Genomic DNA, 177,584 nt, shown 5'->3' with positions numbered 1-177,584 from the left:
CTGATGACCATAGCGAGTCGGTACCACCCCTTCCCATCCCGAACAGGACCGTGAAACGACTCCACGCCGATGATAGTGCGGATTCCCGTGTGAAAGTAGGTAATCGTCAGGCTCCCAAGCAGCAAACAAAAACCCCACCCCTTCAAGGTGGGGTTTTTGCGTTTTCCGCGCGTGGAAAATCAACGGTCACATCGCTCGCTGCACTCGCAGCGCTGTGACCGCATCCGCACACAGCCTGCCGCGCGCATCTTCAGTTCAGCATCCCATTCCTTCTGCCATACCGTCCCCTTTACGGCTTAGCCCCGGCAGGCAAAGCAACGCCATCAACCAATGTCTGGCCAACTTCAGCAAGCAACGCTTCATCGCGAGCGATCACTTTGGGCAGATGTGTCCGCAGGAACTCGACCCAAGTCCGCGTCTTCGCATCGATGAACTTACGCGACGGGTACAGCGCGTAAACATTCATCTTCTGCAGCGTATATTCCGGCAACACGCGCACAAGCGTTCCATCGCGTAAGCCTGAAATGGCCGCATAAAGCGGCACCATCCCAATACCCATACCTTCACGAATCGCCACAATCAGCGATTCCGCGATGTTGACGTGCACAGGCCCATTCACCTCCATCATCTCGCTGCCATTCGGGCCGTCGAGCACCCATTCGTGGGGAGGAAACGCGGGCGTATGCAGGATCAAACATTCGTGATGAGCAAGGTCAGCGGGCTGCTGCGGTGCGCCGTGCGCGTGCACGTAGGCCGGCGATGCGCACAAAATGCTGAAAGTCGTCCCCAGTGGCAGTGACACGAGATCCGAATTGGGCAAAGTCGACGCGCCGATCACAGCGACATCGGCACTGCCTTCGAACAGATCCGGCATGCGCTGCGACAGCGTGAGCTCGACAGTGACTTCCGGATATTGCGCCCGATATCGCGAAATCGCCGGCAACACATAATGCTGACCGATGCTCGCGAAGCTATGCATGCGCAAGGCGCCGCTCGGGCGCTCGTGCGCGCAGCTCGCTTCTTCCTCGGCCGTGTCGACATCGGCCAGTATCTGCTGACATCGTTCGAGATAGCGCTCGCCGGCGGTGGTGAGCGCAAGCCGTCGCGTCGAACGGTTGAGTAGCCGTGTGCGCAGATGGGCTTCGAGTTCCGAGACCGCGCGCGACATGGCGCCGGTGGTCGAATTGAGTGACTGCGCGGCGGCGGTAAAACTACCAGCTTCGACCACGCGCACGAACACTCGCATATTTTGTAGCGTATCCATCGATCCTTCTATTTCACGGCAGAAGCCGTATTGTCCGCCTATGCCGGGAGCGCATTGTTGTTCATTCTGGAAGGGACGTTCCCAACCTGTCCCCTTAATATGCACATCGGCCGCTCCTACAATCGGCACCTAGCCTGCCAATGCACCGATGCGTCGTCGGCGCTTCCTTCCGCGATAAACCGGGCACGTTGCCTTCTGATGAAACGCCAGCATGCGATCAAACCGACGACCGACACCCACCGGCCGTGGAGCGTCATGTTGCCGACGCTCCTCACCCCGGCCTTTCGCGACTGGGCGAATAGCGACGGCTTGATCTGGCTGCATCTGTTGAAAACGGTGACGGCGGGATTGTTGGCGCTGGGCATCGCGATGCTGTTGGACTTGCCGCAACCGCGCATTGCCATGACAACCGTGTTCGTGCTGATGCAGCCATTCAGCGGCATGGTGCTCGCCAAAAGTTTCTACCGGATTCTCGGCACGGCGGTCGGCACGGTCGCGGCGCTGGTGCTCGGCGCGCTCTTCGTCCAGCAGCCCGAGCTGTATATGCTCGGCATGATCGGCTGGGTGAGCGCGTGTATTGCAGCAGCGGTCCGGTATCGGCATTTCAGATGGTATGGCTTCGTTCTGGCGGGTTACACCGCGGCGCTGATCGGCATTCCGAATGTCACGGTGCCGCATGACCTGTTTCTGGCAGCGCTCACGCGGGCGGCGGAGGTAGCCGTTGGCATCGTGAGTTCGAGCGCGGTGAGCGCGCTGATCGTGCCGCAGCGCTCCAGCCTCGCGCTGCGGCGCGCACTGCAGATTCGCTACAGAAATTTTACTGCGTTCGCCGCCGATGTGCTCGAACGGAAAATCGAACGAGGTCAGTTCGAGAGTCGCTTTGCGGATCTCGTCGATGAGATCGTGGGCTTCGAAGCGACCCGCACGTTTGCGGCCTTCGAAGACCCGGCCATGCGCTCGCGCAGTTCGTATCTCAGTCGTTTGAACAGCGAGTTCATGGATGCCTGCGCCCGACTTCACGCCTTGCATCAGTTGCTCAAGCGACTGCGCGCCAATACTTCCGCGCCGATCGTCGCCGCAATCGATCCATACTTTCACGAGCTGGCCGCGCTGTTAAGCCGAGGTCACGAGGCGGACGCGGACGCCGGCGTAGACGCAGCGCGCATCGCCACACGTTTGCGACACTTTCAGGCGACCCTGCCGCGACGCGTACGCGAAACCAGGAGGCCACTGGAGACCGCGGCCGCCGAAGCGCTCGCCGACTTCGACACGGCAGCGGAACTGCTCTACCGCTTCGTCGATGAATGGATCCGTTACTCGGCGAGTTACATTTCCCTGGAACAGCGCAAACCGGCGTCACACCCGACACAACAACTCGCCCGCAGCCGCTACGTGAGCAAAACGAACGGCTTCGTCGTCGCATTCACGTTCGTGCGCTCGGCCGTGGTGATGTCTATCGTCGCCTGGTTCTGGATCGCGACCGACTGGCCGAGCGGCGGTCTCGCCGTAATCGGCGCCGCGCTCGCATGCGCGTTGACGTCCGCCGCACCGAACGCGCCGCGAATGGCCTTGCAGATGGGCATCGGCGCCGTGCTGGCGACCATGACGGGTTATCTGTTCACGTGCTACGTTTATCCGAACATCGATGGCTTTCCGCTGCTCTGCGCAACGCTCGCGCCGGTGCTCGCGCTAGGCGCATTCATGGCGACTCGCAAGGGTGCGGCGGGATACGGCATTGGCTTCTCGGTGTTCTTCTGCCTGCTTGCGGGACCGGACAATGTGGTCACGTATGCGCCGGATCTGCTGATCAACAACGGCCTCGCGCTGACCGCGTCGATGCTTGTGGCCGCGCTCGCCCTCACCGTCGTTTTTCCGGCCGATATGCCGTGGCTCATTCGGCGAATCACGGGCGATCTGCGCGGCCAGGTCGTGTCCGCCTGCAAGGACGAGCTGCCCAGCCTCAATCAACGTTTCCAGTCGAGCACGCACGATCTGACCGCTCAATTGCGCCTGCTATTGACGCGACGTTCGCGGCGTCGCCGCGACGCTCTGCGCTGGACCCTCGCGACGCTCGAAGTCGGCCACGCGGTGATCGATTTGCGCAACGAAGTGGCGCGCGCCGCTTACGCGTCTGCCATGCATCCACGGTGGTCGAGCGTGCTCGAGCGCGCGCGCGACGACCTCGCGCAACTCTTCGCGCGCCCCGACTCCCGCACGCTCGATAATGCGCTCGTCTCGGTGCGTTCGGCCACATGGATCGCTCAGGACCTCCTGCAAACCGTGCACGCGGATCGCGACAAGCGTCACGACCTGCAGCGCATTCTCAGCTGCCTGCATTTCATTCGCACTGCGTTGCTCGACAAGGACGCACCGTTCAGCGCGCGCTAGCCCGCTAGCAGTTCGACGACAAAGCACGCATGCGCCTCGATCCTTCTGCGAGATGGAAGGATCAGTTCCGACCAGGCCCGTTTATCTGCGTAGACGGCAGTCATATAGTTTTATCACTGCTTCGGCAGTACCCGTAAGTCCTGGAGAACGAAATGAATGTGTTGAAGATTGCCCTGATTGCCTGTTCCTTTTCTGCCGTTGTCGCTCACGCACAAACCGCACCGAACGTCCCTGAACAACAGACCGCCCAAGCCAATGTCCAGCGCGACAACGGCATCGCCCCGCACGGCCGTCTTTCTATGCCCGCGCCTGAAGCGCAAGAGTGCGTCGGTCCAGTGAGCTTCTGCAATATCTACTTCGGCAGTTGAGCAGGCAACCGGGCAAGCAGACAGAGCAAGTGACAAGCAGCACCCTGTATTGCATATGAACTAGCTGCAAGACCTGTCGCGATCACTATGTGCGCGACGAAAAACTGGCCGCGACGCCACCATCAGGACGCCGCGGCTGGTGCGACAATCTGGCTACCGAGCGAAGCACACCGCAGACGTGCGCACCGGTAGACTGACTGGTGAATATGGAGAGACCCAGCATCATGCATGAAGACCGGATTCGCTGCGCCGCACTGCGCGGAAAAATCACCTCGGCAGCCGAAGCGGCGCTGCTCATTCACGACGGCATGCGCGTCGGCGCCAGTGGCTTCACGCGTGCGGGCGACGCCAAGGCTGTCCCGCTTGCGCTTGCTGAACGTGCGCGTCAGGAAGGCAAGCCGTTGCAAATCACGTTGATGACGGGCGCCTCGCTCGGGCACGACGTCGATCGCATGCTCACCGAGGCTCATGTGCTGGCGCGGCGCCTGCCGTTCCAGGTGGACAAAACTCTGCGCGACGCGATCAATCGTGGCGAAGTCATGTTCGTCGATCAGCATTTGTCGGAGACCGTCGAGATGTTGCGCGCCAACCAGCTCGGCAAGCTCGACATCGCCATCATTGAAGCCGTCGCGATTACGGAAACCGGCGGCATTGTGCCGACTACGTCGGTCGGCAATTCGGCCAGCTTTGCGATCCTCGCCGAGAAGGTAATCGTCGAAATCAATCTTGCGCAGCCGCTCACGCTCGAGGGTTTGCACGACATCTGGATTCCGGGGCAGCGGCCGCATCGCGCGCCGTTGCCGATCATGCGTCCGCAAGACCGGGTCGGCACGCCGGCCATCGAGATCCCTGCCGGGAAAATCGCGGCGATCGTGATCACGAATGTGCCGGACAGTTCATCCACGGTCTTGCCCGCGGATGCCGAAACGGAGCTGATCGCCAGTCATCTGATCGAATTCTTTCAGCACGAGGTATCAGCCGGCCGTATGTCCCAACAATTGCCGCCGCTGCAAGCCGGCATCGGCACGATCGCCAACGCAGTGTTGGCGGGCTTTGTCGACTCGCCCTTCGATGGCTTCGAGATTTACTCAGAAGTGCTGCAGGATTCGACTTTTGACCTGCTGGATGCGGGCAAGGTGACGTTCGCCTCGGGCGCGTCGATCACGTTGTCGGCCGCGCGTCAGGCGCAGGTGTTCGGCGAACTCGAGCGCTATCGCGACCGCCTCGTGCTGCGTCCGCAGGAAGTCAGCAATCATCCTGAAGTGATTCGCCGGCTGGGTCTGATCGCATTAAACACCGCACTGGAATTCGACATCTACGGCAATGTCAATTCAACGCATGTGGGCGGCACGCACATGATGAACGGCATCGGCGGATCGGGCGACTTTGCGCGCAATGCATCGTGTGCGATCTTCGCTACCAAGTCGATGGCGAAGGGCGGCCGCATCTCGAGCGTCGTACCCATGGTGCCGCATTGCGATCACAACGAGCATGACGTCGACGTGGTCGTGACGGAGCAGGGTCTCGCCGATTTGCGCGGTCTCGCGCCGCGCGAGCGTGCCAAACTCATTATCGAGAACTGTGCGCATCCGCTGTACCGCGATCTGCTGCGTGACTACTACCGGGAGGCTTTGAAAGGGGCAGGGCAAACGCCGCATTGCCTGGAACAGGCATTCGCCTGGCATACGCGCCTGCGTGAAACCGGCTCGATGTTGCCGGCGGTGGCAGCACTGCTTTGAGTCAAACCGGCGTCAGGTGGCGTTCGCCCCCGACGCCGTGCAGCATCAGGCGCAGAACTCAGGCGCCTCGTCGGACCAGCCGGACGAGAAACAGAAGAATAACGGCGCCGATCACGGCGGTGATGATCGATCCGATCCAGCCGCCGCCCAGCGAAATGTGCAACACGCCGGCGAGCCAGCCGCCGATGAACGCACCGACAATCCCGACGATGATGTCGACGATCAGGCCGAAGCCGCCGCCTTTGACGAGTATGCCGGCCAGCCAGCCAGCGATCGCGCCAATGATGAGCCATGCAATGATGCCGTGTTCCATAATCGAGACTCCATGGTTGAGTGTGAAAAATTCACGGTGACAGAGCTTAGTCGAAGGTTATGGGACAGTCCATATTCAGGATGCGGAATTAACATTGTCTGAATCTGTTGCCAAATAAGTGTAGACGATGCGCGTCGTTGTGGGGGACTTAAGCGGCGTGCTCACTCGGGTGTCGCCTCGGCTTCCCTGGCTATCCAACTGACGCTGGACACGCTCTTTTCCATGCTGATGCGGCTGGCCATCCGTTCGAGCTTCGATTGATCCTTGGGGTGGAGCTTGAGCGTGGCAGTCACACGAATGCGTCCTCGGTCACCGTCGACGTCTTCGCTGGTGAGGCTCTGGAATGATAGCGGCGCCGAGTACATCGAGTTGGACACGGCGGTGCGAATATGAATCTCGTCTGCTTCCCGGCAGACGATCGTCAGCACGTATTCGCGTACCAGATCGGCGTTCGACACCGGCGTCGCGTTGATCATCCGGCTGACTTCACGCAGCACCGTATTCGTCAGCAGTACGATCAGGGTTCCGGCGAGCGCCGGCCCGTAGTGTCCCGCACCGCACAACACGCCGACCGCCGCCGAGCACCACAGGGTCGCTGCCGTATTGATGCCCTGGATCGCGCCTTTGTCGCGCATGATCACGCCGCCGCCCAGAAAGCCGACGCCCGAGACCACATAGGCCGCGATCTGGGTGATGCCCGAGCTGCCGTTGCCGCTCAGCACGCCGAGCGTGACGAACAGACACGCGCCGCTCGCGACCAGCGTGATGGTGCGAAGGCCGGCATTGCGCTGACGCATCTGCCGTTCGAGCCCGATGGCGACGCCGCAGGCGAAGGCGGCGAGGAGCCGCCACACAAATTCAATGGTCATCGGTCAGAAAGGTTGGGGCGCGTATTCGCACAGTGTGAACCCGACGCATGACAGCGGCACGTCTTCCGGCAAAGGAGGTGCGCGCGCTCAAGCGCGACGAAGCGCGCGCGAGTAAGAACGCGCGGCGCAAACGGCATGGAGCCTTCGCGCGGATTCGAGTCGCGCAAGGCTTCCTGGCAGTACGAGGATATAACGACGTGCACCGTCGGACCCGAAGGCAAGACGGCGACAGGCAGACGGACTGGCGCGGAAATCTTGCCGATCAGGCGATCGGGCGAATCGAAGCTCGACTGGTATGACAGCTACAGTCCAAGATTGTGATTCCGATTGAATGGGGTGGGCGGATTTTAGGCGGCCCTGCAAAGTGAAGTCAAGCGGGGCGATGAGAACTTACGCATCCGCGCATCCAGGATTACGCGCGCCTGGAAATTTCACCGATGACATCGGCGTGATCCAGATATCGATACGGACTCCGAATATTGACGGAAGCCGTCCCGAAAAACACACTGTTTGCGCACTTCGGAATACGTGGTTCATCCCAGTCGAGGAATGTATGAAAGTTAAAGCTCTTGGCATCATGGCGAGCGCGCTGATCGCAGCCGCTCCGCTTGCGTCGTTCGGTGCCGGTTTGCCTGCGCCGTTTCAAGGCAGCAGCACGCTTCGGGCGGACGGTACCGTGAAATCGGTGGACGCGGCGAAGCACTCGGTCACCGTGCTCGACGCGCAGGGCGGCGAAGCCTCCTTCAATATCACCGACGCCCGCAACCTGGCGCAAATCCGGCAAGGCTCGAAAGTGCATATTCGTATGGTGCGTGAGGCCACGATCAGCGTCACGCGCGGCGTGGAAGCTCAGGGCGCGGCGGCCCAAACAGCTCAAGCCGACACGGTGCAGCGAGTCGCCGCCCGCGTCGAGTCAGTCGACCACGGTTCTGGCGTCATGGCGTTGAAAAGCGCGAACGGCGCCGTGTTTCATATCCAGGGTCGTGAGCCGGCCATGGTCGCCAATGTGACGCCCGGTATGCAGGTGGTGGTCGCCTTCGCGGCGCAGGTCAACGTGGCCGTGGCACCTATGCAATAAGAGGTGGGTCAGTCGGGCTCGCCGGGTACGAGACGCAAACGGGTGATTTCAGACGGCGCGCCCAGGCGTTTCGGCGGGCCCCAGTAGCCGGTGCCGCGGCTCGTGTACACCCACAGTCCGTTCAGCCGCGCGAGACCGGCCGTGAACGGCTGCTGGAATCGCACGAAGAAATTCCACGGGAAGAATTGGCCGCCGTGGGTGTGGCCGGAGAGTTGCAACGTGAAACCGGCCGCTGCGGCGGCTTCAGCGGAACGCGGCTGGTGCGCGAGCAGAACCTTGATTAGCACGTCGCCGGGCGCGCCCGCGAGCGCTGCGGCAGGGTCGCTGCGATGCAGGGGATCATGGTGGCCGGCGGAATAATCCGTCACGCCGGCAATCACGGCGCGCGCGCCGTCGTGGTCCACGATCACGTGCTCGTTGAGCAGTACATTCAGTCCGAGGCGACGGAATTCTTCGATCCACGCGTTTGCACCGGCGTAGTACTCGTGATTCCCCGTGACGAGGAAGGCGCCATGTCGCGCGCTGAGTCGTGATAGCGGCTGGGTGTGTTTGGTGAGTTGCGGCACGCTGCCGTCCACCACGTCGCCTGTCACGGCAATCAAGTCGGGCTTCAGCCGATTCACCGCGTCGACGATCGCATCCACGTAACGGCGCTTGATGGTGGGGCCCACGTGAATGTCGCTGATCTGAACGATCGTGAAGCCGTTGAGGGCGTCCGGCAGATCGTCGATTGGTACTTCGATCGTCACCACTTTGGCGCGCCGGCGAGCGTTGAAGAGGCCAACGAGCGTCGAGAGCAGGGCAAGCAAAGGCACCGCCGCGGCCGAGCCGGTCCGCCAATGATGAATGGCAATCACGTTGGGCCAGATCGCATCGACGGTCAACAGCGATGCCAGCATCAGGTCGCGCACGAAGGTCAGCACCAGCAATGAGGAGAAGAAGCCCATAGCGAGCAGGCCGACCCACGCAAGACGATCGCCGAGCGGTTGCCGTTTGATGCTACGTGCCAGCATGCCGAGCGGAATCAGGAAGATCGACAGCACGAGCCACGACGCGCTCAGCCATCGGCCGGTGGCATCGACCGGCATGTCGGGAATCAGGCGCAGGCCAACGTAAATATGCAGCAGGATGCCAATCAGGATGATGCGGACAAGAAACGATGAGCGGCGCATAGAAGGTTCAGGGCGGGAAGGGGCCGGCGCGAGCGGATGAAGCGGCGGTCTTCGGCCGCTGCAAAGCAATAGCGGCTGGGCCGAACTATTCTACCGACATGTGCCATAGCGTGCCGATGCCGCCAAATTAACCGTGGCGGCCGGTCGCGTTGTATTCACCATTGGAGCACTGCGAAAGCATTGCATTGCAGCATTCGATACGGCCTTTTTTGCGTCTCGCATCCTCCGTCGCGACTGAATTAAATGGTCTTTGAGTTGTGTTCCGCCGTGGAGTATTCTCAAAGAGAACCGACCTGTTTCGAAGCCGCTGCAAAGCTTGCCGCGGCCAGCGTGGCGGTTCGTTTGTCGCCAGCCGATGGCGAATAGATGGAATGCAGGAGGCGCATCATGAAGCTGCTCAGATCGGGTAATCCGTTCCGTCACGCGGACCACACGAGCCATGCGCATCACGCGCGTCACGTCGGGCACGAGGGCAGCCACGTGATGCTGCCGCTCGTCGTTATTTCGCTGATGGCAATCGGCCTGTACTACGGCGTGCGCGACATCGACATCTCCGAGCTCGGCAAAAACGCGCTCTTCGACGTGGTGATGGCCAGCGTTGCCTTGGGAATCGCGGGGTTGTTCGGCGTCGTTGGCGCGTGGCTGCGTTCCAGCGGGGACGACGCCGACGAGGGCTTCTGCTTCGTGGGCGCGTTGATCGGCGCCGTGGTGTTCTACGTGGCGATTTTCACGTAAGCGCACCGGCAGGTGTCGCTTGCAGCGCTAGACGATCTGAGCAGCTTCGTCGAATGCAAAACGCGGGCTGCGCGCAAACAGTTTCGATGGATCGCCATAGCCTAGATTGACCAGAAAGTTCGACTTGACGGTCGTCCCGGCGAAGAACGCTTCATCCACCTTGGCGGCGTCGAAGCCGGACATCGCTCCCGTGTCCAGCCCGAGCGCGCGCGCGGCGAGAATCAGATAACCGCCCTGCAGCGTCGAATTGCGAAACGCCGTGTCCGAGATCGCCTTATCGTTGCCGGCGAACCAGCTGCGCGCGTCCGCGTGCGGAAACAGTTTCGGCAGATGCTCGTAGAACGCCATATCCATGCCGACAATCACCGTCACCGGCGCCGCCATCGTCTTCTCGAGATTGCCGGGCGACAAGGCAGGGCGCAGCTTCTCCTTGCCCTCCGGCGTCTTGACGAAGACGAAGCGACCGGGGCTCGAATTGGCCGAGGTCGGGCCGAGCAGCACCAGTTCCGTCAGTTGTTTGAGCACAGTATCGTCGACCGCTTTGGGCAGCCAGCCGTTGTGAGTGCGCGCGTCGCGGAATAGCTGATCGAGCGCCTGGTCGGAAAGAGTCATGATGAAGTCCGTTCGAGGTTGAAAGTGGAGTTGAATCAGAGTGGCAGCGTTGGATGAAACCGCAACCCAGGTCTGTCGGCCATGTGGTCGTTACCGCCATAATAGCCAGGGTTCACACTCGCGCCGGCCAACACCCTGATGTCTGGTTGGTGCGGGTCAGCAATCGTATTCAGGCAATCTCATGACGGATCTCTTCGACGACCTGCCGACGCCCGAGGTCGACTGGTACCCCGACTGGCTGGCGCCCGACGCGGCGGCGCAGGCGCTCACGCAACTGATCGACGAAGTGGCGTGGCGTCAGGACATGATGGGCACGCCGGCGGGCCGCGTACCGTTGCCGCGGCTGACGGCCTGGCAAGGCGAGCCGGACGCCGTCTATGTCTACTCCGGGATCCGCAACCTGCCGCAACCCTGGACACCGGCGGTCGCCGAATTGCGAGCGGCAGCGCAGGCAATCTGCGGCACAGGTTTTAACAGCGTGCTGATCAACCGCTATCGCAGCGGCACGGACAGCATGGGCTGGCATGCCGACCGCGAGCCGGAGCTCGGCGCAAAACCGCTGATTGCCTCGGTCAGCCTCGGCGTCGCGCGCACCTTCGATCTGCGGCACAACAAGAGCGGCGTGGTCCAGTCGTTTTCGCTGAAGGGCGGCAGTCTGCTCGTCATGAAGGGCGAAACGCAGTCGCAATGGCGCCACCGGATACCCAAGGAGCCTCGCGTGGCAGGCGAACGCATCAATCTGACATTTCGCTGGGTGACACCACGGTCAACAACCCGCTAACGTGGTCACCCGCCAGCTATATCAAAAATGGTATCGCCGGCGCGAATCATATGATTGGACGGGTAACGCGGCACACACTACGCTACATCACGATCCACGCACCATGAGGGCCGCAAAGGCTGGGCGGGTTCGAGGATTACCTACACAACAATGATCAGGAGACAGTCATGGCGAATACACGACGCGCCGCATGTCGCGCGCTGGGCGCGCTCGCGGTTTGCGCGGGCATCGGAGCGCTGACGCTGGCCACGCCCGGCGCTTACGCACAAGACAAGCAGATCACGCTCGGTTTTGCGCAGGTCGGCGCGGAAAGCGCATGGCGCACGGCCAATACCGAATCGGTCAAATCCGCGGCCGCGGACGCAAAGATCAAACTCAAATTCTCCGACGCGCAGCAGAAACAGGAAAACCAGATCAAGGCGATCCGCTCGTATATTGCGCAGAAAGTCGACGTGATCGCGTTTTCGCCGGTGGTCGAATCCGGCTGGGAGCCGGTGCTGCGCGAAGCTAAAGCCGCCAAAATCCCGGTGATTCTCACCGATCGCAATATCGACACCAAAGACCCGTCGCTCTACGTCACGATGATCGGCTCGGACTTTCTGGAAGAAGGGCGTCGCGGCGGCCATTGGCTGGAGGATCACTATAAAAGCGATCAAGGACCGGTCAACATCGCGGAACTGCAAGGAACGGTCGGCTCGGCGCCTGCCAACGACCGTCACTCTGGCCTGATGGAAGTCATCAAAAACGATCCCAAATTTAAGATCATTGCCTCCCAAAGCGGCGATTTCACGCTGGCCGGCGGCAAGCAGGTCATGGAAGCGTTTATAAAAACTTATGGAAATAAAATAAATGTAGTTTATGCGCATAACGACGATATGGCGCTCGGCGCCATCCAGGCGATGGAAGAGGCCGGCCTGCATCCGGGCAAGGACATCACCGTCGTTTCGTTCGATGCGACCAAAGGCGGCTTCCAGGCGATGGCCGCTGGCAAGATGAACGTCGACGTGGAGTGCAGCCCGCTGCTCGGGCCGCAGCTGATGTCGGCGGTGAAGGATGTGGTGGCCGGCAAGCCGTTGCCCAAGCGCATTCTCACGGAGGAAACCGTGTTCCCGATGAGCGTCGCCGCGCAGACTCTGCCGACGCGCAAGTACTAAAACGAGGTACTCAGGTTTCCTGACGATTGACGCGAGCCCGCAGTGCAATTCGGGCTAGTAGAAAAGCTTTCTCCAGTGGTGCCTGGCCGTCACGCTGCTTCGGCAGCGGACGGCCTCTTTTCCAATGGACGCCGCCGGAGAGCGCCGAACTGATGCACCACCGATCGAGCGAGGCCTATGACGCATTCCGCTTCCGAACCGAATTCGCCGGCAGGCAGTACGAGCGGCACCAGCAATAGCGGCGCCAGTGGCGGCCCAATTCGCGCCGATAGCTCGCCGGGTCCATGCGAACCCATTCTCGCGACGGCCGGTGTCAGCAAGACATTTCCCGGCGTGAAAGCCTTGCAGCGGGTCGACTTCCGTCTGTTCCCCGGCGAGATTCACACGCTGATGGGCCAGAACGGCGCAGGCAAATCCACCCTCATCAACGTGCTCACCGGCGTGGTCGCGCCGGATGCCGGTACGATCCGACTCGGCGGTGAAGTGGTCGCGTTTGGCTCGCCGCAGGATGCGGAAGCGGCCGGCGTGCGCACCTTGTATCAGGAAGTCAATCTGTGTCCGAATCTCTCTGTAGCAGAGAATATTTTCGCGGGCCGGCAGCCGCGACGCTTTGGCGCGATCGACTGGCCCGACATCAAGCGACGCGCCCAGGCCGCGCTCGCACGGCTCGACGTCTCGCTCGACGTCACCCGTTCGCTCGACGCCTATCCGATCGCGGTCCAGCAGATGGTGGCCATTGCACGCGCGCTATCGGTCGACGCACGCGTGCTGATTCTCGACGAACCGACGTCCAGCCTCGACGATGGTGAAGTCGCCCAGCTTTTTAAAATACTTCGGCATCTTAAGCAATCTGGAATCGGCATTCTGTTCGTCACGCATTTCATTGAACAGACATACGCTATTTCCGATCGCATCACGGTCATGCGTAACGGCGAACGTGAAGGCGAATATCTCGCCCGCGATCTGCCTGCCGATCAATTGGTCTCGAAGATGGTCGGCCACGAGCGCATGAGCGCGCGGCTGCGCGAAGCGGCGCATGAGAGCCTGGAAACACACGAGGGGCAGGCGACCCCGCATAACTCGCAGAAAACCGGGTCCGCTCAGGCATTCGTCGAACTGCGCGGCGTTGGCCGACGCGGCACCTTGCAGCCGATCGACCTCGACGTGCAGCCTGGTCAGATTCTCGGCCTCGCCGGCCTGCTCGGTTCGGGCCGCACGGAGACCGCGCGTCTGCTGTTCGGCGCGGATCGTGCCGACAGCGGCACGATCCTGGTCGAAGGCCGTCCCGTACGTCTGCGTTCACCGCGCGACGCGGTCCGCCACGGCATCGGCTACTGTGCGGAGGATCGCAAGAAAGAGGGCATCGTCGCCGAGTTGTCGATCCGCGAAAACATTCTGTTGGCCCTGCAGGCAAGGCGCGGCTGGTGGCGCAAGATCAGTCGGCCGCGCGCGCGCGAATTGGCCGATCTGTGGATCGACAGGCTAGGCATCAAAGCCGCCGACGCCGAACAGCCCATCGGCCTGCTCTCCGGCGGCAATCAGCAGAAGGCGCTGCTCGCGCGCTGGCTCGCCACCGATCCCAGGCTGCTGATCCTCGACGAACCCACGCGCGGCATCGACGTCGCGGCCAAGTTCGACATCATGGATCGCCTGCTGGCGCTGTGCGCGAACGGGTTGAGCATCCTGTTCATCTCGTCCGAGATCAGCGAGGTGCTGCGCGTCAGTCATCGCGTGGTGGTGTTGCGCGACCGCCGCAAGATCGCCGAGGTCGCCGGTCAGGCCTCGAACGAGGACAATATCTATCGACTCATCGCGGGGAGCGGCGAATGAAGCTGGCGAACTGGTTTGGTGGTGACGGCGGCGAGCGCGCGTTAATCTGGCCGTGCGTCACGCTGGCGTTGCTGTGCGGGCTGAACCTGTGGGTCAATCCACATTTTCTGGCGCTGCGCATGCTCGATGGCCATCTGTTCGGCGCGCTCATCGACATCCTGAATCGCGCCGCGCCGCTCGTGCTGGTAGCCACGGGCATGACGCTGGTGATCGCCACGCGCGGTATCGATATTTCGGTCGGCGCGGTGGTGGCGATTGCGGGTGCAGCAGCGGCCGCGATTCTCGCGTCGCAACCTGAGCCGAGCGCCGGACTCATTGCGCAGGCGCTGATCGCGGCCTTGATCGTCGGCGTGTTGAGTGGCATGTGGAACGGCTTGCTGGTGTCCTTTGTCGGCATGCAGCCGATCATCGCGACATTGATCCTGATGGTCGCCGGCCGCGGCATCGCCCAATTGCTGACGGCCGGGCAGATCATTCCGATCGGCGCGCCGGGCTATCTGTTCGTCGGCGGCGGCTACTGGCTCGGTGTGCCGTGCTCGGTCTGGATCGCCACGGTCGCGGTGCTGGCCACGGCCGCGCTGGTCGAAGGCACAGCGCTGGGGCTCTTCATCCGCGCAATCGGCGTGAATCCGGTGGCGACGCGGCTGGTCGGTCTGCGCTCGAAAGCGCTCGTGTTCGCGGTGTACGGCTTCTCGGGATTGACGGCGGCGATGGCGGGCATCCTGATCAGTTCGAACGTGCGCAGCGCCGACGGCAACAACGCCGGTCTGCTGCTCGAACTCGACGCAATCCTGGCGGTGACGCTGGGCGGCACGTCGCTACTCGGCGGCCGTTTCAGTTTCGCGGGCACGGTGCTCGGCGCGCTGATCATCCAGACGCTGACTTACACCACCTATTCGATCGGCGTGCCGCCCGAGGCGACGCTGGTCGTCAAGGCGGCCGTCGTGCTCACGGTGAGCGTGATCCAGTCGCCGTCGGCACGCGCGCTCGCCATGTCCCTGTTCACGCAGCGCGGGGTGGCGCGATGAGACGACTTCTCGAAGCCTGGGCGCATATCGTCGATCCGCGCACGCTGCCGATCGCTGTCACGATCCTGCTGTTCTGCGCGTTGTTCGCATTCGGCTCGGTGATGTACACCGGATTCTTCTCGTGGCAGGTGCTGCTCGATCTGCTGGTCGACAACGCCTTTCTGCTGATCGTCGCGATCGGCATGACCTTCGTGATCGTGTCCGGCGGCATCGATCTGTCGGTCGGTTCCGTCGTCGCGCTGACGACGATTGTCGAAGCGGTGTTGTCCGAACATTGGCATGTATCGGTCTGGCTGATCCTGCCGATCGTGCTGCTGATGGGCACCGTATTCGGCGCGATCCAGGGCGCGCTGATTCACTTCTTCCGGCTGCAGGCATTCATCGTGACGCTGGCTGGTATGTTCTTCGCGCGCGGCCTGTGCTTTCTCATCACGACGCAGTCGATCACCATCAACGATGCGACGTTTCAGAAAATCTCGGCGTTTCGCCTGAATATCGGCGTCGGCTCGGTGACGGCGAATGTGCTGATCGCGCTCGTCGCGCTGCTGGCGGCAATCTACGTTGCGCACTTCACACGTTTTGGCCGCAATGTGTACGCGGTCGGCGGCAATCCGCGCTCGGCGCTGCTAATGGGTTTGCCCGTCGCGCGCACGCGAATCGGCGTGTACGCATTAAGCGGGTTCTGCTCGGCGCTGGGTGGCGCGGTCTTCACGTTCTATGTGCTGTCGGGTTACGGCTTGCAAGGGCAAGGCATGGAACTCGATGCCATCGCGGCTACCGTGATCGGCGGCACGCTCCTGACAGGCGGCGTCGGTTATGTGGTCGGCTCGCTGTTCGGCGTCGGCATTCTCGGCACGATCCAGACGCTGATCACCTTCGACGGCACGCTCAGCTCGTGGTGGACCCGCATTGTGATCGGCGCGTTGCTGTGTGCGTTCTGCCTGTTGCAACGGCTGATCGAGCGTCATGCGAAGTCGGCGCGCCGGCCGGGCGGCCCCGGCGCGGTCGCCACGACGGGACGTGAGCGTGGTCATGAACAAGGGCCGGCGGCGTCGGACTCGCATGTCATTGGACGCGCGCCGGAACAGGCTTGAGTGAGTGAGCCGGCGGCGCAAGCGCGTCGTGTGATGCGTGGCCGGATGAGTTGCTGTCTCTTCGTTTCCGGCAACGTCGACGCGGCAAGGATCGCTACGCCAGACGTCGCCGCGCCGTCGCCACGAGTCGATCGAAAGAGAAGGTGCCGGCCGCGAGCGCGGCGCTATCCGGAAAGTACTCGCGCGCGATGTCGGTCAACACCTGACCGGGCGGTGCTTCGATCAGCACGCGTGCGCCCATCTCCTGCATCACCGTGAGCGCGTCGAACCAGCGCACGGTGTAGCGCATATTGGTGGCGAGGTCGTCGCGGATCGCGTCGGCCGTATACAACGGCCGGCCGCCGCGATTGCCGACATAGGTGCTGCGCGGCGCTTGAAAAGGCACTTCGCGCGCGTAGGCCACGAGTTCGTCCGAAGCATGCGCGAGCAGTTCGCAATGCGACGGCACGCTCACCGCGAGACGCGTGGCCTTGCGCGCGCCAGCGGCCAGTGCGCGGTCGATGAAGCGGTCAAGCGCCGCATTCGCGCCCGCCACCACGATCTGGCGCGGCGCATTGACATTGCCGATGTAGACGCGCTGCCGGTCCTGATCCAGATGCTGCGCGGCGAGTCGTTCCACTTCATGTTCCGTCAAGCCGGACACCGCAGCCAGACCATAGCCCGACGGATAAGCGGTTTCCATCAGCTCGGCTCGTCGTCGGACCATCTGCAGCGCGTGGTCGAAACGAACCGCGCCGCAACTGACTGCTGCCGCGTAAGCGCCGACCGACAAACCCGCGCTCATCTGCGGCATGAAGCCTTCATCGGCTAACGCACGTGCCACGGCCACGCCGGCTACCGTGAGCCCGACCTGTACCGCGATGGTCGAGCGTAGGGCGTTTTCGGTGTCCAGATTCAAGACGTCGGTGCCTAGCACCTCGGAGGCTTCTTCGACCGTGCGATGCACAGCGGGATGCTGCGGCAGACCATGCAGGAACCCTTGGGCCTGTGCACCCTGGCCGGGAAAGAGCAGCGCGAGCATCAGGCGTTTTCGCTCCGATTGTCGGCCCACGGATCCGCGATCAACTGCGGCCCGCGCGCGTGGCGCGCCATCACGCGTGCTTTGCCCGCGGCCCACTCGCTGAGCGCTACGCCGCCCGCAGGTGTTTCGAGTTGCGCGTCGACGCGAATGCCGGCGCGATGGCCGCAGGTTTGCAGATGGTTCAGCAACGCAGCAGCAAGCTCTAGTGAAAGCGGCTCGGGCGTGCGGATCAGCAGATCGAGATCGCTCGATACGCTCACTACCGGTATCTGCGTGGTCAACTCGAAGCCGACGCTGCCTGTCGGGCCCCAATCGAAGCATCCCGCTAGCAGGCCGCTCGGATCGCTCTGCATTGCATGAAATGCGACGAAGGCTGGCAAGGTGGCGCGTCCGTCGAGTGGCGCCGCTTTCGCGAGCATGTCCGGCGACACGGCGTGAACGATCTCCGCCAACTGCGCCCACGTGCCATACCGTTGCGACCTTCCCACGCCACGCACGCCGATCGCGACGAAGCCGTCGGCCGCGAGCGCGCGTCGCACGACCGCATACGGCGCACGTGCGAAAGCTTCGCGCACCCACGGCGGTTCATCGTCGAAGACCGACAGGCTGCGCAACTGCAGCAGATCGTGCGGCCGCCAGCGCGCATCGGAGGCTAACGCCTGCTCCTGGGCAAACGGCGACGTGGCACAAACCTGCATCAGACGGCATCCCATTGTTCGGCCAGACGCCGGCGCACCTCGATCGATGCCGCGCGATTCTTCTGCGCCTGCGCCGACTTCAGCCGATGCGACAGATCACGCCGCTCATCGCTGCGGGCACTGCGAATCTGCTCGGCCAGCACCGCGCGCACCCGTTCGACCTGCGCGGCATCGGGCGCATCCGCATCGACGCTTTCGATCAGCTGGTCGAGCAAACCGAGTTTGGCGAACGAGGCCATCGAGTACGACATCGGTACGATGGTTTCGCCGAGCGCGTCGAGTTCTGCTACCGTGCGTCGCGTGACGCGCGCTGCGGCTTCCTTACCCATCGCGTGAACCATGGTGCCGGGCGCATCGAGCGCGACGATGCGATTGGCCTGATAACCGTGCGCGAGAAATGCGCCCGACATCGCGGGGCCGACGATCAACGCGACCACCGGATGACCCGCATCGCGCGCCGTTGCATAAGCATCGACCGCAGCGGCACAGGCGAGGTGAACGCCGAGCATTTCCTCGCGATAGCCGTATGCCTGGCTTTTCACATCGACGATCGCGACGATCGGGCGACGCGTGCCGTTCGCCTTGTCCTGCTCGATCGTTTCGCGCACCGCGCGGGCGAGCTGCCAGCCCTGTTCGAGGCCGACCACGTTATCGGTCGCGCGCGGAAAGCGATTGGCGGCGTCGGGCACGACCGTGATGAAACGTGCGGTCTCGCCGCCGAGCGGCGCATCGCCGCTCAATACCGGTGCCGGGCTGGACGAGTGGCCGGCGAGCGCCTGGAACCAGCGTGCGCCGCGGCTGAGAGAGGTATCGCTCATGCTTGCTCCTTGCGCGAGTCGTTGTCGTCGCGACGATTGAACACGTCGCGCATGGTGTCCGGTGTGATGCTGGCGGGATCGACCTGCGCGAGCCGCTGCAAGAACGTCTCGACCTGTTCGGTGCGATGCGCGGCCGGGACGCCTTGCGTGAAGGCGTCGTGCACGGCGCTGCGCACATCGTCGGCGCTGTCGTCGACCAGCCGATCGGCCAGCGCGGTCGCGGCGCGTTGTTCGCCGCCGATCAGTTGCCATACGCGGCGGCGGTCGCTCGCATCGAGTTCGTCGATGCCGGCTTCCTGTTCGATCACCTCGGGCCCATTCATGCCGAGGCGGCCCTGTTTCGTCACGACCAGATACGAGCACAACGCGGCCGCAAGCGACATGCCGCCGAAGCAGCCGACCATGCCCGCGATCACGCCGACCACCGGGACATAGCGGCGCAACGCAACGATCGCCGCCTGCATCTCCGCAATCACGGCGAGGCCGAGGTTGGCTTCCTGCAGACGCACGCCGCCGGTCTCGAACAACACCACCGGCCGCACGATCTTGCCGCGCTCACAATCGCGCAGCGCCATTTCGAGCGCCGCGGCAATCTTGCTGCCCGACACTTCGCCGATGCTGCCGCCCTGGAACGCGGATTCGATCGCCGCGACCACGGCGGGTTCGCCATCGATGGTGCCGCGCGCGATCACGCAACCGTCATCGGCCTGGCAGACCACGCCTTGCAGCGGCAACCACGGCGACTCGATGCGGTCGAACGGACCGAGCAGTTCGCGGAAGCTGCCCGCATCCAGCAAGGCACGGGCGCGCTCGCGTGCCGGCAATTCGATGAAACTATCGCGCAACAGCGGCGCGGGACTGGTGCTCGCAAGCGTGCTCATGCGTCGTCTCCCTGTTCGGCGGCCTCGACCGCTTCCGCGAGTCGCAAGGCCACGACGCCGGGCGTGGCGCCGAAGTCGTTGATTTCGATCTGGACCGCGCCGTCGTAGCGCGTGAAAAAGCGGTCGAGCACGCTTTTCCAGATATGGCTGTAGCCGTCGACGCTAGTGCGCACGACCACGTGCGCCGCCAGCGTGCTGGCCTGATCGACGGGCGACAGCAGCACTTCCAGATCGCCCGACCCCACCACGCCGACGTGCGCGCGGGTCGTGACGGCGCGTTGCGCCGGATAGTCGAAGGTCAGATTTTCCATGTGACGGGGCTCCCGCTGGCGGCGTGGCGCGCCAGCATGTCGAGAAAAAGGGTAGCGGCAAGCAGATCGGCTGCGCCGCCGGGCGATGCGTTGAGCGACAGCAATTCGAGGTCGAGCGCGGCGAGGGCGGCGGCGCCTTGCGGCGTCGAACTGCCGCCGGCCGCCAGCACGCGTTGCGCGCCGAGTTGACCGGCTTGCAGACCGGGCAGACCCGCGCGATGCAGCAGGCAGGTATCGTCGAGCGACGCCATGATGGAGAGCAGCGCGTCGATCCGCGCGGCGTTTTCATCGATGCCGCGCGCGCGGGCCGCGAGCAAGGCGGGCAAGCCGACCGCGATCACATGCGGGAAACCGTCCTGTGCTTCGCGACGTGCGCCGCCTACCTGATAGCGCTGCCGTGCCCGTTCGCCGTGGCTATCGGAAGGCGCGGCGAAGCGGTCGGGAAAACAGGCGATCTGTGCGGCCAGCGAGCCGATCCGCGCGGCATCGTTACAAGCCGCGCCGTTGTCGAGCGACGCGCCCGCCACCAGCAAGCCGACGATCCAGATCGCGCCGCGATGCGCATTGCTGCCGTCGGTGGCGAGCATCATCTCCTGCTCGCCGGTGCGGCCGATCTGCGCGAGTTCGGTGCGCAACAACGCGGACGGCTCGCGATGGTGGCGCGCCGCGTGTGCCAGCGTCGCGAAGGTCGGCTCGAGTGCGTATGCCGAGCGCAGCATGGTGGCGAGATCGAGGTCGCGATGCGCGCCGCTGCCGCGTTGATCGACCAAAGCAGGTTTCGGCGTGAGTTGCGCTTCGTCGATCAACGCGGTGACGGCGTAGCGCGCGAGTTGCGCATCACCGGCTGACGGAACGTGCGCGACGATACCGCGTGCGTCGACACGCAGCGTCGCGGCAGAGGCGCGTTCCGCACGCTTGAGCAAGGCAGCGGGCGCCATGCTTACCAGCTCCTGAAGCGAGCCGGCGGTTCGTACAGACCACCCGACCATGTCACCAGGTCGTCGATGCTGCGTGCGGCGAGCAGCGAACGCTTGGCTTCGCCGCGACGAATGCCGAGGTCTTCCGGATACGCGACGATGCCGCGCCGGCGCAGCTCCGCCGTTTTCTCCGGCTTCGCGCGCAAGCCGATCGGCGTCACGCCGGCTACGGCGGCAATCGCGGCGCGCCGCTCGTCGATACCTTCGGCCTTGTGCAGATGCGCGATGCCTTCTTCCGTGACGACATGGCTGACGTCGTCGCCGTAGATCATCACGGGGGCGATCGGCATGCCGCTTTTTTGGCCGACCGCGACGGCGTCGAGTTCATCGACGAAGGTCGGCTCGCCGCCTTTCTTGTAGGTCTCGGCCATCTGCACCACCAGCTTGTGGCCGCGCGATACCGGGCCCTCGTCTTTCAGCAGTTTGAGCCAGGCTTCGCTCGAATGACGCCGGCCGCGTGGATCGTGGCCCATGTTCGGCGCGCCGCCGAAACCCGCCAGACGTCCGCGCGTGACAGTGGACGAATTCGCGTCCGCGTCGATCTGCAAGGTCGAGCCGATGAACAGGTCCACACCGTATTGCCCCGCCAGCTGGCACAGCACGCGGTTCGAACGCAGGCTGCCGTCGTTGCCGGTGAAGAACACGTCGGGGCGCGCTTCGATATACGCCTCCATGCCGACTTCACTGCCGAAACAATGGATGCTGTCGACCCAGCCCGATTCGATCGCGGGAATCATGGTGGGATGCGGATTGAGCGTCCAGTTGCGACAGATCTTGCCTTTCAGACCAAGCGATTCTCCATACGTGGGCAGCAGCAATTCGATCGCCGCGGTATCGAAACCGATACCGTGATTCAGCGATGTCACGCCATACGGTTCGTAGATGCCGCGAATCACCATCATCGCGGTGAGCACCTGCAGGTCGCCGATGTGACGCGGATCGCGCGTGAACAGCGGTTCGACCGCGAACGGACGGTCGGCCTGCACGACCACGTCGACCCACGAGCCGGGAATATCGACGCGCGGCAGTTCGTCGACGATCTCGTTGACCTGCACGATCACGATGCCGTGACGGAACGCGGCGGCTTCGGCGATGGTCGGGGTGTCTTCGGTATTCGGGCCGGTATACAGATTGCCGTGACGGTCGGCTTTTTCGGCGCACAGCAGCGCGACGTGCGGCGTGAGATCCACGAACATGCGTGCGTACAACTCGACATAGGTATAGATCGCGCCGATTTCGAGCTGGCCGTCTTCGAGCAGTTGCGCGACCCGCAAGCTCTGCGTGCCGGCAAACGAGAAGTCGACCTTGTGAGCGATGCCGCGCTCGAACAGCGTCAGATGCTCAGGACGGCCGATGCTCGAAATCAGCAGATGCACGTCGTGGATTTTCTGCGGATCGACCTGAGCCAACGAACGTGAGAGGAAGTCGGCCTGCTTCTGGTTGTCGCCCTCGAGGGCGACGCGGTCGCCCGGTTGAATCAGCGTTTCAAGCGCGTCGACGATGCGGTTCGACGGCAGCACGCCGTTTTCCAGCCAGGGCGCGATGGCCGCGAGGCGGCGGTTCTTTTCGTCACGGCGCGTAGTCCATGACCGTGCGGCGGGTGGTGCTTCGGCAGGGCGGTTCATTGGCTCAGTCAGCTCCCGGAAGGTGCGCGCGCGCGTCTGCCGCGCGGCTTGGGTTGATTCGCAAGCGCGGCTTCCGCCTGCGCGCGTTCGGTCAGAAAACGGTGCAGCAGATTGCCGGTGCCGAGCAGATGCGCGACGACCAGCCGCTGCGCAGTGGGAATATCGCGTCGCTCGACGGCATCGAGCAGGGCAGCGTGTTCACTGTCCGACTCGCCTTTGTACGCAGGCAGGCCGAACTTCAGGCGCAAATAACGTTCGCCACGCCGATGCAGCATGCCGATCATGTCTTCGAGCTGCGGCCGGGCGGCGGGCGCATAAAGACTCATATGAAACGCGACGTTGCGCTCGACGTAGAGCGACGGGTTCGATTCGCGCTCGGCGGCGCGGCAGAGGCTGGCGCATTCGCGCAGCGTCGCGGCGGTGTGATGGGGGATCGCGAGGCCGAGCGCGAGGCTCTCCAGCGCCGAGCGGATTTCATAGATCTCGCGCGCCTCGTCCGCCGACAAGGGCGCGACGGTCGCGCCTTTATGCACGGCGGTACGCGCCCAGCCCTCGCTTTCCAACTGACGCAGCGCCTCGCGCACGGGAATTGCGCTGACGGAGAAGTGACGGGCGATCGCGTCTTGCCGCAACGGCGCGCCAGGCGCCAGCGTGCCGTCGACAATCGCCGCGCGCAACGCCTCCGCAATCACTCGCGACGTGCTCTCTCGCGGCGCCACCGCGGGTAGATGCGGGCTGCGTGCCGAGGCGTCCAGGGGAAAACCACCAATTGCGTCGTTCATAGTATTGAATATTATATATGAAATGGCGCATTTAGCAGGCGGGGCAAACCCGGAAAATTTTTACCGGGCCCGTCGACAGCGTCCTTTCTCTTTGTAGTACGAGGACTCGTGATTTCAACAACAAAACGCGGCGTTGGTCGTTTGCGTCGCGTCGTTCCCTTTACGCAGGACAACCGCAGGGCCGGAGGAGCATGATGAATTCACTAACCGACCGCGGCTCGGTCGCGCGGCGTCGAACGCCGCTCAATCGTTCGCAGATTGCCGGGTTTTGGGGCGCATGGGCAGGCTGGACGCTCGACGGGATGGACTCGTTCATCTACGCGCTGGTCCTCACGCCGGCCTTGACCGAATTACTGCCGCGTTCGGGCTATGCGGCGACGCCGGCCAACGTCGGCCTCGCCGGGTCGATCCTGTTCGCGCTGTTTCTGGTTGGCTGGGGTCTGTCCTTCATCTGGGGCCCGCTGGCCGATCGCTTCGGCCGCACCAAGGTGCTGGCCGGCACCATCTTCACCTTCGCCATTTTCACGGGACTCGCCGCGACGTCGCACAACGTGTGGGAGCTCGCCATCTACCGTTTTATCGCGGGCGTGGGGATCGGCGGCGAATGGGCGCTGGCCGGCACTTACGTGGCGGAATCGTGGCCGGAAGATCGTCGCAAGATGGGGGCGGGGTATCTGCAAACGGGTTATTACGCCGGGTTCTTCCTGGCTGCCGCGCTGAACTACACGATCGGCGTGCATTACGGCTGGCGCGCGATGTTCCTGACCGGCGCGGTGCCCGTGGTGGTCGCGATTCTGGTGCTGTTGCGCGTGAAGGAGTCGGAGAAGTGGCAGAAGACCGATACGCGCGCCGTGCGCACCAGTCCGCTGCGCGAAATCCTGGGGCCGGCTTACCGGCGTCGCACGTGGGTGGCGTGCATTCTGTTGACGATCGCGATCATCGGCTTGTGGGCCGGCGCGGTGTATGAGCCGTCCGCCGTGATCCAGCTGGCAACCAAGGCCGGTATGGCGAAGAACGATGCGATCAGGACGGCGTCGCTGGCCACGGGGCTGCTGTCTATCGCGACGATCCTGGGCTGCCTGGCGTTGCCGCCGATGGCGGAGCGCATCGGCCGCAAGAAGACGCTGGCGATTTATTTTGCGGGGATGGCGGTGGCGATCGTCGGCAGTTTCGGCTGGGCGTTCTATCTGCCGAACGGGTTGGCGCCGTTCATCGCATGGCTGTGCGTGCTGGGGTTCTTCGGCGGGAATTTTGCGCTGTTCAGCCTGTGGCTGCCGGAGCAGTTCGAAACCCGCGTTCGGGCGACGGCGTTTGCGTTCTGCACGTCGTTCGGGCGATTTGTCGGCGCCGGGGTCAACTTTTTGCTCGGCGCGGCAGTGCTGCATATGCATACGCTCGGGCTGCCGGTGGCGTTGACCGCAATTGTGTTCGTCATCGGGCTATTCGTGATTCCGTTCGCGCCGGAGACGAAGGGCGAAGTGTTGCCGCAGTGAGGTGATGCAGGAAACCTTGTATTTGCTGAGTTCGTCGAAGAACGCCCAACGGCTTGCCAGGTCCATCGCCCAACTGAACGCCGGCGGTGCGACCGCGCGCGAACTGCTGACCGATGAACCGACACAAAAGCCGCAACGAGGAAACCTCAAAGGCTGACAGCATTTTTATGTTTACCGACGACGCCTGGGACGACTACCGGCATTGGCAGGAAACCGACCGCAAGGTCGTGCGCAAGATCAATACGTTGTTGGAGGAATGCCGGCGCGATCCGTTCCGGGGCACCGGCAAACCGGAACCGTTGGTCGGCAGCCTGACTGGTTTGTGGTCGCGCAGGATCACGCTTGCGGATCGGCTCGTCTATCTGCCGGCAGACGGCAAGATTTATGTGATCGCCTGTCGTTTCCACTACGACGCCTGAACGAAAAACACACTTACACCGCGGGCTGCGGCCCGCGGCCAGCCGCGACGTTCAATCCGCGTGATGCCGTGCTGGTGCGCCGGGCCGCAACCACGACAGCAGCGGCCAGCCGAGATTCACGCCCAGACTCGCGACCACGATCAGTACCATGCCCGCGAGCTGCGGCAACGACAGCGCCCGTCCGTACACCACCGCATCGACCACGATGGCCGTGAGCGGATACACGAACAGCAGCACGGCGATGATCGGCGTGCTCAGCTTGGGCAGCGCGCCGTAAATCAGCACATACGAGAGTCCCGTATGCAGCACGCCCATACCGACCAGCCAGAACCATTGCATCGGGCCGATATGCGCGGCCGTGAGCGGCGCAATGAACGGCAGGCACACCACACCGACTGCGCATTGCGCGAGCGTCAGCAGATGCGGGCGGAGATCGCCGAGCCCTTTCGCAATCAAGGTGACGCTCGCATACAGCACCGACCCGACCAGCGCTTCGCCGATACCGATCAGATAACTCGTCTGACCCTGCAGATTCCCGGTCGCCGCGACACCCGACGCGAGCACGAGTCCGACGAAAGCGGTCGCGATCCAGCCAAGCCGGTCCACGCCCAGGCGTTCATTGAACAGCGCCGCGCCGATCAGCACGACCCAGAACGGCTGCACATGAAACACCACGGTCGCAACCGCGATGCTGGTGCGATGAATCGCATCGAAGAAGCCGACCCATTGCGTGACCATCAAGACGCCGGAGATCAGCGCCAGCGTGAGCGAGCGGCGTGTGAAATGCGCGCGCGTGAAAAAGCCTTTCCATGCGCAATACGCGGCCAGCGATAGAAAACCGAACAGGCAGCGAAAGAAGACGAGCGTCAACGCACCGAGCCGCGCCTCTTCGACGAAGATGCCGAGCGTGCCCATCAGAAGCCCGCCGCTGGCCAGCGTGATGGCGCCTTGTTGACGCTGCGAGAGGGACATGAGGGCCATGCCGAACGGTCTCCGTAGTGTGATGTCCGGAGTATTGCGCCGCTTGCGCCTCATCGGCAAACGAATTAAATTGAGCAATTCCATAAGCTGGATTGATAAATCATGCACCCCGAATTCGACGTCGATCTGCTGCGCACTTTCGTCGCGGTAGTGGAAACGGGCAGCTTCACGAAGGCATCGGCGATGGTGCATCGCTCGCAAGCGGCCGTCAGCATGCAGATCAAACGGCTCGAAACCATGCTCGGCACCACGCTGTTCGCCCGCAATACGCGCAATCTGTCGCTTACGCGACCGGGCAATACGTTGCTCGAATACGCGCGGCGCGTGCTGGCGTTGCACGAGGAGGCATGGTCGGCGATCGTGCGACCGGAAGTCACCGGGCGCGTCGTGCTAGGCGCGCCGGACGACTACGTGTCGTCGCTGTTGTCGCCGGTGCTGCGGCGCTTTTCGAATCTGTATCCGCATGTGGAGATCGAGATCGTCTGCGCGCAGAGCACGTCGCTCGCGCCCATGCTGGCGGATAACAAGATCGATCTGGCCTTCGTCACGCGCGACCGCAAATTGCGCGGCGAATTCGTGCGCAGCGAGCCGATGGTGTGGGTGGGGGCGTCAGTGGATACGCCGGTGCTGGCGGCCTCGCCGTTGCCGGTGGGACTGTATGAGCCGGGTTGCGTGGCGCGTCAGCATACGCTTGCCGCGCTCGACGGCGCGCGGCTTCGCTATCGCGCGGCCTTCAGCAGCGCCAGCCTGATGGGACTCGTGGCGACGGTGGATGCGGGGCTGTCGGTGATTGCGCTCACGCGTTGCAGCGTACCGTCGCGTTTGGCGATTCTCGGCGAAGCGCAAGGCTTGCCGAAGATCGCGCCGCTCGAAATCGTGGTGGCGCGCAGCGCCAAATCGGACCGACCGACTTGCGATTATCTGGCCGCGCAGATGGTGCAGGATTTGTCGCTGCGTCCGCAGACGCAGGCGCAGGCACAGGCCCACTCGCAGCCGCGCGGTGCGGCTGCGGCGTGAGCGCGTTGACTTATAAAGGAAAACTAACTTCAGCCGCGCGGATAAGCCGTCACTTCGCCATCCACCGCGAGCCGCACCTGTTCGCCGGGCCGCGGCGACAGATAACCCGGCACGCGTGCGCGCACCAAGGTTCGCGCGCCGGACTGCAACTGCAGCGCAACGCCGGCGTCCTGCCCCTGGAAGATCACATCGGTGACGATGGCGTCATGCGCTGCGCCAGCGGCCGGCATCTCCCCGGCGCGCAGCAGACGAATCTGCTCGGGCCGCAGCATCACATCGACCGCGCCTTGGGCAATCGGCGCGGACAACGGCAAATCGCCGAGTTCACACTGCACGCGATCCTGCGTGACCATCCCCGGCAACAACACAGCTTCGCCGACGAACGAGGCCAGCTCGCGCGTCACGGGTCGTCGATAGAGGGTTTGCGGCGTTGCCGTCTGGATCAGCCGGCCGTTCCACAGTACCGCCACTTCGTGACCGAGCGACAAGGCCTCGGATTGATCGTGCGTAACCAGCACGGCGGTCGCGCCGGTCGCGGCCAACGCGCTCGCCACCGCTTGCCGGGTTTCGAGCCGCAAGGCGGCATCGAGCGAGGAAAAGGGTTCGTCGAGCATCACGAGCGTGGGCGAGGGCGCCAACGCGCGCGCCAACGCGACGCGTTGCTGCTGACCGCCCGACAACTGCTGCGGCGCGCGCGTGCCGAAGTCCGCCGGCAAGCCGACCAGCTCCAGTAACTCGGCCACGCGATGCCGCGCACGGCGTTGCGTACGCGGCAAGCCGAACACGATGTTGTCCGCCACCGACAGATGCGGAAACAGCGCGCCTTCCTGCGGCACGTAACCGATGCGCCGCTGTTCCGACGGCACGTGCAGGCTGTCGCCGACGACACGCCGGCCGTCGATCTCGACGCTGCCGGCATCCGCGCGTTCGAAGCCGCATAGAAGACGCAGCAGGGTCGTCTTGCCGCTGCCCGACGGACCGAGCAACGCGAGCAGAGTGCCGCGCTCGACCGAGAGATCGATGCCGTGCAGCACCGGATGACCGTCGAACGCTTTTTGCAGTCCGCGGATACGAAGTTCGCTCATGAAAATCCGATGATTGAAGCGTGTGACGTCGCGCGCATTAGTGGTGATCGCCGAGCAGCGCCGACTTGCCGAGTAGCGCGAACAGCAAACCCGAGGCGAACAGCGAGATGCCGGTGAGCAGCGCCGCATAGGGCGCGGCGGCGGCGAATGCCATCGTCGAGGTGTCGGCCCAGACCTGGGTGGCGAGCGTCTGCGTGTCGAGTGGAGAAAGCAGCAGCGTTGCGTTCAGTTCGGTGACGACCGAGATGAACACCATCGCCGCGGCCGCGCCGAGTCCCGGGCCCGCCAGCGGCAAAACCACGCGAAACAAAGTCTGCGACCAGTTCAGGCCGAGGGCGCGGGACGTTTCTTCGAGTCGCGGCTGCGCCTGCATGAAGGCGGCGCGCACGCTCACCAGCGCGACCGGCATGAACAGCATCGCGTAAGCGACCACCAGCAACGTCGCGCTTTGATAGAGCGGCTGCAGCCAGTGCACCGAAAGCGACACGATCGCGAGCGCGATCACTAGCCCCGGGACGCCTTGCGCGAGAAACACGGTGCGCTCGAACAGCGTCGCGAAACGCGACGGATAGCGCACCAGCAGAAAGGCGAGCGGCACCACCAGCAGCGTAGTCAAAGCAGCAGCGGCAAGACCGAAACCGACCGATGAGAGCGTCGCATTGAACAGCAACTCCGGCGACACGTCCGCCGGCGTGACGGCAGCCGCGCCCGGTTGCGTGAGCCAGTAGCCGATCATGCCGAGCGGCACGCCGAGCGTGGTGATCGTCAGCAGCGCAAAGCCGGTCACGACGACCCAGCGCCACGCGCCGAGGTCGTAACGCAAGACCGCGCGACGCGTGCCCCGATCGACACGTTCATAGCGCGCCGCGCCGCGCACGCGAAACTCGAAGGCCAGCACGATCAGGCAAATCACGATCAGCAGACACGCCAGCAGCGAAGCGCCGCCACCGTCGAAACTGGTGCGGAATTCCGCGTAGATCTGCGTCGTGAAGGTATGAAAACGCAGCAGCGTAAACGCGCCGAATTCGGACAGCACGCCGAGCGCCACCAGCAACATGCCGCCGAGCAACGCGGGTCGCAGTTGCGGCAGCACCACACGAATAAAGGTCGTCCAGCGATTGCAGCCGAGTGCGCGTGCGCTTTCTTCGAGCGCCGGGTCCATGCCGCGCAACGCGGCGGCCACCGGCAAGTAAACGAGCGGGAAATACGCACAGGTCAGCACCAGCAACGCGCCGTTGAAGTCCTGTAAATCCTGGCTCAACGACACCCACGCATAGCTCGAAATAAACGCCGGCATGGCGAGCGGCGCGGCCGACAGCACGGCCCACGCGCGCCGTCCCGGCAAATGCGTGCGTTCGACGAACCAGGCCGCCGCCGTGCCGATCAGCGCCGACACCAGTGTGGTCGCGACCGTGATCATCACCGTGTTGACCAGCAGTTCGCCGACCAGCGGCCGGAACACCAGATCGACCGCTTCACCTGCGCCGAAGCTCGCTGCGCGCCAGAACGTAAACGCAATCGGCAGCAACACCAGCAAAGCGCTGAGAGTTGCTGCCGCGAACAAACCGCGCGGTGCGCGCAAACGGGCGCGCACCGGCACGGTCGAGACAGCCGGAGGGCCGGCTGACAGGGCTTCGCTCATTTACAGCAGGCCTGCCTGGCGCAGCAGCTTGCCGGCCTGGCTATCGTCGCCGAGTTGCTGGATGGAAAGCGCCGGCGGGCTCAGTTCGGTGAACGGCTTGAGGATCGGGTCCGGTGCGACGCCTGCGTGCAGCGGATATTCGAACATCACGTGGCTGTCCGCCATCAACTTCTGGGCGCGTTCGCTGACCAGATAGGCGAGGAACTTCTGTGCGCCGTCCACGTTATGCGCCGACTTCAGCACGGCCGCGCCCGACACGTTCACCGCTGCGCCGGCGTCGCCGTTGCCGAAGTGATAGATCGCGCTGCGGGTCTTGCCGTCGCCGATTTCAGCATGCAGACGGGCCCAGTAGTAGTTGTTGATCAAACCGGTCGCGACCCCGCCGCGATTGACGGCGGCCACCACGCCTTCGTCGTCGTCGAAAATCTGCGCGTTGGCTTTCAGGCCCTTGAGCCAGGCCACCGTTTGCGCTTCACCCTTCAGCGCGAGCACGGCGCTCACGAGCGGCAGGAAGTCGCTGTCGCTCGGAGCGATGCCGACCTTGCCCTTCCATTCCGGCCTGGCCAGATCGAACAGCGATTGCGGCAGTTGCGACGCCTGGATCTTGGTCGTGTTGTAGGCCAGCACGTTTTCACGCGCGGTCACGGCCACCCAGTCGCCCGACGGCGAGCTGTAACGCACCGGCACGGCGGCGAGCGTGGCGGGGTCCACCTTGTTGAGCAGGCCTTTTTCTTCGAGCAGCATCAGCTCGGGCGAGTTTTCCGTGAAGTACACGTCGGCCGGCGTGGCCGAACCTTCAGCGATGATCTGCGCGGCCATGGCCGGGCCTTCGCCGTTGCGGATCTTCACCGAAATGCCCGAGGCCTTTTCGAAGTCCTTGGCGAGCACGTTGACGACCTGCTCGTGCTGCGCGTTATAGAGCGTGATCGACGCGGCATGCGCGGCCGACGGCACCGTCGCGAAAGCCGCGAGCGTAAGCGCTGCTGTGCTGCTGATGTGGCGCAGGCGGGTGCCAAACCATGTTTGAGCCATGATCCTGAATTCCGTTGATAGTGTTGTTGTTGATCTTGGGAGCGCTGCTTGTGCTGCCATGAGTCCGGCCGCTCGCGCGGTTGGGCTCATGGCTTTTTACCAGGCTTTCATTACGTCTCGAACAGCCCCGCGCCGATATACGAACCCGGCTTCGCACCCGGCGGCACCGCGAACACCGCGCTGCCGACGTGAGTCGTGAACTGGTTCATCATGTCGAACTTCGCGAGCCGGTCGTTGATCGGAATGAAGCCCTTGCGCGGGTCGCTCTGGTGCGCGACGAAAATCAGACCCGCGTCGTACTCCGTTTCCTGGCGCCATGGCGGCCAGCGCTCGATGTAGAAGTTCGTGCCGTCGTTGTACGAGTACGAGCGGCGCAAAATCTGCGCGCCGTTGTTGGTCGCCTGATTCGACAGACGCACGTGCGAGTTCTCCGGAATCACCGGATTGCCGTCCTTGTCCTCTTCCTTCAGGTCGACGGCGTCGAACTCGTTCTTCTTGCCGATCGGCGCACCGCTGTACTTGTGACGGCCGAACACCTGTTCCTGGAAATCCACCTCGGTGTTGTCCCAGTGTTCCAGCGTGATGCGGATGCGCCGCACGACGGTATAGGTGCCGCCTTCCATCCACGGCGCGTCGGGGCTGGCGCCGGCCCACACGAATTCGTTCATCAGCTTCGGCTGCGCGGTGGGCGGATTGTTGGTGCCGTCCTTGAAACCCATCAGATTGCGCGGCGTCTGGCCGCGCGGACCCGACAGGAAGCCGGACTGGCCCCAACGCATCGCCGCGGTGCCGTAAGCGAGACGCGACAATTGCCGGACCGCGTGAAACGCGACCTGCTGATCGTTCGCGCAAGCCTGGATGAACAGGTCGCCGCCGGTCTTTTCCGCGATCAGCTGATCGCCGTTGAAACGCGGCAGATCGACGAGCGCGGCGGGGCGGCGCGCGGCGAGGCCGTAGCGGTCCTTGCCGTCTTTCGTGAACAGTCCAGGGCCGAAACCGAAGGTGATCGTCAGGCCGCAAGGGCCGAGACCGAGCACGTCGCCGGAATCGGGCGCGGCTTTGTTGTCGGCGGCTTCATGGGTCGGCAATGGCGCGGCCGTGCTGCCTTGCGTCATGCGCGCGGCGGCGTCGGTCCAGGCGCGCAGCAGCGCGATCACGTCCTCGCGCTTGTCGGTGCTCAGGTCGAGCGCGGCCACATACGTGTGGCTTTGCTGCGGCGTGACGATGCCGCCTTGATGCAAACCGTAGAACGGCTCGACAGCCAGTTGCGGATCGGCGGCGCTGTGCGCCGCCGCCCTGGCGAGCGCGGCCTGCGGCGCAAGACTCGCACCGAGGCTCGCGCCGGCGGCCACTGCTGCGCCGCCTGCCTTCAGGAAGCCGCGCCGTGAGGGCCGCGGGGGTCGATCGTTTGCCATATTTACTGCACCTTCATTTCGGCTGCGGGGTGTTGTGCTTACTTCGCGAGGACCAAGGTGTTGACGTCGTCCTGTACATAGTAGAAGCCGTCGCCTTCCGGCGTCAAAGCCAGACCGAACAGGTCGCCGTTGCCCGGGGGCGATTGCGCCTTGTCCGTGTCGATCCAGCGCGCGTAGAGCTGCTTGCCGGTGGCCGGATCGATTTCGACGATCTGGCCGTTCAGCGCGTTGGTCACGAGCAGGTGGCCGTTGGGTGCGGTGACCATCGCGAGCGGACGATGCAGCAGGCCGTCGGCGGTCAGCTGGCGGCCCACGCCGGCGCTGGCGTCGCGCGTCATCGGTTCGTCGATTTCGGTGACGCGGTTGCCGATTGCGTCGGATACGTACAGCAGCTTCTGATCGCTCGACAGCGCAAGGCCGGTCGGGCCGACTAGGAACACGCCCTTGTCGGCCTGCGCGCCGAAGCCGCTGCCTACTACGGTTTCCTTCTTCACGACCGGCGGCTTGCCTTCCGGCACGTCCAGATCCAGACGCAGCACGGTGGCCTGCTTGAACACCGGCGGATTGCCGTCCGCGCCGCCCACGCCGAAGCCGGCGTTGCTGACGAACAGCGTGGCGCTGGTGCCGTTGTCGACGACCGCCATGTTGCCCCACGGATCGTTGATGTTCGGGCTGCTGATGGTCGAGGCGACCTTGCCTTGCGAATCGAGCACGATCAGGCAGCCCGCGCCCTTGGTGCCGGTGGTGCCGTCATTGCTCGGCGTGCTGCCGATGATCACGTAGCCCGACTTGAGCATGGTCATCGCGGTCGACAGGCCGATGCCGCCCGGGCATTCCTTCAGATCGCGCGGCACCGTGGCGAACACCGTCATTTCTTTGGTGTCCGGATGATAGTTGATGATCGTGCTGCCGGTGCCTTGCAGATTGGTCGAGTTGTTGAAGTTGCCGACCAGCACGTCGCCCTTTTTGACGGTGCCCGCCGAGACCGGCGCGACCACCACCGCATACGGGTTCTGGTCGCCGTTGCCCGGCACGGTGTTGATCAGCGTGGTGTGATGCTTGATGGTTTCGAGGAAACCTTGCGGTTCGGCGTAAGCGCTGCCGGCCGCCGCGAAAGCGGCGACGCTGGCTGCTGCGGCGATCAGAGCGCGCGCGGCGCGCGGCGTGAATCTGCGCGTGGACTGGTTCATGAGTGTGCCTCCGTGCGAGCGCACAAAACGGTGATATCGGTCATGATCGAAAGCATGGATTTCGCTTTATCGGTAGCGTGTGAATTGGGTGCGCGCATCAGAAGTTGATGTTGGTCCGCACGCCGACGACGAACGTGTTGCGCAGCGGCTGCGTCGGATCGTTCGGATTCTGGCCTGCGCCGGCATTGAAGGTGTATTGCGCGTCGGCCTGCAGTTGCCACCACGGATTGACCTGGTATTGATAGGTCGCCTCGAGCGTGGTTTCACTGGTGCGCACGCCGTACGGGCCGCCGCTGAAGTTCAGGGCGTCCTGGTCCGCGTCGTGCACGTTGCTGCCGACCTTGATGTAGGTGGCGGCGAGGCCGACGCTGTCGTTGTCGCGGCCGGCGAACGGCGCTTTCAGCACGATGCCGACGTTGGCCGCGAGGCTCACCAGATTGCGGTCGTTCGGCGCGCCCATGACGCGCGCAAAGACGTTCAGGCTGCGCGGCTCGTCCGGGTCCGGACGCCAGATCATCTGATCGGCCACTGCGTAGATGCTGTAGTCGCCGTGATGGTTCTGGGCGACACCGGTCGTGGCCGGGCTCGCCAGCGGCAGGCCGCTGTTGTCGAAACGCTGATCCCCGAAGCTGCCGTTGTTGTACCAGACGCCGAGCTTGTAGGTGCCCGGCAAACCGTTGTTGCCCATGCCGACCATTTCGCCGTCGGACGGCTGGTTGATCGCGTACTGCAACTCGCCGATGAACAGCGTGCCGTTGTGCAGGTTGAAGTTGGTGCCGCTGAGGTTGTTCGGGTTGTTGCCGAGCGGGTCGCCGTCGAATACGCCGGCCAATGCCGTCAACGAAGGCGTGATCTGGCCGCGCACGCGAATGCCGAGATCGGACAGCGGATACGCCGGGCCGCCGGAGGGCATGTCGTACGAGGGCAGGGCAGGCCAGCCGAACATCGTGTTGACGAACAGCGCCGAGTTCGAGCTCGTGATGAATTCCTGGTCGATACTTTGCTGACCGATCTTCACGTCGACACGTTTGTTCAGGAACGACTGCTGGTACCACAATTCCCACAGACGGGTGGTGTCGTCCGCTTCGATGCCGCTCGCCGTGTTCAGCGTGCCGAGCTTGTTGGCGCTCAGGTTGGCGCCGTGAATCTGCAACGCGCTCACGTTGAAGAGGCCACCCGGCAAGCCGAAGGCCTTCTGCGTGTCCATCTGCACGGTTGCGGTGGTCAGGCCGTCGTAGTCGGCGCCCTTTGCCAGACCGCCGCGCAGGTTGGCCAGCACTTCACTGGTTTCGGTGAGCTGGAACGTCACGCCATATTTGCCGAGCCACGGTCGCAGGCCGCCGATGTCGCCGAGCATCTGCTGACGATTCCAGAAGCCGGTCCACTGATTAGTCTGAGTCGCCTTGATGTTCAGGTCAGCCTCGGGCGCTTCAGGCGTAGCATCTGGATTGGCTTCGGCCATCGCCGCGCCGGCTGTGAGCGAGGCCCATGCGAATGCCGTGAGGAGTGCGGCACGCCGCATCGAAGGCAAGCGTGAGCGGCGGCTGGCGCGCGGAGCGGGATCGCGAAACGGATGCACTTGCGCGCTGGGTCCGTTGAGTTGGGCGAACTTCATCGAAATCCTTATTGGTGTTGTATCGACTGAATAAGCATCGTGGCGTAACCGCTCGCGATTTGCCGTGTCGGTCCGCGACACCGGACACAGCGATGCCGAGATCGTACGCATGCGTTATAGGTGCGTCAACACAAATGAGAACGATTCGCATCAATATTACTAAGTTGTCATTTTATTCTTTACGTACTGCTACGTGCGGCTATTTGTTCGTAATTGAAAACAAATCAAAGAGTAAGTAAGTCGTAGGGTTGTGGTCATATCGAACGTGTGGAGAGGGGATGTGTCGAACGCGCACGAGCAAGCACGAGCCACCCAGAAGTCCATTCAGGAGATGAACATGAACAAGCGCATCCTTTTCATTTCGTTGCTGGCAAGCGGCGGTTTGCTGGTGAGCGGCGTGTCGAACGCTCAGTTGAATCTGAAGCAGTTCGGCATTGGCGGCGGCGGCGACAGTTCCGCGAATGCGGGTGCCGCGGCGGGCGCGGCTTCGCCCGGCGGCGTGTCGCAACTGCTGCAGACCTATGTGGGCGCAAACCAGCAGGTCTTGAGCGGCCAGTCGAGTCTCGCATCGGCGATGGGCATGAGCAGCGCCGCGGGGCAGGCGCAATCGGCGGCGGGTCTGCTGAGCGGCGGCACGCCGTCGGTGACTCAGTTGACCCAGGTGGGCAGCACGCAGCAGTCGCTTTCGCAATCGCTGACCCAGGCCTTCGCAAGCCGCGCGAGCGGCAGCGCCTCCGCCACGCCGGTCAACAAGCAGGCGTTCACGGACGGCCTGTCGTCGCTGGGTAAAGGCGTGAGCCAGTATTCGAGTCTGCAGTCCGGGCTGGGCAGTGTCGGCCAGATGAGTCCGTCGTCGCTGCTGCAGGGCGGCATGAATCCGCAGACGGCGCAAAGCGCGTCGTACATCGCACAATCGGCGCCGGGGCAATTGCAATCGTTGATGTCGACGCTGAGTTCGGCTGTGCAATTCGCGTCGAGTCACGGGATCAGCGTGCCGTCCGTCGCGACGTCGGCGTTGAAGGGCGCACAGTAACGGACAGGCAGCAGAAAGCGGCTATGATCGACTCCCAGCGACCTAACCCGATCGGGGCCTTGCCGATGCTGCATAACGTGAATCTGGACAACTACTTCGCCCGTATTGGCTACGCCGGGGAGCGCGTGGCCACGCTGGAGGTCCTGCAGGCGTTGCATCGGCTGCATCCGCGCGCGATTCCTTTTGAGAATCTGAATCCGCTCACACGGCGCGCCGTCAAGCTGGATCTCGAATCGATCGAGCACAAGCTCGTCGACCAGCATCGCGGCGGCTATTGCTTCGAACAGAACGCGTTGCTGGCCAATGTGCTCACGCAGTTGGGATTCAACATCACGCCGCTGCTCGGCCGGGTTTTGTGGGGGCGTGAAGCCGACGCCCCCGTGCCGCCCCGCACGCACATGGTGCTGCGCATCGATCTCGACGACGAAGCGTGGATCGCCGATGTCGGCTTCGGCAGCGTGACGCTGCCCGCGCCGCTGCGCCTCGCCACCGGTCTCGCTCAACGCACGCAACTGGGCACCTTCCGTCTCGCGGATGCCTCGCGCGACGCGCGCTATCTCGAAGTGCAGGCCGCCGACGAGAGCTGGACGCGCGTCTACCGTTTCGATCTGCAACCGGTCGAGTGGATCGATTACGAGACTTCGAACTGGTACACGTCCACCTCGCCGGATTCGATTTTCGCGAGCAACCTGATCGTGTGCCGGGTGTTGTCCGAAGTGCGGCTCACCTTGCTCAACGATCGGCTTTACGAACGCGCGGCCGATGGGCAGATCATCAGCGAGCGGCAAATCACGAGTGTCGACGAACTCGCGGCCTGTCTGCACGGGCAGTTCGGTTTGAACACAGGTGACATCGACCTCGCCGATGTTTTCGAACGCATCCGCACGCCGGCCAATCGCGTCTAGCGGGTGAGCGTCATGATCGCGCGTCTCATCGTCCAGACGGTGATCTGGCTGGCAGGTATGAGCGCCTTGCTGTTCGGCGCGGCGGGCACGTTTGCGTGGCCCGCCGCGTGGTGGTATGTGATCGAGCTGGGCGCGCTGAGTCTGTGGATCGGTTTATGGCTGGCGCGTCATGATCCTGGCTTGCTCGCCGAGCGTCTTGCGCCGATCGTCCAGCCACAACAAAGCCGCTGGGATCGCGTCTTCATGGTGAGCGTGGCGGTTCTGTGGTGCGCGTGGCTCGTGTTGATGGGCCTGGACGCCATGCGTTTTCACTGGTCGGCGCCGATGCCGGTCGTGCTGGTCAGCCTCGGGTCGCTGTGCGTGGCGCTCTGCCTTTTCATGTGCCGCTTCGTGTTCCGGGCCAACAGTTACGCCGCACCCGTCGTGAAGGTCCAGGCCAGTCGCGGCCACAAGGTGATCGATAGCGGACCTTACGCGCATGTGCGTCATCCGATGTATTCGTCCGCGCTCTTTCTGTTCGTCGGTACGCCCTTGCTGCTCGGCTCGTGGTGGGGGCTCGCCTGTGTGCCCATCATGGTGGCCGGCATCGGCTGGCGCGCGGTGCGCGAGGAAAGCGTGCTTGCCGCGCAACTCGACGGCTATACGGACTACATGGCGCGCGTGCAGTTCCGCTTCGTGCCGTACATCTGGTAGGGCGTTTTTTAGGCGTGCCGCCGCCTGTCGCATCCCTCTCGCGTTAGTCAACCTGTCTAGACAAAGCGCGCTACGTCTGGCTGCATCGGCAGCGCTATCTTTCATTCGCCATTCAATCAAAGCCACCCGGAGAGCCCTGTCACAAGGGATCGTCTAGGGGCTTACCCGATGATTCTGCGAATTTATTGCAATGCCACTTGCGACGGCTTTTTGACTCATGCAGACTTGTCTATACAAATTCAGCGGCAGATAAAGATCAAGCTCGACGGTTTCCTCAATCAAAGGAGTTTCGACGTGAAAGTGAAGCGCACGACGGCAGCAAAAGTATTGATGGGCGCCGTTCTCGGCGCCGCAACGATTTTCGCGGCACCGGTGCAGGCCAAAGACTGGAAAACGGTGACGATCGCGCTCGAAGGCGGCTACGCGCCGTGGAACCTGACCTTGCCCGGCGGCAAGCTCGGTGGCTTCGAGCCCGAACTGGTCGCGAATCTGTGCGAACGCATCAAGCTGCAATGCAACCTCGTCGCGCAAGATTGGGACGGCATGATTCCCGGTCTGCAAGCCGGCAAGTTCGATGTCCTGATGGACGCGATCTCCATCACGCCGGAACGCGAAAAGATCATCGCCTTCTCGCGCCCGTACGCCGCTACGCCGGCCACGTTCGCCGTGTCCGACACGAAGGTGCTGCCCAAGGCCGCGCCGGGTGCTGGCGTGGTCAAGCTCTCGGGTGATCCGAAAACCGATCAGCCCACCGTCGACGCCTTGCGCAAGCAGCTGAAGGGCAAGACCATCGGTATCCAGTCGGGCACCGTCTACACCAAGTTCATCAACGACGGCTTCAAGGACATTGCCACGATCCGGGTCTACAAGACGTCGCCGGAACGCGATCTGGATCTGGCCAACGGCCGCATCGACGCTTCGTTCGACGACGTGACGTACTACGCCGCCAACCTCGACAAGAAAGACGCCGCGTCGATCTCGATGGCCGGTCCGAAGATCGGCGGTCCGATCTGGGGTCCGGGCGAAGGCCTCGCGTTCCGCAAACAGGACGCCGACCTGAAGGCGAAGTTCGACACCGCGATCGCCGCTGCGCTCGCCGACGGCACCGTCAAGAAGCTGTCCGCCAAGTGGTTCAAGACCGACGTGACGCCTTGATTCGCTGGATGCACAAGTAGGACGGCCGGCGTGGCGCGCATGACGGCGGCGCGCTGGCCGGCTGGTTCGTTCCGCTGTCACGGAAGAGAGGTAGGGAATGGCACTGATACAGATGCTCGGCTTCGGGCCGGAAGGCTGGGGCGGCGTATTGCTGCTCGCGGCACTCATGACGGTTGCACTGACGCTCGCGGCGCTCGCGGTCGGCGCCGTGTTCGGCGCGCTGATCGCGGCGGCCAAACTATCGCGCTTTCGCTCGTTGCGCGTGATCGGCGACATCTACACCACGGTGTTTCGCGGCGTGCCTGAACTGCTCGTCATCTACCTGTTCTATTTCGGCGGCTCGACGCTCGTGACCACGATCGGTCAATGGTTCGGCGCGGACGGTTTTGTCGGCGTGCCGCCTTTCGTGATCGGCGCGCTCGCGGTCGGCATGATCTCGGGCGCCTATCAGGCCGAGGTGTATCGCGCGGCGGTGCTGGCGGTATCGCGCGGCGAACTCGAAGCGGCACGTTCGATCGGCATGCCGACTTTGACGATGGCGCGCCGTATTCTGATTCCGCAAGTGTTGCGCTTCGCGTTGCCCGGCATCGGCAACGTCTGGCAATTGAGCCTGAAGGATTCGGCGCTGATCTCCGTCACGGGGCTCGCCGAGTTGCTTCGCACGAGCCAGGTCGCAGCGGGTTCGACCCATCAGTACTTCACGTTCTTCGTGGTCGGCGGCGCACTCTATCTGCTGATGACCAGCATCTCGAACCGGGTTTTCAATCACGCCGAAGCGCGCGTGGGCCGGTCCTTCAAGCGCAACTTCGCGCGCAACTGACGGGAACGGGATCATGCATTTCGACTTCGACTTTCTCTACGACACGCTCAAGCAACTGCTTGCCGCCGTGCCGACCACGCTCGGGCTGTTCTTCTGTTCGCTGGTTCTCGGTGGGCTGCTGTCGCTCGTGATCGTGACGATGCGCGTGTCGCCGAACTGGCTGCCGAACCGTTTCGCGCGTGCCTATATTCTCGTGTTTCGCGGCTCGCCGCTGCTGATCCAGATGTTCCTCGTCTACTACGGCATGGGGCAATTCGGCGTGATCCGCGAGAGCTTTCTATGGCCCGTGCTGCGCGAGCCGTACCTGTGTGCCGTCTTATCGCTCGCGCTGTGCACGGCGGGATATACCGCTGAAATCATTCGCGGCGGTTTGATGGCCGTGCCGGTCGGGCAGATCGAGGCCGGTTATTCGATCGGCCTGTCGGGTTTCGCGCTGCTGCGCCGCGTGATCGGTCCGATCGCGTTGCGCCAGTGTTTGCCGGCTTATTCGACCGAAGCCGTGCTGCTCGTCAAATCGACTGCGCTCGCGAGCCTCGTCACGGTGTGGGAAGTGACCGGCGTCGCGCAGCAGATCATTCAGCAAACCTATCGCACGACGGAAGTCTTCATCTGTGCAGCGCTGATTTATCTGTTCCTCAATTTCGTCATCGTGCGCCTGCTCGGTTTGCTGGAAACACGCCTGTCGCGCCATTTGCGCGCCGCGCCGACGCAGGCCGCGCCCAGGCGCCCGGCCGCCGCACACACCGAAGCACGCAGCGAAGCACATCGGGCCGCGCCCTGAAGCGCCGCCCATCCCGGATGAATCTGGAGAACCCCATGAACGCTACGGCACCCGTTGCACTGTCGGTCAAGAACATTCACAAATCGTTCGGCGATCACCACGTGCTCAAAGGCATTTCACTCGACGCCCATCAGGGCGACGTGATCTCGATTCTCGGCGCCAGCGGCTCGGGCAAGAGCACGTTCCTGCGCTGCCTGAACCTGCTCGAAACGCCCGACGACGGCTCGGTCGCGCTTGCCGGCGAAGAGCTGAAGATGAAGCGCCGCGGCGACGGCAAGCTGCAACCGAGCGACCGCCGTCAGGTGGATCGGGTGCGCTCGCAACTCGGCATGGTGTTCCAGAACTTCAACCTCTGGTCGCACATGACGGTGCTGGAAAACCTGATCGAAGGGCCGATGCGCGTGTTGAAGCGCAGCCGCGCCGAATCGGTCGAAGAGGCTGAAGCGCTGCTGGCGAAAGTGGGCCTCGCGGAAAAGCGCGGCCATTACCCGGCGCATCTGTCCGGTGGTCAGCAGCAACGTGTGGCGATTGCGCGCGCCTTGGCGATGCACCCAAAAGTCATGCTGTTCGACGAGCCCACGTCCGCGCTCGACCCCGAACTCGTGGGCGAAGTGCTGCGTGTCATGCGCTCGCTCGCCGAAGAAGGCCGCACCATGCTCGTGGTCACGCATGAGATGGGTTTCGCGCGCCACGTATCGAATCGCGTGATGTTCCTGCATCAGGGCCAGGTGGAAGCCGACGGCACGCCGGACGAGGTTTTCGTCGAATGCAAGTCGGAGCGTTTCCGGCAATTCGTGTCGAGCCATCAGGACCGCAGCACGCACTAAGCCGCAGCACGAAGCAATTCCGCAATCCAACGAGCAGAGCACTACCATGGCCGTGATCCGTTCCGATCGTCCTCTCGACTGGGCTCAGGTGGCAGCGGTCGCTGCCGGCGAGCCGCTCGAGCTTTCCGCCGACGCGCGCGCGCGTATCGTCGCGGCGCATGTGCTGGTCGAACAGATCGTCGCGCGCGGGATTCGCGCGTATGGCGTGAACACCGGTGTCGGCGCGTTGTGCGACGTCATCGTTTCGCCGACCGAACAGCGCACGCTGTCGCGCAACATACTGATGAGTCACGCGGTGGGCGTCGGCGCGCCGTTGGGTGTCGCCGAAACGCGCGCGATCATGGCCGCGGCCGTCAACAATTTCGCGCATGGGCATTCGGGCATTCGTCTCGAAGTGGCAGACCAGTTGGTGGCTTTGCTCAACGCGGATTGTCTGCCCGAAGTGCCGGCCTTCGGCTCGGTCGGCTATCTGAGCCACATGGCGCATATCGCGCTGGTTTGCATCGGCGAAGGCCATGTGCGCTATCGCGGCGAACGGCTCAAAGGACGCGAGGCGTTGCAACGCCTCGGACTGGAACCGCTCGTGCTCGAAGCCAAGGAAGGCTTGAGTCTCATCAACGGTACGCCGTGCGTCACCGGACTCGCAGCGCTTGCGCTGGCGCGGGCCGCGCGTCTGCTCGACTGGACCGATATCGTTGCGGCGATGAGCTTCGAGAATCTGCGCGGCCAGCTCGCAGCGTTCGACGAAGATTCGCTGGCCTTGCGGATTTCGCCCGGCCTGAATCTGGTCGGCGCACGGATGCGCATTGCGCTCACCGATAGTGGCATTCTCGCGGCCGTAATCGGTCAACGCACGCAAGACCCGCTGAGCATGCGGACCATTCCTCACGTGCACGGCGCCGCGCGCGACGTGCTGACGGCCACCGCCGAAGTCGTCAATCGCGAGCTCGCGTCGATCACCGATAACCCGATCGTCGCCGGCACGCCGGACGACCCGCGCGTCTATTCGCAAGCGCACGCGGTGGGTGCGTCGATCGCACTCGCCATGGACAGCCTCGCCACCGCGATCGCGCAAGTCGCCGCGATGGCCGAACGGCGTCTCGACCGGCTAGTGAATCCGCTCGTGAGCGGCTTGCCGGCCTTTCTCGCGGAGCCGGGCGGCACCTGTTCCGGCTTCATGATCGCGCAGTACACGGCGGCCTCGCTGGTGGCGCAGAACCGGCGTCTTGCGCTGCCGGCCAGCCTCGATGGCGGCATCACCTCGGGGCTGCAGGAAGATCATCTGTGCCACGCCACGCCTGCTGCGCTAAAAGCACTGGAGATCATCGACAACGCCGGACGTATCGTCGCAATCGAACTGCTGGCCGCGGCGCAAGCCTACGACCTGCAAAGCATCGACGCGCCGAGCGCGCCGCACACGCATGCGCTCTGGCAACGCGTGCGCGGTGTCGTGCCGACTTACCGCGACGATCGCCCGCTCGCCGACGACATGAGCATCGCGTTTCGCATGATCGCCGACCAGGCGCCGCCGCCGTTGCCGAACCCAGGTCAGATTGGGCCGCGCCCGGCCACATCCGCTGACAACACTGGCTTGCTCGCACGCGCAACGGTCGCGAATCTCGCCGCTGCGAATGGTGTGCGTACGACGAAAGGTGGCATGGCGATCAACGACGCACAGGCTGCGGCCCACATGGCATGATGGAGACAAAGCCGGTGCGCGGGCTTATCCGTCGGCTAGCCGGTCAAGGTGTACAACTGGTCACCCCCGAGTACAACCGCGTACCACCCACGAGGTCGGAATGAATACAACTACACACGCGCAAACCGCGGACACCGAAGCACGCGAGCATCGCAACCCGGAGACGCCGGTGCGGGCCATGCCCGCTTACGAACAGATCAAGCGCTATGTCGTCAGGCGCATCAGTGCCGGCGACTGGAAACCGGGCGGCCTGATTCCGTCCGAAACGGAACTGGTCAAAGAGTTCGGCGTGGCGCGCATGACGGTGTCGCGTGCGCTGCGCGAACTCACCACCGAACGCGTGCTGACACGCGTGCAAGGCTCGGGCACCTTCGTGGCGCCGCAGCGCTATGAATCGACCGTACTGGAAATCCGCAATATCGCCGATGAAATCGCCGCGCGCGGTCATCGTCATTCGGCTGGCGTGCTGACGCTCGAACCCAGCGACGATCCTCAGGCGCTCGAAGCGCTCGGTCTCGTAAGCGGCCCGGCGTTTCACTCGTGCATCGTGCACAGCGAAGAAGGCGAACCGATCCAGTACGAGGATCGCTACGTCAATCCCAAGGTGTTTCCCGAGTACCTGCAACAGGACTTCACGGTCGAAACGCCGAATCACTACATGGTGCGGCTCGCGCCGATCCAGCGCGCCGATTTTCGCATCTACGCGCAAAAGCCCGACGCTTACGTGCGCCGGCATCTGGCGATGGAGATCGGCGAGCCGTGTCTGCAGCTATGGCGTCGCACGTGGGTCGGCGACGATGTGGCGACGTCGGTGCGGCTATGGCATCCGGCGTCGCGTTTTCATCTGGCCGGAAACGTCTAGCGTGGTTGGCGGCGGCGTCCGGGCAGTGCGTGTTTTTAGCCCTGACGCTGCGATAGATCCGGCGTGAAGCGGCAGCCGAGCCGGTAGCGCGAGCCAGGGTGGACGAAACGCGCGAAGGTCACCGCCACGCCGCTCGTCCACGTGCGACGCATCAGCGTGAGGCACGGTTCCTCGGGACGGATTTCGAGCAGATCGGCCTCGGCGCGCGTCGGCAGCCCCGCGTCGACCACATGCTCGACGTCGTGCGCCGGCACGATCTCGAACAGATATTCCGACGGCCGGGTCGCCGCAAAATCCTGCTGCAAAAACGCCGGTGCAATCGCCGGATTGACGTAGCGGTCTTCGAGTTGCACCGGCAATCCATTCTCGCGATGCACGCAGATCACATGAAACACCGACGCGCCCGGCGCGAGTCCTAACGCATTGGACACCATCACCGAGGCGGTTTCGCGTTGCGACAGCACCGTGTCGTAGCGGTATTCGTGGCCACGCGAACGGATTTCGTCGCCGATGTGGGCGATCATCAGCAGCGTGGATTGCGGCTTGGTTTGCGCGACGAAAGTACCGACCCCGGAGATGCGCGTAACAAGGCCTTCGTCGGTGAGCTCACGCAGTGCGCGATTCACCGTCATACGCGATACGCCGAGTGTCGCGACCAGGTCGAGTTCGGAGGGCAGGCGTTCGCCCGCCTGGCGCGCGCCCGAATCGATGATCTGGCGGATATGGTGCTTGACCTGCTCGTAGCGCGCGGCCGGCGCGTCGCGGGCGGCGGGCAGCGACAGGCGCGTGCTCATAACGGCTCCGCGCCCTCGGGTCCGCGCGCCCAGAAGGCGTTGCGGTCGAAGTAGTTCTGCAGGAACTGCCGCAAGCGAGGTTGCCCGGCGTCGTGAAAGACGTCGTGCGGCTTGCCCTGCACGGCGATGCGGCCCTGGTCGATGAACATGACCTTGTCGGCGACCTGTGCGGCGAAGCCCATTTCATGTGTCACCACCGCCATGGTCATGCCGTCGCGCGCAAGTTGCTTCATCACCTGCAGTACTTCGCCGACGAGTTCCGGATCGAGCGCCGAGGTCGGCTCGTCGAACAGCATGATGTGCGGCTCCATCGCGAGCGCGCGGGCAATCGCCACGCGTTGCTGCTGACCACCGGAGAGCTTCGCGGGATAGGCGTCGCCCTTGTGCGCGAGGCCCACGGTTTCGAGCATGCCGTTGGCGCGACGGCGTGCTTCGTCGCGCGACAGATGGCGTACACGCAGCAAGGCTTCCATTACGTTGCCGAGCGCCGTCATGTGCGGCCATAGATTGAATTGCTGGAACACCATGCCGACGTTGCGCCGTACGCGATTGATGTCGCCCTGCGAGGCGCGCACGCGTTTGCCGTTGCGTTCGCTATAGCCGAGCAACTCGCCTTCGATGCGCACGTCGCCCTGATCGTAGGTTTCGAGCGCGGCGAGGCAACGCAGCAGCGTGCTCTTTCCCGAGCCCGACGGACCGATGATGCACACCACCTCGGAGCGCGCGATCTCGAGATCGACGCCGCGCAGCACCTCGACTTCGCCAAAGCGTTTGCGCAGGTCGCGTACTTCGATCAGCGGCGCGCCAGGCGGCGTCGCGACGGCGCGGGTGGAAGCGGAGGAGGGCACGTCGGCGAGGGCGTTCATAAAAGTGTCCGGATTCCGTTCATGCCATGAAGCGTGCGATACGGGTTTCGGCCCACATGCCCACTCGCGAGGTCAGTTCGACCAGTGCGAGATAGCACACGCACAGCATCAGCAGTGTTTCGACGAAAGCAAAGGTGGCCGAGCCGATGCCGGTCAGCACGAAGGTGAGTTCCGGCACGGTGACGATGGACAGCACCGCTGTCTCCTTGCTCAAGACGATGATCAGATTCGTGAGTGCCGGCACGATCAGCACCAGCATTTGCGGCACCTGAATGCGCAGCACCGTTTGCCAGCGCGTGAGTCCAAGACAGGAGGCCGCTTCGAGATGACCCGGCGGGACGGATTGAAAGCCCGAGCGGAACGCTTCGGCGAAATACGCGCTGCCGTACAGCCCCAGGCCGAGCACGCCGGCCGTCATGGGTTCGAGCGTGAGACCGATCGACGGGCCGCCGTAATAAAGCAGGAACAGTTGCACCAGAAACGGCGTGCCGCGAAACAGTTCGATATAGAAGCGCAGCAGGCCGCGCACCCAGCGTCCGCAGAAGAGTTGCAGTACCGCGATCAGAAAGCCGATCAGGATGCCGATCGCCACGCCCGCCGCCCAGCTGCCGAGCGTCGTGGCAAGGCCTGCCGCGATCGGCTGAAGGTTGTGCGTGATGACGGTCGGATCGAGCTTTTGCATGGCGTGGGCTCTAGGTCGGTCAGGCGTGCTGCAGGCGGTATTCGGCGGCGTGCGCGACCAGCGCGAGTGCGCCGCAGATCACGAAGTAGATCAGCCCGGCCGCGAGATAGGCTTCCAGCGGCCGATAGGTACTGGCCGCGATGTTCTGCGCGGTGCGCGTGATTTCGGCGACACCCACCACGGAAATCAGCGACGACGCCTTGATGAGCAGCACCATTTCATTGACGAGCGACGGCAGCGTCAGACGGAATGCTTGCGGCACGAGAATGCGACGCAACATGTCGAAGGGCGAGAGCCCGAGCATGCGTGCCGCTTCGAGATGACCCGGCGCAATGCTGAGAAAACCGCCGCGCAGGATCTCGGCGATATACGACGCGGAGCAGAGCGACACGGCGCTGATCGCCGCCACCACCGGCGACACGTTGATACCCGCGAACGGCAGAAGATAGTAGACCAGCAGCAACTGCACGAGCATCGGCACGCCGCGAAAGAAGAACACATACGCGCCGCCGAACATGCGGGCCGTGCGATTCGGCGAAAGCCGCGCCGCGCACACGCCGATTGCCACGAAGAAGCCGATCAGCAGACCCGTCAGCGAAATGCCGATGGTGGCGAGTGCCGCGTGCAGCAGCAGCGGCAAGCCCTGGAGGAAGACGGTCGCGCTGAACATGGGTGGCGCAGTCGATAGAACGGGATGCGGCGATCAGTAGTTCGGCGTCGGCATGGTGGTCGGCGCGTCCATCGCCACACCGAACCATTTCTTCTGCAGCGTCGCAAGACGTCCGTCTTTATTCATCTTCACGAGCGCGGCATTGAAGGCGTCGGCGAGCGGTTTGCTGTCGGCGTCCTTGCGCAGGCAGTAAGCGAAGTAGACCTTCGCGCCGAACGGCGGCTGCACCACGGCGAACGCTTCCGGACGCTGCTTGGCCACATACGCGATGTTGGTCATCGAGTTGGCGACGGCCGCGATGCGGCCAGCCGCAAGGTCGGCGTAAGCCTGATTGTTGTCGACGTATTCGCGGATTTCAGGCGGCTTCGGCAAGGTGGCGACGTAGGTCTTCAGCTGATCGAGCTGCGCCGAACCTTTGCCCGCGCCGACCGTCTTGCCGGCAATGTCCGACGATTGCTTGACCGACGCATCGTTCGCGCGTTTGAGCAGCGCGTCGGTGGCGTCCGCGATCGGCAGCGTGTACGTGTAGCGCTCCATGCGGGCCTTGGTGACCGTGAGCGGGCCGCCGACCATGTCGAACTTGCCGGCTTCGAGACCCGGCAGTACGCTCGGCCACGGCAGGTCGATAAAGCGCACCTTGACGCCCATTTCCTTGCCGACTTCGGCGAACAGGTCCTTGTTGAAGCCCGCTTGCTGACCGTTTTCGAGGAAGTCGAACGGCGCGAATTGCATCTCGGTGCCGACCACCAGTTCGCCGGCTTTCTTCACTTTGGCGAGTTGATCTTCGGCGTGTGCGGCGACGCTCGTCGCGCACAAGGCCAGCATAACCAGACGACACTTCCAGCCTGCAAGGATGCTCATGGGATTCTCCAGTTGGCAAAGCGGTGCCGCGCAAAAAACGGTTCACAAGCCGGGCTCGGCGCGAGTCATGCGAGGCAGTATATACCGCGTTTTTTACGCGAAATAAATAAACGCGCGGGTAGAGAAAAGCCCTGGCGTGCAGGCTCGTCCTGCAACTTGCGGTAGCGCTTTTGGCGGTATATACAACTGCAAGGCGCGAGTGCGATCCTCTCCTTGCAGACGGTCGTCGCAGCACTTTCGTCAGTGGATAGACCCGGCACTTCCAGGAGCTACACGATGTCCATGACCCGCATTCCGATCATCGATCTCGCCGGCGTGGGCGCGGGCGATCCGCAGGCCTTGCAACGTGTGGCGGAGCAAATTCGCGAGGCGTGCACCACCATCGGCTTTTTCTATATCGTCAATCACGGCGTACCGCAAACGACGATCGATGCAGCGGCCGCGGCGGCGCGCGGTTTCTTTGCGTTCCCAGCGGAAACGAAACGGCGCGCGGCGGTCAATCATCGGCATCGCGGTTTCAATGCGCTCGGCGACGCCACCATGTACCAGGCCAGTCGTCCCGACTACAAGGAGTTCTTCAGCATCGGCCTCGAGTTGCCCGAGGACGATCCGGACGTGCTGGCCGGTCAGGCGCTGCGCGGGCCGAACAATTGGCCCGACTTCATGCCGTCCTTGCGTCCCGCGCTTCATGGCTACTATGAAGCGGTTGCTGCGTGCGGTGCCGACCTGTTGCGCGCGGTCGCGCTGAGTCTTGGTGTCGATGAACATTTCTTCGCGCCGCGCTACGCCAAACGCATGCAGCGCACCCAGATGGTCTTCTATCCGCCGCAGCCGCCTCAACCGGACGACGATCAGTTCGGCGTCGCGCCGCATACCGACTACGGTTGCATCACTTTGCTGTGGCAGGATCAGGTGGGCGGCCTGCAGGTGCGCGAGATCGCCAACGACACGTGGGTGGATGCGCCGCCGGTCGAAGGCAGCTTCGTCGTGAACGTGGGCGATCTGCTGGCGCGCTGGACCAACGACCGTTTCCGTTCCACGCTGCATCGCGTGATCAATGCATCGGGGCGCGAGCGCTATTCGATCGCGACGTTTTATGATCCTACCTACGGCGCGCTTGTCGATCCGCGTGAATTGGGCACGAGCGACGCGGATCTCAAGTATCAGCCGGTCGCCGCGGGCGACTATATCCTCGGTCGGATCAACGACTCGATGGGTTATCGCAAGAAGAAAGCACTGGAAGGCACGCAAGGAACTCCCGCATGACAGATAACAACCCGGCGATCGGCGCAGCGCCGCTTGCCTCGACGCTCGATGCATTGCGCGCGGCACTCGGTGACGACGCGGTGCGCGTCGGCGAACAAATTAGCGAACGCGCGCTGACCGACTGGACGCGTCACGCACCAACCCGGCCAGCCGCTGTGCTATTGCCGCGCAGCACGCAAGACGTGGCGCGCGCGCTGGCGATTTGCCACGCGGCGCATCAACCGGTGGTCCCGCAGGGCGGCATGACCGGCCTCGCGGGCGGCGCGATCGCTCGCGCTGCGGATATCGCGTTGTCGCTCGAACGCATGAGCGGAATCGAGGAACTCGACGCGGCCTCCGCCACGCTGACCGTTCTGGCCGGCACGACCTTGCAGGCGGCCCAGGAGGCCGCCGCGGAAGCCGGCTTCGAACTCGCGCTCGATCTCGGCGCGCGCGGCTCGTGCCAGATCGGCGGCAATCTCGCGACCAACGCGGGCGGCAACCGCGTGATCCAGTCGGGCACTGCACGCGATCAGGTGCTGGGGCTCGAAGTGGTGCTCGCCAATGGCGACGTGCTGACTTCGCTCGGCAAGATGGTCAAGAACAATACCGGCTACGACCTGAAGCACTGGTTCATCGGTTCCGAAGGCACGCTCGGCGTGATCACGCGCGCGGTGTTGCGGCTTCATCCGCAGCGGGCGGCGCGGCACACGGCGCTGGTCGCGCTCGACGGTTACGACGCGGCGGTGAGCTTGCTACGCCGTCTGGCGACGCGCTTTGGCAATGACATCGGTGCGTTCGAGATCATGTGGCCGGACTTCTACGATTTCGGCGTGAAGCTGACCGGTACGCGTTCGCCGTTTGCCGACGCGCATCCGCTGTACGCGCTGATAGAACACGCGAGCTTCGATCCGGGCGATGACGGCGAGCGCTTTTCCGCCGCGCTGACCGAAGCGCTCGACGCGGGCGCGATCCGCGACGCGGTGATCGCTCAATCGGTCGCCGATGTGCGAGCGTTGTGGGCGATTCGCGAATGCACGGCGGAGTTTCCCGTGCGGCTCGATGCGATCAACTTCGACGTGAGTCTGCCGATCGGCGGGATCGGCGCGTTCGTCGACCGTTGCCGCGCCGCGCTCGATCAGCGCTGGCCCGGCAATGCGTCGTATTTCTTCGGGCATATCGGCGATTCGAATCTGCACGTGACGGTGGACGGCCATTCGATCCCCGGCGTCGATCATCATGCGGTCTACGCGTTCGTGTACGAGATGCTTGGGCCGCTGCATGGATCGGTGTCGGCCGAACATGGCATCGGGCTGCTCAAGCGCGCGTTCCTGCCGATCTCGCGCTCGCCCGCGGAGTTGGCCGCGATGGCCGCGATCAAACGCGCGCTCGACCCGCATGGCATCCTGAATCCGGGCAAGCTTTTTTGATGCTATCTCAATGCGTTGTCACCGAGTCCATTCCAGTGGAGCGGACGTCGGCTTGCGCGGCCGGCGAGGCCAGATAGTCGAGCAGCGCCTTCGCTTCCTGCGGATGCGGTGCGCCCACCGGAATGCCGGCGGCGTAACGTGTCACGGATTGCACCGACTCCGGAATCTTGCCGACGAACGAAGCGCCGGGCACCGGCAATAATTCGCTGACCTGCTGAAAGCCGACTTCATAGTCGCCGTTGGCCACCACCGAGGCCACCGGGATCTTCGGAATCATCTTCGCCTTGCCCTTCACCTGATCCTCGATGCCCAGCCGCTTGAACAGCTCGCGTTCGATATACACGCCACTTGCGCTGTCGGAATAGGCAATCGACCTCGCGTGAAGCAGGGTGTCCTTCAGCGCCGCCACGGAACTGATATCCGGCTTCGCTGCGCCGTCGCGCACCGACATGCCGATGCGCGAATCGGCCAGTTCGACGCGCGAGCCTGGAATGACCTTGCCTTGCTTGATGAGATCGTCGAGCGCGTAACCGACCATGATGACCACGTCCGCGGGTTCGCCGCGTTCAAGCCGGTTCGGAATGGCTTCGGGCGATTTGCCCATCGACGGCCCGAGGATGGTGTCGAGCGTGTTGCCGGTGGATTGCGTGAACCTGGGGCCGAGCAGTTTGTAGGCGGCGGTGAATCCGCCTGAACTCATGACGCGCAGCTCGGCTGCCTGCACGGTTGGAGTGGCGACGGCGCAGCCCAGCAAACCAGCGGTGAACAGCGGCAGGAAAAAGGATTTCATGAAATTGAACGTGACGGTCGAATGGAAAAGTCAGGCAGAAGGAGAAGGTAACGACGGGATCACCGGCCGCGCCGGTAGAGCCGTCATACGTACGATACATGAGGGCCGCTGGAGACGCACCCGCAACCGGTTCACCAGGCGGGTGCCGGGATAGTAATCGGAAGGCCGCGCGTGGTGTGCACGCGCCTGTCGAATCGACTCAATGCGGCATCGAGCTGCGGTCAATGCGCGTCCAGATACTTCGCGATCACCGGATAAACATCCACCGAAGCGTCTTTGCCGAAAATGCAGTCGATGTGTCCATAGCCCGGAATGATGTGCCGTTCGTAGGGTTGCTCGGGAAACTGACTCGTCAGTAACGCGTAGGTGAGTTCGGTGCTTTTCGGCACATAGGTTTCATTTTTCTCGCCATGGATAAAGCCGATCGGCAGACGCATCCCCTCCAATCCTCGCATGCCGTCGGAGCCGGTCAAATAGACGTCGCGACCTTCGGCATCGACTACATGACCGGCACGCACCATCGCGGCCAGATGCTTGAACACGCCGACGTCGTGTACGCCGAGCAATTCCTGCAAATTCGAATGCAGCGTCTCGCTTAATTTCGCGTGTTCGTAGAGCAGGCCGTATAAAAAGGTCGCCCGATGACAGATCGGATTGCCGCAGCCTTCGTCGTGATCGAGCGGATAGAGCCGCAGTGCTTCGTCGAGCAGATTGGCGGGCCACGAATCGTCCCTGGTGTAGGCAGTCAGATCGCGCACGCCGAGAAAGTCCATGATGCCGGGGATATGCAGACCGCACTTGATCTTCTCGAGTGTCCCCGGCACGGGATGCGCCGAGACCTGCGAAATCACCGCCGAGCGCACGCCTTTGAGTCCGTCGAGCAGCGCCATACTCAGCGCAAGCCCGCCCATGCAGTGGCCCACCACCTGAATCTCCGCCGCACCGGTCAACTCGCGTACTTTGGCGACAGCGCCCGGAATGTCCTCGCGGGCCACTTTGTCCACATTGGTCGGCACGAGCACGCTCGGCAATTCGATGCTGACGCGCAGATCCAGGAGCCACACGTCGTAGCCGCCTGCATGCAGGTATTCGACCAGGTTGGTGCCGATCAGGTCGGTGGAAAAAATGCGGCTCGATACGCCTGAACCGTGAATCAGCAGCAGCGGTCGTCCGGCTTTTTTCGTCGGGTCGTTGAAACGCGTGAGCTTCAGCATCGTCCCATCGGGCGTATTGAAGAAGACGATTTGCGGTGCCGGCGCGCGTAATGCGCGCTTGAGGCGCGGCTGCGCTTCGGTGTCGAAAAACTGCAGCGGCGCGGCCACGCCGCCGTATTCCGTGAAGAGGACGCCCGCAAAAAACTTGCCGAACTTCAAGGTCCATTCGAGCCGCGTTTTCAGGTCGGGCGTATTGGTTACTTCGAGCGTGCGTTGCTGCCTGAGGAAATTCTCCGGCGTGATGATCAGCGTCGCGGTGCCGATCACGGGTGCATCCGCGAGCGCCGAGTCACGAATCTCGGCATACATCGTATTGGTTTGCGTCCAAAGATTGATCGGTGAGGAGCGCGTGATGATTTTTTTGCCGCTCAGATAGTACGTCTTGCCTTCGGTGGAGCTGAGCGTCATGCGGTAATTCATGTTGCGCTCGTCCACGTCCGACTGATTCACGATGAAGAGATTGAAGGTGCCGTGCGAGATCGTCATGGGTTGCGCCGACAGCGCCGCACAGGTCAACGTACCGGCGGTTTGCGCCAGATGATCCGGATTGCCGATCAGCTCGGCGAGGTCGTCGGATTCGACGGTCAGCGTGAATTCGATCGGACTGGTGGCGACCTGACCGGCGACGGCGGGCGTGTAGGTGCCGACCATGGTTTCGGTGAAACGCAGGCCGATCTTCCGCTGAGGCGGCGCGCTGCCGGCGCCGCTCGACGCGTAGTCGATATTCCACCCGTACTCGGCCGCGAGCAGCGCGCAGTTGCGTTCGGCCAACGCCGAAATGGTCAGCAGCGGATTGACGCCGAGCGATATCGGCATGACCGCGCCGTCCATCACATACAGGCCGTCGTGCACGGCGTTGCCCGTGGCATCGCTGAACACGCGGCCCATATGGTCGATCACGCCGTGCTCGGCGTCCTCGCCCATGCCGCAGCCGCCGAGCGGATGCACGGTGACGGTGCGATTGCCGAGGATCTTCGTGGTGATCGGATTGCGCAGATACTTGCCGCCGAGCGGGACCGTCGCCTGCATGAGGACGTTCTGCACTGTCTGGTAGATCGGTTGCCCGGCTGCGTTTTTCCAGTCGATACGCGGCTGGCCCTTGGCGTCCACGGAAATTTTGCCCTTTTCGTCGTCGTGCGCCATCACCAGATAGCTTTGCGTGTGGTTGAGCGCGCCGTGATACGGGCCGCGCAGCACGCTCTCGATGACCCGTGCGTCGTAGGCGAGCTTGTCGTGAAACGAGCGTGGGCCGCCGACGTCGACGCCCAACTCCGGCGCGACGGCACCGAACGCCGCCAGAAGTCCCTCGCCGACCGCCCCGGCGAGCGAGCCTTCTTCGATGACGAAACCATCGCGCACGTTCTCCGTGTTGCGATGATCGATAAGACCCGTGATGGTCGGTCCCACCGGCGCAATCTCGCCCGGTGGGTGCGTGCCCCAGCCGACGCCGTTGATCGGCACGTCGGTGTTATAGGCGAAGGAGAGCACGTCGCCGTTGCTGGTGAAATGCGTGCCGAGCGCGTCGGAGACGTGCAGGCCCAACTCGCGCGAGCGCAGCAGCAGCGCTGTCGAGCCGATCGTGCCGGCCGACACGATAACGATATCGGCGCTGACGAACAGATCGGGCGCGTCGTAGATTTCGCGGCCGAGCCGCACTAGCTGATAACCCACCGTCCATTTTTGCGTGGCCGCGTTGCGCACCACCGAATGGACTGCGGCGCCCGTGAAAATCTGCGCGCCGTGGGCGACGGCGTCGGGCAGATAGTTCATGTGGGTCGAATTCTTCGCGTCGTAATTGCAGCCCGAATTGCAATCGCCGCAACCGACGCAAGCCTTCTGCTCGACGCCGGCGGCGTTGATGCGGTTCTCGAAAGTGACGGTGATCGGCGGACGGCTGAAGCGGTCTTCCATGCCGAGCGCCTGCGCCGATTTCTCGAGCGCCTGCAATTTCGGCAGAGTCGGAAAATCCTGGGGGACGGGCGACGGTTGCAGCATCGCCCGCGCCCGCGTGTAGCCGGTGTCGCGGCCGTCCTTGTCGGCACGCAGCGCGGCGGGCCAGCGCGGATCGTCCCAGAGCCGAGGATCGGCTTCGAGCGCGACATTCGCGTTGATGAGCGAGGTACCGCCGAGTCCGCAGCCGACCACGGCATTGATGTCATCGTTCACATGCACTTCGAGCAACGCCAGTGGCGAGCCGAGGTGATGGTCGGCGAGGTTGTACTGGATCTGCGCGGCGCCGTGAAAAGCGTCGCGCGGATACTCGCCGGCCATGAATTCGCGTCCGCGTTCGAGCACGCAGACGCTACGGCCGGCCCGCGCCATGCGGCTTGCGGCAATCGCGCCGCCATAGCCGGAACCCACCACGAGCACCTCGTAATGCGCCTGGATCGCCGTCGCGACGCTGGATAAGCGGTTCATCGAGACCACCTCGTCTGTCTGGAATGCAATGCGGGGAATTGAAACAGGACGTTGGTATAACGTCAGAGGAAAGACGGCCGGTCATCGCGGCTTTTTTATCGTAGGTAATATGCAATCACAAAAAAAGGCGCATCGTACGTGGCGCGCGAAGCAATCCGCTCACGTACGCGGCGCTCGCACCGTGCTTGCGCGCTGATCGGTTACGCGGCGGCTTCGTTCATCTCGCTGTCGCTCGATTCGGCGGCGAGCAGGTTCAGCGCGAGCAGAATGGCGTCGCGATTGTCGATGTCGATCTCGATGCCGAGCACGTCCGTGAGCCAGCGGCCAATCTTGGTATTGGAAAAATCCTCGACGCCGGCCGTCTTTTTCATGGTGACGCCGAGTTTGACGGCGCGATAGTGATACGAGGGCACCCGATGCTGAGCCGCGACTGCCGACAAACCTCCTTTGCCTTCCGAGCACCAGCCGAGGCTGCCCGCCAGCACGATGCGCTCGGGTTCGTCGAGACTGTCGATAAAGTCGCGCGCCGCGCCGCGCACGCGCTGTTCGTCGAGGCCGTATTGCAGCAGCACGCTTTCCACCGGATCTTCGAGCGCATGCGCGTGCAGATCGATTTCCTGCGCCATGCCTTCGTTTTCCATCGACACGTTGCGCTGATGGCCGGCGCTGCGCAGGCAGTCGATCAGATAGCGGCGGAAATAGGCGCACAGGGCAAAGCCGTTGGACGGCGCGCTCTCGGCACAGGCGTTGGTTTCGGTGTGACCGGGCGCGAGGCGCAGGACTTTGGCGTAGATGAACTGCGCGACGAGTTCTTCCTTATCTTCGCCGAGTGCCTGCAACTCGAGCGGGTGATAGGTGCGCAGTGCGCGCTTGACCAGTTCGACCATCGACACCATTTCGTCGTTGGACAACCGAGTGCGCCGGCGCCACAGGTCGGGCAGGATGGCATCGTCGAGATTGCGGACAAACGCGTGGCTCGGAACTGCGCCCATGAAAACCTCCGTAGGGGTTAAGGCTGAAGCGCGGTGAGCCTCGCGGGGGAGGCGGTGAAGAGTCGCTGGAGAGTTGCGGCCGCGCTGGAATGTGAATCCAGTATGGTTGGCGCCGGCGATTCGTCATATATGGATTAAGTGGTAGCTGATGGGTAAACTGCCGGGTAAACCATCCGGAAAATCGCGCTATTCCAGCCAATCGCGCGTTATTCATCTGAAGAAATACCGCCTTTGCACCAGAATGCAGCGCTGAAATCCGGCACCATGCCTGGGCGCCCGCGCGCTCCCCTCACCGAATTTGCCGTGCCCGACAAGGAGACCGCTCAATGCGGGCCGATCCTATCCAGCGTGCAATCGACGAAGACCTGGTGCGCGTGCTCTACGCGCAGGATCCGATCGCGTTCTTTTCGCACTGGTTTTCAATCGCGGTCCTGGTGGGCATCTATTGGCCGACCATACCGTCGCCGCCGCTTTTCATCGCGTGCTTCAGTTTTTATGCGGCCACCAATTGCGCCAGTCTCGCGCTGTGGATCTGCAACCGGCGTTATCCGCAACTCGTCTCGCCGCGCGGCTGGATTTATCTGCACGCGCTGCGCGGCGTGCTGCTCTACAGCATGCCGGGGATCGCGGTGTGGTTCGCGTTCCAGAGTCCGCAAACGGATTTGCCGCTGCTGCATACGGTGATGCTCGTTACCCTGGCCGCCGGCGTGTTCATGTCGAATGGTTTCGACCTGCTTAACTTTTCCACCGCGATTCCGTTCCTGCTGTTTCCGTCGATCGTGCTGCACTTCGGCTCGCACACCTTCGATCGCACGATTCTCGCCATCGTCCTCGCGTTTTTCTTTTGCGCGATCAACGTCTATGCGCTGAGCTATCGCAAGCTGTTCCGGCAAGTCGTGCAGGCGCGCGTCGATCAGCAATATCTGGCGGAGTCGCTGGCGGCGCAAAAACACGTCGCCGAAGAAGCGAGCCTCGCCAAAACGCGATTTTTCGCGGCCGCCAGTCACGATTTGCGCCAGCCCTTGCATGCGATCGGTTTGCTGGCGGCGTCGCTCAACGACGCGGCGGCCACGCCCACGCAACACGCGAAGACTGCCGAACATATCGTCTACAACGTCGAAGCCTTGAATCAGCTGTTCAATCAGGTGCTCGATCTGGCCAGGCTCGAAAGTGGCGTGACCCAGGTGATCCGGCTGCATTTCCGGCTTTCCGAACTGTTCGAGCGGGTCGGCAGCCAGTATCGTCCGCAGGCCGCGGCGAAAGGGCTTGCGCTGCGCATCGCGCCGACCACGATGGTGGTGCACGACGATCCTGTGTTGCTCGAGCGCGTGCTGAGCAATCTGCTGTCGAACGCGGTGCGCTATACCGAAGAGGGCGCGATCTGGCTGGGCTTCCGACGCGCGGGGCGATCATCGGGCGGTTATATCGAGGTGCGCGATTCCGGCATCGGCATTCCCGTCGAGGAGCACGAGCGGGTTTTCGAAGAGTTCTATCAGGTCGCCAATCCACAACGCGATGCCCGCCAGGGGCATGGTCTCGGTCTGCCGACGGTCAAGCGGCTGGTCGGCATGCTGGGCGGCGAGTTGCAGTTGCGCTCCGCGCCGGGGCGCGGCTCGGTGTTCCGCTTGCCGGTGCAGGCGGGCGAAGTCGGCGGCATCGTGGCGAGCCTGAACGAAGCGGTGGCCGGCGGCCCGTCGGCGCAAGGGCGGCACGTGCTGTGTATCGACGACGATCCGTCGATTCTCGAAGGACTCTCCAGTCTGTTGGGACGTTGGGGCTGCAGCGTGCGAGGCGCACGCGACGAGGTCGACGCGCTGGTCGCGCTGGAAGAGGGCTTCGTGCCGGACGCCGTCCTGTGCGATTACCAGCTCGCCAATCATCGCACCGGCGCGCAGGCGCTGGCGGCGGTGCGCAATGTGCTGACGCGCGCGGGTCACGACAACGTGGTGACATTGCTGATTACGGGGGATATGGCGTCGGCGGAACTGGCGGCGCTCGCCTTGCAGGGGATTCCTGTGCTGCATAAGCCGGTCACGCCCGCGCGGTTGCGTCGCACGCTGGAAATGCTGTGGCAGCAGGCGGAACTGGATAAGGGACGGGCGGTGGCCACAGCGGCATTGCGCGCCACGCCGGAGGACGATGCAGCGCAAAGCGCGCTCGTGAAAGCTGGCGTCGAGTCGTCGGCGGCGAATCCGTTGACGCGCGAAACAGGCCGCCAGTCGCAACCGATCTCGCCGCAGAGCGAGCCGCAAAAGTAGACGGTGCCGGGGCGGTGTTGGGTGACGCCGCCGCTTTTTAAAGCGTCTTACCGGCCTCCAGCCAGCCGTTGATCACCGCGATCGCCATGGACCGGTTGTGCACGCCCAGCGCCCGGAAGATCACCGACAGATGCACCTTGACCGTGCCTTCCGCGACACCCAGATCGCGCGCGATCATCTTGTTGGTCCAACCCCGGTGCACGAGCCGCATGATGTCCTGCTGACGCGGCGACAGGTTCTCCAGCAAGTGCTGCTGATGCGGCTGGAGCGCCTGGATCTGCGTGATGGGTTCAGTGATCGCTGTTGCCTGCGCCACCGGCTGCGCGGACCACTCCGGCACAACCTCGGCGCGCGCCGGCGCAGCTTGCGCATCGCGCGAACCCAGCAGGCTCAGCGCTTCCATCGGCACATACGCGCCGCCGGACAGCACCAGTTCGATCGCCTTGAGCATGACGCTGGCGGGCTGTCGCTTCGGCACGAAGCCGAGCGCGCCGGCGGCCAGCACCGCGCGCATCTCGTCGGGCGATTCCTCGGCGGATAACACCACCAACGGTAACGCGGGATTCGCTTTCAACAGCACCTCGAGCGACGAAGCGCCGCTCATGCCCGGCATATGCAGATCGACGATCGCCAGATCGTGGTCGGCGTCCGGGCGCGCGGCTGCGGCGAGCGTCTCCCAGCTATCGGCTTCGTCGAACTGGGCGTCGGGGTCGAGTCCGCGCAGCATGCTTTTGACGCCTTGCCGGATCAGTTCATGGTCGTCGGCCACAAGAAACTTCATGATGTCTCCGCGAGTCGGGCCTGCGCGCCTGGGCGGCGCGCTGTTACAGGGTCTCGTTTTACTTCTATTCTCGTGAATCGCATCATTGCCGGCTATCCCGCGATTCTCAGGCCCGCAGATGGCGCGGCGGCGCCTGTTCCGGCTCGCCGCGCCACTGTCGTTCTATTTGTATGATCGCCGGGTCGTTCCATGCACCGCATGATGGTCGCGTTCGGTCGCGCTCAAGTCTAAGGCAGGTCTCCCGCGCATAGGTTCCGGCTTGCTAGGTAGACGAGCCGCGAACCCCGTTTTTGAAGCCGCACAAACCCGGGCGAGCAGCTTATGCGCAGCAGATCGGAACGTGCCGAAACCCAGCTTATCTGATCGCAAATAACGTCGCATTCATCAGAAGCTTGAACGCGAAACCGAGCGACATCGCCGAGCCCACGCCGAAGCACCATAGCGCGACGAACCAGAGCCAGCCGGGCAGCTTGCGCGTCCGTTCAGTGATGATAGTGATGTTGGTCGCCATGACGCACCTTGCCTCGAAATACCCAGTAACCCATCGTCGTATAGGCGATGATGATCGGCAGAATCACCGCTGCGCCGACCAGCGTGAACATCTGGCTGGAGCGCGGCGCGGCCGCGTCCCACAGCGTCATGCTCGACGGAATCGCATACGGCCAGAGACTCACCAGCAGTCCCGCGTAGCCGAGCAGCACCAGTAGCAGGGCCAGCGCGAACGGCGTGTTGTGATGCCGGTCCCGTACCGCGCGATACATGAAGAACGCGCACACGGCCACGAGGAACGGCACCGGCAGGAGACGGTAGAACAGGTTGTCGTGGAACCAGCGCTGCGCGATGGTCGGGTCCTGCAGCGGCGTCCACAGACTGACCAGTGCGATGAAGCCGAGCAGCACCAGCGTAAGCGGCCACACGACGCGATGCAGACGGCGTTGCAGATCGCCTTCGGTCTTCGCCACCAGCCAGCAGCAGCCGAGCAGCGCATAGGTCGCCACGAGCCCGAGTCCGGTGAGCAGGCTGAACGGCGTGAGCCAGCCGAAGGCGTCGCCGGCATACACGCCATGGTTCACCGGGATGCCTTGCAGGAATGCACCGAGGGCGATGCCCTGGAAGAACGTCGCGCCCGCCGAGCCGCCGATGAACGCCAGGTCCCACAGATGCTTCGTGCGATTGGCCTTGGCGCGGATTTCGAACGACACGCCACGAAAGATCAAACACACGAGCATGAAGATCAGCGGCAGATACAGCGCGGAGAGCACGGTCGCATACACCACCGGAAACACCGCGAACAGACCGGCGCCGCCGAGCACCAGCCACGTCTCGTTGCCATCCCAGACGGGGGCGACCGTGTTCATCATCAGGTCGCGTTCTTTCTCGTCGGGGAAGAATGGGAAGACGATGCCGATCCCCAGATCGAAGCCGTCCAGCACCACATACATGAAAAGGCCCAATGCGATGATCGCGGCCCACACTACGGTTACGTCCATGGTCTTTCTCGCTAGCGGCTAGTGAAGTGTTGGGCTCAGGCAGCGTCGATCATCTGATCGACGGCGGACAGCGGGCGGCGCGCAGTCTGGTTCGGCGTACGCGACGGCGTGTCGTGGGGTGCGCCGTGCGGCGTCTGGCCCGGCAGTGCCGGACCCGAGCGCATCAGTTTGAGCATGTAGTAGATGCCGGTGCCGAACACGAGGAAGTACACGGCTACGAAGGTCATCAGTGAAATGCCGACCTGCTGCGTGGTTAGCGGCGACACGGCCTGCGAAGTGCGCATCACGCCATACACGACCCACGGTTGACGACCTGCCTCGGTGGTGACCCAGCCGGCCAGCAGCGTGATGAAACCGGTCGGCCCCATGGCCACCGCGAAGCGCTGGAACCACTTCGATTCGAACAGACGTTCACGACGGCGCAAGACCCACGCGACCAGCGACATCAGGATCATCAGTACACCAAGGCCCGCCATGATGCGAAAGCTCCAGAACACCACGGTCGAGTTCGGCCGGTCCTGCGGCGGGAATTCCTTGAGGCCGCGAATCTCGCCATCCCAGCTATGCGTGAGGATCAGACTGCCTAGATGCGGAATCGACACGGCGTAGCGCGTTGTCTCCGCCTGCATGTCGGGAATGCCGAACAGGTTCAGCGCGGTGCCGCCTTTCTCGGTGTCCCACAGCCCTTCGATCGCGGCGATCTTGGCCGGCTGATATTCACGCGTATTCAAACCATGCTGATCGCCGACGAACGCCTGGATCGGCGTGAGGATCAACAGCAGCCAGAGCGCCATCGAGAACATTTTCTTCACGGCCGGATCGCGCCTTCCGCGCAACAGATGCCACGCGCCCACCGCCGACACCACCAGTCCCGCGACGATGAACGCCGCCAGCGCCATATGCGCGAGCCGGTACGGGAACGACGGATTGAAGATGATCTTGAACCAGTCGAGCGGCACGACATGTCCGTTCACGACTTCGAAGCCTTGCGGCGTTTGCATCCAGCTATTGGAGGCGAGGATCCAGAAGGTCGAGATCAGTGTGCCGATCGCGACCATCAGCGTGGCGCCGAAATGCGCGCGCGGACTCACGCGCTGCCAGCCGAACAGCATGATGCCGAGAAAGCCCGCTTCGAGAAAGAAGGCGGTCATGACTTCGTACATCAGCAGCGGGCCGGTGATGGGTCCGGCGAAACTGGAAAAGCCCGACCAGTTGGTGCCGAACTGATAGCTCATCACCACGCCGGAAACCACGCCCATGCCGAAGGCCACTGCGAAGATCTTCGACCAGAACAGGCAAAGATCTTTGTAGTACGCCTTGCCGGTTTTCAGCCAACGCCATTCGAGGACGGCGATGAAACTGGCGAGGCCGATGCTGAGCGCGGGGAACACGATGTGAAACGAAACGGTGAACGCAAACTGAATGCGGGCGAGATCGAAAGCCGATAGTGCGGGGGTCATGAGCGTGATATGCGTGATGTCCACCGGGGTGGACTACGCGCGTCGACCGGTGTCGGTGCGCACTGCGTTTTTGCAGATGGCGCCAGAGTAGGGGATGGTCGAACTCTTTGCTGCGACGCCACGTGCGTCAAAAAACCGCCTTGTTTTACGCGGTTTTTCGATTTCAAGACCGCAAACCATTGATGGGCATCAAGTTTTTCTGAATGCTTCGCCAGGCGTGCGGTGCCGGTGCGCGATCAGACTGCGTCAATCGACCGCGCTGCAGCATGGCGCGGCCGCCGCGCTCGCAGTCGATCGCCGCCTGCGCGGAGAGCCGGAGCGCGAATTCCGGCGAGGGGCCGCTTCGCTGGCTAAAGGGCGCGTTTGCTTCTACCATGCAAGCAGTCGGCGGCGAGTGCTTCGCCCGGCGCGGAAATCCGAACCACGCGCGCCCGTCGGCAAGTCTTCCCGTATTTTTCCCACTATTCGAATCGATAGTCCTAGCCGACGCACTTGCCGGTGCGTCGTGTCATGCGTCACGCCATGCCACGTTTCATCCACCTGCCGGCAACGGCAGACTTCATCCACGAGGAGTCAGCAGATGAGCACGATCAAGACGAAAGACGGTACGACCATTTTTTACAAGGACTGGGGCAAAGGCCGCCCGATCGTGTTTTCGCACGGCTGGCCGTTGAGCGCGGATGCCTGGGACGCGCAGATGATGTTCCTCGGCAACAAGGGCTTTCGCGTGATCGCGCACGACCGGCGCGGGCATGGCCGCTCGGAGCAGACGTGGGACGGCAACGACATGGACACCTACGCCGACGACCTCGCCGCGCTGATCGAACACCTCGATTTGCAGGACGCCACGCTCGTAGGCCATTCGACAGGTGGCGGGGAAGTGGCGCACTACATCGGCCGGCACGGCACGCAGCGGGTCGCGAAGGCCGTGCTGATCGGTGCGGTGCCGCCGCTGATGCTGAAAACCGCCGACAACCCGACCGGCACGCCGATCGAGGTGTTCAACGACATCCGCAAGAACACCGAAGCCGATCGCTCGCAGTTTTTCAAGGACCTGGCCGTGCCGTTCTATGGCTATAACCGCCCGAACGCGAAAGTGTCGCAAGGCGTGATCGATTCGTTCTGGCGACAGGGCATGGTCGGCTCGATCAAAGGTCTGTACGACTGCATCAAGCAGTTTTCCGAGGTCGACTACACGGACGACCTGAAGAAGATCGATGTACCTACGCTCGTGCTGCACGGCGACGACGACCAGATCGTGCCAATCGACGCGGCTGGCCGGCTGACGGCGAAGATCGTCAAGAACGCTACGCTGAAGGTCTATCCGGGCGGCCAGCACGGCATGTGCACCGTCGAAGCCGACAAGGTGAATACCGACTTGCTGGAATTCATCGGTTCGTAATGCATTGAGCGTGGAGGTTGCGACGCAGGCGCCGAGGTCAGCTGGCGCCTCCCGCAACCAGAGTAATGGCATTTCTCCGCTCCAAGTTATACGACGTCACATAAATAGAAATGCGCTATGTTGTTGTTTGGAAAGAGAATGCGCGACAGGAGCGTTGATGCTCTCCGGGTAAATGCCTGGTTGAAATCCGGACGCGCATCGTTGATAGTACGTTATCGTACAACTAATGCGTTGTAGAAGATCGCGCATGGCGCAGTAAAGGAACGTTATGAAGAAGATTGCCTTGAGTGGGGCCGGTGGCCAATTGGGCTCTGTCGTGCGCGCCGCGCTGGTTGCGCGCGGCACGCCGTTGCGCTCGGCAGCGGGCTCGAAGGCCCTCGTGCCGCTCGTCGACGGTGAAGACGTGATGCACGGCGATCTGCGTGATCCCGCAGTGGTGGATCGGCTGCTCGAAGGCGTCGACGTGCTGATCCATTTCGCGGGCACGAGCGTGGAACGTCCGCTGCCGGAGATCATCGAGAACAATCTGCGCGGGCTCGTCGAGGTGTACGAAGGCGCGCGTCGTCATGGCGTGAAGCGCATCGTGTTCGCCAGTTCGAATCACGCGATCGGCATGTACCCGGTCACGGAGCATCTGAGCCTCGACTGTGAACTGCGCCCGGACGGTTTCTACGGCCTCAGCAAGGTGTGGGGCGAATCGCTCGCGCGCATGTATTGGGACAAGCACGGCATCGAAAGCGTGTGCGTGCGCATCGGCAGTTGCCTCGAGCGGCCCACCGAGCAGCGTCATCTGAGTACGTGGTTCGGTCATCGCGACTTGCTGCACTTCCTCGACCGCTGCGTCGAGGCGGAAGACATCGGCTTTCTCACCGTGTGGGGCGTGTCGGCCAACAAACGCAGCTGGTGGGACAACAGCGGCGCCGCGCGGCTGGGCTATCAGCCCACGCAGGACGCGGAAGACTACGCCGCCGGGATCCTCGCGCGCCCCAATCCGCTCGATGCTCTGGGCCAGCGCTTCCAGGGCGGCAGCTTTGTCGGGATCGATTATTCGCGCGACGCGGACGGCCAGGTTGCCTCGTCCGCCACGCCGGCGCAACGCTCCTGAGCGGCGCGGGACTACGAGGAGACAGTTATGAAAGTCAAGGGCATCCGCTGGTGGATGGTAAGCCTCGTCGCGGCCGGGCTCATCATCAATTACCTGGCGCGCAATACGCTGTCGGTCGCGGCGCCGACGTTGATGAAAGACCTGAACATCACCACCGCGCAGTACGCGCACGTGGTCGTCGCGTGGCAGCTCTGCTATGCGTTCATGCAGCCGGTGGCGGGCTTCCTGCTCGATACCGTCGGCACGAAGCTCGGCTTTGCGGCCTTTGCGCTGGCCTGGTCGGTGGCGTGCGCGGCGGCGGCGTGGGCGACGGGCTGGCGCAGTCTGGCGTTCTTCCGTGGCGTGCTCGGCATCGCCGAGGCGGCCGGCATCCCGGCCGGCGTCAAGGCGACCAGCGAGTGGTTCCCGGCTAAGGAACGGTCGGTGGCGATCGGCTGGTTCAACATCGGCTCGTCGATCGGCGCGTTGCTGGCGCCGCCGCTGGTGGTGTGGGCGCTGCTGCACGGCGAATGGCAGTTGGCCTTCGTGATCGTCGGCGTGGCGGGGATCGTGTGGAGCGTGCTGTGGATGGTGCTGTACAAGCACCCGCGCGACCAGAAGCTGCTCGGCGACGGCGAGCGCGATTACATCCTGAGCGGTCAGGAGGCCAAACATAGCGATGCCGGCGCGCCCAAACGCAGCCGCCTGGCGATGCTCGGCAGCCGCGACTTCTGGGCGATCGGCATTCCGCGCATTCTGTCCGAACCGGCGTGGCAGACTTTCAACGCATGGATTCCGCTCTACATGATGACCGAGCGGCACATGAACCTGAAGGAAGTCGCGCTGTACGCCTGGATGCCATTTCTGGCCGCCGATGTCGGCTGCGTGCTGGGCGGTTATCTGAGTCCGCTGTTTCACAAGTACGCCGGGGTCTCGCTCTTCACATCGCGCAAGCTGGTGTTCGTGGTCGGCGCGCTGTGCATGATCGGACCGGCCTGCGTGGGCCTGGTGGCGAGTCCTTACGCGGCGGTTGCGCTGCTGTGCGTCGGCGGATTTGCGCACCAGACCTTGTCGGGTGCGCTGTACGCGATCACCTCCGACATGTTCGGCAAGAACGAAGTGGCGACGGCGACAGGCATGGGCGGCATGGCCGGCTATCTGGGTGCGGCGGCGTTCACCGCGCTGTTCGGTGTGCTGGTCACGCAGATCGGTTACAGCCCCTTGTTCGTAGTGCTGGCGGTGTTCGACATCATCGCGGCAGGGGTTGTGTGTCTGCTGGCGAGGAGTGCGGAACGTATGCCGGAGCCGCGTTGGGCGGCAGCGGGCGCTGCTGCGAAGTCAGGCACGTAAGTCGGTTCCGATGATGCGGCGGGACGGATAGCAAAAATGGCGGCGCCTCGATGAAGGCGCCGCCATTTTTTTTGTGTTTTGTGGATCGCCGTGCGGCGATCCGGTCCGGCTCGACTCAACTTCACTCACCTCAACGCAACTCAGGCAGCCGGTTGGCCGATTTCGTGATTCGCGAGTAGCTCGAGCGCGCGGACCATCGCCGAGTGATCCCACGCCTTGCCGCCGTGCGCGACGCAAGCGTTGAACAGCGCCTGGCAAGTCGCGGTGTTCGGCAGGGAGACGCCGAGCGCCTGCGCCGTCGAGAGCGCGAGATTCAAATCCTTCTGATGCAGCTCGATGCGGAAACCCGGATCGAAGGTGCGCTTGACCATGCGCTCGCCATGCACCTCGAGAATGCGCGAAGAGGCGAAGCCGCCCATCAGCGCTTCGCGCACACGCGCCGGGTCGACGCCGGCTTTCGCGGCGAGCAGCAAGGCTTCGCCCACGGCCTCGATGGTCGCGGCGACGATCACCTGATTGGCCACCTTGCACACCTGTCCCGCGCCGACTGCGCCGATCAGCGTCACGTTCTTGCCCATCATGTCGAAGAGCGGCTTGATGCTGTCGAAGCTGGCCTGCTCGCCGCCCACCATGATGGTGAGCGAACCGGCCTTCGCGCCGACTTCGCCGCCCGACACTGGCGCGTCCATATAGTCCGCGCCGCGCTCGCGCACGCGTGCCGCGAACTCGCGCGTGGCCATCGGCGAAATCGAGCTCATGTCGACCACCGTTTGTCCCGCGCGCAAGGCGCTCGCGAGTCCCTGTTCGCCGAACAGCACGCGCTCCACGTCCGGCGTGTCCGGCACCATGACGAAGATCACCTCGGCCTGGGCGGCCACGGCAGCGGGGCTGTCGCAGGCGAGTGCGCCCGCCTGGACCAGATCGTCGGGCACGCCGCTGCGGGTGAACGCCGCGAGCGACACGCCGTTCTTGAGAAGATTGGCAGCCATGGGCTTGCCCATGATGCCGAGTCCGATAAAGCCTGCTTTTTGCATGGAATGCTCCGAGGAAGTCATGGCGGCCCCTTACACGTGGCCGGCCGGTTTCTGCATGAAGTGGTTCTGAACCGCCTGCGCGGCGCCTTTGAGCAGGCCCATATCCGCGCAGACCGCGATCACGCGGCAGCCCATCGCAAGATAGCGCTCGGCGTCCGCCTGAACCGGCGCGAGGATGCCGCTCGGCTTGCCCATAGCTTGCGCCCGCTCGAACACGCGCGCGATGGCTTGTTGCACATCGGGATGATTGGCGTTGCCGAGGTGGCCGTAGGACGCGGCGAGATCGGACGGGCCGACGAACACACCATCCACGCCATCCACGTCCAGAATCTCGTCGATGTTGTCGACGGCCTTGCGGCTTTCGATCTGCACGATGACGCAGACGTTGTCGTTGGCCAGCTTGAAGTAATCGGGCAGCGTCGCATAGCGATTGCCGCGGTGGCTTACGGAGACGCCGCGTATGCCCTGCGGCGGATAGCGCGTCGCGGCGACAGCGCGGGCTGCGTCGTCGGCACTTTCCACGAAGGGCACCAGAAAGTTCGAGAAACCGCTGTCGAGCAGGCGTTTGATGAACACGCTGTCATTGGCGGGCGGCCGCACGACCGGCGCGCTCGCGCTATCCTTGAGGGCCATCAGTTGCGGGATCAGCGTGAGGACGTCGTTCGGCGCGTGCTCGGCATCCAGCAGCATCCAGTCGAAGCCGATCACACCGAGCAGTTCCGTGGCGATTGGACTCGCGAGCGAGGCCCAGCAGCCGATCAGGGTGTCGCCGTCGCGGACGGCACGGCGAAAGCTATTGGGTAGGGATTGATACGGCAGGGCGGCTGACATGGGATGTTTTCCTCGAACGGCAATGGATCGGGCAAGCTCCGACGACGGCGTAACCTGGCGCAGTCAAACGCATGTTATAGGTCGTCGTATGTCTTGGGTCAGAGTAGCATTGGCACTTGGGCTTGTAACGGCCACGTAAACCCGAATTCCTCCTCTGACGGGCGTTTCCGGTTGCCAGTAGCATGCTCCATGTTGTAGGATGACCTATATCTGTGGCGTTCATTTAAGGAAAGCGAAATGTCTATTACCGGCGAAATGCTGATCGGCCGCCAGGCGGTGCGCGGCGAGGAAAAACCGTTGCATGCGTTCAACCCGTCGACGGGCTCCGACATCGCCGAGCCGGTTTTTGGCAGCGGCACAGTGGCCAATGTCAACGCGGCGTGCGAGTTGGCGCACAAGGCGTTCGACCCGTACCGGAATCTGCCGCTGAGCGTGCGCGCCGAGTTTCTCGAACGCATCGCCGACGGCATCACCGCCTTGGGTGACGTGCTGATCGAGCGCGCCATGCAGGAATCGGGTCTGCCGAAAGCGCGTCTCGAAGGCGAGCGCGGCCGCACGACCGGTCAGTTGAAACTGTTCGCACAGGTCGTGCGCGCGGGCCAATGGCTCGACGCCACGCTCGATTCGCCGCTGCCGGAGCGCAAGCCCTTGCCGCGTTCCGATCTGCGTCTGCAGAAGATCGCACTCGGCCCGGTCGCGGTGTTCGGCGCGAGCAATTTTCCGCTGGCGTTTTCCGTTGCCGGCGGCGACACGGCGGCGGCGCTGGCGGCCGGTTGCCCGGTCGTGGTGAAGGCACACCGCGCTCACCTGGGCACCTCGGAACTGGTCGGCCGCGTGATTCAACGCGTCGCACAGGAAATGGATCTGCCCGAAGGCGTGTTCTCGATGATCGTCGGCGCGGGCAATTCGGTGGGCGAAGCGCTGGTCGCGCATCCGGCGATCAAGGCGGTTGGCTTCACCGGTTCGCGTGCGGGCGGTCTGTCGCTGATGCGCGTCGCGGCGGCGCGGGCCGAGCCGATTCCGGTCTATGCGGAAATGAGCAGCATCAACCCGGTGTTCGTGTTGCCGAATGCGCTGGCGCAGCGTGGCGAGGCGCTCGCGCGCGGCTTCGTCGATTCGCTGGTGTTGGGGGCGGGACAATTCTGCACGAATCCGGGTCTCGCGATCGCCATCGACAGCGACGCGCTCAAGGGCTTCGTCGCCACCGCTTCGGAAGCGTTGACGGCCAAGCCTGCCCAGACCATGCTGACCTCCGGCATTCATGCCGCGTATGAAGAAGGCGAAGGCAAGCTGGCCGCGCTAAAGGGTGTCGAAACGGTGGCGCGCGGCGTCGACACGACGGGCCCGACGCAAGCCCGCGCGGCCTTGTTCGTGACCGACGCGCCGACCTTCCTCGCCACGCCCGCACTGGAAGACGAAGTGTTCGGTCCGGCGTCGACGGTGGTGCGCTGCAAGGACGAGCAGGAGTTGCTGGCGGTGGCCGAGCATTTCGCTGGGCAGCTGACGGCCACGTTGCTGATGGACAGCGCCGATCTGGCGTCTGCGAAGAAACTGGTGCCGATTCTCGAACGCAAGGCGGGCCGCATTCTGGTCAACGGCTTCCCGACCGGCGTCGAAGTCTGTCACGCGATGGTCCACGGCGGTCCGTTCCCGGCTACGTCCGACAGCCGCGCGACCTCGGTCGGCACGACCTCGATCGATCGTTTCCTGCGTCCGGTGTGCTATCAGGATTTCCCGGCCGACCTGCTGCCCGAGGCGCTGGTCGACGGCAATCCGCTGGACTTGTGGCGTCGTCGCGATGGCGAGATCACGCGCAGCTAAGCGTGGGTTCGAATCGCGCGTGAAATAAAAAAGCCGGGAATGAAAATTCCCGGCTTTTTTGCCTCTGCTTCGACTTCAGCGGCGTTGCGTTTTCTTGCGCCTCAGCTATTCGCCTCGGACGCCTCGTTCGCGCGCCGCAAGCGTTCGCGGCTATTCGACAGATGCATGCGCATGGCGGCGCGTGCGCCGTCAGCATCGTGCCGCGTGATCGCTTCAAGAATGCTTTCGTGCTCCAGATTGACGAGCGACAGATACGCGTCCGGCTCAGCGCGCGCAATGCCCGCCGAGTCCAGCCGGTTACGCGGGATCAACGCGCTGCCCATCTGCGTGAGGATGTCGACGAAATAGCGGTTGCCCGTGGCGCGCGCCACCGAAATGTGGAACTGCAGATCGGCGTCGACGCTATCCAGGCCGTTGTGGCGGGTGGCTTCGATCGCGTCGAGCGCGGTGCGCATGCGGGCGAGGTCGTCTGCCTTGGCGCGCTGCGCGGCGAGTCCCGCGCATTCCGTTTCCAGGCTGATGCGCAATTCGAGGATGGACAGCACGTCGCGCAAAGTGGTGGCGGGCACCATGTCGATGCCGAGCTTTTCGCGCGGCGGCTCGAGTACGAAGCTGCCGATGCCGTGGCGCGTCTCGATGACCTTGCCCGCCTGCAGACGCGAAATCGCTTCGCGAATCACCGTGCGGCTTACGCTCAGCGTGACCATCAGTTGAGATTCGGTCGGCAGTTTGTCGCCGGGTCTCAATGCGTTCGACGCGATTTGCTCGGTCACATAGCCGACGACGAACTCGGCAAGATTGCGAGCGCGTCGTGGCGGTGCCGCGGATGCCAGTGGTGTAGCCATCGAAAACGCCCCTTGAATCAAATAGTTGCAGGTACTACCTGCATTTCATTATACCGTCGTCTGACGACTGATTAAATAAACGCCGGATCATTTCCCGCGACGCTTCGCGGGCAAGGCGCCAGCGTGTCGTCCACCGGAAGTACGATAACCGTTCGCGCTCAGTTTGGGCGCAATTCGACTCGCTTGATGTCCTTCACGATCACCAGATAACTGAACACCGTGAGCAGGGCGTTCGCGCCCACGAACACCAGCGCGCCGTTGAACGAGCCGGTCGTGGCGACCAGATAGCCGATCACGATTGGCGTGACGATTCCGGCCACGTTGCCGAACATATTGAAGATCGCGCCGGACAGGCCGAGCGCTTCCCTCGGCGACGTATCGGCCACCACCGCCCAGCCGAGTGCGCCAATGCCTTTGCCGAAGAACGCGAGCGACATCAGCGCGACCACGACCCAATCGGTCGACACATAGTTACAGCCGATGATGCATACCGACAGCAGCATGCCGCCGACGATCGGCACCTTGCGCGCGATCGTCAGCGAATGGCCGCGGCGGATCAGGCCATCGGACAGAATGCCGCCGAGTACGCCGCCGGAGAACCCGCAGATCGCCGGCAGCGAAGCCACCAGACCCGCATGCAGAATCGTCATGCCGCGCGCCTGCACCAGGTAGATCGGAAACCACGTCAGGAAGAAGTAGGTCAGCACGTTGATGCAGTACTGCGCGAGATACACGCCGAGCAGCATGCGGTTGCTCAGCAACTGCCGTATGAGAAACCAGCCGCCGGCTTTGCCGATATCGTCGGGACGCGCCTTGCGATGGCCGCTCACCACGCCGCCGCCCTGTTCGATGTACTCGAGTTCGGCACGCGAAACGCGCGGATGGTCGGCAGGGTTTTTCATCACCTTCAGCCAGGTGACGGCGAGCAGCAGCCCGAGCACGCCCATCACCACGTAGACCATATGCCAGCCGAACGCGTGGGTGAGCCATGCCATCAGCGGCGTGAAGATGACCGCCGCGAAGTACTGCGCCGAATTGAAAATGGCCGACGCCGTGCCGCGTTCGTCGGTGGGAAACCAGCTGGCCACCACCTTGGCATTGGCCGGAAATGCGGGCGATTCGGCTGCGCCCATCGCGAAACGGAGCACGAAGAGCGCGGTGATCGCAGCGCCCGCGCTGCCCAGCAAGCCGATCGAGCTTTGCAGCAACGTGAAGAGCGACCAGAAGAAAATGCTCGCGGCGTAGACTCGCCGCGCGCCGAAGCGGTCCAGCAGCCAGCCGGCCGGCAGTTGCGACAGCACGTAAGCCCAGCTGAAAGCCGAGAAGATGTAGCCCATGCGCACGGCGTCGAGCGCGAACTCGGTGCGCATGGCCGAGCCGGTGATCGAGAGCGTCGCGCGATCCGCGTAGTTGAAAGTGGTGATCAGAAAGATCAGCAGCAGGATCGCGTAGCGCACTTTGGTGCGTTTGGCGACGTGAGTGGAACTGGCCGTTCGGCTCATTTCCATGGTCATCTCCTCAATGTTTTGCCGTGCTGCCTTGAAGCCGCGAGACGAAAAACGCCCGGCGACGTTGCCGTCCCGGGCGCGCTTCGTGGTGCCGTCCAGGCTGACCTGGTTCGCGTGGCCGAACGATGCATCCGATGCAAGCGTTCGGCCAGTTAATTTACTGCGGGCCGAGCGACTTGATGAGCACGTCCAGCTCGGCCATTTCTTCTTCGGTCAGGTCGGTCAGCGGCGCACGCACCGGGCCGGCACTGTGGCCGACGAGCTTGGCGCCCGCCTTGACGATGCTGACCGCGTAGCCCGCGCGGCGATTGCGGATCGCCAGGTACGGCAGGAAGAATTCGTCGATCAGCTTGCCGACGGTTGCGTGGTCGTCCGCGGCGATGGCGCGGTAGAAGTCCATCGCGGTCTTCGGGATGAAGTTGAACACCGCCGACGAATACACCGGCACGCCCAGCGCCTTGTAGGCCGCGGCATAGACTTCCGCGGTCGGCAGGCCGCCGAGGTACGAGAAGCGGTCGCCCAGGCGCCGGCGGATCGTCACCATGTTTTCGATCTCGCCCACGCCGTCCTTGAAGCCGATCAGGTTCGGGCAACGCTCGGCCAGGCCTTCGAGCATGTCAGCGTTGAGCTTGGAGTTGGCGCGGTTGTAGATGATCACGCCCATGTTCGGCACCGACTTGCAGACCTCTTCGGCGTGCGCGGCGATCCCTTCCTGGCAGGCTTCGGTCAGGTAATGCGGCATCAGCAGAATGCCGTTCGCGCCGTGGCGCTCGGCTTCTTTGGCGTACGCGATCGCGACGCGCGTCGGGCCGCCCGCACCAGCCAGGATCGGCACCTTGCCTTTGCAGACTTCGGCGGCGGTGCGAACCACGTTCGAATAATCGTCGTGCGTGAGCGAGAAGAACTCACCCGTGCCGCCGGCCACGAACAGGGCCGACGCGCCGTACGGAGCAAGCCATTCGAGGCGCTCGGCATAGGTGTCGGCGCGGAAATCGCCCTTTTCGTCGAAGTCGGTGACGGGGAAGGAGAGAAGGCCTTCCGAAACGATCTGTTTGAGTTCCTGCGGTGTCGTCATGATGAGTGTCCTGGGCGGCGATAGAGGTTGGTTTCTCGAAATGGAGATTTCTTATACGTCATCGTACAACAACAAATCGGCTAACTCAACGGGGTTTTCGCGGCATAATGCACGTCATAGGGTAAATACGGAACGTCTGCCTAACTTTTCATGTTGTAGGATGACGTATGAATAGTTGGCGCAGCAGGCGTACAACGCCATAAGGATCGATGCAATGGAACAATCTCCGCTCTACATTCGCGTGCACCCCAACGACAACGTCGCGATCGTTGTCAACGACGGCGGTTTGGGTGAGGGCGCGGTCTTTGCCGACGGCCTCGCGCTGCGCGAGCGCGTGCCGCAGGGTCATAAGGTTGCGCTGGCCGATCTGGCCGAGGGCGAAGAGGTCATCCGCTATAACGTAGTGATCGGCTATGCGCTCAAGGCGTTGCCCAAGGGCAGCTGGATCAACGAACACGTGATCCGCATGCCGAGCCCGCCGGGGCTGGAAGATCTGCCGATCGCCACCATCAAGGCGCCGGAGATGCCGCCGCTCGAAGGCTTTACGTTCGAGGGTTACCGCAACGCGGACGGCTCGGTCGGTTCGCGCAACATTCTCGCGATCACGACCACCGTGCAGTGCGTCGCCGACGTGGTGCAGCATGCGGTCACGCGCATCAAAGCCGAGTTGCTGCCGAAGTATCCCAATGTCGACGACGTGGTGAGCCTTGGTCACACCTACGGCTGCGGCGTCGCAATCGACGCGCCCGACGCGATGGTGCCGATCCGCACCGTGCGCAATATCAGTCTGAATCCGAACTTCGGCGGCGAAGTGATGATGGTCAGTCTCGGCTGCGAAAAGCTGCAGCCCGAACGCCTGATGCCGCCCGGCACGATTCCGATCGCAGCGGCCGCGAATCTCGCCGAAGTCGCGGACATCGGCGATATCGAAGCCGATCTGAATGGCGACGTGGTCGTGCTGCAGGACGAAGCGCACGTCGGCTTCCAGTCGATGATCGAGTCGATCATGCGGATGGCCGAGGGTCACCTGAAGCGCCTGAACAATCGGCGTCGCGAAACCTGCCCGGCAGCCGACCTCGTGATCGGCGTGCAATGCGGCGGCAGCGACGCGTTTTCCGGTTTGACCGCCAACCCGGCTGTGGGCTTCGCCACCGACTTGCTGGTGCGCGCGGGCGCGACGGTGATGTTCTCGGAGGTCACGGAGGTGCGCGACGGCGTCGATCAACTGACGGCGCGTGCGGCGAATGCCGACGTGGCCGCGGCGATCATCCGCGAAATGCAGTGGTACGACGATTATCTGAAGCGCGGCGGTGCCGACCGCAGCGCGAACACCACGCCGGGCAACAAGAAGGGCGGCTTGTCGAACATCGTCGAAAAGGCGATGGGCTCGATCATCAAGTCGGGCAACTCGGCGATCTCCGGCGTGCTGTCGCCGGGCGAAAAAGTCCGCCAGAAAGGCCTGATCTACGCGGCCACGCCGGCCAGCGATTTCATCTGCGGCACGTTGCAGGTCGCGGCGGGCATCAACCTGCATGTCTTCACGACGGGGCGCGGCACGCCGTATAGTCTCGCGGAAGTGCCGGTCATCAAGGTCGCCACGCGCTCGGATCTCGCGCGCCGCTGGCATGACCTGATGGATATCAATGCCGGCACGATCGCCACTGGCGCCTCGACCATCGAAGAGGTGGGCTGGGAACTGTTCCGCCTGATGCTCGACGTCGCCAGCGGCCGCAAACAGACGTGCGCCGAAAAGCTCAAGCTGCACAACGCGTTGACGCTGTTCAATCCGGCGCCGGTGACCTGATCGATCCGATTGATCCGATTGATCCGATTGCACTTACACACGACACTGAGACATGACTGACTCGAATCCTGACCGCGCCGCGGCACAAAAACCTTTCCGCCGACTTCTGCTGACCGGCGCTGCGGGCAACCTCGGCACGCAATTGCGCGGGGCGCTGGCGGCATGGGCCGATGTCGTGCGCGTGACCGACATTGCGCCGCTCGGCGAGGTGGCGGAACACGAAGAAGCCTCGATCGTCGACCTCGCCGATGAAGCCGCGGTTCACGCGCTGCTCGAAGACGTGGACGCGGTGGTTCACCTCGGCGGAATCTCCATCGAAGCACCGTTCGAAGATCTGCTCGAAGCGAATATCCGCGGCCTCTACAACCTCTATTCGGCTGCGCAGAAGCAGGGCGTGAAGCGCATTATTTACGCGAGCTCGAATCACGCGGTGGGTTTTCATCCGGTGACGGAGGTGGTCGATGTCGACGCGCCGCTGCGTCCCGATAGCCTGTACGGCGTGACGAAATGCTTCGGCGAATCGCTGTCGCGCTATTACTTCGATCGCTTTGGTCTCGAGACGGTGTGCCTGCGGATCGGTTCGTCGTTCGAACAGCCGAAGAATCCGCGCATGCTCGTCACGTATCTGAGCTATCGCGACTTCATCGAACTGGTGCGTTGCTCGCTGTTCACCAATCGCGTCGGCCATGCGATCGCTTATGGCGTGTCGGATAACCGCATCAAGTGGGTGGACAACACCAAGGCCGCGTTCCTCGGTTTTCGTCCGCAGGATAGCTCGATCGAATTCGAGCATCTGTTTCCGGTCGGTGCGCCCACAACGAATCTCGACGACCCGACGCAGCGCTTTCAAGGCGGCCCGTTCGTGCTGGCCGGCCCGATGGAGCCGAAGCGGTGAGCGGTCCTCGAGTCGAGCGCGTCGAGGCGGCAGGGCAGGCGCCTGCATCGGTTGGCGAAAGTCCGGTGTGGCGCGCAGCGGAGCAGGCGCTCTACTGGGTCGATATTCCGGCGCAGAAAATCGTCCGTCTGCGGATCGGGACAGCCGAACGCTGCGAATGGCGCTTGCCGGAAAGAGTTGCGTGCATCGCATTCAATGCTAGGGGCTCGGTGCTGGCCGGCTGCGAAACGGGACTCTTCGCTTTCAGGTTGCCTGAGCCGGAAGACGCGAATGTCGCTGCCGGCGAGCCGATTCCGGTGGTGGGGCGCAAGCTCGCTGCGCCGGTCTTCCCCTTCGACGACATGCGCTTCAACGACGGTCGTTGCGACCGGCAAGGGCGCTTCTGGTCCGGCACGATGGTGCAGGACATGTCGCTCGCCAATCCCGGCGGCGCGCTGTATCGATTCGACGCAAACGGCGTGCTGTCGGCACCCGTCGTCGCCGAACTGATCACGCAGAACGGTCTTGCCTGGTCGCCGGATGGCACGACGATGTATCTGTCCGACTCGCATCCATTGCGCCGGCAAATCTGGGCGTTCGACTACGACGTCGCCTCGGGTGAGCCGCGCAACCGTCGCGTGTTCGCCGATTTGCACCACTACGTTGGCCGTCCCGACGGCGCGGCGGTGGACGCCGACGGCTGCTACTGGATCTGCGCGAACGACGCGGGGCGTCTCCTGCGGTTTACGCCGCAAGGCAAGCTGGACCGCGAGATCGCGGTGCCGGCCATGAAGCCGGCCATGTGCGCGTTCGGCGGACGCAACCTGGATACGCTCTTCGTCACATCGATTCGCCCCGCAACGGGCGCGAACGAGCACGACGGCCATCTCTTCGCCGTGTATCCCGGCGTCACCGGTCTTACCGAACCCGAATTCGCGGGCGAACTGTAAGCGCAACTTCGCTTGAACCGCGGCGCCGACAGGTGGGTCATGTCCGGCGCCGTTTGTTTTCCTGAAGCGAACAATTCATCACTCGTCGTACAACTATGTGGCAAAGATGCCACGTTCACGCCATCTTTCCCTGACGGAAAAATGGTAGGCCGAGGAACACCTCCTCACGCGCCCAAACTTCCCTCTAGCTCCCGTGCGGCTTTGCTGCCGACCACTGCTAGTCACTTATACCGCCCGTCTCGATTCTGCGGGTAAATACCGTCTGTACAACTCAAACGCCCTTTTATAGACTTCATATGTCGTCGTACAACATACGAGCCCAAACAAATTGCTTTCGATGACGGTTTTTCAGTCTCGTTTGGGTTGGCAGTCGAAGTAAAAGCAGTCGAGTTGTCTGACAGGAGTGCCGAGTGTCCGTGCCGGGGAAATTGCACGGATCGGTACGGCCAGACGCTCGCGATTCTTCAGGGATCGCGCGCGTGGCGCCGGGAGACGCATCAAAACCATATCGCATCCGCAAGCGCGGCGGCCCGCAACTGGCCGTACGCGATCGGCCGTCGGCAGTCGAGCGGATGATCAATTTTTCAAGGAATGTCACGATGAACAAGAAGTTCGCCTCTTCCCGTGTTTCGATGATCGTCGCAGCCTCGGTGCTGGCGTTCAGCACCGTGTCGGCTCAGGCACGCGTGTTCCGCGTGTCGGACGTGCACGGCGACACCTATCCGACCAACATGGCCGTGAAGTACATGGGTGACGAGATCAACAAGGCAACCGGTGGCAAGGATTCCGTGAAGGTGTTCGGCAACAGCGCGCTGGGTTCGGAGAACGACACGATCGACCAGGTTCGCATCGGCGCGCTCGACATGGCGCGCGCGAACGGTGCCGCATTCAACGAAATCGTGCCGGAATCGATGATTCCTTCGCTGCCGTTCCTGTTCCGCGACATCGATCATTTCCGCAAAGTGATGTACGGCCCGGAAGGCCAGAAGATTCTCGACGCCTTCAAGGCGAAGGGCATGATCGCGCTGACCTTCTACGAGAGCGGCGCACGTTCGATCTACACGAAGAAGCCGATTCATTCGCCGGCCGACATGAAAGGCCTGAAGGTGCGCGTGCAGCCGTCGGACCTGATGGTCGACGAGATCAGGGCGATGGGCGGCACGCCGACGCCGATGCCGTTCGCCGAGGTCTACACGGGCCTGAAGACGGGTCTGGTCGACGCCGCGGAAAACAATATTCCGTCGTACGAAGAAACCAAGCACTTCGAAGTCGCGCCGATCTATTCCGAAACCCAGCATTCGATGACGCCGGAAGTGCTGGTGTTCTCCAAGAAGGTCTGGGACACGCTGACGCCGCAGGAGCAGGAGATCATCAAGAAGGCCGCGGCTGACTCGGTGCCGTACTACGAAAAACTCTGGACCGCGCGTGAAGCCGACGCGACCAAAACGGTCACCAAGGGCGGCGCGACCATCGTTGCCGCTTCGCAGATCGATCGCGCCGCGTTCGTGAAGGCGATGCAGCCGGTCTGGACCAAGTATGAAAAGACCCCGCAAATGAAGCAGCTCGTCGACGAAATCCAGGCCGTCAAATAAGGCTTGTGGGTCGGAAAGACAGTGGCAGTGAGAAGAGCCTTGTGGGAAAGCCCACGGGGCTTTTCCGCTGCGCGCTGCCTTGCATGCGAAAGAAGTCGGACGGTCTGCTGATTGTCAGAGTCAGGTCCGCGGTAAAAGGATGGGGTCAATGAGCTTCCTGAAGCGCCCAAATAATTTTCTGTTTCGCCTGCTGGTTGTTCTGGCATCGGTGAGTCTCGCCGTGCTCAGCCTGCTCGTGATCTATAGCGTCGTGATGCGCTACGTGTTCAGCGATGCGCCGGATTTCGTCGAGCCGATCGCGTTGCTGCTCGTGATCGTGATCGCGATGTTCGGCGCTGCATTGAAAGTGCGCGAGGGCGGCCACATCGGGCTCGATTCGCTGGTCAAGAAGTTGCCGCCGAAAGGGCAACTGATCGCGACGGCGTTTCAACATTTTTGTCTGATCGTGTTCGCCGTGGCGGTTTTCTTCGGCTGTCTGCAAATGGCGGAAGCCACCATGGACGACCGGATTCCAATTCTCGGTTTGCCCGAAGGTTTGCGTTATTGCATCCCGGTCGTTGCCAGCGTCTGCATCGCATTGTTCTCGCTCGAGAACCTGCTTGCGCTTTTCGCCAAGAAACACAACTAGAAGAATCATGGAACTTGCCATCCTCGCCATCAGTTTCCTCGTCTTTCTCCTGCTCGGGGTTCCAGTTTCGTTCGGGTTGGGATTGTCGTGCGTCCTGACCTATCTGTATGAAGGCTTGCCGGCGGCCACCGCCATGCAGTCGATGATTTCGGGTATCAACGGCTTTTCGTTTCTCGCGGTGCCGTTCTTCATCCTGTCCGGTGAATTGATGCTGCACGGTGGCATTGCGGACCGCATCCTGCGTTTCGCGCAAGCCACCGTCGGGCATTTCCGCGGCGGTCTCGGCATGGCCAACGTGGTGGCCTGCACCCTGTTCGGCGGCGTGTCCGGTTCGCCTTCGGCGGATACGTCGGCGATGGGCGGCGTGGTGATTCCGTTGATGAAGCGCGAAGGCTACAGCGCGGCCTATGCGGTCAACGTGACGACTCACTCGTCGCTGGCCGGCGCACTGATGCCGACCTCGACCAACATGATCATCTACGCGTTCGCGGCTCAGGGCATCACCGGTACGCTCAATGGTCATCCGATGAGCGGCGTCTCGATCGGCGACCTGTTGTTCTCCGGTCTGCTGCCCGTGTTGTGGGTGATGGGTTTCGTGCTGCTCGCCGCCTATTGGCAAGCGGTCAAATACGGTTATCCGCGTCGTCCGGACGGTTCGACGCAACTGCAGAAATTCCCCGGCTGGTACGCCGTGGCGCGCACCTTCCTCGGCGCATTGCCCGGCCTGATGGTGATCGCGATCATTCTGGTCTGCGTGGCCAAGGGGATTGCCACCGCGACCGAAGCCGCTGCCATTGCCGTGTTCTATTCGCTGGTGTTGACCATCGTCGTGTATCGCTCGATGACGATGAAGAAGCTCTTTTACGCGCTGTCGAAAGCCGCGAAAACGACGGGCGTGGTGCTGCTGCTGATCGGCGTGTCGAACATGCTGCGCTACCAGATGGCGTATCTGGAGATTCCCGACGCGATCGAGCGCATGCTCGACGGCGCAACCAGCATGCCGTGGCTGATGCTGCTGTACATCAACCTGCTGCAGATTTTCCTCGGCACCTTCGTCGACATGGCGGCGCACATTCTGATCACCACGCCCCTGTTCCTGCCGATGGCGATGCATGCCGGCGTGGGCCCCGTGCAGTTCGGCATCATGATTCTGCTGAATTGCGCCCTCGGTCTCGTGCATCCGCCGATCGGTTCGGTGCAGTTCATCGGCTGCGCGATCGGCAACGTGTCGATCGGCGAAACCACCAAGGTGGCGTGGCCTTATTACCTCGCTATCTTCAGCGCGATCAACATCGTCACGTACGTACCGATGTTCTCGACCTGGTTGCCCAGCATCATCAATGGGCACCCGGTGTATTGATTGGAATGACCGGTTCACACTCAGCGGCACTCGCGCAGTGCCGCAACACAAAATAAATTTTTTACAGAGGAGCAAAAATGAAAAAGGCACTAGCAACCTCGGCCCTTGGGTTGGTCGCCCTCGGCGCGCACGCTCAAAGCAGCGTGACGTTGTACGGTATCGTCGACACGGGTATCGGCTATCAAAGCAGCCAGACGTCGCTGGGTTCGACTTCCGGCGGCCGCTCGGCCGTGAAGATGGTCAACGGCATCTGGGCCGGCAGCCGCTTCGGTTTGAAGGGCGGTGAAGATCTGGGTGGCGGCACGAAGGCGATCTTCCAGTTGGAAGAGGGCTTCAACAGCGCGACCGGCGCACAAGGCGTTTCGGGCCTCGCGTTCAATCGCCAGGCTTATGTCGGTCTGGCAAACGCCACGTATGGTTCGCTCACGGCAGGCCGTCAGTACACCTCGTATTACACGCTCCTCTCGCCGTACAGCCCGACCAACTGGCTGACCGGCGCTTACGGTGCGCACCCGGGCGATCTCGACTCGCTCGATACGCTGTACCGGGCCAACAATTCGCTGGTGTACACGTCGCCGAGCATGCGCGGTCTGACGGTCAGCGGCTCGTACTCGATCGGCGGTGTGGCTGGTCGCACCAACGCGGGCTCGACGATCAGCGGCGCCGTGCAGTACCTGAATGGACCGTTCGGCATTGCTGCAGGCTATCAGCGCATCAACAACTCGACTTCGGGCGGCGGTGCATGGGGTGCTGACTCCACGACCTCGAACGGCGGCGCACAGGCTGGCGTGTCGGGCATCAACAATGGCTACCAGACCGCTCAGGCGCAACAACGCGTGGCGGTGACGGGTGGCTACGCGTTCACCTCGCAGTGGGACGTGTCGTTCTCGTACTCGAACGTGCAGTACATTCCGGGTATCAACTCGGCGTTCCGCAACGAGGCGATCTTCAACACCGCCGGCGCCGTGCTGCACTTCAAGCCGATTACCGCACTGGATCTGGCCGCAGGCTACAGCTATACGCGCGCCACCGAATCGAACGGCATCTCGAGCTCGGCGAGTTATCAGCAGTTCAACCTGTCGCAGTACTACAGCCTCTCCAAGCGGACCGGTCTGTATGCGCTGGAAGCCTATCAGCGCGCGGGCGGTCAGACGTTGGCGCCGAACAAGGCGGGCACGGCAACGAGCATCATCAACGCAACGGCCGATATCGGCGACGGCCAGAACGGCGCACCGTCGTCGTCGCGTAGCCAGTTTGCTGCGGGCGTGGGTATCATCCACCGCTTCTGATCGTGGTGTGACGCAGCGGCACGTTGGTGTGCCGCTGCGTTTTTATGCCTCAGCGACCGCCTCTTCAGCACGCAGGACGAGAATCCGTGGTGACGCGGGTCAGGCTCGGCGTGGCGTGTCGAACGCTCAGGCCTCGGACCACAAACGACCACCCGTCGCCCAGTTTTCGCGTTTCACTTCGGTGATGACGATGTCCACCGAGTTCGGCTCGACGCCGAGCGATTCACAGGTTGCCCTGGTGATGGCTTCGACGAATGCGCGCTTCTGATCCAGCGAGCGTCCTTCGAAAAGATCGATATGAAAAGTGGGCATCATGTAGCTCCGTTATTTAAGGGAAATGGAAATCGGCGTGGCGACGCTTCATTGACGATAGGCCGGGTCGAGCCGATCGAGTTTGCGCAACAGGGCTGGCCATTCGAGCGCGCCTTCGATTGCGCCGCCGTCGTACAGTTGCTCCGCCGTGCGCGCGGCGACCGCAGCGCCCGGTACCACGAGTTCCGCGCCGCACGCCTGCGCCTGCAACTGGATCTCGCACGCCTTGAGCAGCGTGGCCATCAACACATAGGCTTCGGCGACGGTGCGGCCCGTGGTCAGCGTGCCGTGATTGCGCAGCAGCATGGCGGGTTTGTCGGCGAGATGCGCGACGAGACGTTCACCTTCGGCCGGCGAGAACGAGAGGCCTTCGTAGTCGTGATACGCAAGCTGGCCATAGAAACGCAGCGCATGTTGCGACGCGGGCAGCAAACCCGCCGGTTGCGCAGACACCGCCACGCCCGCCGTATTGTGCAGATGCATCACGCAGAAGGCATCCGCGCGCGCTGCATGCACGGCGGCGTGCAATGCGAAGCCGGTGGCATTCACCGGATGCTCGCTCGTGCCGACGATGTTGCCCGCGATATCGATCTTCACGAGATTCGACGCGCACACTTCGTCGAAGGCAAGGCCGAATGGGTTGATCAGAAAGTGGCCGGGCTCGCCGGGCACGCTGGCCGAAATGTGCGTGTAGATCAGATCGTCCCAGCCGTTGAGCGCCGCGAGCCGATAGGCGGCCGCCAGGTCGATGCGCGTCTGCTGTTCCGCATCCGAGCGTGGTCCGGTTTCGGCGATACGAGCGGCGGGTGAGTGGGTGAACGACATGTCAGTCTCCTGAGGGGCTTGAGCGCGCCGTCGTCATGGTGTCATGACGCCGTGGCGTCACGGCGCGGTGTGTCTGGTGCGTCGCGCCGACACTACGGTGCCTAAGGGGCGATGCGAGATCGCTCACGCTGTGCCGGCGCAGCCTCGCTCGAAGCATGTTCGAAGCGCTGCCTGATGATTTGCATACTCCAGGTCGCGAGAACGAAGGGTGCGGTCATGACCGGCCAACCGACGTAAACCGCCGCCGTTTGCAGCATGACGGACAGGAGCACGCCGGCCAGTGTCGAGAGGATGCCGCCCTCGGCGAGCGCGAGCGCGGTAAGCGCGCCATTGAATCCTAACAGGCCGGCGTCGAAGGAGCGGCTCGCCGCACCGGTCAGCAGCAACTGCGCGGCGCTTGCGACACACGCGCCGATCAACGCCCACGCTGCATGTTTGCGTGACGCCGCCGCTATGCCGATCAACACCAGCAATCCGGGTAAAGCGCCCGCACCGAAGCCGGTTTGTGCGAGACCCGCGAGCACGCCGCCGCACCAACGCGCGAGTCCCGGCATAGGCTCGACCGCGAAACTTGCGGATGGCGCGGTGCGTGCGAGCATCGGCAACCAGAGCCAGGTGACGATCAGACACGGACTCGAAAAAACGCCGAGCCGATGCGCGCCTGACCAGCGCGACCAGGGTTCGAGCAACCAGGCGGTAGCCGTGCCCGCGAGAATCGCCACGGCGGCGGCGGTGGCATTGTCGGCGATGAAACTGAAGGCCGCGAGGCCGGCCAGCGCGCCATTGAAACCGTGCAGACCGGCGCGCGTCTCGTCTTCGCGATAGCCCGCCAATACCGCGCTCACATTGGCCGCGACGGCGCCCATCAGCGCGGCGCAGGCGAGCCGCGGATCGGCGAGCAGCCAGCCTGCGAGCAAACAGGCGCCGGTGAAAGCGTTCGGCTGCAGCACGATCTGGCCGAGGCTGCGCAGCAAGGTGCGCAAGGCGGCAGATCGTGCTTCGGTTGCGGCAGCGTGCATGGGTCGGGGCGGCGTGATGGTCAACGAGGCGGAGCGCGGCGAGGCGCATGAACGTAGAAGCGTCGGGCCGCGCCGATGGCGAACCGCGAGCATAGGCCAGCCATACGCCCTTCGGCATCGCGTCCCATTGATAGTGGCTATTTGCGACACCCGCGTCTTACGCACTTGGCGCGTGTGACGGAACGGGCGTCGGCGAACCGAAAGCTTTCGCGCTACGATAAAGCTTCGGCGCGCGTGCCGCGCCGCGTCACGAGGAGACAGGTGATGCGTGAATTACGGTGGGAGTCGCAAGAGGGCGACGGTATCGAACAGCTGGCGTTCGACAACGACAACGGCGGTTTCGAGGTCGAGAGCGTGGTGGTCGGTCAGCGCTACGGCAAGACGTACGGCCTTCACTACACCGTGCGCTGCGACGCTCAATGGCGCACTCGCCATGCCTGGTTGAAGATCGTCGGCGGCGGCGAACTGGAGCTATATGGCGACGGCCTCGGCCATTGGCGTGACGGCAGCGGGCTCGCGTTGAGCGACGTGGAAGGCTGCATCGACATCGATATCGCGGCAACGCCATTCACCAACACGCTGCCGATCCGCCGGCTGCAACTGACCGAAGGCGAGCGCCGGCCGATTTCCGTCGCTTACATTTCCACGCCGGATTTGCAGGTCACGCGGGCGGAGCAGGCCTATTCGTGCATTGTCCTGAATCGCGAGTATCGCTACGAAGGCCTGTTCCGCAACTTTACGGCGAATCTGACGGTGGACGAGGACGGCCTGGTGATCGACTACCCCACGCTGTTTACCCGCCTGCCGCTCGAGCGTTGAGCGGCACAGGCGAAACCGGCGCGTCATGGTCGCCCAGGTGTCGCTCGACAAAACGTTCGATACCGGCCGCGATGCGTACGGGCTCGCGCAATACGACCCAATGGCCCGCATCGATTTCGTGACGCTCGTAAGGGCCGAGCCAGCGCTCGAGTCCAAGCGATAGCGCCGGCCCGACATAACGGTCACGTAACGGCACGATGAATTGCACCGGCGCATGCGCGTGACGCGAGCGCGGGTGCAGCAGCTTGTCGACGAAATTCGCGCGGTACAGGTTAAGACCGTTGAGCGCGTTGCGCATCTGCGACGGATCGCGCTGCGGGCGCACGCGCTCAGTCATGCGCAGCCAGAGCGGCCACATGCGTGCGCCGCCGAGGCGCCAGACCAGTTCCGGCAGCCACGGTAAATGAAAGAAGAAGATGTACCAGGATTTGAGCGTCTGCCGAATGCTGCCGCCGGCGGGACGTTGCCGGTAGTTCAGGCGTTCCGCCGCCTGCGCGCGCGGGTCGGCTTGCTGGTCGCCGCGCAAGCCGAGCGATGCGTGATCGAGACTCGGTCCCGAGATCGATGTATACGAAGCAATACGGCCTACGAACGCCGGGTCGGTCACCGCTTCCCAGCATTGGATCGAACCCCAGTCGTGTCCGACCAGGTGAAACGGCCGCTCGCCGCAAGTGGCATTCGCGACGGCGGCGAGGTCGGCAGCGAGCTTGTCGAGCCGGTAAGCGTCACGCCCGGCGGGTGCGTCCGAGGCGCCTGCGCCGCGCACGTCGTAGGCGATCACGCGGTAGCGCGTGTCCAGTTGCGCGCGCACCGGTTCCCACACGGCCGCTGAATCGGGATAACCATGCACCAGCACGATCGGCGTCGCGTCGCGTGGGCCGCTCACGTAGACCGCGAGCCGCACCTCGCCGGTCGGCACCGACAGCGTGTCGCGTATCACGCGGCCGCCTGCGCGCCGCGCCGTGCCGCCTTGCGGGCGCTCGGCGTGGCCGCGTTGGTGGCGTCGACCGCGGCCACCAGTCCGTCGATACGTGCCAGTTGCGCGCGATTGTCGTGATCCCACGGATGGAAGCCGGGCCGGAAAAAACTCAGCCATTCGCCGGCGATACGCGGAAACACGCCGTGACGCGGCCCATAAAGATATTTCGTCACGCGCCACATGCCGCGCAGATGGCCGCCGCGTTTGCGGTCGGCGATCATCAGGCGCACGTGGTAGTCGAACACGATCAGCCAGAAGGTCAGCGTGGTGGCGAGCATGGTGCCGGTGCGCAGCAAATAGCGGCCGAGGCCGGGCTTGAGCACGGTATTCCACACGTCGTAGGAAACGGACTTGTGTTCGGTTTCTTCCAGCGCGTGCCAGGTCCACATCTGCGTGTAGCCTTCCACCGACTGGCCGATGCGTGTAGCGTCTTCCAGCAGAAGACCGGCAAGCATCGCCGTGTAGTGTTCGAGGCAGACCGTCACCGCGAGCTGATACGAATGCGGCAGGATTCTGCGACCGAAGTTGAGAATCGCCCACAGCCGCTTGTCGAGCTTGTGTGCGGGCAAGCCGGCTTCCTGCAGCAGATCGTTGTATTCGACATGTTCGCGCGTATGCATGGCTTCCTGGCCGATGAAGCCAAGCACCTGCTTGCTGAGCACGGGGTCGTCGATCTGGTCGCGGTAGTTGCGCACGCTATCCATGAAGAAACGCTCGCCGGCCGGGAAGAGCAGCGACAGCGCGTTGAAGAAGTGTGTCACATGCGAGCCTTGCACGTGCCAATCGCAGGCGCGTTCCTGCGGTAAATTGAAACGAAGGTCGCGGCGAACCGGCATCATGGCCTTTCTCCTTGTGATTCTCTGGATGCTGCTGAATGTGCTGAATGTGCCGATCGAACAATGGGCATGGCGAACTGCATGACCGTGCGGGAAGTGTGGTGCATCACGCGCGCTTGCCGTCCACTTGCGCCGCGCGCCGCGCGCGCTTCCCGGCGATCCGTTTCATGCGCCGCGTCTGCATCACGACCAGCGCCTGATAAGCCGCCGGCAAGGTGCGCGCGAGCCAGTCGGCGACACGCGCATCGCGTCCGATCAACACGCGCCGTTTGTTCTTGCGCACGCCGTCGAGGATCACGCGCGCGGCTTCGTCGGCGGTGGTGATGAAGAACTTCTCGAAGTCGTCCTTGCCTTGCTGCTCGTTCTCGAGCATGAAGCCGACCATGTTCGGCGCGATGCGGCTCGATTGCGCGATGCCCGTGCGAATCCCGCCCGGATGGACGCAGGTGGCCGACACGCCGCACTTCATCAGATCGAGTTCCTGGCGCAGCGCTTCCGTAAAGCCGCGCACTGCGAATTTGGTGGCGTTGTAGCCGCTCATGCCGGGCTGCGAGAACAGGCCGAATACGCTCGATGTATTCACGATATGTCCCGCACCCGAAGCCTTGATATACGGCAGAAATGCTTTCGTGCCATGCACCACGCCCCAGAAGTTGATGCCGACGATCCACTCAAGGTCGGCATATTCCATCCCTTCGATGGTGCTCGACAGCGCGACCCCCGCGTTGTTGAACACGAGGTTCACGTAGCCGTGCTGTTGCGCTGTTTCCGCGGCCCAGTCGAACATCGCGCTACGATCGGCTACGTCGAGCACGCGTGTCGTGATGCGCAGCGGCGCACCGACGATCTGCGGCGCAGCGGCTTGCGCGAATTGCGCGGTTTCGGCGAGACTCGCGGCATTGCGATCGGCCAGCGCAAGATGGCAGCCTTCGCGCGCCAGCTGGATCGCGAGCGAACGGCCCATGCCCGAACCCGCGCCGGTGATGGCGGCTACTCTGTCGGTAAAGTTTTTCATTGGCTTGTCTCCTGTCCTCTCTGAACGGTGCCTTTGTCGTTGTCGTTCTGTCCTGTCAGATCGCTTTCGCGGACGTAGGCGCACTGCCGCGCATAGCGACCGATTCCAGCGATTCCAGCGCTTGACTCGGTTCGCCTGGCGACTCAGGAGCGGGTGCGTACGCGAGGTAATCGTCCATGCTGAAGGTGCGGGTGGCCTGGCGGAATTTGTAGGCGAATCCCGGCCACAAGGTGGTGTTCTTGCCGGTCTTCGGATCGAGATACCAGCTCTTGCAGCCACCGGTCGACCAGATCGCGCGGCCGAGCTTCTGCTGGATCTGCTCGTTGTAGGCCCGCTCGACGTGCGGACGTACCTCGATGGCGGCGGCGCGTTCGGTACGCATGGTTTTCAGCGCCCGCAAAATGTAGTCGACTTGCGACTCGATCATGAAGACCATCGAGTTGTGCCCGAGCCCCGTGTTCGGACCGACGATCATGAAGAAGTTCGGGTAAGCCGGTAAGGCCGTGCCGAGGTACGCGTGCGCGCCATCGCGCCACGTCTCCACGATGTCGACGCCGCCGCGCCCGCGCACCACGCCCGGCGCAAACGGATCGGCCACCTGGAAGCCGGTGCCGAAGATCAGGCAGTCGGCCGGATGACGTGTGCCGTCGGTGGTGATGACGGCGTCTTCTTCGATGCGCGCGATACCGGTGGTCGTCACCGATACATTCTGGCGCGACAGCGCCGGAAAATAGTCGTTCGAGATCAGAATGCGCTTGCAGCCCATCGTGTAGTTCGGCGTGAGCGTGGCGCGCAATTGTGGGTCCGGCACCTGACGGCGCAAATGCCGCTCGGCCACTTTTTGCGCGGTCTTCATCAGCGAAGGATGAATCGCGAAACCGAACGCGCGCGATTCGAGCATGCAATACAGCGCCGATCGCATGATTTTTTGCGTGAACGGCAGATGCCTGAAGAGCCACTGTTCAAGCGGTTTAACCGGACGATCGGCCTTCGGCATGATCCACGGCGGCGTGCGCTGGAAGAGCGCGAGATGCGCGACGCGCGGCGCGATCTGCGGCACGAACTGAATGGCGCTGGCGCCAGTGCCGATTACCGCGACGCGCTTGCCGTCCAGCGAATAGTCATGGTCCCAATGCTGCGAATGGAATGCGCGGCCCCGGAAGGTTTCGATGCCGGGAATGTCCGGCATGGCCGCGCGCGACAGGCCACCCATGCCGGAGATCAGTACGCGCGCCGACCATTGCTGGCCATTGGCGAATGACAGTTGCCAGCGGTGACGTGTTTCGTCGTAGGTCGCGCTCGCCAGTTCATGGCCGAAACGCATATGCCGTTCGACGCCAAAGCGCTGCGCGCAGTCTTCCAGGTAAGCGCGGATTTCCGGCTGACGCGCGAACATGCGGGTCCAGCGCGGATTCGGGGCGAAGGAGAACGAATAGACGTGCGATTGGACGTCGCAGGCGCAGCCGGGGTAGTGGTTATCGCGCCACGTGCCGCCTACCGAATCGGCCTTTTCGGCGATCACGAAGTCGGTCATGCCGGCTTGCCGGAGACGGATCGCCATGCCGAGCCCCGCAAAGCCGGAGCCGATGATGGCGATATCCGTTTCGAGCGGAGCGCCGACATCGGGCGCGGCGTCGTGGGGCGTCATGCGTGCGTTCATCCGATCCGTCTCCCTTTGACTCTCTTAACTGTTACATTGGCTGATGTAACAATAGAGGCTGGTAACGGATGAAGCAAGCCAGCGGTTAGATGCCCCCCTCTAGGGCGTGGCCGACGAGGGGAGTTAGCGGGCGGCGAGCGCGGCGTCGACGTCGCGGTTTTGCCAGACGTTGTCCTTTACGCTGATTTTCTGGGGAATCAGATGGGCGCCGTAGAACGCGTCGGCCACCACCTGCTGGGAGCGCGCGATCTCGTCGGTGACCGCGGTGGTGCCATAGGGATAGCGGCGCACCCACGTTTCGACCAGCTTTTCGTCGAGGCCGACTTTCGGCGCGATCAGCGCGGCCGTTTCCGCCGGATGCTGATTGACCCAGAGGCCCGCAGTGCGCAGTTGTCCGAGAATTGCGCCGATCACATCGGGGTGTTGCTGCGCGAAATCGCGCGTGGCTTCGTAGAAGTTATACGGGGCGTTCAGTTCGGTGTAGTCGGCGAGCGTGCGCGCTTTCAGCGCCTGTTGTGCCGATGCGTAATACGGGTCCCAGATGACCCAGGCATCCACGCTGCCGCTTTCGAAGGCGGCGCGCGCGTCGGCGGGCGCGAGGTAGACGGGACGAATGTCCTCGTAATGCAGACCGGCTTTCTTGAGGGCTTCGAGTAACAGGTAGTTCGAACTCGAGCCTTTTTGCAGCGCGACCCGTTTGCCCTTCAGATCCGTCACGTTGCGCAGCGGCGAATCGCTCCTGACCAGAATGGCCTCCGCGTGACGTCCGGACGGTTCCGCGCCGACGTACACGAAACCGACGCCGCCTGCCTGCGCGAACACCGGCGGCGGTGCGCCCGTATAACCGAAGTCGACGCTGTTGGCGTTCAACGCCTCGAGCAATTGCGGCCCGGCCGGAAATTCAAACCATTTGATGCTGTAGCCGAGCGGTTTGAGTTTTTCGTCGAGCGAGCCTTGTGCCTTGAGCACGGCGAGCAGCCCTGATTTCTGATAGCCGATGCGCAGCACCTTGTTCGGCGCGGTGCCGCTTTGGGCTGCGTTTTGCGCGTTGACGCCCATAGTCGTGAAGGCCGCCAGCAAGCCGGCGGCGAGGTGCAGCGTAAAACGGGGATGACGGGGATGACGGACCATGCGGCGAATCTCCATTGCGTTCGATCGGATTCGACGATCGTCGCACGGGCGTTCCGCCGTTCAAACGAAGCAATGCAGATTTGAATATGACGTGCGGGCGCAAGCTGCCCGGCGCGCTACTTCCTGGGTACGTCCTTTCTTCCCGCCGCGCCGCCTTCCGGCGCATGGCCCAACTTTTTGGCCATGATCGCTGCGACGCGATCGCCGAGATAGTCGCCGGAGGCTTCTTCGAGCGCACGGTTCATTTCGCTTTCGACCAGCACCATCGCAAGCGGGCGCACGCGCCAGATCGCCTCCACGAGAGCAGGCACGTCGGCGGGCGGCGGCAGCGCGTCGGCATCGTAGCGGTCCAGTTGACGGACCACCAGATCGACCAGTGCCTTGGCGACCGCGTTGAAATGCGGCCGTGCAATGCCGACGGCGTCGAGCAGGTCGGCGAGCGGGATGCCTTCCTTCGCCATCGTCGCGCCGGCGGCGAGCGCCGTTGGACTGCCGGACACGAAAGAGAGGCCGTCACGTTCGAGCAGGCCGAGATCGACCGCTTTGCCGAGTGCGCTGGGCGAGGCCTTGTCGCCGAACATTTGCAGCAGTTCGAGCAGCGAGTATTTTTTCGGCCGTTCACGCGACCAGCGTCCGCCGATTGCCGTCTCGAGTCCGAGGATGGAGCGCAGGTCATGGCCTTCGTCCACGGCCATGATGAGGTCCTGAATGTTCGCAAGCGTGTAACCGCGCGCGAGCAGATGATTGATCAGCTTGAGACGCGATACGTGGGTATCGTCGTACACGCCGACCCGGCCACGTTTTTCAGGCGGCGCGAGCAGGCCGCGATCCTGATAGGCGCGCACGTTGCGCACCGTGGTGTCGGTGACGCGCGCGAGTTCGTCGACGGTGTATTCGTTGCGCGGCGTGGCGCCCGACGGGACGCTGGGGTCGTCGGGCGAGTGCGGTTCGGGGGGCGGCGTGTTGGTCATGCGGCGATTTTAACGCGGCCACCCGTGACGCTGCCAGCGCGAGGCTTTAGTCGCGCTGCGCTGCATCGCCGGGCAGGCTCGAGTCGCCGAGGCCCAGCGTGCGCTGCATCAGCGTGGTATCGATCCAGCGGCCGTGTTTGAAGCCCACGGCCTTCAGCGTGCCGGTCAATTCGAAGCCGGCCTGGGTATGCAGGGATAACGAGCCGCCGCTGCCGCCGTCGGCGATCACGGCCACCATCTGCCGCCACGGGCCGGTCTCGCAGCGCTCGATCAGCGCCTGCAGCAGCACGCTTCCGAGGCCGCGTCCGCGATAGGCGTCGCCCACATAGATTGAATCTTCGATGGTGTTGCGGTACGCGGCGCGCGGCCGGTACGGCGTGGCGTAGCAATAGCCGGCGACCTCGCCGTCGATCTCGGCGACCATGTACGGCAGACCGTGGCTGCGCACTGAAGCGAGGCGCGTGCGCAGATCGTCGACGGAGGGCGGGATTTCTTCGAACGAGGCGACGCCGGTCAGCACGTGGTGCGCGTAGATCGCCTGAATCGCGGGCAGATCGGCCTCGGTGGCGTCGCGAATCATGGGGGCGTCGTGCGGCGCGCGGCGGGTAGTGCTCATACGGGTTCCTGTCGTGGCGAATGAATCGGAAGATAGGAACGACTATGCCCGCCGCGCGCGCGAATTTAAAGCGAGTCAAAAATGACGGCTTTTATAGTGGCTATTTGCACGGCGGCGGCGGCCGGCTGGCGTTGGCGCGTCGCTGAAACCTGAGCGACATATCGCTCAATTATGCGAGTACGTGTCCGGCTGCGTCGTATGTCCGCGATGACGGCGATGATGCGACGTCGAATGTTTCGCTTGAGTCCTGGGCGCAGCGTGTTCGCCGGATTGGGTCTTACCCGGTTGCATGGTGCTTTGACCTTCGCCGAAATGGAACGTCTGCGAAGTCTGCGCATACGCGCTCGCGGACAAGGTCAGGGCGGCGACAGCCAGGCAAATTGAAAACTTCATGAATCCTCCTTCGGAACGAGCCGGTGAGGATACCCGTTTTCTAGCCGTGGAGCCGCGTGGCTTACATCAGCCGGAGCGGTCCGCTTGCGCTGTTGTCGATCACCGGCAGGGCGCGCGAACCCGGCAACTCGTAATGCCACCATTCGCTGCTGATATGCACAAAACCCGCTGCGTGCATCACGCCCAACAGCAGCAGACGATTGCGTTGCACCTGCTGCGGCAAGCCTGGATGAAAGTGCCCGGACTCGATCGTCATCGCGTCGAAGTCCGTGCCCATGTCGAGCGCGTGGCCGTGTTCGTCGAGCAAGGTCAGATCGACGGCGGTGCCCCGACTATGGTTCGAACCGCGGCTGAGGTCTGCGACGTAAGTCGGGTCGGGCAGGAAATCCCACAGCACCTGCTGGGCTTGCGGTGGACGGTACGCGTCGAAAATGCGCAGCTTCGTGCCGATCTGGCGCGCGAGTTCGACTGCGCGGCGCAGCGCTGCGTCGGCCGGTTCGAGCAGCAGACAGTGCGCGGTTGTGTAGATCGGCTTGCCGGTGAGATTGCGCCCGGTCGCATAGACGAGGTCAATGTCGACGTCGTGCGTTGACGGCGTGATTTCGATGAGTCGATGATCGGGCATGTGGCGAAAGGAGTAGAGCGCTTCAGAGATCGAACTGGTCGAATTCGCTTTGCAATTCCCGATTGCGGGCGACGCGTTCATCGATGTCCGGGCCAAGCCGTTCGACGATCGCCGACATCAGCAGATTGAACAGACAGGTGAGCGGCGCGAGCGAATCCCAGAATTGCCCGACATCGGTTTTCACCTGCAGCAGATCGCCGTCGAATTCGCGTGCCCACGGGCAGTAGATATCGGTGACGAGCGCGAAAGGCAGGCCACGTCGCGTGGCGGCTTCGCAATAGCGGCGCGCGACCTTCGAATAAGCGCGCGTATCCGTGATGATCAGATACGGCGATTCGAACGACGAGTTCAGTGAATCGACATACGAGCCCGACATGCCGTCAGAATAGAAAACACGCGGACGTATGTACTCGAGGTAGCTATAAAACGCGTTACCGATGCCGCGTGTGGACTGGATGCCGAGAATGTAGACCGCGTCGGCGTTCGCAATGCGTTCGGCCACGCGTGCGAACACGGGCGACTGCGCCAGTTGGTAGACATGCTGGATCGCGCCGATCTCGAGTTCGAGCGAATGCGCAAGCGCTTCGCTGGGGATGGCCGGCGCGGCGTGCGGTGCGCCGTCTTCTGCCCGTGCGTGACCGGGCGTACGGCGGAACGCGTCGAGCCGGTCGGTGATCAGCCACGGACGCTCTTGCGCGCCGCGCAACTCGCGCTTCAGGTCATCGAGATTCCGGTAGCCGATGCTGCGCAAAAAACGCCCGACCGAAATGCCGCTGGTGCCGGCTTGCTGGGCGATCTGGTCGGCGGTCTCGAGTCCGAGCCGTTCGAGATTGGCCAGCATATAGCTGGCGACACGCTTTGAAGTGGGCGTGAGTTCTGCGAAGCGGGCTTCGACGGTTTGAGCGAAAGCGGTGGGCATCGTCAGTGGCGGCGCAGGGCGGTAGTGAGTCGGTCATCGCGATGATGACATATTCACTCCGCGCATTGGCGCTCGAGCCCGCTTCTTTACACCGCCGGGCGCACCGGCGCGGTTCGTGAGAAGCGCCGCGCGCCCGCTACGCACGCCACCACCAGGACGGTGACCAGGATCATCGCGGGCGGCACTTCTTCGTGCAACAGCAAGCCCGCGAGCAACAGGCCGAAGAACGGCTGCAGCAACTGTAACTGGCCGACGCCCGCAATGCCGCCAAGCGCGAGTCCCCGATACCAGAAGACGAAGCCGATCAGCATGCTGAAGAGCGACACGTACGCAAGCCCCCAGAACGCCGCGTGGCTCACGCCCGCGAATGAGGCGGGCCGCGTCCACCACGCGAGCGGCAGCATCAAGGGCAGCGACAGCACCAGCGCCCACGAAATCACCTGCCAGCCGCCCAGACGGCGCGAGAGACGCGCGCCCTCGGCGTAACCAAGTCCGCAGGCAACGATGGCCGCCAGCATCAATGCGTCGCCGACCGGTGAGGCGTCGAGGCCATGACGCAGGGCGAACGCGACGACCACGCCGCTGCCCAGCGCCGAGAACAGCCAGAACGCCGACTGCGGACGTTCACCGCCGCGCAGCACGCCGAATATCGCGGTGGCGAGCGGCAACAGGCCGACGAACACGATGGCATGGGCGGAACTCACATGACGCAGCGCCAATGCGGTCAGCAGGGGAAAGCCGACCACCACGCCGAGTGCAACGACGATCAGCGGAATGACATCGCGGCGCGCAGGGCGCGCCTCGCGAAACACCAGCAGGAGCAGCAAGCCGAGCATGCCGGCGATCGTCGCGCGGGCGACCGTGAGGAACACCGGATCGAGTCCCTGCACGGCAATGCGCGTGGCCGGCAGTGAGCCGCTAAAAATCAGCACGCCGATCATGCCGCTTACCCAGCCGTTCGTAGTCTTGTCCATGGGATGAGGCGCTCACGCAGAAAGTAGAACGCAAAGCATCCGCCGTCGAGCGATAAACGGTAAGCTACGGATCAGTACAATTTGTACAAACTGTACCGACCAAGGAGCAGTACAGATGGCGGAAAGCGAGATCAAGCAGGTGGTGTCGGGCACGCGCGTCGGCGCGGTGATGGACAATCTGCGCGAGCGCATTGCAAGTCGCTCGTTGATGCCCGGCGCACGTGTGCCGTCGATCCGCGCGATGACCGAGACGCTCGGCGTGTCGAAGTCGACTGTGGTGGAAGCGTATGACCGGCTGGTGGCCGAAGGGGTCATCGGCGCGCGGCGCGGTTCCGGCTTTTTCGTTTCGGGCCATGCGCCGCCCCTCGCACTTGCGGACCTCGGGCCGAGTCTCGATCGTGAAGTCGATCCGCTGTGGCTGACGCGTCAATCGCTGGAGACGGGCACCAAGGTCCTGAAGCCGGGGTGCGGCTGGATGCCGGCTTCGTGGCTGCCGGAGGAGGGCGTGCGGCGCGCGTTGCGGGCCGTCGCGCGCGATCCGCAATCGCCGCTTGCCGAATACGCGAGCCCCTACGGCTTGCCGGCGCTACGGCAACAACTCTCGTGGCGGCTCGCGCAGCACGGCGTCGAGGCGCCGCCCGAACAGATCGTTCTGACCGATGGCGGCACGCACGCACTCGATCTCGTGTGCCGCTTTCTGCTCGAACCCGGCGACACGGTACTGATCGACGATCCGTGCTACTTCAACTTCCAGGCACTGTTGCGGGCCCATCGCGCCCGCATCGTCGGCGTGCCTTATACGCCGTCCGGGCCGGATCTGGCGGCGTTCGAGCGGGCGCTTGTCGAGCACCGTCCGCGGCTTTATGTGACCAACTCGGCGATCCACAATCCGACGGGCGCGACGCTCGCGCCCGCTGTCGCGCATCGCGTCCTCAAGCTCGCGGGCGAGCACGATCTGCTGATCGTCGAGGACGATATTTTCGCCGACTTCGAGGAGGAAGCCGCGCCGCGTCTCGCCGCGTTCGACGGGCTCGCGCGCGTCGTCTCGATCGGCAGTTTTTCGAAGACGCTGTCGGCGGCGGTGCGCTGCGGATACATCGCCGCGCGACCCGAATGGATCGAGCCGCTGATCGATCTGAAGCTCGCCACGTCATTCGGCAACGGTCAACTGGCGGCGAGCGTGGTGCATCGGCTGCTGGTGGATGGCGCGTATCGCCGGCATCTGGAATCGATGCGCGCGAAACTCGCCGATGCGATGGGCGACACGTTACGGCGTCTCGGCGCGGCGGGCCTCGACGTCTGGACGCGGCCTCGCGGTGGCATGTTCGCGTGGGCCTGTTTGCCGGATGGACTCGACGCCGCCGACGTCGCTCGCCATGCCTTGAGCGGCGGCGTGGTGTTCGCGCCGGGCAATGTGTTCAGCGCGTCGCAGTCGGCGGCCGGTTTCCTGCGCTTTAACGTCTCGCAATGCAACCGGCCGAAGGTATACGAGACGCTGCAGCGCGCCATGGATGCCGCAGCAGTATCGAAGACACGAACGCGCGAGCCGGCCCGCGTCTGAATGTGCGCTGCGCCGAAGCGCTAACGCGAGCCTACTTGCACAGCAGAAGCAGGCGCTCCTGATCCGTGCAACTGGAGCGTGGCTTCTGGGTCGCCTGCACCGCGGCCGCGCTGCTGATTGCCGCGCTTCGGTTCGCGAGGCAGGCACGCAAATGCTTCTCGACCGGCGGGTAGTATTTCCAGCCGCGCACGAGCGTCGGCAATTCGAGTTTGACCTGCTTCCATTTCGGGTGGCCGTGCTCCTGCAGATTCTCGAAGTTGGCGCACAGCGAGTCGGCGAAATGGTTCAGATTGCCGACCGTGTCGCGCAGGCCGTAGTCGTAGGTGACGAGAAAAGCCTTTACGGTCAGCGTGGGCACGTCGTCTTTCAGCCAGGTCGGATAACTGGCCGCGCGAATCGCGGTTGGGAAATAGGTCTGTTTGGCGCGCGCCGTTTCGGGCGCGGCGGGATCGACTCGCAGCAGACGGATCTGGCTCAGCAGGTCCGGATTCATGTCGTTGAACAGCTTGGCCGGCTGGCCGACCACGATGATCGCCACGTCCACCTTCTTGACGATCAAGGCCGCCAGCGCGTCCTCGTTGCTCAGGTGCTGCACGTTCTGCTCGGGAATCGCCTGGCCGAACATGAGGTGATAGAGCGTCGTGGCCGTTTGCGCCGTGCCGCTGCCTAGCAGGCCGACGCTGATGGTTTTGTCCTTGATGTCGGCAAAGGTTTTCATCGGCGAGTCCGCGCGCACCACGACGTTAATCTCTTCGTCGTAAAGCGGCATGATGAGCCGTAACGGCCGGATGGCCGTCCCTGCGTCGGCATTGCCCGCGTTGGCCATGTCGAGGTAAGCCTGGTACACGTCGGATTGCACCAGCGCGAGTTTCACACCCGACTCGAAGCGCATGCGTTGCACGTTTTCAGCCGAGCCCTTCGAGGCCATCACTTCCAGGTCGATGCCGGCCGGCTGCGCCACCCATTTCGACAGATCCTGGCCAAACTGGATGTAAGTGCCCCGTTCCGGGCCCGTCACGATTTTGTAGTGCGCGGGTTCTGCGCCAGCCAGCGCCGAGACGACCATCAGCGCCAGCCCCAACCACCCCGCAAGCAGTCTCTTCAGCATGGTCTTTCTACCTATCGGTCAGGTTCATACAGCCCCGCGCGTCAGCGCGCGTGAAGCACCAGTGAGCCGGTTTGCCATGTCATGTTCCGTGCGCCGCGGCGGCGATGTCCGTGTGCTGCCGCTCAGAAGCAGCGCAATCCAGGGGGCGGTTTACCATAGGCACGGCAAGATGATTCGGCATCCATATTAGTTGTCATTTTGCCGGTGTGGCTGCCGTTGCCGTGTGCTGGTTCAGCGGCGCCCAGCCGGTTTCACGAATCACGCGCTCGAGAATGGTTCTGGCGGTTTCGTTGCCGGCATCGATGGCAAGCGCGTCGTTGGCGTGCTGTCGCGCGCATGGCCACGCTTGCTGCGCCACACAAGTCTGCGCGGCTTGCAGCGCGGCGTCGCGGCGGGCACTCAGTGGCTTGAGCTGGTTGGCGAGGTCTTGCGCATCGGCGTTGGCCGGTTGCAACGCCTGCGCGGCGTCGAGTGCGTTCTGGGCCGCGGACAGATCGTTGGCGCGGAAAGCCAGACGGGCCGACTGTAAGGCTTGCCCGGCATCGCGATACTGCGGCGCCGCAGGTTTGGGCGAGGGCGCGGCCACAAGGGGCACGATCGGCGTCGCTGGAATCACTTGTACGCTTTTCGCGGAATCGCTCACGTTGGCCGGGTTGACTGGAACGACTGGAACGACGGGGGCGGGCGCGACCGGAGTCGCGAGATTGGCGGTCGTGGCCGCGCTGCTCTGCCGAGTCGCCGGAGCGGGCGCGTAGGGCGCGATCGTGCCGGTGGTTGTTCTGGCATCCTGAGCAGTTTCCGCGGACTGATCCGCGCTGCCGCTTTGCGAATCGTGATCGCCGCCGAATAGCGCGTAAACGACATACGCCAGGCCAATCACGACAATCGCTCCAATGGCAAGAAGCACTTTGCGAATCGGCACGCGACTCGGGCCCATCGGATAGGGCAACTCGGAAAGGGGCGGAATCGGTGTGTCCGGAGAGACCAGCATCGCCGGCGCCTGCTGGACCGGTGCTTCGGGCGGTACGGGTTGATCGTTTGCCGCGGCTCGCGGCCCCAGTTCCGCTTCACTGCGCGCGGGCGGCTCGATGGCGTTCTTCTGTGCGGCCGGATTCATCGCACTGGCGCGGCTGCCGGGAATCACCGTGCGCTTGTGCGGGCCCGCGTCGAGCGGATGGACCGCACCGCAATACGGGCAATAGTCGACCTGGCGGTACAGTGCGCCGCCGCACCGCTTGCAGGGCGTCGGGAAGCTGTGACCGAGTACTGTCTGGGTGGACATGCGAGGGACCCACCATGGGAAAACGATGCCATTACGGCATGTTCCGGATCGCGTTTGAAGCGGGACCGATGTCCGCGGAAAGCACGACCCACATGCACCGGAGAGTCTAGGGACGCAAGCCGACGCTTGCGGTGCCGCTGTTTGCAATATGTGGCGTTTTAATCACGACGTCAATCGACGTTCTCACCTATCGCGTGTGCGTTTGCGCACAGTGACTGATTAGACGAAATACCTCCTATGTCGGCAGAACGAACGGGTAGGCGAACTTTTTCACGCCGAATCAGAAGTTACCTTGGAGAATGAAAAAACGAGGCCGGCGCATCGAGCGTCCGACCTCGTTATCAAGCGCTTGAAGACAGCGCCAAGCCGATTCACTGCTTACGCAATGGATGATCTTTCAGCAACCATGAAAGTACGAAGGCCAGCACGACGACGCAGGCCGCCGAGAGGTAAACCGTATGCAACGCGCCCGCGAACGCTTGTAGATAATCGCTGCGCAATGCTTCGGGTAATTGATGAATCGCGGCAGGTCCGAGCGCGTGCGGCAATTCCGTATCGGCCGGAATCAACTTCGCGAGACGCGTGGCGAGGCCGTTCGAAAACACCGCGCCAAAACTCGCTACGCCGATCGAGCCGCCAATCTGACGGAACAGCGTCGCGCCCGACGTGGCCACGCCCATGTGCTTGAATTCGACCGAATTCTGCACCGCCAGAATCAGCACTTGCATCACCATGCCGAGACCGCAGCCGAGCAGACCCATGTCGAGATACATCACATGAATCGGCGTGCTGAGCTGCAGGCGCGCGAGCAACACCATGGCGATGGCAACCAGCAACGTGCCCGCGATGGGGAACATACGGTACTTGCCGATCTTGCTGATAATGCGGCCGGTCACCATCGACATCACGAACAGGCCGCCCATCATCGGCAGCATCTGCATGCCGGCTTCGGACGGTGTCGAGCCCTTCACCACTTGCAGGTAGAGCGGCAGGAAGGTCACCGAACCGAACAGCGACACGCCGATGATGAAGCCGATCAGACTGCTCAACAGAAACGTGCGCTGTTTGAAGAGGCCAAGCGGCATGATCGGCTCGGCCGCCGTGCGCTCCTCGTGGATGAAGCCCCAGATCGCCACGAGTCCCATGCCCAGCGTGAACCACAATTGCGGCGACGACCACGGCAGGATCGTGCCGCCCTGGCTCGTGAACAGGATGATGCAGGTGAGCGCGCCGGCCAGAAACGCCGCGCCCATATAGTCGATCACGTGCTTCACGTGGCGCACGTGCGGCTTGAAGACCGCGCCGATCACTACCAGCGCAATAATGCCGAGCGGCAGATTGATGTAGAAAATCCAGCGCCATGAGAGGTGCTCGACCAGAAAGCCGCCGAGCAGGGGACCTATCACGGTGGCCAAACCGAACACACCGCCGAACACGCCCTGGTAGCGGCCGCGCTCGGCAGGCGGAATCACGTCGCCGATGGCCGCCATGGTCACGACCAGCAGACCGCCGCCGCCGAGCCCTTGCAGCGCGCGCAACACGATCAATTGCGTCATGTCCTGTGCAATGCCGCACAGCGCCGAGCCGACCAGAAACAGGACGATGGCCGTCTGCAGCACGATCTTGCGGCCGAACAGGTCGCCCAGCTTGCCGTAGAGCGGTACGACGATGGTCGAACTCAGCAGGTAGGCGGTGACCACCCATGACAGATTGCTAAGGCCGCCAAGCTCGCCGACGATGGTCGGAAGCGCGGTCGAGACGATCGTCTGGTCGAGCGCGGCGAGCAGCATGACCAGCAGCAGCGCAGGAAAGAGCAGGCGGATCGGCGGGTGATCCGCGGGCTGCGAACTGGTCCGCGTGTCCGGCTCGGCGGATTGAGTCATTGTCGGCTGATCCATGGGTGCGAGAAGTATTGAAATTAATTAACTTGGAGATTAATATAGGCGACATCGCTCCACTCGTCAAATTGAATGCAATGGCAAGGATTCCGGCAGACCAGCAGAAGGTGACAAATGCACCGCGTCCGGCGGCTTCGAAGAAGGCCGGCAAGGCGGTTCAAACGCTGGCCGACGGGGCACGGGCCGACGCAGGGGCCGCATCGAAGGGGCCAACGCCAACGCCAACGCCTGCGCCAACGCGGCGCCCTGGCCGCCCGACGGGTGCCGCACGAGGGCCGGAGCAGCGCAGCCGTTTGCTCGATGCCGCACTGGTGCTTTTCGCGCGGCAGGGCATCGTCGATACCACGCTTGGGGAGATTGCCCGCGAGGCAGGCTTTACCCCGGCAATGATGCATTACTACTTCAAGACGCGTGACCAGTTGCTCGACGTACTGATCGACGAACGCTTCGCGCCTTTGCGGCAAGGGCTCGGGGTGCCGTTCCAGGAAAACCCCGACGATCCGGTCGCGGCCATCACGCAACTCGCGCAGCGACTGGTCCAGGTGGCAAGCGAGCATCCGTGGTTCCCGTCGCTGTGGGTGCGCGAAGTCATCAGCGACGGCGGTTTGCTGCGTCAGCGCATGCACGAACGGTTCGGCGACACGCATCAAAAGGCCTCGTTGTCGGCCATCGCGCGCTGGCAGAAGGAGGGCCGTCTGAACGCGGCGCTTGAACCGGCGCTGGTGTTCGTGACCGTGCTAGGGCTGACGATTTTGCCGCTCGCCACGTCGAAGCTGTGGCGCGACGATCCTGTGCGGCGCAACATCGGCGGCGCGGAAATCGCGCGACATGCGGTAGCGCTGCTGGTGCAGGGAATTGGGCCGGCCAGATAGGGATGGAATGTTCCGAGGGCACCAGGCGGCGCTTCCGCCGTATCCCGGATGATCAGGAATACTGTGCATCAAGCCAACGCATGCCACTGCGGCCTCTCGTCGTTTCGGCCATGCTCCCACCCGAACCCATCGAGGCACGCAACGTGCTACTGATGGGGTGGATGAGGGTGCCGGAGACAGACAGTCGTTCAGCCGGCCGCCCCAAAGAACACCAATCGACAGAAAAGACGTCAGCGGAAGGGCCGTGCCAGTGGGGTTTTGCACGGACCGCCAAGGCGAATCGGGCATCGGCATCGGTGCGTCAGGATAATGACGACGAGGGCCGGTTTTTCATCGGCGTGCAATTTTGGCGCGTTACTGTGCGCACGCGTTGCGCTCGGGCCATGTCTTACAATCGAGGGCCTTGGCTGCAACTCGACGCATGAAATCGAGTCGGAACCATGAACAGCAACAATATCGTCGCGCATCGCGGCGTTACGCAACAGAGCGATACGCTGGCCGTATCTGACGGCCTAACCGGTTTTATTGAGCAACAACACAAAATGAATGGAGCATTGAGACTCGATCAGGCCACGATCGTGCTCGTCGAAGACGACCCGGATAGCCGGGAATCGCTGACCTTGTTACTCGAAGCAGAGGGCGCCCAGGTGGTCGCCGTGGCGGATGCGGAAGAGGGCGTCGAAGCGGCGCTCCGATTATTACCCGACGCCGTGGTATGCGACCTCGAACTGCCGGCCATGGACGGCTTCTACCTGATCCAGCGGCTGCGGGACCACGAGATTCGCGGCAACCACCCGCCATCCGTGGCGGTGGCGCTCACCGGGCACACTGACGACGCCTATCGCTTGCGAAGTATCGGCGAAGGGTTTCAGCATTTCATGATGAAGCCGGCCTTGCCTGAGGATCTGGTGACGTTGCTGCACGATGCGATCGACGCCCGCGCTGCGGGTTGAGCGGTTGCTGTCGTGACGGGCTTTGCCCACGCAGATCGCACGCGCAGCGTGTGACCTGCGGTGGGGCGAGCGCGGCGCTTATCTGGAGTCGGCGGCCGTCGCGCCGACACTCGCACCGGCGCTGGCTGCCTCGGCTGCCTGACAGGCCGAGCATAAACCCTTCAATTCGATTTCGTCGCTCGCCAGGCGATAGCCCGCGTCCTCGATCTGCGCGACGAGCGCCTGGCGCAGCTTTGGCTGATGCAACTCGGTGACGCTGCCGCATTGCTGACACACCACCAGAATGCCGTGCTGACATTGCGTCAGGTCGTGGCAAACCGTAAAAGCGTTGATCGACTCGATTCGATGCACGAGCCCTGCTGAAAGCAGAAAGTCCAGCGCCCGATACACGGTGGGCGGCGCCGAGCCCGGATGAATCTGGCGCATATCGTCGAGCAGTGAATACGCTTTGGTGGCGCGGCCCGAATTCAGCAGCAATTCGAGCACTTTGCGGCGAATCGGCGTGAGCTTTTCGCCGCGTTCGCGGCAATACTCTTCCGCGAGTGTGAGAGCGGCTTCCTGCGAATCGCCATGCGAATGCCCCGGCTCATGGATGTGAGCGGCGGGGGCGGCATTGGCTTTTTCGGTGGGCGCGGCGGCCTTGGCGGTCTTCATGCGTCGATTATAAAGGCCATCGCGCGATGCCGTGCCGGCTCACCGCGCTTCCAGCGTAATCACGCGTATTCAGGCGAACCAGGCCCGACCAGGCGCAATCAGGTCAACGCGAAATCCACGTATTTCTTGAAACCGCTGCGGGTTGCGACGCGCGAATACCAGCGCTCCAGATTCGGCAGCGGCGGACGCTCGACGCCGTCGAGCCCGAAATAGCGTTTCGCGTAAGCGCCGATGACGATGTCGGCAAGCGTGAACTTGTCGTCTTCGAGGAAGAAGCGCCCTTGCAGATGCGCGTCGACCATGTGCCACAACTGGGTGACCGCCGCGAAGTCGTGGGCGAGCCTGGCGGCGTCGCGTTCGGCGGCGGGCGTGCGCACGATCGCCCAGAACACCGGCTTTTCAGTCGGTTGCAGCGTGGAGAGGCTCCAGTCGAGCCAACGGTCGACGCTGGCGCGCAGTTTCGGCTCCGCGGGATAGAGCGCGCTCGCTTCGCCGTATTGCAGCACCAGATAGCGCAGGATCGAGTTCGATTCCCACAGCACGAAGTCGTCGTCGACGAGGGTGGGAATCTTGCCCGTCGGATTCATGGCGAGATAGTCGGGCTCGCTGTTGCGGCCGAATTGCAGGCCGGCGTCGATCCGCTCGTACGGTAGTACCAGCTCATCGCAGCACCACAATACCTTTTGAACATTGACGGAGTTCGTGCGTCCCCAGATCGTAAGCATCCGGTAAATCCTTTTCTTGACTCGTGCAGTTGGCAAGCCGCGCAAGGCACGCGGCGTTCAGCCAGTAACGATACACGAAGCACGCGGCTTTGCGAGCCCCGCGCAGGCGTTGCGTACAATGTGCGCACCCGAATACGACGAGGCACCGCATGGCCCGCATTGTCCCCGACGACTGGAAGAGCCTGGCCGCCACCGGCGCGGCGGCGCGCGAACGCGAGACCCTCGCGTTGCTCGAAGAAGCGCTGCCCGACGGCTACACCGTTTATCACGGCGTGCACTGGACGCGCCTGAACCAGAACTTCTCCGTGTTCGGCGAGGCCGACTTTGTGATCGTCAGCCCGGCCGGACGCGTGATGATCGTCGAACAGAAAACGGGCTTCCTGCGCGAAACGCCCAAGGGGCTGGTCAAGGTCTATCTTCAGACCGACCGCAACGTGGCGATCGCGTTGGCGCACACCGTCGAAGGTTTGCACCGGCGCTTTACGGCGGCCTTCGGCGCGGGCAGCTATTTCATCGAAGAACTGCTGTATTGCCCGGATCACGCGGTCAAGGACGCGGCGATCGCCGGCGTGAATCCCGCTCGCATCGTCGACGCCACGCGCAAGGACCGGCTCGCGGCGATCATCCGCGAAGCCCTGCCGGCCGACGAGCCGCGCCTTGCCAGCGCCGCGAAAATCCATCATTTCCTCGCCGACGAACTCGCGCTCACGCCCGACGCCAGCGCGCTGGTGGGCCAGGCCGGCACGCTCGTTACGCGGCTGGCCGGCGGTCTCGCCACGTGGGCCCGCCGGCTCGAGTTTTCGCCGTTCCGTCTGCGGGTGATCGGCACGGCGGGCTCCGGCAAGACGCAACTGGCGGTCCAGGTGATGAAGGACGCGGTCGCGCGCGGGCAGCGTCCTTTGTACGTGTGTTTCAACCGGCCGCTGGCGGACCACATCGCGCGGGTCGCGCCGCCCGAGGCCAAGGTGGCGAATTACCACCAGCTATGCGACTGGATCGCACGCGATGCCGGCCGGGAACCCGACTTTCAGTCGGGCGCGGTGTTCGATCGACTGGAATCGATGTTCGCCGACACGCCGATTGCGCCGCACTGGCAATTCGACGTGTTGATCGTCGACGAAGGACAGGATTTCCAGCAACCGTGGGTGGCCGCGCTCGAGCGCCTGTTGCGTCCCGGCGCCGCATGGTGGTGGCTCGAAGACCCGCTGCAGAATCTGTACATGCGTGAACCGGTGGCGCTGCCGGGTTGGACCACGCTGAAGGAAACCACCAACTATCGCAGTCCGCGCGACATTCTCGATTACGTGCGTAACGTGGTCGGCAGCTCGGTGCCGCTTGCCGCGGCGCTCGCGTCGGGCAGTCCGTTCGACGGCTCCGACATTTCGCTATCGGTCTACGACGAAGCGAACGCCGCCGAAAGCAGTATCGAGGCGACCAAGCGCGCGATTACCCAGGCGTTGTCGCTCGGTTTTCGCAAGCAGGACATCGTGGTGCTGTCGTTCCGCGGCCGCGAAGGCTCGGCGATGACGGCGCTGGATCATCTCGGTCCGCATCGGCTGCGCAGTTTCACTGGTAAATACGATCTGTTCGGCAACCCGGAGTATCGCGAAGGCGATGTGCTGTTCGAGTCGATCTATCGCTTCAAGGGACAAGCCGCGCCGTGCGTGATCTTCACCGAAGTCGACTTCGATACCTTCGACGAGCGCATCGCCCGCAAGCTGTTTGTCGGCGCCACCCGCGCGACGATGAAGCTGATCGTGGTCGCTTCGCAACGCGCCGCGCGGTATCTGCCAGCCTGAAGACGCGCGTCAGTGCCGCCTGGCGGCCTGATCCCAGGCGCGTGCGCCGACCAGCATGCCGGTTTGCGTTTGCGCGTCCCACCAGATCACGCGTAACAGCGGCGCTTGCTGCGCAATCAGCAGCGCCTGCACCGGATCGCTCTCCAGAAAATGCGTGACGCCGCCGCGCAGTGCCGCGCCGGCCTTGTGCGCGGCAGCGCCGGCGGGGCTTTCGTCGTGCGTGCCGGGCGCGCGCATCACGAGTTGCATATGGCCGAAACCATGCCGCGCGAGCCACGCCTCGGTGCGCGCGCGATCCGGCTCCGGGCGCCCCGTGATGATCGTGCGCACGCGTTGCAGGTCGATGGTGGGCAGCACGTCGAAGGGTTGCAGCGCGTCGCGCTCGGCGAGTGCCATCGCCAGATCTTCGTCGTAGCGAGCGAGCGGCACGTCGGGCAACAGGATGCCATCGAGATCGATCGCGTAAGTGGTGTATTCGTGATCCTCGGCCATCGCGGGCGCCGTGCCCGCTTCGACGCGTTCCCAGTCGTCGCGATAGCGCTCGGTGTAGGCCTGACGCTCCCAGGGAAAGAGCGCGAAATAGCCGCGCGCGTCGATCGCGTAATCGGGTTGTATGCGGCTCAGGTCGTCCACTGCGCCGGTCAGCGTTTTGACATCGAGTCCGTGTTGTCGCAGAAACGCCATGCAATCGACCAGCGTAAAGCCGCGTCCGGCGATGTCCTCGCACAGCAGCACCTTGGAACCGGCGGGCGGCATCGGCAGGGTCGAGTCCCAGGCCACCGTGCGTGACTGGCGCTCGTAACGCAGGAACGCGACGGGCGTGCCGGCTGCATGCGAGACCATCAGCGCGAGCGGCGCCCCGCCGCGCAGAATGCCGATTGCCAGCGTGAAGCGCCCGGCTAGCAAGGCGGGCTGCAGCGATTCGATCCAGTGATCGAGTTGCTCGTAGGTCAGGGGCAAAACCGGCTTGTTCATGACTCTCGTGACGTCGCGTTGCGCGGCGGCGGGCCGCCGTTTTGGTGACAAAGAATTTTGGCGATATTATGCATGCGGTTCACAGATCGCGCGTCGGGGTGACGCGTGTGAGCGGCAGGACATAGCAACAGATAACGGAAATAAGAAAGAAGATGACCAAGCTGTTTGCAGAGGTGCAAGGCAGGAAGAGCGCGCGCATCGGCGCACGCTGGGCCGCCGGCCTGATGGTCGCGCTGGCTGCATGGAACGTGCAGGCACAGCCGATGCCGTCGCTATCGCTCGACGTGACCGGCAGGATCGCGAGGACCACCGACGCGGCTCACAAGCTGTATCACTTCACCGAAGCCCAGTTGCTTGCGCTGCCGGTCCATTCGATCACCACCGCCACCACCTGGACGCCGCGCTCGACCTTCACAGGACCGTCGCTCGCGGATATTCTGAAGACCGTGGGCGCGTCGGGCAGCGAGATCGAGATCCATACGCTCGACGATTACACCTATACCATTCCAGTGTCGGACAGCGAGCGCTACGGCGTGGTCGTGGCGTACAGCATGAATGGCCAGCGTCTGAAGATCAGCGACTTCGGGCCGCTATTCCTCATCTACCCGCGCGACGCGTTCCCCGACGAACTCACGGGCGCCTCGGGCGATTCGAAATTCGTATGGCAGATCAAGGCCCTCATCATCAAGTAATGCGCCGCCCGTGGCGTCGCGTCTTCTACGTGCTGATCTGGCTGACCGCGCTCGCTGCGCCGGTCGGCGCGATCGGCTATCTGCTTTACGCCAACCTGCTCAATCCGCGCGCCACTGAGCAGTTGACCGGCACCTATGACGGGTTCTACTGGGACGCCGCGCAACTGCAGATCGCCTACGCGCGTTTCGAGAACCAGTTGCTGCTCTATCAGTCGGGCGATGACGACGACTACCAGCGGCTGATGCTGCGTTATCAGCTGCTGCAATCGAAACTGCATGTGATTGCCGGATCGACGCATCGGCTGACCACGCAGATCACGCTGCTGCAGCGGCAAGTGGACGAAATCCAGACGCTCGATCACGTGCTCGCCGACATTCAGCCCGCGGTCGATTCCTTGCCGAAGGACCACAGCCGTGCCAACGGAATCGTCACGAAGCTGCGCCAGCACTGGAACGAAATCAACGATCTCGCGCTGAGCCGCCGTTTCGCCGACGTGGCAGACCGTGAGGCGATGAACCGCGATTTCATCGACAAGCGCCGGATATTGTTCGCGGGCGGCCTGGTGCTGCTTTTGCTGTCGGCGGCAGCGACCTTGCTGCTCGTGCTCAACGGACGGCGCCGCACGCGCCTGATGCGTCAACAGCACGCCGCGCTCGACGCCGAGCATCAGGCGAGCCGCGCGGCGCGCGAGGCCAGTCTCGCCAAAGACGCCTTTCTCGGCATGATCAGCCACGAGTTGCGCACGCCCTTGCATGCCATCGTGTCGTCGATCGAATTGCTGGGTTTCAACTATCACTCCGAGGCCGACCGCAAGGTGATCCAGCGGCTCGAGACCGCGGGCCGGCACCTCGAAGCACAGATGAAGGACCTGACCGACTACGCGCGTCTGGGCGCCGGCAAACTCGAATTGCGTCACGAGCAGTTCGATCCGCGCGAACTGCTGGCGTCGATCGTCGACGAACACGCGATGTCAGCCGCCGCGCGCGGTTTGCAACTCGAGAGCGACGCCGGCGGCATGAACGGGCTGGTCGATTCCGATCCGCACCGGATTCGGCAGATCGTCAACAACCTGGTCACCAACGCCATCCGTTACACCGAAACCGGCTCGGTGCGCGTGAGCTTGAATCAGCGGCCGGCGCTGCTGGTGTTTGTCGTCAGCGATACGGGGCCGGGCGTGCCGCATGCGCAGATTCCGCTGATCTTCCAAGAGTTCACGCAACTCGACGCGTCGCGCACACGCCGTTTCGAAGGCGCGGGAATGGGATTGACGATCGTTCAGGGTCTGGTGAAGCTATTCGGCGGCACGGTCGAGGTGGCGAGTACGGTGGGTGAGGGGACCACCTTCACCGTAACGATTCCGGTGACAGCGATCGCGGCCACACCAGTGCCGGATGTGGCGGCGCAGACCGGGGCGGGCGGCGGGCGGCCCTGTGTGCTGATCGTCGACGACAACCGGCTGATTCGCGAATCGCTCAGTGAAATGATCGCGCATATGGATTTCGACGCACACGCCGTCTCCAATGCCGACGACGCACTTGCGTGGCTCGACACCCGCCGTTGCGACGTGGTCCTGCTCGATCTGCATATGCCGGGGCGCGACGGCTATACGTTTCTGGCGGACTTCGGCGAACGTGGCGGTCCCTCGGCGGGTGTGCCGGTGCTCGTGGTCAGCGCTTACGCGCCGGAAGTGCAGGGAACCGACGAACGCGATGAGACCGGCTCGTCAGCGTTTTTCGAAGCACTATTGAAGCCTGTGCATTACGAAGAATTGCGCAGCGCGTTGCAGCGCGCGCTGGCTTCGCGACATCTGGGTTAGCGCGTTGTGCGCAACGGGGGGCTCGCGGCTTCAGCCCCGAGCGCTTACGGCCGGTTGAGCCGCTTCGACAGATCGGCGACCAGAATCGCCATGCGCGCTGGCTTTTCATAGCAAGCGACGTCGTAATTGCGGATCACCTGGCTGATCTCCGACTCGCTGGCTTTGCCGGTCAGCAGTTCGCCGGTCAGCACGAAGATCGGCGCGTCCGGGTTCTCCGAGGCGCGCACGGCGCGAATCGCGGCCGCCGAGGTCTGCGCGCCGAACAGCCAGTCGATCACGATACCGTCGAACACCTGGGTTTGCAGTTGTTCGGCGAAAGCCGAGAGTCCGTAGATCGCGACCGCCGCGAAGCCGCTGCGCTCCAGATAGTCGCGCAGGTTGTCGGCGCTGGCCTGGTCGTCGTCGACCACGGCGATGGTTGGTTTGTCAGTCTCCGCGCGGCGCGGATAGATCTCGATCTTGTGAACTTCGTAAGCGCTTTGATACAGCGTGCCGTCGTGGCGCGCCACGCGCCATTGACCGAGCCGCGAATAGGCAACGAACTCCGGACGGCTGCCGGCCTCGAGCGCGGCGCCGACCCATGCGGTGCACGCCAGCTCGATCGCACCGATGCTGAATACGGCCTCCTGGGCGATCGCCCCGACCATGCCCGGATCGAGCGATTGCGCGCCGAACAACTGCGCGGCAGGCTCGCCGAATACCTCGGCGACCTTTTTGATCTGCGAGAGGGTCCATGGGCTGTTGCCGCGCAGTTTGCGGTGCCCTTGGGAAAAACTCAGATCGAGGATCCGGCAGAGCTCAGTGGTTTGCTGGCGTTTGCCGATTCCATGCCGGCTCATCAACTCGCGTACGCGCTCGGCGACCGCCATGGAGTCGGGTGAGTTTGTTTCGTTGGCCATACTGCGTGAAAATCCGCCGTCTTAAAGGGGTGCTGGGGAGTGGCGACGCCGCCATTGGGGGCAGCAAATGTACCGTAAAAAGAGCGCCTTTTGTACCTTCGTAGACTACCTTCGAGTCGCATCGGAGCGAGCTATGAAACAAACCGGTCAGCCGAGCCTTCTATGCATTCAGCATCAGGTCTATTTTACCGACGAAACCGGGCGGGATCCGTAAAAAGAAATATGACCTCACTCAATGTCGGGAGGAAACCGGCTAATTAGCCGGCATTTTTTCGAGCTTGGCCGCCGAGCTTTTCAGCCCTTTGAAAATCCGTTCAGCGACTTTGGCCGGAAACCGTTCGGGCAGTTCCGCCGAGACCCGCTCGATTACCGCGGGCGTTTGTTCGATGAGGCGCTGGATCAGCGGTTCGGCATCGGCGCCGTACGAGCACTTGAGTGCCATCGTGTTGAAGTGACGCCGCTGCACGTCGCGAAACGCGTCGTGCTTGCTGCGCGACCACATGCCCATGGCGAGCCTCGCTTTGAACCACGACCACTGGTTCGGGCCGCTGCCCTCGACCGGCCAGATCGACATCACGTCGTACAGCGGCGTGAGCCGGTAACGGCCGCCCGCCAGCAGGCGAATGCTGAAATTCTTGGCGTGACCATCTGGCGCGGCCAGCATCCAGAACAGGATCTGGCTGGTCAGCAAGGTCTCGATGTCGGCGCGGGCTTCGACCGATTGCTGAAGAATCCGTGCGAGATCGAGCACGCCGGGGCCACCTTCGTTTTCGTACTTTCGATGTGACGGCACGCCATACACCTGGCAGAAATCCTCTTGCGGCAGACGCAGCAGCCATTGCCCGCCCGAATGCAGTTGCCGGTCGAAACGTTCGACGCTCAAGACCCGCTGTTTGCCGAACGTCAGCATCTGTGCGTGCGCAACCGGCAGTCCGTAAGCCTGCAAAATCCGCAAACAGAGCCATTCGTTTTCAACCGAGGTGCTGAGGTCGGCGAGCTTGTTGCCGACCAGGCCGAGCGGCAGTTTGAAAATGTGCGTGGTGGGCGTAGCGCCATGCGGTCGTTGCCATTTTCCCTCGTGCCATAAGAGCGCGGATTTCTCCTGCGGCCGGCCAGCGAGATGCGGAAGTCGTCGGACTGGTCGGGCGCGCCGAGCGCGGGGCTGCCGATCGTACGCGCCAGCATGGTTTCGATTTCGTCCTCCGACATCGGCGTGCCCTCGATCCGTTCGACACCCTCCGGCGCGCCGTCTTCGGCGAGCAACTGGACGGCGCCGACGCAATCGCGGCCGATGGCTTGCAGCAGATCGAAGCTGTCCAGCGTGTCGGTCTGGTAACGTTGGGCGATACGCTTTCTGATCGCCTCGCTATCGGGCAGCAGGTTGTCGAAATAGTTGAGCACGCGCGGGCCTTTCTGCGCCAGGTTGCCTGGCGTGAACGGCAGCGACAACGACAGCGGACGCCCGGCGGCCGAATCGACCCAGGCGGGATCGTAGGCAAATTCCGTTGGACCGCGAGCGGGCAGGCGCCAGGCGCCGACGCGCTCGCCGTTGGCCCACACCGAAAGCGCCCGTGAGTGAGTTGGCCGCCCCATGCCTACCACTCCACCGGCGGCGCAGGCGCAGGCTCGGGCGACGGCGCATTCCTGTCGCGCAACTGCAGTTGCAGACCGTAGACGCCGCATAACGCGAGCAGTTGCCTGAGGGTGAGCGCGGTGGCGTTGGTTTCCCATGCTGACACGCGGCTCTGACTAACGCCGATCCGCGCGGCCGCTTCGGCCTGCGACAGACCGGCCTGCTTGCGGCTGGCGGTGAGCAGCAGGGCCATCTGGTCCGGCTTGGCGATGAAATGGAGCATGGCGATTTATCCGTCAAACGAATAAACGTATTTTATTCGCCAAACGAATATTCGTCAAATATTCGCCAAGCAGATATTATGCGAATATTCGTTAAACGAATAAAATGCAAATACTCGTCTCATGCTTATCTGCGGCCTATCCGGGATCAGGGCGTGGCAGCGTTGCGAACCGTCCAGCGGCCTGCGAAGATGACGCCCACCTCGAACACCTGCCAGCCCGATGACCACGACTTACCCGTTGCACACCGGCTTCACCTCCGCTGACAAAGCGTTTCCAAAACACGCCGACGTGGTGATCGCCGGGGCCGGCATCATGGGCTGCGCGGCAGCCTACTATCTGGCGCGCCGCGGCCTCTCGGTGGTGGTGCTCGACAAATCCCGCATTGCCGGGCAACAGTCGTCGCGAGCGTGGGGATTCGTGCGGCAGCAAGGCCGCGAAGCTGCCGAAGTGCCGCTGATGATGGCGAGCATCCCGTTGTGGCAACAGCTCGAGCGCGAGCTGAATGCCGACCTCGAATGGCGCCAGGGCGGTTGCCTCTACGTCGCGAATCAGGAAGAAGACTGGACCTCGTTCCAGCAATGGATGGACGTCGCGCGTCAGTACGGGCTCGACACGCGCACGCTCGATCGCAAGCAGATCGACACGATCGTGACCGGCATGCAAGGCCCGGCGCTCGGCGGCCTCTACACCCCGAGCGACGGCCAGGCGGAGCCGCGTCGTGCGGCTGCCGCGTTCGCGGCGCGGGCCGCCGAAGCGGGCGCGCTCTTTTTCGAAGGCTGCGGCGTGCTCGGCGTCGAACGCGCGGGCGGTGCAATTGCGGGCGTCGTGACCGAGCGCGGTACGCTGCGCACCTCGCGGTTCATCTGCGCGGCCGGCGCCAGCAGCTGGCGTCTGCTGAAAACGCTTGGGCTCGAGTTGCCGCAGCAGGCGGTACGCGGCACCTGCATGCGTACCAATCCGTTGCCGCGCGTCACTGCGTCGACCTTCTGGGGGCACGGCCTCGGCATACGTCAAAGGGCCAACGGCGCGATCAACCTCGCCGACGACATGCAGGTCGATGTCGACATGACGCTCGGCCATTTTCGGGCGCTCAAGTGGTTTCTGCCGGAGCTGTGGAGCCAGCGCGAGAAGTTCAGCTTCCATCTGAACGGCGCATGCTGGCGTGACCTGCGCGAGCGTCTGCCGGGCGGGGTGCCGGATGTCGAACGTGTGCTGCATCCGCGCGATCCGCATCCGCAGCCGAACGCGGGTCACGCGCCGCGCGCGTTGAAAAAACTGCGTGCCCTGTTTCCCGCCTTGAAAGACGCGCAGGTGGTCGAATCATGGGCCGGTCTGATCGACGTGCTGCCCGACGGCATTCCGGTCATCGACGCGCCGCCGCAGGTCAGCGGCCTGACGATCGCCACCGGCTTCTGCGGGCACGGCTTCGCGATGGGGCCGATCGTCGGCAAGCTGCTCGCTGAAATGAACGATGGCGAAGAGCCCTCGCTCGATCTGTCCGCCTTCCGCTTGCAACGTTTCTTCGACGGCACGATGCAACGGCCGCGCAGTATGCTGTAAGCGCCGGCGGCGAAGCTCAGGCATCCAACCGACGAATGCGTTGATCGGGCCCGTTTTCTGCTGGAAGCGGATACCGACCTTGCACCACGGACTGGACATGATGCGAACCTCCTCTACCTTGTTTGTCGCCTGCCTGCTGACCTTGAGCACGTTGCCTCTGGCGAGCGCCGCCAGTCGCGACGATCAGGCCAAAGCCTGTCGCGGCGACGCGATGCATTTCTGCGCCGCCGACATTCCCGACAAGGAAAAAATCACCGCCTGCATGAAGCAGCACCTGGACGAACTCAGCCCAGGCTGCCGCGCGATGTTCAAGGACGGCAAAAAACAGAACGACAGCAGTAACTCGCAATAACGCCCCCGCCGGCGCGGCCGGCTCGCGATCCGGCCCCACGGGGCGCCGGGCGTCGTAGAATCGCTTGTCCTCGACTCCTGGAGCCGCCGCGTGCCTGATCAGCCCAACCCGGGGCGACGTGTGCCGCGTTTTCGCCTGTCGCGCCGCCACCGCACGCCGTGGCAGGCGCCGCGCGCCCGCACGCTGTTCACGCGTCCCGCCTCGTCGCCCCAGCGAATACTGCTGCATCGCATCTATCTCGTGCTCGGGCTGTGTGTGCTCGCCTTCGCCGTGCTCTATCTCGACCGGGACGGCCTGCGCGATGCCAACCGCAAGGTGCTCGGCATTGTCGACCTGATGTACTTCACCATGGTCACCGTCGCCACGGTCGGTTACGGCGACATCGTGCCCGTCACCGCTCGCGCGAGATTGATCGACGCCTTCTTCATCGTGCCGATCCGTATCGTGATCTGGTTCATCTTTCTCGGCACCGCCTATCAGTTCGTCATTCAACGCGTCATCGAGGAATTCCGCATGAAACGCCTGCAAAAACAACTGAGCGATCACGTCGTGATTTGCGGCTACGGGTTGAGCGGGTCCGTCGCGGTGCGCGAGTTGCTGGAAAGCGGCTTCCCGGCGCAATCGATCGTGGTGATCGATCCTCAGCAGACGGTGCTCGAAGCGGCCACCGGTTTGGGCGTGGCCGGGCTGCTCGGCGATCCGTCGCGCGAGGACCTGTTGCAGCAGGCGCAGGTGCGCATCGCCAAGGCCGTGATCATCGCCGTCACCGACGACGCCACCGCGATCCTCCTCACGCTCACCGTGCGCAGCGTCGCGCCGGACACCAAGATCGTCGTGAGGATTCAGGAGCAGACCTATCAGCGCCAGTTGCGCCAGGCCGGCGCGAATGTGATCGTGTCGTCCACCAAGATCGGCGGCCTGCTGCTCGCCGACGCGGTGGAAAGCGACTACATCGTGCCGTTCGTCAACGATATGCTGTCGGCGCGCGGCCGCGTCAATCTGGTGGAGCGTCCCGCCGACGCGCAGGAGGTGGGGCGCTGGAGCAATGCGTTGCCCGGCGCGGTAGTGGTCGGCCTCGTGCGCGCGGGCCGCGTGCTGTCGTTTTACGAAGACGAGCCCTGTCCGATCGAGGCGGGCGATCTGTTGATGGTGATTCAGTCGTCACGCCGCGCGCCAGCGCCTGACTGATGTTTTTTGGCGAGCTAAAAATCCCCACTCAAGCTTTTACAAGGACTGGAACTTCCTGCTCATGACGCGCCCGACCACGCAGATTTTCGACGCCGCCGCGACCGCCCGGCTGATTCCCTACGCAGCACTCGTCGACGCCCTGAAGTGCGCGAGCATCGATTACGCGCAGCAGCGCATCAGGAGCCCCGAGCGGCTGGTCGTGCCGCTCAACGCAGGCGGCATCATGCTATCGATGCCGGCCACCGCGCCCGATCTGGCGATCCACAAACTGGTCAACGTGTGCGCGAGTAACCGCGCGCGCGAGTTGCCGACCATCCACGGCCAGGTCATGAGCTTCGACGCGGACACCGGCGAGACGCTCTTCATCCTCGACGGTCCCACGGTCACCGGACGCCGCACGGCGGCCATGTCGATGCTCGGTGTCAAAACGCTCGCCATGGACACGCCGCGCGAATTCCTGCTGATCGGCACCGGCACGCAGGCGCTCAATCATCTGGAGGCGATCGGCGAACTGTTTCCCGATGCCCGCGTGTGGGTCAAGGGCAGTGCGCCCGCGCGCGCCGAGGCGTTCTGCGCCACGCATCGCGGCGTGGCCCGCGAGGTAAAGCCGTTGTTGGCGTCCGACGGCGCGATTCCGGCATCGATCGACGTGGTGATAACGTTGACCACCAGCCGCCAGGCGGTCTATGACGAAGCCGCGCACGTCGGGCGGTTGGTGATCGGCGTCGGCGCGTTCACCCCCGCGATGGTTGAGATCGGCGCGCACACGCTCGGCGGCAGCGCGCTATTCGTCGACGACGAAGCCGGCGCCCGGCACGAAGCGGGCGACTTCATTCAGGCCGGCGTCGATTGGCATGCAGTCGGGGCAATCGCCGCGGTGCTGGAGAACGCGGCCTTGCTGCCGGCAGAACGACCGATCGTATTTAAAAGCGTCGGCTGCGCCGCTTGGGACCTCGCGGCCTGCCGCGTGGCGCGGGAGAGTTTGAAAAACGCTTGAAAGCAGGGGATAAAGAAGGCGCAAAACACGCGCGATGTGGGACAAGTTGGCATATTGCGCCAACCTGAGGCGCATGTTGCCGTGCAAACAATCTCAAAACGTTGCACCATAGGCGTTTGCCAGAAAAAAGTGCCGGTCCGCCGGCGCTCGTGCCCCGCTTAAGCTTTTTTCTGCCCTTTACCGAAGCCTTATCCCTCACGACGCTGCGACCGCGCTATGACGACCCATCACGCTTCTGCTACTCCCGACTTGCCGCTCGACATGATCATCTTCGGCGGCACCGGCGACCTGTCGTTCCGCAAGCTGCTGCCCGCGCTCTATATGGCGCATCTGCACTGCAATCTGCCGCCGGACACCCGCATTCTCACGATCGGCCGCAAGCCCTGGTCGCGGGAAGAGTACATCAACGAATTCATGGAGTTGAAGGCCAAGCCCTTCATCGAAAAGAAGGCCTTTGACGCCGCGGCGTGGGACAAATTCCTCGCGCTGTTCGAGTATGTGCGCATGGACGTCGACTCGGCAGAGGACTATCAGCGCCTCAAGGAAGTCTCGCGCGAAGGCGTGTGCCGCGTGTTCTATCTCGCCACGTCGCCGGATCTGTTCACCAACATCTGCGATAACCTGGCCTCGGCGGGGCTGATCGACGGCAATTCGCGGGTCGTGCTCGAAAAGCCGCTGGGCCACGATCTGGCCTCGGCGCAGGAGATCAACACGGCGGTCGGCAAGCATTTCAGCGAAGCGCAGATCTACCGGATCGACCACTACCTCGGCAAGGAGACCGTGCAGAACCTGATGGTGCTGCGCTTCGGCAATCCGATTTTCGGGCCGCTCTGGCAGGCGCCGTATATCAAGAGTGTGCAGATCACGGTGGCGGAAACGGTCGGCGTGGGCACGCGCGCGGGCTTTTACGATAAGACCGGCGCACTGCGCGACATGGTGCAGAACCACTTGCTGCAACTGCTGTGCATCGTCGCGATGGAGCCGCCGGTCTCGCTCGATCCCGACGCGGTGCGCGACGAAAAACTCAAGGTGTTGCGTTCGCTGCGTCCGATGACCCCGGAAGATATCTCGCGCGATACCGTGCGCGGCCAGTACACCGCCGGCGCGGTGGACGGCGAGGCAGTGAAGGGTTACCTCGAAGAAGAGAACGTGCCGGCCGGCAGCCGCGCGGAAACCTTCGTCGCGTTGCGCGCCCACATCAACAACTGGCGCTGGGCGCATGTGCCGTTTTTCCTGCGCACCGGCAAGCGGATGCAGAAGAAGGTGTCGGAGATCGTCATCGAATTCGCGGAATTGCCGTTTTCGATCTTTCCGCAGAACGGCCGCAATAACGGCAATCGTCTCGTGATCCAGTTGCAGCCGGAAGAGTCGATCCAGTTGCAGGTGCTCGCGAAAGAACCGGGCAGCGGCATGCATATGTTGCCGGTGAATCTGAATCTGGATTTGCAGCAGGCCTTCACCGAGCGTCGCGCGGAAGCGTATGAGCGTTTGCTGATCGACGTGATTCGCGGGCGTCTCACGCATTTCATGCGACGCGACGAACTCGAAGCGGCATGGGCATGGGCCGAGCCGATTCTGGCAGGCTGGGGCAAGTCGGGCGAGCGTCCGCGTGGCTATACGGCGGGCACGTTCGGGCCGTCGGCCTCCACCGCGCTGATGGCGCGCGAAAATGCCGTGTGGGCGGAAGAATCGGAGTAAGCGGTTCAGTGGCCAATGTGAAAAAGCCCGCTATCTAGCGGGCTTTTTTCATGTGGCGGGCAGTGCGTTCAGGGCAACGAGATTGTCAATGTCGCCGATTGCGGACCGAGTTTGACCACCTGCGAATACGGCGCGAGCGAGCGCAGCGTCTGATCGCGCAGATACGTATTCAAGCCGAGATAGGCGAGCAAGCCGACCAGCGCAAACACCGCGCCGATCGACCACAACGGCACCTCGCGCTTCAGACGGTGCGCGACCTGATCGGGCAGCGGCCAATGCGGCGCGAACGGTGCGCGTTTGCCCTTCAGATGCGCGATTTCGTCGCCGATGCGTGCGGTCAGATACGCGAGCTTTTCTGGTCCTTCGAGCAGATACTTGCCCTGGAAACCGAGCAGCAGACACATGTGAAACACCTCGAGCGATTGCAGGCGCGCCGCGCCTTGTGCACGGCATTCCTCGAGATACTGGAAGAATTTCTCGCCCGCCAGTTGTTCGCCGAACAGCACCAGTTGCAGAGGACGACGCTCCCACTCGGTACGGACCCTGAACGTGGACGACAGCACCGATTCGTCGATCGCCGCACAGAACGCAAACTTCGACGCGTAGACATCTTCGGCCGACGCATTCAGTTTTTTCGCACCGCGCTCGAAGTCGCCGAGGAACTGCTGGATGCGCTGACTGAATTCCTGCGCGTCGCCCGGTTCGCGGCCGTTCTTCAACAGGAACAGCATGAAGAAGCCGTCGTACAGCAGGTCGAGCAGCGAGCGGACCTGATAGCTCGGCTCGATCGCGGGGGCGGGCGTCGTGGCGGGCGTGCTGCCGCCGAAGAGAGAAGGCGCGTAGCTCATGATGTGACGGCGATCAGTTCGAGTTGAAGATCGTTGATGCCCGACGGCGCGTAGATCATTGCCGACTGGGCCTGCAACATGCGGTCATACAGCGCGCCGCGCGATTCGAACGAGAAGTAGCACGCGCCGGGGCGCACCGGAATGGCGGGCGGCACTTGTGGCGTGTAGACGAGCCGCACGCCGGGCATCGCCGAGAGCACCAGCTTGTCGACGTCGTCGGGTGCGCCGACCTTGAAGCGCGCGGGCACCGCTTCGACGAGCTCGGCCGTCGGCATATCCGCCGACACCGCGATGTAGAACAGCGTCTTGTCGTCGATCTTGCCCGAGTCGAGGCGGCCCGCATGGAACGACGGCCGCACTTCTTCGAGCCCGATCGCGAAGTAGCGCGTGGAGATCACGGTTTCGAGCAGATCGCGCAGAATCGTGTCGAGACGCGCGAAGCCGGGGCCCGGATCGTCGTGCCGGTAGGGCGGCAGATCGGACAGTGCATAGCCCTTCGAGAAGGTCATCAACTGACCGGCAAGGCGCAGCAGTTCCTGGAAGAGCCGCTCGGGATGCAGCGCCGAATGCTGGTACAGATGCGCGAGCGACGCAAACGCCGCGCTCGCGGTATGCAGCAGCCAGAACGATGCGATGTCGCCGGAACGGAACTCGATGATGTTCTTGGTCGGCTCGCGATGAAAACCGTATAGCGCGTTGACCTTCGCCTGCAACGCGTCGATCAGTTGACGCAGGCGTTGATGCAGGATCGGCGAGGCGTCGATCGCGAGGCAGGGCGGCACGAACGTGTCGTCGATTTCGAAACCCGAGGTGGCCGTGCGCCGCACGCGCACGAGCGGCACCGACAGCAGCTGATCGCGCGGCTCACTGTGGGCGACGAGTTTGACGCACGTTTTCAGAAAGGTGATGTCGGCTTCGGCGGCGTCGGTGAAATGATCGGCCACCGGCGTTTGCTCGCTCACGAAACGCGATACGAAACCCGCGTTGCTGTCTTGCGAATAATTCGCGCCGTTTTCACGCAGCGGATGCAGCGCCAGATAAAACGTGAATTCGTTGATGCCGTCGGGCAGCGTGTCGAGCGCGATGGGCGGCGGCAAGCCGTCGGCCTGGGGCGCGGAGTAGAGCGCGCCATCCGGAAACACCAGCGAGAGTTCGCTGACCCGCAGCACATTGCTGCCGAGCGCGTCGCGGTCGAAGCGCGCCGAGCGCACCCCCCAGTTGTACGGCTGGATGGCCTGGATCGATTCGAACAGGCGCGCCTCGTGATAGGCATCCTGCCGCTGAAAATGCTGAGGCCTGAGAAACAGGCCTTCCCCCCAGAGCACTTTTGCTGAATAACTCATCTCAAACCTGTTATATGCGTTCAGCGTGTGACACGCCCGGCGACAAACGATTCGGGCGCCGCATTGTTAATTCTTTAAAAGATGTTAAATCGTATTCTTCCGGCATCTTTAACCGCAGCTAACCGAAGAAAGCATATTCAACTGCTGGGCAGGCAACCCCTGTTCTGGCGGGATCACGGTGCCATTGGTCACCGTCATTGCGCAATTATGCAGGCCAATCATTATGCCGGATTTCTCCGACTTCGCCGGGTCGAAAGCGAATTTCCAACGTTGCATCGCCGGATCGCGGAATAAAGCGACGATACCGAATGCCTGCGCTTCACGCGAGACTTTTTCGGTAACCACGTAACGCTGGCCCGGGATCAGCGTAACTTCGCGTACGCCCAGCAAATCGCCGCCGAGCGTAGTTTTCTCCCTGGCGGGATCGGTAAAGGCGTCGAATGGCGCCTGCTGGAATGAAGTCGGGTCTTTGAGCACGTAAAGCCGGACAACCAGCGCCAATGGTTTTCTGTCATTTGCGGCATTCAGATTGGGCGCCGCAAATAACGTGAGACCGACATTGCGGGGCGGCTTCTGGGCGTCCGGAACCTCCGGTTTGCCGAGACCGCTTGCCTGCAACGCCGCGCTGGCAGCGGCTCCCAGCACGGTTACACCGGCCGCGCAGCCGCCCAGAGCGGCGCACGCGGCAGCATTGGCAATCAATAACGATGCATAGCGAATAACGCGCGAATTCATATACATCGACCGGCTCGACGCCGCTCCCCGTCTAAACATCGATAACGAAATCAAATCGGCAAATTCGCAGCAACGTCATGCCACGTAATGCCTATTTATGCAAAGTGCATCCACTGGACGGCGCATGCTTTTCTACCGTCAGCGAGTGGAAATTTTTTCCGCACGACGTATGCGTACTATTGGAGCCGGAAACAATTTCTGCATGTTTGCTTTAAATGATCAGCACGGATTTTTTTTGTGCAATGCTACTTCACACGAAAGTTGAATTATCGAAAATTGGCCTGTACTATACCCGCGCACTTGAAGCAAAGCAAAACTCCGGTTTCTCCTTGAATTAAAAAATTCGCACGTCGGTGAAAAACGATGAATGAGCGTCTGTTAGTAAAACTATCTGGGGTCGTGTTGGCATGCGGCGTGATGGCCGGTTGCGCGACACAAGGCAACAACGTGGCGACCACACCTGAGGCTTTTAATAAGCAACTCGCCGACGCCGATACGGTCGCCAAGGGCGGCGATCAGGATCGCGCCATTGCGCTTTATCAAGATCTTTCCAAAACCGACCCGACGCGTGAAGAGCCGTGGTCGCGCATTGCACAGATCCAGTTCACGCAGGGTCATTACGGTCAGGCTATCGTCGCCGCGCAAGAAGCGCTGCAGCGCGATCAGACCGATCGTCAGGCGAAGAGCGTGCTGGCCGTGGCCGGCCTGCGCGTCGCCACGCAATCGCTCGGCGAATTGCGTCAGGACGCCTCGCTCGCGGGCGACGCGAAGTCGGACGCTCAGGCGCTTGCCAGGCAGTTGCGCGACACGCTCGGCGAAGCCACGCTGTTCCCGCCCGATCCGAGCGACAAGCCGGTGGTGAAAAAGAAGCGCTACGTGCGCCACGTCGCCAAGGGCAAGCCCGCCGAGGCGCCGGACGCCACTACCGGTGCGGCGGCTCCGGCCCCCACGCCGGCTGCGCCCGCCGCACCGGCGGCGCCGGCAGCACCCGCCAAAGCCGCGCAAAGCGGCGGCGCGTCCGATCCGTTCAGCGCGCTGCGCTGATCCACAGGCCTGATCCACTCGCATCCGGGAGCCGACGATGGCGAAGAAAGAAAGCATTCAGAAACGCTTGCAAAAAGTGCGGCCGCCCCGCGTTCAGTTGACCTATGAGGTCGAGCGCGGCGATGCGATCGAGGTGAAGGAGTTGCCGTTCGTCGTCGGCGTGGTCGCCGATCTGGCCGGGCAATCCGAAGTCGAGCAGCCCAAACTGCGCGATCGCAAGTTCGTCAATATCGACCGCGACAATTTCGACGACGTGATGAAGGCGATCGAGCCGCGCGCCGCGTTTCAGGTGGAAAACCGCCTGAGCGAAGCGGGTGGCAAATTCGCGGTCGATCTGCGCTTCAAGTCGATGGCCGATTTCAATCCCGACGAAGTGGTCGCGCAAATCGAACCGTTGCGACGTCTGCTCGAAGCCCGTTCGAAGCTCGCCGATCTGCGCAACAAGCTCGCGGGTAACGACAAACTCGAAGACCTGCTGAGCGAAGTGCTCAACAACACGCAGCAGCTGCAAACCCTGGCGAAAGACCAGGGCCACGCGGCCGACCACGACAAGCAGGGCGAATAAGCACGGGGTGTGAGATGAACCAGCAAACGGCAGCAGCCCAACTCGCCACCGCGCAAGGCGGTACGGAATCCACGCTGCTCGACGAGATCGTCGAGAAAAGCCGCGTGGCGAAGTCCGATTCCGAGCATGCGCGCGCGAAAGACCTGATCGGCGAACTCGTGCGCGAGGTGCTCGACGGCACGGTGGTGGTGTCCGACAACCTGTCGGCAACCATCGACGCGCGCGTCGCCGAACTCGACCGCCTGATTTCCTCGCAGTTGAGCGCGGTGATGCACGCGGCGGAATTCCAGCGGATGGAAAGCACGTGGCGCGGTCTGGACTATCTGTGCAAAGAGAGCAACACGGGCGCCACGGTCAAGATCAAGGCGCTGCACGCGCCCAAGCGCGACCTCGTGCGCGACTTCAAGACCGCGATCGAATTCGATCAGAGCGCGCTCTTCAAGAAGGTCTACGAAGAAGAATTCGGCACCTTCGGCGGCGCGCCGTTCGGCACGATCATCGGCGACTTCGAAGTGACGCGCCAGCCGGAAGACGTGTACTTCATCGAGCAGATGTCGCATGTCGCGGCGGCAGCGCACGCGCCGTTTATCGCTTCGGCCTCGCCGGAGTTGCTGGGTCTCGAAACGTTCGCCGATCTCGGCAAGCCGCGCGATCTCGGCAAGGTGTTCGACACGGTCGAATACGCCAAGTGGAAATCCTTTCGCGACGCCGAAGATTCGCGCTACGTGGGTCTCACACTGCCGCGCTTTCTCGGTCGCCTGCCGTTCAATCCGAAAGACGGCGCCACGGCGGAAGGCTTTAACTTCGTCGAAGAGGTGGACGGCACGGATCACAGCAAATATCTGTGGTGTAACGCAGCGTGGGCGTTCGCCGCACGGCTGACGGCCGCATTCGACGACTTCGGCTGGTGCGCGGCGATTCGCGGTGTGGAAGGCGGCGGTCTGGTCGAAGATCTGCCCACCCACACGTTCAAGACCGACGACGGCGAAGTCGCGCTGAAGTGCCCGACCGAAATCGCGATCACCGACCGCCGCGAAAAGGAACTGAGCGACCTCGGTTTCATTCCGCTCGTGCACTGCAAGAACTCGGACTACGCCGCGTTCTTCGCTGCGCAGTCGGTGCAAAAGCCGAAGAAGTACAGCACCGACAGCGCGAACGCGAATGCCGTGCTGTCCGCGCAATTGCAATACATCTTCTCGGTATCGCGCGTGGCGCACTACCTGAAGGCGATGATGCGCGACAAGATCGGCAGCTTCGCTTCGGCGCAGAACGTCGAAGTTTTCCTGAACCGTTGGATCTCGCAGTACGTGCTGCTCGACGACAACGCGACTCAGGAGCAGAAGGCGCAGTTTCCGCTGCGTGAGGCGTCGATTCAGGTTTCCGAAATCCCGGGCAAGCCGGGTGCCTATCGTTCGGTCGCATTCCTGCGTCCGCACTTCCAGTTGGACGAACTGTCGATCTCGTTGCGACTGGTCGCAGATTTGCCGAAGCCGGCCAATTCATAAATGAAAATCAGGGAGCCCGTGCCGGCCGCACGGGTTCACTGCTAAAACCACCTCTTTGGGGAGCGATGAGTTATGAAGGATATCTATTTAAAATTCGGCAATCCGGCCATCAAGGGCGAATCCGCTGATAAGGATCATGCCGGCTGGATCGAAATCGATTCGTGGAGCCACGCGATCACGCAACCGCGTTCGGCAACCGCATCGACTGCGGGCGGTCACACGTCCGAGCGTTGCGAACACGCCGACATGCAGTTCACCAAAGATATCGACGTGGTCAGCCCGTTGATCTATCAACACGCCTCGGGCGGCACGACGTTCGACGAAGTCACGATCGACTTCATGCGCTCGGACGGCGAAGGCAACCGCATCAAGTACCTGGAAGTGAAGCTCAAGTACGTGATCATTTCGAGCGCGACGCCGAGCGTGGTGGGCGAAGGCTTGCCGACCGAACAGTTCTCGCTGAAGTACGCTGCGGTGCAGTGGAAGTACACGCAGCAGAAGATCGGCGGCAACCAGGGCGGCAATGCGCAAGGCGCGTGGAGCCTGACGAAGAACGACAAGACGTACGCGGTCTGATGCACGGGCGCACGCGGCACGGGTGGCTTGAAAGAGCTGTCACATGTGGTGTGCGCCGCGCATCGATCCGGTTCTTCGGACGCTGATGAAACGCTTCGAACCCAGCTTTCTCGACAAGCTGTTCGACGACGAACCGCATCTGCCGGCTTCTGCGGCGATGCGGCAGTTGTCGTTGGATGAATTGAAAAGCACGGTCGCACGCGACGTCGAAGCGATTCTGAATACGCGCATCGCACTGACGGAGCACGAACTGGCGGCGCTGCCTGAATGTCAGCGCTCGGTGCTCACGTATGGGCTGAACGATTTCGCGGGCTTGAGCCTCGCGAGTCATTATGACCGCACGTTTATCTGCAAGTCGATTCAACAGGCGATTGCACGGCACGAGCCGCGCCTGCAACAAGTGGCGGTCACGCTCGAACTGAATGAACAATCGACCAATGCGCTGAACTTCGCGATTCAGGCGCTGCTGGTCGTGCATCCGGCGGAAGAACCGGTGAGTTTCGATGCGATGCTGCAACCGTCCACGCTGCAATATTCGGTGTCGCGCGCTCGCGCGAAGCTGTAGCCCGGTGGTTTAGCTGTTGCCGGGTTGTGTATGAGTACCGCTTTTTGCCGCCACCGACACGCGCCACAGTGGTGAAAGATTGGGCGGAGAAGGTTCAGGTCCGGGGATAGATCGATGGAAGAATTGCTGCCGTATTACGAGCGCGAGTTGTCATTTCTGCGGCGCTATTCGCGCGATTTCGCCGAGCGCTATCCGAAGATCGCGGCGCGCCTCGCCATGTCCGGCGAGCACTGTGAAGATCCGCATGTCGAGCGGATGATCGAATCGTTCGCCTTGCTGGGCGCGCGCATCAACAAGAAACTCGACGACGACTACCCCGAATTCACCGAAGCGCTGCTGGAAGTGCTATATCCGCACTATCTGCGGCCGTTTCCGTCGTGCTCGATCGCGCAGTTGGGCACGTCCGCCGCGCTCAGTCATCTCACCGAGCCCGTGTGCGTGGAGCGCGGCACCGAGTTGAAGTCGCGGCCGATTCGCGGCGTGCAGTGCCGCTTTCGCACGGCTTATGACGTCACGCTGGCGCCCGTGCGCATTTCGGAAGCGAAATACACGTCGGTGGCGATGGCGCCGAGTGCGACCGTGCTGCCCGCCAATGCCACGGCGATGGTGTCGATCACGTTCGAATCGACCGCCGCGCAACTCGACCTTTCCGCACTCAAAGTCGGCGCACTCCGCACGCATTTGCATGGCGAACAGTCGTTCATCGCGGCGCTGGCGGATTGCCTGTTCATCAATGCCATGGCCACCTATGTCGAGGCCGACCGGCGCGGCGTGTGGACCCCGTTGCGCAACTCGCCGCTCGTGCAAGCGGGCTTCGACGAAGACGACGCGCTGATCGACTATCCGGCCAGATCGCATCCGGCGTACCGGCTGCTGACCGAATACTTCGCGTTCCCCGAGAAATTCAATTTCGCCGATTTCGATCTCGCCGCAATGACGCGCGCAAGCGGCCGGTGCCAGCGTCTGACGCTGCATATCGTGCTCAAGGATGTGCGCAGCGATTCGCACGTCGCGCGCCTGCTCGACTCGTTGGCCGCACATCATTTCCGGCTGTTCTGCACCCCGGTGGTCAACCTGTTCGAACAGCACGGCGAGCCGATCCGTATCAGCCACCAGGCGATTTCGTACCCGGTGATCGCCGAGGCCCGCCGCGCGTTCGCCTACGAGGTCTACTCGATCGACTCGGTGAAGCTCGTGAGGCAGCAGGCACACGAAGAATCGGTGATCGAATTCCGGCCGTTCTACTCGCTGCATCACGGTGAAGCGGCGCGTGCGGGACATTACTGGTTCGCGCGTCGCAACGATTGGGTCGCACAGAAAAGCCCCGGCTACGAGACCGAGATATCGATCGTCGATATCGACTTCGAACCGGCTGCGCCGCAAACGGATACGTTGAGTCTGGATCTCACGTGTACGAATCGAGATTTGCCCGCGGGTCTCGCGGTCGGTCTCGAAGGCGGCGATCTGTTTCTGGAAGGCGGCTCGCTGACCGGCAGCATTTCGATGTTGCGCCGGCCTACGCCGAGCGTGCGCTTCGAGCGCGGCCGGGCCTCGCATTGGCGGCTGATTTCGCATCTGGCCTTGAATCACGTGTCGCTCTCCAATAGCGGATTGTCGGCGTTCAAGGAAATGCTGGTGCTCTACGATTTGCGGCGCACGGCGGTGTCGGCGCGGCATATCGACGGTCTGGTGGGTATTGAACAGCGCGGCGCCGTGCAATGGCTGCCGGGCAAACCGTTCGCCACCTTCGTGCGTGGTATCGAGATCCGCCTGACGATCGACGAAGAGCATTTTGTCGGCACGAGTCTCGCTTCGTTCGTGCGCGTGATCGATACTTTTTTCGGACTGTACGTGCATCTGAACAGCTTTGTGCAACTGGTCGTCGTGTCGAAGCGCACGGGTGAGGAGATTTTGCGATGCAAACCGCGCAGCGGCGAATCGATCCTGGCGTAGTCGAGCAGCTTCTCGACGAACCCCATCGCTTCGAATTTTTTCAGGCGGTACGGATTCTCGAGAAGTGGTTCTCGCAGCGCTCGCCATCCCAAACGGGTCGCCCGGGCGAGATCGTGGCGCAGCGGATTGCCTTTCGCAATTCGCTGTCGATGTCGTTTCCGCCGAGCGAGATTCACGGCGCGCAGTCCTACGATTCCGATGGCGCCGCGCTGAAGGAGAAAGCGCAACGCACTGCGGCGCTCGAAGACGGTTCGCTGGATAAAGTGGATATCACGCCGGCCTTTTTCGGTTTGCTCGGTGGGCAGGGCGCATTGCCGCTGCACTACACCGAGCAGATCATCGAGCGCGAGCAGATCAGGCGCGACCGTGCCGCACGCGAATTCTTCGACGTGTTTTCCAATCGCGCGACCGCGCTGTTCTACGCGGCGTGGAAGAAATACCGCTTGCCGTTTCACTACGAACTGGATCGCGACGAGCGCTATCTGCCGCTGTTGCTCGCGCTCGCCGGCGTCGCCGACGAAGACACACGCAACAGCCTGCAAGGCGGCGAAGGCGCGCTGTTCGACGAGGCGATTGCCGGATACGCGCTGGCCGCGCGGCATCGGCCGGTGTCGGCGGCTTATCTGCAGCGCACGTTGTCGGAGTATTTCAAGGTGCGGGTGCGCGTCGAGCAGTTCATCGGCAAATGGTACGACGTGCCGCGCGATCAACTGACCGTGCTCGGCGGCGTCAACGCGACACTGGGCGCGACCGCCCTGGCCGGCGAGCGGGTCTGGCAGCGTGACATGCGAGCCCGTCTCGTGATCGGCCCGCTCGACAAAGCCGACTACGAAGCGTTCTTGCCGGGCGCGGACCGGGCGGTGGCGCTCGAACGCATGCTGACGTTGCTGGCAGGCGTCACGCTTGAATACGAAGTGTCGCTGGTGCTGCGCCGCGAGGAAGTCGGACCGAGCCTGTTGAGCCAGGGCGCGCGTCTCGGCTGGGACGCCTTTCTCTGCACGCGGCAAGCTGCTGAAGATCGCGCGGATGCCCGCTACGAATTGCACGTGATTCACTGACCATAACGAATAACCCTGGACCTGGATCGCACGACATGAGCACGTCCCTCAACACTCTCATCGCCAAACTGAATCCGACCTGCCGGCAGGCGGCGTTGCTCGCGGCCAACAACTGCCTCGCGCGCGGTCACTATGAGGTCGACCTGGAGCATCTGCTGCTGGCCTTGCTGGATGAACCGGCGAGCGATGTCTCGCTGGCGTTGCGCGCCAGCCGGATCGACGTGCATGCATTGAGCTCCGATGTGGAAAGTGAGTTGCAGCGGCTGAAAACCGGCAATACGCGCACGCCGGTGTTCTCCAGGCATCTGATCGAACTGCTCGAACAGGCGTGGTTGATTGCGTCGCTCGATTCGCAGATTGGACGGATCCGCTCCGGGCATTTGCTGCTCGCGCTGCTGACTGCGCCGGATCTCGCGCAATTTGCCGAGCGCATGTCGCCGTTGCTGCGCGAGGTGCGCGTGACCGACCTTAAGCACAAGTTCGACGAGCTGACCATGGGGTCGCGCGAAATCGAACGCGGCAACGCAACGGAAAGCCCAGAGGCGCACACAAACGACACCACGGCAGCCGACGTCGTTTCGGGCGCGCCCTCGACAACGCCCGCGCTTGATACGTACACCAGCAATCTCACACAACGGGCTCGCGAGGGCAAGATCGATCCGGTGATCGGCCGAGAAGGCGAGATTCGCCAGACCATCGATATCCTGATGCGCCGACGCCAGAACAACCCGATCATGACGGGCGAGGCGGGTGTCGGCAAAACCGCGGTGGTCGAAGGTCTCGCGCTGCGCATTGCCGCCGGCGATGTCCCCGCGCCGCTCAAAGGCGTGGCGCTGCACGTACTCGACATGGGCCTGCTGCAAGCCGGCGCGAGCGTCAAAGGCGAGTTCGAAAACCGCCTGAAAAACGTGATCGACGAGGTGAAGAAGAGCCCGCATCCGATCATTCTGTTCATCGATGAAGCGCATACGATCATTGGCGCCGGCGGCCAGGCCGGCCAGAACGACGCGGCGAACCTGCTGAAACCCGCCCTGGCGCGCGGTGAGTTGCGCACCATCGCGGCGACCACGTGGAGCGAGTACAAGAAGTACTTCGAGAAAGACGCGGCGCTCGCGCGGCGCTTCCAGGTCGTGAAGATCGAGGAACCGGGCGAGACACTGGCCGCCGCGATGCTGCGCGGCATGTCGGGCTTGATGGAAAAGCATTTCAACGTGCGCGTGCTCGACGATGCGATTACCGAAGCCGTGCGTCTGTCGCATCGCTACATCAGCGGACGGCAACTGCCGGACAAGGCGATCAGCGTGCTCGACACCGCTTGCGCGAAAGTGGCGCTCGCTCACAGTTCGACACCGGCGGCGATCGACGACACGAAGAAACGACTCGAACGTATCGACGCGGAAATCGCCGCGCTGGAACGCGAAGCGGCGAGCGGCGCGGTGCACGACGAGCGGCTCGCCGCATTGCGCGAGTTGCGTGAAGAAGACCTCGAGGATCTGGCCGAAGACGAAGCGCGCTACGACAAAGAACGCGCGCTGGTGACGGAGATCGTTGGTTTGCGCGCGGATATCGACGCGTCGCGTGTGAGCAGTGCTGACGCGGAGCAGGCCGCTAAGGCGCAACTCGCCCGCGAAACGCTCGCCGTGCGCGTGGCCGAATTGCAAGCGCTGCAAGGCGGGCAGCCGATGGTGCCCTTGCAGGTCGACGGCCACGTGGTCGCCGAAATCGTCGCCTCGTGGACTGGCATTCCGCTCGGCCGCATGGTCAAGGACGAGATCCAGACCGTGCTGAATCTGCAACCGCTGCTGGCTGCGCGTGTGATTGGCCAGGACCATGCGCTCGACGCAATCGCCCAGCGCGTGCGCACTGCCAGCGCGAATCTCGAAGATCCGAACAAGCCGCGCGGCGTGTTCATGTTCGTCGGGCCATCGGGCGTCGGCAAAACCGAAACGGCGCTTGCGCTCGCCGACGTGTTGTACGGCGGCGAGCGCAAGATGGTCACCATCAACATGAGCGAGTATCAGGAAGCGCACAGCGTTTCCGGCCTGAAAGGCTCGCCTCCGGGCTACGTGGGTTACGGCGAAGGCGGCGTGCTGACCGAAGCGGTGCGCCGCAATCCGTACTCGGTGGTGCTGCTCGACGAGGTCGAAAAGGCCCACCCCGACGTGCTCGAAATGTTCTTCCAGGTGTTCGACAAGGGCACCATGGACGATGCCGAAGGCCGCGAGATCGATTTCCGCAACACGCTCATCATTCTGACCTCGAACGTCGGCTCGCAGGCGGTGATGCAGGCGTGCCTGAACAAAAGCGCCGACGAATTGCCGGACGTCGACGCACTCGCCGAGACTTTGCGCCCGCAACTGTACAAGACCTTCAAACCGGCTTTTCTCGGTCGTATGAAAGTGGTGCCGTACTACCCGATTTCCGACGACGTGCTCGCTGAGATCATCGACCTGAAGCTCGAACGGATTCGCCGGCGCATCGAGTCGAATCACAAGGCGGTGTTCGAGTGGGACGACTCGCTCGTCGATGCCGTGCTCGCGCGCTGCACCGAAGTGGACTCCGGCGCGCGCAATGTCGATCACATTCTGAACGGCACGCTGCTGCCGGAAGTGGCGCAGCAAGTGCTCGAACGGATCGCGAACGGCGCGGCGATCGAACGGATTGCCGTGCGTGCGAGCGATGCCGGCGAATTCGATTACACCGTGGTGTGAGCGCCTCACCTGTTCAATGCCGTACTGGATAATTAAAAAGTTGCTGTCATGCCGACTAATCTGAACACGCTGCTGGAACCGGTCAGCGACACCTCGCCTTGTGGCGACGACCTGCTGTTTTCCGCCGACTTCGATGCGATCCAGCACGCGCGCCGGTTCGAAGACCCATCGCTCGATCAGGGCGAATGGGTCACGGAAATCAAGGAGGCCGATTGGCCCTTCGTGGTGGCGCGTTCGAGCAGTCTGCTGCAAATGCAGACCAAGGACCTGCGCCTCGCGGTCTGGCTGACCGAAGCGCTGGCGATCGAAGAGGGTATCGGCGGCCTGACGCAAGGTTATGCGTTGTTGACCGGACTGTGCGAGCGTTACTGGGACACCGTGCATCCGCTGCCGGACGGCGACGACACCGAGTATCGCCTCGGCAATGTCGCATGGCTGGTCGGGCGTACCGGCGACCTGTTGCGCGCCATGCCGATCACGTCGGCGCAAGGCAGTTCGTATAGCACGGTGGACTGGGACGTGGCTACGCACGTCGCGCAAGCGATCAGGCGTGATCCCGATCACGCCGACGATATCGCACGCGGCAAGCCGTCGATCGAGCAGATCGAGGCATCGAAGCGCGCCACGCCACCGGCTTTCTATACCGCATTGCTGCAAGACCTGAAAGCTTTCGAAGCCGCGCTGCTCGCGCTCGAACAGGAACTCGACCGGCGCGCGGCCGATTCCGCGCCGAGCTTCCGTCAGGCGAAAGAGGCGTACGAGAGCGTCTTCCGGCTAGTCGAACGTTTTGCCCGCGAACTGGGTGTGAATGCCGACACGGCAGCCGCCGCGAAAACAGCTGCTGCGGCCACGCCGAACGAACCCGAACACGAACGCGCCGAGCCCACCTTCAAGACCGCAGCGCAACGCGAGGAACCTGTGTTGACGACCATGCCGAGCAGCCCGATTGCAGGAATCCAGAGCCGCGCGCAAGCCGTCGCGCAATTGCGCGCGGTGGCGCGCTTTTTCCGCACCACGGAGCCGCACAATCCGGCCGCCTATTTCGCCGACAAAGCCGCGGAAGCGGCGGACATGTCGTTACATCAATGGCTCTCGACGGTGGTCAAGGACGACGGCTCGCTCGCGCATATTCGCGAGTTGCTGGGCGTGAAGCCGGAAGAGAACAGCTGACACGATAGCTTCGACGCAAATAAAAAAACCTGGCTTCACCGCAAGACGAAGTCAGGCTTTTTTTCGACACGCGCACCGAGGCGCGCACTAACTCAAGACCCCGCGCGGAATTCGATCCGGCGATTGCGCGCGCGGCCATCGGTCGTATCGTTCGACGCAATCGGCTGATCCGGGCCGACGCCCGTCGTCGTCATCTGTTGCGGGGCAATGCCTCTCGCGACCAGATAACCCTTTACCGCATCCGCCCGCGCCTGGCTCAGTGCGATATTCGACGTGCGATTGCCCGAGTTGTCGGTGTGGCCGATGATCGCCACCGTCCGCGTCGCCATCTTCGCCATCGCGGCCGCCATCTGATCCAGAATCGCGCGGCCTTGCGGCGTGAGCGTTGCACTGCCGGTTTCGAATTCGATGGTGCGATTCGCTAGCGTCTGATCGAGCAGACCCTGTTCGGAGGTGCTGACGCGCAAACCGTTCTTGATCGTGTAGGTCGGGTTCAGCGCATTCGCCATATCGCTCGCCAGTTGCTGTCGTTGCGATTCGTTGTGCACTTCGCCTTTTACGTCGATCTGCGTGCCGTCGATTTTCAACTGGCCTTTGCTGATCTGCTTGAGTTGCGGCCCAATCAGCTTCTGCACGTTGGAGGACCAGTTCGGCGGCGTGGCCACGTCGGCCACTTCGATCTGATCCACGACATTCGCTGCGCCGTAAGTGTCGCGCAGTTTCGCCAGCACGGCCGCCTTGGTCGCTTCATCGGGCACCTTGCCGCCGACCACCACCTGGCCCGGCGTTGCGTTGGCGGGCGGCGGTGCCGCGGTGACCGCGCCGGTGCCGGCGCCGGTCGTGCCACTGGCGAGCTCGGCCGTGGTGACGGCAGGCCCGGCGGCCCCGCCATTGCCCGCTAGTGCCGACGAAGGCGCAGGCAGAACCGTGGTGTGGATCGAAACGCCGCTGTTGTCGACCGGCGTGACGCGGGCCGGACCGTCGTTGTCGGCATGAGCAAATGCGCTGACCAGCAGCGAGGTGAGCAGCGCGGCCATGCGAGTGGAGTGCTTCAGCATCGTGTCACGCTCCCGTGAATGCTTCGCGGAACGTGTCGATGCTGACGCGCAGCGACAGTTGCGGTTGGTCGAGGTAACTGACGAGCTTGCTGATGCCATGATCGTTTTGTGCGTGTTCGTCGATCCACTCGGGATCGTCGATATCGATGTTATGTGCCGCGTACGACTGCGGATCGACCACGCTATGCAGCGTCCTGGCCGAAGCGCCGTTAAAGCCGATGATGAGCCGTTCGCGCTCCGCAATCGTGCCGATGAAAATCGCCAGTTCGAAATCCGCCTGCGCGACGAACGGGGCAATCAGTTCGAGCCAGAATGCGGCGACGAGGCTGCGATAGAACGGATCGTTCGGCAGCGGTAAGGTCAGACCGCGTTCGAGATGCGACGAGCCGCTTTGCATCACCGGACGCAGCAGCGAGCCGAGCGCCAGCATCGCGCCGCGCAGCCGCACCGGATGGCCGCTTGCGAGCAGCATCTGTTCGAGGCCGGAGAGCGTCTGATGCTCGACGAAGTCGTTGAACGTGCCGTCATGCGGATTGCCGGGGCCTGCGCCGGTTTCGATCGGCACCTGCGTGTCGCCCAGCGCCTGCAGCGCACCGGCCGGCTCGCTGGCGCCGAGCAGCGGCTTCATCTGCGAGGCGACACGAGACCACAGGCGCGCGAACGCGAGCGGACTGCGGGCGAGGAAGGTCAGCGGCTTTTCGACTTCCAGCGCGGTCGCGGCCAGAAACGGAAAACGCCGCGAGGACTGATCGTGGCTCGCTACCATATGTCCGGCAATCGCCAGCTTGCTACGCGAACCGAGGAACGCGAAGTGCATCGGCCTGGCGTTCTCGTAGACGATCTTCCAGCGCGGATCATCGGAGAGCAATTCCATCGCCTCGGCGATCCAGCTGTCGAGCGTAGCCAGCAACTGCGGGTTATGCGGGCTTTTGACGAAGTCGCCGCGCGACGGAATCTTGCCGAAGTAGGCGATCTGCGCCTGCACGGTTTGCGTCATTGCGCACCCCCTGTATTCGAAACCGCAGCGGCGGCCGTGGCCGGCCGCGTTGCTTGCGACGCGGGCGTCATGGCGGGCGCGGGGCTCCCACTGCCCGCGCTGCCCGTTGCTGTCGCATTGACCGAATTGGCCGCCGCGCTCACGTCCGCCACCGACGAGGGCAGGCGCAGACCACGCAGGCTCTGCTGTTGCGGCGCATCGCTGCTGCCGCTGGAAGCTTGCGACGTGCTGATGATGCGCATGCTGATCGCCACCGTCACACTGCCTTGCGTCCACGACAGATCGAAGGTGCCGTCCGGGCGGCGCTTGCGCTGCGCGGAGTTGATCAGTTTCTCGAGACCGTAGCGACCCGGTTCGTTGACCAGTTGCAGCGTGCGGCCGTCGAAGGTCGTCGCGTTCAGCGTGGCGCCGGGCGAGCCCGACGGATTCGGCCACACGAAGTTGGTCCACTGCGGCGGCGTGTTGCGGTAACGCATCTGCTGGCCGTCGATCGCGAGCGTATACTCCGTGGTGCCGCTGCTCGGCTGCGGCAGAATCTGGAACACGGTCTGCGGTTCGGCCGAGCCTGAACCCGCTCCTGCCGACGCAGCCGCTGCACCGCCGGCGAGCGGCGCCACCCAGCGCGCGAAGCCATTGGTGAAGTCGGGCGTGAGCGCAAGACCCATGTCGCCCCACGTGCGTGCCGTCAGCGTGTCGCCACGGCGCACCGCGAGCGGCCCGAGCGTGGTGCCGACGAACTTGGCGATCGCGCCGTCCGGACCGAACACCTGGGCGATTTCACCCGCACCGGCTTCGACCTTCGCGTCGCCGGCGAACGGATACTTGTTCGCGAGCGAACCCTGGAAGTTCTGATAGACCTGCGCGTTCCACACCTTGTTGACTTCGACGCTGGCCGGCTGGATCACCACCGCATACGCCGCCATCAGCGGACGCACCAGCAGCGGACGCAGAGCCTTGCGCTGCGAATCGGTGAGGCCCGTGAGCATCTGTTCGTCGACGAACTTGAGCGAATCGGCCAACTCGGAGCCGCTGCCGTCGAGCGTCTGCTGCATCAGCTGCCGCGCGCCCGGTCCCGGATCGCCCTGATTCCTGATCACGTTGAAGCGCGTACGGACCTTCGACAGCGTGTCCATATAGCCCTTGAGCATCGAGCCGTTGTCGCCGGTCTGGACGATGCGGCCCAGCGCCGAGAACTCCTGACCGATCGGACCCATCGGCATTTCGACGGGATTGCCGTTGATGTCGATGTTGGCGTTGAGCTGGCCGGTCGGCGCCCGCGAGAACCAGTTCTTGAACCAGCTGGTGACGCCGGTCTGCGCGCGCTTGAGGTTCGCGTTGAAGAGCGACGGGTTGTCCCACGAGGTCTGGTCGTAAGCCGTTTCGAGCACCTTGCGGATCGGCGAATCCTGCGGGTCGCCGAGACGGTTCATCGCATCCACCGCCTGAGCGAAACTGCCGAAGCTCTGCACCGCAATGCCTTGCATGAACTTCTGCCAGTGCATCGCGTACTCCGTCTTGTACATCGAGACGAGCGCCTTCTGGATCTGCTCGGGGCTGCCTTCGAGTGTCAGGTCGTCGTGCGCGGAGGTGTTGAGCACCCAGTCCTTCGCCTGTAGTTCCTTGGTGGCGGCGTCGCGGATCGCGGGCTGCACGTACTGGAACCACGCTTCACGCGTGAAGGTGCCGGGGATCGCATAGCTGCCCGCCACCAGCGCCGTATTGTTTTCGCCGACGATGCGCGCAATCGTCATCGGCGCGAAGCGGGTCGAGGCCCGTGCCTTGATTTCCTCGTAGACGCGTTGACGGGCCGGCATGCCGCGTACCACGCGGCGCAGGTTTTCACGCGTCTGGTCGACGAGGCCGAGGTTCTGGTCGATCATCGGCCAGTCGTCGTCGGACACGCGCGAGAGGTAGAAGGTGATCATGCGCTCGGCGCTGCGGATCATCTCGTCGCGCGGCATGTTGCCGCGATTGGTTTCGAGCCAGCCGCGCCAGAAGCGGGCCACCTGATCGGTCAGGTGGGCCGTTTCCACGTGACGCTTGTCGCTGAGCATCAGGTAGGTCTTGAGCGCGTTGTAAGCGTCTTCGACGTTGGTCGGCGACGCGTCGCTATAGAGGCCGCCCTGACCGTTCGCGGCCATTGCCGTATGCGCGGACACGGGCACGGCGGCCGCGTCCGGCGCGCGGTTCAGCGGCGCGAGCTGGTCCGGATGCGCGTTTACGTCCTTCAGGAACGACGCGAGATTCTGCGAGACCGGGTCGAGCATGATCTGACGCACACCGTTGTAGTACTCGGTGAGCAGACGCTGTTCGAGACGATCGCCCTGATAGAGCCCGAGCGACACGGCGAGCGGCCGGTCGCGGCGGAACTGTTCGAGCTGGTCGATGCGGTCTTCCAGCACGTCCATGGCCTGCATGCGCGATTGCAGATCGTTGCGGTTCTGCTGCAGACGCACGACATTGTCGAGGTCGGCCTGCACGTTCGCCGTGAGCTGCTCGTTGTTGACCGTCGACCAGGTCCAGCCGCCGAGCGCCAGTGCGAGTACGGCGACGAAGCCGAAGAAGGTGGCGTAACGCATGCGCGTCTTTGCGGGGCTCGCGAACTGGCGGACCGTCTGCCGGTCGGCGAAGATCACCTTCGAAAACAGATCGCGCAGGAAGAAGCCGTTCTTCGAGAACGCGCTATGCGGCTTGGGCAGGCTGTCGGCGCTCAGGCCGAAACGGTTGGCGATGCGGGTGGCCGCGGCGCTATTGGTTTCGCCTTCCTGCAAGGCGCTGGTGAAGTAGAAGCCGCGGAAAATCGGCTTGTACTGGAACGGGTTGGTTTCGAACAGCGTGGCGAGGAACGCGCGCAACGCGGGCTTGATCGTCGAGAATTCGAGCGGAAAGCTCAGTTGGCCCGGCGAGAGCTTGTTGCCGCGATTGATCGACATCTGCGCGACGCTGATCTCCTTGAGGCCGTCGTACAGCGCTTCGAAGTGTTCGTCGAACAGACCCACCACGTCGCGCTTTTCGTCGGGCTCGTAGGGCAGGGTAGCGCCCCAGACGCGGTCGTATTCATGACGCTCGCCGCCGCTGAAGAACTCCGTGAAGCCCGTGATCAGGTCGGCCTTGGTGAACATCACGTACACCGGTGCGAACACTTCGAGCTTCTCGGTCAGTTCCTGCACGCGCTGGCGCAGGTTCTTCGCGAGATTGATCGCGAATTCGGGCTTGCTGCTGGTCAGCTCGGCAATGCTCGCCGTGACGATGATGCCGTTGATCGGCGCCTTCGGGCGAAAGCGCTTGAGCAGGCCGAGAAAGCCGAGCCATTCGGTGCGGTCTTCTTCGTGCACGGAATAGCGGCCGGCGGTGTCGAGCAGAATGCCTTCGGTGGTGAAGAACCAGTCGCAGTTACGCGTGCCGCCGATGCCGTGAATCACCGCGTTGTTCTTGTCGGCGAAGGGGAATTGCAGGCCCGAGTTGAGCACCGCGCTACTCTTGCCGGCCGCCGGGTTGCCGATCACGATGTACCACGGCAATTCATATAGCGCCGAGCCGCCCGAGACCTGGCCGATCTTCGAGGTCTTGATGGTCTTGACCGCGTCGACGAGGCGCGTGCGCAGCACGTCGAGTTCGGCCTGACGGGCGGGCGTGGGAGCCGGGCCGCTTTCAGTCGGCTTCTCCGCCTGCTGCTCCAGCATCTCGCCGAGCCTGTTGTTCGCGCGCCGCGCGCGCAGGCGGCGCACCGCCCACACCAGCAAGCACAGCACGATCACCGCCCCGAGGATGATGGCAGGCCACATCGGATCGATCTGCAGCGTATCGGCGCCGATGAATAAAACCGCAGCGAGCGCGAGCAGGCCGATGATCGAGAGCGTGCGTGGGTGGGTCAACACGTTGAGAATGCGTCGCATAAGCCGTTCAGGTCTTGGTGATGAATGTCGTGGCGCGGGGTGTGGCAACGAGCCTCGCGCGCGTGCGGCAATTGAAATAAAACGAAAGCATATTCAGGCGGGCGCGAATGGGGATAAATTGTTAAATGCGCTGGAGCCGCTCGCGGCGACGACGCTCCGGGCAATATCGATATGTGTGCGGCATTGCCGCTTTTTGCCGGAAAATTCGATTGAACGCCCCATTGACCACCTCTTTTATTACCCGTTGGCCTTAATGACCGCGCCCGATGACGAAGCCGGGTTTGTGATATTCGACGTGCCCCAGATCCATCATTTTCCAGCGGCCGCCCCACACCAGACCGACCTGTTCGGCGGTTTGGCCGTATAACTGATAACCGCGCATGGCCCAAGGATCTTTTTCTGAAATGACGAGCTTGCCGTCGCGCAAAAAGGCGTTGTCCGCGGCAAGACCGTATTGGTGATAGCTTTGAAACGCAGCGGCATTGGTGACGTTACCCCCCATTTGCGCGAGCCGGTTTTGCCGCTCCGGACTGCGATAACCTTCCAGCAATGCCATTTCGTACCCGTACTGCTCATGCATGATTTTGTAGACGAGCAATAAACGGGTTCTGAAATCGGCATCGAGCAAATTCCAGTCACGGCTCGCGTCTTTAAGCGCGGGCCGAATCTGCTCGACTTCCTGCGTTGCGAAAACCTCGGGCGGCAGTGGCGGCGGGGGCACGAGCTGTTCGCCGTTCAATAGCGCGGCAATTTTCTCGTCCGGTACTCGCGCAGTGTCATCGAATTGGAATAATTGCCGGCCGCGTAATGCCAATGCCACCAATGGCGGCGTCGCAAGAATACCTGCGGTGCTAAAAATCAGCAAGCGCCGCTTCACGAGTAACTTTTTCATATCGACAGCAGTCGATTGCGAAATTTTTGCCGAGCGAGTTAATTGACCGCGAGCACGTGAAGCGCTGCGCGATGCCCCGCGCATAACACGTCCTTGAATAACGACGGCCATGCCTAATAAATAGGCGCGAACTGGCGGCAATAGCAACATTGCGGCGATCACGACAGCGATGGCGAAATAGGTGAGAAGTACTACGGCAATCAAAGCTGAACCCCGGGAATTGGAAACAATTGTATTTTGGAATGCTTGCTCTTAGAATCAGGCCTGCTCGGAGACGAGCCGGAACGTATTATCACGGCGAAATAATCCAGGATTCAATGAGACAGTGAATGAGTGCGCCGGAAAGTTCGAATTCCAAAGCCCCGCCTAGCCTGTTATCCGATAAGGCTAAAGGCGCTGATCGCAATGGTTCGCGAATTCTTGCGAACCTCGAAGGGCGCGTTGCCGCGCCCACGGACAACCCACGTAGATCGAAAGCGCCGCTGCTGCTGGTCGCCTTGCTCGTGATCGCGGCGGGCGGCTGGGGTGCATGGCATATGCAACAGCGCACGCAAGCCGAGTCGCTGGCGGCGGCTGCGCCGGCCAATGTCGTGAAGACCGCCGCGCCTGCGCCGGCCGCGAGCGGCGCGGCGCAAGCCGTCGCAAAAGCGGAGGCGCCGGCGGCGGCATCCTCGCAGGCAGCCACGATCGTGGCGGACGATAGCGACAGCAAAACTGCCGCGACGCCCTCGGCGGCGTCAGGCGGTGACGATGCGAGCCGCCTGTCGCGCGCGCTCGCGGAGGGCGCCGAGCCGAGCAGCGCGCCGACCCCGGTCGCGTCGGCAACGGCGGCATCGACTGCGGCGGTGCCCACGGCAAAGCACGGCAAGACGGTTACGGCAGTCGCCAGCAACGCAAAGCATGAAAGCGTCCACGGCAAGAAAGAGCCACTGGCCAGCCATCATGCGAGCACGCCTACGGCCGTCGCGCAGTCGAAGAAATCGCGTGCTGCCGGTACGGCATCGAAAGATGATTCGGATGCCGATCTATTGGCTGCGCTCGTCGCAAGGACCAAACCGGCCGATGCCAGAACAACGGGCGGCAATGCGGCCACGAAGGTCAGCGCGACGGCGGGCGGCGGTAATGCGAAGCTGGCCGAGCGCGTGAAGGAGTGCGGCCAGCGTGGCTTCTTCGAAGACCAGTTGTGCCGCTGGCGCGTGTGTGACGGCCACTGGGGCAAAGATCCGGCGTGTCCGGGTTCGTCACCGCAGGCGCGTCAGCCCTGATCGACCCGCGGGCTGTTCCGGTCATGCGTCAATGCCGGTCTTCGATCTTGGCCGACAAGGCGCCGCTATGGCAGACCATGGCCGAAAAATATGGCCTGGAGCCCGTGCCCTACGAGGCGGTGTCCTCATGGCGTTTTGCCGACTTCGTGTTTTCGTGGGACTACGACATGTTCGGCGATGGCTCGAAAGCGCGACGCCTGGGATTTCACGAATTTGTCGATACGGAGACGATGTTCTTCAGTATTTTCGATGACCTGCGCCGTCGCAAGCTGATTCCCGGTGCTGCTGCGGGCCAGCGCTGAACCCGCCTCAGGCGGGATGCAGGCCGCGCAACAGTTGGCGCACGCGTGAGAGATCCTGATCGACGTGTTCGGCCTTTTCGAACAACTCGGCGAGCCAGTCGACGAAGGCACGCACACGCGGCGAGACACGGCGGTTCTTCAGATACGCGACCGAAACCGGCATCGGCACGGGTTTCCATTGCGGCAGTACTTCGCGCAGCAGTCCCGAGTCGAGATAGGGTTGGGCGGCGATACGCGCGGGCTGGATCAGTCCGAGGCCTTGAAGTCCGCAGGTGAGATAGGCCTGTTCATCGCTGACCTTGACGAAGCCCTGGACCTTGACGCTCTGCGCTTCTCCGTCCACTTCGAAATCGAAATCCACTTCGCGGCCGTTCAGCGGCGACATGCCGTTGACGGCAACGTGTCCGCGCAGATCGTCGAGATCGGCGGGCGTGCCGTAGCGGGCGAGATAGGCCGGACTGGCACAGGTGACGTGTTCGAGCGTGCCGAGTTGGCGCGCGACGAGATTCGAATCGGGCAATTCGCCGAGCTGGATGCTGCAGTCGATCGCTTCCGAGATCAGGTCGACGGTGCGATTGCTGACGCCGATGGCCAGATCGAGATTTGGGAAGCGGGCGTGGAAATCGTCCAGTGCGGGTAGGACGATAGCGCTTGCTACGGCGCCGGGCATTTCGATGCGCAGGCGGCCGGTGAGATTATCCGTGGCGTGACGGATGCTGGCTTCCATTTCGTCGATGTCGGCGAGAATTTGCGCGCAGCGTTCGTAGTAGGCCGCACCTTCGGGCGTGACACTGAGGCGCCGCGTCGTGCGGGCGAGGAGCGCGGTGCCGAGGAGTGCTTCCAGATTCTGAACGATGGTGGTCGCGGTGGCGCGCGGGATGTTGAGGGATTCCGCTGCGCGGGTGAAGCTGTTGGTGTCCACGATTCGGATGAATGTTCGCATGGCGGTTATTCTGTCGATCACGGTTTGTTCTCCAGTAAAAGTGGGGTTTGGTCTTTTTTCTGTGCGGTGCTTTTGGTTTGTCTGATCAGGGTTTGGTTTTGGCCTTTCCTTGAAGTCATGGTGGTCTATCAGCGGCCCCCTTGCGTGGAGGAGGCAGTGGTGCATCTGGAATCCGTGCCCTCGCCCATTCAATGTTCGTGACAAAGCCGTCATGCTTCCGGCGAGGGCACGCGCGCCCCGGGCAATGCAAAAACCGTTCGATGTGGCGTGACCGCTCCGACGAGCGCAACGCGCGAGACGGGAGGTATGACTGCTGTGTCACTGATGCGGAATGTGCGAGTGCACGGATTCCAGATGAGCCACTACCGTGGCTGCGCGGGGGACCCGCTTAATAGTTAGCGGTGTGAGCCCGCTTTCTTTGCTTACTTTCTTTGCGGCGGCAAAGAAAGTGAGTGCCGCCCCGCACAGGGGCAACGCTGATAGACCACCGTGACCTCAAGGAAAGGCCCAAAAAAAACCTTGGTCAGACAGAAAAAACCCTTAAAAACCAGGACAAAAACCAACCACCAAAAAGATCGGGTAATAGCCCAACCCAGCCCAACCCAACACCCCGCGCCGCAGGCAAAAAACCATCTCCCGCAGCGCGGAAACCCCAACCTTTACTTCCGCAAGGAATCCAGATCAATCACAAACCGATACTTCACATCACTCTTCAGCATCCGTTCATAAGCCTCGTTAATCCCCTGCATCGGAATCAATTCAATATCTGAAGTAATTCCATGCTCGCCGCAGAAATCCAGCATCTCCTGCGTCTCGGCAATCCCGCCAATCAGTGACCCCGCCAGGCGACGGCGCTTGAAAATCAGATTGAACACTTGCGGCGACGGATGATCGTGCTCCGGTGCACCCACCAGCGCCATCGTTCCATCGCGCTTGAGCAGATTCAAAAACGGATTCAGGTCGTGCGGCGCGGCAACCGTATTCACAATCAGATCGAAGCTGTTCAGATGCGCTTCCATCTCTTCAGCATTCTTCGAAATCACCACTTCATTCGCGCCAAGCCGCTTCGCATCTTCGATCTTCGAAGGCGACGTCGTGAACAGCACGACGTGTGCACCCATCGCATGGGCCAGCTTCACACCCATGTGGCCCAAACCGCCCAGACCGACGATGCCGACCTTCTTGCCCGGACCCGCACCCCAGGTGCGCAACGGCGAATACGTCGTAATGCCCGCGCACAGCAGCGGCGCTACACCCGCCGGGTCGAGGTTCTCCGGCACGCGCAGTGTGAACGCTTCGTCGACCACCAGTTGCGTCGAGTAGCCGCCGTAGGTGACCTGTCCATCGACACGATCGACACCGTTATACGTGCCGACAAAACCGTTCTCGCAATACTGTTCCAGATCTTCCTGGCAGCTCGTACAAGTCCGGCACGAATCCACCAGACAGCCGACGCCCACCAGATCGCCAACCTTGTACTTCGACACGTCCGCGCCAACCGCACTCACGCGACCGACGATTTCATGACCCGGCACAACCGGATAAGCCGTGTTCTTCCATTCATTGCGCGCCTGATGCAAATCGGAGTGGCACACACCGCAAAACAGAACATCCATCTGGACATCATGGGGGCGCAGTTCGCGCCGCTGGATTTCGAACGGAGCGAGCGGCGCGGTAGCGTCGGTCGCTGCATAGGCATAAGTCGTGCTCATGGGTAGCTCCAGCAAAGAGGGTGATGATGCAAGGCGTCGGCGATAGGCAACCTGCGTTGCCGATGCGGCCAACCTTGTCGCAAACCGGGATCGCGGCGCCAGCGGAAGTTGCCGAATTCGCCGAAGCGTTGAACTGGCAACCGGGCCCGGCGCGGCACGGGAAAAGTCGATCCGGCAGGGTTCCCATCATAGGAGTCGGGATCGACCCCGGGAATACCTGAATGTCTTGAAGGTTTGCCTAAAACTCCTGACGAGCAGCGCAGTAGATCGTTTGGTGCTAAATTTCAAGCATTATTCTCTTGTGCGTCACTATATCGTCATGTCCACTCGTCCCGCTGAACCTGTCTCGACCGACGCCGCTCAACTGCGCGTGGTCGAATTCTTCGACGCGCTCGCACCCAATCCGGGGTTCACCCGCTCGAGCCTGGAGGGCGTCAATCTGATGCGCGCCAATGCGCCGATGCCGCGCATGCCCGTCATGTATGAGCCGAGTATCGTGATTGTTTGTCAGGGGCGCAAACGCGGCTATCTCGGCGATCAGGTGTTCCAGTACGACGCCCAGCAATATCTCGTGCTCTCCGTGCCGCTGCCCTTCGAATGCGAAACCGAGGCAAGTCCGGAGGAGCCGTTTCTCGCGATTTCGATTCGCGTCGATCTGACCATGGTGGCCGAATTGTTGATGGCGTTGAACGAAACGCAAGGCAGCACGCAACACGAGCCGCTCGGGGTGTATTCGACGGCGCTCGATCCGGCGCTGAGCAACGCCGTGCAACGTTTGATGGAAGCACTGGCGTCGCCGCTCGATGCGCGTATCCTCGCGCCCGGCGTGGTGCGCGAAATCTGTTATCGCGTGCTGACGGGCGAGCAGGGCGGCGCGATTCGCGCGGCGCTCTCGCATCAGAATCACTTCGGGCGGATTGCCAAGGCGCTGCGCCGCATTCATGCCGATTATCACGGTGAGCTCGACGTCGACACGCTGGCCTCCGAGGCCGGTATGAGTCTCGCGGTGTTTCATGCGCAGTTCAAAGCCGTCACCGCGACTTCGCCGATGCAGTACGTAAAGACCACGCGCTTGCACCACGCGCGTTTGCTGATGGTGCAGGATGGTTTGAATGCGGGCGCGGCTGCGGCGCGTGTGGGTTACGAAAGCGCGTCGCAATTCAGCCGCGAGTTCAAGCGCCTGTTCGGCCTGAGCCCGGTGGATGAAGTCAAACGTATGCGCACGGTGTACGATGCGCCGCCGCCGCGCGTGGTGAAGCCGGTGGCGCGCTATGTGACTGCCGTTTAAGTCGGTGTGCGCGTTCAGCTAGCGGTCTGGGCAACCGTCTTCGGCTGCTGCGGTTGCGAGGATTTCCGGCTCATGACAGCAAACGCACAACTTGTTGCCGTCCGGATCGCGGAAATAGGCCCCGTCATAGTTCGCGTGATACTGCGGGCGTAATCCGGGCGGCCCCTCGCAACGCCGACGCCTACATGAGAAAGCATGACTGCCGCTCCTGATTGGCGCGGTGTGGCCCGCGCATTGCTCGCTGTTCAGGGTCTTCTTTGGATGCGCTGCCGTAACGTCACTATACTTTCCCGATGAGCTTCCATACTCGCCGATAGCTGAGCGGCTCCGCGTGTTTCGCCGCGCTTTGTCGGGCGTTCCGTAGCCTGACAGGACGTGTCCATTGGGTGAATCTTCACATCAGGAGTAGTGCCATGGTCAAAGTCGCACTTTATGTTCGTCTCGAAGCCAAGCCCGGCAAGGAACAGGAAGTCGAGGCGTTCCTGCTCAGCGGCTTGCCGCTCGTCGAGGAAGAGCCCGCTACCACCGCGTGGTTCGGATTGAAAATGGGGCCGTCCACGTACGGGATTTTCGACGCGTTTCCCGACGAAGCCGGCCGCGATGCGCACCTGAATGGCAAGGTGGCGGCGGCATTGATGGCGAAGGCGGGTGAGTTGCTGGCCTCGCCGCCCGAGATTCACAAGGTCGATGTATTGGCCGCGAAGTTGCCGGGCTGAGAGAGCCGCAGCGTCGTACGCTTTCGTGCGTCCCTTCGGCGCGGCGTGTTTTCCTGCCGCGCCGAATTCCCCCGCGCCTGGTTCGCTTCAGTTCCCGCCCGTATCCGCCGGCGGCTGATTGGCGTAGTGCGCGCGCTTTTCCTCGTACATCAGCAGATCGGCGCGTTGCACGCCGGCTTCGAGCCGGTCGCCGCGCTCGCAGGTCGCCGCGCCCATCGAAAAGCTCAGCGGTGAGCCGGGGTAAAACTGGTTGTTCATCTCGACCAGCTGAAGAATCGCGTCGATCATGGCGGCGCCGCCGCGTTCGTCGGTGTTCGGCATCAGGATCGCGAATTCGTCGCCGCCGATGCGCGCCGCGTGCAACGGCGCGTCGATCGCCTTGGCGAGCACTTCGCCGGCGCGGCGCAGCAGCGCGTCGCCGGCGGCGTGACCGAGCTGGTCGTTCACGCGCTTGAGGCCGTTCAGATCGGCCATCACGATCGTCACCGGCCACGGCCCCTTGCGTTCGAGCCGGTTCAGTTCGTCGACGTAAAACGAGCGGTTGCGCAGCTTGGTCAGCACATCGTGCTTACCGAGAAATTCGAGGTAGGCCTCCGCCTTCTTGCGTGCCGTGATGTCGGTGAGCGCCACCAGCACCAGATCCCAATGCTTTTCGTGACCCGGCAGCACCGAGAACTGCAGATGCACGTGCACTTCATTGCCGTCGAGCGAATAGTTGAGCACTTCGCGCTGCTGGAACAGCTTGCCGTCCCACAGATCGACCAGTTGCTCGCGAAAGTGCGGGCGCATGTCGTCACGAAATACGTCGGGCAGATGCGACAGCAGCGTTTTCTTGTCTTTGGCCGCGAACATGTCGAGCGTGTGCTGGTTCACGTCGAGCACGTGAATTTCCTGCATGCAACGTTCGACGAACTCCGGATGCACGTCGGTGAAAACACGGAAATCACTGATGCCGGCTGCGCGGGCTTCGTCGAGCAGACGCTTGACCGCGCTGAAGTCCTCCACCCACAACGACACCGGCGAATGCTCGAAGAGGCCGCGCACGTATTGCTCGGCGAGCGTCATGCGGTGCCGCGCGCGTTCCAGTTCCGTGATGTCCTCCACCGACACCAGCACGCGATCCCAGCGCGCCTCGTGGCCTGGCAGCACCGCCCCCTTGAGCAGCACGTCGAGCCGCCGTCCACCGAGCGTGTAATTGACCGTCTGGCTGGTGAACCTGGTTTGACCGGCCCACAGCTGGCAGAGCTCTTCGAGGTGGGTCTTGAGCATATCGTCGCGGAAGACCGAGGCAAGATTGCTGGTGAGCGCGTCGAAATCGGCCGCCTCGAATTGCGCGAGCGTCTTCTGATTGACCTTGAGGACGCGGATGCTGTGCGCGCATTCGGCTACGTGAGCCGGATGTTCGGCGAAATGGGCTCGCAGGTCGGTCACGCCTTCGGCCTGCCACCGGTCGAACAGCGCGCGCACGCCGCTGAAGTCTTCGAGCCAGAGCGAGACGGGCGCGAGTTCGAACATCTCGGAATCGTCCCCCGGGGAGATGTCCTTCGGGGCGTCGTGGGCGGGCGCAGAGCCGCGCGGGAAGGTATCCAGCATGGAGTTCTCGGGGTCGGAGGTGCGGCTATTTTAAGGCGGGTTGGGCGATGACTGAAAAGAAACCGCGCCGAGGCGGGTTTTTTTTGCGCCACGCCCTCTGTAAGAGCCGCGCGCGGCCTCCGGCAAGGCTTTGGCAGCCTTGCTACACTGGTCCGAACCTATCCCGTGCCAACCCCAACCGCCCTTATGAAGCCAATCCTGCTGGTTCTGATCCAACTTGGCGACGCAAGCCGCGCCAGTCTCGCCGCCGCGTTCGACCTCGTCTACGCGCCCGAGGCCGCCCAGCGGCCGGCCGCGCTCGACGCTCACGGCGAGACGATCCGCGCCGTGCTGACCAACGGCACGACCGGCCTCGCCGCGGCCGACATCGACCGCATGCCGCAGCTCGAACTGGTCAGCGCCTTGGGCGCGGGCTATGAAAACATCCCCGTCGACCACGCCCGCGAGCGCGGCATCGTGCTGGTCAACGGCGCGGGCACCAACGACCATTGCGTGGCCGATCACGCGTTCGCCTTGCTGCTCGCCGTGGTGCGCGACGTGCCGCAACTCGATCAGGCGACCCGGCAGGGCATCTGGCGCGACACGCTGGCGATGCGCCCGAACGTTTCCGGCAAACGGCTCGGCATCGTCGGGCTCGGCAATATCGGCGAAAAGGTCGCGCGGCGCGGCGCGGGCTTTGACATGACAGTCGGTTACCACAATCGGAAGCCGCGTGAGGGCTCGCCGTTGCGTTACTTCGACAGCGTGACGGGGCTCGCGCAGTGGTGCGATTTTCTGGTGGTCGCGACGCCGGGCGGGCCGGGCACGCAACATCTGATCGGCCGTGAGGTACTGGAGGCGCTCGGCCCGCAAGGTTTCGTGGTCAATGTATCGCGTGGCAGTGTGGTGGATACCGCCGCGCTGGCGCAGGCACTCTCGGCGAACACGATCGCGGGAGCGGGGCTCGACGTGTACGAAGGCGAGCCGCATCCGCCCGAGGCCTTGCTGACGCTGCGTAATGTGGTGCTGACGCCGCATGTGGGCGGCCGCTCGCCGGAAACGATCACGGCCTCGGTGGATAATTTTCTGAGCAACGCGCAGCGGCATTTCGCGGGCGAGCCTGTGCTGACGCCGATCTGATGCCGACTGAATGCCGACTGAATGCCGACCTGACGCCACCGCGCCCGGCGGCTTTCGTTTACTTCTCGTCGGCGCCCGATGTGGCGCCGATGTATTCGTACTCTTCCGTATTGAGCCGTGACACCCGCAATTCGACGGCGCTACGGTGATACGAATAGGCGACCCGTCTGATCTCCAGCAGCGGTGCGCCGAGTGCGATACCCAGCTTGGCGCTTTCGAGTTCGCTCGCCAGACCGACGCTCACACGTTCGTCGGTTTCGACCACGTTGATGCCGAACCCGTCCTGATAGAAGTTGTAGAGCGTGTTCGGCCGGTTGCGCAGCTTCGCTTCGGTCAGTCCCGGAAAGTGCGCTTCGGGCACGCTGATATGTTCGATCAGTACCGTTTTGCCGTGCAGCGCCAGGCCGTTGACGAACTGGAACACGCGCGCGCCGGTTTCCACCCCGAGGGCGGCAGCGGCTTCACGCGATGCGCGGGCCTTCCTGAAGTCGAGCAGGGTGACCACGGGATAGGCTTTATCGCCGTCGCGCCGGACCACGCGGAAAAAGCGGAAAAAATGCCGGTCGCGTTGATGCATGGACACGAACGTGCCCAGCCCCTGATGACGGATCAGGATGTTCTCGGCGCAGAGTTCGTCGATCGCTTTGCGCAGCGTGCCGATCGATACGCCGAAGCGCTCGGCGAGGCGCTTTTCCGACGGAATGCACTCGCCGCCTTTCCATTCGCCCGCCGAGAGCGCCGCCAGAATCGCGCTCTTGACCTCTTTGTACCGCGTGCCGCCCAATGCCGGCGGGTTGATGGCGAGCGTGCTCATGAAAACCTCTGGAATGCGCGGGTCGCACGACATGACTCGCGTAGGGTGGATCTGTACCGATTTTAAACGACAAAACTCATCTAGCCCATCTAGATGAGATAGATTCTGTCGGTTCACAACGGCGGGTTGACCCGAGCCCAAAAAACCCTTGTTCTGGAGCCAAGAATTACTGGCTTTCGACGGCACCGGCGCAGCGCTAATCTGATGTTCAGCCAGTCACTCTCGTCAGAACAACCGGGCCATTTCCCCTATGCCGTCATCCGTCAGCGAGATGCTGAGCGTGCGCGTCTGGCGTGGAGCCGAAGACGGCGCCTTCGAGCCGTTCGAGGTGCCGCGTCTCGCGAGCCAAACCGTTCTCGACGTCGTCACGCACATTCAGCGTCATCTCGATGCCACGCTGTCCTATCGTTTCGCCTGCCGCGTCGGCATGTGCGGGTCCTGCGCGATGACCGTCAACGGCCGCGCGCGCTGGACCTGCCGCACGCATGTGGCAAAGGTGCTGCGCCATCCCGGCGACGTGCTTGAAATCGCACCGCTGAATCATCTGCCGATCGTCAAGGATCTCGCCGTCGACATGACGGACTTCTTCGATAAATGGCGCGATGCGAAAGGCTTTTTCGTGGGCAATCGCGATCGCAGCGCGCCGCTCGAACGGATCGATCCTGCGTCGCCCGAGCGACGGGCCGCCGATGCCGGCATCGAATGCATCGGCTGCGGCGTGTGTTACGCCAGTTGCGACGTGGTCGGCTGGAAGCCCGACTATCTCGGCCCGGCCGCGTTGAATCGCGCCTGGACGCTCGTCAACGACGTGCGCGACAGGCAGCAGGGCGCACGCCACGAGGCTGTCGCCACCGACGCCGGCTGTCACTCGTGCCACACGCTCGGCTCCTGCACGGAGCGTTGCCCGAAGTCGTTGTCGCCGACGGCCGGCATCGCGGGTCTCAAACGCGCGGGTCGTGCACAGCCGAAAGGAGGCTCGCGATGAACGGGAGCCTGAACGCATGGTGGTGGCAGCGTGTCTCCGCGATGGTGTTGACGCTATGCGTCGCGGTGCATCTGGCGACCATGATCTGGGTGGTCCACGGCGGCCTGCGCGCGCTGGACGTGATCGCGCGGTTGCATGGCAATCTCGCGTGGGGCGCGTTCTACGCGGTCTTCGTGATCGCCGCCGCCGTGCATGTGCCGGTGGGCTTGCGCCGTATCGCGGATGAGTGGCTGAACTGGCGCGGCGTTTGGGCGTCGCGGGTGAGCATGCTGATCGGCGTGGCGCTGGCGTTGGCGGGCTTGCGCGCGGTGTATGCGTTGATCGGCGGGGGCGCGGCATGAATACGTCCACGCGCAACTCCACGCACGCTGCCACGCGCACCGCCACGTGTATCGCCACGCATGCTGCCGCGCGCACCGCCGTCCCCGGCCGCAAACTCGACTTCCGCGCCCGCAACCATCCTGCGTGGTGGGCTTTCATGGTCCATCGGCTGTCGGGTCTCGCGCTGGCGTTTTTTCTCCCCGCCCATTTCTGGGCGCTCGGCACGGCACTGGACGGCGCGGCCCGCTTCGAATCGTTCCTCGCCGTGACCCGCTCGCCGGCCTTCGTATTTGCCGAATGGGGGCTCGTCACGCTGCTCGCGGCGCATCTGATCGGCGGCGTGCGGCTGTTGCTGATCGAGTTCAGGCCGTGGAGCGGCTTGCGCAAGGATCTGATCGCGCTGACGGCGGGCGGCGCGTTTGTCATCGGTATGGCGTTTGCGCTGTCGCTCACTCTGTAAGCGCGCGTTCAAAGAGGCTTGAATGGACATCACCACGACGACATCGGCAACCCAGTTCACGATCGACTACGCAGTGGTCGAGGAGATCGCCAAAACGCTCTATATCAGATCGCTCAAGCAGTTGCCGCCGGATATCAAGGAAGGCATCGCCAGGCTCGAAGCGGATGAACGCAACCAGACCGCGCGGCGTGTGCTCGGCACGATGCGGCAGAACATCGTGGTCGCCGAGCAGAACGACAATCTGCTCTGCCAGGACACGGGCCTGCCAATCTACAACGTCACGCTGGGCCACGGCGTGACGTTCGACGGTATGCGCCTGAAGGCTGCGCTTCGCAGCGGCTGTGCTCGCGCGACACATGAGCATCCGTTGCGCTCGTCGGTGGTTCATCCGTTGACGCGGCACAACGAGCAGAGTTCGTGCGGCGCCGAGGTGCCCGTGATCCACATCGATTTCGACGACACGCCCGGCACCTTCTCCATCGAAATGATTCCGAAGGGCAGCGGCTCGGAGAACAATTCGTTTCTGCGCATGGCGATTCCCGCTGAAGGAGTGGACGCGATCCGGCGCTTCGTGATCGATTGCGTCGTCGATGCAGGCGGCAAGACCTGTCCGCCGACCATCGTCGGTGTGGGTGTGGGCGGCACCTCCGACCTGTGCGTGGCGCTCGCCAAACGCGCCGCGACGCGCCCGCTCGGCACGCGTTGTCGCGACGAGCATGGCGCGGCGCTCGAAGAACAGATGTCGGCGGCGGTCAATCAACTGGGTGTCGGCCCGCAAGGACTCGGTGGCGATGCCACCGCGTTCGCCGTGCATGTCGAACTGGCCGCGACCCACATCACGATGAATCCCGTGGCCGTGAACATGCAGTGCCATTCGGCGCGCCGGGCGCGTGCCACCGTGACCGCGCAGGGAGTCGAATATGGTTACTGAAACGCCCATGGCGGCACCGGCCAGCGGCACGCATCACACGCTCGACATGCCCGCGAGCGAAGCGCAAATCCGTGCGCTGCGTATCGGCGATCGGGTCACGCTCAACCGCACCCTGTTCGGCATTCGCGACGCCACGCAGATTCACATGTTCGATCACGGCCGCACGACCCGTTTCGATCTGCACGGTCACGCGGTGATCCATACCGCGCCGAACGTGCGGCGCGTCGAGGTGTCACCGCAATATCCGGTCGGATACGAGCCTGTGTGTATCGGCACGACGACCTCGGCGCGCATGGAGCGCTTCACCGCGCCCTTGATGCAGACCTACGGCGTACGCGCGGTGATCGGCAAGGGCGGTTTGGGCGCGGCGTCGAGCGCGGCCTTCGCGGAATTCGGCGGCGTGTATCTGGCGATCGTCGGCGGCACGGCGGCGCTCGAAACCACCTGGATCGAGCAGATCGAAGACGTCGATCTGGACGATCTGAATCCCGAATCGCTATGGCGCTTCCGGATTCGCGACTTCGGCCCCTTGCTGGTAGCCATGGATAGCCATGGCGACAGCCTCTATACAGCCGTCCAACAGAACACGCGCACGCAGCGCGACGCGGTGCTCGCGTCGCTCGGCATTCGCGGTTGAGAGCGCGCCCCATGAAACAGTTCGATACCGACATCCTCATTCTGGGCAGCGGCGGCGCGGGACTCTTCGCCGCGCTACACGCGCAGGCCGCCGCACCGCACCTGCGCATCACCGTCGCGGTGAAAGGGCTGCTGGGTAAGTGCGGCTGTACGCGCATGGTGCAGGGCGGCTACAACGTCGCGCTCGCGCCCGGCGATTCGGTCGAGCGACATTTCATGGATACGATCGAGGGCGGCAAGTGGCTCTCGAATCAGGACCTCGCGTGGATGCTGGTGACGGGCGCGGTCGAACGGATTCGTGAACTCGAAAACGAACTGGGCTGTTTCTTCGACCGCAATCCGGACGGCTCCGTGCGGCAGAAAGCCTTCGCCGGGCAGACCTTCGACCGTACCGTGCACAAGGGCGACCAGACCGGCATCGAGATCATCAATCGGCTCGCGGAGCAGGTGTGGGCGCGCGGCATCGACCGGCTGGAAGAGCATCGCGCGGTGGAGTTCATCCGCAGCGAGGACGGCGCATCGCTCGCGGGCGTGCTGATGATCGACATGCGTAACGGCGAATTCGTCTTCGTGCGAACTCAGGCTGTCTTGCTGGCGACGGGGGGCGGGCCGACCATGTACCGCTATCACACGCCGAGCGGCGACAAGAGTTGCGATGGCATGGCGATGGCGCTGCGCGCGGGGCTCACGCTGCGCGACATGGAGATGGTGCAGTTTCATCCGACCGGCCTTCTGGCCGGCGCCGGCACGCGCATGACCGGCACCGTGCTCGAAGAAGGCTTGCGCGGCGCGGGCGGCTATCTGCTGACCGGCGATGGCGAGCGCTTCATGCAGGGTTACGACCCGCGCGCCGAACGTGCGACGCGCGACGTGGTGTCGCGCAGCATCTTCCGCGAATTGCGTGCCGGGCACGCGACGCCGAACGGCGGCGTCTATCTGCAGATGCATCATCTGGGCGCGGACAGCGTGCGTGAGCGCTTCAAGGGCATGGTCGAGCGTTGCGCCGATTGCGGCTTCGATCTCGCGGGCGGCCTCGTGGAAGTGGTGCCGACGGCCCACTACATGATGGGCGGCGTGGTGTTCGACGCCGACTGCGCGACGACCTTGCCGGGGCTCTTCGTCGCGGGCGAAGATGCGGGCGGTGTGCACGGCGCGAACCGGCTGGGCGGCAACGGCGTCGCCAATTCGACGGTGTTCGGCGGCATAGCGGGCGATACGCTCGCCGCCTGGGTGCCGCGTTACGGTCGCTTCGCCGCCGCCGACACCGACGCGATCAACGCGGCGATGGCGCGCTGCACGCGTCCTTTGCATCAGCCACCCGGTAATCTCGAAGCAATTCGCGATGCGCTCGCCGAAGTCATGTGGAACGATGTGGGCATTCTGCGCGACGCCGAAGGGCTCGAACGGGCACGACGTCAGCTCATCGATCTCGATGCGCAACTCGATCGCACCGGCGTCGACGGACGCGATCTGCGTTTCAATCTGTCCTGGCACGACTGGATGAATCTGCGCAACCTGATTCTCGTAAGCCGCTCGATCACCGAGTCGGCTTTGTTGCGCGAAAACTCGCGCGGCGCACATTATCGTGAGGATTTTCCAGACGCGGGCGATCTGGAGACTTCCGAATACATGTGTCTGCGACTCGAAGCCAACAACAGTTTTGCGGCGAGTCGCGAGCCCGTTCAGTTCACGCGCGTACGGCCTGGCGAATCGTTGCTGGAAGAGGCAAGCTCGGCCGTGTCGATGAAGTGACGCTTCACGGCTTCAGTGAACGCGTGACGAGGATGATCGCGCCGCTCGAGCAAGCCGACCCGGCGCGGTGTGACACGCTCGGGCAAATACGTGACCTGCAAACCCGTTTCGCGAGTCCAGTTGGCGTTGGCCAGCAGCGGCACGATCGACACGCCGAAGCCGCGCCGCACCATCTCCGAGATCGCTTCGATCGAGTTCAACTCCATGATCTCTTCGCGCGCCGCGCCGAGTTGACGCAAGGCATTGTCGACCAGCACGCCGGTCCAGGTATGACGATCGAAACGGATGAACGGCTCTTCGAGCAACGCGTCGATCGAGGCATGCGCTGCGTTGGCCGGTGAAATGAACACCATCGGTTCGCTATACAGCACGGTCCATTTGAGCGCGGCAGGCAAGGCCGATGGCGACTGCGTGACGATCGCCGCATCCAGTTCGCCGCTTTCCACACGCGTCGCGAAGTCGCTGGAAAGACCGGTGAAGAGTTTCAGATCGAGACGTGGATAGCGCTGCTTGAGTTTGAGCATCGCATCGGCAAACGCGCCCATCAGCGAAGAGACGAGGGCCCCCACGCGCACCGTGCCGGACAGATCGCCGGCGTCGCCGGTGGCGAGTATCTGCCGGTAGTTGGCCACCAGCGTTTCCGCGAGCGGCAGCACCGCGCGCCCCTGCGCGCTGAGCGACACGGAGCGGGCAGCACGGTCGAACAGCACGAGGTCGAGGTCGCGTTCCAGCGAGCGCATCTGCAGGCCGACGGCGGCTTGCGTCAGACAGACTTCTTCAGCGGCCGCGGCGAACGAGCCGTGCCGCGCCACCGAGAGAAACGTCACGAAATAACGGATTGCGCTCACGGCGACTCCGGTTCACTGCATACCCCAGCGCTGCACGGTATGCCGCTCCAGCACGCGGAAAATCAGGTTTTCGACCGCCAGTCCGATCAGGATCACGGTGAACAGCCCCGCGAACACGTTGGCGATATCGAGCAGGTTCTTGTTCTCGTAGATGAACCAGCCGAGGCCGCCCGAACCCGAACTGACGCCGAACACGAGTTCGGCCGCGATCAGCGTGCGCCATGCGAAAGCCCAGCCGATCTTCAGGCCGGTGAGGATGCTCGGGAACGCGGCGGGCACCAGAATCTGCCAGACGTAGCGGCCGCCGCGCAGGCCATAGTTACGGCCGACCATCTTCAGCGTATTGCTGACCGACAGAAAGCCCGAGTGCGTATTGAGCGCGACGGACCACGTCACCGAATGAATCAGTACGAAGATCAGGCTGCCATTGCCGAGGCCGAACCAGATCAGCGCGAGCGGCAGCAACGCGATGGCGGGCAGCGGATTCAGCATGGAGGTCATCGTCTCCAGAAAATCCGTGCCGATGCGCGAGGTGATCGCCGCCGCGGTGAGCAGGGCAGCGAGCACGACGCCGCACGCGTAGCCGATCAGCAGCACATGGATTGACGCCCACGCCTTGCCGGGCAGTTCGCCGCTGGCGATGCTCTTCACGAACGCCTCGATGGTCGCGCTGAAGGTCGGAAAGAGCAGCGGATTGTTCAGCACGCGACCGTAGATTTCCCACGCACCCGCGAGCAGCGCCAGAATGATGAGCTTGCGTATCCACGCCTGGTTGTAGAGCCGTTCGAATGGCGACAAGGGCTTTTCGACGACGCTGAATTCGCGCGTTTCAGTCGGCTCGCGAACCACCTCCGAACGCGGCACGACAGGCGGTATGTCGCGATGACCAGAACCACGGTGGGTAAGCATGTCAGACATTTTCCGCCCTCTCGATCTCGTCTTCGAACAACATGTGCTGGATGCGCTTTTCGAGCGCAATAGCGGCTTCCGGCGTGGTGGCCGTTTCAAGTTCGGCCTTGACCTGGCCGGGATGCGGCGAGAGCAGCAGAATGCGGCTGCCCACCTTGATCGCTTCCGGAATCGAGTGCGTGACGAACAACACGGTGAAGCGCGTGTCTTCCCAGAGCGCCAATAGTTCGTCCTGCATCTTGCGGCGCGTGAGGGCGTCGAGCGCGGCGAACGGCTCATCCATGAGCAGGATGTCGGGCTCCATTGCCATGCCGCGTGCAATCGCCACGCGCTGCTTCATACCGCCCGACAACGTATGCGGATAGCTGTCGGCGAAACTCGACAGGTTGACCTTGTCGATGTAATGCATTGCGCGCTCTTCGATTTCCTTGCCATGCAAGCGGTGCGACGCCTGCAGCGCGAACATCACGTTCTGGCGCACGGTCTTCCACGGCAGCAGTTGATCGAATTCCTGAAACACCATCATGCGATCGGGGCCCGGTCGCGTGACGGTCTTGCCCTTGAGCGAAATCGTGCCCTCGGTCGGCGTCAGATAGCCGCCCACGCTTTTAAGCAAGGTCGACTTGCCGCAACCGGACGGTCCCAGCAGGATGAAACGGTCGCCGCGAAACACCTCGAAGTCCACGCGATAGGTGGCCATCACGAGCGTCTTCGGGGTTTTGTATTGCAGCGTCACGCCGCGCACGGCGAGTAGCGGCGAGGTGTCGGGATAGGGCGTGGCAGCGGTCGCGGCGCGCATGTCAGCTTCCTTGCAAAGATTGAGCGGTGGGGAAGAACATGTCCTTCCACGAAACCGGCTTCGCCTTGATGAGGCCGGTGCGCGCCATGAAGTCGGCGTATTTGATGGTGTTCTGCGGGACCGTGGTGAACGACACGTCAGGCGAGGAAATCATTTTCTCCACTTCGTCCACGGTGCTCTTTTCCTTCGAGATGCGCAGGTAGGCCATGGCGGCCGCGTGTTTGTCCTTGTTGATCCAGGCTTCGGATTCATCGAGGGCATCCATGAAGGCTTTCGTCAGCTTCGGATTCTGCTGATAGAACTGCGTGGTGCACCACACCAGATTGAAGCTCGACTTGCCGCCCAGCACGTCATACGAATTGAGCACGGTATGCACGTTCGGCTTCTGCAGTTCCTGCTCCTGGAACGGCGGCGAACCGAAGTGCGCGGTGACCTCGCTGCTGCCGGAGAGCAAAGCCTGCTGTGCATCGGGGTGGGAGAGCGAGACGGTGTATTTGTCGAGCTGTCCTTGATTACCCGAGCCGAACGCTTTTTCCGCGGCCATCTGCAGGGTGATTGCCTGGATCGAAACTTTGGCGGCCGGCAAGGCGATCTTGTCCTGGCCGGTGAAATCCTTCACGGTTTTTACCTTGGCGTTCGTCGTGTTGAGCAACAGCGGCATGGAATTGATCGCGGACAGCGCCTTGACCTCGACCGACGTGCCTTTCGTGCGCGACCAAAGCAGGACCAGCGGCGCTACGCCGCCCGAGGCGATCTGCAACGAATTGGAGAGCAGCGCGTCGTTCATGACGTTGCCACCCGCGAACTCCACCCACGACACCTTCAGATCCTTGATGCCCAACTGCGCCGCGTGTTTCTCGAAGAGTTTCTGGTCCTGCATGATCATCAGCGGCAAATAGCTGACGCCGTATTGGCGGGCGATTTTCACTTCGCTCAACTCGGCCCGCGCGGCGCCGGCCGCCAGCATGCAAGACAACACGCAACCCACCCCGATCGTTCGAAACAGTCTCTTCACGTTCATTGCTGGCACACCCTATGGTTGTGGAGCGCCGGCGAGGCGCGCGCGGGGAGAAATCCTGTGGAGTCGAAACGCGAGCGCGTCGGCGCTTATTGCCGGAGCGTGGCTGGCCAGTCGCGTTTTGCGAATGAACGGAATGAACGCGCGCTCGACGTGGCGAACGTCACGACAGGCGAAGCGTGTGCGACGCACGCCGAAGGCGGGTAAAGAGGGGTAAGCATCATGCGTGTCTCCAGTGGCCGGTGGTGCGTCGTGTGCGCACTGGTGCCGGCATGCGTTCAGCTTTTTCTAGTGCATCGAGCGCCGTCCCGCGCTGCTTCGACGTGACCCGTGTTATTTAGGTCATCTGTATGAGTTCGAAGTCTAGGCGATGATTCCGTTGAAAGCAATCTGGGAGAAACGCGGCATCTCCAGCCGGCACGTGAACAACCGTCGTCTACTGGAAAACACTCATCCAACACATATAGATGACCTAGTTGACATCCGTCGATCGGCAACCTACTATCGATTCACAGCAGCGCGTTGCGTTAGCGCTGCCCCGGCGGCACGACACCGCATCCAACACACGAACGGAGACGCGAATGAGCAATCCCACGGCAGACATCAACGGCACCGCGGCGGCGGGCACGTCGCCCGAACGCAAGACGATTCACATCGTGTTGCACGAGGCGAAGGACACAGTCGGTGTGGCGGTCGTCGAGGGCATCAAGGCCGGCACGCAACTGAATGCGTGGATCATGGACGACGACGAGATCGTCACGTTCCCGGCCAGACAGGACATTCCGATTGGTCACAAGGTGGCGCTCAAGGACATGGCCGTGGGCGACACGGTGTTCAAGTACGGCGTGGATATCGGCAAGGTGGTCGCGCCGATCACGGCCGGCGAGCACGCCCACGTGCACAACATCAAGACGAAGCGCTGGTAAGCCGCTTCACGTCGATCCGACCATTCCGCGGCCGGCGTGCTGCGTCGCGCAAAAGCGGCGCGCGCCTGGATTGCGCGGAACCGAACCGCACCCATCGAACGAGAGAGACACCATGAGCGTGATTGACCTGGATACGATTTTCCGCGGCTATCGTCGCGACAATGGCCGCGTGGGCGTACGCAACCACGTGATCATCCTGCCGGTCGACGATCTGTCGAACGCTGCGGCGCTAGCCGTCGAAAACAACATCAAAGGCACCATGGCGCTGCCGCATCCGTATGGACGGCTGCAGTTCGGCGCCGACCTCGACCTGCATTTCCGCACGCTGATCGGCGCGGGCAGCAATCCAAACGTCGCGGCGGTGGTGGTGATCGGCATCGAGGAAGGCTGGACCAAACGCGTGGTGGACGGCATTGCCAGGACCGGCAAGCCGGTGATGGGCTTCGGCATCGAACTGCATGGCGACCACGACACCATCATGCGGGCCTCGAAGGCGGCGAAGGAAATGGTGCAGTACGCCACCTCGCTGGATCGCGAGGAATGTCCGATCTCCGAGTTGTGGGTGTCCACCAAGTGCGGCGAGTCGGACACCACCTCGGGCTGCGGCGCGAATCCGACCGTCGGCAATGCGTTCGACAAACTCTACGGACTCGGCACCACGCTGGTATTCGGCGAGACCTCGGAGCTGACCGGCGGCGAGCAGATCGTGGCCGCGCGCTGCTCGAACGACGGTGTGCGCGAGCGCTTCCAGTTCATGTTCGACCGCTATCAGGACATGATCAACCGCTGGAAAACCGACGACCTCTCCGAGTCGCAACCGACCAAGGGCAACATCGCGGGCGGTCTCACGACCATCGAAGAAAAAGCGCTCGGCAATATCCAGAAGATCGGCAAGAAGTGCATGGTCGACGGTGTGCTGGACAAAGCCGAGGAGCCGACCCACGCCGGACTGTGGTTCATGGATTCGTCGTCGGCGGCCGCGGAGATGGTGACCCTGTGCGCGGCCTCGGGCTTCGCGGTGCATTTCTTCCCGACGGGCCAGGGCAACGTGATCGGCAATCCGATCGTGCCGGTCATCAAGATCTGCGCAAATCCGCGCACGGTGCGCACCATGGGCGAGCATATCGACGTGGACGTGACCGGCATCCTGCAACGCGAGCAGAACCTCGACCAGAGCGGCGACAAGTTGCTCGAATGCATGATGGCGACGATCAACGGCCGCTTCACCGCGGCCGAAGCGCTCGGCCATCGCGAGTTCGTGCTGACACGCCTGTTCGAAAGCGCCTGATTTCGGCGACCCGGCAATCACGGTTGCCGGGTAAGATCGCAGTGGACCCCCAATTTCCGGCGCGCGCCGGCACGGAGAACGGCCGCGACGCCGCCCGTGCCGGCAAGCCATGCCGCTACGGCGCCGGCCCCACACCTGGCGGCAGCGAGTGGAGGAGACACCATCTTGCGCGTGCTTAAACATCTCTACGTGCAGGTCCTGATCGGACTTGCGGCCGGAATTCTCGTCGGTTACTTCGCGCCCGCGTTCGGCGTGGAGATGAAACCGCTCGGCGACACCTTCATCCGTCTCATCAAGATGCTGATCACGCTGGTGATCTTCTGCACCGTCTCGGTCGGCATCGCGCGCATGGAAAGTCTGAAGCAGGTGGGCCGCGTCGGCTTCAAGACATTGCTGTACTTCGAGGTGGTGACGAGCATCGCGCTCGTGATCGGTCTCGTGGTGGCGAACGTGCTGCATCCGGGCGCGGGGTTGAACATCGATCCCGCCACGCTCGACGCGCACGCCGTCTCGCACTATGTCGCGGACGCGCACGCGGCGTCGTCCAGTTTCTTCGATCTGATCGTGCCGAATTCGGTGGTGGGTGCGTTCGCGCGCGGCGATCTGCTGCAAGTGCTGCTGTTCTCGGTGCTGTTCGGCATCGCGCTGTCGATCATGTCGCAGCGCAGCCGTCTGCTGATGCGCGGTATCGAGCAATTCGGCGACACGCTCATGCGCATCGTCGAGATGATCATGCGGCTCGCGCCGCTCGGCGCATTCGGCGCGATTGCGTTCACGGTCGGCAAATACGGTATCGGCACCTTGCAGCAACTCGGCTTGCTGATCCTCTGCTTCTATATCACCAGCATTCTGTTCGTCGCCATCGTGCTCGGCGCGGCGGCGCGCTGGGCGGGTGTCGGGCTGTGGCCGCTGCTGCGCTACTTCCGCGAGGAGCTGCTGATCGTGCTCGGCACGTCCACCACGGAATCCGTGCTGCCGCGCCTGATGGAAAAGCTCGAACGCATGGGTTGCCCGCGCGCGATCGTCGGGCTCGTGCTGCCCACCGGCTATTCGTTCAACCTCGATGGTGCAGCCATTTATCTGACGATGACCTCGCTCTTCATCGCGCAGGCCACCAATACGCATCTGACGCTGATGCAGCAGGTGGGTTTGCTGGCGATCCTGATGCTGACGTCGAAGGGCGGTGCGGGTGTAGCAGGCGCGGCGCTGGTCGCGCTGACGGCTACGCTGTCGACGCACAACATCATTCCGGTGGCGGGTATCACGCTGATTCTCGGCGTCGATCGCGTGCTCAATGAAATCCGCGCGCTGACCAATATGATCGGCAACGTGGTGGCGACGCTGGTGGTCGCGCGCTGGGAGGGCGCGTTCGATGCCCGCGCGGCGCGTGAATTCCTCGCTGCGCCACGCGAGGTTCGGGACCAGGCCCTGGCACCGCAGACGCATGACAAGCCGCAGCGTCAGCCGCAACCGGGTCTGGAAGAACGGCTCCAGCCCGCGGCTTCGACAGCGGGTAAGGGCGGCTGAAACCAGGCTGTTTTTGACGTGCCGCGGCGCGTTGAATAGCCCGGCAATTGCGGCTCGAAAACATTCCGCTACAGTGCCGCACCGATACCAGCCAATTCAAGGAATGACCGATGGCCCGCTTGTCCCCCGACGCGCTCACCGCACTTGCAATCGATTCACTACTCCGCGCGGGCGCGTTGCCGTCGACCGCTGAATCGACTGCACGCGCGCTCGTCTACGCGGACCTGCGCGGTCTGCCGTCGCACGGCGCGTCGCGTCTGCCGATGTATTGCGCGCAGTTGCGCAACGGTCGCGTCGACCCGGCGGCGCAAGCGTACGTCGTCTCGGATCGCGGCGCGGCGGTGCTGATCGACGGCGCGGACGGTCTGGCCTATCCCGCTTGCGACCTTGCCATCGCGACGCTCACCGGGCGCACGAAACAATTCGGCAGTGCGGTAGCAGGGGTAAAACGCAGCCATCATTTCGGCGTGGGCGCGGCACATCTGGCTGCGCTCGGCACGGCGGGCCTGGTCGGTCTCGCCTTCAGCAACTCGCCGGCGGCGATGCCCGCATGGGGCGGTCGTCGCGCGCTGTTCGGCACGAATCCGATCGCCGCCGTATTCCCGCGTCGCAACGGCGAGCCGCTCGTGATCGACCTCGCGCTGTCGCAGATCGCGCGCGGCAAGATCGCGCTGGCCGCACGCGACGGCAAACCGATTCCCGAAGGCTGGGCCACCACCCGCGACGGCGTACCGACCACCGACGCCCAGGCCGCCCTCGACGGCATGATGCTGCCGTTCGGCGGCGCGAAGGGCGCGATGCTGGCGCTGATCGTCGAGTTGCTGGCGGCGGCCTTGACCGGCGCGAACTTTGGCTACGAAGCCGGCTCGTTCCTGACCGAAGAGGGCGAGCGTTCGCGCATCGGCCATCTGTTCTGGGCGATCGATCCAGGCGCGCTCGCCGGCGACGAAACCTACCTGTCACGCGTGGAAATGCTGATCGAGATGATGCTCGCGGACGACGACGTCCGTCTGCCCGGCTATCGCAGGGAGCAACTCGCGCACACGGCGCGACAGGAAGGCGTTGAAATTCCGGACACGTTGATCGCCCAACTGGAAGGCCGCAGTTAGCCAACCATAAGGAACGCACAAGAGAGTCGGCGTAGCGGCTGAAAGCCAAAGCGAAACTATCGGCCACACGGATAGTTCATCGCGCGAATCGCGATTTCCCTTGTATGGCTGTGGCGAATAGGATGGGCGGTATCGCATCACAACGCTTCGACCCACCGAAGTAGCGAGGAGACCGCATGGAACATCACGCCCGCACGCAGGACGAACGGCTCGAGATCAAGACGACCACCTGCTACATGTGCGCCTGCCGTTGCGGCATTCGCGTGCATCTGCGCGAAGGCGAGGTGCGCTATATCGACGGCAATCCCGACCATCCGCTCAACCAGGGCGTGATCTGCGCGAAGGGTGCCTCGGGCATCATGAAGCAGTACTCGCCCGCGCGCCTGACCCAGCCCTTGATGCGTAAGGCCGGCGCGGAGCGCGGCAGCGCGCAGTTCGAGCCGGTCTCGTGGGAGCACGCCTTCGACGTGCTCGAGAAACGTCTCGCCACGATACGCGCCACCGATCCGAAGAAATTCGCGCTCTTCACCGGACGCGACCAGATGCAGGCGCTGACGGGGCTCTTCGCCAAGCAGTTCGGTACGCCTAACTACGCGGCCCACGGCGGTTTTTGCTCGTCCAACATGGCGGCCGGCATGATCTATACGATCGGCGGCTCGTTCTGGGAATTCGGCGGCCCGGATCTGGACAGTGCCAAACTGTTCTTCATGATCGGCACGGCGGAAGACCATCATTCGAATCCGCTCAAGATCGCCATTTCGAAGTTCAAGCGCGCGGGTGGGCGCTTCATCGCCATCAATCCGATCCGCACCGGCTATGCCGCGATCGCCGACGAATGGGTGCCCATCAAACCCGGCACCGACGGCGCGCTCTTCATGGCGTTCCTGCACGAACTGATTGCCGCCGACGCGTGGGACCACGAGTTCGTGCAGCGTTATACGAATGCCGCGGAACTCGTCGATCTGAATGAGGCCAGCGAGAACTTCGGTCTGTTCGTGCGCGATCCCGGGCGGCCGGCGGGCAATCCGCTGTTCCCGCAGAATCATCTCTGGTGGGACGCCGAAACCGGCCACGCCGTGCCGCATCACGCGCCCGGTGTGACACCCGCGCTCGACGGCCGTTATACGCTCGCGGACGGCACGCCGGTCACGCCGTCGTTCGCCTTGCTGCGTGAACGTGTGAGCGATTGCACGCCCGAATGGGCCGCCGCGATCACCGGCATTGCGGCCGACACGATCCGCCGACTCGCGGGCGAAATGATTCAAACGAGCCGCGACCATCGCATCACGCTGCCGATCCGCTGGACCGATGCGTGGGGCGAGACGCACGAAACGGTCACCGGCAACCCCGTCGCCTTTCACGCGATGCGCGGCCTTGCGGCGCATTCGAACGGCTTCCAGTCGATCCGCGCGCTGGCCGTGCTGATGTCGTTGCTGGGCACGATCGACCGTCCTGGTGGGTTTCGTCACAAGTCGCCGTTTCCGCGCGCCGTGCCGCCCTCGGCAAAACCGCCGAACAGCCCCGACGCGGTCAAACCGAATACGCCGCTCGCTACCGGTCCGCTCGGCTGGCCTGCCGCGCCCGAGGACCTGTTCATCGACGAACAGGGCGGCCCGGTGCGGATCGACAAGGCCTTCTCCTGGGAATATCCGCTCGCCGTGCATGGCGTGATGCATAGCGTGATTACGAATGCATGGCGCGGCGACCCGTATCCGATCGACACCTTGATGATCTTCATGGCCAACATGGCGTGGAATTCGTCGATGAATACGATGAAAGTGCGCGAGATGCTCGCCGACAAGCATGCCGACGGCGAGTACAAGATTCCCTTTCTGGTGGTGTGCGACGCGTTCCAGTCGGAGATGACCGCGTTTGCCGATCTCATCTTGCCGGACACGACGTATCTCGAACGACACGACGCGATGTCGATGCTCGACCGGCCGATCTCCGAATTCGACGGCCCGGTGGATTCGGTGCGCGTGCCGGTGGTGCCGCCCACGGGCGAGTGCAAGCCGTTCCAGGAAGTGCTGATCGAACTCGCTTCACGGCTGAAGTTTCCGGCCTTCACCACTGCCGAGGGCGCGCGGCGCTTTCGCGACTATCCCGACTTCGTCGTCAATTTCACGACCACGCCGGATTCGGGCGTGGGCTTTCTGATCGGCTGGCGCGGCAAGGATGGCGACAAGGCACTGGTCGGCGAACCGAATCCGCGGCAATGGGAGCAGTACGCGAAGAACAATTGCGTGTTCCATTACCCGTTGCCCGAAGACATGCAGTACATGCGCAACTGCAACGGGCCGTATCTCGACTGGGCCGTGAAAAAAGGCTTTCGCAAGTTCAACGAGCCGATCCTGATCCAGCTTTACTCCGACGTCATGCAGAAGTTCAGGCTCGCCGCGCAGGGCCGCACGAGCGGCCGGCAGCCGCCGGACCATCTGCGTGCGCGCGTGGAAACGTATTTCGATCCCCTGCCGTTCTGGTATGCGCCGCTCGAAAGCGCGGCCACGGACCTCGCCCGCTATCCGCTAGCCGCCGTTACGCAACGGCCGATGGCGATGTACCACTCGTGGGACTCGCAAAACGCCTGGTTGCGCCAGATTCACGGCGAGAACTATCTGTACATGAATCCGTTGATGGCGGCCGAGAACGGCATCACCGACGGCAGCTGGATCTACGCCGAATCGCAGTGGGGCCGCGTGCGCTGCATGGCGCGCTTCAGCGAGGCGGTCGAGCCGGGCACGGTGTGGACGTGGAACGCGATCGGCAAGGCGTCGGGTGCCTGGAACCTGGGTCCGGACGCAAACGAATCGCAGCGCGGCTTCCTGCTGAACCACGTGATTACCGACGAACTGCCCATCGACCACGGCGACGGTGCAACGTCACGCGTGTCGAACTCCGATCCGGTAACGGGTCAGGCCGCCTGGTACGACGTGCGCGTGCGCCTCTATCCGGCTGAAGCGGACGCGCGCCACACGCTGCCGCAGTTCGATGCGATGCCCCAGTTGCCGGGCTCGAACGGCGTGATCTCGCGGATCGTGCAGACCTACTTCGCGGGACGTGGGCAATTCGCCGCGCGTCTGCGCGGGGCGAACGGCCGTAAATGACATCCCACCTGCAAGCCGCAAGGAGCCTGTGATGACCCAGATGGCGCTGGTGATCGACCTGAATGTCTGCGTGGGATGCCACGCCTGCGTGACGAGTTGCAAGGAGTGGAACACATCGGGTGAATCGGGCAGTCTCGCCGACCTGAATCCCTACGACGCGAATCCCTCCGGCACCTTCTTCAACCGGGTGCAAAGTTTCGAAGCGGGCACCTACCCGAACGCGGAGACGATCCATTTTCCCAAGTCGTGCCTGCACTGCGAGGACCCGCCGTGCGTACCGGTCTGTCCGACCGGTGCGAGCTATAAGCGTAAGGAAGACGGGCTCGTGCTGGTGGACTTCGACCGCTGTATCGGCTGCAAATATTGCGCATGGGCGTGTCCGTACGGCGCGCGTGAACTCGACGAAAGCCGCAAGGAGATGACCAAGTGCACGCTGTGCGTCGATCGTATTCACGACGAGAATCTCTCCGAACGCGATCGTCAGCCGGCCTGTGTGCTCGCGTGTCCGACCTCGGCGCGCCTGTTCGGCGATATCCACGATCCGGAGTCGGTCGTGTCGAAGGCAATCGAGGAGCGCGGCGGCTATCAGTTGATGCCGGAGTGGAACACCCGGCCCGCGAATCATTATTTGCCGCGTGTGCCCACCGAGGCCGCGGGTTGCGGCAGCGGCGGGTGTTCGTGCAAATCGTCCGGTTCGCTCAGCGAGCCGGGGCAAGAAGCGCAAGACAGCGGAGTTCAGGAATCGCTCGAAGCGAAACTCGAACGTGGCGAGTTGCATCTCGCGTCGATGGCAACGCGCATCTGATGACTTTGTCGACAGGGACTTCAAGATGAATCCTGCCTTTTCGGTGGTGTTTCTCACGACGCTCAGCGGCGCGGCCCAAGGTTTGCTGATCGCGCTGGTCGGGGTGGAAAGCGCCGCGCAACTCGGACTGCTGGCGGCGCCGGGCGCGGCGTTCTATGTGACGGGCGCGCTTGTGTCGCTGCTGCTGGGCGGCCTTGGACTAATCGCCTCGTTCTTCCATCTCGGCCATCCCGAACGCGCATGGCGCGCGATTGCGATGTGGCGGACCTCGTGGTTATCGCGCGAATGTCTGGCGTTGCCGGTGTTTCTCGCTTGCGCGTTTTTCTATGGCGTCGCGCACTGGTTCGGCTCGCCCTGGTCGCTCGCGATCGGCTGGCTCGGCGTGCTGGCGAGCGCCGCGCTGTTCGTCTGCACGGCGATGATCTACGCCTGTCTGCGCTTTCTGCAGGAATGGGCCACGCCGCTCACGCTGGTCAACTTTGCGTTGCTCGGTTGCGCTTCGGGCTTCACGCTGGCCACGGCGCTCAGCGCGTGGTTCGTGCCCGCGCCGACCACCGGGCTCGCGCTGTGCGCCTGCGTGCTGACGCTGGCGGGTTGCGCGAGCCGCTCGGCATCGCTCGTGCGCAATGCGCGCTTGCGGCCGAAGTCGACCGTGCAGAGTGCCACCGGCATCAGCAATCCGAAACTCGTGCAGGTGTCGCGTGGTTTCACCGCAGGCGCATTCAATCTGCGCGAGTTCTTTCACGGCAAATCGGCGGGCACGCTGCGCGGCATCAAATGGGGCTTTCTGGCAGGCGCGTTCGTCGCGCCCGTCGTGCTGATCGCGCTCGGTGCGAGCCTGCATTCGATCGGCTTTTCACTGACCTTGCTGGCTGCGGCCTGTCTCGTGCAATACGCGGGTCTGGTCGCCGAGCGCTGGTTTTTCTTCGCCGAGGCGAAGCATCCGCAGAATCTGTATTACGCGAGAGTGGGATGAAGTCCGCTGCGGGCCAATCATGCACGCAGCTTCTAACTCATCCGCACGCACCCACTTCGCCGCATGCCGTGCAGAAGTCGCAGCCGTCTTTGCGGATCACGGCATTCGCGCCACACGATCCGCATTTGCGGCCGAGCATCGTGTGCAAGCCTTGCGCGCCGCCGGGCTGTGACAAACCGGGTGCCCCGGTTTCGTCGGCCGGCGCCGCACGGATGCCAAAATCGGCTGACAGAGCTGTCTCCGTCTTCATCTGCCCACGCGGCAAACGCGCCAGCATTCGCGACGGCACCTGATCGCCTTCGGCGTCGAGAAAACCGCGCCGATGCAAAATCTGCTGGATCGCGAAAGCGAGCGCGGCGACTTCCGAATCGTGCCAGCGCGGCGTGCGATGCCCGTCGAGTCGCTGCACGTCGCCCAGCCGGACCTGGCCGCGATCCCACGACACCTTGCGCATATCCTGCAGATTGCGCGCGACGAATCCACCTCGCGCGGCAAGCGACAGCGAACGCATGGTCGCCGTGATCCATTGCTGCGATTCGTCACGCTGACCGGTCGGAATGAAAAACTCGATAGGTCGTTCGATCGCCACGTCTTCGCCGCCGAGCCGTCCCGTGACCTCGATAAACGACACCGCCACGTAGAGCGACTTCTTGCCGGCCTGCGTCAGATATTCGACCTTCTCGATGATCGCCGGCAACTCGCCCTTGGGCCGATGATCGATGGCGATGCGCAACGGGTCCTGATCCGCTTCGGTCAGCGCGTCGTCCGTTTGTGTGGGCGGCGGGCTCACGCTCAGCACCGCGCCGAGCGTTTCGTTGGGGCGATAGGTCGCAAGACCCTTGAGGCCGTTTTTCCAGGCGTCGAAATAGAGGCTTTCGAACGCTTCGAACGGATAGTCCGCCGGCACGTTCACGGTCTTCGAAATCGAGGTGTCCACGTAAGGCTGCACGGCCGCCATCATGTCGAGGTGGTCGCGCGCGGACATCTCCAGTGCACTGACGAAATAGTCGGGCAGCTTGCCGGTGTCGCCGCCGAGTTCACGATAGAGGCGGTACGCGTAGTCCTCGACATCGAACGATTCGCGGCCGCCGTCGGCCATCACCTTCATGCGCGTGTAGGTCCACGAGAAGGCCGGTTCGATGCCGTTCGAGGCGTTGTCGGCGAACGCGAGACTCACCGTGCCGGTCGGCGCAATGGAGAGCAGGTGGCTGTTGCGGATGCCGTCGCGGCGGATCGCGGCCTTGATGTCGTCGGGCAGACGCGAGGCGAAGGTGCCCGCTTCCAGATAGCGCGCGGCGTCGAACAGCGCGAATGCGCCGCGCTCGCGTGCGAGTTCGACCGACGCCCGATACGCCTCGTCGCGCATCAGGCGGGCGATGCGCACCGCGAAGTCGCGGCCTTCCGGCGAGTTGTAGCGCAAGCCGAGCATGACGAGCGTATCGCCGAGACCGGTGAAGCCCACGCCGATGCGGCGTTTGGCGCGCGACTCGTCGTGTTGCTGTTGCAGCGGCCAGAGCGTGACGTCGAGCACGTCGTCGAGAAAACGCACCTGGGTGCGGGTGCGTTGGGCGAGGCCGTCCCAATCGAATGTGGCTTTGCCGCCCTTCATCTGCGCGAACGGATCGAGCACGAAACGCGTGAGGTTCAACGGGCCGAGGTTGCAGCACCCGTATGCCGGCAGCGGTTGTTCACCGCACGGATTGGTGGCACGGATGGTTTCCACCGCGCGCAGGTTGTTGTCCTCGTTCATGCGCGAGATGAAGACGATGCCGGGCTCGGCGACGTCGTAAGTGGAGCGCATGATGCGATCCCAGATCGCGCGCGCGGGGCGCTCGTGATAGACCCACAAACCGTCTTCGCGCTGGCGCACGTCACCCGCCGCGCGCAGCGCGGGCGATGGCTCGGCGCGATGCACGAGTTGCCAAGGCTGATCTTCCTCGACGGCGTGCATGAATGCGTCGGTCACGCCGACTGAAACATTGAAGTTGTTCCAGCGGCCTTTCGAATGCTTGGCTTCGATGAATTCGAGCAGGTCGGGATGATCGCAGTCGAGCACGGCCATCTGCGCGCCGCGTCGCGAGCCGGCACTTTCGACCGTGCGGCAGGAGGCGTCGAACACGTCCATATAGCTGCACGGCCCGGAGGCCGACGAACTGGTGGTGTGAACGCGTGCGCCTTTGGGCCGGATGGCGGAGAAGTTGTAGCCGACACCGCCGCCGCGTCGCATGGTTTCGGCCGCTTGCAGCAGGGCGACGTAGATGCCGGGCAGGCCTTGTTCGTCGACGCCCTGAATCGCGTCGCCGACCGGTTGCACGAAGCAGTTGATCAGGGTGGCCGCGATGCCGGTGCCGGCCGCGCTCATGATGCGGCCCGCGCCGAGCGCGCCGTGCCGGAGATTGTCGACGAAGCGCGCTTCGACCGATTCGCGCAGTGCCTCGGGTTCGGCCTGGGCTACGCCTCGGGCGACGCGTTTGAAAACGTCGTCGGCCGATTGTTCATCGCCTTTGGCGTATTTTTCCAGCAGGACGTCGAGGGAAAACTGTTGCGGCGCGACGAGAGGAGCGGGAGGCGTTGATGCGGTGTGGGTTGCCGGCGTGTCTTCTGCCATGGTGAGCCCTCGAACGGCGCCGCAAGGGCCGCGGCGCTAGGTGGAAGTGCGGGTCACGCAACCGTCACGCGTTCGGCCGGCAGGGTGACTCGACGCAAGGGATCCACCTTAGCGCACGCGGCGTGGCGCCGCAATCGGGTCTCAGACGGCGCACTCCAGCAGTTCGGCGCAGATCATGGCGGAGGCATTCGAAGGCGCCGGACGTTCGGCCGGCTTGAAGACCGCGTCGCCGCGGCGGATCTTGCGGCGCGACACGGCGCAGGTCCCGGACGTATGCGCCGAGCGACGGCGCCAGCGCTGTTCGCCGTAATGACATCGTCCCGGTTCGACCCAGCGGATCACCAGCGTCGTGTCGGAGCGCTCGAGAATCTCGATGCGCACGCCATTGGTACCGTCAAGGGGGATGGACTCTAGGGTCATCGTCGTCGGCTCCGTATTGTGGTGTGCCGAATGTAGTCCCGCGCGCGCCGGATAGCCATTGTGCTGCCGTTGAAACACTGTTCTCGTTTCAGCAACAATGAAACTTGACAAGTACGCTCACTCGCAACGACGGGGCTTTGCGGGGCGTATTCACGGGAGTTTGTGGATAGCGTGCATTTTTGCAACGCAGTGTTGTGTGCGGCGCGACAAGGACTACGCCTGCAAACGGGGCCGGCGCTTCCTTTAAGATGGAGTTATTGATGAGCGACCGTGTGACATCAGTGTAGCGGATATGAATTTTTCCGGTCGGCTCACGCGCACGCAAACGCGAACACAAACCTCGGCGGGCTCGTCCCGATAGTCAGAAAGGCCTTCATGAATTCACTCCCACCCGTTGCACCGCCCAAACCGCTGGACGCGCCCGACGCACCGGATCGCAGGAAGAAGCAGAAAGCCGCGCTGCTCGTGCTGTACATTGGGCTGGTGCTGCTGGCTTTGTGGGTCGTGCGCGATTTCATCGCAGTCGTGGCCTGGGCCGGCGTGATCGCGATTGCGCTGTGGCCGCTGCTGCGCAAGGTCGAGGGCAATCGCTGGTTCACCGGACGCACGACCCTGATCGCGGCCGGGTTGACGCTGGCTATCGCGCTGCTGGTGGTGTTGCCGGTGGGCATTGCGATCGCGCAGGCCTTGCGCGAAGCGCATGACCTCTACGACTGGTTCAAAGACGTGGAAGAAAACGGCATCGCCATGCCGGACGTGATCCAGCATCTGCCGATGGGCGTGCAGCAGGTCACCAGCTGGTGGCAAGCCAATCTCGCTCAACCCTTGCGCGACTCCGCGGCGATGAAAGGCCTGCACAGCACCACGGTCATCACGTGGGGCCGGCGCTTCAGCTTGCGCGCGGCGCATGCAGTGGTGGTGTTCGCCTTCATGCTGGTCACGCTGTTCGTGATCTTCCAGGCGGGGCCACGTCTGTCCGGTTCGCTGATCAAGGCGGCGCGGCGCGGCTTCGGCGAAGACGGCGTGCGGCTTTCCGAGCGCATGGCCGCGGCGGTGCGCGGCACGGTGTCGGGGCTGGTCGTGGTGGGGCTGGGCGAGGGCGCGCTCATGGGCGTCGCTTATTTCGTGGTCGGCCTGCCGCACGTCGCGCTGCTCGCGCTGATCACGGCGGTCGCGGCGATGCTGCCCTTCTGCGCGCCGCTCACATTCGGTCTGGCGGCCTTGTGGCTGGTCTCGCAGGGGTCGGTGGCCGGCGCGATCGGCGTTGCCGTGTTCGGCTCGGTGGTGGTGTTCATCGCCGAGCACTTCGTGCGGCCGGTGCTGATCGGCAACGCCACGCGCCTGCCGTTCCTGCTCGTGCTGTTCGGCATCCTCGGCGGGGCGGAAACATTTGGTCTGCTGGGCATCTTCATCGGCCCCGCGCTGATGACGGTGTTGATGGTCTTATGGACCGATCTCGTGCAATAACTGCACGCGGTTTGCAGGCGGATTCAAGGCCGCTGGGTCGAGGGATGCTCCTGTGCAGCAGGCTTCACGCAACGGGCGGTGTACTGCAATGCCGCAGGCAGGAGAGCGCTCCAGACATCCCAGGTATGGCCGCCGTCGATGATGCGCAGCGCCGCCGGATTGCCTGCGAGCCGCAGATGCGTGTAGAGCGTGGACGCGTCGGCCTGGATCGCGAGGTCGTCGTCGCCGGCGGCGATGAACATGGGCAGGCGATACGGCCGGCTCATATAGCGCTCCCACTGCGCCGGATAGTTGAGCTCGTGCCACACATGCGGCTCGAATTCGCGCTCGCCGAATACGCCGACGCGCCGTGCCGCCGACGCGCGCGGCGGCTCATTGGCATAGATCGCGGGACTCAGCAGCAGCGCGCCGCAAAAGCGCTCTGGCTGCGTCAGCGCGTAACGCAGCGCGCCGAAGCCGCCCATCGAGACGCCGCCGATCATCCTTGCGCTGCGCTGAGTCGCGACCGCATAGCGCGTTTCGATCTCGGGCAGCAGGTCGTCGAAGAATGCGCTCTCCCTCTTTTCCTTGCGATCGACCCACCAATCCGTACCGCCTTGTGGCATCACGATGACGATCGGCGGCATGTCCTTGCGCTCGATCAGCCCATCGGCGGCCGCTTGCAGATGACCTTGCGTGAGCCAGTCGTTGGCGTCGCCGTTATTGCCGTGCAGAAGATAGAGCACCGGCAGGCGCGGCGCGTCGTGGCGATAGCCGGTGGGCAGATAGACCGTGTAGGACCAGTCGCGGCCCAAGGCGTCGGAATGGAAGCTGCGGTTGACCACGGTGCTGGCATGCGACGGCGCGGACACGACAACGGCGACGCACAGTCCGAAGAGTGCGGAACGGGAAAATAAACGCATACCGGAATAGAGCCGAGCGGGTCGGCGCGAGGGTCAGGTGGTGGTACGCAGGCGCGCGCTGAACAGCCGGGCGACGCCGCGCCTGAAAGGCTCGGCCGCCAACGCCACGCTGAGCAGCGCGCCGACCGCGACGGCGTCGGCGAGCAGGCCGAGCGGGTAGTTCAGGTAACCGTCGGTGGCGGCGTATAGCACCGAGTCGACTACGAGCGAAATCACCGCGCCGGCGATGAAGCACAGCAATCCCTTGCGGCCGATCACGCCGACCCACGGCAGCCATTGAGCGAGCTTGTTGGCCCAGCCGAGCTGGATCAGATTCGCAACCAGCCAGGCCATGGCGAGAAAGTTGACCGCGCGCAAGTAGGAGAGGTTCTGTTTGAAACTGGCGTCGAGCGGCTCGTGTTCGATGAAGAGTTTGTAGTAAGCCGCCGCCGCGACCACCGTCAGGGCCAGCAGACTGACCAGCCAGCTCAGCCGGTGTGCGCTGATGCGCTGATAAACCGGCTGGCAACGCGCCAGCACGCCGAGCACGAACAGCAACTGCCAGGCGAACGGGTTGAAGTCCCAGTGCATATCGGGCGCGGCGGGCAGATAGGCGTCGATCGCCGGCGCGCCTGCCCACAAGGCGATGCTGCCGGCCAGCAGCAGCCACGGCTTGCGGCGCGCGAGCGGCAGGATCATCGGCACCAGCAGCGCGAAGAAGGCGTACATCGGCAGTACCGAGGCAAGATACGGCTGACGGCGGAACAGCAGGATGTCGCGCAAGGCTGCCACCGGCGTGTCCATCAGATCGTCGAGGTCGGTGGTGGCGAGGTTCGGGCCGTCGATGCTGAACGCGCTCAGCACGGCGCTGACCAGCAGCATGAGCGCAGCAGTTACGAGGAACGCGCGGTAGATCTCCAGCGAGCGCCGCAGGAAACGGCCACGCGCGATCGTCTCGTTGCGCCGCTCCGCGAGCGCCGCATACGCGGTGGCGGTCGCGAAGCCGCCGAGGAAGACGAACACTTCGGCGGCGTCGCACAACGCGTAGGCGTGCAACGTGAAACGCGACAGAATGCTGCCGCCGATGTGATCGACGACGATGATCAGCAGAACCAGCCCGCGAAAAAAATCGAGCTCAATTAAACGGGAAGACGTTTTTTGCATTGTGTGATGCCGGAATGTATTGCCAAAATCAGCCCCGTGCGACGGCGCGCTATCTCAGCGCAGCGGACGTCTCACAAGGCTTTCTGAATATCGGATGGGGAGTTGCGCCCGGTCCCGGCGCAATGGCAGGGGCTTGTGAAAATGACCCCGTTGAAACCACCGAGTTCCGCCGCGGAGCGGCGAAAGCTTTCGATTATATTTCTTTATGTGACAGCGCCGCTGCCAACCCGGCAACCCGCAAGCCGCATCTGGGCGCGCTGCAATTCAAGTCCCGCGGGCGCCGCGCCGTTTACCTGAATGAGCGCCAGGAAAGAAGAGGGCAGCACGGCCAGTGGAGATTTCGCAACATTTTAAGAGAAGGAAGCGGGCCCCAATGGACGGCGGCCTAACGGCGTGTGAGGATTTCCGTAAAGCGCGCCGGGTCGAACGGCACCTGTCAAAGCGCTGACTAAAAAAAGCGGTCGGATCGAGTTGTCCCATTGCTCGAGTGCAGGGAGATCTTCATGAACAAGCAAGTGTTCGCGCTGGCTGTCTCCGCCGCTTTGTCTGCCGCATTCGTCACGCCTGCGTCGGCGCAAACCAGCGTCACGCTGTACGGCGTGCTCGACGAGGGCATCAACTACACCAACAACGCCGGTCGCGGCCATGTCTACGAACTTGCGAGCGGCGACGCGCAAGGCAGCCGCTGGGGCCTCAAAGGCTCGGAGGATCTGGGCGGCGGCCTGAAAGCGATCTTCCAGCTGGAAAACGGCTTCGACGTGAGTTCCGGTCGTTTCAATCAGGGTGGTCGCATGTTCGGCCGGCAGGCCTTCGTCGGCTTGAGCACGCAGACATTCGGCAGCCTGACCGTGGGGCGCCAGTACGATTCGGTGGTCGACTATCTGGCCCAGACCACGGCCAACGGCGCGTGGGCCGGCGAACTGTTCTCGCACCCGTACGACAACGACAACACCGACAACTCGTTTCGCCTCGACAACGCGGTCAAGTACACCAGTCCGTCGATTTCCGGCTTTCAGTTCGGCGGCGTGTACAGCTTTAGCAACGACACGAATTTTGCCAACAATCGCGCCTACAGTTTCGGCGGACAGTATGCGTACGGCGGACTGCTGGTGGCGGGCGCGTATCTGCAGGCTGACAATCCGGGCAACGGCGCAATCGGGGCGATCACGGCGAACGACGCCAGCTTCATCGCCGCCCGCATGCGCGTGTTCGGCGGCGGTCTCACCTACAACTTCGGTCCGGCCACCGCGGGCTTCGCGTACACGAATTCGAACTATCTGGATCCGACCGGCAACGGCTATCTCGGCGTGACGCCGCTTCTGCCGCCGGGTGTGCTGTTGAACTCGCTCAAATATCAGAACTTCGAGGTGAACGGCAAATACCAGATTTCACCGATGCTTTTCGTCGGCGCGCAGTACGTCTACACGATGGAAACTTACGACGCCTCGAACGGTGGCGTCAAACCGAAGATTCACTCGTTCGGCCTGATGGCGGATTACAACTTGTCCAAGCGCACGGACGTCTACATTCAGGGCGAGTATCAGCAGGTGACCGGCGACCCGACCTATTCGATTCTCGACGACGCCTTCACGCCCGGCACCCAGGCGCCTTCCTCGACCTCGAAGCAGGTTGTGGTGCGCGCCGCGATCCGGCATAAATTCTAGCGAGGGTTGATCCGCGCACGAGTGCGTTCAGTTCATCACGTAATTCTGAAACAGAATGCCGACGATCACGCCCGCCGGAATGCCGAAGCTTCTGCCGCGCAAGGTCGCGCTCAGGTCTTCGTCAAGGACGAAACTGCAGCGGCGTTCGCGCCACACGGTTTTATAGGCCAACGGCTTTGCGTCGACGATGACCAGCGACACCAGCGCGGTCACGACGACCTGCGGCACGGCCTGCAGTTTGGCCATGAACGGCGACAATTCACCGGCGTGGCACAGCAGCACCATGACGACGGCGGCCACCAGAGTGCCGAAGAAAAAACCGTTCATGAACCGGTTCGCCGAACTGAGAGAATCCACTTGCACCTCAACTTCTTTCGTCAACGGGGTGACGCCGACGAAGCAAAAATAATCTGACGGAAAAACGACCGTTCAGAATATTTGTTTCAGTGAGTTCTCTCCATCGGCCGTTTCCTCATGGGGCGTCGGATAGGTCGGAAAGACGCCGTCTTTCTACGCGGCGAACAGATTCAGCCTGGCGTACTGCAACAGCATGATGGTCTTACCGTCGACGATCTCGCCGCGCCCGATCATCGCAAGCGCTTCGTCGACCGGCAGTTCCAGCACTTCGATGTCCTCGCCTTCTTCGGCCACGCCGCCGCCCGCGCCGACTTTCGCCACCGCATCGTATTGGGCGACGAAGAAGTGCAGTTTCTCCGTGACCGACCCCGGACTCATGAAGGCTTCGAACACCTTGCGTACTTCGTGCACGCGATAGCCGGTTTCTTCCTCGACTTCCGCGCGAATCCGTTCTTCGGGCGACGCCGCCTCCAGCAACCCGGCGGGCGCCTCGATCAACATGCCGTGATGACCGTTGACGAAGGCCGGCAGGCGGAACTGCCGCGTCAGCACGACTGTGCGCCCGCGCGGATCGTAGAGCAGCAGCGTGGCGCCGTTGCCGCGGTCGTAGGTTTCGCGACTCTGACGCTGCCAGCTGCCGTCGGCGCGGCGGTAGTCGAAGGTGGTCTTTTTCAGCACGTACCAGTCGTCCGACAGCACCTCGACGTCGACGATCCGCACCCGTTCGGCAATCTTGTTCATAGCTCGCATCCTTTCCCAGAGGGTTCGCAGGGCGGTTCGCACCGCAAGCGAATCATGGTATCGTGCGATATCGTGCAAAAACAAGTAATTTCGTGCAAACGTCGCCGGTCACCATGCTCACATCGCAAAGAAAACAGTTGATACTCGACGCGCTCAAACGCGACGGTCAGGTGGTCGCCAAGACCTTGAGCGTCGAATTCGACGTGTCGGAAGACACCGTCCGCCGCGATCTGCGCGAGCTTGCCAGCGAAGGCCGCCTGCAGCGCGTGCACGGCGGCGCGCTGCTGGCGTCGCCCGCTGCGGCAGACCTGGCCGGGCGCGAGCGGATCGAATCGGTGTCGAAAGCGGCGATCGGCCGGGCTGCGGCCGGCATGATCGCGCACGGGCAGATCGTGTTCATCGACGGCGGCACGACGGCCGTGCAACTGGCCCGTCACCTGCCGCGCGACCTGCGCGCGACGATCGTCACGCACAGCCCGAGCATCGCGGTCGAGCTCGCAGACCATGCGCAGCTGGAGGTCATCATGATCGGCGGGCGTCTATTCCGGCACTCGATGGTCAACGTCGGCGCGGCGGCGATTGAAGCGCTCAGCCACATCCGCGCCGATCTGTACTTCATGGGCGCGACCGGCGTGCATCCGCAAGCGGGTTTGAGCACCGGCGATCTGGAGGAAGCCTATGTGAAGCGCGCCATCGCCGGGCACGCAGCGGAGACCGTCGTGCTGGCGTCGGCGGAAAAGCTCAATGCGGCGTCGGCCTACAAGATCGCGGACGTGACGGCGGCGAGCACGCTCGTGGTGGAGCGGAGCACGGCCGAAGCCTTGAGCGCGCCGTTCGAAGCCTTGGGTATCACGATCGTTCGGGCGTAGTGCGGCGACGTAATTGAACCGCTCGGCGACCACACTAAATCGCCACGAAAACCGCCGTAAAGCTTCGTAATAGCGGTTCATACCCAATCCGTTATTTATGAAATAGCGGGACAAAATTTGACCCACCCGATGGCGAATCGACGTGATAATCGCCGGCTTTGCCCCCGGTCGGGCAGAGAATAAATGGCAACTCACGGTAGTTCAAGGTCAATCAGATCGAACGCGGCGTAACCGAAGCGATGCTTGTCGCAGTTCGCCGATCGTCGCTACGCGCGGGCTCGAAGACGCGCGCGTAGTTCGAAACCCTCCCTCGAGGTTCCAGCCGTCCAGTGCGCCTATGGCCGCACGCCGACGCGCGCGCGACGTGATGGCGCGCCGCTTCTGCCGCCGGGTTGCCGTCGTTTTCACTAAAGGAGAAGACCATGGGAAAACTCGACCTCTCGCGGCGCAGTTTTCTGAAGGCCAGCATCGTGGCGGGCGTGTCGGTGTATATCGCGCCGATCGGCAGCCGCGCATTTGCTGCGTTGTTCGAAGAAAAAATCCTCACGCCGGTGCAATGGGATGCGGCCAATGGCCAGGCGAAATTCCGCATCGACGGGATTGCCAAGGTGACCGGTTCGAAAGTCTTTGCGCGCGACATTCGCGCCGCCGACATGCCGCACTGGCCACAACAGCAATCGCACGCCTTCATTCTGCGAGCGACCCAGGCCGATCGCAGCTACGAGGGTTTCGACCTGACGCTGCTCGGCGACGAACTGCAACCGGACCGC

At 63.3% G+C, this 177,584-nt stretch carries 160 protein-coding genes, 1 rRNA gene and 2 pseudogenes (1 of these 163 only partly in view); 81 read left to right on the top strand and 82 right to left on the bottom strand.

The window, feature by feature from the left end; genetic code table 11:
• Positions 1–112: ribosomal RNA gene (gene rrf / locus FQ705_RS01100) — 5S ribosomal RNA — on the top strand.
• Positions 113–289: 177 nt separating this feature from the next.
• On the opposite strand, the gene FQ705_RS01095 is transcribed toward rrf, so the two are convergent.
• Entirely contained in the window at positions 290–1,264 is a 975-nt protein-coding gene (locus tag FQ705_RS01095; protein WP_144137637.1) for a LysR family transcriptional regulator, read from the bottom strand.
• Positions 1,265–1,462: 198 nt separating this feature from the next.
• On the opposite strand from FQ705_RS01095, the gene FQ705_RS01090 reads away from it, so the two are divergent.
• The 3 genes from FQ705_RS01090 (at position 1,463) to FQ705_RS01080 (ending at position 5,759) form a co-directional block, all read left to right on the top strand.
• Positions 1,463–3,652: an FUSC family protein gene (locus tag FQ705_RS01090; protein WP_144137622.1), complete on the top strand. Its 2,190-nt coding sequence runs from the start codon at positions 1,463–1,465 to the stop codon at positions 3,650–3,652.
• 152 nt (positions 3,653–3,804) lie between these two features.
• Positions 3,805–4,020 carry a hypothetical protein gene (locus tag FQ705_RS01085; RefSeq protein WP_144137621.1) on the top strand — a complete coding sequence of 72 codons (216 nt, stop codon included), beginning with the start codon at positions 3,805–3,807 and terminating at the stop codon, positions 4,018–4,020.
• Positions 4,021–4,244: 224 nt separating this feature from the next.
• Positions 4,245–5,759 (top strand): acetyl-CoA hydrolase/transferase family protein, encoded by a 1,515-nt coding sequence (locus tag FQ705_RS01080; RefSeq protein ID WP_144137636.1) that lies wholly within the window; start codon positions 4,245–4,247, stop codon positions 5,757–5,759.
• 58 nt (positions 5,760–5,817) lie between these two features.
• On the opposite strand, the gene FQ705_RS01075 is transcribed toward FQ705_RS01080, so the two are convergent.
• Positions 5,818–6,072 carry a GlsB/YeaQ/YmgE family stress response membrane protein gene (locus FQ705_RS01075; protein ID WP_144137620.1) on the bottom strand — a complete coding sequence of 85 codons (255 nt, stop codon included), beginning with the start codon at positions 6,070–6,072 and terminating at the stop codon, positions 5,818–5,820.
• Positions 6,073–6,233: 161 nt separating this feature from the next.
• Entirely contained in the window at positions 6,234–6,941 is a 708-nt protein-coding gene (locus tag FQ705_RS01070) for an MgtC/SapB family protein (RefSeq protein ID WP_144137619.1), read from the bottom strand.
• A 553-nt stretch (positions 6,942–7,494) separates the two neighbouring features.
• Here FQ705_RS01070 and FQ705_RS01065 point away from each other — a divergent pair.
• Positions 7,495–8,019, top strand: coding sequence for a hypothetical protein (locus tag FQ705_RS01065; RefSeq protein ID WP_144137618.1), 525 nt, complete (start codon positions 7,495–7,497; stop codon positions 8,017–8,019).
• Between the two features lie 8 nt (positions 8,020–8,027).
• Here the strand turns inward: FQ705_RS01065 and FQ705_RS01060 are convergent, their stop codons facing one another.
• Positions 8,028–9,191, bottom strand: a complete 1,164-nt coding sequence (locus FQ705_RS01060) for a metallophosphoesterase (RefSeq protein ID WP_144137617.1) — start codon at positions 9,189–9,191, stop codon at positions 8,028–8,030.
• Between the two features lie 387 nt (positions 9,192–9,578).
• On the opposite strand from FQ705_RS01060, the gene FQ705_RS01055 reads away from it, so the two are divergent.
• Positions 9,579–9,926: a hypothetical protein gene (locus tag FQ705_RS01055; RefSeq protein WP_144137616.1), complete on the top strand. Its 348-nt coding sequence runs from the start codon at positions 9,579–9,581 to the stop codon at positions 9,924–9,926.
• Between the two features lie 27 nt (positions 9,927–9,953).
• Here FQ705_RS01055 and FQ705_RS01050 read toward each other — a convergent pair whose 3' ends face one another.
• Entirely contained in the window at positions 9,954–10,538 is a 585-nt protein-coding gene (locus FQ705_RS01050; RefSeq protein ID WP_144137615.1) for a malonic semialdehyde reductase, read from the bottom strand.
• 181 nt (positions 10,539–10,719) lie between these two features.
• On the opposite strand from FQ705_RS01050, the gene FQ705_RS01045 reads away from it, so the two are divergent.
• From FQ705_RS01045 to yjfF, 5 genes are all read left to right on the top strand, one after another.
• Positions 10,720–11,319, top strand: coding sequence for an alpha-ketoglutarate-dependent dioxygenase AlkB family protein (locus tag FQ705_RS01045; protein WP_144137614.1), 600 nt, complete (start codon positions 10,720–10,722; stop codon positions 11,317–11,319).
• Between the two features lie 167 nt (positions 11,320–11,486).
• On the top strand, positions 11,487–12,473 hold the full coding sequence (locus tag FQ705_RS01040) for an ABC transporter substrate-binding protein (RefSeq protein WP_144137613.1): 987 nt from the start codon (positions 11,487–11,489) through the stop codon (positions 12,471–12,473).
• A gap of 177 nt (positions 12,474–12,650) precedes the next feature.
• Positions 12,651–14,303 (top strand): sugar ABC transporter ATP-binding protein, encoded by a 1,653-nt coding sequence (locus FQ705_RS01035; RefSeq protein WP_144137612.1) that lies wholly within the window; start codon positions 12,651–12,653, stop codon positions 14,301–14,303.
• A complete protein-coding gene (locus FQ705_RS01030; RefSeq protein ID WP_144137611.1) occupies positions 14,300–15,331 on the top strand; it encodes an ABC transporter permease in 1,032 nt (343 codons plus the stop codon). Before FQ705_RS01035 ends, FQ705_RS01030 begins: the two co-directional genes overlap by 4 nt.
• Positions 15,328–16,425: a galactofuranose ABC transporter, permease protein YjfF gene (yjfF, locus tag FQ705_RS01025; RefSeq protein WP_144137610.1), complete on the top strand. Its 1,098-nt coding sequence runs from the start codon at positions 15,328–15,330 to the stop codon at positions 16,423–16,425. Before FQ705_RS01030 ends, yjfF begins: the two co-directional genes overlap by 4 nt.
• Before the next feature lie 94 nt (positions 16,426–16,519).
• Here the strand turns inward: yjfF and mdcH are convergent, their stop codons facing one another.
• From mdcH to FQ705_RS00985, 8 genes are read right to left on the bottom strand one after another with little or no spacing between them, the layout of a single operon-like run.
• Positions 16,520–17,446 carry a malonate decarboxylase subunit epsilon gene (mdcH, locus tag FQ705_RS01020; RefSeq protein ID WP_144137609.1) on the bottom strand — a complete coding sequence of 309 codons (927 nt, stop codon included), beginning with the start codon at positions 17,444–17,446 and terminating at the stop codon, positions 16,520–16,522.
• Positions 17,446–18,144, bottom strand: coding sequence for a malonate decarboxylase holo-ACP synthase (locus tag FQ705_RS01015; RefSeq protein ID WP_144137608.1), 699 nt, complete (start codon positions 18,142–18,144; stop codon positions 17,446–17,448). Before FQ705_RS01015 ends, mdcH begins: the two co-directional genes overlap by 1 nt.
• Positions 18,144–18,962, bottom strand: a complete 819-nt coding sequence (gene mdcE, locus FQ705_RS01010) for a biotin-independent malonate decarboxylase subunit gamma (protein ID WP_144137607.1) — start codon at positions 18,960–18,962, stop codon at positions 18,144–18,146. The genes FQ705_RS01015 and mdcE overlap by 1 nt, the downstream gene beginning before the upstream one ends.
• Positions 18,959–19,843, bottom strand: coding sequence for a biotin-independent malonate decarboxylase subunit beta (locus tag FQ705_RS01005; protein WP_144137606.1), 885 nt, complete (start codon positions 19,841–19,843; stop codon positions 18,959–18,961). The genes mdcE and FQ705_RS01005 overlap by 4 nt, the downstream gene beginning before the upstream one ends.
• Positions 19,840–20,154, bottom strand: coding sequence for a malonate decarboxylase subunit delta (locus FQ705_RS01000; RefSeq protein ID WP_144137605.1), 315 nt, complete (start codon positions 20,152–20,154; stop codon positions 19,840–19,842). The genes FQ705_RS01005 and FQ705_RS01000 overlap by 4 nt, the downstream gene beginning before the upstream one ends.
• A complete protein-coding gene (locus tag FQ705_RS00995; RefSeq protein ID WP_144137604.1) occupies positions 20,142–21,092 on the bottom strand; it encodes a triphosphoribosyl-dephospho-CoA synthase in 951 nt (316 codons plus the stop codon). Before FQ705_RS00995 ends, FQ705_RS01000 begins: the two co-directional genes overlap by 13 nt.
• 2 nt (positions 21,093–21,094) lie before the next feature.
• Entirely contained in the window at positions 21,095–22,756 is a 1,662-nt protein-coding gene (gene mdcA / locus FQ705_RS00990; RefSeq protein WP_144137603.1) for a malonate decarboxylase subunit alpha, read from the bottom strand.
• 8 nt (positions 22,757–22,764) lie between these two features.
• Positions 22,765–23,538, bottom strand: a complete 774-nt coding sequence (locus FQ705_RS00985; protein WP_144137602.1) for a GntR family transcriptional regulator — start codon at positions 23,536–23,538, stop codon at positions 22,765–22,767.
• A 194-nt stretch (positions 23,539–23,732) separates the two neighbouring features.
• Between FQ705_RS00985 and FQ705_RS00980 the strand changes: the two genes are divergently transcribed.
• From FQ705_RS00980 to FQ705_RS00970, 3 genes are read left to right on the top strand one after another with little or no spacing between them, the layout of a single operon-like run.
• Complete coding sequence (locus tag FQ705_RS00980; protein ID WP_186307756.1) at positions 23,733–25,031, top strand: MFS transporter; 1,299 nt, start codon at positions 23,733–23,735, stop codon at positions 25,029–25,031.
• Between the two features lie 4 nt (positions 25,032–25,035).
• A complete protein-coding gene (locus FQ705_RS00975) occupies positions 25,036–25,188 on the top strand; it encodes a type II toxin-antitoxin system Phd/YefM family antitoxin (protein ID WP_260854355.1) in 153 nt (50 codons plus the stop codon).
• Positions 25,189–25,198: 10 nt separating this feature from the next.
• Positions 25,199–25,450 (top strand): Txe/YoeB family addiction module toxin, encoded by a 252-nt coding sequence (locus FQ705_RS00970; protein ID WP_144137600.1) that lies wholly within the window; start codon positions 25,199–25,201, stop codon positions 25,448–25,450.
• A 51-nt stretch (positions 25,451–25,501) separates the two neighbouring features.
• Here FQ705_RS00970 and FQ705_RS00965 read toward each other — a convergent pair whose 3' ends face one another.
• Positions 25,502–26,422, bottom strand: coding sequence for a DMT family transporter (locus FQ705_RS00965; RefSeq protein ID WP_144137635.1), 921 nt, complete (start codon positions 26,420–26,422; stop codon positions 25,502–25,504).
• Positions 26,423–26,533: 111 nt separating this feature from the next.
• On the opposite strand from FQ705_RS00965, the gene FQ705_RS00960 reads away from it, so the two are divergent.
• Positions 26,534–27,448: a LysR family transcriptional regulator gene (locus FQ705_RS00960; RefSeq protein WP_144137599.1), complete on the top strand. Its 915-nt coding sequence runs from the start codon at positions 26,534–26,536 to the stop codon at positions 27,446–27,448.
• A 29-nt stretch (positions 27,449–27,477) separates the two neighbouring features.
• Here the strand turns inward: FQ705_RS00960 and FQ705_RS00955 are convergent, their stop codons facing one another.
• From FQ705_RS00955 to FQ705_RS00930, 6 genes are all read right to left on the bottom strand, one after another.
• Positions 27,478–28,533 (bottom strand): ABC transporter ATP-binding protein, encoded by a 1,056-nt coding sequence (locus FQ705_RS00955; protein ID WP_144137598.1) that lies wholly within the window; start codon positions 28,531–28,533, stop codon positions 27,478–27,480.
• Between the two features lie 37 nt (positions 28,534–28,570).
• Positions 28,571–30,175, bottom strand: a complete 1,605-nt coding sequence (locus FQ705_RS00950) for an ABC transporter permease (RefSeq protein ID WP_144137597.1) — start codon at positions 30,173–30,175, stop codon at positions 28,571–28,573.
• Positions 30,176–31,207, bottom strand: a complete 1,032-nt coding sequence (locus tag FQ705_RS00945; RefSeq protein ID WP_144137596.1) for an iron ABC transporter substrate-binding protein — start codon at positions 31,205–31,207, stop codon at positions 30,176–30,178.
• A gap of 110 nt (positions 31,208–31,317) precedes the next feature.
• Positions 31,318–32,622: an iron uptake transporter deferrochelatase/peroxidase subunit gene (gene efeB, locus FQ705_RS00940; protein ID WP_144137595.1), complete on the bottom strand. Its 1,305-nt coding sequence runs from the start codon at positions 32,620–32,622 to the stop codon at positions 31,318–31,320.
• 38 nt (positions 32,623–32,660) lie between these two features.
• Entirely contained in the window at positions 32,661–33,812 is a 1,152-nt protein-coding gene (locus tag FQ705_RS00935) for a hypothetical protein (RefSeq protein ID WP_144137594.1), read from the bottom strand.
• 97 nt (positions 33,813–33,909) lie between these two features.
• Positions 33,910–35,427 (bottom strand): carbohydrate porin, encoded by a 1,518-nt coding sequence (locus tag FQ705_RS00930; protein WP_144137593.1) that lies wholly within the window; start codon positions 35,425–35,427, stop codon positions 33,910–33,912.
• Between the two features lie 337 nt (positions 35,428–35,764).
• Here FQ705_RS00930 and FQ705_RS00925 point away from each other — a divergent pair, with 337 nt between their 5' ends.
• The 9 genes from FQ705_RS00925 to hutC (FQ705_RS00885) all read left to right on the top strand — a co-directional run bounded on the left by FQ705_RS00925 (position 35,765) and on the right by hutC (FQ705_RS00885) (position 44,202).
• The gene (locus tag FQ705_RS00925; RefSeq protein WP_144137592.1) at positions 35,765–36,460 is read left to right on the top strand and encodes a hypothetical protein; all 696 of its coding nucleotides are present in this window, start codon (positions 35,765–35,767) and stop codon (positions 36,458–36,460) included.
• 65 nt (positions 36,461–36,525) lie between these two features.
• Positions 36,526–37,365, top strand: a complete 840-nt coding sequence (locus FQ705_RS00920) for an arylamine N-acetyltransferase family protein (protein ID WP_144137634.1) — start codon at positions 36,526–36,528, stop codon at positions 37,363–37,365.
• A gap of 12 nt (positions 37,366–37,377) precedes the next feature.
• Entirely contained in the window at positions 37,378–38,058 is a 681-nt protein-coding gene (locus FQ705_RS00915) for a methyltransferase family protein (RefSeq protein ID WP_144137591.1), read from the top strand.
• Between the two features lie 330 nt (positions 38,059–38,388).
• Positions 38,389–39,213, top strand: a complete 825-nt coding sequence (locus FQ705_RS00910) for a transporter substrate-binding domain-containing protein (RefSeq protein WP_409934665.1) — start codon at positions 38,389–38,391, stop codon at positions 39,211–39,213.
• Between the two features lie 97 nt (positions 39,214–39,310).
• Positions 39,311–40,033, top strand: coding sequence for an ABC transporter permease (locus FQ705_RS00905; RefSeq protein ID WP_144137589.1), 723 nt, complete (start codon positions 39,311–39,313; stop codon positions 40,031–40,033).
• A 13-nt stretch (positions 40,034–40,046) separates the two neighbouring features.
• Entirely contained in the window at positions 40,047–40,814 is a 768-nt protein-coding gene (locus FQ705_RS00900) for an ABC transporter permease (protein WP_144137588.1), read from the top strand.
• A gap of 35 nt (positions 40,815–40,849) precedes the next feature.
• Complete coding sequence (locus tag FQ705_RS00895) at positions 40,850–41,641, top strand: ABC transporter ATP-binding protein (protein ID WP_144137587.1); 792 nt, start codon at positions 40,850–40,852, stop codon at positions 41,639–41,641.
• 46 nt (positions 41,642–41,687) lie between these two features.
• A complete protein-coding gene (gene hutH / locus FQ705_RS00890; RefSeq protein WP_144137586.1) occupies positions 41,688–43,340 on the top strand; it encodes a histidine ammonia-lyase in 1,653 nt (550 codons plus the stop codon).
• Between the two features lie 100 nt (positions 43,341–43,440).
• Entirely contained in the window at positions 43,441–44,202 is a 762-nt protein-coding gene (gene hutC, locus FQ705_RS00885; protein ID WP_260854353.1) for a histidine utilization repressor, read from the top strand.
• 35 nt (positions 44,203–44,237) lie between these two features.
• Here the strand turns inward: hutC (FQ705_RS00885) and hutC (FQ705_RS00880) are convergent, their stop codons facing one another.
• From hutC (FQ705_RS00880) to FQ705_RS00860, 5 genes are read right to left on the bottom strand one after another with little or no spacing between them, the layout of a single operon-like run.
• On the bottom strand, positions 44,238–44,996 hold the full coding sequence (gene hutC / locus FQ705_RS00880) for a histidine utilization repressor (protein WP_144137585.1): 759 nt from the start codon (positions 44,994–44,996) through the stop codon (positions 44,238–44,240).
• Positions 44,993–45,862, bottom strand: coding sequence for an amino acid ABC transporter ATP-binding protein (locus tag FQ705_RS00875; protein ID WP_144137584.1), 870 nt, complete (start codon positions 45,860–45,862; stop codon positions 44,993–44,995). The genes hutC (FQ705_RS00880) and FQ705_RS00875 overlap by 4 nt, the downstream gene beginning before the upstream one ends.
• A gap of 19 nt (positions 45,863–45,881) precedes the next feature.
• A complete protein-coding gene (locus tag FQ705_RS00870; protein WP_144137583.1) occupies positions 45,882–46,544 on the bottom strand; it encodes an amino acid ABC transporter permease in 663 nt (220 codons plus the stop codon).
• Between the two features lie 19 nt (positions 46,545–46,563).
• Positions 46,564–47,214 (bottom strand): amino acid ABC transporter permease, encoded by a 651-nt coding sequence (locus FQ705_RS00865; RefSeq protein WP_144137582.1) that lies wholly within the window; start codon positions 47,212–47,214, stop codon positions 46,564–46,566.
• Between the two features lie 33 nt (positions 47,215–47,247).
• Positions 47,248–48,075, bottom strand: coding sequence for a transporter substrate-binding domain-containing protein (locus FQ705_RS00860; protein WP_144137581.1), 828 nt, complete (start codon positions 48,073–48,075; stop codon positions 47,248–47,250).
• Between the two features lie 276 nt (positions 48,076–48,351).
• Between FQ705_RS00860 and FQ705_RS00855 the strand changes: the two genes are divergently transcribed.
• Together FQ705_RS00855 and FQ705_RS00850 are read left to right on the top strand one after the other, a co-directional pair.
• Positions 48,352–49,341 (top strand): isopenicillin N synthase family dioxygenase, encoded by a 990-nt coding sequence (locus FQ705_RS00855; protein ID WP_144137580.1) that lies wholly within the window; start codon positions 48,352–48,354, stop codon positions 49,339–49,341.
• Entirely contained in the window at positions 49,338–50,750 is a 1,413-nt protein-coding gene (locus tag FQ705_RS00850; RefSeq protein WP_144137579.1) for an FAD-binding oxidoreductase, read from the top strand. The genes FQ705_RS00855 and FQ705_RS00850 overlap by 4 nt, the downstream gene beginning before the upstream one ends.
• A gap of 7 nt (positions 50,751–50,757) precedes the next feature.
• Here FQ705_RS00850 and FQ705_RS00845 read toward each other — a convergent pair whose 3' ends face one another.
• From FQ705_RS00845 to FQ705_RS00835, 3 genes are all read right to left on the bottom strand, one after another.
• Entirely contained in the window at positions 50,758–51,540 is a 783-nt protein-coding gene (locus FQ705_RS00845) for a substrate-binding domain-containing protein (protein ID WP_144137578.1), read from the bottom strand.
• 221 nt (positions 51,541–51,761) lie between these two features.
• Positions 51,762–55,172, bottom strand: coding sequence for an alpha/beta fold hydrolase (locus FQ705_RS00840; RefSeq protein WP_144137577.1), 3,411 nt, complete (start codon positions 55,170–55,172; stop codon positions 51,762–51,764).
• Positions 55,173–55,372: 200 nt separating this feature from the next.
• Positions 55,373–56,164: a hypothetical protein gene (locus FQ705_RS00835; protein WP_144137576.1), complete on the bottom strand. Its 792-nt coding sequence runs from the start codon at positions 56,162–56,164 to the stop codon at positions 55,373–55,375.
• Between the two features lie 326 nt (positions 56,165–56,490).
• On the opposite strand from FQ705_RS00835, the gene FQ705_RS00830 reads away from it, so the two are divergent.
• Positions 56,491–58,422: a hybrid sensor histidine kinase/response regulator gene (locus tag FQ705_RS00830; protein WP_260854352.1), complete on the top strand. Its 1,932-nt coding sequence runs from the start codon at positions 56,491–56,493 to the stop codon at positions 58,420–58,422.
• 37 nt (positions 58,423–58,459) lie between these two features.
• Here the strand turns inward: FQ705_RS00830 and FQ705_RS00825 are convergent, their stop codons facing one another.
• The 4 genes from FQ705_RS00825 to FQ705_RS00815 form a co-directional block, all read right to left on the bottom strand.
• The gene (locus FQ705_RS00825; protein ID WP_144137575.1) at positions 58,460–59,203 is read right to left on the bottom strand and encodes a response regulator transcription factor; all 744 of its coding nucleotides are present in this window, start codon (positions 59,201–59,203) and stop codon (positions 58,460–58,462) included.
• Positions 59,204–59,558: 355 nt separating this feature from the next.
• Positions 59,559–59,714 carry a hypothetical protein gene (locus tag FQ705_RS33900; protein WP_186307753.1) on the bottom strand — a complete coding sequence of 52 codons (156 nt, stop codon included), beginning with the start codon at positions 59,712–59,714 and terminating at the stop codon, positions 59,559–59,561.
• The gene (gene cydB, locus FQ705_RS00820; protein ID WP_144137574.1) at positions 59,686–60,693 is read right to left on the bottom strand and encodes a cytochrome d ubiquinol oxidase subunit II; all 1,008 of its coding nucleotides are present in this window, start codon (positions 60,691–60,693) and stop codon (positions 59,686–59,688) included. The genes FQ705_RS33900 and cydB overlap by 29 nt, the downstream gene beginning before the upstream one ends.
• A 35-nt stretch (positions 60,694–60,728) precedes the next feature.
• Positions 60,729–62,153 carry a cytochrome ubiquinol oxidase subunit I gene (locus FQ705_RS00815; RefSeq protein ID WP_144137573.1) on the bottom strand — a complete coding sequence of 475 codons (1,425 nt, stop codon included), beginning with the start codon at positions 62,151–62,153 and terminating at the stop codon, positions 60,729–60,731.
• A gap of 580 nt (positions 62,154–62,733) precedes the next feature.
• On the opposite strand from FQ705_RS00815, the gene FQ705_RS00810 reads away from it, so the two are divergent.
• The 3 genes from FQ705_RS00810 (at position 62,734) to FQ705_RS00800 (ending at position 65,989) form a co-directional block, all read left to right on the top strand.
• Entirely contained in the window at positions 62,734–63,555 is an 822-nt protein-coding gene (locus tag FQ705_RS00810) for an alpha/beta fold hydrolase (RefSeq protein ID WP_144137572.1), read from the top strand.
• 268 nt (positions 63,556–63,823) lie between these two features.
• Positions 63,824–64,660 carry an NAD-dependent epimerase/dehydratase family protein gene (locus tag FQ705_RS00805; RefSeq protein WP_144137571.1) on the top strand — a complete coding sequence of 279 codons (837 nt, stop codon included), beginning with the start codon at positions 63,824–63,826 and terminating at the stop codon, positions 64,658–64,660.
• A gap of 27 nt (positions 64,661–64,687) precedes the next feature.
• Entirely contained in the window at positions 64,688–65,989 is a 1,302-nt protein-coding gene (locus FQ705_RS00800) for an MFS transporter (protein ID WP_144137570.1), read from the top strand.
• A 140-nt stretch (positions 65,990–66,129) separates the two neighbouring features.
• On the opposite strand, the gene FQ705_RS00795 is transcribed toward FQ705_RS00800, so the two are convergent.
• The gene (locus FQ705_RS00795; protein ID WP_409934662.1) at positions 66,130–67,044 is read right to left on the bottom strand and encodes a 2-hydroxy-3-oxopropionate reductase; all 915 of its coding nucleotides are present in this window, start codon (positions 67,042–67,044) and stop codon (positions 66,130–66,132) included.
• Between the two features lie 9 nt (positions 67,045–67,053).
• A complete protein-coding gene (garL, locus tag FQ705_RS00790; RefSeq protein WP_144137568.1) occupies positions 67,054–67,854 on the bottom strand; it encodes a 2-dehydro-3-deoxyglucarate aldolase in 801 nt (266 codons plus the stop codon).
• A gap of 237 nt (positions 67,855–68,091) precedes the next feature.
• Here garL and FQ705_RS00785 point away from each other — a divergent pair, with 237 nt between their 5' ends.
• Positions 68,092–69,675: an aldehyde dehydrogenase (NADP(+)) gene (locus FQ705_RS00785; protein WP_144137567.1), complete on the top strand. Its 1,584-nt coding sequence runs from the start codon at positions 68,092–68,094 to the stop codon at positions 69,673–69,675.
• Between the two features lie 101 nt (positions 69,676–69,776).
• Here FQ705_RS00785 and FQ705_RS00780 read toward each other — a convergent pair whose 3' ends face one another.
• The 3 genes from FQ705_RS00780 to kdgD all read right to left on the bottom strand — a co-directional run bounded on the left by FQ705_RS00780 (position 69,777) and on the right by kdgD (position 73,103).
• Entirely contained in the window at positions 69,777–70,520 is a 744-nt protein-coding gene (locus FQ705_RS00780) for a FadR/GntR family transcriptional regulator (RefSeq protein ID WP_144137566.1), read from the bottom strand.
• A 158-nt stretch (positions 70,521–70,678) separates the two neighbouring features.
• Positions 70,679–72,127, bottom strand: coding sequence for an MFS transporter (locus FQ705_RS00775; RefSeq protein ID WP_409934664.1), 1,449 nt, complete (start codon positions 72,125–72,127; stop codon positions 70,679–70,681).
• 58 nt (positions 72,128–72,185) lie between these two features.
• Positions 72,186–73,103, bottom strand: coding sequence for a 5-dehydro-4-deoxyglucarate dehydratase (gene kdgD, locus FQ705_RS00770; RefSeq protein WP_144137564.1), 918 nt, complete (start codon positions 73,101–73,103; stop codon positions 72,186–72,188).
• Between the two features lie 214 nt (positions 73,104–73,317).
• Here kdgD and garD point away from each other — a divergent pair, with 214 nt between their 5' ends.
• From garD to FQ705_RS00735, 7 genes are all read left to right on the top strand, one after another.
• Positions 73,318–74,907, top strand: coding sequence for a galactarate dehydratase (gene garD / locus FQ705_RS00765; protein WP_144137563.1), 1,590 nt, complete (start codon positions 73,318–73,320; stop codon positions 74,905–74,907).
• Positions 74,908–74,959: 52 nt separating this feature from the next.
• Positions 74,960–75,802 (top strand): NAD-dependent epimerase/dehydratase family protein, encoded by an 843-nt coding sequence (locus FQ705_RS00760; RefSeq protein ID WP_144137562.1) that lies wholly within the window; start codon positions 74,960–74,962, stop codon positions 75,800–75,802.
• Positions 75,799–76,731 carry an SMP-30/gluconolactonase/LRE family protein gene (locus FQ705_RS00755; protein WP_144137561.1) on the top strand — a complete coding sequence of 311 codons (933 nt, stop codon included), beginning with the start codon at positions 75,799–75,801 and terminating at the stop codon, positions 76,729–76,731. Before FQ705_RS00760 ends, FQ705_RS00755 begins: the two co-directional genes overlap by 4 nt.
• Positions 76,732–77,330: 599 nt before the next feature.
• Positions 77,331–78,323: a TRAP transporter substrate-binding protein gene (locus tag FQ705_RS00750; RefSeq protein WP_144137560.1), complete on the top strand. Its 993-nt coding sequence runs from the start codon at positions 77,331–77,333 to the stop codon at positions 78,321–78,323.
• A 148-nt stretch (positions 78,324–78,471) separates the two neighbouring features.
• Positions 78,472–78,951, top strand: a complete 480-nt coding sequence (locus FQ705_RS00745; RefSeq protein WP_144137559.1) for a TRAP transporter small permease — start codon at positions 78,472–78,474, stop codon at positions 78,949–78,951.
• 7 nt (positions 78,952–78,958) lie between these two features.
• Complete coding sequence (locus tag FQ705_RS00740; protein ID WP_144137558.1) at positions 78,959–80,311, top strand: TRAP transporter large permease; 1,353 nt, start codon at positions 78,959–78,961, stop codon at positions 80,309–80,311.
• Between the two features lie 77 nt (positions 80,312–80,388).
• Positions 80,389–81,600 carry a porin gene (locus tag FQ705_RS00735; protein ID WP_144137557.1) on the top strand — a complete coding sequence of 404 codons (1,212 nt, stop codon included), beginning with the start codon at positions 80,389–80,391 and terminating at the stop codon, positions 81,598–81,600.
• Between the two features lie 126 nt (positions 81,601–81,726).
• Here FQ705_RS00735 and FQ705_RS00730 read toward each other — a convergent pair whose 3' ends face one another.
• The 3 genes from FQ705_RS00730 to FQ705_RS00720 form a co-directional block, all read right to left on the bottom strand.
• Complete coding sequence (locus FQ705_RS00730) at positions 81,727–81,912, bottom strand: 4-oxalocrotonate tautomerase (RefSeq protein WP_144137632.1); 186 nt, start codon at positions 81,910–81,912, stop codon at positions 81,727–81,729.
• A gap of 48 nt (positions 81,913–81,960) precedes the next feature.
• Positions 81,961–82,737: a class II aldolase/adducin family protein gene (locus FQ705_RS00725; RefSeq protein WP_144137556.1), complete on the bottom strand. Its 777-nt coding sequence runs from the start codon at positions 82,735–82,737 to the stop codon at positions 81,961–81,963.
• A 101-nt stretch (positions 82,738–82,838) separates the two neighbouring features.
• Complete coding sequence (locus FQ705_RS00720) at positions 82,839–83,756, bottom strand: urea transporter (RefSeq protein ID WP_144137555.1); 918 nt, start codon at positions 83,754–83,756, stop codon at positions 82,839–82,841.
• Positions 83,757–84,020: 264 nt separating this feature from the next.
• On the opposite strand from FQ705_RS00720, the gene FQ705_RS00715 reads away from it, so the two are divergent.
• The gene (locus tag FQ705_RS00715) at positions 84,021–84,575 is read left to right on the top strand and encodes a putative glycolipid-binding domain-containing protein (RefSeq protein WP_144137554.1); all 555 of its coding nucleotides are present in this window, start codon (positions 84,021–84,023) and stop codon (positions 84,573–84,575) included.
• On the opposite strand, the gene FQ705_RS00710 is transcribed toward FQ705_RS00715, so the two are convergent.
• From FQ705_RS00710 to FQ705_RS00660, 11 genes are all read right to left on the bottom strand, one after another.
• Entirely contained in the window at positions 84,550–85,515 is a 966-nt protein-coding gene (locus FQ705_RS00710; RefSeq protein WP_144137553.1) for an alpha/beta fold hydrolase, read from the bottom strand. The two genes, FQ705_RS00715 and FQ705_RS00710, sit on opposite strands and share 26 nt — an antisense overlap.
• Positions 85,512–86,393 carry a metal-dependent hydrolase gene (locus FQ705_RS00705; protein WP_144137552.1) on the bottom strand — a complete coding sequence of 294 codons (882 nt, stop codon included), beginning with the start codon at positions 86,391–86,393 and terminating at the stop codon, positions 85,512–85,514. The genes FQ705_RS00710 and FQ705_RS00705 overlap by 4 nt, the downstream gene beginning before the upstream one ends.
• A gap of 103 nt (positions 86,394–86,496) precedes the next feature.
• Entirely contained in the window at positions 86,497–87,405 is a 909-nt protein-coding gene (locus tag FQ705_RS00700) for an SDR family NAD(P)-dependent oxidoreductase (protein ID WP_144137551.1), read from the bottom strand.
• A 55-nt stretch (positions 87,406–87,460) separates the two neighbouring features.
• Positions 87,461–89,065: a flavin-containing monooxygenase gene (locus FQ705_RS00695; protein ID WP_144137550.1), complete on the bottom strand. Its 1,605-nt coding sequence runs from the start codon at positions 89,063–89,065 to the stop codon at positions 87,461–87,463.
• A gap of 123 nt (positions 89,066–89,188) precedes the next feature.
• Positions 89,189–90,196 carry a sulfonate ABC transporter substrate-binding protein gene (locus tag FQ705_RS00690; RefSeq protein ID WP_144137549.1) on the bottom strand — a complete coding sequence of 336 codons (1,008 nt, stop codon included), beginning with the start codon at positions 90,194–90,196 and terminating at the stop codon, positions 89,189–89,191.
• Positions 90,197–90,312: 116 nt separating this feature from the next.
• Positions 90,313–91,167 (bottom strand): MerR family transcriptional regulator, encoded by an 855-nt coding sequence (locus tag FQ705_RS00685; RefSeq protein WP_144137548.1) that lies wholly within the window; start codon positions 91,165–91,167, stop codon positions 90,313–90,315.
• Positions 91,168–91,213: 46 nt separating this feature from the next.
• Positions 91,214–91,783: a GNAT family N-acetyltransferase gene (locus tag FQ705_RS00680; protein ID WP_144137547.1), complete on the bottom strand. Its 570-nt coding sequence runs from the start codon at positions 91,781–91,783 to the stop codon at positions 91,214–91,216.
• 165 nt (positions 91,784–91,948) lie between these two features.
• Positions 91,949–92,176, bottom strand: a complete 228-nt coding sequence (locus FQ705_RS00675) for a hypothetical protein (RefSeq protein WP_144137546.1) — start codon at positions 92,174–92,176, stop codon at positions 91,949–91,951.
• 61 nt (positions 92,177–92,237) lie between these two features.
• A complete protein-coding gene (gene ddpX / locus FQ705_RS00670) occupies positions 92,238–92,801 on the bottom strand; it encodes a D-alanyl-D-alanine dipeptidase (protein ID WP_144137545.1) in 564 nt (187 codons plus the stop codon).
• Positions 92,802–92,823: 22 nt separating this feature from the next.
• On the bottom strand, positions 92,824–93,720 hold the full coding sequence (gene sapR / locus FQ705_RS00665) for a sap1 transcriptional regulator SapR (protein WP_144137544.1): 897 nt from the start codon (positions 93,718–93,720) through the stop codon (positions 92,824–92,826).
• Positions 93,721–93,806: 86 nt separating this feature from the next.
• On the bottom strand, positions 93,807–94,694 hold the full coding sequence (locus FQ705_RS00660; RefSeq protein WP_144137543.1) for a DMT family transporter: 888 nt from the start codon (positions 94,692–94,694) through the stop codon (positions 93,807–93,809).
• 115 nt (positions 94,695–94,809) lie between these two features.
• On the opposite strand from FQ705_RS00660, the gene FQ705_RS00655 reads away from it, so the two are divergent.
• The gene (locus FQ705_RS00655; protein ID WP_144137542.1) at positions 94,810–96,255 is read left to right on the top strand and encodes a PLP-dependent aminotransferase family protein; all 1,446 of its coding nucleotides are present in this window, start codon (positions 94,810–94,812) and stop codon (positions 96,253–96,255) included.
• Between the two features lie 31 nt (positions 96,256–96,286).
• Here FQ705_RS00655 and FQ705_RS00650 read toward each other — a convergent pair whose 3' ends face one another.
• The 3 genes from FQ705_RS00650 to FQ705_RS00640 all read right to left on the bottom strand — a co-directional run bounded on the left by FQ705_RS00650 (position 96,287) and on the right by FQ705_RS00640 (position 100,543).
• A complete protein-coding gene (locus FQ705_RS00650) occupies positions 96,287–97,363 on the bottom strand; it encodes a TAXI family TRAP transporter solute-binding subunit (RefSeq protein ID WP_144137541.1) in 1,077 nt (358 codons plus the stop codon).
• A 193-nt stretch (positions 97,364–97,556) separates the two neighbouring features.
• Positions 97,557–98,645: a hypothetical protein gene (locus FQ705_RS00645; RefSeq protein ID WP_144137540.1), complete on the bottom strand. Its 1,089-nt coding sequence runs from the start codon at positions 98,643–98,645 to the stop codon at positions 97,557–97,559.
• Positions 98,646–99,016: 371 nt separating this feature from the next.
• On the bottom strand, positions 99,017–100,543 hold the full coding sequence (locus tag FQ705_RS00640; RefSeq protein ID WP_186307752.1) for an MDR family MFS transporter: 1,527 nt from the start codon (positions 100,541–100,543) through the stop codon (positions 99,017–99,019).
• A 77-nt stretch (positions 100,544–100,620) separates the two neighbouring features.
• Here FQ705_RS00640 and FQ705_RS00635 point away from each other — a divergent pair, with 77 nt between their 5' ends.
• Both FQ705_RS00635 and FQ705_RS00630 read left to right on the top strand, forming a co-directional pair.
• A complete protein-coding gene (locus FQ705_RS00635) occupies positions 100,621–101,415 on the top strand; it encodes a TetR/AcrR family transcriptional regulator (protein ID WP_144137538.1) in 795 nt (264 codons plus the stop codon).
• A gap of 440 nt (positions 101,416–101,855) precedes the next feature.
• A complete protein-coding gene (locus FQ705_RS00630) occupies positions 101,856–102,368 on the top strand; it encodes a response regulator (protein WP_144137537.1) in 513 nt (170 codons plus the stop codon).
• 78 nt (positions 102,369–102,446) lie between these two features.
• Here FQ705_RS00630 and FQ705_RS00625 read toward each other — a convergent pair whose 3' ends face one another.
• Both FQ705_RS00625 and FQ705_RS00620 read right to left on the bottom strand, forming a co-directional pair.
• A complete protein-coding gene (locus tag FQ705_RS00625) occupies positions 102,447–103,022 on the bottom strand; it encodes a Fur family transcriptional regulator (RefSeq protein ID WP_144137536.1) in 576 nt (191 codons plus the stop codon).
• Positions 103,023–103,120: 98 nt separating this feature from the next.
• The gene (locus FQ705_RS00620; protein WP_144137535.1) at positions 103,121–103,747 is read right to left on the bottom strand and encodes a glutathione S-transferase family protein; all 627 of its coding nucleotides are present in this window, start codon (positions 103,745–103,747) and stop codon (positions 103,121–103,123) included.
• A 149-nt stretch (positions 103,748–103,896) separates the two neighbouring features.
• Between FQ705_RS00620 and FQ705_RS00615 the strand changes: the two genes are divergently transcribed.
• Positions 103,897–105,546, top strand: coding sequence for an ATP-binding domain-containing protein (locus tag FQ705_RS00615; RefSeq protein ID WP_144137534.1), 1,650 nt, complete (start codon positions 103,897–103,899; stop codon positions 105,544–105,546).
• Between the two features lie 9 nt (positions 105,547–105,555).
• On the opposite strand, the gene FQ705_RS00610 is transcribed toward FQ705_RS00615, so the two are convergent.
• Positions 105,556–106,521 (bottom strand): phosphoribosyltransferase, encoded by a 966-nt coding sequence (locus tag FQ705_RS00610; protein ID WP_144137533.1) that lies wholly within the window; start codon positions 106,519–106,521, stop codon positions 105,556–105,558.
• Between the two features lie 152 nt (positions 106,522–106,673).
• On the opposite strand from FQ705_RS00610, the gene FQ705_RS00605 reads away from it, so the two are divergent.
• Together FQ705_RS00605 and FQ705_RS00600 are read left to right on the top strand one after the other, a co-directional pair.
• Complete coding sequence (locus FQ705_RS00605; protein WP_144137532.1) at positions 106,674–107,213, top strand: molybdopterin-dependent oxidoreductase; 540 nt, start codon at positions 106,674–106,676, stop codon at positions 107,211–107,213.
• On the top strand, positions 107,183–109,030 hold the full coding sequence (locus tag FQ705_RS00600; RefSeq protein ID WP_144137531.1) for a hybrid sensor histidine kinase/response regulator: 1,848 nt from the start codon (positions 107,183–107,185) through the stop codon (positions 109,028–109,030). The genes FQ705_RS00605 and FQ705_RS00600 overlap by 31 nt, the downstream gene beginning before the upstream one ends.
• Before the next feature lie 44 nt (positions 109,031–109,074).
• On the opposite strand, the gene FQ705_RS00595 is transcribed toward FQ705_RS00600, so the two are convergent.
• The 3 genes and pseudogenes from FQ705_RS00595 to FQ705_RS00585 form a co-directional block, all read right to left on the bottom strand.
• Positions 109,075–109,929 (bottom strand): helix-turn-helix domain-containing protein, encoded by an 855-nt coding sequence (locus FQ705_RS00595; protein ID WP_144137530.1) that lies wholly within the window; start codon positions 109,927–109,929, stop codon positions 109,075–109,077.
• A 253-nt stretch (positions 109,930–110,182) separates the two neighbouring features.
• Positions 110,183–111,522, bottom strand: a pseudogene (locus FQ705_RS00590) (type II toxin-antitoxin system HipA family toxin).
• 2 nt (positions 111,523–111,524) lie between these two features.
• The gene (locus FQ705_RS00585) at positions 111,525–111,785 is read right to left on the bottom strand and encodes a helix-turn-helix transcriptional regulator (RefSeq protein ID WP_144137529.1); all 261 of its coding nucleotides are present in this window, start codon (positions 111,783–111,785) and stop codon (positions 111,525–111,527) included.
• A 220-nt stretch (positions 111,786–112,005) separates the two neighbouring features.
• On the opposite strand from FQ705_RS00585, the gene FQ705_RS00580 reads away from it, so the two are divergent.
• From FQ705_RS00580 to zwf, 5 genes are all read left to right on the top strand, one after another.
• Positions 112,006–113,346 (top strand): NAD(P)/FAD-dependent oxidoreductase, encoded by a 1,341-nt coding sequence (locus FQ705_RS00580; protein WP_144137528.1) that lies wholly within the window; start codon positions 112,006–112,008, stop codon positions 113,344–113,346.
• Between the two features lie 100 nt (positions 113,347–113,446).
• Positions 113,447–113,698, top strand: coding sequence for a hypothetical protein (locus tag FQ705_RS00575; protein WP_144137631.1), 252 nt, complete (start codon positions 113,447–113,449; stop codon positions 113,696–113,698).
• Positions 113,699–113,788: 90 nt separating this feature from the next.
• The gene (locus FQ705_RS00570) at positions 113,789–114,886 is read left to right on the top strand and encodes a potassium channel family protein (RefSeq protein ID WP_144137527.1); all 1,098 of its coding nucleotides are present in this window, start codon (positions 113,789–113,791) and stop codon (positions 114,884–114,886) included.
• Between the two features lie 61 nt (positions 114,887–114,947).
• Complete coding sequence (gene lhpI, locus FQ705_RS00565; protein ID WP_144137526.1) at positions 114,948–115,883, top strand: bifunctional Delta(1)-pyrroline-2-carboxylate/Delta(1)-piperideine-2-carboxylate reductase; 936 nt, start codon at positions 114,948–114,950, stop codon at positions 115,881–115,883.
• A 216-nt stretch (positions 115,884–116,099) separates the two neighbouring features.
• Entirely contained in the window at positions 116,100–117,581 is a 1,482-nt protein-coding gene (gene zwf / locus FQ705_RS00560; RefSeq protein WP_144137525.1) for a glucose-6-phosphate dehydrogenase, read from the top strand.
• A gap of 68 nt (positions 117,582–117,649) precedes the next feature.
• Here zwf and icmH read toward each other — a convergent pair whose 3' ends face one another.
• From icmH to tssJ, 3 genes are all read right to left on the bottom strand, one after another.
• Entirely contained in the window at positions 117,650–118,429 is a 780-nt protein-coding gene (gene icmH, locus FQ705_RS00555) for a type IVB secretion system protein IcmH/DotU (RefSeq protein ID WP_144137524.1), read from the bottom strand.
• On the bottom strand, positions 118,426–119,772 hold the full coding sequence (tssK, locus tag FQ705_RS00550) for a type VI secretion system baseplate subunit TssK (protein ID WP_144137523.1): 1,347 nt from the start codon (positions 119,770–119,772) through the stop codon (positions 118,426–118,428). The genes icmH and tssK overlap by 4 nt, the downstream gene beginning before the upstream one ends.
• A 108-nt stretch (positions 119,773–119,880) precedes the next feature.
• Positions 119,881–120,507, bottom strand: coding sequence for a type VI secretion system lipoprotein TssJ (tssJ, locus tag FQ705_RS00545; protein WP_144137630.1), 627 nt, complete (start codon positions 120,505–120,507; stop codon positions 119,881–119,883).
• 363 nt (positions 120,508–120,870) lie between these two features.
• On the opposite strand from tssJ, the gene FQ705_RS00540 reads away from it, so the two are divergent.
• From FQ705_RS00540 to tssA, 9 genes are all read left to right on the top strand, one after another.
• Positions 120,871–121,551 (top strand): tetratricopeptide repeat protein, encoded by a 681-nt coding sequence (locus FQ705_RS00540; protein ID WP_144137522.1) that lies wholly within the window; start codon positions 120,871–120,873, stop codon positions 121,549–121,551.
• A 37-nt stretch (positions 121,552–121,588) separates the two neighbouring features.
• The gene (gene tssB, locus FQ705_RS00535; RefSeq protein WP_144137521.1) at positions 121,589–122,116 is read left to right on the top strand and encodes a type VI secretion system contractile sheath small subunit; all 528 of its coding nucleotides are present in this window, start codon (positions 121,589–121,591) and stop codon (positions 122,114–122,116) included.
• A gap of 14 nt (positions 122,117–122,130) precedes the next feature.
• Positions 122,131–123,621, top strand: coding sequence for a type VI secretion system contractile sheath large subunit (tssC, locus tag FQ705_RS00530; RefSeq protein WP_144137520.1), 1,491 nt, complete (start codon positions 122,131–122,133; stop codon positions 123,619–123,621).
• A 72-nt stretch (positions 123,622–123,693) separates the two neighbouring features.
• A complete protein-coding gene (locus tag FQ705_RS00525; protein WP_144137519.1) occupies positions 123,694–124,197 on the top strand; it encodes an Hcp family type VI secretion system effector in 504 nt (167 codons plus the stop codon).
• Positions 124,198–124,282: 85 nt separating this feature from the next.
• A complete protein-coding gene (gene tssE / locus FQ705_RS00520) occupies positions 124,283–124,762 on the top strand; it encodes a type VI secretion system baseplate subunit TssE (protein WP_144137518.1) in 480 nt (159 codons plus the stop codon).
• Between the two features lie 114 nt (positions 124,763–124,876).
• Positions 124,877–126,715: a type VI secretion system baseplate subunit TssF gene (gene tssF / locus FQ705_RS00515; protein ID WP_144137517.1), complete on the top strand. Its 1,839-nt coding sequence runs from the start codon at positions 124,877–124,879 to the stop codon at positions 126,713–126,715.
• Positions 126,679–127,773 carry a type VI secretion system baseplate subunit TssG gene (tssG, locus tag FQ705_RS00510; protein ID WP_144137516.1) on the top strand — a complete coding sequence of 365 codons (1,095 nt, stop codon included), beginning with the start codon at positions 126,679–126,681 and terminating at the stop codon, positions 127,771–127,773. Before tssF ends, tssG begins: the two co-directional genes overlap by 37 nt.
• Positions 127,774–127,808: 35 nt before the next feature.
• Positions 127,809–130,484 (top strand): type VI secretion system ATPase TssH, encoded by a 2,676-nt coding sequence (tssH, locus tag FQ705_RS00505; protein WP_144137515.1) that lies wholly within the window; start codon positions 127,809–127,811, stop codon positions 130,482–130,484.
• A gap of 48 nt (positions 130,485–130,532) precedes the next feature.
• Positions 130,533–131,654: a type VI secretion system protein TssA gene (gene tssA, locus FQ705_RS00500; RefSeq protein WP_144137514.1), complete on the top strand. Its 1,122-nt coding sequence runs from the start codon at positions 130,533–130,535 to the stop codon at positions 131,652–131,654.
• A 92-nt stretch (positions 131,655–131,746) separates the two neighbouring features.
• Here the strand turns inward: tssA and FQ705_RS00495 are convergent, their stop codons facing one another.
• The 4 genes from FQ705_RS00495 to FQ705_RS00480 form a co-directional block, all read right to left on the bottom strand.
• Positions 131,747–132,712, bottom strand: coding sequence for an OmpA family protein (locus tag FQ705_RS00495; protein ID WP_144137513.1), 966 nt, complete (start codon positions 132,710–132,712; stop codon positions 131,747–131,749).
• A 4-nt stretch (positions 132,713–132,716) separates the two neighbouring features.
• Positions 132,717–133,709 carry a type VI secretion system-associated protein TagF gene (tagF, locus tag FQ705_RS00490; protein ID WP_144137512.1) on the bottom strand — a complete coding sequence of 331 codons (993 nt, stop codon included), beginning with the start codon at positions 133,707–133,709 and terminating at the stop codon, positions 132,717–132,719.
• Positions 133,706–137,605: a type VI secretion system membrane subunit TssM gene (gene tssM, locus FQ705_RS00485; protein ID WP_144137511.1), complete on the bottom strand. Its 3,900-nt coding sequence runs from the start codon at positions 137,603–137,605 to the stop codon at positions 133,706–133,708. Before tssM ends, tagF begins: the two co-directional genes overlap by 4 nt.
• Before the next feature lie 250 nt (positions 137,606–137,855).
• Positions 137,856–138,701 carry a M15 family metallopeptidase gene (locus FQ705_RS00480; protein ID WP_144137510.1) on the bottom strand — a complete coding sequence of 282 codons (846 nt, stop codon included), beginning with the start codon at positions 138,699–138,701 and terminating at the stop codon, positions 137,856–137,858.
• A gap of 125 nt (positions 138,702–138,826) precedes the next feature.
• Here FQ705_RS00480 and FQ705_RS00475 point away from each other — a divergent pair, with 125 nt between their 5' ends.
• Positions 138,827–139,762: a hypothetical protein gene (locus FQ705_RS00475; RefSeq protein WP_144137509.1), complete on the top strand. Its 936-nt coding sequence runs from the start codon at positions 138,827–138,829 to the stop codon at positions 139,760–139,762.
• The gene (locus tag FQ705_RS00470; protein ID WP_260854361.1) at positions 139,726–140,064 is read left to right on the top strand and encodes a hypothetical protein; all 339 of its coding nucleotides are present in this window, start codon (positions 139,726–139,728) and stop codon (positions 140,062–140,064) included. Before FQ705_RS00475 ends, FQ705_RS00470 begins: the two co-directional genes overlap by 37 nt.
• Before the next feature lie 7 nt (positions 140,065–140,071).
• Here FQ705_RS00470 and FQ705_RS00465 read toward each other — a convergent pair whose 3' ends face one another.
• Entirely contained in the window at positions 140,072–141,028 is a 957-nt protein-coding gene (locus FQ705_RS00465) for a LysR family transcriptional regulator (protein ID WP_144137629.1), read from the bottom strand.
• A gap of 638 nt (positions 141,029–141,666) precedes the next feature.
• Positions 141,667–142,719 (bottom strand): NAD(P)-dependent alcohol dehydrogenase, encoded by a 1,053-nt coding sequence (locus FQ705_RS00460; RefSeq protein WP_144137508.1) that lies wholly within the window; start codon positions 142,717–142,719, stop codon positions 141,667–141,669.
• Between the two features lie 319 nt (positions 142,720–143,038).
• Here FQ705_RS00460 and FQ705_RS00455 point away from each other — a divergent pair, with 319 nt between their 5' ends.
• Positions 143,039–144,007, top strand: coding sequence for an AraC family transcriptional regulator (locus tag FQ705_RS00455; RefSeq protein ID WP_144137507.1), 969 nt, complete (start codon positions 143,039–143,041; stop codon positions 144,005–144,007).
• An 18-nt stretch (positions 144,008–144,025) separates the two neighbouring features.
• On the opposite strand, the pseudogene FQ705_RS34380 reads toward FQ705_RS00455, so the two are convergent.
• Positions 144,026–144,181: pseudogene (locus FQ705_RS34380) on the bottom strand (VOC family protein); the annotation flags it as partial.
• A gap of 239 nt (positions 144,182–144,420) precedes the next feature.
• Here FQ705_RS34380 and FQ705_RS00445 point away from each other — a divergent pair.
• The gene (locus FQ705_RS00445) at positions 144,421–144,723 is read left to right on the top strand and encodes a putative quinol monooxygenase (RefSeq protein ID WP_144137506.1); all 303 of its coding nucleotides are present in this window, start codon (positions 144,421–144,423) and stop codon (positions 144,721–144,723) included.
• A gap of 87 nt (positions 144,724–144,810) precedes the next feature.
• On the opposite strand, the gene FQ705_RS00440 is transcribed toward FQ705_RS00445, so the two are convergent.
• A complete protein-coding gene (locus FQ705_RS00440) occupies positions 144,811–146,316 on the bottom strand; it encodes a diguanylate cyclase domain-containing protein (protein WP_144137505.1) in 1,506 nt (501 codons plus the stop codon).
• Between the two features lie 186 nt (positions 146,317–146,502).
• Between FQ705_RS00440 and FQ705_RS00435 the strand changes: the two genes are divergently transcribed.
• On the top strand, positions 146,503–147,435 hold the full coding sequence (locus FQ705_RS00435; RefSeq protein WP_144137504.1) for a 2-hydroxyacid dehydrogenase: 933 nt from the start codon (positions 146,503–146,505) through the stop codon (positions 147,433–147,435).
• 58 nt (positions 147,436–147,493) lie between these two features.
• On the opposite strand, the gene FQ705_RS00430 is transcribed toward FQ705_RS00435, so the two are convergent.
• Entirely contained in the window at positions 147,494–148,249 is a 756-nt protein-coding gene (locus tag FQ705_RS00430) for a GntR family transcriptional regulator (protein WP_144137503.1), read from the bottom strand.
• A 250-nt stretch (positions 148,250–148,499) separates the two neighbouring features.
• Between FQ705_RS00430 and FQ705_RS00425 the strand changes: the two genes are divergently transcribed.
• From FQ705_RS00425 to FQ705_RS00400, 6 genes are read left to right on the top strand one after another with little or no spacing between them, the layout of a single operon-like run.
• Positions 148,500–149,234, top strand: a complete 735-nt coding sequence (locus FQ705_RS00425) for a succinate dehydrogenase/fumarate reductase iron-sulfur subunit (protein WP_144137502.1) — start codon at positions 148,500–148,502, stop codon at positions 149,232–149,234.
• Positions 149,231–149,575, top strand: a complete 345-nt coding sequence (locus tag FQ705_RS00420) for a succinate dehydrogenase (protein ID WP_144137501.1) — start codon at positions 149,231–149,233, stop codon at positions 149,573–149,575. Before FQ705_RS00425 ends, FQ705_RS00420 begins: the two co-directional genes overlap by 4 nt.
• On the top strand, positions 149,572–150,015 hold the full coding sequence (gene sdhC, locus FQ705_RS00415) for a succinate dehydrogenase, cytochrome b556 subunit (protein ID WP_144137500.1): 444 nt from the start codon (positions 149,572–149,574) through the stop codon (positions 150,013–150,015). The genes FQ705_RS00420 and sdhC overlap by 4 nt, the downstream gene beginning before the upstream one ends.
• 22 nt (positions 150,016–150,037) lie before the next feature.
• Complete coding sequence (locus FQ705_RS00410; protein WP_144137499.1) at positions 150,038–150,946, top strand: fumarate hydratase; 909 nt, start codon at positions 150,038–150,040, stop codon at positions 150,944–150,946.
• Complete coding sequence (locus tag FQ705_RS00405; protein ID WP_260854349.1) at positions 150,936–151,583, top strand: fumarate hydratase C-terminal domain-containing protein; 648 nt, start codon at positions 150,936–150,938, stop codon at positions 151,581–151,583. The genes FQ705_RS00410 and FQ705_RS00405 overlap by 11 nt, the downstream gene beginning before the upstream one ends.
• 11 nt (positions 151,584–151,594) lie before the next feature.
• Entirely contained in the window at positions 151,595–153,334 is a 1,740-nt protein-coding gene (locus FQ705_RS00400; RefSeq protein WP_144137498.1) for an L-aspartate oxidase, read from the top strand.
• Here FQ705_RS00400 and FQ705_RS00395 read toward each other — a convergent pair.
• From FQ705_RS00395 to FQ705_RS00380, 4 genes are read right to left on the bottom strand one after another with little or no spacing between them, the layout of a single operon-like run.
• Positions 153,265–154,182 carry a LysR substrate-binding domain-containing protein gene (locus tag FQ705_RS00395; protein ID WP_144137497.1) on the bottom strand — a complete coding sequence of 306 codons (918 nt, stop codon included), beginning with the start codon at positions 154,180–154,182 and terminating at the stop codon, positions 153,265–153,267. The two genes, FQ705_RS00400 and FQ705_RS00395, sit on opposite strands and share 70 nt — an antisense overlap.
• 12 nt (positions 154,183–154,194) lie before the next feature.
• Positions 154,195–155,100 (bottom strand): ABC transporter permease, encoded by a 906-nt coding sequence (locus FQ705_RS00390; protein WP_186307751.1) that lies wholly within the window; start codon positions 155,098–155,100, stop codon positions 154,195–154,197.
• On the bottom strand, positions 155,093–155,890 hold the full coding sequence (locus FQ705_RS00385) for an ABC transporter ATP-binding protein (protein ID WP_144137495.1): 798 nt from the start codon (positions 155,888–155,890) through the stop codon (positions 155,093–155,095). The genes FQ705_RS00390 and FQ705_RS00385 overlap by 8 nt, the downstream gene beginning before the upstream one ends.
• A 1-nt stretch (position 155,891) precedes the next feature.
• Entirely contained in the window at positions 155,892–156,911 is a 1,020-nt protein-coding gene (locus FQ705_RS00380) for an ABC transporter substrate-binding protein (RefSeq protein WP_144137494.1), read from the bottom strand.
• A 578-nt stretch (positions 156,912–157,489) separates the two neighbouring features.
• On the opposite strand from FQ705_RS00380, the gene FQ705_RS00375 reads away from it, so the two are divergent.
• The 7 genes from FQ705_RS00375 (at position 157,490) to FQ705_RS00345 (ending at position 166,643) form a co-directional block, all read left to right on the top strand.
• Positions 157,490–157,834 carry a UxaA family hydrolase gene (locus FQ705_RS00375; protein WP_260854348.1) on the top strand — a complete coding sequence of 115 codons (345 nt, stop codon included), beginning with the start codon at positions 157,490–157,492 and terminating at the stop codon, positions 157,832–157,834.
• Between the two features lie 112 nt (positions 157,835–157,946).
• Positions 157,947–159,122 carry a UxaA family hydrolase gene (locus FQ705_RS00370; protein ID WP_144137493.1) on the top strand — a complete coding sequence of 392 codons (1,176 nt, stop codon included), beginning with the start codon at positions 157,947–157,949 and terminating at the stop codon, positions 159,120–159,122.
• A gap of 165 nt (positions 159,123–159,287) precedes the next feature.
• Complete coding sequence (dctA, locus tag FQ705_RS00365; RefSeq protein WP_144137492.1) at positions 159,288–160,649, top strand: C4-dicarboxylate transporter DctA; 1,362 nt, start codon at positions 159,288–159,290, stop codon at positions 160,647–160,649.
• 110 nt (positions 160,650–160,759) lie between these two features.
• Complete coding sequence (locus tag FQ705_RS00360; protein WP_144137491.1) at positions 160,760–161,758, top strand: Ldh family oxidoreductase; 999 nt, start codon at positions 160,760–160,762, stop codon at positions 161,756–161,758.
• Between the two features lie 176 nt (positions 161,759–161,934).
• Positions 161,935–164,862 carry a molybdopterin-dependent oxidoreductase gene (locus tag FQ705_RS00355; RefSeq protein ID WP_144137490.1) on the top strand — a complete coding sequence of 976 codons (2,928 nt, stop codon included), beginning with the start codon at positions 161,935–161,937 and terminating at the stop codon, positions 164,860–164,862.
• Between the two features lie 31 nt (positions 164,863–164,893).
• The gene (locus tag FQ705_RS00350) at positions 164,894–165,667 is read left to right on the top strand and encodes a 4Fe-4S dicluster domain-containing protein (protein ID WP_144137489.1); all 774 of its coding nucleotides are present in this window, start codon (positions 164,894–164,896) and stop codon (positions 165,665–165,667) included.
• Positions 165,668–165,692: 25 nt separating this feature from the next.
• Entirely contained in the window at positions 165,693–166,643 is a 951-nt protein-coding gene (locus FQ705_RS00345) for a dimethyl sulfoxide reductase anchor subunit family protein (protein WP_144137488.1), read from the top strand.
• Between the two features lie 37 nt (positions 166,644–166,680).
• On the opposite strand, the gene FQ705_RS00340 is transcribed toward FQ705_RS00345, so the two are convergent.
• Complete coding sequence (locus FQ705_RS00340; protein WP_144137487.1) at positions 166,681–169,251, bottom strand: adenosylcobalamin-dependent ribonucleoside-diphosphate reductase; 2,571 nt, start codon at positions 169,249–169,251, stop codon at positions 166,681–166,683.
• 141 nt (positions 169,252–169,392) lie between these two features.
• Positions 169,393–169,671, bottom strand: a complete 279-nt coding sequence (locus FQ705_RS00335; protein ID WP_144137486.1) for a DUF3331 domain-containing protein — start codon at positions 169,669–169,671, stop codon at positions 169,393–169,395.
• A 375-nt stretch (positions 169,672–170,046) separates the two neighbouring features.
• Between FQ705_RS00335 and FQ705_RS00330 the strand changes: the two genes are divergently transcribed.
• Positions 170,047–171,138 (top strand): AI-2E family transporter, encoded by a 1,092-nt coding sequence (locus FQ705_RS00330; RefSeq protein ID WP_144137485.1) that lies wholly within the window; start codon positions 170,047–170,049, stop codon positions 171,136–171,138.
• Positions 171,139–171,161: 23 nt separating this feature from the next.
• On the opposite strand, the gene FQ705_RS00325 is transcribed toward FQ705_RS00330, so the two are convergent.
• Together FQ705_RS00325 and FQ705_RS00320 are read right to left on the bottom strand one after the other, a co-directional pair.
• The gene (locus FQ705_RS00325) at positions 171,162–172,040 is read right to left on the bottom strand and encodes an alpha/beta hydrolase (RefSeq protein ID WP_144137484.1); all 879 of its coding nucleotides are present in this window, start codon (positions 172,038–172,040) and stop codon (positions 171,162–171,164) included.
• 33 nt (positions 172,041–172,073) lie between these two features.
• Positions 172,074–173,183 (bottom strand): OpgC domain-containing protein, encoded by a 1,110-nt coding sequence (locus tag FQ705_RS00320; protein WP_144137483.1) that lies wholly within the window; start codon positions 173,181–173,183, stop codon positions 172,074–172,076.
• A 503-nt stretch (positions 173,184–173,686) separates the two neighbouring features.
• Here FQ705_RS00320 and FQ705_RS00315 point away from each other — a divergent pair.
• Positions 173,687–174,847, top strand: a complete 1,161-nt coding sequence (locus FQ705_RS00315) for a porin (RefSeq protein WP_144137482.1) — start codon at positions 173,687–173,689, stop codon at positions 174,845–174,847.
• 27 nt (positions 174,848–174,874) lie between these two features.
• Here the strand turns inward: FQ705_RS00315 and FQ705_RS00310 are convergent, their stop codons facing one another.
• Both FQ705_RS00310 and FQ705_RS00305 read right to left on the bottom strand, forming a co-directional pair.
• Positions 174,875–175,174, bottom strand: a complete 300-nt coding sequence (locus tag FQ705_RS00310; RefSeq protein ID WP_260854347.1) for a hypothetical protein — start codon at positions 175,172–175,174, stop codon at positions 174,875–174,877.
• A gap of 183 nt (positions 175,175–175,357) precedes the next feature.
• The gene (locus FQ705_RS00305) at positions 175,358–175,945 is read right to left on the bottom strand and encodes an NUDIX domain-containing protein (protein ID WP_144137481.1); all 588 of its coding nucleotides are present in this window, start codon (positions 175,943–175,945) and stop codon (positions 175,358–175,360) included.
• A gap of 113 nt (positions 175,946–176,058) precedes the next feature.
• On the opposite strand from FQ705_RS00305, the gene FQ705_RS00300 reads away from it, so the two are divergent.
• Positions 176,059–176,814: a DeoR/GlpR family DNA-binding transcription regulator gene (locus tag FQ705_RS00300; RefSeq protein ID WP_144137480.1), complete on the top strand. Its 756-nt coding sequence runs from the start codon at positions 176,059–176,061 to the stop codon at positions 176,812–176,814.
• Between the two features lie 422 nt (positions 176,815–177,236).
• On the top strand, positions 177,237–177,584 hold the 5' portion of the coding sequence (locus FQ705_RS00295; protein ID WP_144137479.1) for a xanthine dehydrogenase family protein molybdopterin-binding subunit. Its footprint extends 2,481 nt past the window's final position; the window shows 348 of its 2,829 coding nt (coding positions 1–348); it begins with the start codon at positions 177,237–177,239; its stop codon lies beyond the right edge, outside the window.

This window comes from Paraburkholderia sp. BCC1884 (assembly GCF_900996225.1).
Taxonomy (GTDB): Bacteria; Pseudomonadota; Gammaproteobacteria; order Burkholderiales; family Burkholderiaceae; genus Paraburkholderia.
The sequence above is the reverse complement of the archived record's forward strand: the minus strand, read 5'-3'. Positions and strand labels throughout refer to the sequence as shown.

Excerpts from the sequence above, each read along its gene's own strand:
- FQ705_RS33900 (WP_186307753.1), bottom strand. The coding sequence starts at position 59,714 with ATGGCGACCAACATCACTATCATCACTGAACGGACGCGCAAGCTGCCC.
- mdcE (WP_144137607.1), bottom strand. The coding sequence starts at position 18,962 with ATGAGCGATACCTCTCTCAGCCGCGGCGCACGCTGGTTCCAGGCGCTC.
- FQ705_RS00310 (WP_260854347.1), bottom strand. The coding sequence starts at position 175,174 with ATGAACGGTTTTTTCTTCGGCACTCTGGTGGCCGCCGTCGTCATGGTG.
- FQ705_RS00995 (WP_144137604.1), bottom strand. The coding sequence starts at position 21,092 with ATGGCGCCCGCTGCCTTGCTCAAGCGTGCGGAACGCGCCTCTGCCGCG.
- FQ705_RS01055 (WP_144137616.1), top strand. The coding sequence starts at position 9,579 with ATGAAGCTGCTCAGATCGGGTAATCCGTTCCGTCACGCGGACCACACG.
- FQ705_RS00900 (WP_144137588.1), top strand. The coding sequence starts at position 40,047 with ATGCATTTCGACTTCGACTTTCTCTACGACACGCTCAAGCAACTGCTT.
- FQ705_RS01085 (WP_144137621.1), top strand. The coding sequence starts at position 3,805 with ATGAATGTGTTGAAGATTGCCCTGATTGCCTGTTCCTTTTCTGCCGTT.
- tssF (WP_144137517.1), top strand. The coding sequence starts at position 124,877 with ATGGAAGAATTGCTGCCGTATTACGAGCGCGAGTTGTCATTTCTGCGG.
- FQ705_RS00950 (WP_144137597.1), bottom strand. The coding sequence starts at position 30,175 with ATGAGCGAAGCCCTGTCAGCCGGCCCTCCGGCTGTCTCGACCGTGCCG.
- tssG (WP_144137516.1), top strand. The coding sequence starts at position 126,679 with ATGCAAACCGCGCAGCGGCGAATCGATCCTGGCGTAGTCGAGCAGCTT.
- FQ705_RS00830 (WP_260854352.1), top strand. The coding sequence starts at position 56,491 with ATGCGGGCCGATCCTATCCAGCGTGCAATCGACGAAGACCTGGTGCGC.
- FQ705_RS00975 (WP_260854355.1), top strand. The coding sequence starts at position 25,036 with ATGCAGGAAACCTTGTATTTGCTGAGTTCGTCGAAGAACGCCCAACGG.
- mdcH (WP_144137609.1), bottom strand. The coding sequence starts at position 17,446 with ATGCTCGCGCTGCTCTTTCCCGGCCAGGGTGCACAGGCCCAAGGGTTC.
- FQ705_RS00920 (WP_144137634.1), top strand. The coding sequence starts at position 36,526 with ATGCTGCATAACGTGAATCTGGACAACTACTTCGCCCGTATTGGCTAC.
- tagF (WP_144137512.1), bottom strand. The coding sequence starts at position 133,709 with ATGACGCAAACCGTGCAGGCGCAGATCGCCTACTTCGGCAAGATTCCG.
- FQ705_RS00645 (WP_144137540.1), bottom strand. The coding sequence starts at position 98,645 with ATGTCCACCCAGACAGTACTCGGTCACAGCTTCCCGACGCCCTGCAAG.
- tssE (WP_144137518.1), top strand. The coding sequence starts at position 124,283 with ATGAAACGCTTCGAACCCAGCTTTCTCGACAAGCTGTTCGACGACGAA.
- efeB (WP_144137595.1), bottom strand. The coding sequence starts at position 32,622 with ATGGCAAACGATCGACCCCCGCGGCCCTCACGGCGCGGCTTCCTGAAG.
- FQ705_RS00725 (WP_144137556.1), bottom strand. The coding sequence starts at position 82,737 with ATGTCGTTCACCCACTCACCCGCCGCTCGTATCGCCGAAACCGGACCA.
- FQ705_RS00385 (WP_144137495.1), bottom strand. The coding sequence starts at position 155,890 with ATGCGCGCCGCGACCGCTGCCACGCCCTATCCCGACACCTCGCCGCTA.
- FQ705_RS00600 (WP_144137531.1), top strand. The coding sequence starts at position 107,183 with ATGGCAGATCAAGGCCCTCATCATCAAGTAATGCGCCGCCCGTGGCGT.
- FQ705_RS00980 (WP_186307756.1), top strand. The coding sequence starts at position 23,733 with ATGAATTCACTAACCGACCGCGGCTCGGTCGCGCGGCGTCGAACGCCG.
- FQ705_RS01045 (WP_144137614.1), top strand. The coding sequence starts at position 10,720 with ATGACGGATCTCTTCGACGACCTGCCGACGCCCGAGGTCGACTGGTAC.
- FQ705_RS00850 (WP_144137579.1), top strand. The coding sequence starts at position 49,338 with ATGACAGATAACAACCCGGCGATCGGCGCAGCGCCGCTTGCCTCGACG.
- FQ705_RS00810 (WP_144137572.1), top strand. The coding sequence starts at position 62,734 with ATGAGCACGATCAAGACGAAAGACGGTACGACCATTTTTTACAAGGAC.
- FQ705_RS00495 (WP_144137513.1), bottom strand. The coding sequence starts at position 132,712 with ATGCTGAAGCACTCCACTCGCATGGCCGCGCTGCTCACCTCGCTGCTG.
- FQ705_RS00370 (WP_144137493.1), top strand. The coding sequence starts at position 157,947 with ATGAGCGTGATTGACCTGGATACGATTTTCCGCGGCTATCGTCGCGAC.
- sapR (WP_144137544.1), bottom strand. The coding sequence starts at position 93,720 with ATGCCCACCGCTTTCGCTCAAACCGTCGAAGCCCGCTTCGCAGAACTC.
- FQ705_RS00460 (WP_144137508.1), bottom strand. The coding sequence starts at position 142,719 with ATGAGCACGACTTATGCCTATGCAGCGACCGACGCTACCGCGCCGCTC.
- FQ705_RS00985 (WP_144137602.1), bottom strand. The coding sequence starts at position 23,538 with ATGAACGACGCAATTGGTGGTTTTCCCCTGGACGCCTCGGCACGCAGC.
- FQ705_RS00315 (WP_144137482.1), top strand. The coding sequence starts at position 173,687 with ATGAACAAGCAAGTGTTCGCGCTGGCTGTCTCCGCCGCTTTGTCTGCC.
- cydB (WP_144137574.1), bottom strand. The coding sequence starts at position 60,693 with ATGGACGTAACCGTAGTGTGGGCCGCGATCATCGCATTGGGCCTTTTC.
- FQ705_RS00640 (WP_186307752.1), bottom strand. The coding sequence starts at position 100,543 with ATGGATCAGCCGACAATGACTCAATCCGCCGAGCCGGACACGCGGACC.
- FQ705_RS00750 (WP_144137560.1), top strand. The coding sequence starts at position 77,331 with ATGAACAAGAAGTTCGCCTCTTCCCGTGTTTCGATGATCGTCGCAGCC.
- FQ705_RS00345 (WP_144137488.1), top strand. The coding sequence starts at position 165,693 with ATGAATCCTGCCTTTTCGGTGGTGTTTCTCACGACGCTCAGCGGCGCG.
- FQ705_RS00930 (WP_144137593.1), bottom strand. The coding sequence starts at position 35,427 with ATGAAGTTCGCCCAACTCAACGGACCCAGCGCGCAAGTGCATCCGTTT.
- FQ705_RS01005 (WP_144137606.1), bottom strand. The coding sequence starts at position 19,843 with ATGAGCACGCTTGCGAGCACCAGTCCCGCGCCGCTGTTGCGCGATAGT.
- FQ705_RS00540 (WP_144137522.1), top strand. The coding sequence starts at position 120,871 with ATGAATGAGCGTCTGTTAGTAAAACTATCTGGGGTCGTGTTGGCATGC.
- FQ705_RS00380 (WP_144137494.1), bottom strand. The coding sequence starts at position 156,911 with ATGAACGTGAAGAGACTGTTTCGAACGATCGGGGTGGGTTGCGTGTTG.
- FQ705_RS01080 (WP_144137636.1), top strand. The coding sequence starts at position 4,245 with ATGCATGAAGACCGGATTCGCTGCGCCGCACTGCGCGGAAAAATCACC.
- garL (WP_144137568.1), bottom strand. The coding sequence starts at position 67,854 with ATGTCAGCCGCCCTGCCGTATCAATCCCTACCCAATAGCTTTCGCCGT.
- FQ705_RS00635 (WP_144137538.1), top strand. The coding sequence starts at position 100,621 with ATGGCAAGGATTCCGGCAGACCAGCAGAAGGTGACAAATGCACCGCGT.
- FQ705_RS00400 (WP_144137498.1), top strand. The coding sequence starts at position 151,595 with ATGAAACAGTTCGATACCGACATCCTCATTCTGGGCAGCGGCGGCGCG.
- yjfF (WP_144137610.1), top strand. The coding sequence starts at position 15,328 with ATGAGACGACTTCTCGAAGCCTGGGCGCATATCGTCGATCCGCGCACG.
- hutC (WP_260854353.1), top strand. The coding sequence starts at position 43,441 with ATGAATACAACTACACACGCGCAAACCGCGGACACCGAAGCACGCGAG.
- FQ705_RS00815 (WP_144137573.1), bottom strand. The coding sequence starts at position 62,153 with ATGACCCCCGCACTATCGGCTTTCGATCTCGCCCGCATTCAGTTTGCG.
- FQ705_RS00745 (WP_144137559.1), top strand. The coding sequence starts at position 78,472 with ATGAGCTTCCTGAAGCGCCCAAATAATTTTCTGTTTCGCCTGCTGGTT.
- FQ705_RS00955 (WP_144137598.1), bottom strand. The coding sequence starts at position 28,533 with ATGAGCGAACTTCGTATCCGCGGACTGCAAAAAGCGTTCGACGGTCAT.
- FQ705_RS00650 (WP_144137541.1), bottom strand. The coding sequence starts at position 97,363 with ATGCTGAAGAGACTGCTTGCGGGGTGGTTGGGGCTGGCGCTGATGGTC.
- FQ705_RS00690 (WP_144137549.1), bottom strand. The coding sequence starts at position 90,196 with ATGGTCCGTCATCCCCGTCATCCCCGTTTTACGCTGCACCTCGCCGCC.
- FQ705_RS00335 (WP_144137486.1), bottom strand. The coding sequence starts at position 169,671 with ATGACCCTAGAGTCCATCCCCCTTGACGGTACCAATGGCGTGCGCATC.
- FQ705_RS00615 (WP_144137534.1), top strand. The coding sequence starts at position 103,897 with ATGGCCCGCATTGTCCCCGACGACTGGAAGAGCCTGGCCGCCACCGGC.
- FQ705_RS00325 (WP_144137484.1), bottom strand. The coding sequence starts at position 172,040 with ATGCGTTTATTTTCCCGTTCCGCACTCTTCGGACTGTGCGTCGCCGTT.
- FQ705_RS00355 (WP_144137490.1), top strand. The coding sequence starts at position 161,935 with ATGGAACATCACGCCCGCACGCAGGACGAACGGCTCGAGATCAAGACG.
- FQ705_RS00840 (WP_144137577.1), bottom strand. The coding sequence starts at position 55,172 with ATGAACCGCTTATCCAGCGTCGCGACGGCGATCCAGGCGCATTACGAG.
- hutC (WP_144137585.1), bottom strand. The coding sequence starts at position 44,996 with ATGAGCACGCGCCTGTCGCTGCCCGCCGCCCGCGACGCGCCGGCCGCG.
- FQ705_RS00445 (WP_144137506.1), top strand. The coding sequence starts at position 144,421 with ATGGTCAAAGTCGCACTTTATGTTCGTCTCGAAGCCAAGCCCGGCAAG.
- FQ705_RS00455 (WP_144137507.1), top strand. The coding sequence starts at position 143,039 with ATGTCCACTCGTCCCGCTGAACCTGTCTCGACCGACGCCGCTCAACTG.
- FQ705_RS00390 (WP_186307751.1), bottom strand. The coding sequence starts at position 155,100 with ATGTCTGACATGCTTACCCACCGTGGTTCTGGTCATCGCGACATACCG.
- FQ705_RS01070 (WP_144137619.1), bottom strand. The coding sequence starts at position 6,941 with ATGACCATTGAATTTGTGTGGCGGCTCCTCGCCGCCTTCGCCTGCGGC.
- FQ705_RS00700 (WP_144137551.1), bottom strand. The coding sequence starts at position 87,405 with ATGAAAAACTTTACCGACAGAGTAGCCGCCATCACCGGCGCGGGTTCG.
- ddpX (WP_144137545.1), bottom strand. The coding sequence starts at position 92,801 with ATGCCCGATCATCGACTCATCGAAATCACGCCGTCAACGCACGACGTC.
- FQ705_RS00905 (WP_144137589.1), top strand. The coding sequence starts at position 39,311 with ATGGCACTGATACAGATGCTCGGCTTCGGGCCGGAAGGCTGGGGCGGC.
- FQ705_RS00410 (WP_144137499.1), top strand. The coding sequence starts at position 150,038 with ATGGACATCACCACGACGACATCGGCAACCCAGTTCACGATCGACTAC.
- icmH (WP_144137524.1), bottom strand. The coding sequence starts at position 118,429 with ATGAGCTACGCGCCTTCTCTCTTCGGCGGCAGCACGCCCGCCACGACG.
- kdgD (WP_144137564.1), bottom strand. The coding sequence starts at position 73,103 with ATGACGACACCGCAGGAACTCAAACAGATCGTTTCGGAAGGCCTTCTC.
- FQ705_RS01015 (WP_144137608.1), bottom strand. The coding sequence starts at position 18,144 with ATGCAGGTTTGTGCCACGTCGCCGTTTGCCCAGGAGCAGGCGTTAGCC.
- FQ705_RS00825 (WP_144137575.1), bottom strand. The coding sequence starts at position 59,203 with ATGAAGTTTCTTGTGGCCGACGACCATGAACTGATCCGGCAAGGCGTC.
- FQ705_RS01040 (WP_144137613.1), top strand. The coding sequence starts at position 11,487 with ATGGCGAATACACGACGCGCCGCATGTCGCGCGCTGGGCGCGCTCGCG.
- FQ705_RS01060 (WP_144137617.1), bottom strand. The coding sequence starts at position 9,191 with ATGCGCCGCTCATCGTTTCTTGTCCGCATCATCCTGATTGGCATCCTG.
- FQ705_RS00800 (WP_144137570.1), top strand. The coding sequence starts at position 64,688 with ATGAAAGTCAAGGGCATCCGCTGGTGGATGGTAAGCCTCGTCGCGGCC.
- FQ705_RS00970 (WP_144137600.1), top strand. The coding sequence starts at position 25,199 with ATGTTTACCGACGACGCCTGGGACGACTACCGGCATTGGCAGGAAACC.
- FQ705_RS00580 (WP_144137528.1), top strand. The coding sequence starts at position 112,006 with ATGACCACGACTTACCCGTTGCACACCGGCTTCACCTCCGCTGACAAA.
- FQ705_RS00925 (WP_144137592.1), top strand. The coding sequence starts at position 35,765 with ATGAACAAGCGCATCCTTTTCATTTCGTTGCTGGCAAGCGGCGGTTTG.
- FQ705_RS00915 (WP_144137591.1), top strand. The coding sequence starts at position 37,378 with ATGATCGCGCGTCTCATCGTCCAGACGGTGATCTGGCTGGCAGGTATG.
- FQ705_RS00340 (WP_144137487.1), bottom strand. The coding sequence starts at position 169,251 with ATGGCAGAAGACACGCCGGCAACCCACACCGCATCAACGCCTCCCGCT.
- tssJ (WP_144137630.1), bottom strand. The coding sequence starts at position 120,507 with ATGAATTCGCGCGTTATTCGCTATGCATCGTTATTGATTGCCAATGCT.
- FQ705_RS01075 (WP_144137620.1), bottom strand. The coding sequence starts at position 6,072 with ATGGAACACGGCATCATTGCATGGCTCATCATTGGCGCGATCGCTGGC.
- FQ705_RS00610 (WP_144137533.1), bottom strand. The coding sequence starts at position 106,521 with ATGAACAAGCCGGTTTTGCCCCTGACCTACGAGCAACTCGATCACTGG.
- FQ705_RS00300 (WP_144137480.1), top strand. The coding sequence starts at position 176,059 with ATGCTCACATCGCAAAGAAAACAGTTGATACTCGACGCGCTCAAACGC.
- FQ705_RS00525 (WP_144137519.1), top strand. The coding sequence starts at position 123,694 with ATGAAGGATATCTATTTAAAATTCGGCAATCCGGCCATCAAGGGCGAA.
- FQ705_RS00685 (WP_144137548.1), bottom strand. The coding sequence starts at position 91,167 with ATGACCAACACGCCGCCCCCCGAACCGCACTCGCCCGACGACCCCAGC.
- FQ705_RS00675 (WP_144137546.1), bottom strand. The coding sequence starts at position 92,176 with ATGAAGTTTTCAATTTGCCTGGCTGTCGCCGCCCTGACCTTGTCCGCG.
- lhpI (WP_144137526.1), top strand. The coding sequence starts at position 114,948 with ATGACGCGCCCGACCACGCAGATTTTCGACGCCGCCGCGACCGCCCGG.
- FQ705_RS00720 (WP_144137555.1), bottom strand. The coding sequence starts at position 83,756 with ATGCACGCTGCCGCAACCGAAGCACGATCTGCCGCCTTGCGCACCTTG.
- FQ705_RS00435 (WP_144137504.1), top strand. The coding sequence starts at position 146,503 with ATGAAGCCAATCCTGCTGGTTCTGATCCAACTTGGCGACGCAAGCCGC.
- FQ705_RS00420 (WP_144137501.1), top strand. The coding sequence starts at position 149,231 with ATGAACGGGAGCCTGAACGCATGGTGGTGGCAGCGTGTCTCCGCGATG.
- FQ705_RS00425 (WP_144137502.1), top strand. The coding sequence starts at position 148,500 with ATGCCGTCATCCGTCAGCGAGATGCTGAGCGTGCGCGTCTGGCGTGGA.
- tssB (WP_144137521.1), top strand. The coding sequence starts at position 121,589 with ATGGCGAAGAAAGAAAGCATTCAGAAACGCTTGCAAAAAGTGCGGCCG.
- FQ705_RS01030 (WP_144137611.1), top strand. The coding sequence starts at position 14,300 with ATGAAGCTGGCGAACTGGTTTGGTGGTGACGGCGGCGAGCGCGCGTTA.
- FQ705_RS00655 (WP_144137542.1), top strand. The coding sequence starts at position 94,810 with ATGGCGGAAAGCGAGATCAAGCAGGTGGTGTCGGGCACGCGCGTCGGC.
- mdcA (WP_144137603.1), bottom strand. The coding sequence starts at position 22,756 with ATGAACCGCCCTGCCGAAGCACCACCCGCCGCACGGTCATGGACTACG.
- FQ705_RS00620 (WP_144137535.1), bottom strand. The coding sequence starts at position 103,747 with ATGCTTACGATCTGGGGACGCACGAACTCCGTCAATGTTCAAAAGGTA.
- FQ705_RS00625 (WP_144137536.1), bottom strand. The coding sequence starts at position 103,022 with ATGAAGACCGCCAAGGCCGCCGCGCCCACCGAAAAAGCCAATGCCGCC.
- FQ705_RS00875 (WP_144137584.1), bottom strand. The coding sequence starts at position 45,862 with ATGAACGCCCTCGCCGACGTGCCCTCCTCCGCTTCCACCCGCGCCGTC.
- FQ705_RS00705 (WP_144137552.1), bottom strand. The coding sequence starts at position 86,393 with ATGATGCCGGTTCGCCGCGACCTTCGTTTCAATTTACCGCAGGAACGC.
- FQ705_RS00680 (WP_144137547.1), bottom strand. The coding sequence starts at position 91,783 with ATGAGCACTACCCGCCGCGCGCCGCACGACGCCCCCATGATTCGCGAC.
- FQ705_RS00440 (WP_144137505.1), bottom strand. The coding sequence starts at position 146,316 with ATGCTGGATACCTTCCCGCGCGGCTCTGCGCCCGCCCACGACGCCCCG.
- FQ705_RS00760 (WP_144137562.1), top strand. The coding sequence starts at position 74,960 with ATGACTGACTCGAATCCTGACCGCGCCGCGGCACAAAAACCTTTCCGC.
- FQ705_RS00405 (WP_260854349.1), top strand. The coding sequence starts at position 150,936 with ATGGTTACTGAAACGCCCATGGCGGCACCGGCCAGCGGCACGCATCAC.
- FQ705_RS00735 (WP_144137557.1), top strand. The coding sequence starts at position 80,389 with ATGAAAAAGGCACTAGCAACCTCGGCCCTTGGGTTGGTCGCCCTCGGC.
- FQ705_RS00855 (WP_144137580.1), top strand. The coding sequence starts at position 48,352 with ATGTCCATGACCCGCATTCCGATCATCGATCTCGCCGGCGTGGGCGCG.
- FQ705_RS00320 (WP_144137483.1), bottom strand. The coding sequence starts at position 173,183 with ATGCAAAAAACGTCTTCCCGTTTAATTGAGCTCGATTTTTTTCGCGGG.
- tssM (WP_144137511.1), bottom strand. The coding sequence starts at position 137,605 with ATGCGACGCATTCTCAACGTGTTGACCCACCCACGCACGCTCTCGATC.
- FQ705_RS00605 (WP_144137532.1), top strand. The coding sequence starts at position 106,674 with ATGACCAAGCTGTTTGCAGAGGTGCAAGGCAGGAAGAGCGCGCGCATC.
- FQ705_RS00805 (WP_144137571.1), top strand. The coding sequence starts at position 63,824 with ATGAAGAAGATTGCCTTGAGTGGGGCCGGTGGCCAATTGGGCTCTGTC.
- FQ705_RS00935 (WP_144137594.1), bottom strand. The coding sequence starts at position 33,812 with ATGAACCAGTCCACGCGCAGATTCACGCCGCGCGCCGCGCGCGCTCTG.
- FQ705_RS00430 (WP_144137503.1), bottom strand. The coding sequence starts at position 148,249 with ATGAGCACGCTCGCCATCAACCCGCCGGCATTGGGCGGCACGCGGTAC.
- tssC (WP_144137520.1), top strand. The coding sequence starts at position 122,131 with ATGAACCAGCAAACGGCAGCAGCCCAACTCGCCACCGCGCAAGGCGGT.
- FQ705_RS00845 (WP_144137578.1), bottom strand. The coding sequence starts at position 51,540 with ATGAAATCCTTTTTCCTGCCGCTGTTCACCGCTGGTTTGCTGGGCTGC.
- garD (WP_144137563.1), top strand. The coding sequence starts at position 73,318 with ATGGAACAATCTCCGCTCTACATTCGCGTGCACCCCAACGACAACGTC.
- FQ705_RS01035 (WP_144137612.1), top strand. The coding sequence starts at position 12,651 with ATGACGCATTCCGCTTCCGAACCGAATTCGCCGGCAGGCAGTACGAGC.
- FQ705_RS00585 (WP_144137529.1), bottom strand. The coding sequence starts at position 111,785 with ATGCTCCATTTCATCGCCAAGCCGGACCAGATGGCCCTGCTGCTCACC.
- FQ705_RS00960 (WP_144137599.1), top strand. The coding sequence starts at position 26,534 with ATGCACCCCGAATTCGACGTCGATCTGCTGCGCACTTTCGTCGCGGTA.
- FQ705_RS01050 (WP_144137615.1), bottom strand. The coding sequence starts at position 10,538 with ATGACTCTTTCCGACCAGGCGCTCGATCAGCTATTCCGCGACGCGCGC.
- FQ705_RS00715 (WP_144137554.1), top strand. The coding sequence starts at position 84,021 with ATGCGTGAATTACGGTGGGAGTCGCAAGAGGGCGACGGTATCGAACAG.
- FQ705_RS00785 (WP_144137567.1), top strand. The coding sequence starts at position 68,092 with ATGTCTATTACCGGCGAAATGCTGATCGGCCGCCAGGCGGTGCGCGGC.
- FQ705_RS00575 (WP_144137631.1), top strand. The coding sequence starts at position 113,447 with ATGCGAACCTCCTCTACCTTGTTTGTCGCCTGCCTGCTGACCTTGAGC.
- FQ705_RS00660 (WP_144137543.1), bottom strand. The coding sequence starts at position 94,694 with ATGGACAAGACTACGAACGGCTGGGTAAGCGGCATGATCGGCGTGCTG.
- FQ705_RS00860 (WP_144137581.1), bottom strand. The coding sequence starts at position 48,075 with ATGAGCATCCTTGCAGGCTGGAAGTGTCGTCTGGTTATGCTGGCCTTG.
- FQ705_RS00835 (WP_144137576.1), bottom strand. The coding sequence starts at position 56,164 with ATGGGCGCAGTTCCGAGCCACGCGTTTGTCCGCAATCTCGACGATGCC.
- FQ705_RS01095 (WP_144137637.1), bottom strand. The coding sequence starts at position 1,264 with ATGGATACGCTACAAAATATGCGAGTGTTCGTGCGCGTGGTCGAAGCT.
- hutH (WP_144137586.1), top strand. The coding sequence starts at position 41,688 with ATGGCCGTGATCCGTTCCGATCGTCCTCTCGACTGGGCTCAGGTGGCA.
- FQ705_RS01000 (WP_144137605.1), bottom strand. The coding sequence starts at position 20,154 with ATGGAAAATCTGACCTTCGACTATCCGGCGCAACGCGCCGTCACGACC.
- FQ705_RS00965 (WP_144137635.1), bottom strand. The coding sequence starts at position 26,422 with ATGTCCCTCTCGCAGCGTCAACAAGGCGCCATCACGCTGGCCAGCGGC.
- FQ705_RS01090 (WP_144137622.1), top strand. The coding sequence starts at position 1,463 with ATGAAACGCCAGCATGCGATCAAACCGACGACCGACACCCACCGGCCG.
- FQ705_RS00595 (WP_144137530.1), bottom strand. The coding sequence starts at position 109,929 with ATGGCCAACGAAACAAACTCACCCGACTCCATGGCGGTCGCCGAGCGC.
- FQ705_RS00695 (WP_144137550.1), bottom strand. The coding sequence starts at position 89,065 with ATGAACGCACGCATGACGCCCCACGACGCCGCGCCCGATGTCGGCGCT.
- FQ705_RS00350 (WP_144137489.1), top strand. The coding sequence starts at position 164,894 with ATGACCCAGATGGCGCTGGTGATCGACCTGAATGTCTGCGTGGGATGC.
- FQ705_RS00360 (WP_144137491.1), top strand. The coding sequence starts at position 160,760 with ATGGCCCGCTTGTCCCCCGACGCGCTCACCGCACTTGCAATCGATTCA.
- tssK (WP_144137523.1), bottom strand. The coding sequence starts at position 119,772 with ATGAGTTATTCAGCAAAAGTGCTCTGGGGGGAAGGCCTGTTTCTCAGG.
- FQ705_RS00780 (WP_144137566.1), bottom strand. The coding sequence starts at position 70,520 with ATGGCTACACCACTGGCATCCGCGGCACCGCCACGACGCGCTCGCAAT.
- tssH (WP_144137515.1), top strand. The coding sequence starts at position 127,809 with ATGAGCACGTCCCTCAACACTCTCATCGCCAAACTGAATCCGACCTGC.
- FQ705_RS00740 (WP_144137558.1), top strand. The coding sequence starts at position 78,959 with ATGGAACTTGCCATCCTCGCCATCAGTTTCCTCGTCTTTCTCCTGCTC.
- FQ705_RS00375 (WP_260854348.1), top strand. The coding sequence starts at position 157,490 with ATGAGCAATCCCACGGCAGACATCAACGGCACCGCGGCGGCGGGCACG.
- FQ705_RS00910 (WP_409934665.1), top strand. The coding sequence starts at position 38,389 with ATGGGCGCCGTTCTCGGCGCCGCAACGATTTTCGCGGCACCGGTGCAG.
- sdhC (WP_144137500.1), top strand. The coding sequence starts at position 149,572 with ATGAATACGTCCACGCGCAACTCCACGCACGCTGCCACGCGCACCGCC.
- tssA (WP_144137514.1), top strand. The coding sequence starts at position 130,533 with ATGCCGACTAATCTGAACACGCTGCTGGAACCGGTCAGCGACACCTCG.
- FQ705_RS00945 (WP_144137596.1), bottom strand. The coding sequence starts at position 31,207 with ATGGCTCAAACATGGTTTGGCACCCGCCTGCGCCACATCAGCAGCACA.
- zwf (WP_144137525.1), top strand. The coding sequence starts at position 116,100 with ATGACGACCCATCACGCTTCTGCTACTCCCGACTTGCCGCTCGACATG.
- FQ705_RS00795 (WP_409934662.1), bottom strand. The coding sequence starts at position 67,044 with ATGACTTCCTCGGAGCATTCCATGCAAAAAGCAGGCTTTATCGGACTC.
- FQ705_RS00895 (WP_144137587.1), top strand. The coding sequence starts at position 40,850 with ATGAACGCTACGGCACCCGTTGCACTGTCGGTCAAGAACATTCACAAA.
- FQ705_RS00330 (WP_144137485.1), top strand. The coding sequence starts at position 170,047 with ATGAATTCACTCCCACCCGTTGCACCGCCCAAACCGCTGGACGCGCCC.
- FQ705_RS00865 (WP_144137582.1), bottom strand. The coding sequence starts at position 47,214 with ATGTTCAGCGCGACCGTCTTCCTCCAGGGCTTGCCGCTGCTGCTGCAC.
- FQ705_RS00870 (WP_144137583.1), bottom strand. The coding sequence starts at position 46,544 with ATGCAAAAGCTCGATCCGACCGTCATCACGCACAACCTTCAGCCGATC.
- FQ705_RS00730 (WP_144137632.1), bottom strand. The coding sequence starts at position 81,912 with ATGCCCACTTTTCATATCGATCTTTTCGAAGGACGCTCGCTGGATCAG.
- FQ705_RS01065 (WP_144137618.1), top strand. The coding sequence starts at position 7,495 with ATGAAAGTTAAAGCTCTTGGCATCATGGCGAGCGCGCTGATCGCAGCC.
- FQ705_RS00305 (WP_144137481.1), bottom strand. The coding sequence starts at position 175,945 with ATGAACAAGATTGCCGAACGGGTGCGGATCGTCGACGTCGAGGTGCTG.
- FQ705_RS00630 (WP_144137537.1), top strand. The coding sequence starts at position 101,856 with ATGAACAGCAACAATATCGTCGCGCATCGCGGCGTTACGCAACAGAGC.
- FQ705_RS00475 (WP_144137509.1), top strand. The coding sequence starts at position 138,827 with ATGAGTGCGCCGGAAAGTTCGAATTCCAAAGCCCCGCCTAGCCTGTTA.